Consider the following 227,076-nt stretch of genomic DNA (forward strand, 5'->3'; position numbering starts at 1 on the left):
TGGCTTCGTTCCTGGAGCAGGCTGCTCAGACGCTGCAGGACGTGGACCAGCAGCTGGCCAGCGGCATCGGCGGCTGACACCAGCGCACCACGCACCACGGGGCGGTCCCGGGCCAAGGCCTGGGGCCGCCCCGCCGTTGCGGATCCTGACGGCTCGGCCGACCCACCCGCGACACAAGGAGTGAACCCATGACCGACCAGCTCGTGGTCGACGTCGACCTGCTGCTCGAGACCGGCAACGACCTGACTGCCATCGTGAACGAGTTCGACGGTGCGGACTCCTACGCGGACCGCGTGGCCGACGCCGTCGGGGACGACACCCTGGCCGATGCCGTCCGCGACTTCTCCAGCGAGTGGAAGAACCGCCGGGAGAAGATGAAGGAGTCGATCGCCAACCTCGCCGAGCTCACGACGGCCGTCGGCACGCAGTTCCAGGACGTCGACAAGCAGCTCGGGGCGTCTCTCGACCAGGGGGCACAGGCATGAGCTGGGAGCCGCTGGCGAGCAGCAACCCGATCCCGGGCGACCCGACGGTGTCGCAGAGTGCCGGCACGTACTACGGCACGATCGCCGAGTCGATGGCCGACGCGTACACCGCACTGGGTGTCATCGAGAACATGGAGGGCTTCCAGTCCGACGCCGTCGAGCAGCTGCGCGGCAAGGCGGAAGACGTGAAGGCTGAGGTCGTCAAGGCGAAGGACCGCTATGCGGCAGCCTCCGCGGCGCTCACCCAGTACGCGATCGACCACCAGGACGCGCAGGACGCAGCCCACGCCCTCCTGCTCAGGGCGCAGGACGCGCAGGCGACCGTCGAGGCGGACCAGCGCGCCGCCGACGCCGCCAGGACCGAGTTCGACAGCGCCGTGAACACCTCCCGGACGTCGGGCGAGGAGCTCGACTCCGACACGCGGACCGCGCTGAGCAACGCGAGCTCCGCGGTCGAGTCGTCCAGCGCCGTGCTGTCCGGGATCATCGGTCAGCTGCCCGGCATCGTCAGCGAGTGGCGCACCAAGGCGGGCAACGCGGCCACCACCATCAAGGAGGCCGCCGCGAAGGACGACCTCAAGGACGGCTGGTGGGAGAAGTGGGGCTCGAAGGTCGCGGGCTTCGTCTCCAAGTGGGCCGGCAAGATCGCGATGTGGGCGGGTATCGCCGCGCTGGTCCTGGGCTGGGTGCCCATCCTCGGGCAGATCCTCACGGCGATCGCGATCATCGCGACGGTCGCCGCGCTGGTCGCCGACATCGCCCTGGTGATGAACGGCGAGGGCGACTGGGTGAACGTGCTGCTCGGCGTGATCGCTGTCGCGTCGTTCGGTGTCGGGCGCTTCGTCGGTGCGTTCGCCAAGGCCGGGGCAGCCAAGGGGATGGCGCAAGGCGCGGCGCGGGGGACCCGCATGATTGCTCGCAGCCCGAAGTTCGGCAGTCCGCTCACCCGGTCAGTGGTGCGGAACGCGTGGCCCAACGCGACGAAGGCCTTCAAGTCGGTTCCGTACACCAAGCTGAATCCGGTGAGCTGGTTCAGGTCCGGGGCCGCGTCCTTCGCTGGGCTCACCGGCAAGGCGCGGTTCATGAACTTCATGGGGCATGGCGAGGCGGCACGTGCCTATCAGACCTTGAGGAACGCTGACGGAGTGGCTCAGTTCGCGAAGAACGCGACCGGATACGTCGGCACCATGGGCCGGCTTGGCTCGCTCAACCCGGCCAAGGTCGGCAGCTTCGGGTCGGCGCTCGTGCCGTACACGACGGACATCGCGGCGAACTCGACGCTGCTCTACCGGGACGTCCGCACATGGTGAGCGACATGGGGGAGCCGACGATGGAACAGCAGGGTACGTCCTGGCGTCCGTGGGACGAGGACCAGGTCTTCACCTTTCCGGAACGGGAAGACTGGATCTTCTGGGTGACCGGTATGGGCGACGGAGGAGCCGAGGAGATCGCCGCGACCCGTGAGTGGGGAGCGGGCAATCCGGCAGTGATCGGCGCTATTCAGGCCATGGACCAGGACGCTGTCGAGGATGGGGACGGCAACGCGTGGGGCGCGGGTGTCTGGCTCCCGGCGGAGCACGGTCACCAGGTCCGTGCCGGCGTGCTGATCAAGACTTTCCCTGACCGGGGCCACCCGAAGAAGGCATACCGAAAGTTCCGGAAGCAGGCGGCTCGTGTGCCACAGGTTCCGGGGGTGACGATCACCGGCTACGACGTCGACGAGGGGGAGGTGGATTTCGGCCCGCTCGTCGTGCAGGGAATCGACACCGTCAACGACGCGGGCGAAGTACAGATCTACTGGTTCGTCACGCTCTTCAGCGACGGCAAGGACGAGGTGGTCCGGCTCGAGTTCCAGACCTTGTACGCACACCTGTCGGAAGAGATCGGGGCCCAGGTCAGCGACCTGATCTCACACGCCTACTACGGGGTCAAGCCCGGGTCCGCCCTGTCGAAGGAGCTGGGGCTCGAGTGAGCCTGGAGATGCGGGACACCGAGGCGGGCGTGGAGACCGAGCCCGGCGACGAACCGACCGACCTCCAGGTCGCCGCGGCGGCTGCCTTCCGCGAGGCGGCCACGTCCTGGGCGTTCGTGTACCCCCGCGGCTGGTGGACCGTCCCGCTGACGGACCCCGCGCAGATCGACGGCGCGGTGCGCAAGATCGTCGTCGACCGGCTGGGCCGCCGGGACGACCGCGCCCAGGCACGGCGCGAGGCGCGGCAACACCTCGCTCAGGCCGCGCACGGTGCCGCCGACGACGGGGGGACCAGCCTGGCCGTCTTCAGCATGGAGGTCGGTGACGTCGCGATCACGGGCACCATGGCCGTGTTCCCCTACACGGTGGCGGAGGGCGCCCGGGACGAGCTGATGGCGAGCATCACCAGTTCGCTGTCGGGAGCCGACGTCGACCGGCAGACGCTCGACGACGGGTGGGTGCTGCGGGCCGTCCGGCAGAGCGAGATCACGCGGACCGACGCGGAGGGCAACCCGGTGCTGCCCGAGCTCAGGGCCGACTACTGGACAGAGCGTCGTGGTCTCGACAAGATTCTCCAGGTGTCATTCACCACGCCGTTCGTGCCTCTCCGCGCCGCGATGCTCGAACTCTTCGACGCGATAGTCCTGTCCCTGCACCCGGTGGTTCGCGGATGATCGTCGCGGCACCACAGCTGCCGTCGGACGACCCCGGTGCGCTGGCGATCGTCACCGGCATCCTTGCGGCGCTCGTTGCCTGCTTCTTCGTGTTCTGGGTGCTTGGCGGCTATCGCTTCTTTATCGGGGACCTGTCGAACTACACGAGGCTGTGGGATCCGTTGCGGCCCACTCTGCTCATCATGCTCGGCATGTTCGTCGCCGTCGGACTTTTCCTCGGTGCCGTCTGGCTGGAGAATCGTGACCGCGACGCGGCCCAGGACCGCTACGACGAGTGGTCCCAGCAGCAATGGCTCGAGGAACAGCAGAGCCTCGAGCCCACCCCCACCGCTACGCCATCGGAGCAACCATGAACGCGAACGCCCGCAAGAAGCTCTGGATCGGCGTTCTGGTCCTGTTCGCCCTCGCCTCGGTGGTGCGCCTCGTCCTCACCGTGCAGCGCGACGGCCTGGGTGACAGCACCCTGTGGATCGCGCTGGTCATCGTCCTGCTGATCTGCGGGGTCACGGTCGCCGTGGTGCTCGCCCGGGCCGGCGGGGTGGCCGCGAACGCCCGGCAGAACCGGCCTGACGTCGGCGTCGTCCCGGTGTACTCGACGGCGGAGGCCGCCGACGAGGCCGCCGCGTACGCGGGCTCGGGCCGCGGTCTGATGGGTATGGGCGGCAGCCCGATGGCCCTCGTGGTCACGGGCGCCCAGATCGAGGTCTGGGTGGGTCGCCGAGCCGACGCTCCCACCTGGACCCTGCGCCGGCCCGTGGACGCCGCGGTGGTGCAGGCGGTCTATGGGAGCCGGTCGGTGGACGCGCTGCGGCTGTCCGACGGCACCGCGTCCGTCACCGTCGTGCCCGCCTACAGCCCGCTGCGCGCCATGGGCGGCAGCAGCCAGGAGGACCTGCGGCGCGCGGTCGCCGAGGTCGGCGCGACCGGCCCGCGCGGGTGACGATCCCACGCGGACAGCGTGAAACATGAGACACCCGGTGAGGTGATCCTTACCCTGTCGGTAGAATCAGGACCGGCCTTCGCTTCCCCTCCTGACCTCGACCCGGAAGGCGCCCCTCCGTGAGCACCACCCGACCCCTGCGCGTCGCCGTCGTCGGCGCCGGCCCTGCCGGCATCTACGCGAGCGACATCCTGTCCAAGACCGACCTCGACGTGAGCATCGACCTGTTCGAGCGCCTTCCCGCGCCGTTCGGTCTGGTGCGGTACGGCGTGGCCCCGGACCACCCGCGCATCAAGCAGATCATCGTCGCGCTCCACAAGGTGCTGAGCCGCGGAGACATCCGCCTGCTCGCCAACGTGGACTACGGCGTGGACGTGAAGCTCGAAGACCTGCGCCAGTTCTACGACGCCGTCATCTTCTCCACCGGCTCCATCAAGGACGCCGAGCTGGACATCCCCGGGATCGACCTCGACGGCTCCTACGGCGCCGCCGAGTTCGTCTCCTGGTACGACGGCCACCCGGACGTGCCGCGCACCTGGCCGCTGGAGGCGGAGCAGGTCGCCGTGATCGGCGCCGGCAACGTCGCCCTCGACGTGGCCCGGATCCTCGCCAAGCACGCGGACGACCTGCTCCCCACCGAGGTCCCGGCCAACGTGTACGAGCTCCTGAAGACCTCCCCGGTCACGGACGTGCACGTGTTCGCGCGCCGTGGCCCGGCCCAGGTCAAGTTCTCGCCGCTGGAGCTGCGCGAGCTGGGCCACGTGCCCGACGTCGACATCGTCGTGTACCCGGAGGACTTCGACTTCGACGAGGGCTCCGAGTCCGCCATCAACTCGTCGAACCAGACCAAGCAGGTCGTGAAGACCCTCGTGGACTGGACGCTGAAGGACCCGGCGCAGAACACGGCGTCCCGCCGTCTGCACCTGCACTTCCTGCACGCCCCCGCCGAGGTGCTCGGTGAGAACGGCAAGGTCGTCGGGTTCCGTACCGAGCGCACCGCGCTGCAGGGTGACGGCACCGTCAAGGGCACCGGCGAGTTCGTCGACTGGCCCGTCCAGGCCGTCTACCGCGCCGTCGGCTACTTCGGCTCGTCGCTGCCGGAGATCCCGTACGACGACGTCAAGGGCGTCATCACCAACCGCGAGGGCCGGGTCGTCGACATCGACGGCAACCAGGTTCCCGGCGTCTACGCGACGGGCTGGATCAAGCGTGGCCCGGTGGGCCTCATCGGTCACACCAAGTCCGACGCCTCGGAGACGGTGCGTCACCTCGTCGAGGACGTCACCGGCGTGGCCGACGGCGAGGCGCCCGGCGACCTGGACGGCGGCCGGACCGCTCCGCAGGGCGAGCCGGAGGCCGTCACCGAGTTCCTCGCCGGCAAGGGCGTGGAGTACGTCGAGTGGGCCGGCTGGGAGCTCCTGGACGCGCACGAGCGCGCGCTCGGCGAGGCCCAGGGCCGCGAGCGGGTGAAGGTCGTGCCGCGCGACGAGATGATCTCGATCAGCAGGACCCTGTCGAAGTAGAACTGGGGCGAGACAGAACTGGGGCGGAGCAACCACGTGGTTCGCTCCGCCCCAGTTCTGTCTCGCCCCAGTTCTACTTCGACGGCATTGTGGGAACCGCCGCCCGGCGCGGCACGTTCGGCTGGGAGGAAAGGAGTGCGATGCACAGGCACTACAACGGGCTGAAGACCGCCGCGCTGTTCGGTGGGATGTGGGCCGTGATCCTCGGGCTCTGGGCGCTCTTCGCGCGCGGCTCCAGCGGCATGCTGTGGATCTTCGTGCTCATCGGGCTGGGCACGACGGCCTACGGATACTGGAACTCCGACAAGCTGGCGATCCGCGCGATGCGCGCGTATCCCGTCACCGAGCTGCAGGCGCCGGAGATGCACCGCATCGTGCGGGAGCTGTCCACGGCGGCGCGTCAGCCGATGCCACGGCTGTACATATCGCCGACCAAGGCGCCCAACGCGTTCGCCACGGGACGTAACCCGAAGAACGCCGCGGTGTGCTGCACGGAGGGAATCCTGCAGCTGCTGAACGAGCGCGAGCTGCGCGGCGTGCTGGGACACGAGCTCATGCACGTCTACAACCGCGACATCCTCACGGCGTCGGTCGCGTCCGCACTGGCCGGCCTCATCACGGCACTGGCGCAGTTCCTGCTGTTCTTCGGCGGCGGTGACCGCCGGGAGGGTGGCAACCCGCTCGCTGCGCTCGCCATGGCGCTGCTCGCCCCGATCGCGGCGATGCTCATCCAGATGGCGATCTCCCGCACGCGTGAGTACGACGCCGACGAGGACGGCGCTCGGCTCACCGGCGACCCGCTGGCGCTGGCCTCCGCGCTGGCCAAGCTGGAGCAGGGCACGCAGCGCGCGCCGCTGCCGCAGGACCGGGAGCTCACCAACGTGTCCCACGTGATGATCGCGAACCCGTTCCGCGGCGCCGGGATCGGTCGTCTGTTCGCGACGCACCCGCCGATGCCGGACCGCATCCGCCGTCTCGAGGCCATGGCCGGCGGGCCGTCGGGCGGCTACGGCCTGGGCGGGATCGGCGGGCCGACGTCGGGTCCGGACGCACCGCCCTGGGGCACACCGCCGGGCTACTGACCGCTGGGGTACCGGGGCGGGCGGCTACCGCGCGCCGCCGGCCTCGGCCGGCTCGGTGTCGCGGGCCCGGGCCAGCTCGGCCCGCAGGGCCCGCACCTCGGCCGCCAGGTCGTTGACCTGGGCGCGGGTGGCTGTGGCCTCGTCCTCCGCGGCCTCCTCGACCGTCTGCACCATCCAGGACGCGAGGGTCGCCGTGACCACACCGAGCAGGGCGATGCCGCCGACCATGAGCCCGGCGGCGATGAACCGGCCGGCCGTGGTCACGGGGAACTGGTCGCCGTAACCCACGGTGGTCATCGTGGTGATGGCCCACCAGAAGCCGTCGCTCAGGCTCTCGATGGTGGCACCCGGCGCGCCGCGCTCGGTGTCGGTGATGGCCAGGGCGCTGGTGAGGATCAGCAGGGCTGTGCCGCCCGTGGCGTAGGTGACCACGCGGCCGCGCAGGCGCTGCACACCCGTCCTGCTGAACCGCTGCAGCACCTTGACCAGGAGCAGCAGGCGCAGCGGCCGCAGCAAAGGGAGGACGACGACGACCAGGTCGAGCCAGTACCGCCGGACGAACTGCCACGTGTCGTCCGCCAGCAGGAGCCGCACGAGATAGTCGGCGGCGAACACGAACCAGACCGCCGTCATCAGTGTTCCGCAGAGCACGTCCGCCCAGCGCGGCAGACCGGGCACCGCGATGGGTAGCCCGTAGGCGACGAGGAAGATGACGGCCACCCCGATCAGCGGCCACTCGGTGCGTTGTCTCCAGAGATCGAGTCGCGACATGGTCCAGCAGCCTATCCGTTCGTCCTTGGCCTCCCGTGACGGATACGGTGGTGCCGAATCCCACTGGACGTGCAGGGGCGTCCGGATGTTACGAAGAAGGAGCACGACATGGCCGACTCGTCGTTCGACATCGTCAGCAAGGTCGACCGCCAGGAGGTCGACAACGCGCTGAACCAGGCGGCGAAGGAGATCTCGCAGCGGTACGACTTCAAGAACGTCGGCGCCTCGATCGAGTGGAGCGGCGAGAGCATCGCGATCGCCGCCAACTCGTCGGAGCGGGTGCTCGCTGCCCTCGACGTCTTCGAGACCAAGCTGGTCAAGCGCGGCATCTCCCTCAAGTCGATCGACGTCGGTGAGCGCGAGCCCAAGCCGTCCGGCAAGGAGTACCGGCTCGCGGCCACCCTCAAGGAGGGTCTGGCGGGGGAGTCCGCGAAGAAGGTCACCAAGATCATCCGCGAAGAAGGCCCCAAGGGCGTCAAGACGCAGATCACCGGGGACGAGGTCCGCGTGACCAGCAAGTCCCGCGACCAGCTGCAGGAGGTCATGGCGCTGCTGAAGGGCTCGGACCTGGACTTCGCGCTGCAGTTCACGAACTACCGGTGAACATGCAGGTCAGCAGTCTGTTTTGGGCTGCCAGTCCGCACACAGTCCGCAAGAGCGGGCGATGAGCACGGACTAACGGGTGGTTGCCGGGATACCGGTGGCCGCCCGTTCGGTCTGTCAGGAGGACTTCGCGGCCTCGGTCGTGGGCTGTGCGGACAGTACGGAGGGGATCGGGCAGTGGGCAACGATCTACTCCGTGAGCGGCGCGAGGCACTGGCCTCACGTGTGCGCCCCGGCGAACCCATGTCCCGCGCCGAGCTCGCGGAAGCCGTGAACGCCATGTCTGGGCGATGACCGGGGAGCGCACCACCCTTGATGCCCATGCGATAGCTCGCTACGAGCGAGGCCAGTCGCGCTGGCCTGGGCAGCAGTATCGCGACGGTCTGCGTGCCGTCCTCGGTGTCGCGACGGATGCCGAGATCGGCTTCTACCCGACCAAGCGCGGAAGCGCGGCGCGAGAAATTGGTCATCTGTCGCCATGGGAGATGGATACGCTAACCGGGCTGGCCGACCTGGGGAGCAAGTACGTGGGGCGCCCGCGCAACAACCCATGCTCGACATCAAGCCTTGGTTCACGGAGATGGGCCCGCGTGGTGATACGCACCAGCCCTCATGGGTCAGCGAGATGCTTGGTCACTACTTCGCCTCCGCATCGAAGGAACTACCCCAGTCCTGGCTTTGCGCAGTCCGCAGATAGCCCGCACGTGCCCCCCACTATGCGCCGTGCGGTTCAAACGCCTCCGCACCCGCTACGAGGTCCGCGGCGATCTCCACCTCGGACTCATGTACCTGGCTCGCGCCATCATGTGCTGGCGCAAACTCCCAGGCCGGTCATTCTGAAACGAGGTCTTAAGGGAGTCGATCTATCCAAAGCGCTTCGCGTCCTGGCTTGGGGCGAGTCCGAAGGCGCGCTTGTAGTCGCGACTGAATTGAGCCGGGCTTGCGTATCCGACCGCCTCTGAGACAGCAAACATGTTGCAAGACTGCAGGGCCACAAGTCGTCGCGCTTCGTGAAGTCGTAGCATTTTGTGGTATTGCGCTGGGGTCGTCCCTGTTGCATCTTTGAAGAGGCGATAGAAAGTCGCCACGCTCATCCCTGCGCGTAAAGCGAGATTCTCCACGGAGATCGGTGTATTGAGGTGGCTGTGCATCCAGTCGGTCACCTGGCCGATTCTGGTCAGCGTCTCTTCGGCACGCACCATTTGCAGTAGCGCGTCTCCGCCCTCGCTGTTGAGTACGCGGTACAGGATCTCTCTTTTCACGCCTTCCGCGAGGATGTGGGCGTCCGCTGGGAGTGCCATGAGCTGCACCAGTCGGAGGGTTGCCGAAAGGGCAGAAGGAGGCAGGGGGTGGACGCTTACTGGCTCTGCCCGCGCCGGTGGTCGCGCCGGCATCCGTGCGATCAGTTCGCCGAGAACTTGCCGGTCTATCGTCAATTCGACGGCGAGGTATGGTGTCTCTTCCGTGGCTTGAGTAATTTCAACCAGCGCGGGAAGATCGACGGCCATAAGTACAATCTGCCCGCCGTGATAATCGATCTGCCGACTACCGAGGATTAGCCGTTTTGCACCCTGTAAGACGACATACAGCGTTGGGTGGAAGAGCGTGGGCACGGGGGCGACAGGTTCGCGAGTCACGTGTAGCGCCACGCCGCCTATCAGCGCGTGCTCCTCGGGACGGTTGAATGCAAGGACGACGCGCTCGCGCAATTCCGCTTCGATGGCGGCGCTATCACATGGTTCCATGTTGACCTGCTCGGTCGCGAGGAAGGACGTGCCCGCCGTCGATGTCAGCCTGCGGGCACGTCCTACCTACTCACTTCATGTGGGTGTCGAACCACTCCAGGATTCGCTTCGGGTGACGCTGGAAATACTTGTAAGCATCCCACCGGGCCGTCGCGTCCTCGATCCAGAACATCTCCTTCTCCGTCGCACCGAGGGACACGTAAGCCTCCTCGAGGTCGTAGGGGCGGGTGATGGCGTCGTCATAGACGCCGTACGTCATGGTTGGCATCGTGACTGACGGCGCCCAATCGCTGACGTTCCCATCGGCGAGCGGCTTGCTTGTCAGCAGCTGGAATCGCCGATCCACCTCGTCGACGTACTCACTCAGGCCAGCACTCTCCAACGTCGCCTCCACGAACACGCGCGGAGACAGCAGAAGCGGCGCCACCAGGCACGCGACGTCGTCGAAAACGCGAGGGTCGGAGTGGATCGCCCGGAACGTCACACTGGCACCCATGCAGCGGGCAAAGATGCCTAGCGTCATGGAAGACAGATCCGATCGGGAGCGGATGTAGTTCAGAGTGCCGATCACATCACGTGTCTCGAAACGGTTGTTCGACATCCGGTTGCCGTTCGCGTCGCCGCTGAGACCGCAGTTGCGGAAGTCGAAGGCAAGCACGTTGTAGCCGGCGTCGTGAAGGACCTTGTAGTCCAGATTGAAGTCGATCTCGGTGTCGTTCCCCGGGCCGAATGCCGACTTCCACGGCTCGATGTGGCTCGGGAAGCCATACCTGTTGAATCCGAACGCGTGCATGCAGACGATCAACTTGGTGGAGCCCTCAGAGGGGATGAACCATCCCTCGAGTGGCACGCCGTCGGATGACGGGTACGAGACGTCCTCGTAGCCAAGGCCCTGATTCATCGGGGTCCGCAGGATGGGCGATCGGGAGGCGTACCCGAGGCCCGAGGCCAGCGACTCGATGGTGGATTCCGCTGTGGTGTCGAGGAGCCGAGTGGTGACGCTGTCAGCCATGCCAATTCCCTTCCTGGAAATCTCAGTCGTGAACTACTACTCCTCGACGCTACCCAGCAACCAGTGGGTGGTGAATGTCCACCGCAGTCAATTGCTTGCCAAATTCTCTCACGCGCGTCTTCTCGCCCATCAGACGTCGCGGCCTACGAACTGGCGGCTACCGATGAACCCTGCGTGTGGCTCACCGGTTGCGTCGTCCGACCGCTCGCCTCCCACGGCTCCGCCGAGTCTGGGTCGCCAAACCGGATCGTGGTCGCTCATCGGCGGACTGGAGACGGTCACGACGCGGCGATGTGGTCGCCGCTGTCGAGGTCCTCGAGCAGCGTCGGATGGCCCGGCGCCCATCCGAGCAGCGCTCGGGTGTGCTCGCCAGAGGCTGGCGCCTCGGCACCGTCGATGGTGACCATGAACGGGTTGTCGAAGTGTGCTGCGGCGTCCGCGGGATCAACCGACCGGGCAGGGACGCCGAGTTTGTCGCCGATCTTCTCCGCAATGCACCTGAACGGGATCGCGGTTTCGCCGACGCCGTGCAGTGCGCTGCCTGCCGGCACCCTTCCAGGGCAAGGCCATGCAGGCGGGCGGCATCGAGGCGGTGGACGGCGGGCAGCGGTTGGAGCCCTCTCCGACCGTAGGCCGAGATGCCGGTCCTGCGTGCGGTCGCGATCAGCATGTCGATGAAGCGCTCGGCCATATGCGGACGGAGCACAGCGAAAGCCTGGGTTGGCCGAACTCCCCGCAGAACGGTACCCAGGATGGAGTTTCCCCGTGAGTTCGTGCAGCTTCAGGCATCACAATTCCTGAACGTCCCGCTGTCGGTGCTGCGGTACACGGCTACCCTCTGACCCGAGCTTGTACTTCCCGGGTTTGAGGGGGAATCGAAGACCCGGAAGGAGTTGCCCGCTCTTTCGCAGATTGCGGCGATGTCGGTCCGCAGATAGTCCGCAAGAAGTCCGCACCAGACCGTCCGCCTCAACACGACCAACGGCCGGGAGCGTTGGAATTCCAACGCTCCCGGCCGTTGTCGCCCCCGCCCACCCATGCCATATGTCCGGACTGCGATCCATGAACTACCGGTGAGCAGCCGCTGAGTACGGGCTGACGGGTGGTCGCCGGGGTACCGGTGGCCGCCCGTTCGGTCTGTCAGGAGGACTTCGGCGGCCTTGGCCACGGGCTGTGCGCCCCTGGACGAGCTTTCCGTCCAGTCGTCCAGAAGTGGGCAGACCCGCACCGTGAAGGCTCGGGTTAGCGGGCGGCGAGCCGGTCCAGCAGAGCGGCACTGCGTGCGAGCAGTGCCTGTTCCTCGTCGGTGAGCTCGGCCTCGATGGCTTGCGCGAGCCAGCCGGCCCTGCGTCCTCGTTCCGCTTCGAGCGCGGCGCGGCCCGCGTCCGTCAGCTCGACGAGCGCCTTGCGGCCGTCGGTGGGGTGCGCCCGGCGGATGATCAGGTCCTGCTCCATGAGCAGCCCCACCACCCGGGCCATCGACTGGGGGCGTACCCGCTGGTCGGCGGCGAGGTCGCTGGTGGTCATGGCGCCGTCTCGGTCGAGCGCACCGAGTACGGCGACCTGGCCCAGCGGGATGCGGTCCTCGTGCTTGACGCGTCGGGTGAGCTTGCCCATCGCGGTGCGCAGCTCAGCGGCGATCGCGGCAGATTGCGGGGTGGGCACAGGTCAGTTTACCTCCCCGATCACCAGGACAACTGTGCACCTAACCTGCACACCTTAACTGTGCAGTCTTGCTGTATGGTCTGGCGATGTCGGGCTCAGCGCCAGCGTCGTCGCAGCCGGGCCACGGCACACGACAACGGGAAGGACTCCCATGTCCACACGTACAGCCGGAACCGTCAACGCCAGCATCGAGAAGGTCACCGGCCGCCGGATCATCGACAGCCGGGGCAACCCCACGGTCGAGGTCGACATCGTCCTGGCGGACGGGTCCCTGGGGCGTGCGGCGGTCCCCTCCGGCGCCTCCACCGGCGCCCGGGAGGCCGTCGAGCTGCGCGACGGAGACGCCGCGCGTTGGCACGGCAAAGGAATCGACCGCGCGGTGGCCCACGTCAACGGCGAGATCGCGGCGTCGGTGCGCGGCCTGGACGCCGTCGACCAGGCCGGTCTCGACGCCGCGCTCGTCGCCCTCGACGGCACCGCCACGAAGTCACGGCTCGGCGCCAACGCCGTCCTCGGCGTCTCCCTCGCCGCCGCCAAGGCCGCCGCGGCGGCCCACCACCAGCCCCTGTACCGCTACCTGGGCGGCGAGGGCGCCCACCTCCTGCCGCTGCCGATGATGAACATCGTCAACGGCGGCGCCCACGCCGACAACCCGCTGGACTTCCAGGAGTTCATGATCGCGCCCGTCGGCGCGGACACCTTCGCCGAGGCCGTCCGCATGGGCAGCGAGGTCTTCCACACCCTGCGCAGCGACCTGCTGGCCGCCGGGCACTCGACGGGTGTCGGCGACGAGGGTGGCTTCGCGCCCACGCTGCGTACCGCCGAGGAGGCGCTCGACTTCGTGATGGCCGCCATCGAGCGCACCGGATACCGCCCCGGCGCGGACATCGGCCTGATCATGGACCCGGCGTCCTCGGAGTTCTTCCGCGACGGGGTGTACGACTACGTGGGCGAGGGTGTGCGCCGCACCCCCTCCGAGCAGGCCGACTACCTGGCCGGGCTCATCGACGCCTACCCGGTCCTCTCCATCGAGGACCCGATGGCGGAGGACGACCTGGACGGCTGGCGCGAGCTGACCGCCCGCGTGGGCGACCGCTGTCAGCTCACCGGCGACGACGTGTTCTGTACCAACGAGGCGTTGCTGCGCGAAGGCATCCGCACCGGCGTCGGCAACTCGGTCCTGGTCAAGGTCAACCAGATCGGGACCTTGACCGAGGCGCTGGCCACGGTGGCCACGGCGCACCAAGCGGGCTGGACGGTCGTCATCTCGCACCGGTCGGGCGAGACGGAGGACACCACCATCGCGGACCTGGCGGTGGCGACCGGCTGCGGTCAGATCAAGACCGGCTCCCTCTCCCGCTCCGACCGCACGGCGAAGTACAACCAGCTGATCCGGATCGAGGAGGAGCTGGGCGACGCGGCACGCTACGCCGGCCGCTCCGCGCTGCTCCAGGCCTGAACAGGAAGCACTCGTAGCGACGACGACGCGGGCTGGCGGGCGGTTGCCGGGACACCGGTGGCCGCCCGTCCGGCCTGTCAGGAGGCCTTTGTGCGCCTCAGCCGCGGGCCGTCGGGTCAGGCTCAGGCCACGGGCGCGGGTGGGAGTACGTCGAAGACGCTGGCCGGTTCACCGCCGGCGTCGAGCGGGAACCACGTCGCCGCCTGGATCACCTGCCGCGCGGTGGGTAGGACGGGGGTGAGCCGGCGTCGTCGGACGTAGTCCTCGAAGGCAAGCACGTGCAGATAACCCGCGGCGGCCTCCTCGACCGGTGTCGGATCCTCGGTGGCGGCGGCCGCGAACGTGACCTCGACGCGTGCCGGGAGCGTCCCTGTCACCGGGACGACGCTCCGTCCGGTGCTGGAACGCACTCGCTCCGCGATGTGCTCGCGATCAGCCTCACCGAGGTGGACCGGACCGGGGCGGGCCAGGAGAAGCTGCCCGCCCCCGCTCCTCGTGGTCGTATCGGGAGCCGCCGTCCAGCACACGTCGGTGGCCCCGATACCGAGGTCGGTGAGCGCCTCGCCGAACGCCTTGCCGACGGCGGGCGTCTCGACCGCCAGACCGGTGAACGTCTCGATCCTGCCTTCGATGTCCTCGGGGACGTCGAGGTCGAGGATGACGCCGACCCAGTCGAGCGCCGGGGCCTCGGAGGCGTGGGCGGTGAGGTCCGCCGGGTCGAACGCGGTGACCTGCTCGGCGACGGCAAGATAGAAGTCCTCGAGGTGGCGTCTCATCTGGACCGTCTCGCGCCACTGGTCGAAGGGGAAGCTGGTCGCCGAGGCGAGCTCGGACAAGGGGACCTGGGCGCGTCGCAGGAGGTCGGTGGTCATCCCGTGCCGGAGCTGGGAGCGTGCGTAGCGGCGGTATCCGGTGTCCGGGTCGACCGATGCCGGCGTCAGGATGCCGCGCTCGGCATAGAGGCGGAGCGCCTTGGCGGTCAGGCCGGTCATCTCCTGGAAACTGCCGGCGGTCAGGTCGTTCTTCTCGTTCTCCATGGGTCTCCTGTGCTGTCGGGGTATCGGTGTCCCGAGCATGGGCGTTGCCCTTGGGGCGAGGTCAAGCAACACTGCCCGGATCCACGAGCTACCGCTGACCGGTGGCTGCCGGAACACCGATGGCCGTCCGCCCGGTCCGTCAGGAGGTCTCCGCAGCATCAGACATCGAATGCGCGACCAGCTCCATGGAGCGTAGGCGGGCCGGGGAAAGGTCGAAAGGCATCTGTCTGAGGGTTTCCAGCACGCTCATGGACCCTTGCTCCCTGCCAGGGCTCTTGCAGGCCGCGCCCTCATCAGCGTCAGCGGGGTGCAAGGCGTCCCAGGAGTCGATGATGGCATCGTCGCTCTCCTCCAGGCCGGACTCCTCCATGACGGCTTCCAGCGCCTTTTCGAAGGCGTATCGTTCGGCGGCTACCTGCGCCACGCGGGGGTCGTCGACAGCGACCGTGTCATCGAGGGCCTCCTCGGCGGCCTCGACCCGGTCGGATTCCGCCCGCAGATCCGGGTGGGTGGCCAGGGCGATGAAACGGGCGGCCCGGATGGCCGCGCCGAGCGGGCTGAGAAGCCGCTCGCTGACCAGCAGGTCGTCCAGGTCCGCCTGGCGCAGGGAGCCTTCGGGCAGGCTCTTGAGGCGGCTGGTGACGAAGTCGGAGAGCAGACCCATCCTGCTGCCTTCGGTGCGCATGCGCTGCACGGCAGCCCGCTGCCGCCGCAGCTCTGCTTCCTGGGCGACGAGGGTCTCCTCCAGCCGTTCCAGGATGCCCGCGATGCCGCGGTCGGCGTCGACATCGGCAGAAGGCGTGTCGGCGAAGGCGTCACGGATGTCGTCCAGGGCGATCCCGGCGTCGGCCATCTTGCGGATCCACAGCAGTCGGATCATGTCGTCGTAGCCGTAGCGGCGACGGTCGTCGCTGCCCCGTTCGGGCTCGGGGAGCAGGCCGATCTCGTGGTAGTGACGGATTGTCCGCGGTGTCACGCCGACGAAGGCCGCCGCGTCACCGATCTTGACCTGGCGCGGCGGGATGAAGGACGAATCCATGAGCAGGGCCTTCCGCAGTGGGGGACGTGAGTCCACAGGACCACATGCCGCTACGGAAGGTGCAACTCCAGGTGCCGCCCGGACGACGAGCTTGTGTCGCTAACCTGTCGAGGTGCTGATCGAGCGAGTGAGCGTCAAGCCGGCCCATGTCGAAGAGGGTGCCTGGCCGTGGACGGTTCCGGCCGTCGCTGACCTCACCGCGCACGGTATGCGCTTGACCAGCAGCATCGTGATCCTGGTGGGTGCGAACGGGTCCGGCAAGTCCACCGTGCTGGAAGCCATCGCCGAGACGTACGGGCTCGACGTGCGCGGCGGGCACGGTGGTCGCAAGTATGCCAGCGGCATGGAGACGAGCCCGTTGGGCGAGGCGCTCTTCCTGGACCGGACTCTCGCCGGAACGCGCATGACCCGACAGAACGCGAAGGGCTTCTACCTGCGTGCGGAGACCGCGTTCGGGATGCTGGCGTTCATGACCGAGGCTGGAGTCACCGGCTACGGTGACCGGTTGTCGTCGGAAGTCAGCCATGGCGAGTCGTACCTCCAGGCGATCGCCGGCAGGTTCAGCGGCCCCGGCCTCTACCTCCTGGACGAGGCCGAGGGGCCGCTGTCGTTCGAGTCCACGCTGCAGCTGCTGTACCGGTTGCAGGACCTGGTGAACGAGCACGCCGCGCAGGTCATCTACGCGACGCACTCACCCTTGGTCGCAGCGCTGCCCGGTGCCCAGATCTTGGAGATGACGGAGGACGGGATCGCTGAGCGCACGTGGTCCGAGCTGGAATCGGTCAACCTGTGGAAGAGATTCCTCGGGCGACCGGACACCTTCTTCGACGTGCCGTAGGGAGACAAGTAGGCACCACCGCCCCAGATTTCGCATGCCGCGCCGTCGCCCGCCGTGAGACGCTGCGCCGCATGGAGGACCCGCCGCCGGCCGACGCCGTCCAGTCCCGCCTCACGTCGCGCCTGCGGCTCCAACCCGTCGGTCCCGCGAACGTTCGTGACCTGCTCCTCGTGCATGACGACGACGAGGTGTGGCCCTGGTACGGCGGTGAGCGGCCGAGCCTCGAGCAGGCGGAGCGGCAGGCCCGCCTCATGCGCGAGTCGTGGCGTCTCCACGGCGTGCACAAGTGGATCGCGTACGACCGCGCGAGCGGCGAGGTCGTCGGTCGCGGAGGGCTGTCCCGGACGCCGGTCGATGACGACTGGGGGCAGATCTACGACTTTCTTCCGGGGGAGCCGTGGGTGCGCGTCGCGCACGGGGCGACACGCCCGTTCGTCGCACACGCGAACTGGCTCGAGCTCGGATGGGCGCTGCGGCGCGATTTCTGGGGTCATGGCTACGCCTCTGAGATCGGCCGCGCCGGGTTGGCCTTCGCCTTCGACATCCTCGGTGTCCACGCCGTGGTCTCGTGCACGGTCCGTCACAACCAGCGTTCACGCGCCGTGATGGAGCGGATAGGCATGCGATACGTCGGAGAGATCCGGAGCCGCGGCATGATCGAAGGGGTCGAGGGGGAGAGGGACGACGCGCCGTACGCGGTGTGTGTCCTGCTGCGAAGCGACCGGGATCAAGGGACCGGCAGAGGATCGGCGGCGCGGTCGGCCTGAGCCTGTGCCGGGGGTGTGGTCGCCAGCGACAGACCGTCGCCGCGCCGGCGGAACAGCAGTGCCGCCAGCACCGCACCCAGGGCGAAGAACCCGGCGCCCCACCAGTACGCGGTCGAGTAGCTGGCGATCGCTGCCTGGACGGCGACCGCCTCGGTCACGGGCGTGTGGGCCGCGAGGTAGTCGGCCGCGGCGGTAGCCGCCAGGGTGTTGAGCAGCGCGGTCCCGACTGAGCCGCCGACCTGCTGGCTCGTGTTCACCATCGCCGACGCGACGCCCGCGAACTGCCGGTCGACGCCGAGCGTGGCGGTCTGCATCGACGCGGGCATGATCGTGCCCATCGCGAAGCCGACGATCATCAGCGGCGGGAGCACGTGCGCGGCGTAGGAGCTCGAGGCGTCCAGGAACGTCAGGTAGAACATGCCGGTGGCGCCGAGCGTCATGCCGATCGGCACCATGAGCTTGGGGCCGAACCGGGGCACGAACAGGTTGGTGCCGAGCTGCGCGGCGAGCACGAGCATCCCGATCATGGGCAGGAACGACAGGCCCGTCTGGATCGGTGAGTACCCGAGCGTGAGCTGCAGGTAGTAGGTGACGAAGAGGAAGATGCCGAACATTCCCGCACCCGCGATCAGCACCGAGAGGTAGGCCGCGCCGCGGTTGCGGTCGAGGACGATCGAGAGCGGCAGCAGCGGGTGGGCCGCTCGCGTCTGCCAGGCGACGAATGCGGTGAGCAGCACGACGGCGCTCGCGAGCATGCCCCAGGTCAGGGGCGCCTCCCAGCCGCCGGTCTCGGCGTTCGAGAAGCCGTAGACGAGACCGAAGAACGCGCCCGACACGAGCAGCGTGCCCGGGACGTCCAGCCTGGGTCGCGGACCGGTCCGGGTGATCCGCGGGATGAAGACGAAGGCGCCGACGAGGGCGAACGCGGCGATGAAGACGTTGATGTAGAGGTTCCAGCGCCAGTCGAGAGTCTCCGTCAGGACACCGCCGAGCAGCAGCCCGACGGCGCCGCCCGCGCCGGCGATCGCGCCGAAGACACCGAAGGCGCGGGCGCGCTCCTTCGGGACGGTGAAGGTGGTGGTCAGCACGGCGAGCGCGGTGGGGGCCAGCAGCGCGCCGAACACGCCTTGCAGCGCGCGGGCGGCCACCAGCAGCTCGAACGAGCCGGCGGCGCCGCCCAGGGCCGATGCGATGGCGAAGCCGATGAGGCCGATGACGAAGGTGCGCTTGCGGCCGATGAGGTCGGAGAGGCGCCCGCCGAGCAGGAGCAGGCTGGCGAAGGCGAGGGAGTAGGCGGTGATGACCCACTGGCGCTGACCGTCCGAGAAGCCGAGGTCAGCCTGGGCGGACGGGAGCGCGATGTTCACGACCGTCGCGTCGAGCACGACCATGAGCTGGGCGAGCCCGACCACGACGAGCGTGATCCAGCGCCGGCCGTCGGTCGCGGGTGTTGAGGTATCGGACATGCACGCACCATATACGGTACTGAGCAGTTCCGGATATGGCTGGTTCAATAATTAACCCGACGGTAAGGTCGAGTCGGACAGAAAAGGAGGGCGACGGCGATGGCGCAGATCGAGCAGGCCGCGGTGAAGCCCCGGCTCGGCCGCAAACGGGACCACACTCGCGACCCCGAGATCCTGGAGGTCGCGCTGGACGTCCTGGCGGAGACCGGCTACGACGGGATGACCATCGAGATGGTCGCGACGCGCGCCAAGGCGGGCAAGGCGACCCTCTACCGCCGGTGGCACTCCAAGTCCGACCTGGTGCTCGACGCCGTCGCCTGCATGAAGGGCAGGGAGCTCGACGTCGACAGCCTGCCCGACACGGGAACGCTGCGCGGGGACCTGGTCGCGATGATCAAGCCGCCGAGCATCCGCGACAGCGAGCGGAAGCTCAAGGTGATGGCCGGGATCGTGTCGATGATCGCCCGCAACCCCGAGATGGCCGCTGCCGCGCACGAGGCGCTGGTCGAGCCGCGAGCCGCCGTCAACCGCATCTTCTTCCGGCGCGCGATCGACCGGGGCGAGATCCGCGCGGACATCGACGTCGAGAAGCTCTGCATGATCGGCCCGGCGCTGGTCGCGTACCGGGTGCTCCTGCTGCGCAAGCCGGTCGACCGGGAGTTCCTGCTCTCGAACATCGACGAGGTCATCCTGCCCGCCGTCGGGCTGCGCGCCGCCTGAGCGCCGTGCACCTGGACGGCGGGGCCCTCTTCGGCGCTCTCTTCGCCCTGATCTTCGTCAGTGCGATCCTGCAGTCGCTGTCCGGGTTCGGGTTCGCGCTGCTGAGCGCCCCGCTGCTCGCCGCGACCATCGGCGGCGCCGAGGCGGTCTCGACGATCATCATCACCGGCACCGCCTGCGACGTGGCCATCCTGGCGATGCGGCGCAGCGTGCCACGCCCGGTCGGCCGGGAGGTCTGGGCGCTCGCCGGCTGGTCCGTGCCGGGCATGCTGGTCGGCGCCTGGCTGCTGGCCTGGTTGCCGGCGTCCGGCCTCCAGGTCTTCGTCGCCTGCGTGGTGATCGGTGCGGTGGTCCTGCGGCTGCGCTCGCGGGAGCGTGGCGTCGTCGTCCGGCCCGCGTGGGCCGTGCCGGCCGGGTTCCTCTCGGGTGCGCTGAGCACCTCGACCTCCCTCGGTGGGCCACCCAGCGTCTACTACCTGGTCCACCGCGACCTGGCGCCGCACGCGATGCGGGACACCCTCGTCACCGTCTCGCTCGTGCGCCTGCCGCTGAGCGTCGCGTCGCTGGTCATCGCGGGGACATGGCAGACGTACGAGTACTGGCTGCCGCTCGTCGGCGCGGCGCTGCTGGGACAGCTGGTGGGCGCCCGGGCGTTTCACGCGTTCGGCAGCTCGCGGTACGAGCGTGTGGTCCTCTGCCTGCTCGTCGTGTCGGCGCTCGTGTCGGTGGGGGCGCTGCTGCTGGGTTGACGCGGGGCTATACATCGGCGCATGTCGGGGTTACGTTTGGTCAGTCGTCCAAGACGACTGACCAAGGAGTGTGGATGTCGGGCCAGACCAACGTGGAACGCGGCCGCGAGGTGCGCAGCCGACTGCTGGCGGCCGCGAGGGAGCTCATCGCCGAGGTGGGCTGGAGCGGCGTGAGCACGCGGGTGCTGGCCGAGCGTGCCGGTGTGCGCTACGGGCTGGTGCACTATCACTTCGAGTCGCTCCAGGCGTTGCTGCGCCAGGCGACGCTCGAAGCGATGAGCGGCATGCTCGACGGCACCGCCGTCCTGCTCACCGAGGCGGCGAGCCCGGCCGACGGCGTCGACGCGATGCTGGCGGAGCTCGACCGGTACGACGGCACCGACCCTGCATCGCTGCTCTTCGTCGAGGGCTATCTCGCCGCCACCCGCGACGGCGAGCTGCGCGCCCGGATGGGTGAGCTCATGGTGGGCTTCCGCGACGCCCTCACCACGTCGTTCGGTGCCGCCGGGCATCCCTCCCCGGACGGGGCCGCGAGGACGGTCATGGCCGTCTTCGACGGGTTCATCCTGCACAAGGGGCTCGATCCGGCGCTGACGCGCGACCAGATCGCGCCCCTGCTGCGCACGCTCACGAGCGCGAAGACGCTCACGACGCCCACCGCACCCGCCGAGACCGCACCCGCCGAACCGGACGGAGCACCACGATGAGAGCACTGATCAGCGGAGCCGGGATCGCCGGCCTCGCCCTGGCCAACCGTCTGCACCACCACGGCTGGGAGGTGCACGTCGTCGAGCGGGCACCCGGCCCGCGCACCCAGGGCTACATGATCGACTTCTTCGGTCCGGGGTTCGAGGCGATCACCGCGATGGGCCTGGAACCGAGGCTGCGCGAGCTCGCGAGCCCCGTCGAGGAGTTCAGCTACATCGACGATCGTGGCCGCACGACGGTGAGCGTCGACTACACGCTCTTCGCCAAGGCGGTCGACGGCGGCATGGTCAGCATCATGCGCCCCGCGCTCGAGCAGCTGCTCCGCGAGTCGACGGCGGGGGCGGTCGACCTGCGCTACGGCACCACTGTCGACCGGGTCACCGACGGCGTCGTCGAGCTCTCCGACGCCACGACGCTCGATGTCGACCTCGTCGTGGGAGCCGACGGCGTCCACTCCGGCATCCGCTCCCAGATCTTCGGCCCCGATCGCGGCGACGTTCGGTACCTCGGCATGCAGACGGGCGCGTTCGTGTTCACCGACCCGACGGTCTTCGACCAGGTCCGCGGCCGGTTCGTGCTCACCGAGACGCTCAACCGGCAGATGGGTTTCTACGGGCTCGACGATGGCCGCGTAGCCGTGTTCACCGTCTTCCGCACCGAGGACCCGGCGCTGCCCGAGGACCCGCGCGCTGCGCTCCGCCGTACGTTCGCCGGCATGGGTGACCTGGCTGAACGTGCCCTGGCGCACTGTCCGCCGTCCGACGAGATCTACTACGACCAGGTGGCCCAGATCGACACGCCGCGCTGGACCGATGGGCACGTGGCACTCGTGGGCGACGCCGCCTACGCCGTCTCGCTCGTGGCCGGCCAGGGCGCGTCCCTCGGCATCGCGGGAGCCTACGTGCTGGCCGAACGGCTCCAGGCGGCGCCCTCGGTACCCGAGGGGCTCGCCGACTACGAACGGCGCTGGCGGCCGGTCGCCACCGGCGTGCAGGAGGCTGCGCGGGACCGGGTCACCGAGTGGTTCGTGCCGACCCGGATGGTCACGCTCCTGCTGCGCCGGTGGGGGTTCCGTGCCATGAAGCTGCCCGGCCTCGACCGGATCCTGGTTGGACCGCTGCTGCCCAAGAGGCACCGGTCGGTAGCGGAGCTCAGCGCGTGAGCTGCCCGGAGCGTCTCCGGCTCACCGGGCAGCGGATCTCGCGCGCGGGTACGACAGCCGGCGCAGCAGGATCTCCGCCGGCCCGCGATACCCGGCCCTGCGCATCAGGTCGGCGATGATCACCGAGACCACCCAGGTGGCGATCGCGACGACGGTGGCGCCCGCGAGCCCGGTCCGGTCCTCCAGCCCCAGTCCGAAGGGTGCGAAGACCGCGACCCACACCACCGTCTGGAACAGGTACATGCTCATCGACCGCTGGCCCAGTGCCTGGACGGCGATCGTCAGCCGGCCGGGACGGTCGGCCACGGCGAGCGCGACCAGCGCGATGAACCCCGCCAGGGCGATGCCGCCCGCATAGCCGGTGAGCGGCTGAGCGACTGCAGCGGTCAGCACGATGGCCGGGTTCTCGTGCGACCACGCCCCGAGCTCGATCAGTACGGCAGGGAGCGCGCCGAGGACCGACGCCGCCGTGGCGGCGACCGAGAATCGCCAGAGCAGCGCGCGATGGTTCCCCGGTTCGTCCAGGACTCGGCGTCGGGCCACCCACATCCCGAGCACGACCCCCGGGATGACCAGCAGGACGCCGATGACCAGGCCGTACGGCCAGCTCGTCGTCCGATCGACGAGCGCCTCGGTCCAGGTCCGGTCGCCCGTGGCCACGCTGCCGACGGTATAGCTCGAGATGCCCTGCGACAACGGGAGCCACATGCCGAGGGCGGCCGCGGCCGTCGCCGGGATCATCGTCAGCCCGGTCACCCGGAGCAGGGTGCGGTCCTTGGCGCGGAGCAGCCCGACGAGCAGCAGCCCGGCGATCCCGTACGGAGCCAGGATGTCGAGCGGCGTGAAGAGCAGCACGTGGACAAAGCCGATGGCGACGAGCCACCACCCTCGTCGCCGCACCAGCGTGCGGACGTCGGTCCAGCTCGCGCCGCGGGCCTGCTGCCGGTTCATCAGCTGGACGAGGGCATAACCGAAGAGGAAGGCGAACAGCGGCCGCGCGTGGTTGTGCACGAAGAGCAGGTGGAAGACCTTCGTGATCTCGTTGACCGCCTCGGGCCCGCGGTCGATCGCGGACACGAACAGCGGGGCGTGCGCGAATGCGATGAACAGCAGCATCCCGCCCCGCGCCAGGTCCGGTGCCAGCGCTCTGCGGGCCGTCCTCGCGACGGTGACCGACGGTGACGTGTCCGGGTTGGTCATGTGGCTACTCCGCCTCGTCCGTGTCGTCCTTGGCGTGCTGCTGGATCATCTCGAGCAGCGTGGACGAGCCCTGCAGGGTGCGCATCAGCGTGTCGATGGTCATCAGGGCGAGGCCCTGCTCGGGGTCGGCGAGCACCAACAGCTTGTCGCCCGCTTCGATCCCCAGGTCGCGCCGGGCCTGGGCCGGGATCGCGATCTGTCCCCGCTCGCTCACCGTCACCGAACCGTAGAAGCCGCGGCCTCCAGGCCCGTACTTCGCTGGACTCTTGTCGTCGGCCACCGCATGCCTCCCGTGCTCGCTTGTCCGTCCCTGTCTGCGGCACACGTTACAACATGTAAATCATGTAGAACATGCCAGGGCGGCTCTTTGTCGCGCCGAGCGCCGCGTCTAGGGTGTGCGTACAGACCTGGACCGGAGGGGGCCGAGATGGGCGTCGTCACGTCGCGCGCGCTGAGACACGAGGTGAGCACGGTCAGGTGGGTTGCCCACGTGACGCGGAACGTGGCGCACCTCCAGCCGACGAGCGTCCCGCTCACGAACCCGTGGGCCGAGCGGTGACCCGCCTGCCCCGCGTCGTCGCCACCGACCTGGACGGCACGCTGCTCGACAGCCGCGGCCAGGTCTCGGACCGCACGCGGAACGTCCTTGCCGACCTCGACGCGGCAGGTGTCGAGGTCGTCTTCGTGACCGCCCGACCGCCGCGCTGGCTGACCCGGTTCACGGACGCCGTCGGTGGCCACGGCCGCGTCATCTGCATCGGCGGGGCCTGCGTGCTCGACCTCGCCTCCGGCGAGACGCTCGACACCTGCGGGTTCGACGACGACGCGGCGCACGCCGTCGTGTCCGGGATCCGTGCCGCGCTGCCGCACGCTGCGCTCGCCTTCGAGCGGCCCGACGGCGTCGTGTTCGACCCGACCTACCCGAACCGGGAACCGGCGCTGGACCCCGCGCTCTGGTCGGTGCCGGTCGAGGACACCCTCGGCGCGGACGGCGCTCGCGGGCCGGTGTCGAAGATCCTTGCGCTCGATCCCGCGTACATCCCGCCGCCGGGCATCCTCGTCGACCCGCCGGAGGAGATCCGGCTCGCGCAGGAACAGTTCTTCGCCGCGGTGCGCGGCGCCATCGGGCCGCACGCCCAGCTGGCGTACTCGGGCGCCGTCGGCCTGGCCGAGCTCATGCCGCCCGGCGTCGACAAGGCCGCCGCGCTGGCCCGCTGGTGCACGCGGCTCGGGGTGGACGCCTCCGACGTATGGGCCTTCGGTGACATGCCCAACGACCTGCCGATGCTCACCTGGGCCGGCCGGGGCATCGCGGTGGCCAACGCCCACCGGGACGTGCTGGCCAGCGCGGACGCCGTCGTCGGGCACCATGACGCCGACGGTGTGGCCGAGGAGCTGGCGGCGGCGCTGCTGGGCAGCGACGCCAGGGCGGCCGCGGACTCCTGACCCGCGGGGAGCCGCCCGGCGGTGTCGGGAGCGATCGTCGCGTCGACGTGTCCGTTCTCGCCGCGACGATCACCCTCACGCTCACGACAAAAGGTGTTCGTCGAGGAGCGGGGACAGGTGCACGGTGGTCAGGGCCCGGGTCGCCTGGCGTGCGCCCGCCCGGAGACAGTCCGCGGTGCCCGCACCCGCGAGGTGTGCTGTGAAGAACCCGGCGAAGAACGCGTCACCTGCGCCGTTGGTGTCGACCACGTCCACGGGCTCCGCCGGGCACTCGAACCAGCCCTCCGCGGTGCGTGCGACGGCCCCGTCGGCGCCGAGCGTGCACACCACGGTCTCGGCGCCACGGCCCAGCAGGTCGGACATGAGGGCACGGTGGTCGTCGGTACCGTCGTCGGTACCGTCGTCGTTGAGGAAGACGTGCGAGCACGCCTCGGCGAACGGACGGTGAAACTCCGCCACACCGTCGTAGTCGTGCAGGTCGGTCCACAGCCTCGCCCCGCTCGCGACGGCGGCCGGGAGCAGGCTCAGCCCGGCGGCGCCGAGGTCCAGCACCACGTGCTCGGCGTCGGCCACCCGGGCGACGGCGACGGCGTCGGGCCCGGGGGAGGCCGTGGTTGTCGCGAGGTAGATCGACAGGCGCTCACCGGCGTCGGTCATCAGGTTCAGGTGCTGCTCCGATGAGCCGGGGGCCCGCCGGGCCAGCACCTCGACGCCCTCTGCGCGGTCCAGCGCCGCGAGGATCAGGTCGCCCTCCCGGTCAGTCCCGACATCGGTGACGAGCGTGCTGGCCGCCCCGAGATCCGCGAGGTGCAGGACCTTCCCGGCGCTCGTACCGCCCAGCGTGCGCACCGCGCCGCGCGCGAACACGGCGTGCGGGCGGGGCTCGGGAAGGTGGTCGAGCCGGACCATCGTGTTCCACGTGGCCGGACCGGCCACCACGGTGCGAGGAGCGTTCATGCGCCCACCCTGCCACCCGACACCCACACCACCCCGGGCGGTCAGCCGAGCAGCTCCACGCCCAGCACGGCGATGGCGCCCGGGTCGCCGACCAGGTCGACGCTGGCGATCCGCCCGTCGTGCACGACCACCGCGAACACGGCGCGCGGCGTGCCGCCCGGCGCCCACGTGAACCCGACGGCGCCGCCGACCAGCGCGGGCACGGCACCTCCCGCCCGGCCCCGGAACGCCTCCGCGACGGCCGCGGCGCCACGCACCTCGCGCGCCAGCAGGGGAGCGCCCTTGTCGGCGGACGCCGCCGCCGTCTCGACCGCCGACTGGTCGGCGCGCAGCACCACCTCCGGCGCGAGCACGGCCAGCAGGCCCGCGAGGTCGCCCGTGCGGGACGCCGTGAGGAACGCCTCCACCACCTGTCGGTCGGTCCGGATCTCGGCGGCGGTCCGGGAGCCGACGCCGGACACCCCGCCGTCCTGCGCGGCCGCCCCCGACTGCACCCGGCGTCGGCCGCGGCTCGCGAGCTGACGCGACGCGGCGACCGAGCGGCCCAGCACCGGTGCGATCTGCTCGTAGGGGACCGCGAACAGGTCGTGCAGCACGAAGGCCAACCGTTCGGCGGGGTCGAGGCTCTGCAGCACGAACTGCATCGCCAGCCCGACGACGTCGGCCAGCTCCGCCTCCTGCGCGGGGTCCGGGACGTCGTCGTGGGGAAGCTCTGGCCCGATGTCGTCCGGCAGGCCGGTCGGCAGCGGCGCCTCGCGACGTGTCGACCGGGAGCGGAGCATGTCGAGGCAGATCCGGCCGGTGACCGTCGTCAGCCAGGCGGCGAGGCTGTCGATCTCGGCGTCACCGGTGCGGTTCAGGCGCAGCCAGGTCTCCTGCAGCGCGTCGTCGGCGTCGTCGGGGTTGCCGAGCATCCGGTAGGCGACCGCACGCAGGCGGGGGCGGTGCTGCTCGAAGGCGGTGGCGAGCTCATCGGGATCCATCGGTCACATCCTCGGTCTCGGGGGAGTCAGGTGTGTGACGGCGCGCAGGGCGCCGATGTGACCGGCCGGGACTTCCGGCCATGACGAGAGGGCCACGATGACCACCGAGACCACGACCCACGAGTTCGCCCCCGAGGCGTCCACCACCCCGCACCTGCGGACGCTGGAGCCCCGCATGCAGAGCCCGGCACTGCTCGTGCCGGGCGCGGTGAAGCACCTGGGCGCGCTGGGACAGATCGTCCACGGGCAGGGCGTACCGGCCACCACGCTAGAGCTGGTGCACCTCCGCACGAGCCAGATCAACGGTTGCGCCTGGTGCATCGACTACGGGATGCGCCAGGCCCGCAAGGCAGGCGAGTCGGAGGACCGCCTCGCCTCGGTCTCCGCCTGGCGTGAGTCGCCGTACCTCTCCGAGGCGGAGTGCGCGGCGATCGAGCTCGCCGAGTCGGTCACGCGGCTCGCGGACAGCTCGGATCCCGTGCCCGACGCGATCTGGAACCGTGCCACCGAGCACTACGACGAGCAGGCGCTCGCGGCGCTGGTGCTCTACATCGGGGTCACCAACGTCTACAACCGCCTCAACGTGACGACCCGCCAGGTCGCCGGCGTGGTCGGCTGAACCACCGCTGGTCGAGTCACCGTTGGTCGAGCTTGTCGAGACCTCCGTCCCGGCAAGCTCGACCGGCCTCACCCCAGACGCGGCCGGGGAGCTCGCCGGCTCTGGCGGATCCCGTCGATCGTGATCAGCACGAGCGCGACCCACACCAGGACGAACCCGGCCCAGCGCGCGGCCGGCATGTGCTCCCCGAAGACGAGCAGCCCCACGAGGAACTGCAGCAGGGGAGCGAGGTACTGCAGCATGCCGATCACGGACAGGGGCAGGCGCCGCGCGGCAGCGCCGAAGAGGAGCAGGGGCAGCGCTGTCACGATGCCTGCTGACATGAGCAGCAGCACGTGTCCGGCCCCGTGTCCCGTGAAGGTCCCGGCGCTGCCGAGCCAGACGAGGTAGGCGAGGGCGAACGGGACGGCGACCACCGTCTCGACAGCGAGGCCGGGCAGAGCCGGGACGGTACGGCCCACACGGTTCTTCACGAGCCCGTAGAGGCCGAAGGAAACAGCGAGGCACAGCGAGATCCACGGCAGGCCACCCAGCCCGGTGGACAGCACGACCACCGATGCGGCGCCGAAGGAGATCGCGATCCACTGCACGGGTCGCAGCCGTTCCCGCAGGACCAGCACGCCGAGCAGCACGGTGACGATCGGGTTGATGAAGTAGCCCAGGGCGGCGTCGAGCACGCGGTCGCTGAGGACGGCGTACACGTACACGACCCAGTTGACGACGATCAGCGCCGCGGCGACGACGAACGTGCCCAGGATGCGCGGCGAACGCAGGGCGGTCAGGAAGACCCCCAGCTGGCGCAGAGCGGCGAGCGCGATGAGGCAGAAGAGCAGGCTCCACACGATGCGGTGGGCCACGATCTCCAGGGCACCCGCCGGCTGGAGCAGCGGGAAGAAGAGCGGCATCCCGCCCCAGAGCAGGTAGGCCCCGATGCCGAGCGGCAGACCCCAGCGATCTTGGTGTTGTGTCACGCCGTCACGATAGGTCTCGCGCGTCGGTCCGGATCACGGCGGGTGCTGTGGGGCTCGTCACCAGGCCGGGCCTTTTTTCGATTTCTCGCGAGGGCCAGGAGGGCGCTATGGTTGGGCTCGTTCACGGCTGGTTGCCCGAGCGGCCAAAGGGATCTGACTGTAAATCAGACGGCTCAGCCTTCGGGGGTTCGAATCCCTCACCAGCCACGTGACTCACGAGTAGGGCCTGACCAGCGGAAACGCGGGTCAGGCCCTACTTCGTTGTCGGCTGTGCCCCTCCGCTGACTTCGGTCCCTTGCTGCGGCTCGTCCATGACTTCGGTCGGTTGCGATGAGCTCGGTCGTTCGATGGACCGATCTCATCGCAACCGACCGATCTCACCAGGTCCGCCCAGCAAGGGACCGAAGTCACTGGGTCCGCAAAGCAACCGACCGATCTCGGCGCCCCCGTCCGAAGGACTCCACGGGACGGTCGACCAGGGCTCCTGAGCGACGCGGCCTACTTCACACCCGATTCGATTTCACGCGAGGCCGGAGGGCATGTAGAGTCTTCCTCGCCGCCCCGATAGCTCAGTCGGCAGAGCGTCTCCATGGTAAGGAGAAGGTCAAGGGTTCGATTCCCTTTCGGGGCTCTGTGATCGACGCGGGGTCGTCCGTCCTTCTTTCCGGTTCGCCGGTGGGGGATTAACGGCGGATGGCCTCGCGTTCCGTCACGCGCGGCGGGGTAGCTCAGCTGGTCAGAGCGCACGACTCATAATCGTGAGGTCGCGGGTTCGAGCCCCGCCCTCGCTACCAAGCAAGTACATCCGTTCGGCGTCCCTTGCCGGACGACGCGAAGACACATGGCGCCTCCCTCTCGAGGCGCGGAGGTGAGAGCCATGGCAAGCAAGAGTGCGGACGTCCGCCCGAAGATCACGCTCGCATGCGTGGACTGCAAGGAGCGGAACTACATCACCAAGAAGAACCGCCGTAACGACCCCGACCGCCTGGAGCTGGCGAAGTTCTGCCCGCGCTGCGGTAAGCACACGTCGCACCGCGAGACTCGCTGAGTCTCGGTAGCTGGTTCACACCGACGTGGCGAACGCTGACTTCGAGGGCCGGGTCTACCCGGCCGACGCCCCCTACTCCGTAGGCCGCGAGAAGATCCGCGAGTTCGCCACAGCTGTCGGTGCCACCCACCCCGCGCACCACGATCTCGTGGCAGCGCGGGGTCTGGGCTATCTGGACCTGGTCGCTCCGCCGACCTTCGCCGTGATCGTGGCGCAGCGCGCCGAGGCGCAGTACATCAGCGACCCGGCGGCCGACATCGACTTCTCGCGCGTGGTCCACGCGGACGAGCGCTTCACGCACCACCGCCCCATCGTCGCCGGTGACGAGCTCACGACGGTGCTGCACGTGGACCGGATCGTCTCCCGCGGAGCCATCAGCATGGTCACCACGCGCTGCGAGATCTACGCGATGCCGGAGAGCATCGAGGTGCCGTCGCCCGAGGCCGAGAGCCCTGGCGAGCCTGTTGCCACCGTCATCTCCACGCTTGCCATCCGAGGTGAGGACGCATGAGCCGCCCCGACATGGCGGCTCTCGCCGTCGGCGACGTGATCGGCACGCGCACCGTCACCTTCGACCGCGCGGACCTCGTCCGCTACGCGGGCGCCAGCGGTGACTTCAACCCGATCCACTGGAACGACAAGGTCGCCGAGGGCGCGGGTCTGCCCGGCGTCATCGCGCACGGCATGCTGACCATGGGTGCCGTCGTCGGCCTGGTCTCGGAGTGGGCGGGCGACCCGGGCGCCGTCGTCGACTACCAGACGCGGTTCACCAAGCCCGTCGAGGTGCCCAACCCGGGCACGGCGTCGGTTGACGTCACCGCCACGATCGGCGTGATCGACGGCGACGCCGGCACCGTGCGCGTCGACCTCGCCGTCACCGTCGACGGAGCGAAGGTCCTGGGTCGCGCCCAGGCGATCGTCCGCCTCTGACTCTCGCGCGTCCGTCCGGGTGACGGGCTCTTCACCCGTAGGTCTTCTCATGCGCTCCCGGATCGGGTGTGATTCTCTCGTCCCGCATGTGAACGGCTGACGAGAGGATCTCCGCGTGACGTCACGACGGCGCAGCACAGCCTTGGCCACGGCGGCCGGGCTGCTTCTTCCACTCCTACCCCTCTCGGCGGCCAGTGCGGTCCCGACGGCGACGGAATCCGACGGCGGACCGGTGACCTGCACCGCCGTCCTCGCCGCCGGTTCGCTCGACGAGTCGTTCGCCGCCGCCGCCGAGGTGACCGGTGTGCCCGAGGACCTGCTCAAGGCGGTGTCGTACATGGAGTCGCGCTGGAACCAGCACGCCGGCCAGGTCAGCGCCGACGGCGGCTACGGGGTGTTCAACCTCGTGGGCGGCGCGGCTCCCGGTCACGCGCACGGTGACGGCCTGCCCCTCTCCGCGGTGAACGACAAGGCGGGCCCTGCCCACGAGGGCACCCCCGAGCTCACCCGCGCGGCGCGGCTCACCGGCCTCGACGAGGAGACCCTGAAGGCCGAGTCGCAGGCCAACGTGTGCGGCGGAGCGGCCCTGCTCGCTTCCTACCAGGCCCAGGCGGTGCGCGACGGCGCGGCCGACGCCGAGCCGGCCGGGACGACGTCGGACAGCCTGGGGGAGTGGGAGAACGCGGTGTCCCGGATGAGCGACGTCGAGGGTTTCGCTACACAGGTGTACACAATCCTTCGTGAGGGCGCCGGAACGACCACCCCGGCCGACGGCGCAGTGATCTTCACGGGCAACCGGGACGTCGTCGTGCCGCGGGCCGCGAGCTCGAGCGACCCGGAGACGGACTGCCCCGAGGACCTGGGCTGCGAGTGGCTGCCCGCCCCGTACGAGAAGGCCTCGGCGGACCTCCCGGACAACACCGGGGACTACGGCAACCACGACCAGGCCGACCGCACCGGCGCGGGCGGACCGTCGCTGGACTACATCCTGATCCACGACACCGAGACGGCCTACCAGCCCACGGTCAACCTGGTGCAGGACCCCAGCTACCTGGCGTGGAACTACACGCTGCGGTCCTCGGACGGGCACGTGGCGAACCACCTCGACCCGGCCGACGTCGGCTGGCACGCGGGCAACTGGTTCATGAACATGCACTCCATCGGTCTGGAGCACGAGGGTTGGGCCGGTACGGGCGCCTGGTACACCGAGGCGATGTACCGGTCGTCGGCGGCACTGGTGCGGCACCTGGCGGCGGAGCACGACATCCCGCTCGACCGGGCGCACGTCATCGGGCACGACCAGGTACCAGGCATCCTGCCCGGGTACACCAAGAACGTGCACTGGGACCCGGGCCCGTACTGGGACTGGGACCACTACTTCGAGCTGCTCGGCGCCCCCATCGGCGGTGATCTGGAGACGACGACGGACGTCGAGACGGGCGACGTCGTCGAGGTGCGCACGGGCTACGCCGACAACCCGAACACCGTGACGGGCTGCGAGCAGGCGTCGCCGGGGTCGGGCGCGTGCGTCGAGGGTGCCGGGACGAACTTCCGATACCTGCGGCAGGCGCCCTCGGCCGATGCCCCCCTGGCGAAGGACCCGGGCTGGAAGCCGGACGGTACCGACGGCACGACCTACGCGAGCGACGTGAGCGCGCGCGTGCAGTCCGGGCACAAGCTCGTCGTAGACCAGGTGGAGGGCGACTGGCTGGGTGTGTGGTGGGCCGGTTCGCTGGCCTGGCTGCACAACCCGGCCGACCGTCCGGTGGTGGTGCCCGCGACGGCCAGGACGATCACCGTCGCGGGCGACGCGCCGGCGCCGGTCTTCGGCAGGGCGTACCCGGAGGCGGCGGCGTACGAGGACCACCCGGACGTCCCGGTGCAGCCGGTCACGCCCATCGAGTACCAGGTGGGTGTGGACCAGACGTACGCGGTGGCCGACGACCACGTGGCCTCCGACTACTACCGGGCCACCACGTTCGACGGCTCCGGCCCGGGCGACCGCACGGTGGTCCGTGGCGACGACGTGTACTACCAGGTGTGGTTGGCGCACCGGCACGTGTTCGTCAACGCGGCCGACGTCGAGCTGCACGACCCGGTGGTCGCGGACGTGACCGGGCCGAGCATCGAGGGCCGGGCCAAGCCGGGCAAGGTCCTGACGGCCGACGCCGGGACGTACCTCCCGGACGACGTCCACGTCAGCTACCAGTGGCTGCGTGACGGCGAGCCGGTGCGCGGGGCGATCGGTTCCCGGTACCTGGTGACGGGGCGTGACCTGGGCGCAGAGCTCGCGGTCGAGGTGACGGTCTCCGCAGCGGGCCACAGGCCGGCGCGGTACACCTCAACCCCCGAACTCGTGTCGCCGAGGTAGTCACCTGGCGAGGTAGTCAGGTAGCGAGGTAGTCACCCAGCCTGCTGGGTGACTACCCCGCTGGGTGACTACCTCGGCGGTGCCGTCGTCACCAGTTGGGCGTGACCCCCGGGAGGTTGCGCGGCAGCGCGACGTCCTTCGGGTGGTAGACGTACGTGATGCCGTCGGTAGAGGTCTGCCACACACGCTCGAAGTTCTCCCGCGTGTACACCGAGCGCACCGCCTCGTTGCTCGCCTTGTTCGGGTCGTTGATGATCGGGTCGCCGTCGGCGGTGAAGCCGACCAGCGTGACGAGGTGCCCGTTGGTGCCGTAGCCGGCCTCGGGCATCTCCTCCTCCTCGAAGCTGATCGAGACGATGAGCGGGATCCCGGCCTCGATGAACTTCTCCGCCTCCGCCAGGGAGCGTAGGCGGGTCACGAACGACTTCAGGCCGAACGTGCTCGCGTAGGCCGCGTTGAACGGCCAGTTGCCCGCACCCTCGTAGGTGTAGTCCCACGTGCGCATGGCGGCGTAGTCGACCTGCGGGTCGCCGTTCGGGGCCTCGATGCCCTCCAGCTCCTCGGCCGGCACCTCGCGCCCGTAGTAGTAGAGCACCATGGTCGACGACGTCGGCGAGCACCACACCTGGCCGCCGCCCCCGAACTCGGGGTACTCGCCGCGGTGGATGTTCTGGCTGAACTGCGGCACGTCGAGCGCTACCTCGCGCCCGAGCGTGAAGTCGGTGGTGCCCGTGTAGTGCGAGTCGGGCAGGTACTCGTTGGTCATGGTGCTCACCGAGTCCAGCCGCGGGGAGACCCGGGTGCCCTCCGGCCGGTACAGCGTCGCCCGGGTCTGGAACGCGTTCGGCTCACGGCCCGACTTCGCGACGTAGGTGTCCGTGAAGAGATAGGCGTCCGCGTCGGTCTGACCGTTCACGGACGTGCGGTGGATGTCGCCGACGCTTCCGTCGGCGGGCGCGAACTCGGCACCCGACGCCCAGCGGCTCATCACGAACCACTTGGTCCACGTCCCGTCGGCCTTGCGCCCACGGAACTCGATCTCCACCCAGGTGCCGGTGGGCGTGTCCGCGTTCCACGAGCTCACGGACTCGTCGATCGGGTACCCGGTCTCGACGACCGGCGAGGTCCACCTGCCCGTCTCGTAGGTGACGGGAGTACCGTCCCCGAACGGGTCCGTGTACTCGACGGTGTCGCCCTGACCACGCAGCACGAGCCCGCCCTTGGCGCCCGGCCGCAGGTTCGAGGTCTTGCCCGCTCGCAGCTCGCGGTACCCGTCCCAGGCGGTCAGCGTGATCTGGTTGTCCGACGCCGCCGTGGTGTCCTCGGGCGATCCGCTCGCCGGCACCGCACTCGCCACGATCCCTGCCTGCACCACGAGCGCTCCCGTCGCCGCCAGCGCGAACGCCCTGGTCCGCAGCTTCCTTCGTATCGACATGCCTACCTCCATGTCCGTGCCCACTACTGGGTGGAGCGAGCCATGAGGCTTCTTTATCAGAGCCGGGGCCCCGACAGAAGGGTTTGTGGTTCTGGGGTCGAGCCCTGCCGCCCAGGGTGCTAGCCTCGGCGGCGATCCCACGGGTGCCTCGCGCAGGGGCTGAGATCGGGCTGGACGGCCCGGGACCGTTGAACCTGTCCGGTTAACACCGGCGTAGGAAGCAGGAGTCTGATGATGGAGAACACCCAGTCCCGCACGCTCGCGTTCGACTACGAAGCCGGGCAGGACGGCGGGGACAGCACACCGCACGACGACGCCGGCCTCCGGGTGCCGGTCACCGAGATCACGCTGGCGCCGTCCCCCGACGGCACCCCGAACGAGCCCGTGCGGGTCTACCGCACACAGGGCCCGGGCTCCGACCCGGTCCGCGGGCTCGCGCCGGCCCGAGAACCCTGGGTGGTGGCCCGGGGAGACACTGAGGAGTACGACGGCCGCGACCGTGCCCTGGCCGATGACGGCCGCGGGGCACTGCGCCGTGGCGCCGCGACCCAGGAGTGGCAGGGTGAACGACGTCGGCCCCGCCGGGCCGTCCCGGGCCGGACCGTCACCCAGATGCACTACGCACGCCAGGGCGTGATCACGCCCGAGATGCGGTTCGTCGCGGTGCGGGAGGGCTGCGACGTCGAGCTGGTGCGCAGCGAGGTCGCGGCAGGCCGGGCGATCATCCCGAACAACGTGAACCACCCCGAGTCCGAGCCGATGATCATCGGCAAGGCGTTCCTGGTGAAGATCAACGCGAACATCGGGAACTCCGCCGTCCACAGCTCTATCGCGGAGGAGGTGGAAAAGCTCGAGTGGGCCACCAAGTGGGGCGCTGACACGGTCATGGACCTGTCCACCGGCGACGACATCCACACCACCCGCGAGTGGCTCCTGCGGAACTCTCCGGTGCCGATCGGCACCGTGCCGATCTACCAGGCGCTGGAGAAGGTGAACGGCGACGCGAGCGCGCTGACCTGGGAGGTCTACCGGGACACCGTGATCGAGCAGTGCGAGCAGGGTGTCGACTACATGACCGTGCACGCCGGCGTGCTGCTCCGGTACGTGCCGCTCACCGCCGACCGCGTCACCGGCATCGTCTCGCGCGGCGGGTCGATCCTCGCCGGCTGGTGCCTGGCGCACCACCAGGAGAACTTCCTCTACACCCACTTCGACGAGCTCTGCGAGATCTTCGCGCGGTACGACGTGGCGTTCTCCCTCGGTGACGGCCTGCGTCCGGGCTCGCTCGCCGACGCGAACGACGCCGCCCAGTTCGCCGAGCTCGACACGCTCGCCGAGCTGACGAAGCGAGCCTGGGCCCACGACGTCCAGGTCATGGTGGAGGGACCCGGCCACATCCCGTTCCACCTGGTCCGAGAGAACGTGGAACGGCAGCAGGAGCTCTGCGACGGCGCGCCGTTCTACACGCTCGGCCCGCTCGTGACCGACATCGCACCCGGATACGACCACATCACCTCCGCGATCGGCGCCACGGAGATCGCCCGGTACGGCACCGCGATGCTCTGCTACGTGACGCCCAAGGAGCACCTCGGCCTGCCGAACCGCGACGACGTGCGCACCGGCGTGGTGACCTACAAGATCGCCGCGCACGCCGCCGACGTCGCCAAGGGTCACACCGGCGCGCGCGACCGGGACGACGCCCTGTCCAAGGCCCGCTTCGAGTTCCGTTGGCGGGACCAGTTCAACCTGTCGCTCGACCCGGAGCTCGCCGAGTCCTACCACGACGAGACACTCCCGGCCGAGGCCGCGAAGACCGCGCACTTCTGCTCGATGTGCGGCCCCAAGTTCTGCTCGATGCGGATCTCGCAGGACATCCGCGACGAGTTCGGCGGGGCCCGGAACCAGGCGGCGCTCGCGGACGCGGCAGCGGAGGGCATGGCGCAGAAGTCGGAGGAGTTCCGCGCCGCTGGCGGCGACGTCTACCTCCCGGCCCCGACCCTCCGCCCCTGACCCGCCGTTGAGTGCTGGATATTTGCGGGCCGGCGCCTGCTGAACTCACAAATATCCAGCACTCAACGAGGGTCGGTCAGGTGAGGTCGGGGACCGGACCTGTCGTCGTGCCCTCGACCAGGGCCACGGGCAGCACCACCGACTCGGGCTCCTCGCCGGCGAGCAGCGCGATGACGGCCAGACCGAGCGCCCGGCCCTTCTCGACGAGCGGCTGGTGCACGCTGGTGAGCACGTCGGGGGAGAGCCACGGCAGGTCGAGCCCGTCGAACCCGGCCACCGACACGTCCTCGGGCACCCGCAGCCCGAGCTCGCGGGCGGCGATCACGGCGCCGGCGGCGAGCAGGTCGGAGTGGGCGATGATCGCCGTCGGGCGGTCCTTGGCGGGCGCCCACTCGGACAGGATCTCGGTGGCGGCGTCGCGCCCGTGCTCCACGAGCGAGGCCGGTGTCTCCCACGAGATGACGGGCTCGACGACGTCCCGCACCCCGGCCAGCCGGTTGCGGGTGGGCGTGCGCTCGGCGGCGGCGAGCCGGTCGGCGTCGACGGGCCCGGACCGCTCGTCCCGCCCGAACGGCAGCGTGATCTCCGCGATCCGCGTGTGCCCGAGCTCGACCAGGTGCCGTACCGCCTCGGCGGCACCCCGGCGGTCGTCGACGCTCACGACAGGGACGCCCGTCACCTCGTGCCCCTCGCCGATGACGACGGGTACGCCCCGGCGCTGCAGCGCGGCGAGGTTGGGGTCGTCCTTCAGGGTGCCCCACACGAGCACGGCGACGTCCATCGCCGCGGCCTCGACCAGCGGGTCGACGGCGGGCGGCAGCCCGGCCTCGGCCGCGAGCCCGACCGCGTGCGCGGTGGCGCCCTGCGGCATACCGGGCACGAGCAGCACGCCCAGCCCTTGCTCACCGATCGCGGAGACCAGGCCGTGCAGCACCTGGGTGGAGACCGGGTCCCGGAACGACCGGCCCAGCTGGTCGCCGATCACCACCCCCACGATCCCGGAGCGTCCCGACCGGAGCTGACGCCCCAGGGGGTTGGGCCCGGAGTACTCCAGCTCGCGCGCGGCGGCCAGCACCTTCTCCCGGGTCTCGGGGGTGATCGGTCCCGCACCCGAGAAAGCGAGCGACGCGGTGGAGACGGAGACACCTGCCAGCTCGGCGACCTTCGCGAGGGTCGGTCGTACGTTCTGGCGGCTCATCGCGGGTTCCTTCTCTCGATCGGGCACCGGTGGTGCAGGACCCAGGAATCTGCTGGGCTGATCCCAGATTGTGGCTTACGGTCGGGAGATTCAATCGCACCAAGGAGTTCCGTGCCTACTGCACACGCCGCCGCCCGCGCGGTCTTCGTCGTCTTCGCTGCCAGCGGGTTTGCCTTCGCGAGCTGGGCATCGCGCCTTCCGGCGGTCCGGGACGGCCTCTCCTTCTCCGAGCAGGACATGGGTCTGCTGCTGCTCACGGGCTCGATCGGGTCCGTCGCGGCCATCCCGCTCTCGGGCCTGGTCGCCGAGCGTTTCGGCACCGCTCGGACGGTGGTCGCCTTCGCGGGCGTCCTGGTGGCGGGGCTCGCGGTGGCCGGGTACGGCGTCGTCGTGGACGAGCACCTCGCGGTGCGGCTCGGCCTGATCCTGTTCGGTGTGGGCGCCGGCGTCTGGGACGCCGCGATGAACCTTGAGGGCGCGGCGGTGGAGCAGCGGCTCGGCCGTGCGGTCATGCCGGTCTTCCACGCCGGGTTCTCGTTCGGCACCGTGCTCGGCGCCGGCGTTGGCGCCCTGGTGGCGACCATCGGCGTCCCGGTGGTCTGGCACATCGTGTCGGCCGGGGTCGTCGCCCTGCTGTCGGTGCTGATCGCCGTCCGGTACTTCTCGCCGAGCGTCGTCGCGGCCGCCGTGCCGCACGGCGTGCCCACCGCCGGGGCGGGCAGCGCTGACGGTGCCGACCCGGGAGAGGTGACGCCGCCGACGTCGGGCGTGGCAGGGCTGGTCGCCGCCTGGCGGGAGCCGCGCACGCTGGCGATCGGGCTGGTGGTGCTCAGTGCGGCCCTCACCGAGGGGGTGGCCAACGACTGGGTGAGCCTCGCGGTCGTGGACGGCTTCGAGACGTCCGACGGGATGGGCGCCGTGGGGCTCGCCGTCTTCCTCACCGCCATGACCACCGCCCGGCTCGCCGGGACGCGGGCCATCGACCGCTTCGGGCGGGTGCCCGTGCTCGTGATCTCCGCGGGACTGGCCTTCGTGGGTGTGCTGACGTTCGCCCTGGTCCCGGTCCTGTGGCTGGCCCTGATCGGGGTCGGCCTGTGGGGTCTCGGCGCGGCGATGGGCTTTCCGATGGGCATGAGCGCGGCGTCCGACGAGCCGAAGCGGGCAGCGATGCGGGTGGCGGCGGTCTCGACCATCGCCTACACGGCGTTCTTCGTGGGGCCGCCGCTGATCGGGTTCGTCGCCCACGAGACGGGCTACCGCCTGGCCGTGCTGGTGCTGCTGGTCCCGATGGCGTTGGGGCTGGCCGTGGCCCGGTCCCTGCGTCCCCTGCCGACGGCGGCCGGTGTGAAGAGGTAGTGCAGGGCGCGAGGCACACGGGTTCCGGCGGCGGGGCCGTCGGGACGAGCACAGAACACGTCTGCCGACACCAGAAGGTTCCAGAATTGGCAGACATCACCCACGGCATGTCGAAGATGTCCACAAATCTATCGCGACAGGTAGATAGGCTTGCATGGTGAGCCCATACCCGGCAGACACCGTCCAGGCGCAAGCGGTGGCCCCCAGCCTTGCCGACCTCACCACACTCCGCGTGGGTGGCCCGGCAGCCTCGTTCGTGGAGGCCGAGGAAGAGGCCGCTCTGATCGAGGCGGTGAGCACCGCCGACGATGACGGAGTGCCGCTGCTGGTCGTGGGTGGCGGCTCCAACCTGCTGGTGGCCGACGAGGGTTTTGACGGCGTCGTCGTGCGCGACACGCGCAGCGGTATCACTGTCGAGTCGGACGATTCCTGCGGTGGCGCCGTGGTGAGCGCCCCCGCCGGCCAGAACTGGGACGAGCTCGTGGAGCGCGCGGTCTTCGAGGGCTGGGTCGGTGTCGAGTCGCTCTCGGGCATTCCCGGGACGGTGGGCGCCGCCCCGGTGCAGAACATCGGCGCGTACGGCCAGGAGCTCTCCGGTGTCGTGTCGCTGGTCCGCACGTGGGACCGGGGCGAGCGACGGGTACGCACGTTCTCGGTGGGGCAGCTGGACTTCGGGTACCGCACGTCGCTGCTGAAGCGTTCGATGCACAGCGAGGGCCGGGACGAGGACCCCCGCGCTCCCTGGTACCCGTCGCCGCGCTACGTGGTGCTGGACGTCCAGTTCCAGTTCCGGCTCGGGACGTTCTCGGCGCCGGTCGGCTACGGGGAGCTGGCACGTCGCCTGGGCGTCGAGGTGGGGCAGCGCGCCCCGATGAAGGACGTCCGCGAGACGGTGCTGGGACTGCGGGGCGGCAAGGGCATGCTGCTCGACCGCCCGTCGTTCGGCGCGCAGCCGGACCACGACCGCTGGAACTCGGGGTCCTTCTTCACCAACCCCGTGATCCCCGTGGAGCACCTCGCGCACCTGCCCGAGGACGCCCCTCGCTACCCCGTCCGCTCGTCGGCGCCGGAGACCAGCACGGGCCCGAGCCTCGGCGCGATCGACCCGGCGCTCGTGAAGACCAGCGCCGCCTGGCTCATCGAACGGGCGGGCTTCGGCAAGGGCTTCGGTCTGGCGGGGGAGCACAGCCCGGCGCGGCTGTCGACCAAGCACACCCTCGCGATGACCAACCGGGGCGGCGCCCGCGCCGAGGACGTCGTGGCCCTCGCCCGCGCGGTGCGCGACGGGGTCCGCGACCGGTTCGGCGTGACGCTGGTGCCGGAGACCGTCCTGGTGGGCGTCTCCCTCTGACCGCTCCTGCCGAGGTAGTCCTCTGGCGAGGTAGTCACCCAGCGCGCACTGGGTGACTACCTCGCCGGAGGACTACCTCGGCACGGGGGTCAGTAGACGACGACCGGGGTGCCCGACGGGGCGCCCCACGTGTCCCAGATCCAGTCCATCGCGCTGTTCGAGACGCGTACGCACCCGTGCGAGGCGGGGAACGCGGGCACCGACGCCGAGCCGTGCACCGCGATGCCGCCGGTGAAGAACTTGGGCCGCCACATGTCGCCCAGCTCGAGCGTGGACGAGTGCATCGCGTTCACCTCGCGGTACACCGCGAACGACCCGCGGGGCGTGTAGGCCGTGTACGTGGTGCCCTGCGCCTCATAGGTCTCCCCGTTGCCGGACGACGCGTTGATGGTCTTGACCACCTGGCCGTTCTCGACCGCCAGCACGAGCTGCCGGTCGATGTCGATCTCCAGAACCTTGCCGGACGACGTCCGGGCCCGGGGCACGACGCCGTCGTCCGCGGCCTTCTGCGTGGCGTCGCCGACCACGCCGTCGCGGTACAGGCCACCGGCCTTCTGCAGCGCGAAGATCGCCTGCTGCGTCTCGCTGCCGTACGCGTCGTCGACAGAGGTCACGAAGTAGCCGAGGTCCTTGAGCCGCTGCTGCAGCGTGCCCACCCGGTCGCTGACCTCGCCGTACTCGATGTAGTCGGGCTTCTCGGGTTCCTCGTCCTGGGACTCCTTGTCGCCGTCCTTGCCCTTGCCGTCCGACGTCCCGTCATCCTCTTCGGACGGGCTGTCGTCGCGCTTGCCGTCGCTCCCGCCCTCGGCATCAGCCTCGGCGTCGTCCGGTGCGCCACTGCCGTTGTCGGCGCCCTCACCCGCGCCGTCGTCGGTGCCCTCGTCAGCGCCGTCACCGCTCGCCTCGGGCGACGGCTCGCTCGGCGAGGCCTCCGGTTCCTGCTCCTCGGCGCCGGGGTCCTGGCCCGGGGTGCTCTCCTCCGGGCTGGGCGAGCTCGTCGCCGCCGTGTCCGCGGGGGGCTCCTGGCCGTCGCCGCAGCCCGAGAGCAGGCCCGCCGCCAGCGCTACCGCGCCCAGCGTGCCCATGACCTTCTTGCCGACATTCCTGCCCACATCGTGGGTCGGCCTACCGTGCATTACCCGCATCGTGACTCCTCCTCGGCCGCGCCTTCTGGGGTGGCGCGGCACCACACACACGAGACGACGTCGTCCCCTCGCGAGTGTCCTTTATCCCTGACTGACGCGCGGGCGCTCAGTACGGTTGGGTCGGTTGATCGTCACCCAATCGTGACTGTACCGCCCGGGTGGAGAGCATCCAGGCTATCGGCAGGGTCCGGCGAGAGCAGCCACGCGTCGACCTCGGCGAGGAGACGGGCCTTCGTGCCGGACGACGCCCGGCTCGCCCGGATCGACGACGACGCCAGCGCGGCGAGCTCCCGGTCCGCGAAACCGTGTGCGCTCCGTGCGATCTCGTACTGGTCGACGAGCCGCGTCCCGAACAGCAGCGGGTCGTCGGCACCGAGCGCCACCAGGGCGCCGGCCTCCACCAGGGTGCGCAGCGGTACCTCGCTCGCCTCGCTGTACACGCCGAGGCCGATGTTCGAGCCGGGGTTCACCTCGAGGGCGACACCACGCTCCACGATGTCCGCGAGGACCCGCTCGTCCTCGGCGGCGCGCACGCCGTGCCCGATCCGGTCGGGGACGAGCTCCCGCATGACCTCGCTGATGTGGTCGGGGCCGAGCAGCTCGCCCCCGTGCGGCACCGCCGCGAGACCGGCACGTCGGGCGATGTCGAACGCGTGCCCGAACTGGGACGTGTCCCCGCGGCGCTCGTCGTTCGACAGCCCGAACCCCACCACCTCGCCCACGCCGTCGCCCGCGTACCGGGCGGCGAGCCGGGCGAGCGTGCGCGCGTCGAGTGGGTGCCGCATGCGCGACGCCGCGATGATCACTCCCACCTCGATCCCGTGCGCTGCGCTCGCGGCCTTGGCGGCGTCGATGACGATCTCCACGGCCGGGGTGATGCCGCCGACGAACGTGGCGTAGGAGGTCGGGTCGACCTGGATCTCGAGCCGGCCGGAGCCCTCGGCGGCGTCGTCGGCCGCGGCCTCGTCGACCAGGCGGCGCATGTCGGCCTCCGAGCGCACGCACGCGCGGGCGGCGTCGTACAGGCGCTGGAAGCGGAACCAGCCACGCTCGGTGGCGGGCAGGCGCAGCGGGTCGTTGTCGATGAGCGCCTCGGGCAGCCGCACGTGGTACGCGGCCGCCATGTCGACGAGGGTGGGCACCCGCATGGATCCCGTGAAGTGGAGGTGGAGGTGCGCCTTGGGGAGGAGTGCGAGGTCTCGCATCTGCGTAGTCTGGCAAAGCGGTGGTCCGACGGCAGCCGCGGTAGTGATACTCCGCACTACTCACACATCTTGACGTCCAGCTTTGGTGCGCGTGCGCTCCGCTACGTATCCTGAGAAGAACATGCCCCAGATAGCCGAAATGACTGAATTGCTCGACGCGCAACCACGGACACCGGTGAACCAGTGAACGAAGAGACCACGAGCGAGGACAACGCGACGGACCTCCCGGTGCACGTTGTTCTCGGCGGCAAGTACGAGCTGGTCGACGTCCTGGGCACTGGGGCAACATTCACCGTCTACGAGGCGCAGCGGATCGCAGCGGCCCCGGCTACGGAGCCCGCGGCAAGCGACGACGATGACGCGGAGACCGCCGGCACGAGCACCGACGAGGCCGGGTCCGCCAAGACGTCCGACGGCGAGACGTCCGACGACGATGCGTCCGACGACGATGCGTCCGACGACGACACGACCGCCGCGGACGACGACACGGCGTCCGACTCGGCGACCGGGCCCGAGGCCGACGCCGGGTCCGCCGTCGACGTCGACCCCGACGCGACGGCCGAGATCGCCGCGCCCGAGGAACCGGACGAGCCCGACGCCCTCGATCAGCCGCTCGTCGTCAAGGTGCTGCACCCCCACCTGGTCGACGACCAGAACGCCCGCGACTCGCTCCGGCGTGAGGTCGAGGCGTCGGCGCTGGTGGACCACCCGGGCGTCGTGAAGGTGCTGGACTCCGGCGAGGAGGACGTCGCGGGCGCGAACGTCCCCTGGACGGTGATGAACCGCATGCCCGGCGTCTCCCTGTCCGACCTCGCGGGCGACCACGGCCTGCCCTGGCGCGACACGCTGGTGATCATCGACCGTCTGCTGGAGGCGCTCGCTGCCGTGCACGCGGCGGGCTTGGTGCACCGGGACGTCGCACCGCGCAACGTGATGGTCGACAAGCAGGCCGACGGCACGTTCGTCGTCGGGCTGCTGGACCTCGGGCTCACCCGGCCCGCCGGCGGTGACGGTGACGGCGCGACGGTCGCCGGTTCGGTCATCGGGATGTCGCCCGAGCAGGCCCGTGGCAAGCCCCTCGACGCGCGCAGCGACATCTACGCGGTCGGTGCGCTCGCGTACTACACGCTGACCGGCCACGCGCCGTACGAGCGGGCGCAGGCGGAGGACGTGCTGCGGGCGCACGTGAACGCGCCCGTGCCGGCGGCCTCGGCGCGGCGCGCCGCGGTCCCGGCGTCCGTGGACCGCCTCGTCTCGCGCGCGATGGCGAAGGACCCGGGCCGGCGATTCCCCACGGCCGAGGCGATGCGCGCCACCGTGACGATCCTGCTCGGTGGCCCCGCAGGCCGGCTGGGCACCAGCGGCGAGACGATGCAGCTCGGCGTGGGCGCCGGTGGCACCGAGGTGATCGACCCGGTCGCCGGTGCGGGGGCCGGCTCGGGCACGATGAAGATGGGCCAGGTCACCGAGGGCAACGACCGCACCATGATGGTCGGTGCGGTGGGTGCCGCGGCCGTCGGGGCCGGCGTCGCAGGAGCCGCCGCGGCCGCCGGCGAGGAGCCGGCCGGCGCGGAGACGGCCACCGCTCCCGTGCCGCCCCCGGTCGGTCCGCCGCCGGTCGTGCCCTCCCCGGTGGCGCCCGAGGAGGAGCGCAAGTGGTGGCACGCCCTGACGACCGGCCGCGGCCGCGTGGTCACGATCATCGTGTTCGCGCTGCTCGTGTTCGGCGGTGCGGGCCTGGTCATCGCCAACCTCGTCAACGACCAGGGCACGCCGGTGGTCACGCCGAGGGTCACCCCGTCGACGCAGGAGCCCTCTCGGACGCCTTCGCCCTCGCCCACCCCGAGCGAGACCCAGGAGGACGAGTACGTGCCGCCTCCGGTGCCTGAGCCGGAGCCGACCGTGACGGTGACCGAGGAGCCGTCGGTGGAGCCCAGCGTGGAGCCGTCGGTGGAGCCGAGCGTGGAGCCGTCGGTGGAGCCGACGCCGAGCGTGGAGCCCAGCGTCGAACCGACGCCCACACAGGAACCGTCCGTCGAGCCGACGGACGAGCCGGTCGATCCGTCGCCCGCCCCGACGGGTGGCGAGGCCGGCGGCGACCCGTCCGCCGGCCCGGCCAGCGGCCGCTAGGTCGCTCCCGGGGTCGCGGCCCCGGGAGCGGGGCGATGCGTCCAGGAAAGCTCAGGTGATCCAGCCGCGCTCCCTGGCCACGGTCACCGCCGCGGTCCGGTCGGCGACGCCGAGCTTGGCGAACGCCCGGATGAGGTGGGTCTTGACCGTCGCCTCCGTGATGGACAGCTCGCGCCCGACCTCCGCGTTCGACCGGCCGAGCGCCACGAGCGTGAGCACCTCGGCCTCCCGGGCGGAGGGGCGCTCCGCAGCCGTGCGTACCGAGCTGACCAGGCGGGTCGCCACGCTCGGGGCCAGCACCGTCTCACCACGGGCCGCTGCCCGGACACCCGCGACCAGCGCGGCGCGGGGCGTGTCCTTGAGCAGGTACCCCGTGGCACCGGCCTCGACGGCGCGCAGGATGTCGGCGTCGGTGTCGTAGGTCGTCAGTACCACCACCCGGGGCCCGGTACCCACGATGCCGGCGGTCGCCGCCACACCGTCGAGCACGGGCATCCGCAGGTCCATCAGCACGACGTCGGGCCGCAGCGACGCGGCCAGCGTCACCGCTTCCTGCCCGTCGCCGGCCTCGCCCACCACCTCGAGGTCGTCCTCCACGGTGAGCATGCCTGCCAGCCCTGACCGCACGACCGGATGGTCGTCCACCACCAGCACCCGGATCATCCGGCCACCCCCTCAGCTTCGTCGTCCGTCCCGCCAGCAGGCGCACCAGCGTGCCCCGTGACCTGGCCGTCGACCGGCACCCTGGCGCACAGGGTGGTGCCGCCGTCGGCCCCCGGTCCGACGGCCAGCGTGCCACCTGCCGACCGCAGGCGGTCCCGCATCCCCGCCAGCCCGAAGCCGTCCGAGGCGTCCGCGCCGAGCCCACGGCCGTCGTCGGACACCGTGAGCGTCACCTCTCCCTCCGCCTGGCCCAGCCGCACGACGACGGACCGCGCCTGCGCGTGCCGCCGCACGTTCGCGAACGCCTCCTGTGCGGCTCGCAGCAGCACCACCTCCACCGTCGGCGACAACGACCCCACCCGGTCCGTCTCGACAGTCACCGCCAGGCCGGTCTCCTCCGCGAACCGGCTCCCGAGCCGGCCCAGTGCCTGGGGGAGCGAGGCGTCCTGCAGCGCGACGGGCGCGAACGCCGCCACCAGGGCGCGGGCCTCGGCGAGGTTGTCGCGCGCGGTCTCCTCGACGACGCGCAGGCGCTCGCGCACGGCGGCGTCGTCCCCGACGTCGAGACCCGCCGTCGCGGCCTGCGCCTGCATGACGACGCTCGTGAACCCCTGGGCGAGCGTGTCGTGGATCTCCCGGGCGAGGCGCTCCCGCTCGGCCAGGACCCCGGCCTCGTGGCTCGTCAGCGCCAGCTGGGTCCGTGCGACATGCAGCTTGCCGAGCAGCCGGACGTGATCCTCCGCACGTCGCATCGCCACGTGGAACCAGAGTCCCAGCCCGATCGCGAAGACCAGCGTCACCAGCATCTGCGGCACCAGCGCGCCCACGACCTCCGGGTCGAGGCCGTACCGGATCGTCATACCGACCGACACCGCCACCGCGAGCACCACGCAACCGATCACGCCGTGCCGGATCGACTCCAGCAGCATCCAGGTCTGCCCGAAGGCGATGAACAGCAGGAGCGACGCGATCCCGCCCTGCGACACCGTGACACCGGTCCCGACCACCAGCACGGCCAGGTACAGCACGGCCAGCCGCTGGTCCCGGGTGCGCGCCGCCCGCGCGCCCCACAGCGCGTAGGCCACGACGATCACGCCCATCGCGGTGTACGCGACCGCGAGCTGCGACCCCCGCGTACCCTCCAGCGCCAGGGCGACGGCGGTCAGCGCGACGATCACGCCGAACGCGGCGTCCCACCAGCGCACCTGGTTCTCCCACCCGGCGTACAGGCGCTCCAGGTCGTAGTCGCGGCCCGCCCCGGGTTCGTCAGCCGTCATCGTGACGCCGCCACCGGAACGTCCGGGCGCCGACCACGAGCGCGACAACCAGCCATGCCGCCAGTACAGCAGCCGTCGCCCCGTGCTGCCAGGACCCGGCCGGCTCGGCGGCCGCGAAGGCGTCCGGGAGGAACACCGACCGCATCCCCTGCGCGATCCACTTGAGCGGGAACACCGAGGACAGGTCGAGCATCCAGCCCGGGAGCTGGCTCACCGGGAAGAACACCCCGGACGTGAACTGCAGGACCAGGACCGGCGTGACCACCACGGCGCTCGCGGACCGGCCGGAGCGCGGCACGGACGAGTACGCGACACCGCACACCGCCCCGGCCGCCGTGCCGAGCACGAACACCCAGGCGAAGGTGGCCCAGTGGCCGGCATCGTCGGGCAGCGGGACGTCGAAGACGAGCGCGGCGACCGCGAGCAGCAGCGCGGTCTGCACCAGCACGGTGACCAGCGACAGGAACACCTTGCCCAGGAAGTACGACGTCGCCGGCAGCGGCGTGGCACGGAGGCGCTTCAGCGTCCCGTCGTCGCGCTCGACGGCGATCGACATGGCGAGCGTCTGGTAGGTGGAGAGCATGACGCCGGTCGCCACCATGCCGGGCAGGAAGTACTGCGCGAAGCTGACCGTCACACCGTCCGCGACGATCGGGTCGTCGTCGCCGAACACCGCCGCGAAGATCGCGAGCATGAGAATCGGGTAGGCGAACCCGAAGACCACCGAGTCGCGCTCGCGGACGAACTGCAGCAGCTCGACGCCACCACGGACCAGCCCCAGCCGGAGCGTGCCGGGCAGCCGCCGGGCGCTGGACGACCGCCCGCCGCGACCTGTCCGCTGGTCAAGATCCGTCCGTTGGTCGAGTCGCGTCCGCTGGTCCGGCCGGTCGAGACCCTCCGTGCCCTTCGTCGTGCTCATCACGCCGCCTTCCTGCTGCTGTCGACGTCGCCGCCGTCGGTGGTGGTGTCGGTGGTGGTGGAGGTCTCGCCGATCAGAGAGAGGTACACGTCCTCGAGCGTCGGGCGGGTCACGGACAGCCCGGGCACCTCGCCGTCCGGCCCGGCGCCCGCGATCAGCCGCGCGACGGCGGCGGTGGGCCGGTCCGTCCGCTCGGTGCGCCGTACGCCGCCGTCGTCCCACCCGACCACCGGGGTGCGGGCCTCAGGGCCGCCCAGGGTCTCGGGCGTGCCCGACGCGACCACCACGCCGTCGTGCACGACGACCACCCGGTCGGCCAGCTGGGCCGCCTCGTCGAGGTAGTGGGTGGTCAGCAGGATCGTGGTGCCGTCGTCGCGCAGCGCGGTGACGAGGTCCCAGAAGGACCGGCGGGCCTGCGGGTCGAACCCGGTGGTGGGTTCGTCCAGGAACAGCAGCTCGGGCCTGCCGACGATCCCGAGCGCCACGTCGAGCCGTCGCCGCTGCCCGCCGGAGAGCCCACGGGTCCGCGCCTTCGCCTTCTCGGCGAGGCCGACGGCGGCGATGACCTCCGCGGGGTCGCGCGCGTCGGGGTAGGACGCGGCGGCGGCCCGTACCTTCTCCAGGACCGTCAGCTCGCTCATGTCCCGGGAGTCCTGCATGACGACGCCGATGCGTGCCCGCCAGCCGCGGCCGGCGTGCCGGGGGTCCTCGCCGAGCACCACCACCTCGCCGTCGTCCCGGTCGCGGAAGCCCTCGAGGATCTCGACGGTGGTGGTCTTGCCCGCTCCGTTGGGGCCGAGGACCGCCACGATCTCGCCGTGGGCGACGTCGAGGTCGAGACCTGCGACGGCGTTCTTGAAGCCGGCGCGCGCGCTGCCGTACCGCTTGCGGAGGCCGCGTACGCGCACGGCCAGGGGATCGGGTGTCTGCATGCCGTCGAGCATGCTCCTGTCGAGGTGCGTGGCGGGACGCCCGTTCGGCTGCACCTGCTGTCCACCGTTCGATGGACAGTGCTCGATGGATAGCGCCCGACGGTCGCGCCCGTCGAGACCGCGTGGCCGCCCGGAACGAGTTCGACCTACAGCGCTGGGTACCGTACAGTTGTGCCTCGGTGATCGATCCTCGCCCCATGTTGCGCGCCTCTCCAAGGGCTCGTGTCAACACGTGACGAGGCATCGAAACACAAAGGGTAGTGGCGCAATTGGTAGCGCAGCGGTCTCCAAAACCGCAGGTTGCAGGTTCGAGTCCTGTCTACCCTGCCAGCGTGAACCCCAGCGGGGCCGCGCGCAGCGGGCCCACGTGAGTGGACCTGGAATGCCAGTCCGCGCCGACCGGCGCGCCGGGCCACAGGAGTGGGGTAGCAGTGAGCGACACCGAGGTGATCCAGAGCGCCGCGGAGCGTCCGAGCAAGGGCGGCGGCAACATCTTCGCCCGAATCGCGCTCTTCGTGCGCCAAGTGGTGGCCGAGCTCAAGAAGGTCGTCTCGCCGACGCGTTCCGAGCTCATGACGTACACGACCGTGGTGCTGGTCTTCCTGGTCGTCGTCATGTTCTTCGTGGTGGTGCTGGACTACGCGTTCGGCATGCTCGCCGGCTGGGTCTTCGCCTGATCCGGCTCTTCCGCGACAGCACGTCGACGCAGCCGTAGACGGCCCTGACCACGGTCGGCGTCGGTCCGGGTGCGCCGGACAAGCAGATGGGGCACGCTGCGCAGTACTTCGCTGTGATCGTTCTCGCCTGTTGCTGATTGTCCCTCCGCGGCACTTTCGCGCGACAATGGGCGAACACAGCTCGTAGAGGTACGCACACCCGTGCCGGGCGTAGCCCCGGCGCACGAAGAGAAAGCAGGTTCGTTTCGTGTCCCAGGACTCTCTGGACCAGACGGAGAACGTCTCGCCGTCCGACGGTGACGAGGCGGTCGTCGACGCGCCCCTGGACGCCGAGAACGCTGACGTGCCTGCGGACGCCGAGACTCCGGTCGACACCGACGCCGAGACCACGGACGAGAGCGAGGTCGAGGGCGAAGCCACCGACGAGCGCACCGTCGACGCCGACGGCGACGTCATCGTGGACGAGGTCGAGGAGTTCAAGCGAACCCTCCGCAGCCAGCCGGGTGACTGGTACGTCATCCACTCGTACGCCGGCTACGAGAAGCGCGTGAAGACCAACCTCGAGAACCGCATCCAGAGCCTCAACATGGAGGACTACATCTTCCAGGTCGAGGTTCCGATGGAAGAGGTTGCCGAGATCAAGAACGCGCAGAAGAAGATCGTGAGCCGGGTGCGCATCCCCGGCTACGTCCTCGTGCGCATGGACCTGACCGACGAGTCGTGGGGCGCCGTGCGGCACACGCCGGGCGTCACGGGCTTCGTCGGGCACACGCACCAGCCGGTGCCGCTGAGCCTCGACGAGATCTTCTCGATGCTCGCGCCGTCGATGCTGCCGCAGCCGTCGCAGGGTGGCCAGCCGGCCGCTGCCGGTGGCGGCGCGACGACCGGTGGCAAGGCCCCGGTCCACGTGGACTTCGAGGTCGGCGAGTCGGTGACCGTGACCGACGGGCCGTTCGACACGCTGCCCGCCTCGATCTCCGAGATCAACGTCGAGGCCCAGAAGCTCAAGGTCCTCGTTTCCATCTTCGGCCGGGAGACCCCGGTCGAGCTGGGGTTCAACCAGGTCGCCAAGATCTGAGTCGTCAGTTCCTCAGCATTGCAACCGGGTCATCGCCCACGGCGTCGGCCCAACCGAACAGAAGGTAGACAAGCATGCCCCCGAAGAAGAAGGTCTCCGGCCTCATCAAGCTGCAGATCCAGGCCGGCGCAGCGACGCCGGCTCCGCCGATCGGCCCCGCACTGGGTCAGCACGGCGTGAACATCATGGAGTTCTGCAAGGCGTACAACGCGGCGACCGAGTCGCAGCGCGGCAACGTCATCCCGGTCGAGATCACGGTGTACGAGGACCGCTCGTTCACCTTCATCACGAAGACCCCGCCGGCCGCCGAGCTGATCAAGAAGGCTGCCGGCGTGCCCAAGGGCTCGGCGACGCCGCACACGGTCAAGGTCGCGTCGATCACGAAGGACCAGGTCCGCGAGATCGCCACGACCAAGATGCCGGACCTCAACGCGAACGACCTCGAGGCCGCTTCGCTGATCATCGCGGGCACCGCCCGCTCCATGGGCATCACCGTCTCGGAGTGACCCCGTTGTTGTGAGCGCGATCGTTGCGCCTCTAGCGGGCGTGAAGTCTCAACGATCGCGCTCACAACGCAGCCCGACAGGGCACGGTGACCGGCGGACGTCGTCGGGCACCAGCAGTGGCAGGGCCAACGGGCCCGCTACGACCACAAGGAGAGAGAAACATGGCAAAGCGCAGCAAGGCGTACCTCGCCGCCGCAGAGAAGATCGACAGCGACACGCTCTACGCGCCGCTGGACGCGATCCGTCTCGCGAAGGAGACCGCCACCGTCAAGTACGACGCGACCATCGAGGTCGCGTTCCGGCTGAGCGTCGACCCGCGCAAGGCGGACCAGATGGTCCGTGGCACGGTCAACCTGCCGAACGGCACGGGTAAGACCGCCAAGGTCATCGTGTTCGCCAACGCCGCCAAGGCGGAGGAGGCCCGCGCGGCCGGTGCCGACGAGGTCGGTGGCGACGAGCTGATCGAGAAGGTGGCCGCCGGCTACACCGACTTCGACGCGGCCGTCGCCACGCCGGACCTCATGGGCAAGGTCGGTCGCCTCGGTAAGGTGCTGGGCCCCCGCGGTCTCATGCCGAACCCGAAGACCGGCACCGTGACGATGGACGTGACCAAGGCTGTCACCGACATCAAGGGCGGAAAGATCGAGTTCCGCGTCGACAAGCACGCGAACCTCCACTTCATCATCGGCAAGGCCTCCTTCTCGGAGGTCCAGCTGCTGGAGAACTACGCGGCCGCGCTCGACGAGGTCCTGCGCCTCAAGCCGTCGTCCTCGAAGGGTCGCTACATCAGCAAGGCGACCATGACCACGACGATGGGCCCCGGCATCCCGCTGGACCAGAGCAAGACCACCAAGCTCCTGGAAGACGTCTCGGCCTGAACCGAGCGCTCCTGAGCGCGAGAAGGCCCGCATCCCGACCAGGGATGCGGGCCTTTTTGATTTGAGTTCAGCACTATGTATCGAACCTGGTGTTCGCCCCTCTTGTCTGATGAGCGGCATCGTGCCGACGCGCGTCGAGGAGAGGGGAGTGCCTGATGGGCACAGTCTTCTACCTCCCCGGATCCGCGGTGTCGGCCGTAGACTCGGCTGGTCCAAGTGGTTCACGTCCGGTTCCGGACGTGGAAACATCCGCCAGCAGAGAATCCCGTGGTGCAATGACAGGATCAAGGGAGGCCCTGCCCGACGTCGACGGGCCCGGGCTGACGCTCGGCGATCGCGCTGCGATCGCCTTGACCGAGTACCGCGAGGGCAACCACCAGGCACTAGGTGAACTGGTGCGCGAGGCGACGCCGCTGCTCTGGCACACGGTCCGCGCGCAGGGCGTCGATCACGACGCCGCCGAGGACGTGGTGCAGAGCACCTGGGTGGCCCTCGTACGTCACGCCGACTCGATCGCAGAGCCCAAGGCTGTGCTGAAGTGGCTCCTGGTGACGGCGAAGCGCGCCGCGTGGGAAGCCGTGCGCAAGCACCGTGACGACGAGAAGCGCCGCACGGAGCTCCCGGACGACAGCCCGGAGCACCCGATGGCCCTTCCTGCGAAGGATCCGCTGCCGGACGACGAGGTGCTGCGCGAGGAACGCGACCGCATCCTGTGGATGTCGCTCCAGAAACTTCCCGGACGCTGCCAAGAGCTGCTGCGTCTGGTTTCGCTCGCCGACCGGCCGGACTACCGGTACATCTCGGCGGCGATCGGAATGCCGATGGGCTCCATCGGCTCAACTCGTGGACGCTGCTTGGCGAAGCTGCGCACCATCCTCGACGAGCAGGGGGACTTCTCGTGGGCCTGACGCCGGAACCGAACAAGGACGAAGAGGTCGTGGGGGACCTCTCGTTCGACCCGAAGGGCATGCTCGACGCCGACGACGGGGCCGTGCTGACCCGTCTTGCCCAGCTGGTCGATGCGGTGGACCCGGTGCCGAGCGATCTCGTCGAGCGGTCGCTGTTCGCGATCACACTGGCCGGCCTGGAGGCCGACCTGATGGAGGCGGCCTACCTCGACGCGCCGCTCGCCGGCGTCCGGGGGGCTGCCGCAGCAGCGCGCGCTGACGACACCGCGCCCGCCGAGGCAAAGACCATCACCTTCACGCACGACTCGCTGACCGTCATGATCAGCCTGTCCCCGTCCACCGGTGGCCGGGTACGGATCGACGGCTGGGCCGCTCCGGCGGCCGGGCTGGACGTGGAGCTGCACCGACCGGGTGCCGACGTCGTCACGGTCGCCTCCGACGAGGACGGCCGGTTCTCGTTCGACTCCGTCGAGCGAGGCCGCGCGAGCCTGGTGGTGCGCCGCACCGATGGCGGTGGTGGTGCCGTGAGCACGCCGGTCATCGAACTTTGAATTTCTGACCTGTTGGATACCTGACCCGGCTGTGGGGGCGCGGCGGGGTGAGCCGAGTGCGCCTATCGATGGAGAGGTACTGCTGTGAGTGAGCCCATGCCCGAGTCCGAGCTGCAGGTCAGAGACCACGGCGGCACCTGGTGCCGTGTGCGGGACCTCGATCCTGCACGGGTCTCTTCCCGTCGCCAGGGTCGGCTGATGCCTACGCGTTACGTCGCGGACCGATTGATCGTACGGGCGGTGGCTGACGTCGAGAGTGACACCGTGGTGGGTATGGTTCGCGAACGCGCGGCAGCACGTGGGTTGGAACTGGAAGAGACCGCTTTCGAGGAAGCGGCGTCACGTGCAGCGGCGTCCGGTGCCCCCGGGGCACGGCCAGGGCTTGCGTTCCGGATCTTGGCGGGGGAGCAGAGCACGACCCATGGGGATGTATGGGATCTCCTGGACGAGGTGGCGGACGCAGTCGAAGGTGAGGACCGGCGTCGAGTGTCGCTGGACCACGTGCTGACCGGACACGGAAAGTGGCAGGGACATGGGCGCCCCGTCGGTCGTGAACCAGCCGTCTTCCTGGGGCCGGCCCCACGGCGCGCGCTCGCGGGCGGAGCCTCGCCTTTGACGGCTGCGGACGGGACGGTTCGACCCGTCGTCGCAGTTCTCGACTCCGGAATCGGCACTCACCCTTGGTTCGACGAGGCTACGTCCGTTGTCCTGCGCGGAGCGACGCTCGACGGGGAGCCGATCGGTACGGGCGCTGAGGACGAGCCGTTGTATGACGCTGAGGTACGCGGCCGACGTCGTGATGACGTCGCGTACCTCGACACCTATGCGGGGCACGGAACGTTCATCGCCGGTGTCGTGCACCAGGTCTGTCCCGACGCGGCGATCATGCCGGTACGAATCTTCGGGGGCGACGGGCGTGTGCGGGAATGGGACCTCGCACGCACGCTGGAGAAGCTTCTGGAGTTCCACCTGCGCGGGGTTGCAGGGGCAGCGGGGTACTGGCCGGTCGACGTCGTGGTGCTTAGCGGCGGTTTCTATGCGGAACGGCCGGAGGACGATGAGGACTACGAGGGTGTGCTGCGCGGACGTCTGCGCGACCTGCGCCGGGTCGGAGTACTTGTCGTGGTATCCGCGGGGAACGACGGTTCGACCAGGCCGATCTTCCCTGCAGCGTGGGCGCCCCGAGTCCGGCGCACGCCGGATGGCGCTATCCCGCTCAGTGATGCGGACCTGTGCTCGGACTACACACCGTTGCTCCCCGTTACGGGAGACAATCCGGACGGCACACTGGCTGACTTCAGTAACGACGGTCCTTGGGTGATCGCGGCACGTCCTGGTGCACACGTGCTGAGCTCCATGCCCACCACCTTCGACGGTGCTGAGCTTCCTTGGCAGAGCGGGGACGGGCTGCGGCGCACGGTCGATCCGGACAACTTCAGCAGTGGATTTGGCCTGTGGAGCGGCACCTCGTTCGCCGCGCCGGTCCTGGCCGGTGAACTCGCTGCTGCCCTCTTGCAGGGGCGGGTTCCGGGCTCGTCCGCGGTGCCCGAGCCCGGTACCGACTCACGTGTTGCGGCGGCCTGGCATGCTGTCACGAGAGTGGGCGACCTTTACACCGAGGCGCCTACACCTGCCTGACTATTTGCTGAGTATGGTGGTGCCGCATGAGCCGAGTGGACTGGGGCGAGCTCGAGCAGCGCTATACCGACGCTCGGACCCTGAACGACCAGTACCAGCCGGTTGATGCTCTGGCCGCTTTCCGTGCTCTTGTCACAGATCTCGGTAAGGCAGAGCCACGTTCGGAACGTGCGACCGAGCAACGTTCTCGGCTCATGGTCCGATCCCACCTCGGTCTCGCCCTGGCGACATACGAGTCCTCGATGGACGGTGCAGCCACGGCCTCGGCGCTGGATCGGGCAGCCGCCGAGGCCGAGGCGGCGCCTGAATCGATTCGTCGGGGACTCGTCGGACTTGTCTCCGGGCAGCGCGGCGTCGTTCTCCTGCGCAGCGGCCAGTTCGCCGAGAGCCTTGCTCACATCTCCGCATCGCTGGCCGCGCATGACCCGGACGATCTGCGCAGTCGTGCGATCGACCATCTCAACCGCGGCTTCGCGCTGATGCAGGTCGGGCGGATCGCTGAGGCGCTCAAGGACCATGAAGCGGCGCACCAGCACGCCGAGGCCGACGGCAACACCCGTACCCAGTCGTTTGCACTCCACAACATCGGCTACGTTCGCCACCTGATGGGCGACCTCCCCGGTGCGCTGATGGCGATGGAGAAGGCGCTCGAAGTACTTCCGGACGAGAGCACAGCGATCGACATGCTCGGCCGTGCCGAGGCCCTCTTTGAGGGAGGGCTGGTGGCCGCAGCGGACGAGCTGCTCACCGAGGCGATCCCTCAGCTCAAAGCCTCGCGGCTTCGTCCCGAACTTGCGGAGGCTGAGTACTATCGTGCCCGCTGCCTCCTCATCCTGCTCCGTTTTGACGACGCTCAGACACTCGCTGCTCACTCTCGCCGGCACTTTGAGGCTGTCGGCCATGTTCCGCGAGCAGTGTTGTCTCGAGTGCTCGAGTTGGATGCTGCGTTGGCCGCAGGCCGACGTAGTGACCGACTCACTCGTGCTAGTGCGCGCCGTCGGGCGGCACAAGCCCTGGCCACCGTGGTCGAAGGAGATGCCGCCGGCCCGGTCCTCGGGCAGCACCCGGGTCATGCCGCTCGCCTGGTGGCCGCGCAGTGGCTTGTTATTGCTGGGGACCTCGACGCAGCTCGGGGCACGCTGCAGGAACTGCCTCGCGGTATGAAGAGCGCCCCGCTGACCATGCGTGTCCAGCATTACACCGTTCAGGCCGAACTCGCGTTCGCGGAGGGAAACCGGGCGCGCGGCCTCCGTGCAGTCCGGCGGGGCGCGAGGTTGCTCGCGGACCATCGGAGCCGTCTCGGCTCGGTCGAATCAGTCACTGCGGCAGCTGCTCACGGGGAGGACCTGACCCGAGTTGACGTCGAGACGGCAGTCGCGACGGGCCGTCCGGCTGCCATATTCGATGCACTGGAGCGCGGCCGTGCCACATTCGCCGGCGCTGGGCGTGTCACTCCGCCAGAGGACCCGGAGGCGGCCGCACTACTGACCGAGGCTCGTGGCCTACTCGCGAAGGCGCGTGAGCTCGAGACGACCGAGGCGAAGGAGCGGGAACGGCTGACGCACCGTGCGCGCCGCATTCAGGACCGGGTCAGGGAGCGGTCATGGCGGCACGCGGGAAACGGAGGCGTGGTCCAGAGCCCGGTCACGGCGCGGGAGATGCATCGCGTTCTGGAAGAGCGCGATGGCGATCCGGTGGTGGCGAACTTCGTCAGCATCGGTGGCCGTCTTCGTTGTGTGCGCGTTGATTCCCAGGGCGTGAAGACCATCGAAATAGGCCCCGTGAAGGACGTGACCGAGCGGATTCGCCGCCTCGGCGCGGACTTCGCCATGGCCGCCAACGACCTCATCCCGGCACCCCTGCGAGGAGCGGCCAATGCTTCTCTGGTTCGCAACCTCAAGATCCTCGATGACCTCCTCCTCGGCAGCCTCCGCGCCGACGGCGACCTCTACGTCGTTGCCCGCGCCCCCCTGCTCAGCGTCCCCTGGACAGCACTCCCCTCCCGCAGCGGCCTCCGCACCGCCGTCAACTCGTACGTCGCCCGGGGCCGTACCCACGCCCGCCCCAGCGGCAAGCGCCGACTCCTGGCCGCGGCCGGCCCTGGCGTGAAGCACGGCACCGAGGAGGCGCACGCCGTCGGCCGCCAGTGGCCGGGCGCAACCGTGCTGACCGGGGAGCACGCCGTCACCGAGCACGTCCGCACCGCCCTCGCCACGCACGACGTCGTGCACCTCGCTACCCACGGCCAGCACGACGCCGACAACCCCCTCTTCGCGAGCATCGACCTCGCTGACGGCCCGCTGTTCGCCCACGAACTCGACGGGACACCGCTGCCGGGGTCGGTGGTGATCCTGTCGTCGTGCGAGGTCGGCGGTTCCACCCAGGTGCTCGGTGGGGAGGTCCTGGGCCTCACCTCTGTGCTCTTGCGCCTCGGCGCGCGCGCGGTCATCGCGTCGGTCGCCAAGCTCTCCGACGAGCTGGCCGCCCGTGTCATGCCGCGCCTCCACGCCCACCTGCGGGAGTCCGACGACCCGGAGGCTGCGCTCGCGGCAGCCCTTAAGGACGTCGCGGAGCCGGTGCCGCTCGTCTGCTTCAGCTCGGTCGAAGGTCTCGCCACCGCGTGACTTGAACGGGCGAATCACGATCATCGCCGCCGCCTTCGCCCGGCCCGAGCCCGTGACCTGCGACATCGGAAGGGGCGGTGACATAAGGCCGCGCACCCCGCTAGCGTGTCCCGCCTGACGCCCGCGACGGCGTGGAAATGGCAATGGGGGCGACATGTGGCCGGAACTTGAGGCGGAGCTGCTGGCCGCGCGGGAGCTCAACTCCCGTTCGCGGCCGGGCGATGCTCTGCCATTGTTCCGGCAGGTGCTCGACCGGCTCCGGGCCATGGACCTCACCGACCTCGAGCCCACTGACCACGAGCGCTGGACCGAGGGCATGGTCCGTTCCCTGGCGGGCGAGGCAGTCTCCGTCCAGGCCGTCGAGGACACGCTCGACAAGCCGCTGGCACTCCTCGAGGACGCCGATGCCCGCACCGAGACCGCGACGCCGGCGGTCCAGGCCCGTCTCGTCGCCGTCGTCGACGGGACGCGTGGACTGCTGCTCCAGCGCGCGGGCCGGCAGCTCGACGCCATGGCCGCCTTCGACAGGGTGCTCGCGGACTCGGCGCTGCTCCCCGCGCGAGACCTCGCGGCGGCGCTGCTCAACCGGGGCGCGACCGCCATCGAGCTGGGCCGGCTCGACGCGGCGCTCCGGGACTTCGACGTCTGCCACGACAAGGCGATGCGCGCCGGCCTGTCCGCCGTCGCCTCCCTCGCCCTGCACAACACCGGGTTCGTGCGTTACGCGCTCGGCGACCTGCCGGGGGCACTGCGGGCCATGGCTGCGGCCCGCGCCGTCGACCCGGAGCGGGACGACGGCCTCCTGGAGATCGGGCGCGGCGCCGTCCTCTACGAGGCGGGGCTGCTGGAGGACGCCGAGCGCGTGCTCACCCAGGCCATCTCGCGCATGACCGGTCCGGGTCGGGCGCCGCACCGTGCCGAGGCCGAGTACTTCCGTGCGCGCTGTCTCATGGCTCTGCACCGGTGGGACGAGGCCCGTGTCAGTGCGGCCGTCGCTCGGCGGCACTACGCCGGGGTGGGCCACCCGCAGCGGGCGGCGGTCGCACACGTCGCGGAGCTGGAGGCGATCCTCCTGCCGATCCGGCGTGGCGAGGCGCCCGTACCGGACGACGCACGTCACCGCGCCGAGCAGGCACTCGAGGCCGCGGAGGCCGGCGACGAGGTCGACCCGCTCCTCGGGCAGCACCCCGGCCTGGCCGCGCGCTTCGTCGCCGCGCAGTGGTACGTCCTGGCCGACGACGTCGCAGCCGCCCGTGCCGTCCTCGACAACCTCCCGGACCGCGTGGCCGACGCCCCACTGAGCACCCGGATCCAGCAGCAGACCGTGCTCGCCCAGATCGCGTTCGCGTCGGGGGACCGGGACAAGGGCATCGCCGCCGTGCGTGCCGGACTGAGCCTGCTCGCCGACCACCGCGTGGGCCTCGGCTCGGTGGAGTCCGTGACGGCCGCCGCGGCGCACGGGGTCGACCTCCAGCGCACCGACGTCGAGGCCGCCGTCCGGACGGGCCGACCCGATGCCTTGTTCGAGGCGCTCGAACGCGGCCGCGCCACGTTCGCGGGAGTGGGCGGCGCGGCCGCGCCGGACGACCCCGCCGTGCGGGCGCTCGTCACGGAGGCCCGCGGTCTCGTCGTCCGGGCCCGCACCCTCACGGACCAGGAGAGCGCCCCCGAGCGTGCGTACCTGTTCGAGCGCTCCGGCAGGCTCCTGGCTACGGCCCGCGAGCGTGCCTGGCACCGCACGGGCGCCGACGAGGCCGCGGCCGAGGAACGCCCCGCTACCGTCGCGGAGGTGCGTGCTCTTCTCTCCGCCCGCGACGACGGAGCCGTGGTCGCCAACTTCCTGGTGATCGACGGCGTCCTGCGGTGCGTCCGCCTCGACGCGAACGGCGAGCGAATCGTGGACCTGGGCACCCGGGCCGACGTCGCCGAGCGGGCCCTGCGTGCCCGCGCCGACCTCGGGGTGTGCGCCAACGACCTCGTGCCCGCGGCGCTGCGCTCTGTCGCCCGGCGCTCCCTGACCCGCAACCTCCGCGCACTCGACGAGCTCCTCGCCGTACCTCTGGCGGCCGACGGCCCGCTGTACGTCATCGGCCGGGACCCGCTGGTCGGGGTGCCGTGGACCGCGCTCCCGTCCCGGCGGGGCAAGCGCACCACCATGCGCTCCTACGCGGCGCGCGGCCGGGCACACCCGTGGCCGGGGGAGGGACACCGGCTCCTTGCCGCCCATGGACCCGGCGTGACACTCGGTGCGGGCGAGGTGCAGGCCGTGGGCACGGTGTGGCCCGGCGCGACGGTCCTGACCGGCTCCGCCGCCACGACGACGGCCGTGCGCGAGGCGCTCGCCACGCACGACATCGTGCACCTGGCGACCCACGGCAGGCACGACGCCGACAACCCGCTCTTCGCCTCCATCGACCTGGCCGACGGCCCCCTGTTCGCGCACGAGCTGGACGGCACCCGGCTGCCCGGCTCGGTCGTGATCCTGTCGGCGTGCGAGGTCGGCGGCTCGTCCCAGGTGGTCGGCGGGGAGGTCCTGGGCCTGACATCGGTCCTCCTGCGCCTCGGCGCCCGCGCCGTCGTCGCGGCGGTCGCCCCGCTGTCCGACGCCGTCGCCGCCCGCGTGATGCCACGCTTCCACGCCCACCTCCGCGCGACCGACGACCCGGAGGCGGCGCTCGCCGCAGCGCTCGCGGACGAGCCGGAGCCGGCGCCGCTGGTGTGCTTCGGTTCCCTGGAGGGCCTGCACCGCTGACAGCGGGTGTGGCGCGGGCCACGCCCGCCCGTGCAGCAGCACCCGCATGGCCATGTATGATTCTCAGGTAACCCAAGACCGCCGGTTGTTGGACGCTGCCCTCTTGCAGGGCAGAAGAAGACCGAAGTCCCGCTGAGAGCGGGGGCCTGCGCAGGTGACGAACTCGAGTGCGGCCCTGCCGCGCAAACCGAGCCCCGTGCGCCTGCGCCGGGGCTCTTTCTCATTTTCCGGGGCACGCCCGGGGCGTATGCCCCAGGGGACGGTGGTACCACCACCGGAAGGATTGCCATGGCGAGGCCGGACAAGGCAGCCGCAGTCGCAGAGATCGCGGGCAAGCTCCGCGACTCCAACGCGGCCGTGCTGACCGAGTACCGCGGGCTCACCGTCGCGCAGCTCAAGGAGCTGCGGCGGTCGCTCAGCGGCAACGCAACCTACGCCGTGGTGAAGAACACGCTGACGGGGATCGCGGCCAAGGAGGCCGGTGTCGAGGGTCTCGACGCCGACCTGAAGGGCCCGTCCGCCATCGCATTCGTGACCGGGGACCCGGTCACGGCTGCGAAGGGTCTGCGTGACTTCGCCAAGGCGAACCCTGCTCTGGTCATCAAGGGTGGCGTGCTCGACGGCCGCCCGATGTCCGCTGCAGAGATCACGAAGCTCGCGGACCTCGAGTCCCGCGAGGTTCTGCTGGCCAAGGTGGCCGGCGGTCTGAAGGCCACGCTGACGCGTGCTGCTTACGCCTTCAGCGCCAAGCCCGCCCAGGTCGCCCGCGTTATCGATGCCCTGCGTCAGAAGCAGGAGTCGGAGGGCGCTGCCGCCTGATCAGGCGGCAGCGCTAGAACAAAACCCCCCTGCTTCTCGCGGGCCGCACCGGCCCGCGAAGCGCCTACTGAAAGGAACGCCATCATGGCGAAGCTCTCCACCGACGAGCTCCTGTCCGCCTTCGAGGAGCTCACGCTCATCGAGCTGTCCGACTTCGTGAAGGCCTTCGAGGACAAGTTCGACGTCACCGCTGCCGCTCCGGTCGCAGCCGTCGCCGCGGGCCCCGCGGGTGGCGCCCCGGCCGAGGCCGCTGAGGAGAAGACGGAGTTCGACGTCATCCTCGAGGCCGCCGGCGACAAGAAGATCCAGGTCATCAAGGAGGTGCGCGCGCTCACGTCCCTCGGTCTCAAGGAGGCCAAGGACCTGGTCGACGGCGCACCGAAGCCGGTTCTCGAGGCCGCCGACAAGGACGCCGCCGAGAAGGCGAAGGCCGCCCTGGAGGGCGCCGGCGCCACCGTCACCCTCAAGTGACCCCAGGCTCCACCGCCTTCGGGCTGGTGTGACGGCGGCCCGGGCTCGTCCCGGGCGCCGTCCGCCGACTGCAGAGGCCCGCACCCTGAAGGGTGCGGGCCTCTCGCGTCTGTCCAGGTCAGCCGAGGTGCGACGACGGTGCGGATACGCAACGATTCGAAGGGTATTGCGTTCTCGGCGTGCACGTACTAGGGCGACTGGACATACTTAAGGGAGATAGGTATGCTAGCGCTTTGCGCCCGCGTGTGCCCTCGACGCCTCCCCCTGCTTCCCGAAAGTCCTGGCTGCATCCCCGCTTGTGGGATGCCCTCCGGCGACCGGTGAAGTCCGGCAGAGCTTCCTGCAGCACCGCAGAGCGTACAGCGTTCACTCGAACTGCAGGGAAGGACCCCTCTTGGCTGCCTCGCGCACCCCTTCAGCTCCGTCCGCCGAAGCCATTGCGAACCGTACCGCTTCCCGTCGCGTTTCTTTCGCAAAGATCTATGAGCCACTCGAGGTCCCCGACCTGCTTGGCCTTCAGACCGAGAGCTTCGACTGGCTACTTGGTAACCCAGCCTGGCAGGGCCGGGTAGAAATTGCCAAGGCGGCTGGCCGTAATGATGTCCCGGAAACTTCGGGCCTCGAAGAGATCTTCGAGGAGATCTCCCCGATCGAGGACTTCGGCTCCTCGATGTCGCTCTCCTTCTCGAACCACCGCTTCGAGCCGCCGAAGTACACGGCGGACGAGTGCAAGGAGAAGGACTTCACCTACGCGGCCCCGCTGTTCGTCACCGCGGAGTTCGTCAACTACACCACCGGTGAGATCAAGAGCCAGACCGTCTTCATGGGCGACTTCCCGCTCATGACGGCCCGCGGCACCTTCATCATCAACGGCACCGAGCGCGTCGTCGTCTCCCAGCTGGTGCGTTCCCCGGGTGTCTACTTCGAGCGCACCCCGGACAAGACCAGCGACAAGGACGTCTTCTCCGCGAAGATCATCCCGTCGCGCGGTGCTTGGCTGGAGTTCGAGATCGACAAGCGCGACGCCGTCGGCGTCCGCGTCGACCGCAAGCGCAAGCAGTCCGTCACGGTGCTGCTCAAGGCTCTCGGCATGAGCGAGGCGGAGATCCGCGAGGAGTTCGCCGAGTTCCCGTCGGTGCTGGACACCCTCGAGAAGGACCACGTCCACACCGAGGACGAGGCTCTTGTGGACCTGTACCGCAAGATCCGCCCGGGTGAGCCGCCGACGGTCGAGGCCGGTCGCGCGCTGCTCGAGAACTTCTACTTCAACCCGAAGCGCTACGACCTCGCGAAGGTCGGCCGCTACAAGGCGAACAAGAAGCTCGGTGTCGACGCACAGCTGGCCGAGTCCACGCTGTCGCTGACCGACGTCGTGGCCACGATCAAGTACCTCGCCGCTCTGCACGCCGACAAGCAGGTTCTCTCGGGGATGCGCAACGGCGAGCCGGTCGAGGTGCGCGTCGAGGTCGACGACATCGACCACTTCGGCAACCGCCGTATCCGCGCCGTGGGTGAGCTCATCCAGAACCAGGTGCGCACGGGTCTGTCCCGCATGGAGCGCGTCGTTCGCGAGCGCATGACCACGCAGGACGTCGAGGCCATCACGCCGCAGACGCTGATCAACATCCGTCCGGTCGTCGCGTCGATCCGTGAGTTCTTCGGCACGTCGCAGCTGTCGCAGTTCATGGACCAGAACAACCCCCTGGCGGGGCTGACGCACAAGCGTCGCCTGAACGCGCTGGGCCCGGGTGGTCTGTCCCGTGACCGCGCCGGCATGGAGGTCCGTGACGTCCACCCGTCGCACTACGGCCGCATGTGCCCGATCGAGACCCCTGAGGGTCCGAACATCGGTCTGATCGGTTCGCTCGCGTCGTTCGGTCGCATCAACCCGTTCGGCTTCATCGAGACGCCGTACCGGAAGGTCGAGGACGGCAAGGTCACCGACAACATCGAGTACCTGACGGCCGATGACGAGGACCGCTACATCATCGCGCAGGCGAACACGCCGCTGCTCGAGGACGGCACGTTCGTCCTCGACCGCGTGCTCGTCCGCACCAAGGGTGGCGAGACCAACGACATCCCGGGTGCCGAGGTCGACTACATGGACATCTCGCCGCGCCAGATGGTGTCGGTCGCGACGGCCCTGATCCCGTTCCTCGAGCACGACGACGCCAACCGCGCCCTCATGGGTGCCAACATGCAGCGCCAGGCGGTGCCGCTGGTCCGGTCCGAGGCCCCCGTGGTCGGTACCGGCATGGAGCGCCGTGCGGCAGTCGACGCCGGCGACGTCATCGTGGCGACCAAGCCCGGTGTGGTCACCGAGGTCTCGGCCGACCTGGTGCTCGTGGCGAACGACGACGGCACGACGGGCTCGTACCGTGTGCACAAGTTCGTGCGCTCGAACCAGGGCACGAGCTACAACCAGCGCGTGCTGGTCGACGAGGGTGCACGGGTCGAGATCGGCTCCGTCCTCGCGGACGGCCCGGCCACGGACGAGGGCGAGCTCGCGCTCGGCCGCAACCTGCTGGTCGCGTTCATGTCGTGGGAGGGCCACAACTACGAGGACGCGATCATCCTGTCGCAGCGTCTCGTGGAGGACGACGTCCTCTCCTCGATCCACATCGAGGAGCACGAGGTCGACGCTCGCGACACCAAGCTCGGCCCGGAGGAGATCACGCGGGACATCCCGAACGTCTCCGAGGAGGTCCTCGCGGACCTCGACGAGCGCGGCGTGATCCGCATCGGCGCCGAGGTCGGCGCGGGCGACATCCTGGTCGGCAAGGTCACCCCGAAGGGTGAGACCGAGCTGACCCCGGAGGAGCGCCTGCTGCGTGCGATCTTCGGCGAGAAGGCGCGCGAGGTGCGCGACACCTCGCTCAAGGTCCCCCACGGCGAGCAGGGCACGGTCATCGCGGTGCGCGAGTTCAACCGGGAGGACGGCGACGAGCTGCCCGCCGGCGTGAACCAGCTGGTGCGCGTCTACATCGCGCAGCGCCGCAAGATCACGGTCGGCGACAAGCTGGCCGGCCGCCACGGCAACAAGGGCGTCATCTCGAAGATCCTCCCGCAGGAGGACATGCCGTTCCTCGAGGACGGCACGCCGGTCGACGTCATCCTGAACCCCCTGGGTGTGCCGGGCCGAATGAACGTCGGCCAGGTGCTGGAGACCCACCTCGGGTGGATCGCCAAGCAGGGCTGGGACGTCTCGCTGGCGGAGGACAAGGGCGGGGAGTGGCTGGAGAGCCTCCCCGACGTCGCTCACACGAGCGAGCCGGGCCGCCCTGTCGCCACGCCGGTGTTCGACGGTCTGGAGGAGGTCGCGCTGCGCGGTCTCTTCGGGGCGACCCTGCCGAACCGGGACGGCCAGCGCATGGTCAACCCGGACGGCAAGGCGATGCTGTTCGACGGCCGCTCCGGCGAGCCGTTCCCCGAGGCCGTCTCCACCGGCTACATGTACATCCTGAAGCTGCACCACCTGGTCGACGACAAGATCCACGCGCGTTCGACCGGCCCGTACTCGATGATCACGCAGCAGCCGCTGGGTGGTAAGGCGCAGTTCGGTGGTCAGCGGTTCGGTGAGATGGAGGTCTGGGCACTCGAGGCGTACGGCGCCGCGTACACGCTCCAGGAGCTGCTCACCATCAAGTCCGACGACGTCCCGGGCCGTGTCAAGGTCTACGAGGCGATCGTCAAGGGCGAGAACATCCCCGACTCGGGCATCCCGGAGTCCTTCAAGGTCCTCCTCAAGGAGATGCAGTCGCTGTGTCTGAACGTCGAGGTGCTCTCGAGCGACGGCAGCCACATCGAGATGAAGGAGTCGGACGACGAGGTGTACCGCGCCGCTGAGGAGCTCGGGATCGACCTTTCGAGGCGGCCCAACGCCGCCTCCAGCGTCGACGAGATCTGACACCGGTCCGCGCCCGTTCACACCGGGCGCGGACCTGGACACCAAGGGTTTTCGAGAACTTCAGGAAGTAGGACATCTTGCTCGACGTCAACGTCTTCGACGAGCTGCGTATCGGCCTCGCCACGGCCGAGGACATCCGTGCCTGGTCGCACGGTGAGGTCAAGAAGCCAGAGACCATCAACTACCGCACCCTCAAGCCGGAGAAGGACGGGCTCTTCTGCGAGAAGATCTTCGGTCCGACCCGCGACTGGGAGTGCTACTGCGGCAAGTACAAGCGCGTGCGCTTCAAGGGCATCATCTGTGAGCGGTGTGGCGTAGAGGTCACGCGCTCCAAGGTGCGCCGTGAGCGCATGGGCCACATCGAGCTCGCCGCGCCCGTCACGCACATCTGGTTCTTCAAGGGTGTGCCGTCCCGCCTGGGCTACCTGCTGGACCTGGCTCCGAAGGACCTCGAGAAGGTCATCTACTTCGCGGCCTACATGATCACGTCGGTCGACGACGAGGCCCGCCAGGAAGACCTGCCGAACCTGCAGAACGAGATCGATCTCGAGAAGAAGGAGATCTCCGACCGCCGGGACAACGACATCAACACCCGCGCCCAGAAGCTCGAGGCCGACCTGGCCGAGCTCGAGGCCGAGGGTGCCAAGGCCGACGCGCGCCGCAAGGTGCGCGACTCCGCCGAGCGCGAGATGGCTCAGATCCGCAAGCGTGCGGACCAGGAGCTGGACCGCCTCGAGCAGGTCTGGGACCGGTTCAAGAACCTCAAGGTCGCTGACCTCGAGGGCGACGAGATGCTGTACCGCCAGCTGCAGGACCGCTACGGCACCTACTTCGAGGGCGCCATGGGCGCGAACGCGATCCAGCAGCGCCTCCAGAACTTCGACCTGGAGGCCGAGGCCGACTCGCTGCGCGAGACCATCCGCTCGGGCAAGGGCCAGCGCAAGACCCGTGCTCTCAAGCGCCTCAAGGTCGTGAACGCGTTCCTCACGACCACGAACTCGCCGACCGCGATGGTGCTCGACGCCGTCCCGGTCATCCCGCCGGACCTGCGCCCGATGGTGCAGCTCGACGGTGGCCGGTTCGCGACGTCGGACCTGAACGACCTGTACCGCCGCGTCATCAACCGGAACAACCGCCTCAAGCGGCTCCTGGACCTGGGCGCGCCGGAGATCATCGTCAACAACGAGAAGCGGATGCTCCAGGAGGCCGTGGACTCGCTGTTCGACAACGGCCGCCGTGGTCGTCCGGTCACGGGCCCGGGCAACCGTCCGCTGAAGTCGATCTCCGACATGCTCAAGGGCAAGCAGGGTCGATTCCGGCAGAACCTGCTCGGCAAGCGTGTCGACTACTCGGGCCGTTCGGTCATCGTGGTCGGCCCGCAGCTCAAGCTGCACCAGTGCGGTCTGCCCAAGCAGATGGCGCTCGAGCTGTTCAAGCCGTTCGTCATGAAGCGGCTCGTGGAGCTCAACCACGCGCAGAACATCAAGAGCGCGAAGCGCATGGTCGAGCGCACCCGTCCCGTCGTCTGGGACGTGCTCGAAGAGGTCATCACGGAGCACCCGGTTCTGCTGAACCGTGCACCGACGCTGCACCGCCTGGGTATCCAGGCCTTCGAGCCGCAGCTCGTCGAGGGCAAGGCCATCCACCTGCACCCGCTCGTGTGCGGCGCGTTCAACGCCGACTTCGACGGTGACCAGATGGCGGTGCACCTGCCGCTGAGCGCCGAGGCGCAGGCCGAGGCCCGCATCCTCATGCTCTCGAGCAACAACATCCTGAAGCCGTCGGACGGCCGTCCGGTGACCATGCCCTCGCAGGACATGATCATCGGTCTGCACCACCTCACGAGCGACCGTCCGGGCGCCGTGGGCGAGGGCCGTGCGTTCGGCTCCGTGGCCGAGGCCATCATGGCCTTCGACCGCAACGAGCTGGACATCAACGCCAAGATCAAGCTTCGGATGTCGGACCTGGTGCCGCCGCTGAAGGACTTCGAGGCGCCCGAGGGCTGGGAGCCGGGGCAGCAGCTCCTGTTCGACACCACCCTCGGCCGGTACCTGTTCAACGAGACGCTGCCCGTCGACTACCCGTACGAGAACGGTGTCGCCGACAAGAAGCGCCTGTCGACGATCGTCAACGACCTCGCCGAGCGCTACCCGAAGGTGGAGGTGGCCGCGGCGCTGGACGCGCTGAAGGACGCCGGCTACCGCTGGGCCACGCGTTCCGGTGTCACGATCGCCATCTCCGACGTCGCTGCGCCGACCGAGAAGGCCGCGATCCTCGACGAGCACGAGGCTCGGGCCCTGAAGGTCCAGCAGCAGTTCGAGAAGGGTCTGATCACCGACGACGAGCGCCGTCAGGAGCTCATCGAGATCTGGACGCAGGCGACCGACAGGGTCGCGTCGGTCATGCGGGAGAAGCTCGAGAGCGACGCGCGGAACACCGTCATGCGCATGGTGGGTTCGGGTGCCCGTGGTAACTGGATGCAGGTCCGTCAGATCGCCGGTATGCGCGGTCTCGTGGCGAACCCGAAGGGTGAGATCATCCCTCGCCCGATCAAGTCCAACTACCGTGAGGGCCTGTCCGTCCTCGAGTACTTCATCGCGACGCACGGTGCCCGTAAGGGTCTGGCCGACACGGCTCTCCGTACGGCTGACTCGGGTTACCTGACCCGTCGTCTGGTGGACGTCTCGCAGGACGTCATCATCCGCGAGGAGGACTGCGGCACCGAGCGTGGACTCACGCTGCCGGTCGCCGAGCAGCTCCCGGACGGCTCGCTCGTCCCGGACGACCGCGTCGAGACCAGCATCTACTCGCGTACCTTCGCGACCGACGTGGTGGACGCCGACGGCAACGTCATCGCGACCGCCGGTTCGGACGCGGGCGACGTCATCATCGACCAGGTGATCGCCGCGGGCATCGAGAGCGTCAAGGTCCGTTCGGTCCTGACGTGCGAGTCCCGCGTGGGTACCTGCGCGAAGTGCTACGGCCGCTCCCTGGCCACGGGCCTGCTCGTGGACATCGGCGAGGCCGTCGGCATCATCGCGGCGCAGTCGATCGGTGAGCCGGGCACGCAGCTGACGATGCGTACCTTCCACACCGGTGGTGTGGCGGCCGCCGAGGACATCACGCAGGGTCTGCCGCGTGTCACCGAGCTCTTCGAGGCCCGTACCCCCAAGGGTGAGGCGCCGATCGCGGAGTACACGGGTCGCGTGACGATCGAGGACACCGAGCGGACGCGTCACCTCGTGCTGACGCCGGACGACGGTGGCGAGGAGATCAAGTACCCGGTCACGAAGCGTGCGCGCCTGAAGATCGCGGACGGCGACCACGTCACCGTGGGTACGCAGCTCGTGCAGGGTGCTGTCGACCCGAAGAAGGTGCTGCGGATCCTCGGCCCGCGTGCCACGCAGACGCACCTGGTGGACCAGGTCCAGGAGACCTACCGCAGCCAGGGTGTGGACATCCACGACAAGCACATCGAGGTCATCGTGCGGCAGATGCTGCGTCGCGTGACCGTGCTCGACTCGGGTGACTCGCAGCTGCTGCCGGGTGAGCTCGCGGAGCGCATGCGCTTCGAGGACGCGAACCGCAAGGCCGTGTCGGAGGGTGGCCAGCCGGCCGCCGGCCGTCCGGAGCTGATGGGTATCACGAAGGCCTCGCTCGCCACCGACTCGTGGCTCTCGGCGGCCTCCTTCCAGGAGACCACCCGAGTGCTCACCGAGGCGTCGATGAGCGGTCGCCGTGACCCGCTGCTGGGCCTCAAGGAGAACGTCATCATCGGTAAGCTCATCCCGGCCGGTACGGGTCTGCCCCGCTACCGCAACGTCGAGGTCGAGCCCACCGAGCAGGCGAAGGCCGAGCTCTACCCGAGCTTCGGCTACGACGAGATCGACTTCCCGACGCTCGGCATGGGCTCGGGCGAGGCGATCCCGCTGGAGGACCTGGACCTCGGCGACTTCCGCTGATCCACCTCCGCCGAGGTAGTCACCTGGCGAAGTAGACACGCAGCGAGGTAGTCACCCAGCATCCACTGGGTGACTACCTCGCTGTACGTCTACCTCGCCAAGGGGCTATCTCGGCAGGTTCGGGTGCATCTCACACCCGATTCGTTTTGACCCCCCGTAAACACGTGGGTATTCTTAGAATTCGTGCCCGCGCCGTCGGGCTGCACTTCCTGAAAACCACCGCAAGGTGGCTTCGGATGCGGCCGATGTGAGCGCGTGGGCATCCCGGCGAGATCCTCCGGGGCACGTCGTGCCCTGATGGTGGAGCCGGGCCATCGAGCCGGTGGTAAGTGGCGCAGCAGTCCCCGTGAGGGCTGTGGGTGCCGCATGCAATCGGCACGCACAAGCCAAGATCATCGACGGGGACGCCGGCAGGGCGTCGCCGAAGCTCAAGAAGACGACGGAGACGTAGTGCCTACGATCCAGCAGCTCGTCCGCAAGGGGCGTACCTCGAAGGTCACGGCGTCCAAGACGCCGGCCCTTCATGCCTCCCCTCAGCGGCGCGGTGTGTGCACACGCGTGTACACCACCACCCCCAAGAAGCCGAACTCGGCGCTCCGCAAGGTTGCGCGTGTGAAGCTCTCCTCCGGTACCGAGGTCACCGCGTACATCCCCGGCGTCGGCCACAACCTGCAGGAGCACTCCATCGTGCTCGTGCGTGGCGGCCGTGTGAAGGACCTCCCGGGCGTGCGGTACAAGATCGTCCGCGGCGCGCTCGACACCCAGGGTGTCAAGGGCCGCAAGCAGGGCCGGAGCAAGTACGGCGCCAAGAAGGAGAAGAGCTAATGCCCCGCAAGGGTCCGGCCCCCAAGCGGCCGCTCATCGTCGACCCGGTCTACGGGTCCCCGGTTGTCACGCAGCTGATCAACAAGGTGCTGCTCGACGGCAAGAAGTCGACCGCCGAGGCGATTGTCTACGGCGCCCTCGAGGGTGTTCGTGCCAAGACCGACGGCGACCCGGTCGTGGTGCTCAAGCGTGCGCTGGACAATGTCCGTCCCGCGCTCGAGGTGCGCTCCCGCCGCGTCGGTGGTGCCACGTACCAGGTGCCGGTCGACGTCCGCCCCACGCGTGCCACCACGCTCGCGCTGCGCTGGCTCACCGACTTCTCCCGCGCTCGTCGCGAGAAGACGATGACCGAGCGTCTGATGAACGAGATCCTCGACGCGTCGAACGGTCTCGGTGCTGCTGTCAAGCGCCGCGAGGACATGCACAAGATGGCCGACTCCAACAAGGCCTTCGCGCACTACCGCTGGTAGTAGCTTCCGAGCGGCCCCGGGTCACCCCGGGGCCGTCGGTGGATGCTTGACCGCCGGCCCCCAGCCCACCTTCAGACCAAGGGGTAAGACACCGTGGCACTCGACGTGCTGACCGACCTGAACAAGGTCCGCAACATCGGCATCATGGCCCACATCGATGCCGGCAAGACCACGACGACCGAGCGCATCCTGTTCTACACGGGTGTGAACTACAAGATCGGTGAGACGCACGACGGTGCGTCGACGATGGACTGGATGGAGCAGGAGCAGGAGCGCGGCATCACGATCACGTCCGCCGCGACGACCTGCTACTGGAAGAACAACCAGATCAACATCATCGATACGCCGGGTCACGTCGACTTCACGGTCGAGGTGGAGCGTTCGCTCCGCGTGCTCGACGGTGCCGTTGCCGTGTTCGACGGCAAGGAGGGTGTCGAGCCCCAGTCGGAGACGGTCTGGCGCCAGGCGGACAAGTACGACGTCCCGCGCATCTGCTTCGTCAACAAGATGGACAAGCTCGGTGCGGACTTCTACTTCACCGTCGACACCATCATCAACCGCCTCAAGGCGAAGCCGCTGGTCATCCAGCTCCCGATCGGGTCGGAGAACGACTTCGAGGGCGTTGTCGACCTCATCGAGATGAAGGCGCTCACGTGGCGCGGCGACACCAAGATGGGTGAGGAGTACGAGGTCGAGGAGATCCCGGCCGACATGCTCGAGAAGGCGCAGCAGTACCGCGCCGACCTGGTCGAGGCTGTCGCCGAGGCCGACGACGAGCTGCTCGAGAAGTTCCTCGGTGGCGAGGAGCTGACGGTTCCGGAGATCAAGTCCGGCATCCGGAAGCTCGTCATCAAGTCCGCGGCCTTCCCGGTCCTGTGCGGCTCGGCGTTCAAGAACAAGGGTGTCCAGCCCATGCTCGACGCCGTGATCGACTACCTGCCGACCCCGCTCGACGTCCCGGCTGTCCAGGGTGTCGACGTCAAGGACGCAGAGAAGGTCATCGAGCGTCGCCCGGACGAGAAGGAGCCGTTCTCGGCCCTCGCGTTCAAGGTCGCCACGCACCCGTTCTTCGGCAAGCTGACCTACGTCCGTGTCTACTCGGGCAAGGTCGCGCAGGGCGCCGCCGTGCAGAACTCGACCAAGGGCAAGAAGGAGCGCATCGGGAAGCTCTTCCAGATGCACTCCAACAAGGAGAACCCGGTCGAGGAAGCGCACGCCGGGCACATCTACGCGTTCATCGGGCTCAAGGACGTCACCACCGGTGACACCCTGTCCGACCCGGCGAACCCGGTCATCCTCGAGTCGATGAGCTTCCCGGAGCCCGTCATCGACGTGGCCATCGAGCCGAAGACGAAGGCCGACCAGGAGAAGCTGTCGACCGCCATCCAGAAGCTCGCACAGGAGGACCCGACCTTCCGCGTGCGTCTGGACGACGAGACCGGCCAGACCGTCATCGGCGGTATGGGCGAGCTCCACCTCGACATCCTCGTCGACCGTATGCGTCGCGAGTTCAAGGTCGAGGCCAACGTCGGTAAGCCGCAGGTCGCCTACCGCGAGACCATTCGCCGCGTTGCGGAGAAGGTCGACTACACGCACAAGAAGCAGACCGGTGGCTCCGGCCAGTTCGCCAAGGTCCAGGTGACCTTCGCACCGCTGGCGACGGCTGAGGGCGAGCTCTACGAGTTCGAGAACGCCGTCACCGGTGGCCGCATCCCGCGCGAGTACATCCCGTCCGTGGACGCTGGTATCCAGTCGGCCATGCAGCAGGGTGTGCTGGCGGGCTTCCCGGTCGTCGGCGTCAAGGCGTCGCTGATCGACGGTGCGTACCACGACGTCGACTCCTCGGAGATGGCGTTCAAGATTGCCGGTTCGATGGTCTTCAAGGAAGGCGTCAAGCGCGCCGACCCGGTCCTGCTCGAGCCGGTCATGGCCGTCGAGGTGCGTACGCCCGAGGAGTACATGGGCGACGTGATCGGCGACATCAACTCCCGACGTGGCATGATCCAGTCCATGGAGGACGCGACCGGCGTCAAGGTCGTTCGCGCCCAGGTGCCGCTCAGTGAGATGTTCGGCTACATCGGTGACCTCCGGTCGAAGACCCAGGGTCGCGCGGTGTACTCGATGCAGTTCGACAGCTACGCCGAGGTTCCCAAGGCAGTTGCCGAAGAGATCATCAAGAAGACCCGGGGCGAGTGAGTCCCCACAGGTCGACCCGCACAACCAACCTGTAGGAAGAACCGCACGCCCCGCAGTTGTAGGCTTCTTGGCCGAGCATCTGCAACGTTCGGAACATCTACCCAAGTCCCAGGAGGACCCCAGTGGCTAAGGCCAAGTTCGAGCGGACCAAGCCGCACGTCAACATCGGCACGATCGGTCACGTCGACCACGGTAAGACGACGCTGACCGCCGCGATCTCGAAGACGCTTGCGGACAAGTACCCGGACCTTCCGGCGAACACGCAGCGCAACTTCGACGAGATCGACGCCGCGCCGGAGGAGAAGCAGCGCGGTATCACGATCAACATCGCGCACATCGAGTACGAGACGCCGAAGCGCCACTACGCGCACGTCGACGCTCCGGGTCACGCCGACTACATCAAGAACATGATCACCGGTGCCGCGCAGATGGACGGCGCGATCCTGGTGGTTGCCGCGACCGACGGTCCGATGGCCCAGACGCGTGAGCACGTGCTGCTCGCCCGTCAGGTCGGCGTGCCGTACCTGCTCGTGGCGCTCAACAAGTCCGACATGGTCGACGACGAGGAGATCCTCGAGCTCGTCGAGATGGAGGTTCGTGAGCTGCTGTCCTCGCAGGAGTTCGACGGTGACAACGCGCCTGTCGTGCGCGTCTCCGGCCTGAAGGCTCTCGAGGGCGACCCCGAGTGGGTCGAGAAGGTCGTCGAGCTCATGGAAGCCGTCGACGAGAACGTGCCGGAGCCGCTGCGCGACCTCGACAAGCCGTTCCTCATGCCGATCGAGGACGTCTTCACGATCACCGGTCGTGGCACCGTCGTCACCGGCAAGGTCGAGCGTGGCACGCTGGACATCAACTCGGACGTCGAGATCGTCGGCATCCGCCAGCCGCAGAAGACCACGGTCACCGGTATCGAGACGTTCCACAAGCAGATGGACCAGGCTCAGGCCGGCGACAACACCGGTCTGCTCCTGCGTGGCATCAAGCGCGAGGACGTCGAGCGCGGTCAGGTCATCGTGAAGCCGGGTTCGATCACCCCGCACACGAACTTCGAGGCTCAGGTCTACATCCTGGGCAAGGACGAGGGTGGCCGTCACAACCCGTTCTACTCGAACTACCGCCCGCAGTTCTACTTCCGCACCACGGACGTCACCGGCGTCATCACGCTGCCCGAGGGCACCGAGATGGTCATGCCCGGCGACAACACCGAGATGTCGGTCGAGCTCATCCAGCCGATCGCCATGGAGGAGGGTCTGGGCTTCGCCATCCGCGAGGGTGGCCGCACGGTCGGTTCAGGCCGTGTCACCAAGATCATCAAGTGATCCTGGAGCACAGACTCGTCTGACGGAAGTCAGCTGAACGATGGGGCCCGGGCGCTTCGGCGCCCGGGCCCCATCGCGTAAGTAGCGGGAGTCACACCATCCTCCGTTTGGTACATGCGGAGTCGTATGGCAAGATTGCATAGTTGCCTGTCACAGGCGCGCTCTTTCAAGTGTCGAACAGTGTGCAGAACCGCAGTCCTTGGTCCCGGATCGTTCGGGTTCAGCAGAGGCTGGAGCGGTCACCCTCCCGGGGAGAAACCGGGTGTGGGGTCGCGGGGTTTATCGCCTGCTATTCGATGCTACGAGGCGCCCCGCGGAGCACACGTCCTTCGGTCTTCCGGAGGAACTGTTCCGAGCAGGCTCGGCAAACGTCGTGGTCGGTCCGGCTGTACAGCTGGTCCAGATCACTTCCCAACGGCCCCGGCACCAGTCATGGTGTTATGCGCCCGGCTGTGTCGTATTACGCGACACGCCCGAGTGCGTGGGTCGGACAGTAGCGGTTCGAGAGAGAGAGTCAGACGACGCCATGGCGGGACAGAAGATCCGCATCCGGCTCAAGTCCTACGACCACGAGGTGATCGACAGTTCGGCGCGCAAGATCGTCGACACGGTCACTCGCGCTGGTGCGACGGTCGTGGGTCCGGTGCCGCTGCCGACGGAGAAGAACGTCTTCGTTGTGATCCGGTCGCCTCACAAGTACAAGGACAGCCGCGAGCACTTCGAGATGCGTACGCACAAGCGGCTCATCGACATCATCGATCCCACGCCCAAGGCCGTCGACTCGCTCATGCGACTCGACCTGCCGGCGGACGTGAACATCGAGATCAAGCTCTGAGGCTGGAGGACATCATGACCAACCAGCAGAAGAACGTGACCGCGTTGCTCGGGACCAAGCTCGGCATGACGCAGCTCTGGGACGAGGCAGGCCGCCTCGTGCCGGTGACCGTCGTGTCCGTGGGCACCAATGTGGTGACCCAGGTCCGCACGGTTGACGCCGACGGTTATGCGGCTGTTCAGCTCGCGACCGGCCAGGTCGACCCGCGCAAGGTCACCAAGCCCCTCAAGGGCCACTTCGAGAAGGCCGGCGTCACGCCGCGCCGTCACGTGGCCGAGATCCGCACCGAGAACGCCTCCGAGTTCACGCTCGGCCAGGAGATCACTGCTGACGCCTTCGAGGCCGGCGCCGTGGTCGACGTGGTTGGCACCACCAAGGGCAAGGGCACCGCCGGTGTGATGAAGCGTCACGGCTTCCACGGCGTGGGTGCTTCGCACGGTGCGCACCGTAACCACCGCAAGCCCGGCTCGATCGGTGGCGCTTCGACGCCGTCGCGAGTCTTCAAGGGCATGAAGATGGCCGGTCGGATGGGTAACGCCCGTCAGACCACCCAGAACCTGACCGTTCACGCGGTCGACGCTGAGAAGGGTCTGCTGCTCGTCAAGGGCGCGGTTCCCGGCCCCAAGGGTGGCGTCGTCCTCGTGCGTAACGCCGCGAAGGGAGCGTGAACCCGATGAGCGCTCTGACTGTCGACGTCCTGGACGCCCAGGGCAAGAAGTCCGGTACCGCCGAGCTCCCTTCTGAGGTGTTCGACGTCGCCGTGAACATCCCGCTGATCCACCAGGTGGTCGTTGCGCAGCGCGCAGCCGCCCGCCAGGGCACCGCGTCCACGAAGACTCGTGGCGAGGTCCGCGGTGGTGGCCGCAAGCCGTACAAGCAGAAGGGCACCGGCCGCGCCCGTCAGGGCTCGATCCGCGCTCCGCAGTTTGCCGGCGGTGGCGTCGTCCACGGCCCGCAGCCGCGCAAGTACGACCAGCGCACCCCGAAGAAGATGAAGGCCGCCGCCCTGCGTGGTGCGCTCTCTGACCGTGCTCGTGCCGGTCGCGTGCACGTCGTTGCCGGTTTCGGCATCGAGGGTGTCCCGTCGACCAAGACGGCGCTTGCCACCATCACGAAGCTGACGACGCGTGCTCACGTGCTCGTCGTGACGCAGCGCGATGACGAGGCCACGGTCAAGTCCCTGCGCAACGTTCCCGAGGTGCACCTCCTGGTCGCTGACCAGCTGAACACCTACGACGTGCTCGTCTCCGACGACGTCATCTTCACCGAGGGTGCGCTTGCCGCTTTCCTCGAGGGCCCGACCAAGGGCGCGAAGGCTGTCGCCACGGAGTCCGAGGCCGAGACCGCTGAGGAGACTGCCAAGTGACCGTCACCGTGAAGGACCCGCGCGACATCCTGCTCGCGCCGGTCGTCTCCGAGAAGAGCTACAACCTTCTCGACGAGGGCAAGTACACCTTCATCGTGGACCCGAGCGCCAACAAGACCGAGATCAAGATCGCTATCGAGAAGGTCTTCAGCGTCAAGGTCGCGTCGGTGAACACGATGAACCGCAAGGGCAAGACGCGTCGCACGCGTTTTGGCCTCGGCAAGCGCAAGGACACGAAGCGTGCGATCGTCACCCTCCGCGAGGGCACGATCGACATCTTCGGCGGTCCGGTCGGCTGAGCTGACGAGAGACGATTGAGGACAGGTTTCCATGGGAATCCGTAAGTACAAGCCGACGACGCCCGGCCGCCGCGGCTCCAGCGTTGCCGACTTTGTCGAGGTCACACGCTCGCAGCCGGAGAAGTCGCTGATCCGCCCGCTGAGCAAGACCGGTGGCCGTAACAACACCGGTCGTATCACGACGCGTCACAAGGGCGGCGGCCACAAGCGTGCCTACCGCGTCATCGACTTCCGTCGTCACGACAAGGACGGCGTGCCCGCGAAGGTCGCTCACATCGAGTACGACCCCAACCGCACGGCGCGCATCGCGCTGCTGCACTACGCGGACGGCGAGAAGCGCTACATCATCGCGCCGAACAAGCTGTCGCAGGGCGACCGCATCGAAGCTGGTGCGGGTGCCGACATCAAGCCCGGCAACAACCTGCCGCTGCGCAACATCCCGACCGGTACGGTCATCCACGCCATCGAGCTTCGGCCCGGTGGCGGTGCGAAGATCGCTCGTTCGGCTGGTGCGTCGGTGCAGCTCGTTGCCAAGGACGGCCCCTATGCGCAGCTGCGCATGCCGTCCGGCGAGATCCGGAACGTCGACCTGCGCTGCCGCGCGACGGTCGGCGAGGTCGGCAACGCCGAGCAGTCGAACATCAGCTGGGGCAAGGCCGGCCGCATGCGCTGGAAGGGCAAGCGCCCGACCGTGCGTGGCGTCGCCATGAACCCGGTGGACCACCCCCACGGTGGTGGTGAAGGCAAGACGTCCGGTGGACGTCACCCGGTCAGCCCTTGGGGCCAGGCCGAGGGTCGTACCCGCCGTCCGAACAAGTCGAGCGACCGGATGATCGTCCGTCGCCGTCGTACCGGCAAGAAGCGCTGATAGGAGCCTGAAACATGCCTCGTAGCCTGAAGAAGGGCCCCTTCGTAGACGGTCACCTCCAGAAGAAGGTGGACGTCCAGAACGAGAAGGGGACCAAGACAGTTATCAAGACCTGGTCCCGTCGGTCGGTTGTCACGCCCGACTTTCTCGGTCACACCTTTGCCGTGCACGACGGTCGCAAGCACGTCCCGGTCTTCGTGACCGAGTCGATGGTCGGCCACAAGCTCGGCGAGTTCGCTCCCACGCGGACCTTCCGCGGCCACGTGAAGGACGACAGGAAGGGTCGTCGCCGCTGAGGCGTGGGGTTCTCCCCACCACAGCAGCGATGATCTGGACTGTCTGAGAAAAGGAAGCAGGACAGCAATGGAAGCCAAGGCGCAGGCGCGGTTCGTCCGTGTCACGCCCCAGAAGGCCCGGCGCGTCGTGGACCTCATCCGTGGCAAGCAGGCCTCTGAGGCCGTCGCGGTGCTGAAGTTCGCACCGCAGGCCGCCAGTGAGCCGATCCGCAAGGTCGTGGAGAGCGCGATCGCGAACGCTCGGGTGAAGGCCGACCGCGCGAGCGAGCGCTTCGACGAGGGCGACCTGGTCGTCTCCGCCGCGTTCGTGGACGAGGGGCCGACGCTCAAGCGTTTCCGGCCGCGGGCTCAGGGACGTGCTACGCGCATTCTCAAGCGCACCAGCCACATCACCGTGGTGCTCGCCGACAAGGAAGGGGCCCGATAGTGGGACAGAAGGTTCACCCGCACGGGTACCGCCTGGGTATTACGACTGACCACCGGTCGCGTTGGTTCGCCGACAGCACCAAGCCCGGTCAGCGGTACCGCGACTACGTCCGTGAGGACGTTCAGATCCGCAAGCTCATGAGCACTGGTCTCGAGCGTGCCGGTATCTCCAAGGTCGAGATCGAGCGCACCCGCGACCGTGTCCGCGTGGACATCCACACGGCACGTCCGGGCATCGTGATCGGCCGTCGAGGTGCTGAGGCCGACCGCATCCGCGGCGAGCTCGAGAAGCTCACGGGCAAGCAGGTTCAGCTCAACATCCTCGAGGTCAAGAACGCGGAGATCGACGCGCAGCTCGTTGCTCAGGGCATTGCCGAGCAGCTGGCCAGCCGTGTCTCCTTCCGTCGCGCGATGCGCAAGGGCATGCAGTCCGCCCAGCGTGCCGGCGCGAAGGGTATCCGCGTGCAGGTCGCCGGCCGCCTCGGCGGCGCCGAGATGAGCCGTTCGGAGTTCTACCGCGAGGGCCGCGTGCCCCTGCACACCCTCCGGGCGTACATCGACTACGGCTTCTACGAGGCCCGCACCACCTTCGGCCGTATCGGCGTCAAGGTGTGGATCTACAAGGGCGAGGTCACCGAGAAGGAGTTCGCCGCTCAGCAGGCAACTGCGGCACCCCGTGCGGGTCGCGGTCGGGGCGACCGCCCCGAGCGTGGCGAGCGCGGTGGCGACCGTCGCGGTGGCCCGCGTCGCAACGAGCGTCCGGCCGAGCGCAGCACTGAGGCAGCCCCCGCGGCTGAGGCAGCTGCTGCTCCGGCCGCAGAGACCGGAACGGAGGCCTGACCATGCTGATCCCCCGCAGGGTCAAGCACCGCAAGCAGCACCACCCGTCGCGCTCCGGTGCGGCAAAGGGTGGCACCCAGATCGCGTTCGGCGACTTCGGCATCCAGGCTCTGGAGCCGGCGTACGTCACCAACCGCCAGATCGAGGCGGCGCGTATCGCAATGACTCGCCACATCAAGCGTGGCGGCAAGGTGTGGATCAACATCTACCCGGACCGCCCGCTGACGAAGAAGCCTGCCGAGACCCGCATGGGTTCCGGTAAGGGTTCTCCGGAGTGGTGGGTCGCCAACGTCAAGCCCGGTCGAATCCTTTTCGAGCTGGCCGGTGTTGACGAGTCCCTTGCTCGCGAGGCCATGCGCCGCGCGATGCACAAGCTCCCGATGAAGTGCCGTTTCGTGGTGCGCGAGGGTGGTGTCTGATGGCTATCGGTACGCAGGGGCTTGCCCCCATCGATCTGGATGGCATGGATGACGAGACTCTCGTCGCCAAGCTGAAGGAAGCCAAGGAGGAGCTTTTCAACCTCCGCTTCCAGTCGGCGACCGGCCAGCTCGAGAGCCACGGTCGTCTCAAGGCCGTCCGTCGCGACATCGCTCGGATCTACACGATCCTGCGTGAGCGCGAGCTCGGCATCCGTACGGCTCCGAGCGTGAGTGAGTGAGGCAATGAGCGAGAACACGACGTCTGCGGCCCCCGAGGCCCAGCGCGCGACGCGTAAGGTGCGCCGTGGCTACGTGGTCAGCGACAAGATGGACAAGACCATCGTGATCGAGGTCGAGGACCGGGTGAAGCACCCGCTCTACGCCAAGGTCATCCGTCGCACGACCAAGGTCAAGGCGCACGACGAGCAGAACAGCGCCGGTGTCGGCGACCTGGTCGTCATCATGGAGACCCGCCCGCTGTCCGCTACCAAGCGGTTCCGGCTCGTGGAGATCCTCGAGAAGGCCAAGTAAGGACTTCTCTTTCGGCTGGGGCGGTGCGTGACACACGTACGCGTGCCGTCCCGGCTCAGCACAGCAACTATCCGTTCGACCAGGCTCGCCGGAAACAGTCCGCGCGAGAACCAGTTCGACGACAGGAGTTCATTCAATGATCCAGCAGGAGTCGCGACTTCGGGTCGCCGACAACACGGGTGCCAAGGAGATTCTCTGCATCCGCGTTCTCGGTGGCTCCGGCCGTCGCTACGCCGGAATCGGCGACACCATCGTCGCCACCGTCAAGGACGCGATCCCGGGCGGCAACGTGAAGAAGGGCGACGTCATCAAGGCTGTCGTCGTCCGGACCGCCAAGGAGCGCCGCCGTCCCGACGGTTCCTACATCAAGTTCGACGAGAACGCCGCCGTCATCCTCAAGGGCGACGGTGAGCCTCGCGGCACCCGCATCTTCGGCCCGGTGGGTCGTGAGCTGCGTGACAAGCGGTTCATGAAGATCATCTCGCTGGCTCCGGAGGTGCTCTGACCATGGCGAAGATCAAGAAGGGCGACCAGGTCATCGTGATCTCGGGTCGCGACAAGGGCAAGACCGGTCGGGTGCTCGAGGTCCTCAAGGACTCCGACCGCCTCGTGGTCGAGGGCGTTCAGCGTGTCACGAAGCACACCAAGGTGGGCCAGTCGCAGCGCGGCGCCCGCACCGGTGGCATCGAGACGGTCGAGGCGCCGATCCACGTGAGCAACGTGATGATCGTCGACCCGGAGACCAAGAAGGGCACCCGCGTCGGGTACCGCGAGGAGCAGGTGGAGCGCGACGGTCGTACCAAGACCGTCCGGATCCGCGTTGCGAAGCGCTCCGGGAAGGACATCTGATGACCGAGACGACCATCGAGGCCCCGGCCCAGCCGCGCCTCAAGCAGAAGTACCGCGAGGAGATCCTCCCGGCGCTGATCGAAGAGTTCGGCCACAAGAACCTGCACCAGGCCGGCGGTCTCACGAAGATCGTCGTGAACATGGGTGTGGGCGACGCGGCCAAGGACTCGAAGCTCATCGAGGGCGCTATCCGCGACCTCTCGGCGATCACCGGTCAGAAGCCCCAGGTCACCAAGGCTCGTAAGTCCATCGCGCAGTTCAAGCTGCGCGAGGGCATGCCGATCGGTGCGCACGTGACGCTTCGCGGTGACCGCATGTGGGAGTTCCTCGACCGCCTGCTGGCGACCGCCCTGCCGCGTATCCGCGACTTCCGTGGTCTGTCGCCCAAGCAGTTCGACGGGCACGGCAACTACACCTTCGGTCTCACGGAGCAGTCGATGTTCCACGAGATCGACCAGGACAAGATCGACCGGGTCCGCGGTATGGACATCACGGTCGTGACGACGGCGACGACCGACGACGAGGGCCGCTCTCTGCTGCGCCGTCTCGGCTTCCCCTTCAAGGAGAACTGACATGGCGAAGAAGGCCCTGATCAACAAGGCGGCCGCCAAGCCGAAGTTCGCGGTTCGCGCCTACACCCGGTGCCAGAAGTGCGGTCGCCCGCACTCCGTTTACCGCAAGTTCGGCCTGTGCCGCATCTGCGTTCGGGAGATGGCCCACCGCGGCGAGCTCCCGGGCGTCACCAAGAGCAGCTGGTAACACAACTACGCCGTAGGTCTGTCCGGCCCCTCGAGGCCGCTCGGATACCCCGGCGAGGAAGGGCAAGAGCCCGATGACTATGACCGACCCGATCGCAGACATGCTGACCCGTCTGCGTAACGCGAACTCGGCGCACCACGACACGGTTTCCATGCCGTCGTCGAAGCTGAAGACGCACATTGCTGAGATCCTGCAGGCCGAGGGCTACATCGTCGGCTGGTCCGTGGAGGATGCCCAGGTGGGCAAGACCCTCACGCTCGAGCTGAAGTACGGCCAGAACCGGGAGCGCGCCCTGGCGGGCGTGCGCCGCGTCTCGAAGCCCGGTCTGCGTGTCTACCGCAAGTCCACCGATCTGCCCAAGGTGCTCGGCGGCCTGGGCGTGGCGATTCTGTCCACGTCCTCCGGCCTCCTCACCGACCGGCAGGCACAGGCCAAGGGCGTCGGCGGCGAAGTCCTCGCCTACGTCTGGTAATCCGGAAAGGAGAAAACGCCAATGTCTCGAATCGGCAAGCTTCCCGTTCCGGTCCCAGCCGGCGTGGACATCACTGTCAGCGGCGCGCTCGTGACCGTGAAGGGCCCCAAGGGTTCTCTCGAGCACAATGTGCCCGCACCCATCAATATCGCCCAGGAGGACGCCCAGCTTGTGGTGTCCCGTCCGGACGACGAGCGGAACTCCCGTGCGCTGCACGGCCTGACCCGCACCCTGATCGCCAACATGATCACCGGTGTGACGCAGGGCTACGAGAAGAAGCTCGAGATCGTCGGTACTGGTTACCGTGTCGTGGCGAAGGGCTCGAACCTCGAGTTCGCGCTCGGCTTCAGCCACCCCGTTGTCGTCGAACCGCCTGCGGGCGTCACGTTCGCAGTCGAGAGCCCCACCAAGTTCTCGGTCTCGGGCATCGACAAGCAGCAGGTCGGCGAGGTCGCAGCGAACATTCGCAAGATCCGCAAGCCCGAGCCTTACAAGGGCAAGGGCGTGCGTTACGCCGGCGAGAACGTCCGCCGCAAGGTCGGAAAGGCTGGTAAGTGACGATGGCTATCAAGATCCTGGGCAAGGGCAAGTCCGTCGCTCGTCAGCGTCGTCACCTGCGCCTGCGCAAGAAGATCGCAGGCACCGCCGTTCGTCCGCGTCTGGTCGTCACCCGTTCCTCGCGCCACATGGTGGCGCAGGTCGTGGACGACAGCGTGGGCAAGACCGTCGCGTCGGCGTCGACCCTCGAGGCCGACCTGCGTGCGTTCGACGGCGACAAGACGGCCAAGGCCCGCAAGATCGGCGAGCTCGTCGCCGAGCGTGCCAAGGCTGTCGGCGTCGACACCGTCGTGTTCGACCGCGGCGGCAACAAGTACCACGGTCGCGTCGCTGCAGTGGCTGACGGCGCCCGCGAGGGCGGTCTGGCCCTGTGATGACCAACGCACGGAAGAAGAGGACTCTCTGATGGCTGCAGGGCAGCGCAGCGGCGCCCCCCAGGGTGCCGCCACCGAGAACAAGGACCGTAACGACCGCCGTGGTGGCGGCCGTGGCGGCGACCGTCGCGGAGGGCGCGAGGAGAAGAGCGCCTTCATCGAGAAGGTCGTCTCCATCAACCGCGTCTCCAAGGTCGTCAAGGGTGGCCGCCGCTTCAGCTTCACCGCGCTCGTCGTGGTGGGCGATGGTGACGGCACCGTGGGCGTCGGCTACGGCAAGGCCAAGGAGGTGCCCGCGGCGATCGCCAAGGGTGTCGAGGAGGCGAAGAAGAACTTCTTCCGCGTCCCTCGTATCCAGGGCACCATCCCGCACCCCATCCAGGGTGAGAAGGCCGCCGGTGTCGTGTTCCTGCGTCCGGCGTCGCCGGGTACCGGTGTGATCGCCGGTGGTCCGGTGCGCGCCGTGCTGGAGTGCGCGGGCATCCACGACGTGCTGAGCAAGTCGCTCGGTTCGTCGAACGCGATCAACATCGTGCACGCCACGGTCGCGGCCCTGCAGGGCCTCGAAGAGCCGGCTGCTGTTGCCGCTCGTCGTGGCCTCCCGCTCGAGGACGTGGCTCCGGCCGCGCTCCTCCGCGCGCAGGCCGCTGGTCGTGCCGAGTCGACTGCAAAGGCGGGTGCGTGATGGCTCGACTCAAGGTGACTCAGACCAAGTCCGCCATCGGCGGCAAGCAGAACCAGCGTGACACGCTGCGAACCCTCGGCCTCAAGCGGATCGGCGACACCGCCGTGAAGGAGGACCGTGCGGAGATTCGTGGCATGGTCAAGACGGTGGCGCACCTCGTCACCGTCGAGGAGGTCGAGTGATCATGGCGGAGAACAAGCCGCTGAAGATGCACCACCTCCGTCCGGCCCCCGGCGCCAAGACCGCGAAGACCCGTGTGGGTCGCGGTGAGGCGTCGAAGGGTAAGACGGCAGGTCGTGGTACGAAGGGTACGAAGGCTCGTTACCAGGTCCCCGCTGGCTTCGAGGGTGGGCAGATGCCTCTGCACATGCGCCTCCCGAAGCTGCGTGGGTTCAAGAACCCGTTCCGCGTGGAGTTCCAGGTCGTGAACCTGGACAAGCTCTCCGCGCTGTTCCCCGAGGGTGGCTCCGTCACCGTCGAGGACCTCGTCGCCAAGGGTGCGGTCCGCAAGGGCCAACCCGTGAAGGTGCTGGGCAACGGCGAGATCACCGTCAAGCTCGAGATCGCGGTCGACCGCGTCTCGGCGTCCGCCAAGGAGAAGATCCTGGCGGCCGGCGGTACGGTCTCGGAGGCCTGAGACTGCTGCAGGGCCGGCGGCGCGTGATGCGCGGCCGGCCCTGTGTGCTCTCTTGAGAAAACCAGGGGGCTCTCGTGGTCCGAGAGACCCCGTGAGCAACGTAGAATCCGACACGGTCTGGCTGCACCGTTGTGGTCTGGCCCACGTTCGACACACCTCGCCGGTGCCAGCCGGCGACACTAGATCCCGCAACGGCGGGCCAGGAGGATAGGGTGCTCAGCGCTTTCGGCCGGGCTTTCCGGACGCCAGACCTGCGGCGCAAGCTGCTGTTCACGATCGCGATGATGGCGATCTTCCGGCTCGGGTCGTTCATCCCGACCCCCGGCGTGGACTACGCGAACGTGCAGCAGTGCATCGCCTCGGAGGGCGACGACAGCCTGCTCGGTCTGATCAACGTCTTCAGCGGCGGTGCTCTGCTGCAGCTGTCGATCTTCGCCCTCGGGATCATGCCGTACATCACGGCGAGCATCATCGTGCAGCTGCTTCGCGTGGTGATCCCACGCTTCGAGGCGCTGCAGAAGGAGGGCCAGTCGGGTCAGACCAAGCTGACCCAGTACACCCGCTACCTGACGATCGCCCTCGCGATCCTGCAGTCCACGACCGTCATCACGACGGCCCGCCAGGGTGTGCTCTTCCAGAACTGTGACCTCAACGTCATCGCGGACGACGGCATCCTGACCTCGATCCTCATGGTCATCACCATGACGGCCGGTACCGGCCTCGTCATGTGGATCGGCGAGCTGATCACCGAGCGCGGCGTCGGCAACGGCATGTCCCTGCTGATCTTCACCTCGATCGCGGCCAGCTTCCCGACCTCGCTCTGGTCGATCGCCGGTGGCGCCAACGGCGCCGTCAACTTCACCGTGATGCTGCTGGTCATCATCGTGGTGATCGGGCTCGTGGTCTTCGTCGAGCAGTCGCAGCGCCGCATCCCGGTGCAGTACGCGAAGCGCATGGTGGGCCGCCGGATGTACGGCGGCACCAGCACCTACATCCCGATCAAGATCAACATGTCCGGCGTGATCCCCGTGATCTTCGCGGCGTCGATCCTCGCGATTCCGGGCCTGCTCGCCCAGTTCGGGGACCAGAGCGCCGGCTGGGTCATCTGGATCTCCAACAACCTGGTCCAGCAGTCGTCGCCGCTGTACATCGCGGTCTACACGCTGATGATCATCTTCTTCTGCTTCTTCTACACCTCGATCACGTTCAACCCGGACGAGGTCGCGGACAACATGAAGAAGTACGGCGGCTTCATCCCCGGCATCCGCGCCGGCCGCCCCACGGCGGAGTACCTCGACTTCGTGATCACCCGGATCACCTCCGCCGGTTCCGTGTACCTCGCGCTGATCGCGCTGATCCCGACGCTGGTGCTCGTCTTCCTCGGCGTCAGCACCAACCTGCCCTTCGGTGGCGCCTCGATCCTCATCGTGGTCGGCGTCGGGCTGGATACGGTCAAGCAGATCGATTCACAGCTGCAGCAGCGCCATTACGAAGGATTCCTCCGTTGAGTCAGACTCCCACCACCACCTCCCGCCGCGAGCTGCACGCTCGGCCGGACCAGGAGGGCCAGGTCACGCGCCTGGTCATCATGGGGCCGCAGGGTGCGGGCAAGGGCACGCAGGCAGCCCGTCTCGCCGAGGTCTTCGGGATCGTCCCGATCTCGACGGGCGACATCTTCCGCGCGAACATCGCGGGGGAGACCGAGCTGGGCAGGCTTGCGCAGGAGTACACGAACAAGGGTGACCTCGTCCCCGACGAGGTCACCAACGCGATGGTCCGGGACCGGCTCGCGGAGCCGGACGTCAAGGAGGGCTTCATCCTCGACGGGTACCCGCGCAACGCGGCCCAGGTCACGGAGCTCGACCAGATCCTCGCCGACCTCGGCTGGGAGCTGGACGGCGTCATCGAGCTGACGGCGGACCGCGCCGAGCTCCTGACGCGCATCGCGAGGCGCGCTCAGGACGAGGGGCGCGACGACGACACCAAGGACGCGATCACGCGCCGCCTCGACATCTACGCGGAGCAGACAGCGCCGCTGACGGCGGCCTACGGGGAGCGCAACCTGCTCGTCCAGGTCGACGGGCTCGGCGAGATCGCCGATGTCACCGACCGCATCGTCGCCGCCCTCGCGGCCCAGCTGGGCTGAGGCGTGGTCTTCGGACGGGAGCGGGTCGAGTACAAGACGCCGGACCAGGTACGCCTCATGCGGCGTGCCGGTCTGGTGGTCGCGGACACGCTGGCCGCGGTCCGGGCTGCGGCCCGGCCCGGCCTGACCACCGCTGACCTGGACGCCGTGGCAGCAGCCGCCATCGAGGGCGCCGGCGCGGCGCCCTCGTTCCTGGGCTACCACGGGTTCTCGGGGGTCATCTGCACGTCGGTCAACGACGAGGTCATCCACGGGATCCCGGGCAGCCGGGTTCTCGCGGCAGGCGATCTCGTCTCGATCGACTGCGGCGCGATCGTCGAGGGCTGGCACGGCGACTCGGCCATCTCGTTCGTGCTGGGCCCCGACGGGGCGCTGGACCACAAGCTGCCCGACGGCGACCTGGTCGCCGCGGGCGCGGACCTCGCCGACATCGCGCTCGTCCGGACGACGGAGGCCGCCATGTGGGCGGGTATCGCCGCCCTGGCGTCTGCGAAGCGGCTGAACGCGGTGGGCGAGGCCGTCGAGGCCGCGGTCGAGATGGCCGGGGAGTTCAACGGCGTCGACTACGGCATCGTCGAGGAGTACGTCGGGCACGGCATCGGCAGCGCCATGCACCAGCCGCCGGACGTGCACAACTACAAGACGTCGGCCTCCGGACCCCGGCTGCGGTCCGGGATGTGCCTGGCGATCGAGCCGATGATCACGCGCGGCGGGTCCGAGACCAGCGTCCTGGAGGACGACTGGACGGTGGTCACCGTCGACGGTTCCCGTGCGGCGCACTGGGAGCACTCCACCGCGATCATGGAGGACGGCATCATCGTCCTCACCGCGGTCGACGGGGGAGCGGAGCGCCTCGGCGTCTTCGGCGTCGAGCCGGTCTCGCTCGACTGAGCTCTCCCGGCACGACTTTCACCCGGGGTCTATTTAACTCGGAGTCAGTTGGCTACGATCGCCCCGTGACCGACGAAGCGCACACCCTGCCCAGCAGCGCCCGCTCTTCGGAGCCGGGCGCGGACGCCGGGCCGCGCGCTGACACCGCCTACGCGACGCCGGTGCATGCCGGTGCGGCGCAGGGGCCCTGGTACGTACGAGTCCTTCCGGCGGCGGGCGGCGCCTTCCGGCGGTTCGGACGCTGGCTCGCCACGTGGGGACGTCGGCTCGCGTCCAGCCCTTTCCTGTGGGCCGGCATCGTGCTCGGTTTCGGCACCTCGCTGCTCGTGTGGGAGTCGGTGCTGCTGCTGGGTGTCGTGGTGTGGCTGCTCGGCGTGTGGCTCTGGAAGACCCGGGGGAGGTCCGTGCTCGTCGCGCTCGGCCTGGGCATCGTGCTCGGCTGGCTCCCGATGCTGTTCTTCTTCGTGGGCAGCCTGCCGCACACGATGATCGGTCTCCCGGGGGTCGAGTACGACCTCTGAGAGGGCCCGCGTGGCGAGGCTCACGGCGGGAGGTGCCCGTCACCGTCGTCCTGCGCTTTGAATGCTTTACGAAGTGACGTAGGCTAGACCGCTGGGTGTAGTCCGTTCAACGCCTCCAGTTCTTGAAAGGGTGCCAAGGCGCCTGCCGGTCCCCGCGCGAGCGGGGCGCAGGCCGAGGCACACGAGGTTGGCGGTACACGGACGCACGCGACATCCACACCCGACTGTCGGTTCCGCAGGCTCCTGCGGCGCCGTGGGCGTGGAAGCAGTCACGACGAGAGTTAGCGGAGGATATGGCAAAGAAGGACGGTGTCATCGAGATCGAGGGCAGCGTGATCGAGGCTCTGCCGAACGCGATGTTCCGCGTGGAGCTGTCGAACGGTCACAAGGTTCTCGCGCACATCTCGGGCAAGATGCGTCAGCACTACATCCGGATCCTTCCTGAGGACCGCGTGGTGGTGGAGCTCAGCCCGTACGACCTGTCCCGCGGCCGGATCGTCTACCGCTACAAGTAGTCAGTCCCCGATCCGGGGCTACGTCGACCACGGCCTGGCCGGAGGTGACGTCGCCGCATGATCGACCACCCACGACACTGCTGCGCGCGCACCGGGAAACCGGACGTTCGTTGCGGAGGAAAAATCCGATGAAGGTCAAGCCGAGCGTCAAGAAGATCTGCGACAAGTGCAAGGTGATTCGCCGGCACGGTCGCGTCATGGTGATCTGCGACAACCTGCGCCACAAGCAGCGCCAGGGCTGATCACACCCCGGGCAACCGCCCGGGTCGGTGGCTGAGGCCACCACCAGCGCACCACCTCGAACCTCGCCACGCGGGCAACCGCGCAGGGAGGGGAACCCTCGGTCCGGAGGCCGGGGCCCGCGAGATCTCGCGGGATGGCGGTGCGGCAGACCTCCGACGAGCAGTACAGGAGCCGGAAGGCACATGGCACGTCTTATCGGCGTCGACCTCCCCCGCGACAAGCGGCTTGAGGTTGCGCTCACTTACATCTTCGGTGTGGGTCGTACCCGCGCGAAGCAGACCCTGGCCGCCACGGGCATCAGCCCGGACGTCCGCGTGAAGGACCTCGGCGACGCCGAGCTCGTCGCGCTCCGTGACCACCTCGAGGGCAACTTCAAGCTCGAGGGTGACCTCCGCCGTGAGGTCGCGGCCGACATCCGCCGCAAGGTCGAGATCGGCACCTACCAGGGCCTGCGCCACCGTCGCGGCCTGCCGGTGCGTGGTCAGCGCACCAAGACCAACGCGCGTACCCGCAAGGGTCCCAAGCGCACCGTCGCGGGCAAGAAGAAGGCCCGCTGATAGCAGTCCGTGGAGCGGTCGGCTCACCGAGCTGAGACCGCCCCGGTCCGATCAGACCAGGAGATTCGAAAACACATATGCCTCCCAAGACTCGCGCCGCCGCAGGCCGCAAGCCCCGCCGCAAGGACAAGAAGAACGTCCCGCTCGGCCAGGCGCACATCAAGTCCACGTTCAACAACACGATCATCTCGATCACCGACCCGTCCGGTGCCGTGGTGTCGTGGGCGTCCGCAGGCCACGTCGGCTTCAAGGGCTCCCGCAAGTCCACCCCGTACGCCGCGCAGATGGCTGCCGAGTCGGCCGCTCGCCGCGCGCAGGAGCACGGCGTCAAGAAGGTCGACGTCTTCGTGAAGGGCCCGGGTTCCGGTCGCGAGACCGCCATCCGCTCGCTCCAGGCGACCGGCCTCGAGGTCGGCTCGATCCAGGACGTGACGCCCCAGGCTCACAACGGCTGCCGCCCCCCGAAGCGTCGCCGCGTCTGATATCCGTCGCGCCGCGGTGCGGCCGCGCAGCCCCAGGGCTACGCAGCCGCACCGCGACCACGACGTTCGCTCACCGCTCGCGGTGAGCACCTTCGCCCGGACGGTGACAGAGATCCGCCCGGGCCGCGAGAGATCGCATGCCGTGATGCGTCATATAGCGGACGCACACTGAAAGGACACCCACAGTGCTCATCGCACAGCGCCCCACGCTGACCGAAGAGGTCATCTCGGAGAGCCGTTCCCGCTTCTCCATCGAGCCGCTCGAGCCTGGCTTCGGCTACACGCTCGGCAACTCGATGCGTCGCACCCTGCTGTCGTCCATCCCGGGCGCGGCTGTCACGTCCATCCGTATCGACGGTGTGCTGCACGAGTTCAGCACCGTGTCGGGCGTGAAGGAAGACGTCACCGAGATCATCCTCAACATCAAGAACCTCGTCGTCTCCTCGGAGAACGACGAGCCCGTCGTGATGTACCTGCGCAAGCAGGGCGCCGGCATCGTGACCGCCGCGGACATCGTTCCGCCGGCGGGGGTCGAGGTCCACAACCCCGACCTGCACATCGCCACCCTCAACGACAAGGGCAAGCTCGAGATCGAGCTGACCGTCGAGCGGGGTCGTGGGTACGTGTCCGCCGCGCAGAACAAGCAGTTCGACGCGGAGATCGGGCGCATCCCGGTTGACTCGATCTACTCGCCGGTCCTCAAGGTCACGTACAAGGTCGAGGCCACCCGAGTCGAGCAGCGCACCGACTTCGACAAGCTCATTGTCGACGTCGAGACGAAGCAGGCGATCACGCCTCGCGACGCGCTCGCATCGGCTGGCAAGACCCTGGTCGAGCTGTTCGGCCTGGCACGTGAGCTGAACGTCGAGGCCGAGGGCATCGAGATCGGCCCGTCGCCGACGGACACCGCGCTGGCCGCGGACCTGGCGCTGCCGATCGAGGAGCTCAACCTCACCATCCGTTCGTACAACTGCCTCAAGCGCGAGGGCATCCACCAGGTGGGCGAGCTTGTTGCCCGCAGCGAGGCGGACCTGCTCGACATCCGCAACTTCGGTGCGAAGTCGATCACCGAGGTCAAGGAGAAGCTGGCCGAGCTCGGCCTCAGCCTCAAGGACTCGCCTCTGGACTTCGATCCGGCCGGCGCTTCGTACTTCGAGGGTGGCGACTCCGCGGCCTACAGCGGCGACGAGCAGTCGTACTGACGTCCCGCGTCCGGCCTAGGCCGGACGCGCGGAACCACTTCCAAGGAGACAAGTAATGCCTACCCCCACCAAGGGTCCGCGGCTCGGCGGTAGCCCGGCTCACGAGCGCCTGATTCTCGCGAACCTGTCGACCTCCCTCTTCGAGCACGGCCGCATCACGACCACGGAGACCAAGGCCAAGCGCCTGCGTCCCCTGGCTGAGCGTCTGATCACGTTCGCGAAGAAGGGCGACCTGTCCGCTCGTCGCCGCGTGCTCACCGTCGTGCGTGACAAGGGCGTGGTGCACACGCTCTTCACCGAGATCGCCCCGGCCATGGCCGAGCGCAACGGTGGCTACACGCGCATCACCAAGATCGGCACCCGCAAGGGCGACAACGCCCCGATGGCGGTCATCGAGCTCATCACCGAGCCCGTGAGCCCCAAGCAGGCCGTCGTCAAGGAGGCCACCAAGGCCGCCGAGAAGTCTGCCCCTGCGGCCGAGGCGCCCGTCGAGGACGCCGTCGTCGAGGACGCTCCGGCCGAGGACGTCACCGACGCCCCTGTCGAGGACGCTGCCGACGCTCCGGCCGAGGACGCAGCCGAGAAGAAGTCCACCAAGAAGGGGAAGAAGGAGGCCTGAGCCTCTTTCCCCCTGCACGACGCCGGGCCGCACCCTTCCTTACGGAGGGTGCGGCCCGGCGTCGTCGGTCACCGTGACAGGTCGCTGGGACGGGTCACTGCGCCGGCGGCAGGTCCCAGGCCCGCGCGCCGCCCACCAGCGCGGCAGAGTTCGGCACGATGACGACGTCGTCCCCGAGCCGGGTGAGGGCCGACGACGTGATGCACCGCGAGTTGCCGCCGCCGATGTAGAGCCGGTCCCAGAGGAAGACGGGCCGCAGCCCGTCGACCACGGTGACCACACGGCGCGACCACAGGCCGTCGCCGAGCCGGCGGCGTTCAGGCTCGCCGATGTACTGGTCGTACGTGAGGCTGCGCCGTACCGGGGCGTGCGACCACTCGAGGTGCGGCGCGATGCGCCCGCCGTGGAACATGGCGGTCCCGAGGCCGGTGCCGAGCGTGATGACCAGCTCGAGGCCCGACGCGGCGACGACCCCCGCGCCGTGCACCTCGGCGTCGTTCAGGACCAGCGCGGGCAGGCCGAGCCGATCGGCGACCGCCGCGCGCATGTCGAAGCTGCGCCACGCGTCGAGCAGGGCGGGCACCACCCGGGAGCGTGGTCCCGACCGGGTGATGTAGTGCGGGGTGTGCACGACGACGCCGCTGCGGATCATGCCGGGCATGCCCACGGTGACCCGTGCGGCGGCGGGCAGGTCGGTGGCGATCTTCGCGATCGTGTCGACGAGCAGCTCGGGCGGCAGCGGGTAGGGCGTCGGTACACGGACCGGCTCCGCGTGGGCGGTGCCGGAGGAGTCGAGGACTGCCGCCTTGATCCCGCCGCCACCGCAGTCGACCGCCAGGGTGAGGGTGTCTGCCATGAAGTCACTGTACGAACCCCGGAGCGAGGATCGGGGAAGATGGCTGGTGTGAACGAGTTCATCAGGGTCCAGCTCGACCTCGCCTACGACGGGACCGACTTCGCCGGCTGGGCGCGCCAGCCCGGCCTGCGCACGGTGGAGGGCGCCCTCGAGCAGGGTCTGGCCCGCGTCCTGCGCAGCGAGCAGCTCGGCCGGCCGACCCCCCGGTTCACGGTCGCCGGGCGCACCGACTCGGGAGTTCACGCGCGAGGTCAGGTGGCGCACGTCGATCTCGCGTCGGATGCCTGGGCGGCGCTACCGGGCCGTTCGGGGCGGTCGACCCGCACCCCGGCGGAGGCCCTGGTGTCCCGTCTGACGGGCGTGCTCCCCACCGACGTCGTCGTGCGGGCCGCCAGGCCGGCACCGCCGGGCTTCGACGCGCGCTTCTCCGCCCTGCGTCGCCGCTACACCTACCGGATCGCGGACGAGCCCGGTCTGCGTGACCCGCTGCGGCGCCGGCACGTGCTGTGGTCCCGCAAGCCGCTCGACGTCGCCGCGATGGACGACGCGGTCCGCCCGCTCGTCGGCGTGCGCGACTTCGCCTCGTACTGCAAGCCCCGGCCGGGTGCGACGACCATCCGGGAGCTGCAGCGCATCGCGTGGGAGCGGCCCACCGACGGCCCGGACGCCGGGCTGGCGATCGCGCACGTGGTCGCCGATGCGTTCTGCCACAACATGGTGCGGGCGCTGGTCGGCGCTTCGATCGCCGTGGGGGAGGGACGCCGGCCCGTGAGCTGGCCCGCGGACCTCCTCGCGAGCCGCCGTCGGGACGCGGGCGTCTTCGTCGTGCCGCCCGAGGGCCTGTGCCTCGAGGAGATCACCTTCCCGCCGGACGACGAGCTCGCCGCACGTGCCGACGCCGTCCGTGCCAAGCGCATGGAGGAGGACGTCTGGGACGAGACGGTCCCCGCGAGGTAGTCACCTCGCCAGGTGACTATCTCGGGGTCAGGGTTCCTCGACCCAGTGGACCGCCGCCTCCTCAGCGCTGGCGCCGGCACCGTCGATGCCCGCGTCGGTCCCGTACACGTCGTTCTCGCGGTTGCCGTCCTCGCCGGCGTAGCTGCCCGGGTCGGCGTCGGGGTCGGAGACGAGCCGTCCCGCGCGTGACGTGTCGGCGCGGTCCAGCGGGTCCGCCTGCCAGACGTCGGGCTCTTCCTCGTCGAGGCGCTGCTCCATCGGCTCGCCATGGCGCTCCTCCCACGAGGTCTCGCCCCAGTGGTTGCTCCGTGGGCGTTCGGGCGGGGAGTAGCCCTCGTCCAGGACATCCTTGGTGCCCCGGTTGAGCAGCGTGTCCTCGGTGGGGAGCTGGTCGGTGTCGCCCTCAGCGAGCCCGTCCGGTCCTGGCGTCGTGGCTGGGGTTTCCTCGGTCATGTTCCTACCGTGGCACCAGATCGGCCCAGACGCCACAGGCGGACGTGTCGAACCTCATGCCACGAGCGATGCGCCGAGGCCCGCCTCGCTTTGACCCTTGGGGAAGCAGCCAGGTACTCTAATGAGTCGTTGTGCTTTGTCACGACGTTCCTGCGTCAGCATCGAGCCCACTCGTGTGCCGGCGAACGGCCCGGACGTCATTCTGACCCCCGCGCACAACGACCTGACTCATCGGGCGCTGCTTCTCGCCCGACGACACCGAAAACGAAAAGGTTACGAACCGTGCGTACGTACACCCCCAAGCCCGGCGACGTCCAGCGCGACTGGTACGTCATCGACGCGACCGACGTCGTCCTGGGCCGCCTGGCAAGCCAGGTCGCCATTCTGCTGCGCGGGAAGCACAAGCCGACTTTCGCCCCGCACGTCGACGGCGGTGACTTTGTCATCATCATCAACGCGGACAAGGTCGCGCTGAGCGGCAACAAGCGCGAGACCAAGATGGCTTACCGCCACTCGGGTTACCCGGGCGGCCTCACTGCCACCCCGTACGGCGAGTTCCTGGACACCAAGCCGGAACGCGCCGTCGAGAAGGCCGTGCGCGGCATGATCCCCAAGACCTCGCTCGGTCGGGAGCAGATGTCCCACCTCAAGGTCTATGCAGGCTCTGAGCACCCGCACACGGCGCAGCAGGCCAAGCCGTTCGAGATCACCCAGGTTTCGCAGCAGGCCTGAGGCCGCTGCCGGATCGCAACGCGAAGGACGCGAGGACACCACAGTGGCCGAGACCACCGTCGACATCGAGCAGGGCGCAGAGACGCCCAGCACCTACACCACCGAGACGACTACGCCCGCAACGCGCGGCTCGTCCATCACCGCCCCGGCTCAGGCCCTCGGGCGCCGCAAGGAGGCCGTGGCGCGCGTGCGCCTCGTCCCCGGCACCGGCACCTGGAAGGTCAACGGCCGCACCCTCGAGGAGTACTTCCCGAACAAGGTGCACCAGCAGCTGGTGAACTCCCCGCTGCAGCTGGTCGAGGTCGAGGGCCGTTTCGACGTCATCGCCCGTATCACGGGTGGCGGCACGTCGGGCCAGGCCGGCGCTCTGCGCCTGGGCATCGCCCGTGCGCTGAACGAGATCGACGAGGACGCGAACCGCGCCGAGCTCAAGAAGGCCGGCTTCCTCCGGCGCGACGACCGTAAGGTCGAGCGCAAGAAGGCCGGGCTCAAGAAGGCCCGCAAGGCTCCGCAGTACAGCAAGCGCTGATCCCAGCGCGTGGCTGGATGGCCCCGCCGAACAGTGTCGACACTGTTCAGCGGGGCCATCTGTGCTTCTGCCAGACTGACGACAAAGCCGAACGCGGGGTCGGGGAACGAGTCCCGACCCCGCGTTCCGGTCGATGTAGCGCGTGTCGGTCGTACGGTCGGCACGCGCCGGTGGCCCACTACGGTGGGACCTGAACGATCTAGGGAGACCCGCATGGGCAGGCTGTTCGGCACCGACGGAGTTCGGGGCCTCGCCAACAAGGACATCACGGCGGAGCTGGCGCTGGAGCTGGGCGCCGCCGCCGCTCGCGTGCTGACGGCACAGGGCGAGCTGCTGGGCCCGCGCCCGCGCGCCGTCGTCGGACGCGACACACGCGCCTCCGGTGAGTTTCTCGCGGGCGCCGTCGCGGCGGGCCTCGCGTCCGCGGGTGTGGACGTGGTGATGCTCAACGTGCTGCCCACACCGGCCCTGGCCTACCTCGTGACGGAGCTGGAGGCCGACCTGGGTGTCATGGTCTCCGCGTCGCACAACCCGATGCCCGACAACGGCATCAAGTTCTTCGCCCGCGGCGGGCTCAAGCTCGACGACGCCGTCGAGGACGCCATCCAGGCCACGCTCGGCGACGAGTGGGAGCGACCGACGGGCGCCGACGTCGGCCGCATCCGCACCGACGGCCAGGCCGCGGCCGAGCGCTACGTGCGGCACCTGACCGACAGCGTCGGCACCACGCCCGACCACCGGCCGCTCGAGGGCCTGCGCATCGCGCTCGACTGCGCCAACGGCGCGGCGAGCGAGGTCGGGCCGGAGGCCCTGCGCGCCGCGGGTGCCGACGTCGTGGTGATGAATGCCAGCCCGGACGGCCGGAACATCAACGAGAAGTGCGGCTCCACGCACCCCGAGCAGCTCCAGGCGGTCGTCATGGCGTCCGAGGCGGACTTCGGGGTCGCGTTCGACGGCGACGCCGACCGCTGCCTCGCCGTCGACCACACGGGCGCCATCGTGGACGGCGACCAGATCCTCGGGATCCTCGCGTCCGCGCTCAAGGAGGAGGGACGCCTGCCGGGCGACACCCTCGTGGTGACCGTGATGAGCAACCTCGGCCTGATCCTGGCGATGCGGGAGCGTGGCATCACCACCGTGCAGACCGCCGTCGGCGACCGGTACGTGCTGGAGGAGATGCGCGCGAACGGCTACGGCCTGGGTGGCGAGCAGTCCGGCCACATCATCCTGGCCGACCACGCGACGACGGGTGACGGGGTCCTCTCGGCACTGCACCTCGCCGCGCGGGTCAAGGCGTCGGGCAAGACGCTGGCCGCCCTCGCGGGCCAGATCGAGCGCCTGCCGCAGACCCTCGTCAACGTGCGGGGTGTGGACAAGTCTCGTGCGGGTACCGACGAGGGCGTCCAGGCTGCCGTGGCGGACGCGACGACGCGCCTGGGGGACACCGGCCGGGTTCTGCTGCGCCAGTCGGGCACGGAGCCGCTCGTGCGCGTCATGGTCGAGGCCCCGGCCCAGGACGAGGCGGACAAGGTGGCCGACGACCTGGCCGCCGTCGTGCGGGAGCGGCTCGCGCTGTAGCGGCCGGTGCCGCGACTGGCGAGGTCGGCGTGAACGCCCCGTGAATCCTTGGGAAGCGGGGTTCTACCAGGGGGACCCCTGATGCCTTTCAGGGGCGCCCTTTGCGTAGGCTGGCTGCAGGCACTAGCAAGTACCGTCCTCCGCCCCCCGGGCGCCGCCCTGAGCCTGTCGAAGGGTAGTTCCCGACCGAGACTCTCGAGGTCCCGTGCTCGAACTCATTTCCACAGTCCTGAGCGCCACCGAGGCTTGGATCCTCGCGATGGCCGCCTCGCCGTGGATCTATCCCGCGATGTTCGCGTTCGCGACCATCGACGGCTTCTTCCCGCCGCTGCCGAGCGAGTCCGTCGTGATCACGCTGACGGTGTCGGCACACAGCACGGGCACACCCTGGATGTGGCTCGTGCTCCTGACCGCGGCGGCCGGAGCCTGGGTGGGCGACCAGATCGCGTACCAGATCGGTCGGATGATCGGCACCGAACGCGTACCGTTCCTGCGCGGGCCGCGCGGACGCCGGGCGGTGGCCTGGGCCGAGCGGGCGCTGACCCGCCGTGGGGCCTCCTTCATCCTGGCGGCGCGCTATGTGCCGATCGGGCGGGTGGCCGTGAACATGACGGCGGGCGCCGTCGGCTACCCCCGGCGTCGGTTCGCGGGCATCGCGGCGATCGCCGCCGTCATGTGGGCGCTCTACTCGGCGGGTATCGGCCTGGTCGCCGCACAGTGGCTCGGCCACGAGCCGCTCCTGGCGATCACCATCGGCGTGGTGTTCGGCGTCGCCATGGGCTTCGTCGTCGACAAGGTGGTCGGCTGGTTCTCCGACCGGCACCTCGAGAAGAAGGAGGCCGAGGCGGCACAACCGGCCCCGGAGAGGGCGACGGTCCCGCCGTCGGACGGCTGAGCGCTGTGAGCGTGACCGTTGCGCCAACCTGCCCGACGTGGGCGCAACGGTCATGCTCACAACAACGGGGTCAGAGCTTGCGGAGGCGGACCCGCTGCACCGCGTGGTCCGAACCCTTGGTGAGCACGAGCGTCGCGCGGCCCCGGGTGGGAATGATGTTCCGCTCGAGGTTCGGCGCGTTGATGGACTCCCAGATCGACAGGGCCCGCTCCGTCGCCTCCTGGTCGGAGAGCGAGGCGTACCGCCGGAAGTAGGAGTCCGGCTTGGTGAACGCCGTCCGGCGCAGCTCCAGGAACCGCTCCACGTACCACTGGCGGATGTTCCTCGTGCGGGCGTCCACGTAGATCGAGAAGTCGAAGAAGTCGCTCACGGCCACCGTCGACTCGTCGACGGCGGACGGACGGGCCGGCTGCAGCACGTTGAGGCCCTCGACGACGAGCACGTCAGGCTTGCGCACCACTACCTCCTCGCCGGCCACGATGTCGTACGTGACGTGCGAGTACACGGGCGCGCGCACCTCGGGCTGCCCGGCCTTGATGCGGGAGAGGAACCGGATGAGGGCGCGCCGGTCGTACGACTCGGGGAACCCCTTCCGCTCCATCAGGCCACGTCGTTCCAGCTCGGCGTTGGGGTAGAGGAACCCGTCGGTGGTGATGAGCTCGACGCGCGGTGTCTCCGGCCAGCGGGCGAGCATCTCGCGCAGCACGCGGGCGGTCGTCGACTTGCCGACGGCCACCGAGCCCGCCACCCCGATGACGTACGGGGTGCGGGGCGGATCCTCGTGCAGAAAGGTCGACGTCGCGTCGTGCAGACGGCCCGTAGCCATCACGTACAGGTTGAGCAGGCGCGACAGGGGGCGGTAGATCGCGTCGACCTCGGCCAGGTCGATCGGGTCGCCGAGACCGCGCAGGCGCTCGACGTCCTCGTCGGTCAGCGGCAGCGGAGTGGAGGCCGACAGCCGGCTCCAGGCCGCACGGTCGAGATCCACATAGGGCGAGGACGGGGCGAGCGCCAGCAGGTGCTCGCTGAGATCCGTCGTCGGATACTGGGAAACCACCTGCAGCATTGTGCCCCACCTGGCGGGCGGTATCGCCGTCGCGCGTCGTCCGGCCCCTCCTCCCGCCGCGCTGCGGGTGAGACTTCGGGCCCTGTGAGCCCGGTCATGGGGGCACTGCCGGACGCTCGCTAGACTCGCCCGCATGTGTGGGATTGTGGGTTACACGGGAACTGCTCCGACTACCGCGAACGGCGACGCCGCAGGTGCCGCCGCGCCGTCGGGCACGCCCCTCGACGTAGCCATCGAAGGGCTGCGCAGGCTGGAGTACCGCGGTTACGACTCGGCCGGCGTCGCCCTCGTCGGGCCCGGCCTGGACGGCGTCGCCTGGGCGAAGAAGTCGGGCAAGCTCGTCAACCTGATCGAGGATCTCGAGCAGAACCCGCTGCCGGACGCCACGGCGGCGATCGGCCACACGCGCTGGGCCACGCACGGCGGTCCCACGGACGCGAACGCCCACCCGCACCTGGCCGACGGCGACCGGCTCGCCGTGATCCACAACGGCATCGTCGAGAACTTCGCCCAGCTCAAGGCAGAGCTGCTGGCCGACGGTGTGACGTTCCGCTCGGAGACCGACACCGAGGTGGCCGCCCACCTCGTGGCCAAGGCGTACCGCGAGACGGGTGACCTGACGGAGGCCATGACCGCCGTCGCCGGCCGCCTGCACGGCACGTTCACGCTGCTCGCGGTGCACGCCGACGCGCCGGAGACGGTCGTCGGTGCGCGGCACGACTCCCCGCTCGTGGTCGGGCTCGGCGAGGGCGAGAACTTTCTCGGGTCCGACGTCGCCGCGTTCATCGCCCACACGAAGGAGGCCCTCGAGCTGGGCCAGGACCAGGTCGTGACGATCACGCCGACGTCGGTGGTCGTCACCGACTTCGACGGCAAGCCGGCCGACGCCACGCGCTACACGGTGGACTGGGACTCGGCCGCCGCCGAGAAGGGCGGCTTCGACTCCTTCATGGACAAGGAGATCCACGACCAGCCGCAGGCCGTCGCCGACACGCTGCTCGGCCGGACGGACGCCACCGGAGCCCTCGTGCTGGACGACCTGCGCATCGACGAGTCGGTGCTGCGCGCGGTGAACAAGATCATCGTCGTGGCCTGTGGCACCGCCGCCTACTCCGGGCACGTGGCCAAGTACGCGATCGAGCACTGGTGCCGCATCCCCGTCGAGGTCGAGCTGGCGCACGAGTTCCGCTACCGCGACCCGATCGTCGACGAGCGCACGCTGGTCGTGGCGGTGACGCAGTCCGGCGAGACCATGGACACCCTGATGGCCGTGCGGCACGCGCGCGAGCAGGGCGCCAAGGTGATCTCGATCGTCAACACGCACGGCTCGACGATCCCGCGCGAGTCCGACGCCGTGCTGTACACCCACGCCGGTCCCGAGATCGCCGTCGCCTCCACCAAGGCGTTCCTCGCGCAGATCACCGCCGCCTACGTGCTCGGCCTGTACCTGGCGCAGCTGCGCGGCAACAAGTTCCCCGACGAGATCGCCAGGCTGCTCGACGACCTGCGCGCCATGCCGCGCAAGATCCAGACGGTCATCGAGCGTGGCGAGTACGTGCGCGCGACCGCCCGTTCCATGGAGAAGTCCGACAAGGTGCTGTTCCTGGGCCGGCACGTCGGGTTCCCGGTGGCCCTGGAGGGTGCGCTGAAGCTCAAGGAGCTCGCGTACATCCACGCGGAGGGCTTCGCCGCCGGTGAGCTCAAGCACGGCCCGATCGCCCTGATCGACGAGGGACAGCCCGTCTTCGTGGTGGTGCCCTCGCCGCGCGGCCGCGACTCCCTGCACTCCAAGATCGTCTCGAACATCCAGGAGATCCGCGCCCGCGGCGCGCGCACCCTCGTGATCGCCGAGGACGGCGACGACGCGGTGCGCCCGTACGCCGACGAGATCTTCTGGATCCCGCAGGCTCCTACGCTCCTGCAGCCGTTGCTGGCCGTGGTGCCGCTGCAGATCTTCGCGATGGCGCTGGCGACCGCGAAGGGCCTCGACGTGGACCAGCCGCGGAACCTCGCGAAGTCCGTCACGGTGGAGTAGCGGCCGGCCGGTTGTGGGACGCTCGGCGGCGTGGAACTCACGAGACTCTCCGACGACGTCGAGATCATCAGCCGCGTCTACGCGCGGGTGCACGGCGTGGAGCGCACCGACGACTGGCTGATGCTGAAGCTCCACGAAGAGGTCGGTGAGCTCACCCAGGCGTTCCTGAACCTGTCCGGCCGCTCGCGGGACCGCGGTCTGTCCGACGACGAGACGCGTGCCGCCTTCCGCGGCGAGGTGGCGGACGCGCTGGCGCAGCTGCTGCTGGTGGCCCGGCGGTTCGACGTGGACCTGTCCGAGGAGCTGGAGCGCAAGTGGTTCCGCTGGCGGCACCTGGTGCGGCCGGAGGACACCGCGGGCATCCGGGATGTCGGTGACCCCGTCCAGGCGCGGGGCTGAAGAGAGGGGTGGCATGGCGTACGTGGAGGTCGACGGGGTCCAGGTGCACTACGTGGAGCACGGGCCGGTGGGGCCGGGCGTGCCCACGGTGGTGCTGGTCCACGGGTTCCCGGTGGACCACCGGCTCATGATCGGCGCGTTCGAACCGGTCTTCACGGACCGACGGGACTGGCGCCGCCTCTATGTGGACCTGCCCGGCATGGGGCGGACGGCGGCGCCCGACGTCGCCAGCACCGACGACGTCTTCCACATCCTGCGGGGCGCTGTACAGGCGCTGGTGCCCGAGGGCGCCTACGCGGTGGTCGGGCAGTCGTACGGCGGCTACCTGGCACGGGGCCTCGCTGCCGCCGACCCGGAGCGGGTGGCCGGCCTGGCCCTGGTGGTGACCGTCGTGGACCCGCGGCACGAGCTGCGCGAGCTGCCGCGGTACCAGGTGCTGAGCAGGGATCCTGTGCTCGCGGAGCGAGTCGGGTCCGAGGCGCTCGCGGCGGAGGACATCCTCGTGGTGCAGACCGAGGAGACCTGGGCGCGCTCGCGGCAGGAGGTGGATCCCGGGCTGGCGGCCGCCGACCCGGCCGTGGTCGCACGGGTCGAGGCGCACTACGCCGGCAGCTTTCCCGTCGAGCCGGCACCGTTCGAGAAGCCGGCCCTGATCGTCGTCGGGCGGCAGGACTCGGTCACCGGCTACCGCGACGCGTGGGGTCTCGTCGAGCACTACCCGCGGGCGTCCTTCGCGGTGCTGGACCGCGCAGGGCACGCGCTGCACCTGGAGCAGCCCGGTCTGCTGGAGTCGCTCGTCGGCGAGTGGCTGGACCGCGTCGAGGAGGGGCGCCAGGCCTGAGCCCAGCGGCCTGGCGGGGTGGACGGACATCAGCCCGACACGGCGACGACCACCAGCAGCGTGACGATGGCAGCGATCAGGACGCCGAACACCACGACCATGACCAGGGGGAAGGGGAGCTTGTCGTCGTCCTCCGGCATGGCAGCCTCCTCCACACGAAAGGTGGCGCTCTGCCGATACGATGCAGGCGCCACCTTTACTTCAACGTTACTGCGACATGGTGCACCAAACCGGGCATCTTGTGCAAGACCGGAGTTGTGCGGACGGCGTGGCGTCGGGACCCGGCGACGACGACCTTAGGCTGAGCCAATGATCATCGGGACGGGCATCGACGTGGTCGACGTGAACCGGTTCATGGAGACCCTCGATCGCACGCCCCGGCTGCGCGAGAAGTTGTTCACGGACGCCGAGCGGGAGCTGCCGCCGGCGTCCCTGGCCGCTCGGTTCGCGGCGAAGGAGGCCATCGCGAAGTCGCTCGGCGCTCCCGGGAACCTCCGCTGGCACGACGTCACGGTGCACCGCACGGTGGGCGGCCCGCCCCGGATCGACGCGAGCGGCACCGTCGCCGCCCGCGCCGCCGAGCTCGGTGTGCGCACCTGGCACATCACGATCTCGCACGACGCGGGCATCGCGTCGGCCATGGTGATCGCGGAAGGGTGATCTTCCGCCCGGGCTGCTGAAGCTCCGGACTACTGGAGCTCCGGGATCACCTGCTTCTCGAAGAGCTCCAGACCGCTCTGGTCGTAGGCGGCCTCCTGGAAGTACGTGATCGCGTACTCGAGCCCGAGGCCCCGCATGTCCCGCAGCCGCTCGACGATCTGCTCGGGTGTCCCGACCAGGAGCCCGGTGCGCCAGGTGTTGATCTCCTGGTCGGCCTTCTCCGGTGCCCACTTGCGCAGGTGCGCCTCGATCCAGGCCAGCCGTTCGGCGACGTCGGCCTCGGTCTCACCGATGACCACGTTGTAGTCGGCCGACCGGGTGATCTCGCCGAAGTCGCGACCCACGTCCTTGCAGTGCGCCTCGAGAACGCTCGACTTGTGGGCGAAGCCCTCGGGGGTGCCGACGAAGTTGGTGTACTGGGCGTGCTGCGCGGCGATGCGCAGCGTCTTCTTCTCGCCGCCGCCGGCGACCCACAGGGGGATGGACGGCACCTCGGCGCCGCCGTCGCCGACCGGGAGCTGCTGCAGCGGCTGCGGGTAGCACAGGGCGCCGTCGACCTGGTAGTGCTTGCCCTCGAACGTGCCCGACGACCCCGTGCGCCACATGTTCGCCATGATCTGTACGCCCTCGTCGAGCGCGCGCAGGCGCTCTCCCGCGGACGGGAAGCCATAGCCGTAGGCACGCCACTCGTGCTCGTACCACCCGGCGCCGATACCCATCTCGACGCGCCCGCCCGAGATCGTGTCGATGGTCGAGGCGACCTTGGCCAGGTAGGCCGGGTTCCGGTACGCCATGCACGTGCACATCTGGCCCAGGCGGATGCGCTGGGTCGCCGCCGCGAACGCGGCCACGAGGGACCAGGCCTCGTGCGTGGCCTCGGTGGACGGCTGAGGAACGGTGTGGAAGTGGTCGAAGACCCATGCCGACTCCCAGGCGAACTCACCGCCGGGAACGGCCTCGCCGGCCGCCTGGTTCTCCGCACGGTGGACAAGGGACAGCATGGAGGCCCACTGGTCGGCGGGCGCGATGTCGACGAGGTCGAGGCGCCAGCCCTGCGGGATGAAGAGTCCGAATCGCATGGTCCGACCCTATGCCGACCGGGTTGCCCGCGGGAGGTCGGTCCACATTGCCGGGTTTTGGTACCTCGGAGGAGGGCGGAAGCGGCACTATAGGACCGTGAAAGACGCGTGGAGTTCCGACGAGGTACGAAAGGCCGAGGAGCCACTGATCGCTGCCGGCGAGCCGCTCATGGCCAGGGCGGCGTATGCGCTGGCCCAGGCAGTGCTCCGAGAGGTGGCGGCAGGACCGGCGGCCGGGCGTGCACCGGACCGCAGAGCCGGCCGTCCGGCGGCCGTGCGCCTGGGTGGCAGCCTCGGGTCCGACGGGCTACCGGGCACCGCCCGCATCCGCCGCGCCCGAACGGCGGGAACCAGGGGTGAGGTCCGCGGCGCGCGTGCACTGCTGCTCGTCGGCCCCGGCAACAACGGCGGCGACACCCTGTTCGCCGGTGCGCACCTCGTCCGCCGAGGGATGTCGGTCACCGCAGTCCTGGCGTCCACTCGCGCGCACGAGGAAGGGCTCGCGGCATTTCGGTCAGCGGGCGGGAAGGTGGTCACGCTCGCCGACATCCGGGTCCCCTCGGTGGTCCAGAGCGCACTCGCCTCCGACGTCGTGCTGGACGGCCTGGTCGGCGTCGGGGCGCGAGGAGCGCTGCGGCCACCCGCGGGCGGTCTGGTCCGCACGCTCGCGGAGGCTCGCGAGAAGGCGGGGGAGCGCTGGCCCCGCACCATCGCCGTCGACATCCCGAGCGGCATCGGCGTGGACGACGGCGCGGTGCCCGGCCCCGTCCTGCCCGCCGACCGCACCGTCACGTTCGGCGCGCTCAAGCCCGGCCTGATCCTCCCGCCGGCGGCCCACCTCGCCGGTGAGGTCGAGCTGGTCGACGTCGGCTTCCCCACCGTCGCCGGAACCACGGGATGGTCCGGCGCGGTGTGGGGTGTCGCACCGGGCCGGCACGCGATGAGCGGGACGGACCCGGCGTCGGGGCGGGTACGGCGGATGGAGCCGGCCGACGTGGCCGAGCTGTGGCCCGTCCCCAGCCCGCACGACCACAAGTACACGCGGGGCGTGGTCGGGGTCATCGCCGGCACGAGCACGTACCCCGGCGCGGCGGTCCTCGCGACGTCGGGCGCGGTGCTGGCAGGGCCCGGCATGGTGCGCTACCTGGGCCCCGAGGCGGTCGGTACGCGTGTGCTGCTCGCCCGCCCCGAGGTGGTCGTGGCGGGCGGCCGGGTGCAGGCCTGGGTCCTCGGCCCGGGCGTCCCCGGGGTCGGCCCGGAGGACGGACCGGACGACGACGGGCAGGCCCGGCGGATCTTCGGGGCGCTCGCAGCCGTGACCGGCGTGCTGTCCGAGGACGTGACCGGCGGGAAGATGCCTGCCGTCATCGACGCGGGTGCGCTCACCATGCTGGAGCACCGGCTCCCGGCCTGGGCGGTCCTGACCCCCCACGCCGGTGAGCTGGCGGAGCTGCTGCAGGGCCTGGGGCACGACGTCGACCGGGCCGCGGTCGAGGCGCAGCCGCTGCACTGGGTGCGCACGGCGCACCAGGCGACCGGTGCGACGGTGCTGCTGAAGGGTGCGATCACGGTCGTGGCGGGCCCGGGCGACGTGTACGCACAGGCCGATGCGCCGACGTGGACCGGCACCGCCGGCTCCGGCGACGTGCTCGCGGGGATCCTCGGGACGCTGCTCGCGGGCCGCTCCGCCGACGTCGTTCAGGACGAGACGCTCGCGGCTCGCCTCGCGGCCGCGGCAGTGCTCGTGCACGGCAGGGCGGCGGCGCGGGCGTCCGCGGGCGGCCCGCTGGCAGCGCTGGAGATCGCCCGGGCGGTGCCCGCCGTCGTCGCCGACCTGCTGGGCGCCTGACGTCCGCCGCCCACCCGGGCTAGGGTGGGCGGCGATGAGTCAACGTGTCGTCGCCTGGGGCCAGGAGCTCCGGGAGGTCCACCGGCGGCTGCGCGAGGCCCTCGCAGTGGCCCGCTCCGCCGTCGAGGACGACGCGTCCGGGCCGACGGCGGCCCGGGAGCTGCAGCTCTACTGCGTCGGCTTCTGCGCGGCGCTGACCGGCCACCACCGCAGCGAGGACGCGACGCTGTTCGATGTCGTGCTGGCGGACCGGCCCGAGCTGGCGCCGGTGGTCGCCGACCTGAAGCGGGACCATTCCATGCTCGACCACCTGCTGGGTGAGCTCGAGCGCGCCACGCTGTCCGGAGCCGGGCGGGACGACCTCCTCCGGCACCTCGACGGCATCGAGGCCGTCATGGAGACGCATTTCCGGTACGAGGAGAAGAAGCTGGTCGACGCGCTCGACAGCTCTTCGCGACCTGACGTGGACAGACGGGAAATGCTCGGTCCGCTGGCGTGAACCCGGTGTGCGCCGAATTGGACATTCGGCACGTATTTCCCGAGTGTCGATGTTTATCGCACTTGCCGGAGATCCGCCATGTAGAGCCGTAATATCCCGTACCACACTCTCGCCCTGCACGATTCATCTCTTGTCATAGACTCCTGAGGCGCTACTGATCAATATTCATGTAAGTGGCGAATTGGGGTGTGCGTGCCATCAAGCAACGGGCCTTCCGTGGCAGTGCCTCCGGCGGTGCCGCCGGCATGGGCGAGCCAGGCAGGCAGCAGGGGGAGGGACCTCGTGGTCCACGGGCGTGATCGAGAGCTGCGGGTCATCGGGCACTTCGCGACCGACCTGGACCCGACGGTCCTGGTCGTGCGCGGACTGAGCGGGATCGGCAAGACCTCGACGGTGCTCCACGCGCTGAAGCAGGTCGGCGCGGGATCGTCGGCGGTCCGCGTGGTGCGGCCGTGCTCGTCGCGGCCGTCGGCGCACGACCTCGACAACAACCGGCGCATCGACCTCTCCGCCTGGTCCGTACCGGAACACCTGGAGCACGACGCGGACTTCGACGCGGCAGGGTTCCTGCGCGCGATCTCGGTCTGGGCCGGCGACGGTGGTTCCGGGCCGCGCGTCCTGTTCGTCGACGACGTCGGGGTACTGACCCCGGAGCGCGCACGCTGGCTCCAGTACTTGGCGGACGAGGCGTACGGGCAGGACTGGCGCGTGATCGCCGCGGTACGGAGCATCACCGTCGACCCGCTCTCCGACGACGTCGAGGTGCTCGACCTCGGCCCGATCGACCGGATGCCCCTGCGGCGCGTGCTCGCCGCGGAGCTGAGCTTCCCGGTGGCGGCCGACGTCGTCGAGCACCTGCGCTGGTGGAGCGCGGGCAACCCGCGGCTCGCCCTCGAGCTCGCCGGCTCGCTGAGTGCCGCAGAGCTGCGCGGGGACGTCTCCTGGGCCGGACCTGAGACCGTCGGCTCGGCGGCGCGCCGCGCGTACCGGGCGATGCTGGCCGGGCTCGACCCCGCGACCATGACGGCGCTCGCGGCCGCGCCCCTCGGCGATGTCTCCGTGGTCCGCCGGGAGGGCCGGTCGACCGTACGGCACCCGCTGCTGGCGCTGCTGTGCCGCGAGGTGTGCGGCGCTGCGGACGGTGGGACCCCTGTGCCGGACCGGGGCGGGGCCGGCCCGGGTGCCGTGGCGGCCATGCTCGACGGCCTGCACCTGGACGAGCTGCCGGCGCGCGCGTGGGCGGCGGTGGCGGCAGCGCCCGACCCGTACCTGGCCGCGCGCGCCGTCGGTGTGTCGCTGCTGACCGGCCGCGCCTGGCGGGACCACCTGGACGGACCGCTGGTGCCGGACGGGGTGGGGCCGGGATGGACCGACCACCTGTGGTGGCGTGAGCCGGCAGCCGTCGGCGAGGCCGCCCGCGCCGCCGGCGTGCGTGTCGCCGAGGCCCTGCTGGGCCTGGAGGACACCGGCGACCTGCCGGACCCGGTCGCGCTGCGCGCAGACCTGCGCCAGATCGGGCCGACGCCTGGCCAGGACTGGGTGGGCGTCGGCATCCAGGTGCGCGCCCTCCTGGCGCTCGGCGACGTCGTCGGCGCACGCGGCCTGCTCGCCGACCACTCCGGCGCGACGCCGGGCCGGACGGTGGCGGAGATCGTCGCACGCGACGTCGCGGCGGCCCGGGTGGCCGCGTTCGACGGCCGCGCAGCCGACGTCCGCACGCATCTCGCGCACGCCACGGAGCTACGACCGTCGGTCGAGGAGTGGCTGCCGGCCCGGGGCATGCGTGTCTCGGCGGACGCCGTCGTCGACGGGACGGCCCCCGCGAGCACGATGCCCGCGCAGGCGGGCAGCTGGTCCGCCCGCGTGCTCGGTGAGTACGCCGCGGACCTGGGTGCCGCGCACCTCGTCGTCGGACAGGCGGAGGGGGCGGTCGCACTGCTGACCATCGCGCTCGAGCACTGCGCCTGGCCGTACCGGGGGCGGGTGCAGGTGCGGTGCGACCTCGTCGAGGCGGTCATGGCCTCCACACCGCCTGGCAACGTCGGGCCGCGGGCACAGCGGCTGCTCGATCCCCCGGTAGCCCCCGAGGAGCGGTCGGCACCGGACGTCGCGGCCGCCTACTGCCGGCTCAACGCGCTCCTGGCCGACGACGGAACGCCGTCGGCGGCCTTCGAGGCCGCGCTGCACACGCCGGCGGCCCCGATGTCGCCCTGGCAGCGCGTGCGCATGCTCGTGGCGTACGGCCGGTACGCCGTGACGCGCGGCGGCCGCTCGACGGGCGACGCGATGCTCGACGAGGCACGGACGCTGGTACGGCTGGCGGGGATGGCGGGCTGGCTGCGAGGCATCGACGCGTTCCTCGCGGACGCCGACGCGAGCGGTGGCACCGGCCCCGAGTGGGAGGTGCTCGGCAGGCACGAGCGCGAGATGGTCAAGCTCGCGGTGCACGGCGCGACCAACTCGCAGATCGCCCAGGCGACGTTCGTGTCCGAGCGGACGGTGGTGAACCGGCTGCGCCGGGCCTACGCCACGCTCGGCATCCGAGACCGCAGGGACCTGGTGCGCCTCGCCGAGACGCGCCCCCCGGCCTGGCTCGCCGGCGGCTGACGCGCAACTCGAGCGCAGGTTTTTCACCCGCTATTGGTTGCGCTTTTCACCCGGCATTTCGGACTACCTTCGCTTCTCACCGCAGATGTGCGCGCGGATGCCTTTGTCGCGCTTCCGATCGCGCCGAACGCACAGCGAGTTGCGTTCCGTTGCGTCAGCGCACGATTGCAGTTCCACCTGGCAGGTCCCTGGGAACCACTGTTCGCTGAACCCCGGGCACCGGTGTGTCATACGCCCCGCCCCCAACCGATCCGGACGTGATCACGTACCGATCCGGACGCTTTTCTTGAAGCGTGTCTATGGAGGAGTGAGTTCTCTTGAACCGAACGCAAGTACCGTCAGGCCGACGTCGGAAGGGCGGCGTCCCGTGGCGCCGGACCCTGGCGACGGCCGCGGCAACCGCAGTCGTGGTTACGGCCACCGGACTGCCTGCGGTCGCAGTGGACAACTACCCGGACGAGCCGTCCGAGGCCGCTGCGAGCGTCCTCGACTCGACGCTCTTCCAGGAGGCGCTGCTGGCTGCTGCCTACTCGGACGCCGGCTCGGAGTCCAACCCCGGGCCGAACGAGGGCAACCTCAACGTCGAGCTGCTCGGCTCCGAGCTCGTCCGCATTGGTGACGTCGAGGTTCCCCTCGACGAGATCATGGACTTCGGCCAGCTCGGTGCGCTGGCCTCCAAGAGCGAGGCGTCGTCCCCGGTCGACGCCCACGCGGTGTCCGGCCTGCTCGGCGCGGACGGCGGCATCACCCTGGACGGCGAGTCCGAGGACTTCGGCAAGGCGTCCGTCGACGTCCTGTCCGTCGCACGCCTGCTCGGCGTCGACGGCCTCACCGACGAGATCGTCGACCAGCTCCTGCTCGAGGTGGGCGCGGGTGCGGCCGAGGTCAAGGCCGAGAACGGCGTCATCCTGGACCAGGACGGCGTGGGTGGCCTCGGCCAGTACCGCGTCGCCGACCTGGACCTGTTCCTGCACTCCCCGGTCATCGAGGATGCCGCTTCGTCGATCTACGACATCGGCGGCACCATCGACACGACCGTCGAGGACCTCGTCAACGAGAACCTCGACGACAGTGCGCTGACCGGCCTGTTCGACGCGGTCCCGGGTGTTCCGACGCCCTCGATCACCGTCGACAGCAACATGCAGGAGAACCTGTTCCAGTCCGTCGTGGGCGAGCCGATCACCTCGGCGAACCAGCTGATCACGATCGACCTGTCGACCGGTGAGCTGCAGATCCACCTCGACCAGCTCATCGACAACCCGGACGGTAGCGAGGAAGGCCTCAACGGCCTGCCCCCGAACACCGAGCTCATCGACGACACGACCTACCCGCTGATCGCGGAGACCGTGCACGAGCTGATGCAGGAAGTCACCCGCATCCTCATCGGTGCGATCGAGGACTCGCTGAACTCGGTCACGATCAACATCGCCTTCTACGAGGAGGGCCCGCTGGGCACCCTCGACGTGTCGTGGTCGCTGCCCCTGGCGGACGCCGTCAACGGCGACTTCCCCGAGGCCGTGGACAACAGCACGGGCACCATGGCGCCGGTCGCCGCGGTCCTGGTCAACACCATCAACACGGTCGGCCCGGCGCTCGCGCCGATCCTGGCCCCGGTGTACGACCTGCTGATCAGCGACGAGGGTGACAACATCTTCGAGCTGCTGATCAACGACCTCAAGACGGACGCCATCACGGTTCCGATCCGCGAGCTGCTCTCGCCGGTCTTCGACGTCCTCTCCGAGGTCCTCTCGATCACGATCAACCGTCAGGTGTCGGAGACCTCCGAGGTCGTGACCCAGACCTCCACGGCGGCCGAGGCCGCTGAGGTCGTCACGTCGTTCGACCTGAACGCCCTGAGCATCGCGCTCCTGCCGGCGAACGAGGTCGCCCGGATCAACCTGGGCAACGCCGCCGTGCGGATCACGCCCGGCGACGTCGGCGGACCTGGCGAGATCGACCCGTCGATCTCGGTCGACCCCGCCACGGTCGCTCCCGGCCAGTCGACCATCGCGACGGGCACGGGCTACACCCCCGACTCGACGGCGACCGTCCAGCTGACCGACCCCGACGGCAACCCCGTGGGCGAGGCCATCCCGGTCGAGACCGACTCGACCGGCGGGTTCACCGTCGCGGTGCCCGTCCCGGGCGATGCCGAGCTCGGCATCTACCCGGTCGTGGGCACGGACGACACCACCGGCGAGGCCGCTGAGGCCCCGCTGGCAGTGGTTGCCGGCTCCGACATCTGCGCCATGGACCCGACCCTCACCGTCCAGCCGGGAGCCGCCTTCCCGGGCGACACCGTCTCGGTCGTGGGCCAGGGCTTCCCGGCGGGCGTCCCGGTCGCCGTGCAGCTGCGCGACGCCGAGGGCAACCCGGTCGGCGACGCGGTCATGGTCACCCCGGACGAGGCTTGTGGCTTCATCACGGACCTGACCGTTCCTGAGGACGCAGAGCCCGGCGACCACATCGTCGAGGCCCTGCCCGAGGACGGCAGCGAGGGTGCCGAGGCGCCGCTCGAGATCCTGGCCCCCGGCACCAACCCGCCGGGCGACGAGTGCACCGACCCGATGATCGTTGCCGACCCGGCCGTGGTCGAGGCCGGCGACGAGGTCATGGTGACCGGTACCGGCTTCCCGGCCGGCGCCACCGTCACCGTCCAGCTGAAGGACACGCAGGGCAACAACATCGGTGACCCCGTCACCGTGACGGTTGGCGACGACTGCGGCTTCACGACCCCGATCACGGTTCCCGAGGGGACCCCGCCGGGCGTCATCATCGTCGACGCTCAGCCGGACGACGGCAGCGAGGGCGCACAGACGCCGATCACTGTCGTGGCCGGTTCGACCGGTGGCGGCTCCGGTGACGGCGACGACTCGGGTGCGGGTGCCGGCGACGGCTCCGGCTCGGACGACGGCCTCGCCGCGACGGGTGCGAACGTGACGGCTCTGATCGCCGCCATGGTGCTGCTGCTCGGCGCCGGTGCGGTCATGATCAAGCGCCGTCGCGAGATCAGCCAGGCCTTCGCTACCGCGATGGGCCGGATGTCGGGCGACAAGCCTGCCGTCTGATGAGCTGAGTCTCTGACGCAGTAGCAAGTGTCTGACGCAGTAGGACCGGCCCGGTGCGACATCGTCGCACCGGGCCGGTTTCTTACGGCACCGGCCCGTGGACGGGCGGTGCTCAAGATCAAAGGGGGAGCCGTGCCCGAGCTGTTGCCGAGACGGGGAGTGATTCCGGCGATCGTCGCAGCGGCGGCCATCATCGCGCTCGTCGTGGCCGCGATCCTGGTGGTGGAGCAAGCGATACCCGCCGCACCGGCTCCGCGCGGAGAGGAGTCGACGGCGTCGGGCGGTGCGGAACTGAGGTGTCCGGAGAACGACCCGGTCACGGAGGAGCTGCTCAGCGGTTCCACGTGGACCATGTGCTGGCGGGTCGACTCCAGCCGCGGGCTGGTGCTCCAGGACGTGCACTTCACGCCCGCGGGGCAGGAGCCGGTGCAGGTGCTGGCCGAGCTGTCCATCGGGCAGCTGGAGGTGCCGTACGACACCGGCCTGCGCAACACCGAGGACATCACCACGCAGGGTTTCGGCGGCCGGCAGATGATGACGCTCACCGAGACGGAGTGCCTGGGCGACCGTCTCGAGACCTACGTGCCGAAGATCGGTGACGGCTCGGTGGGTGGCGGCGGCGAGCGACGTGCCGTCCTGTGCCAGGAGGTCGTGGACGGCGGGATCGCCTACCGCAGCGGTGACAGCACCGGGACCGAGGTGGCGCGGCGCACGGACCTGCGGCTGGCGACGATCTCGAAGGTCGGCTGGTACGAGTACGTCAGCCAGTACACGTTCGGCAGCGACGGCACCGTCCGGTCCGACCTGGGCGCCACCGGTGACCTGTCGCCGGAGGACTACGGCGACGACCCCGCCCACGGCTGGCCGGTCGGCCCCGGGAACACGGACTACGCCACCAGCCACTCGCACAACGCGGTGTGGCGCGTGCACTGGGCGCTCGGCGGGCGGGGCGGTCAGGCGGTGGAGCAGTACGACGCCGAACCGACGGGTGAGCAGGGTCCACGGTCACCGCTCGTCGAGGGTGAGCTGACCCGGATCACGCACGAGGGCACGGCAGAGGCGGCGGACCGCCGCTGGTGGCGTGTGGTGAACCCCGAGGTGCTCAACGAGGACGAGCACGCGATCTCGTACCAGATCGACCTCGGCGCGACGACACCGTTCGAGCTCACCCAGGACCACCACCACGACGACGCCGACGAGGCGGGCTACACCATCGCGTTCACCGAGGCGGACGACTGCCAGCTGTTCGCCACGGCGAACACGGAGGGCACCTGCGGGTCCGGCGTGCTCGACTTCGCGCAGGACGAGGCGGAGCTGTCCGACGTCGTCACCTGGGTGGCCGTCGGGTTCCACCACGTCGCCCGCGACGAGGACCAGAGCCCCATGGAGATGCACTGGCAGGGTTTCACGCTGACACCGCGCGACCTGACGGCGCAGCGCGTGGACCCGCCGTCGGCCCGCGAGGACGTGAACGGGAAGCCCCGGCTGCCGTGAGACGGCCGCACCCGAGCGTCCCCGTGATGCTCAGGGCGTGCGAGCCTCCACGAGCGTGCGCCGGCTGTGGCAGACGAACGAGCCCCGCTCCGCGATGTGGTCGCGCAGCGCGCGCAGCCGGTCGTCGTACTTCTCCACGCTGAAGTCCGGCACGGTCCACAGGACCTTGCGCAGGAAGTGCACCACCGCGGCCAGGTCGAAGAACTCGACACGGGTCAGCGTGTCGTGGAGCCGCACCATGTCGAGGCCGACAGCGGCCACCTGCGCCCGCAGGTCGTCGAGGTACTCGGCGTCCCGGTTCTCCTGCGGGCCCATCAGGAACTCGTACAGGGCCCGGTTGGACCCCGCACCCACCTCCTGGACCAGCAGCGTGCCGCCCGGCGCCAGCACGCGTGCGGCCTCCGCGTACGGGAACGAGACCGGATGGCGGCTGGTGACCAGCTCGAACGTCCGGTCGTCGAAGGGGAGCGGCGCCGCCGTGCCGTCGACCAGGGTCACGACACCGCCGAACGGCTCCAGCGCGGCCGAGGCGAGCTCGTAGTTGGGCGCCCAGCTCTCCGTGGCCCGCACGGTGCCGGGCACACGCTCCGCCAGTCCCAGCGCCTCCGCGAGGACCTCGCCGCCACCGGTGTCGACGTCGAGCACCGAGTCGACCCGGCCCAGCCGCTCGCCGCAGAGCCGCACGTAGCCCCAGCCGGGGCGCTCCTCGGTGGCCCGGCCCGCGAACCAGGAGAAGTCCCAGCCATCGGTCGGGACGGCCAGTCCCTCGGCAATCTCCTCGTCGAACGTCATGGACAGGAAGCTATCCCCGCGGATCCCCCGGTCACCAGCCGATATCCCCCGGCCGGGGGAGTGGGCGAGCACCCGCCGGACGGGAGTGTGAAGGCATACCGAACGACCGACCGAAAGGAACCGTCATGGAACGCCTCGCTCGCGCCACTCTCCTCGGCGCCACCATCGCGAGCGGCGCAGTCGCGCTGCTCGGCCTGGCCTGGATGCTCGGCCTCTGGCCCAACCCGTACGCCGAGCCCGTCACGGCGCTCCTGGCCGGGCTCGCCGGGACGGAGGTCGCCACCACCGTTCACGTCGTCACCGCCCTGGCCGGCGTCGCGGCCGGGATCGCCGGCCTCGCCGGCGCCCTGGGAGCACGGGGCCGGGTCTGTGCCGGTGTGCTGCAGCTCCTGGTGTTCGGCGTGCTGCTGCAGGGCATCGGCCCGCTCTCCACGATCGGCTACCTCGTCGCGCTGCTCATGCCCGTCGCCGTGGTGGTCATGCTCGTCCAGGTGGTGCGGCGGTACCGCGTGGCCCGCTGGACGGTCGGGGTTCCCGGCCTGGTGGCTCTCGTGGTCGGCATCATCCTGGGTCGTGACGCCATCGCCGGCATCACCACCGGGCTCGTCGCTGGCTTCGCGGGCCAGGGCGCGACCATCCTCGTCACGCTGCTCGTCCTCACGCTCGGCCTGCTGTGGGCCATGGTCGGCGCCCAGGCACTGTCCGGCATGTCGGCGATGGACCGCGCCACCGCCTGGGTGGTCCGGCACCGCCGCGCCATCACGATCGTGGCTGCCACCGGACCGCTCCCCTACGCGCTGTTCCGGCTCACGTGGCTCACGCCGTGGCCCCAGCTCGGGTTCGCCGAGATGGACATGTCCACGCGGATCTGGGGGCTCGCGCTGTCCAGCGGTGCCTGGCTCGGCTTCTTCCTCACCCTCGGCCTGATCCGCCCCTGGGGCGAGGTGTTCCCCCGGTGGATGCCCGGCCTGGCCGGACGTCGCGTGCCGATCACGGCTGCCGCCGTGCCCGGCGGACTGATCGCCGTGACCCTGATCTTCTCGGCCATCCCCATGCTCCTGCTGGGCCGCGGACACAGCATCGGCGACCAGATCCTCGGCGCCATCGCCTTCCCCTGTTGGTACTGGGGTCCGGCACTGGCGCTCGCGGTCTGGGGCTACGTCGCCCACCGGCTCCAGTCGGAGCGAGCGGCCGCGCTCGATGCCGCCGACACGTCCCTGGACCGGCTCCCTGCCGTGTGACCGGCCGTGTGTCTGGCAGACGACCCTGACGACCGGAGAGGATGACCGCATGCAGGCGACGAAGCGGTATCTCACGCGGTACCTCGCCCGGCGGTTCGCCTGGCACATGCTGGGCGGGGCGATCGGGCTCGCCCTGGTGCTGCTCGTCTTCAGCCTGCTGAACATCGCGTCCGGAGGGCCGCCCGTGTGGGTGGTGGCGGTGGCCTCGGTCGCCGCCGCCATCGGCCTCGGGCTGGTGCCGGGCGCACGGGAGCTGGAGGTCACCGCGGCACGGGCGCTGCTCGACGTGGGCGACGAGCTCGTGGTCCCCGCCCGGCCCCGGCCCGCACACCGGATCCGGACCGCCCTGTGGGTCGCCGGTCACCTCGCTTCGGGCCTGCTCGTCGCAGCCGGGCTGTTCGCGGGCATCCCGATGGCGGTGCTGATCGGCGTCGAGGCGATCGCCGGAGAGTCGTTCCGTTCCGGCGACTCGTTCTACACCGGGCTGCCGCTGCCGACCGGGCCGGTGTCGCTCGCCCTGCGGCTGATCGCGTGCACCGTTCTCGCCCTGCTGGCCCTCGTGGCGACCTGGCCGCTCGGGGCAGCCGCGTCGGCGCTCGCCGGGCGGGTGCTCGGCCCCACTCCGCACGACCGGATGGAGACGGCCCTCGCCCGTGCCCGCCGCGAGGCGGAGCACACGCGCCTGGCGCGGGAGCTGCACGACGGGATCGGCCACGCGCTCACCGTCGTCAGCGTCCAGGCGGCGGCCGGACGGCGGGTCGTCGTCGCCAACCCGGACGCGGCGGCCGAGGCCCTGGCCGCGATCGAGGACACCGCCCGGTCGGCGCTCACCGAGCTCGACCAGCTCCTCGCCGTTCTCCGGGACGACGCCGACGACGGGGCGCCCGTCGCCCTGGCGCCGGCCCTCGGCGACGTCGTCTCCGCGCATCGCCGGGCCGGGCTGGACCTGAGCGCTCAGATCGACCTCCCGGCCGGGCTGCCGGCGCTGCTCGGCCGGACCGTGCAGCGGATCGTCACCGAGGCGCTCACCAATGCGCACCGGCACGGTGCGTCCGGGCCGGTCGAGCTCACCGTCGGGTACGACGGCGACGGGGTGCGGATCGAGGTGGTGAACCCGGTCCGCGACGGGGCGCGTCCCGGCCGGCGCCGGTCCGGAGGACGCGGGCTGTCCGGCATCCGGGAGCGTGTCGCGCTGTTCGGTGGCACCGCCGAGGCGGGTCGTGAGGGCGAGCGCTGGGTACTTCGTGCAACCCTTCCCTGCGCACCGCTGCCGGAGACAGGACGAACCGGTGCGCGTGCCCCTGGCAGGACCGATCGGAAGGACCCAGATGCCTGACACCCCGGTACGGGTGCTCGTCGCCGACGACGAGCCCCTCGTCCGCAGCGGCCTGCGCCTCATCCTCGACGCCGAGCCCGACCTCGAGGTGGTCGGGGAGGCAGGCGACGGCGCCCAGGCGGTCGAGCTCGCGCGCACGCTGCGGCCCGACGTCGTCTGCATGGACGTGCGGATGCCCGGCGTGGACGGCCTCCGTGCGACGGAGCTCGTGCTGCGGCTGCCCGAGCCGCCGCGGGTCCTCGTGGTGACGACGTTCGAGCACGACGGCTACGTGCTCGACGCGTTGACGGTCGGGGCGTCCGGCTTCCTGCTCAAGCGCGCCGGGGCCGACGAGATGGTGCAGGCGGTCCGGACTGTCGCCGTCGGGCAGAGCCTGCTGTACCCGCAGGCCTTGCGTGACCTGGTCCGGACGCGGCCGCGTGCGACGGCCGGGGCGCCGGTGCTGACGCCGCGCGAGCGGGAGGTGCTGGGGCTGGTGGCGCAGGGCATGACCAACGCGGAGATCGCGACGGCGCTCGTCGTCGGGGTCGAGACGGTGCGCACGCACGTGGCGTCCGTCCTCGCGAAGCTGCAGGCCAGGGACCGGACGCAGGCGGTGGTGCTGGGCTACCGCGCGGGGCTGGTCGAGCTGTAGCCCGGTTGCCGGTCGGTCAGCGGTCAGTCCCCGGTCAGTCCCGGGGGAAGGCCATCTCGACCTGGTCCGGGAACGGCGGGTAGTCCGACGGCTGCGTGCGGCCCGTGCGGCGCCAGCCGAGGTGCTCGTAGAAGCCGATCGCCTGGTCGTTGTCGGCGAGGCACCAGAGGCGTGGGTCGCGCATCTCGGCGAGGGCCGCGTCCATCGCCGCCCGCGCGAGGCCGGCGCCCCAGCGCGACGGGTGTACGGCGAGGTGTCGCAGCAGGCGCTCGTCATGAGCGACGAAGCAGGCGAGGCGGGAGCTGTCGACGTCGTCGTCCAGCACGAGCACGCGGACACCGGGCTCGGCGAGCGCGGCATCCCACTTGGCCCGGACCTCGTCGGCCGGGAACGGGTACATGCCCGGCGGGAAGACGTGGCCGAGCGCCGCGATCCCGGCGGCGCGCTCGACATCGAGGAGCGCCTGCGCGTCCTCGGGTGTGGCCTGCCGGAATCGGGTCGGTTCCATGCCTCACAGCGTAGGCCCAGCCCGTGCTCCGGGCACCACCGTCGAGATGTGCGGAGAGCCGCTGCCGACCGGGCGAAAACTCGTGTGCAACATTTCCCCGAAGTGCTGTGACCTCCGGGCAGCTCGAGCGTCAAGGCTGCATGACAGATACAGCATTCAGCGCAGTGATGTCCCGCCTGACGGCGCTCGACACGCTCTCGCTGCGAGTGAGTCAGGACTGGCTCGCGTTCGGCCTCGATCGGGTGGACGTGCTGGTCATCGACATTCTGACGGTCAGCGAGCTCACGGCCCTGTCGTTGGTGAGCAAGCACCGGCTGATCGCGGAGGAACCCGACCCCAGGAGGGAGCTGGGCCTGACGAGGGTGTGGGCCGGGTGGCTCGGTGACGCCTCGGACGTGGTGCCGGTCGCCATGCGGCTCACGCTGGCGCCGGGCAACGACTGAGGAGGCGGCCGCCGCCGGAGGGCGGTCCGAACCTCAGCGCGGCAGGTGCGCCTCGATCTCGCCGACGATCGCCGGGTCGTCCGGCAGGGTCTTCGGCGAGTACCGACGCACGTCACCACCGGGCAGGACCAGGAACTTCTCGAAGTTCCAGCGGATCTTGCCCGAGTGCCCTTCGGCGTCCGCGGTCTTCTTCAGCTCGACGTAGAGCGGGTGAGCGTTCCGCCCGTTCAGCCTGATCTTGTCGAGCACGGGGAACGTGACGCCGTAGGTCATGGAGCAGAACTCGGCGATCTTCTCGTTCGAGCTCAGCTCCTGCAGGAACTGGTTGCTGGGAAAGCCCAGCACCGTGAAGCCCCGGTCCTGGTACTTCTTCTGCAGCTTCTCCAGGGTCGCGTACTGAGGCGCCAGGCCGCACCGCGACGCGACGTTCACGACGAGCACGACGTCGTCCTTGTGCTCGGCCAGCGAGATCTCGGTGCCGTCCATCGTGTGGAAGGGGATGTCGTAGAGGGTCACCCGTCCATCCTCCACCCGTCGTCCGGGTCGACGGAACCCTCCGGGATCGGCGGCGCGCTCGGGGGATAGGTTGATGGTGTGCGCACGCCCGGTCCCGCCAAGCACCGTCCGCCGCTGCCCGTGCGGGACGGGCTCAACCCGACCCGGCTCGTGCTGCCCCACGACCCCGAGGTGGTCACGCGGTTCCCCTTCGCGCTCGACTACCTCCTGGACCGCTTCCGTGACGACGAGGCGCGCCTGCTCGAGAAGCTGGGCCTCGGCGAGATCGTCACGGGCCGCGGCGAGCCGCTCACCCCGACCACGCCGTACGAGCCGCGCGGCTTCCTCTACCTGTACCGGGACCCGCCCGCGCACGAGGAGCGGATCCCGTTCGAGCCGGAGGTGCTGCACCACGACGAGAACCTGCTCGTCGTGGACAAGCCGCACTTCCTCGCGACGATGCCGCGCGGGCGCTGGGTCCGGGAGACCGCCCTGGTCCGCCTCCGGATCGCCCTGGACCTGCCCGAGCTCTCGCCGGCGCACCGGCTCGACCGCGGCACGGCGGGCGTGCTCGTGCTCACCGTGCGGCCGGAGGTGCGCGGCGCGTACCAGGAGGCGTTCGCCCGGCGCGAGGTGCGCAAGGTCTACGAGGCGGTGGCGCCGCTGACGCCGTCGGACGGCGCGCCGCCCGACGCCGCCCGGGTCGCCGACGGGGAGCCCGTCACGCTCCGCAGCCGTATCGTGAAGCGGCGCGGCGTCACCCGGGCCGAAGAGGTCCCCGGCGAGCCGAACGCCGAGTCGCTGGTCACGCGCACGGCGGCCGACGAGGCCCGTGGCCTGGGCCTCTACCGCCTGGAGCCGCACACCGGCAAGACCCACCAGCTCCGGCTGCACATGGCGTCGCTCGGGCTGCCGATCCTGCACGACCCGTTCTGGCCGGACCTCCGTGACGCCGATCCGGACGACTTCGACCGACCGCTGCAGCTCCTGTCCCGGTCCCTCGAGCTCACCGACCCGCTGTCCGGGCGGCTCCGCCGCTTCGAGTCGCGCCGGATCCTGAGCGAGTGGGGACCCCCCGAGAGTCGCCAGGTGCAAGAATCGGTGCGATGAGCACCGCCCCCGACCACCCAGCCCGCGCCGTCGTCGATCTCGACGCGATCCGCGACAACGTGCGCGCCCTGCGGGCGACCGCCCCGACGGCGCAGGTCATGGCAGTCGTCAAGGCGGACGCGTACGGGCACGGGCTGTTTCCGGTCGCCCGGGCGGCGCTCGCTGGCGGCGCCACCTGGCTCGGCGTCGCGCACGGTGCGGAGGCGCTGGCGGTCCGTGCCGCCGTCGGACCCGGGCACCGGATCCTGACCTGGCTCTACGCGCCCGGCGCCTCGTTCGCCGACCTGGTCCGGAACGACGTCGACGTGGCGGTCGCCGCCGCCTGGGCCCTCGACGAGGTGGCCGACGGCGCCCGCGCCGCCGGCCGGACCGCGCGCGTGCACCTCAAGGTCGACACGGGGCTCGGCCGCAACGGGATCATGCCGGAGGACCTGCCGGCCGTCCTCGACCGGGCCGCCGCGCTGCAGGCCGAGGGCGCGCTCGCGGTCGTCGGGCTCATGTCGCACTTCGCCCTCGCGGACGAGCCCGACGACCCGTCCGTGAAGATGCAGACCCACGTCTTCGAGGACGCGGTCCGCACCGCCGAGGCGGCCGGCATGCCCATCGAGGTGCGGCACATCGCCAACTCCGCGGCGACCCTCACCAACCCGTCCGCCCACTACGACCTCGTGCGCCCGGGCATCGCCGTCTACGGCCTGTCGCCCGTCCCGCACCTGGGCGCGCCGGGCGACTACGGGCTGCGCCCCGCCATGACGCTGGAGGCGAGGCTCGCCACCGTCAAGCGCGTACCGGCGGGGCACGGCGTCTCGTACGGCCACTTCTACACCACCACCCAGGACACGGTGCTCGGCGTGATCCCGCTCGGGTACGGCGACGGGATCCCACGGCACGCGTCCGGCGGCTCGCTCGGTCCCGGCGGCCCGGTGCTGGTCGGCGGCGCCGTGGACGACGTCGCCGCGCCCGGGACCGGCCTCGGCACCGCCCGCGTGCTGCGGATCGCCGGCCGGGTGTGCATGGACCAGGTGATCCTCGACCTCGGCCCGTACGCTCCGGAGCAGGCCGGTGACGTCGTCACGCTGTTCGGGGCGTCGGACGGGCTCGCCCGCGCCGGCGCACCGAACGCAGAGGACTGGGCGCAGGCCGCCGGCACCATCAGCTACGAGATCGTGACGCGCCTCGGGGCGCGAGTGCCCCGCGTGTACGCGGGCACGGCAGGAAGGGAGACCGCGTGAGCGGGGCAACAGGAGGACAGAGCGACATCACGACGTCCGAGGTGGTGACGCTGGAGCTGCCCGACGCCGAGTCGACGCGCGCGCTCGGCGCAACCCTCGCCGGCGAGCTCCGCGCCGGGGACCTCGTGATCCTCACGGGCGACCTCGGCGCCGGCAAGACGACCCTGACCCAGGGCATCGGCGCCACGCTGCACGTGCGCGGGCAGGTCGCCTCGCCCACCTTCATCGTGGCGCGCGAGCACCCCCCGCTGCCGCGCGCCGACGGGACCAGCGGCCCCGGCCTGGTGCACGTCGACGCCTACCGCCTCGGCGGGCTGAGCGAGCTCGACGCGCTCGACCTCGACTCGTCCCTCGCGGACACCGTGACGGTGGTGGAGTGGGGGCGTGGGCTGGCGGAGGCGCTCGCGGACGACCGGCTGGAGATCGACCTGGAGCGGCCGCGGGGTGCGCCGTTGTTCGATCCTGGCGTGGCAGCGGAGGAGGACCCGGAGGCGGGGACCCGGAAGGCGACGATCCGCGCCGTCGGGCAGCGCTGGGCCGGCGTCGACCTGGGCGCCCTGCTGAGCTGAGGCGCGCCGCGCGGCCGGCGTAATACCCTGGTCACGTGGCCGTTCTTGCTCTCGATACCTCAGCAGCCGTCGCCGTCTCCCTCGTCGACGAGGACGGAGCGCGCCTGGCGTCCCGCACCTCGGACGAGCGCCGCAGGCACGCCGAGTCGCTCGCGCCCCTGATCGAGGAGGTTCTCGCCGAGGCAGGGATAGAGCCCAGCGGCCTGACCGCCGTCGTCGCCGGCACGGGACCCGCCCCGTTCACAGGGCTGCGCGTCGGGCTCGTCACGGCGCGGACGCTCGCGCTCACGATCGGCGTCCCGGTGCTGGGCGTGCCCAGCCTCGACGCGCTGGCCGTGCAGGCCGTCAGCGACCTCGGGCTGCGGCCGGGCACGGAGATCCTCGCGACCTCCGACGCACGCCGCAAGGAGGTCTACTGGGCCCGGTACCGCGTGATCTCGCACGAGGGCCCGCACGGTGTCCCCGTGGTGGAGCGCCTGGCAGGGCCGGACGTCGACCGGGCGGGCTTCGTCGCGCAGGCGCAGCTCACCGCCGCCGGGACGGAGGACGGGCAGCTGCCCGTCGTGGTCGGTGAGGGGGCGATGCTCTACCCGGAGTTCCTCCCCGTGGCCGACGACGCCCCTCTCGTCCCCGACGCGACGGTCCTGGCCCGGCTGGCGCTCGTCCGCCGCGCGGCTGACGAGGAACAGCCTGCCGAGCCCCTGTACCTGCGCCGTCCGGACGTGCACGAGCCCGGGCGGGCCCCGGCGGCCTCGACCACCGGATCGGGCGCGACGACCGGTTCGGCCGGGGGTGTCGCATGATCACCGAGGTGCGGCTCCGACCGCTGCGGAACGCCGACTTCGACCGTGTGCTGGAGCTGGAGCGTCAGCTGTTCGGCCGGGGCGCCTGGACGTACGGGATGCTCGCCGACGAGCTCGCAGGGCTCGGCCGCTGGTACATCGTGGCGGAGCCGGAACGGCTCGACCGGGCGGGGGACCAGCCCGTCGTGGGCTACGCGGGCCTGTGGTTCGACGGCGACGTCACGCAGATCATGACCATCGGCGTCGACCCGGCCGTGCAGCGGCACGGGGTGGGCCGGCAGCTCATGGCCGCGCTGATCGAACGGTCCCGCAAGGTCAAGGCCGAGGCGGTGCTGCTGGAGGTGCGGGTCGACAACGCGCCGGCCATCGAGCTGTACCGGGAGCTCGGGTTCGAGATCCTCGGCGTGCGCAAGCGCTACTACCAGCCGGAGAACGTGGACGCGTACACCATGCGCCTCGACCTGTCCGTCGCCGCCGACGACACGGCGGACGCGCCGGTGGACGCCCCGGTGGACGCGCCCGTGGACGCGCCCGACGACGCGCCGGGCGACGCGGCATGAGGGAACGGGTCCTGGTGGGCGCCGCCGCACTGGCCGACGACCTGCAGATCGGCGCGGGGACGGACCCGGTCGAGGGTCGCCCCGTCGTTCTCGACGTCCGGTGGGCGCTCGGCATGACGGACGGCCACGACCGGTACCGTGCGGGCCATCTCCCGGGTGCCGTGTACGTGGACCTGGAGACCGAGCTCGCCGCGCACGCGTCGCCCGCCGCAGGGCGGCACCCGCTGCCCTCGGCGTCGGCGTTCCAGCAGGCGGCGCGCCGCTGGGGCGTGTCGGCGGGGTCGCGCGTCGTCGTCTACGACTCCGTCGGTGGCACCTCCGCCGCGCGCGCGTGGTGGCTCCTGCGCTACTTCGGCGTACCGGACGTCCGCATCCTCGACGGCGGTCTCGCCGCCTGGACCGCAGAAGGATTCGCCGTCGAACCGGGTGACGTCACGCCGGAGCCGGGCGACGTCGTCGTGCGGCCGGGTGGGATGCCCGTCCTGGACGCGGACGAGGCAGCGGCCCTGGCCGACGGCGAGGGTGTGCTCCTGGACGCCCGTGCCGCCGAGCGCTACCGGGGCGAGGTCGAGCCCGTGGACCCGAAGGCCGGGCACATCCCGGGCGCGGCCAGCGCGCCGACCACCGAGAACCTGCGTGAGGGCGGTCGCTTCCTGTCGACGGCGGAGCTGAAGCGGCGGTTCGGCGGGCTGGGGGTCTCGGCAGGCTCGGCCGGCGGTGGGTCGGGCTCGGCCGGCGACGACGCGCGCTCCTCGACCGGCCGACCTGTCGGCGTGTACTGCGGCTCCGGTGTCACGGCGGCGCACCAGGTGGCCGCGCTCGCCGTCGCCGGTGTGGACGCTGCCCTGTACCCGGGCTCGTGGTCGCAGTGGTCGAACGACCCGGCGCGCGAGGTCGCGACCGGCGCGTAGCGGTCCGGTCCGGTGCTCAGCGCGCGGTGCGCTCCTCGCTGAGCACCGTGATCTTCTGCCACACCTTGCGCGACATGCCCATGGTCAGCGTCTCGATGGTCGACACCGTGTTCAGCACTATGTCGTCCCGCGACTCCTCGGCGCACAGCGCCGCTGCCTTGCTCACGAGGGACAGGAGCTCGGTGCAGTACTCCAGGTAGTACTCGATCTGCTCGGGCGTGAGGCCGACGTCGGCGCCGTCGGTCCCGCCCAGGAAGGCGTCCCGGAGGCTCTCCGGCTCCTTGGTGAGCTGGTGCATGTCGACGATGTGCGCCAGGGAGCGCAGCCGGTGCAGCTTGGCCAGCAGCTCCGAGCGCTGGACACGCTCCGGGAACGAGTGCAGCAGCACCACGGCGATGGCCACGAACACGATGTCGTTCACCGCGCTCTCGATGAGCGGTAGCCAGTCGAGGCCGTTGTCCGGGGCATCGGTGAACGCGGACTCGATCGCGAAGCCGAACGCGACCAGCGCGACCAGCACCACGATCCCGATCACCGTGCGGGACCCGGCGCGGACGAGCCGGCTGCGCCGACGAGAGTCCTCCGAGGTGTCCGCCACCTGCTCGGTCAGGGCGACGAGCTCCTGCGCGACACGGTGGATGCCCCGCTCAGGGAACCGCGCGCCGATGCGGTCGCACAGGCGGCGAGCTGTCTCGATGACAGGGACGGGCTCGAGCTTCTCCAGCGTTCTGGCGGACACGGACGCAGCGTAGAGCCATCGGCGGGCCGCGCGGGGGCATTTCAGCCGATGGCTCGCGGCGGGCCGGTCAGCCGCCCGTCGCCGGGTCAGACGGTGATGGTCGTGAGTGGCATCGACGAGTCCACGGGGATGTCCAGGCTGCTCGGGGCGACCCCGGCGCGCACGACGGCGGAACCCAGCGCCGCGATCATCGCGCCGTTGTCGGTGCAGTAGCGGATCGGCGGGATGCGCAGGTCGATCCCGGCCTCGGCGCAGCGCTTGGCCGCCATCTCCCGCAGCTGGCTGTTGGCCGAGAACCCGCCACCGATCACCAGCGTGTCCACACCGTGCTTGTGGCAGGCGGCGATGGTCTTGGCGGTCAGCACGTCGGCGACCGCCTCGGCGAACGAGGCGGCGACGTCGTTCACGGGGATGGCCTGCCCGGCGTCGGTGCGCGCCTCGACCCAGCGGGCGACCGCCGTCTTGAGGCCGGAGAACGAGAAGTCGTAGGCGTGCTTCGCCTGGTCCTTCGCGGCGGTGAGGCCACGGGGGAAGCGGATGGCCGTGGGGTCGCCCTCGCGTGCGAGCCGGTCGATGTGCGGGCCGCCGGGGTAGGGCAGCCCGAGCAGGCGGCCGACCTTGTCGAAGGCCTCGCCGGCGGCGTCGTCCAGGGTGGAGCCGAGCTCCGTGACGTTCGTGGCGATGTCGTCCACCATGAGCAGCGAGCTGTGGCCACCGCTGACGACGAGCGCCATCGCACGCTCCGGCAGCGGCCCGTCCACGAGCTGGTCCACGCACGCGTGCCCGATGACGTGGTTCACGCCGTACAGCGGCTTGTTGAGGCCGATCGAGAGGGCCTTCGCGGCGGACGCACCGATGGTGAGCGGTCCCACGAGGCCGGGGCCCGCGGTGACGGCGACCGCGTCGATCTCGGACAGGTCGACGTCGGCGTCACCGAGCGCCTTCTGGATGGTGGGGATCATCGCCTCGAGGTGGGCCCGGCTGGCGACCTCGGGAATGATCCCGCCGTAGCGGGCGTGCTCTTCCATCGAGCTGGCGACGGCGTCGACCAGCAGCTCGTTTCCGCGCACCAGAGCGACACCGGTCTCGTCGCAGGAGGTCTCGATGCCGAGGACCAGGGGTTCTGCCATGTGCTCCAGCCTAATTGGTCGCGGTGGTTCAGTGGTGTGCCACCGCGTCGTGTGTCCGGGTTCATAGTTGAATTCGGAACTATCGCTGGGGGCAACCTTGTTGGCACCGGCATGACCGAGACTCTTGAAGCTCCGGGCCTCGCCATCGACGACGCGACCGCCGACCGCCTGTTCCGCACGGCGCGCACCGTGACGACGTTCGCCGGGTCCGACGTGACCGACGAGCAGCTCGCCGCCGTCTACGACCTCATCAAGTGGGGCCCCACCTCGATGAACGTCAGCCCGCTCCGGGTGCTGGTCGTCCGCACGCCGGAGGCGCGGGAGCGCCTCGTCGCGAACATGCCCGAGGGCAACCGGGAACGCGTGGCGAACGCGCCCGTCAGCCTCGTGCTCGCGTACGACCCCGAGTTCCACGAGCGCCTCGACGTGCTGGTCCCGCACCTGCCGGGCGCCCGCGAGATGTTCGCGGCCGACGACGAGGCCCGGGCCTCCGCCGCGCGGACCAACGCGCTGCTGCAGGCCGGCTACCTGATCGTGGGCCTGCGCGCCGCGGGCCTGTCCGCCGGGCCGATGCACGGCATCTACGACGGGATCGACGCGGAGTTCTTCACCGAGAGCGGCTGGAAGGGCTTCCTCGTCGTCAACGTCGGCTCCGCCGAGGGTGCCGAGACGAGCCGGCCCCGCGCTCCACGCCTCGAGTTCGACGAGGTCTCGCAGGTCGTCTGAACTCTTCGCTCCCGATAGTCGAGCTGGTCGAGACCTGGTGGGGTCTCGACCAGCTCGACCACCGGTTTCTTCCCACCAACGGTGAGCCGGTCAGACGGGTAGCGGGTGGCCCGCCCGCATCTCCGCCACCATCGCGCGCACGACCGGCACCAGGTCGCCGTCGTGCGCCGCGGCCACTGCCTGCTGCCGCTGGTACGAGGCGCCCGTGCGGATGATCTCCCGGACACCGGCAAGCTCCGCCGTGCAGCCGAGCCGGTGCGCGACCGGCTCCAGCTCGACGAGCAGCTTGCCGATGGCGTCGACGACCGGCCCCTGGTTGCCGTCGGCGTCGAGGATCACCGTGGCGTCGAGGCCGTAGCGGGCCGAGCGGAACTTGTTCTCCTGCACGAACCACGACGGCAGGACCGGCAGGGTCCGGCCCTGGTCCAGCTGGGTCGACAGGTGCTCCACGAGGCAGTGCACCAGCGCGGCCAGCACGAGGGCCTCGGACAGGTTGGTCGGGCCGTCGCAGACCCGCACCTCGAGCGTGCCGAACTTCGGTGAGGGCCGCACGTCCCAGTGGACCTCGTTGAACGCCTCGACCGCGCCGACGTGCAGCATGTCGCCCGCGTACGACTCGAGCTCCTGCCAGGTCTCGAACGGGACGGGCAGCCCCGAGCTGGGGATCTGCTGGAACAGCAGCGACCGGTTGGACGCGTATCCCGTGTGCTGGCCGGCCCAGTACGGCGACCCGGCCGACAGCGCCTGCAGGTGCGGGAAATAGGTGAGCATCGCGCGCATCAGCGGGAGCGCCTTGTCGCGGTGCTCGATCCCGACGTGGACGTGCAGTCCCCAGATGATCAGCTGAGCGCCCCACACACCCGTGCGCTCCATGATGCGGGCGTAGCGATCCTTCTCGCCGACCTGCTGATCGGCGGCCCGCGCGAACGGGTGCGTGCCGCCACCCATCAGGTCGAGCCCCAGCGGGTCGGTCACCGCCCGCACGCGGTCGAGGGTGCGCGTGAGGTCCGTCCCGGCGTCCGCCACGGTGCGGCAGACGCCGGTCACCAGCTCGACCGTGTTCTTCATGAACTCGCCGGCCACGTGCGGCGCGTAGATCGCGGCGCCCTCCGGTGGTCCGACGGCGTCGCGCGCGAGGGCTTCGAGGACCTCCGGCGCGGACTGGGAGAGGTCTGCGGTGTCGGACCGGACCAACCCGATCTCCCACTCCAGGCCCACGGTCGAGCGTGGGGATTCGCCGAAGCCGAGCCGGGCCGGCGAGCTCATACGGGTCCCAGTGGTTCGACGAGAAGCACCTGTTGGTTGCCTGCCACACGTGTGAGCACGATCGTCGCCTCCTCGGTCCCGGTGAGCACGAGCTGCTTACGAAGTTGTTCAGGCACCACGGCGGTGCCGCGCTTCTTGATCGTGATGCGTCCGACGTTCCGGTCACGCAGGTATGCCTTGAGCCGCTTCAGGCCGAACGGCATGGTGTCGAGAACCCGATAGCCGGTGGCGATCGGCGCCCGGGCGCCGACCGAGTCGGCGGGCCTGGCCGGCGGCAGGTCGGCCGGGCTGTCCGTGGTGACGTAGGCGATGGTCGGGTCGACGAGGCGTCCACCCAGCTCGGCGGCAGCCTGGCCGACGAGCCCGGCGCGGATGACCGCCCCGTCGGGCTCGTAGAGGTACTGGCCGACGTCGCCGACGTCCGGCACGACGTCATCGCCCCGCACGGTGCGGCTCAGGGTGTGCTCCTTGCCGTCGCCGTCGGTGAACGTGCGCAGCACGAGCGCCGACCGCCCCGGACCGTCCGGGGCGAGCGGGCCGAACCAGAGCCCTGCCTCGACCACGTCGCCGTTGACCGAGACCCACTGCGTCTCGGCGTCGTCGGGCAGTCCGTCGTGCGGAATGCCCGGGCCGACCTTGATGCCCACCGCGGGCACGGTCTCGCGTAGTGCCCAGACGGAGTCGAGCGAGGGCTCGTAGGCGCGCGGGTCGAAGATTCGGCGGCTCCGTGCGCCCGATCCGCCACTGACCCGGCGGGCCGGGTCAGCGTAGACGCCCTCGATGCCCTCGGCGCGCAGGTCGAGGGAGAGGCCGTCGGCGTGCCGCACGTCCGCCTCGGGGAAGTGGCGCAGGTTCCACTGCGCGATGGCGGCGGTGCACTCGTCCAGGTCGGTGGCGACCACACGGAGGCCGGTCCCCGCGAACGCGAGCGAGTCGGCACCGATGCCGCAGGTGAGGTCGGCGAGCGCGGTGATACCCGCGTCGAGGTAGCGCCGGGCGTGCAGCGCCGCGACGAGGAGCCGGGTGGCCTGCTCCAGGCCGTCCGCGGTGAAGAGCATCCCGTCGGCGAAGTCGCCGAACTTGGCCCGAGCCTTGGCGCGCAGCCTGGACTGGGTCACCACCGCGGCCGCGAGGTCCGGTGCCACGCCCTTGGCCCGCAGGGTCGTCACGGTCTTCATCGCGTGTCGCTCGTCATAGGGCGGGAGGGCACCAAGCAGGGCCCAGCCGTCTGGGCTGAGCAGTTTGCTCAGAATCGCCGCATCCATGGGAAGATCTTTCCACGTTTGTCCTGGTCGTGACGAGCGGCGCGACGCAACCTTTTCGTCGAGATGGCGAGATTCCGGTGTGGCGACCGCGCGTCGGGCGCACGTGGTGTGAGCCACTCCACCCGATTGGCACTCGCCTTGACCGAGTGCTAGCGCCGACCTAGATTTGGGGTTGTTCACCGCCGCGGGATCCCGGTTCACGGGCCCGTGGGGGAGAACCCAGACGTTCGTGCCCGCCGGCACCCGCGACGACGGCGGACCGTCGAACGTTCGAGCCACTCAGTCCATCACGCAGCTGATCTCTCGATCCGCTCACGAAAGAGGAGGTCCGACGTGTCGGTCCCCATCAAGCCGCTCGAGGACCGGATCGTCGTCAAGGCTCTCGAAGCCGAGACCACGACCGCTTCCGGCCTGGTCATCCCGGACACCGCCAAGGAGAAGCCCCAGGAGGGCGAGGTCCTGGCCGTTGGCCAGGGCCGTATCGACGACAACGGCAACCGTGTGCCGCTCGACGTCGCCGTCGGTGACAAGGTGATCTACTCCAAGTACGGCGGCACCGAGGTCAAGTACGCGGGTGAGGAGTACCTGGTGCTCTCGGCCCGCGACGTCCTCGCCGTGGTCGTGAGCTGACTCCAGCCCACGCCAGCTAGAAGACGAAGGCCCCGCACCTCTCGGTGCGGGGCCTTCGCCTTGCCCGACGCTCTTGCCGAGCGCAGCCTTGCCCGCCGAAGTAGTCGTCTCGCGAAGTAGTCCTGCAGCGGCAGCGCTGCGTGACTACTTCGCCAGACGACTACTTCGCCACGACGAGTGGTTCAGGTGCTGCGTGGTTCAGGCGGAGACGGACTTGCCGGCGAGGATGGCCGACCGCTCGTCCTCGCTGAGTCCGCCCCACACTCCGTACGGCTCGCGCACGCGGAGCGACTGCTCGCGGCACTGCATCATCACGGGGCAGGAGCGGCAGATCGCCTTGGCGGCCTCAGCACGCCTGCGGCGCGTCGACCCTCGCTCGCCCTCGGGGTGGAAGAACAGGGTGTCGTCCGCGTCGCGGCACGACCCCTGGTACTGCCATTCCCACAGTTCCATCACCGGACCGGGAAGCCTCGAGATCTCCGTCATGGCGAACAACCTACAAGTTGTGCAGAAGTTGTTCAAGGGGCAGTTTTTCAGCAACTGGCCTGAATCGGGTCAGGGGAACCGCGCCAGGGCTGACCGGGTTTGTTCCGATCTCAACCGGATTACACCGAGATCGGCGGCACGCCGGGTTTCGCAGTGGCGCGGAGAGGCCTAGGTCGGCAGAATCGAGACCATGACATCTTCGCGGCCTGCCCAGAGCTCGGGCGGGTCACGTGCGTCCAGCCCCGGACTGGCCGTCGCCGCCGTAGCGAGACGCCTCGGGGTTGCGCCGGCGACCCTCCGTACGTGGGACCGCCGGTACGGGCTCGGCCCGTCGGGTCGTACCGCCGGATCGCACCGCCGCTACACGCCGGACGACGTGGCCCGACTCCTCGTGATGCGCCGCCTCACGCTCGAGGGCGTCGCGCCGGTGGACGCCGCGCGGGCCGCGGTCGAGGCGGGGGAGGCAGAGCTCGAGGCGGCCACCCGGACCGCGCCCGCGCTGCCTGCCGTCGAGGTGGAGGCTGACTCGGAGGGCGCGGGGCCGGAGTTCGCCGAGACGTTCCTCGGCACGGTCGAGGCACCCACCGAGCCCGGTGCCGAGGACCCGCCGGGTGGCAAGGACGGGGAGGAGCCGAAGGAGGAGCCTCGTGGACGGGCGCGCCTGCGGGCGCTCCCCGGCGGGGCGACGGGTGGTGACGCACCTGCCGCAGCCGGGCCGCGGGCCGCCTCGGGCGCGGCCCCCGCGCCGACGTCGGGCCGGGTGTCCGCCCTGGTGGACGCCGCTCTGGCCTACAGCAGGACCGCGTGCGACAACCTGCTCGCGCTGGGCCCCGAGGGAGATCCCGCGACGTGGTGGACCGATCTGGTCGAACCCGCCTGGCTGCGTCTCTCCGAGCGCACCGTCCTCGCGGGACCGGGCGAGATGCCCGAGGTGGTGCTCGCGACCGCCGCGCTGCGCGCGCTGCGTCACTACACCGAGGAGTTCGAGCGGGTGATGGTCGAGGCGGGCGGCCCGCCGGCCAACCACCCGAGCCGGATGCGCAAGATCGTCCTCGTGTTCGCCGCGCCCGACGAGGTGGTGCCGCTGTCGGCGCACGCCCTCGCCGCGGCGCTGGCCGCGCAGGGTTCGATGGCGCGGATCGTCACGGGTCCCGCGAGCACGCACCGCTCGGTCGAGCTGGTGACCATGGTCCGGCCGACGGCCGTGGTCCTGGCCACCACCCAGAACAAGCCGGACCTCGACGTCGTGCACGCGGTGAACGAGGCCTATCCGGAACTGCCGATCTTCGTGGGCCTGCGGGCCGACGCCGCGGCGACCGACCTGCCGTTCGGCCCGACCGTGCAGCGCGTGCGCTCGTTCACAGGGCTGTTGCACGAGGTGCTCGCGGTCATCAAGGCGAGGTGACGCACGCCTCGGGCCGGCCGGCCCGCCCGCCCAGGATCTGTTGCGGTGCGGGCCGTAGACTTGCTGCATGACGGACCAGACCTCGCCGGCCGACCCGTTCGGTTTCCTCGGGCTCACCTATGACGACGTCCTGCTGCTGCCGGGTTACTCCGACCTGGCGCCGTCGGACATCGACACGACCTCTCGCCTGACGCGCGAGATCTCGCTCAAGATTCCGCTGCTGTCAGCGGCGATGGACACGGTCACCGAGTCGGCGATGGCCATCGCCATGGCTCGCCAGGGTGGCCTCGGTGTCCTGCACCGCAACCTCTCCATCGAGGACCAGGCCCAGCAGGTCGACCTGGTGAAGCGGACCCAGACCGGCATCATCACGAACCCCGTCACCATCGGCCCGGACGCCACGCTCGAGGAGCTCGACACCCTCGCGGGCCAGTTCCGGATCTCCGGCTTCCCGGTGGTCGACCTCGAGAACAAGCTCATCGGCATGGTCACCAACCGCGACCTGCGTTTCACGCCCGTCGCCGAGTGGGCGACCACCAAGGTGGACGAGGTGATGACGCCGCAGCCGCTGATCACCGGCCCGTCGACCATCTCGCGTGACGACGCCACGCTGTTGCTGCGCAAGCACAAGCTCGAGCGCCTGCCGCTGATCGACCCGGACGGCCGCATCACCGGTCTCATCACCGTCAAGGACTTCGTGAAGTCCGAGCAGTTCCCCGACTCGTCCAAGGACGGCCAGGGCAGGCTCATGGTCGGCGCGGCGATCGGCTACTTCGGCGACTCGTGGCAGCGCGCGACGGCCCTGATCGAGGCCGGCGTGGACGTGCTCGTCGCCGACACCGCGCACGGCAACGTCCGCATGCTCATCGACATGGTCAGGCGCCTCAAGACCGACCCGGCCACCAAGGACGTGCAGGTGATCGGCGGCAACGTCGCCACCCGCCAGGGCGCCCAGGCGTTCGTCGACGCGGGAGCCGACGCCGTGAAGGTCGGCGTCGGGCCGGGGTCGATCTGCACCACGCGCGTCGTGACCGGCGTCGGTGTCCCGCAGATCACCGCCGTCTACGAGGCGTCGCTCGCCTGCAAGCCCGCGGGCGTGCCCGTCATCGCCGACGGCGGCCTCAAGCACTCCGGCGAGATCGGCAAGGCCCTCGTGGCCGGTGCCGACAGCGTCATGCTCGGCTCGCTCTTCGCGGGCTGCGAGGAGACCCCGGGTGACCTGGTTCTCGTCAACGGAAAGCAGTTCAAGACCTACCGCGGCATGGGCTCGATGGGTGCGATGTCCTCGCGCGGCAAGAAGTCGTACTCCAAGGACCGGTACTTCCAGGCCGAGGTCACGAGCGACGACAAGATCGTGCCCGAGGGTATCGAGGGGCAGGTCGCCTACAAGGGCCCGCTGTCCACGGTGGCCCACCAGCTCATCGGCGGCCTGCACCAGACGATGTTCTACACCGGCGCCCGGACCGTCCCGGAGCTGCAGGCCAACGGCAGGTTCATCCGCATCACGTCGGCGTCGCTCAAGGAGAGCCACCCGCACGACGTGCAGATGACCGTCGAGTCGCCGAACTACAGCGGCTTCTGAGTCCCGCGTCGGCCGAGGCCGTCCCCGTGGGCCGAGCCCGTCGAGACCAGGTCTCGACGGGCTCGACCCACGGTGGGGCTCGACCAACGGTTGAACAAGTTCGGCTGGTCCGGTCCGGGCGTCAGCTGGACATGACGCGTTCGTGCAGGGCCTGGACGGTGTAGCGCGCCGACCAGAACGCGCCGTGCTGCCACGCGGAGATCTCCGACATCCAGTCGCCCGCGAAGTACACGTTGCCGGCGCCCTGCTGCAACCGCTTGAAGCCGGTCGAAGCGGTGTTCGGAAAGGCCCAGGCGCCTTCGACGTAGGGCACCTTGTGCCAGGCGATGGAGAACGAGCCGTCCAGCTCGGTGCGGTACTTCTCCCCGTGGATCTTCACTCCCTGCTCGACCGCGCGCAGCTCTCGCTGCCTCGGGGCCATGGCGCCGTAGGCGCGGGCGTTGGCCCCGGTGTTGTAGTACCCGATGACGAGTCCCTTCTTCTCGCCGTACCCGTACGACGGGTACCACAGGTGGGCGAGGTCCATGTCGGTCTCGGTGATCCCGCCGAAGATCCGGTGGTCGTCCTCCCAGAACCGTGACCGGTACTGCAGGCCGATCTTGCCCGCGGGCGAGCCCACGGCGAACTCGCCCAGCGCCGCATCGACCTCGGGCCCCCAGTTGGTGTCCCACCGCCGCATGAGACCCGCGGGCGCCGAGACCACCGCGAAGTCCGCCTCGATCTGCCGCTCCCTGCCGTGCGGGGCGGTGTAGGTGACCTTCACCCCGCCGCCGGTGTTCTCGACACCCGTGACCGGCGAACTGAGGTGGACGTTCTGGCTGCCGATGGCCCGCACCAGGTACCGGTAGATCGTGTCCATGCCGCCCTTCGGCTGGAACATGAGCATCGACTGCTCCCAGTTGATCTCGAACGGGAAGTACTGGCCCACCTTCGAGGCCAGGACGTCGGAGACCGTGCCAGGACCGGGCAGGGGCGTGCCGTGCTCGTTCCATGCTGACGGATAGACCTCGTAGCCGCGGTTGCTGCCGCCGGCGTAGGTGCCGTCGGGCCTGAGCGACCCCCAGCTGCGCAGGAAGGAGCGCAGGTTCTCCTTGTCCTCGGCGGTCAGCTTCTGGTCCAGGGCGCCCTGGTCGGTGGCGTGGTGCAGCAGCTCCGAGGTGTAGCCGAAGACATCCGCCTTGGCGGTGCGGTAGCGGAGTGGGCTGCCCGGTGTCGCGCCAGACTTCTCGTTGTACAGGTAGGCGTCGGCGTTGGCGTTCGTGAAGACCTCGTACGGCACCCCCAGCTCACGGAGATAGTCCATGGTGACCATCCACTGGGCGATCCTGCCCGCGCCCGCGTTCATGTAGATGCCGTCGGCGAACCTCGCGGTCTGCTTGACGCCGTCGATGTCGGTCTCGGAGTCCCCGCCGCGGATCGTGAGAGTGCGCCCGCCCGGCCGGTGGCGGGCCTCGAGCACGGTCACCCGGTAGCCGGCCTTCTGCAGCTCGTAGGCGGTGGCGAGGCCTGCCGGACCCGCTCCGACCACGACCACCTTCTTCGCGGAACGGCCGGTCAGCGTGAAGTCGCTGCCACGCGGCGGAACCCAGGAATCTGGCCTCGGCTGGGCTGCGGCGCTGGGGGCAAGGCCCATCGCGCCCATCGTCGCGAACATGACGCCGGCGCTGGAACCCGCGCCGACGGCCTGCAGGAAGTTGCGGCGGGAGACGCCGGAGGTGCTCTTCTCGGTGACCACGGTCCCTACCTCTCGTGTCGACAGGCCTGACGTGCCGCGGAACCCGGCCTGGAGCCAGGAACCGCCGTCAGTACCGCGACGGACGCTAGGGAGGGCAAATCACCAGGACGGGTCTGTACCGTTTCTACGGAATTGCCCGCAGTAACCATGGTGTTTCGGGTCTTCTCGCAGGTCATCGGCTATCCAGGGGCGATACGGACGACAGCGTCCGGCGCGTTCCCAGCACGACCCGCGGCGTTCATCCCGCGGAAACGCTCCGTGGCTAGCGTCACGCGCCACCCGGTGCCGACCGCCGGGCCACACCGCATCCGGGCACCGTCGGGCGCCCGGCCGGCCAGATGGAGGAGCACCATGAAGAACCGCACCAAGCTCGTCGCCGCCGTCGTCCTGACCGCCGCGGTAGCGGTCCCCGGGACTGCCTTCGCCGCCACGCACGTCTTCCGGCCCGACCCTGGCCGAGCCCACTCGTTCGTCACCGGGAACACCCCGCTCATCGCCGACGGCGTGGCGATCGGCAAGAACGTCTCCTGGTACAAGTCCTCCGGGCTCGGCCCGGCGGCCCGCAACACCGCACCCGGCGTGTCCACGGAGGAGCGCTACATCCCGACGGACGTCTTTCCGGGCGGCGAGCTGCCCGACGGCGTGACCCTCACCGAGGCCCAGGGCATCAACGCCCTCACCCGGATCGGCGAGAACCTGGACAAGGCCGGCCTGTCCTACGACGACGTCGTCTCCATGCGCGTGTTCCTGCAGAACCCCGAGGGCGAGGAGAAGATGGACTTCGCCGGGTGGAACCGGGCCTACCGCCAGTTCTTCGCCAACACGAACCTGTCCACCGGCGAGGCGCTCGACGTCCAGCTCGGATCGGCGACGACCGCGCCGATGGTCGTCAACGAGGCTCGTCCGTCGCGCTTCGCCCTGGAGGTCGAGAACCTGCCGGTGGACGGGTGGCTCGTCGAGGTCGAGGTCGACGCGGTGTACTCCCGCTGACCGACACCACGCCGCCGTCGAGCCAGGCCACGCCCCGGGCGCCCGGGGCGTGGCCGCTGGGCTCGGTGCCGGTTCAGAACCCGGCCGAGTACTGCACCGGCCACACCCCCGACGCGCCCGGGCCGTCGAGGCCCTGCTCGCGACGCCATTCGTTGAAGCTCACCGCCCACTGCCGGTGCGCACCGATCTGCTGCTGGTGCAGGTCCGTCAGCGACATGCGCGCCAGCTGCGGGAACCGGCGGGCCAGCGCCTCCAGCACGTCGAGCGTGGCGAGCACGTCGACCTCGGCGGTGTGCAGGTCGCCGTCGGCGATGACGCCGTACCACTGCGACAGGTCGCCGAGGCGCCGCTTGCCCGTGCGGTACCGGTCCAGCCAGCGGTCGATCACCAGGGGGTCGACGACCGGCGCGACCGGGTGGCCCAGCCGCTGCGGGAGGGTCTTGAGCCCGTGGCGCAAGAGCTCGGCGTCGAGCAGGGAGAGGTCGAACGCCGCGTTGTAGGCGACCACGGGGACGTCGTCCGCCAGGTGCTTCGCGAGCTCCGTGGCGATCTCCTCGAGCGCCTCCCGCGGCTGGACGCCGTGGGCGCGGGCGTGCTCGGTGGAGATGCCGTGGATGGCCGCGGCCTCCTCCGGGATCTCCACGCCCGGATCCATCAGCCAGGTGCGGACCTCGGTGCCCACGCCCGGCGTGCGCAGCACGAGGGCCGCCGTGACGATGCGGTCGCCCGCGACATCGACCCCCGTGGTCTCCGTGTCGAAGCCCAGCAGCGGCCTGTCGATCCAGGTCTCGTTCATGGTGTCCTCCCTGCTCGTCCCGGTTTCCGGGCCGTGTCGTCCAGCACTGCCCGGTCGCCCGGTGCGTCCATGGAGAACCTTGCCACCGCTCACCGACACTGTGGTTCGTCCCACCCGGCACATCACGGGATGCGGCGCGCTCCCTCAGGTCGGATGGGTAGGCTTGGCGGGTGAGCAACGAGATCGAGATCGGACGCGGCAAGCGCGGGCGGCGCGCCTATTCCTTCGACGACATCGCGGTGGTGCCGTCCCGTCGTACGCGTGACCCGAAGGACGTCTCGGTCGGCTGGCAGATCGACGCCTACCACTTCGACCTGCCGATCCTCGCGGCCCCGATGGACTCCGTGATGACCCCGGACAGCGCCGTCGCGCTCGGCCGGTTCGGCGGCCTCGGTGTGCTCGACCTCGAGGGCCTGTGGACCCGCTACGAATCGCCCGAGCCGCTGCTCGCCGAGATCGCGGCCCTGCCGGCTGACGAGGCGACGCGCCGGATGCAGGCGATCTACTCGGAGCCCATCAAGCCGGAGCTCATCACGCAGCGCCTCAAGGAGATCCGGGCGGCCGGTGTCACGGTCGCGGGCGCGCTGACCCCGCAGCGCACGCAGGAGTTCTACAAGACGGTGGTCGACGCCGGCGTCGACCTGTTCATCATCCGTGGCACCACCGTGTCGGCCGAGCACGTGTCGGGCAACGCCGAGCCGCTGAACCTCAAGCGGTTCATCTACGAGCTCGACGTGCCGGTCGTCGTCGGCGGGGCCTCGACGTACACCGCGGCGCTGCACCTGATGCGCACGGGTGCGGCGGGCGTGCTCGTCGGGTTCGGCGGCGGTGCCGCCCACACCACCCGTGTCAGCCTCGGCATCCACGCACCCATGGCCACCTCGATGGCCGACGTCGCCGCGGCCCGCCGCGACTACCTCGACGAGTCCGGCGGCCGCTACGTGCACGTCATCGCCGACGGCGGCGTGGGGCACTCCGGCGACATCGTCAAGGCGGTGGCCTGCGGTGCGGACGCCGTGATGCTCGGTGCCGCGCTCGCGCGTGCGGCGGAGGCGCCGGGCCGGGGCTTCCACTGGGGCCCCGAGGCACACCACCCCCAGCTGCCGCGCGGCGAGCGTGTCGAGGTGGGCACGGTCGGCACGCTCGAGGAGATCCTCTTCGGGCCGGGCAAGCAGGCCGACGGCACGCTGAACCTGGTCGGCGCGCTCCGGCGCGCCATGGCGACCACCGGCTACTCCGACCTCAAGGAGTTCCAGCGGGTCGAGGTCGTCGTGTCGCCGTACCAGCCGCGATGAGCGCGGTGTCCGAGGACGAGCAGCTCGCTCCCGTCCTGGCCGCGGCTCCTGCTGCCGACGGCGAGTTCGTCGAGATCACCGACGCCGACGTCGAGCAGGTCGTCGAGCTGTGGAAGACCTGCGGGCTGACCCGGCCGTGGAACGACCCGTACGTCGATATCGCCGACGCACGCGCCGGTGAGGGCTCGACCGTCCTGGCCGCTCGAGCCGGCGGCCGGGTGGCCGCGACAGCGATGGCCGGGCACGACGGGCACCGCGGCTGGCTCTACTACGTGGCCGTCGCGCCCGAGCTGCGGAGCACCGGCCTGGGCCGAGCGGCAGTCGTCGCGGCCGAGGCGTGGCTGGTCGCACGGGGTGCGCGCAAGATCCAGCTGATGGTGCGGACCGCCAACACGGATGTGCTCGATTTCTACGGTCGGCTGGGTTACACCGACCAGGAGTGCACTGTTCTGGGGCGCTGGGTCGAGTCCGACTGAGGTGCGTCGAGCGAGGTGAGCGCACTGCGCCGCCCGCGCTGTGAAAATCAGTTTCACACACCTATCAATACGTGGTGCAGGGTTTTGCGCGTAGGGTGGCGGCCATGATCGACGACGCAGCAGCCGACGCAGCGGCTAGTGGTGCGGTCGGCGGTGTGCTCGACCCGGAGCACCCGCAGGGGACGTTCGTCCTCGAGCCAGGGGTGATGGCCCCGCTGGTGGCTCGGATCGCAACCTCCGAGGGATCGGGCACCCATAGGTCCATGTGCCCCTTCACGGGCGCTCCGCTCGTGACGTTCCCGATCTCCTCCGCCGAGGACGTCGCCGCGTGCGCCGTCCGGGCGCGGGTGGCGCAGCGAAGTTGGGCACGACTGTCGGTGCGCGACCGGGCCGGAGTCCTCCAGCGGCTCGGCCGGATCGTCCTGGAGCGGCAGTCCGAGGCGCTGGACCTGATCCAGCTCGAGACCGGCAAGTCACGCCGTGCTGCCTTCGAGGAGATCGCGGACATCGCGCAGGTCGCCCGGCACTACGCCGTGCGGGGCGCGCGCTACCTCGCTTCGCGCCGGGTCCCGGGCATGGTCCCGCTGCTCGTCGGAGCGCAGGTGCACCGCCGTCCCGTCGGCGTGGTCGGTGCGATCGCGCCATGGAACTACCCGCTGGTGCTCGCGCTCTCCGAGGCGCTGCCCGCGCTCCTCGCAGGCAACGCGGTGGTGCTCAAGCCGGACCCGCAGACCACCCTCACCGCGCTCTGGGCCGCCGAGGCCCTGGACGACGCGGGCCTGCCTGCGGGCCTCTTCCAGGTCGTCGCGGGCGGCCCCGAGGTCGGTGAGGCGCTGATCGAGCACGTGGACCACATCTCGTTCACCGGCTCCACCGCCACCGGCCGCAAGGTCGCCGCGCGAGCGGGTGAACGCCTCATCGGAACCACGCTCGAGCTCGGCGGCAAGAACGCGCTCTACGTGACCGACGACGTCGACGTCGACGCGGCCGTCCCGGGCATCGTGCGGGCCTGCTTCTCGAACGCCGGTCAGCTGTGCGTGTCCGTCGAGCGTCTGGTCGTGCACGAGTCGGTCGCGGAGGAGTTCGTCGCGAAGTTCGTGCGTGCGGTGCGGAACCTCCGGCTCAGCCCGGCCCTGGACTACTCGGCGGAGGTCGGTTCGCTCACCTCCGCCGCACAGCTCGACAAGGTGACGGCGCACGTGGACGACGCGCTCGCCCGGGGCGCCCGAGTACTCGCCGGCGGAGTGCACCGCGCCGACGTCGGCCCGTACTTCTATGCCCCGACGGTGCTCGACGACGTGCCCGCGCAGGCAGTGGTCGCGCGCGAGGAGACCTTCGGACCGGTCGTGACGATCTCGCGCGTCGACTGCGACGAGGAAGCCGTCGCCGTCGTGAACGACACCGAGTACGGCCTGCACTCGGCGGTCTGGTCCCGCGACGTCGGCCGGGCTCGCCGGATCGCCGCGCGCATCGAGGCGGGATCGGTGGCGATCAACGACGGGTACACGATGACCTGGGGTTCGGTCTCCGCGCCGCTCGGCGGCTGGAAGGCCTCCGGTGTCGGCGCCCGGCACGGGACCGCCTCCATCGACGGCCTCACCCGCCAGCAGACCGTCGTGACGTCCCGTGGGGCCCGGTTCGGTGCCACGCTCGACAGCCTCTACGGCCTGGGAGGCGACACCCCGAGCCGCGTGCTGACCACTGCCCTGGAGGCGATGCGCAAGCTGCGCATGCCGTGAGGTGAATGGTCGTCACCGCGCCCGGGTACGCTCGCGCGCATGACGACGCAGCTCCATGCCTTCTGGAAGTCCGCCAACTCCCTGCCGGTCATCGGCGGGCTGCTCGGCAAGCGGATCTTCTCCCTGGTCTACTCCTTCAAGGCGCCGTACTTCGGCACCTTCGCCCCACGCGTGGTCGACATGCGGCCGAACCACGGCGAGGTGGTGGTGCCCAACCGGTGGCGCAACCGCAACCACATCGGCACCGTGCACGCGATCGCCGTCTGCAACGGGCTCGAGATGGCCATGGGCTCGCTCGCCGAGGCCACCGTGCCCGACGACAAGCGCTGGCTGCCGAAGGGCATGGAGGTGTCCTACCTCGCGAAGTCGACGGGCGACGTCACCTGCATCGCCGAGACCGACCAGGCGCAGTGGGACGGCGACGACCGGGACCTGCCGGTCCGGGTGCGCGGCGTCCTGGCCGACGGGACGGTCGTGGTCGAGGGCACCATCCACCTGTGGGTCACGCCGAAGAAGAAGTGACCCGGTCCTGACGGGGCCGCGGGGTCAGCGGGCCCGGCGGCGGGGGAGGGAGCGGACCGCCGCCTTCCAGCTGGCCGGCAGCTCCCGCACGTGCCACCAGGCCGCCCGCACGGGCACCGCGCTCGCGGCGCTCACACCCACGCCCACGGCGTCCAGGCCGGCCTCGACACAGGAGTAGAGGGTGCGGCGCACGTGGTAGTCCTGCGTGACGACGACGGCGGTGCGCACGCCGTACAGGTCGTAGGCACGGCGGCAGGTGGCGGTGGTGTTGAAGCCCTCGCGGTCCAGCACGATCGCGTCGTCGGGAACACCGAGGTCGTTGTCCAGGAGCCAGCTGCGCATCGAGCCGGGCTCGTCGTACCGCGTGCCGTCGGTGTTGTCGTGCGCGTCGCCGCTCAGGATGACCGTGGGTGCGATACCGGCGCGGTACAGCTCGGCGCCGCCCTCGACGCGGCGGCGCAGGTACGTCGACGGCGTGCCGTCGCTGCGGAGCCCGGCTCCGAGCACGATGACGGCGTCGGCCTTCTCGATCTCGTTCGCGTCGTGCCGCACCCGGGCATGGCCGGTGCCCTGCACGACGGCGACCGGGACGACGAAGGCGACGGCGAGCACACCCGCGACGACAGCCGCGGCCTTGAGTGGAGTCACGCGGGGAACGCTACCGCGTCCGTCCAGCGGCGTGTGGTCGGCAGCTCGTCACAAGGTCGGCAACTCGGACTGCCGACCACCTGACGTCTTGCCGACCACACGGGGACTTCCGGAAATCCTCACGCCGCCAGGGCCGACAGCTCCGCGGCTAGGTTTGCTTCTGCGCTCGGCTGCCAGCGGGCGGCGCCGGGCGCGGTGCGGAACAGCGGGCCACCGTCCAGGAGGGCGCGGAGCACCTGGGAACGGCCGGAGCGGAACAGGGGATCGGGCACGTCGCAGTACTCGGCGCGGACCTGGCGCGTGTACCGGGTGTAGACGGCCGGGCTCCCGCCGAGCACGGCCAGGTCGGCGTCGCTGACCAGGCCGCCGACGACGTCGTCGGACGCCGGGGCATGGTCCGCCGTCACCATGACCAGCCGCGCGATCTCGCTGACGTCCTCGCCCGAGACGCCGGTCCCGGCCAGCGGGCCGAGGAGCTCCGCCACCAGCCCGGCCGAGCGCTCCTCGTCCTGCCGCGCGACGCCGTCGTGCACCGCGTCGTGGAACCACAGGGCGAGACGAGCGTGCCAGAGCGCGCGCTCGGAGACGTGCGCCTCGGCCGCGACGGAGTCGAGCGCGTCCAGTGCGACGGCCAGGTGCAGGGTCGTGTGGTAGACCCGGTGCGGCTCGCGCCAGCGGTCCACCAGGTCCTCGCCGGCCGTGCGGGCCAGGCCCGGATCGGCCCACAGGCCGTCCCACCGGGTCAGCAGGGCCGCTCGCTTGGCACGGTTCCGCTCGGCTCCGGAGACCCGCAGGCCCGAGGCCGCCAGCCGCCGGGCCAGGTCCCCGCCCTCGACGGGTATCGCGCCCGCCGCGACCAGCGCGTCGTACCGCTCGGCGGGGACGTCGTAGTGGTCGAGGTCGAACGCGCGGTCGTGCACGCCTGCGGCTCGGGCGAAGAGGCGGAGCTCCCGCAGGGACCCGTCCGAGACCAGGTGGGAGAACAGGGTCCCGTGTGCGGGCCAGGTCGGCGGGTCGATGAAGAGGGCCACGGGGGAGAGCCTACGGCGCAGGGCGAGAGCGGATGCTCGGACGGCCGCGGAACCCCGGGGCCGGCGTGCGGCCAAGCATTGGAGGGCGCCGCTAGCATGACGTTCGCGGTGGTGGCCACGGTTCGACGGCCCGAACCGCATGCTGCTTGCCGGGCCGCCGAAGAAGGAGTCCTCTTGCCTACCCGTATCGGGTCGAGGAGCACGTTCGTCCGTCAGGGATGGATCGTGTTTCCCGTTGTCGTCGTCCTGGGAATGATCGCGATGGCGGTCGAGATCGCAGGAAACGACGACTCATTGGCGGCGGGACTTGAAACTGCGCCATACACCGTGCCAGCAGTTTTGGCCCTTGTCGTGGTGCTCGCCGTTGCGATCGAAGTTCTTAGGGATCTCAGGACCGGTGCGCGTCTCCGGTACGTTGCTCGGCTGCGACCGGATGCCACGGTGCGGCCCGTACAGTCGTTCCACCCGATGGTCGAGATGGCTCTTCGACTGGACGTCAGCCCGAGGGGCGTGGGGTACAGGGAACTGTCGTGCCAGGTGCTCGCGATCCTTCCCGACCGGGTGGAGTACTGGGCGACCAGTGGCGACGAGCCACGTTGGTCCGTGCCTAGCATTTCGGAGGAGGTCAGACTTGTCGCGGTCAGGGTCGACCTGAGGAAGATCGACGTGCTCCAGATCGCCGATACGGGATCGCCCGCGAAGATCGAGGTGCGCCCGGTTCTCCGGCCGGTATGGACCTCCTACCGGGCAAAGTACCGCCAGGAAGCGATGGAGCAGCTGGTCCGGGACCTTGGTCACGAGCCCTCGGATGTTCTCGTTGAGCCGTAGGGGCCTCCACGAACCACTGCCGGTCAGGTCAGGACCCGACAACCTGCCACGGGCCGTGCCGGTCCCCGGGTTCCTGGTTGCGGGTCCACCACTTCGCCCGGTAGCGATCGCCGTCATGCACCACGACGTCGCCCCGCACGAAGATCCGCGACGCCGTCCAGACGGCTGTGCCGTCCCCGGACCGGACGGCCTCCTGCCACGGTCCGTGCGGTGAGCCATCCGGCTCCTGACGGGTGGTCCAGGTCGCCCGGTAGTACGCCTTCTCGTGGAAGACCTCGTCGCCGGCGCGGTACCTCACCGACGTGTCCCAGACCGGCGCCGGCTCCCCGGGCACCTTCGCCATGACCTCGATCTCGCTCACGATCATGTGCGTGTTGTCCCGCGCGGTCATGACCACCCGGACGGCGTCGGCGCGCACCCCGGCGGGCAGGTCGACCACCGGCGCGGCACCGTCGGACGTCACCGGGACCGGCTCGCCGACGGACCGCCACTCGCCGCCGACCCGGGCTTCGAGCGCCACGGCGCTCGCCCAGCTCAGGTGCGAGCCGTCGCGGAAGAAGCGGGTGACGACACGGGTGACGTCACGTTCCGCGGGCAGGGTCACGGTCAGTGTGTCCTGCGTGTTCTTGGCGTCGGAGCGCCAGTTGGACCAGCCCTTGTCGCTCAGGTCGCCGTTGATCACTCGCTCGGCCGGGTAGCCAGGCTCGGTGTAGGTGGCGGACGCCGTGGTGCCGTCCGCGAGAGCCACGTTCGCCTCGCCCGGCTCGGTCACCAGCACACGGACGGTCGCGGGCAGGGTGGTGCCGTCCCCAGCATCGGCGGCGCCGGTCAGCTCGACCACGCCGATCTCGTCGAAGGCGCCGTCGGGAGCCTCGTCCCACGTGACCGGACGCTCCACCTTCGCACCGCCGGCCGCGACGGCGGTGACCACAGCGGGCAGCACCGCCGAGCCGCCCACGTACGCCGCACCCTGGGCGGGCAGGGTCCGGTCCAGGGTATCGACGACGACGGTCGCCGTGGCCTCGACCGTGCCACCGGCCGGGATCGCCACGGTGCCGGTGACCTCGACGACCCCGGCCCGCGCCCACGCGTCGTCACCGGGCAGGTCCCAGGTCACGGGCAGCGCGCCGCGTGGCCCGGCCGGGTAGACCGGCGTGACGGTCTGTGGCAACTCGGGCGTGGTGCCCGGGACGGTGAACACATCGACCGGTTCGGTGCCCAGCACGGTCTCGTCGACGATCGCCCAGCGCTGGTTCGCGTTGGAGTTGGCCAGATACGTGCCGACGGGGGAGCCGTCGGCCCTCGCCTCGCCACCGACCTCGAGCAGGGTGCGCGATACCGCGTTGACCAGCGTGTACGTGCCGTCCCCCGTGGTGGACAGCACCCAGCGGGCGGCGTCGGGAGTTTTGGTGGGGTCGGCCGGGGCGTCGACGAGCACCGCGGAGGTGTCCCCGCTGACCGCGAGCTGCTCCCCGGTGCCGACGTTGGTCACCGCGTAGCGCGTGCGGTGCGTGCCGGAGCCCTCGGGCGCGCCGAGGTCGGTGAGCGTCCACAGCTGCTCGGCCGCGGCGGAGTCGTCGGTGGAGATCTGCACCCCGCCGTCGCCGTCGGGCGCCAGCGAGAGGCCGGACTGGACGCCGTCGATCCGGAACACGTGACCGTCCTGCGCCAGCGGGGCGTCGTCCGCGACGCCGGAGACGCCGGCGACCAGGAACGTCGTGACGGACTCCGCCGGCACGGTGAGCGTCGCGGCGGCGTCCTGCACCGCTACCGGCTCGCCCTCGACGAGGTAGCCGTCGACGCTGGTGACGACGGGGGTGACCGTCGCGCCCGCGGCGACGTCCGCGAAACCGGAGAGGTCGAGGGTGACGTCTCGCTCCTCGGCCTGGTCGTTGATGTGCACGACGGTCGCGGCGTCACCGGAGGCTGAGACGGCGGCGGTGCTGTCCGTGTCGTCCACTCCGATCAGGCGGTCGCCCGGCGTGATGTGGTGCGTGAAGTTCTGGGTGACCCAGTACTTGGTGTTCGTGTAGATGGGGCAGGTCTCCAGCGTGTCCTGCTCGGTGCAGGAGAACGGGATCTGGATCTCGCCCCAGTTGCCGCCCTCGGGGCTCTCACCGCCGGGCGCCATGTTGTCGTAGTCCTCGACGGGCTGCCAGAACACCCACGCGGACGGTTCGAGCTCGCGCAGGTCGTCCACGATCTGGTGCGCGCTGCCCAGGCCGGACTCCATCGACTCGAAGTCCTGGCCGGTGGTGGACCAGGAGCCGCCGACCTCGCTCATCCACAGGGGCTTGTCCTCGCCCTTGGCGATGTCACGCACGGTGGTGCGCTGGCCGGTGCCGTAGGTGTGCACGTTGAGCTGCGACACCTGGTCGCGCACCGCGTCCGGGTAGGTGTTCCAGTTGGTGGCGAACCGGCCCGGGTTGGTCTCGTCCATCGCGGAGATCGCGGCGTCCGTCGTCGAGCCGTTGATCGCGTCGGCGAGAGCCGGGATCACCTGCTGCTGCAGGTCCGGGCCCATGTGGGCGCCTTCCTGGCGGCCGCCCGTCGGGTTGCCGTCGGCGCCGAGCTGGGTGCCCCAGTAGTTCGTGTTCGGCTCGTTGAACGGGTCGATGGTGTCGACGTCGATGCCGTGCGCGTCCTCGAGGCGCTCGGTCGCGCCGACGACGTAGGCGGCGAAGTCCTCGACGCTCTCGGGCTTGAGCTGGTCGGTGTTCGCGTCGAACCCGCCGGAGACGTATCCGCTGACGGTCTGGAACCAGGGAGGGGAGTTGCTGAACGTCTCCCAGTGGGTGATGTCGTCCTTGATGCGATCCACCCACCAGCGCTGCGTGGCGTCGGCGTCCGGGTTCCAGTGCCCGGGGTTCGCCGGGTCCCACCAGTCGACGTCCTCGCGGGTGGTGCCCTCCGGTGCCTTCCACCAGCCCTCGACGTCGGCGCCCGCGCGCAGGTAGTCGGGCACGTCGGGGGCGTTGCCGCCGCCGATGTTGTACCGGGCGATGTTGAGGTTCATCCCGTTCTCGCCGAACAGCATGTCGGCGAGTTCGTTCCGGACCTCGTCCGAGTAGCCGCCCGTGGCGTTCGCGAACCACACGAGGCTCGTACCCCAGCCCTCGAACGGCTCGCCCGCGTAGGACGGGTCCGGGCGCACGGTCACGCCCGGTGCCTCAGCGGCCGACGCGACGGTGATCGGGCCGGTGTCAGGCTGGGCGGCAGTGGCGGTCGCCGGGGGCAGGCCGGCCGCCAGCAGCGCGCTCGCCGTCAGGACGACGCCTGCGCGCCGCCGTCCTGCGTTCCTTCTGATCGAGCTCATCGTTGAGCCCTCCTCTCGCGTCAGTGCGACGGGTCGGCACGTACCGTGCTGATGTTGACGTGAACAACGACGCGTACGCGAACGGATGTTGACGTCACCATGGATGAAGGCGATCCTCCTCGGCGAGGCCGAGGACGTCAAGCCTTCGCCGTCGTCTCCTGCCGACCCGGAGGGCTCAGCCTTCGACGAGCGCCATCGCCTGGCGCGCGATCGCCAGCTCCTCGTCGGTCGGGACGACCATGACGAGAGGCGCCTCGGCGCCGTGCCCGGCCGAGATCACGCGCGCCTCGTCCGACCGGGCCTCGTTGGCCGCCGGGTCGATCGTCAGACCGAGGAACTTCAGCCCGCGCACCACCCCTGAACGCACGCGGTGGTCGTTCTCACCGACGCCCGCCGTGAACGTGAGCACGTCGATGCCGCCCAGCACCGCGGCGTACGCGCCCACGTACTTGCGCAGCCGGTGCAGGTAGACGTCCAGCGCCAGCCGCGCGTCGGCGTCGCCGGCCGCCACGAGCTTCTGCAGCTCACGCATGTCGCCCACCCCGGACAGGCCGAGGATCCCGGAACGCTTGTTGAGCAGCGTGTCGACCTCCTCGGCCGCCATCCCCTCGCGGATCAGGTGGAACACGATGCCGGCGTCGATGTCGCCGGAGCGGGTACCCATGACCAGGCCCTCGAGCGGTGTCAGGCCCATCGAGGTGTCGACCGGCTCGCCGCCCAGCACCGCCGACGCCGACGCACCGTTGCCCAGGTGCAGCACCACCTGGCGCAACGTCTCGGGGCTGCGACCCTCGGCCGCCAGCTTCTCGGCGACAACGGGGTGCGCGGCCACCGCCGACGACACGAACTGGTGCGACGTGCCGTGGAACCCGTAGCGGCGCACGCCGTGCTCGGCGGCGACCTCGCGGTCCAGCGCGTACGTCGAGGCCGCCTTCGGGAGCGTCGTGAAGAAGGCCGTGTCGAACACGGCGACGTGCGGCACGTCCAGCAGCTCGCGCGCGACCTCGATGCCGGTCACGTTGGCCGGGTTGTGCAGCGGCGCCAGCGGGACGAGGTCGCGCACGCCGGCCACGACGTCGTCGTCGACCAGGGTGGGGGCGCTGAACACCTCGCCGCCGTGCACCACCCGGTGCCCGACGGCGGCGATGCCCGCCTCGGCGAGCGACGGGCCCACCTCGTCGAACAGGCCGATCACGATCCGGAGCGCCTCGCCGTGGTCCGGCACAGGCAGGTCGCGCACCGTCTTCTCGCCCTTGGCCTCGTGCTTGACCGTCCCGGAGGTCTCACCGATGCGCTCGACGACGCCCGCGGCGAGCGCCTCGCCCGAGGCGGGGTCGACGAGCTGGTACTTCAGCGAGGAAGACCCAGAATTCAGAACGAGAACTGTCGACATGCCACGGGCCTTTCAGGTTGTGAGCGTGATCGTTGCGGGTTTGCGACCGTTCTGGGCGCAACGGTCACGCTCGCACGGAGGTGGTCTGGGCCTGGATCGCCGTGATGGCCACCGTGTTCACGATGTCCTGGACCAGGGCGCCGCGGGACAGGTCGTTCACCGGCTTGTTCAGGCCCTGCAGCACCGGCCCGACGGCGACCGCACCCGCCGACCGCTGCACCGCCTTGTACGTGTTGTTGCCCGTGTTCAGGTCCGGGAACACGAACACGGTGGCGCGGCCGGCGACGTCGGACTCGGGCAGCTTGGACGCGGCGACCGAGGCGTCGACGGCGGCGTCGTACTGGATCGGGCCCTCGACGTCGAGCTCGGGGGTGCGCTCGCGGACGAGCTCCGTCGCCGTGCGGACCTTGTCCACGTCGGCCCCCGTGCCGGACGTGCCGGTGGAGTAGGAGAGCATCGCGATGCGCGGCTCGACGCCGAACTGCCGGGCCGTGGCGGCCGAGGAGACGGCGATGTCGGAGAGCTCGTCCGACGTCGGATCGACGATGACGGCGCAGTCGCCGTAGACGAGCACCCGGTCCTCGAGGCACATGAAGAACACCGAGGACACGGAAGACGTCCCCGGCTTGGTCTTGATGATCTCGAACGACGGCCGGATGGTGTGCGCCGTCGAGTGTGCGGCGCCGGAGACCATGCCGTCGGCCAGGCCCAGGTGCACCATCATCGTGCCGAAGTAGGAGACGTCGGTGACGATCTCCCGTGCCCGTTCGACGGTCATGCCCTTGTGGGCACGCAGCCGGGTGTACTCCGCCGCGAACTGCTCCACGTGCTCCGGGTCGTGGGGCGACAGCACGCGGGCGGCCTCGATGTCGAGGCCCAGCTCGGCGGCGCGGGCACGGACCGGCTCCTCGTCCCCCAGGATGGTCAGGTCCGCGATGTGGCGGGCGAGCACCGTCGACGCGGCACGCAGGATCCGGTCGTCGGAGCCCTCGGGCAGCACGATGTGGCGACGGTCGGCGCGCGCCCGCTCGATCAGCTGGTACCCGAACATGAGCGGCGTGACCACCTGCGGCCGGGGCAGGTCGAGCCGGGCGGCGAGCGCCGCCGAGTCGACGTTGCGCTCGAACAGGGCGCGGGCCGTCTCGACCTTGCGCACCGAGCTCTTGTCCACCCGGCCGCGCGTGGTGGCCGCCTGACGGGCGGCGCGGTACGTGCCGAGCTCGGTGGTGATGATCGGCAGCTTGGGGCGCATCGCCTCCAGCAGCTCGGCGGGCCGGCCCTGCGGGTAGAACCCACCGTTGAGGATGATCCCGGCGAGCGACGGGAACGACGGCGTCATGTGCGTGGCGAGCAGCCCGATCAGGAGGTCGATGCGGTCACCCGGGGTGATGACGACAGCGCCGTCGGTCAGCCGTTCGAGCAGGTGCTCGAAGCTCATGGCGCCGACCTGCAGCTCGAGCGCCTCACGGCCGAGCAGCTCGGGGTCACCCAGGACGAGGGTGCCGTCCACGGCCTCCAGGAGCTGGCCCACGGTCGGGGCCTGCAGGAACGGCTCTTCGGGGATGGTCCACACGGGCAGGTCGGGCTGCGCCTCGGCCAGCACGGTACGGACGTCCAGGGCGCTGTGCGTGTCGGCGCGGTTGACGACCAGCCCGATCGCCTGCGCGTGGTGTGCCGCCAGCTCGGCGAGGCTGACGTCGGCCAGGGCACGGATGCCCTCGGGGGTGCGCTCGCGGCCCGAGACCACGAGCAGCACCGGCGCGCCGAGGTTCGCCGCGATGCGCGCGTTGAACGAGAGCTCGGTGGGCCCGGCGACGTCGGTGTAGTCGGTGCCGAGCACCACCACCGAGTCGCAGCGTGCGGCGAGGTCGTGGAACCGGGACACGATGCGGCTCAGCGCGGCGTCGGGATCGGCGTGCAGGTCCGCGTAGGTGACGCCGACGGCGTCGTCGTACCCGACGTCGACGCCGTCGTGCTCCAGGAGGAGCTCCAGGACGTGGTCGCGCCGGCCGCTCGTGTCCTCGGCCTCGGTGGCGCGCGACACGGGCCGGAAGACCCCGACCCGCTGGCCCTGGCGGACCAGCAGGTCGAGGACGCCGAGGGCGACCGTCGACTTCCCGCTCTCGCCCTCGGGGGAAGCAATGACGATGCTGCGGGTTGCGCCGGTCACAGGTCGCTCCGTGTTCACTCTGCGGGATTTGCTGCTACTCGTTGTCTCCACCAGTGCCGAGCGTAGCGTCAACCTGGCCGCCGTCCGCCAGGTCCTGGGCGTCCGGCCAGACCCAGTCGCGCACCTCGGGGATGTCGTCGCCGTGCTCGCGGGTCCAGGCACGCGCGCGGTGCCGGGCATCCTGCATGCGCTGGCGCAGTCCCGCCTGCGCGCTGCCGAGCGACGGGACCCGGTCGATGACATCGATCACAAGGTGGTACCGGTCGAGGTCGTTGAGCATGACCATGTCGAACGGCGTGGTCGTGGTGCCCTCCTCCTTGTACCCGCGCACGTGGATGTGCGGGTGGCCCGCACGACGGTAGGTGAGGCGGTGGATGAGCCACGGGTAGCCGTGGTAGGCGAAGATGATCGGTCGGTCGTTGGTGAACAGGCCGTCGAACTGCGAGTCCGTGAGGCCGTGCGGGTGCTCGGTGGCGTCCTGCAGCCGCATGAGGTCGACGACGTTCACCACACGCACCTTCAGGTCGGGCAGCTCCCGGCGCAGGAGGTCCGCCGCGGCGAGCACCTCCAGGGTCGGCACGTCACCGGCGCAGCCCAGGACGACGTCCGGCTTCTCGCCGGGCTTCTCGGTGCCTGCCCACTCCCAGATGCCGAGCCCGCGCGTGCAGTGCTCGATGGCGGACTCCATGTCCAGGAAGTTGGGCGCCGGCTGCTTGCCCGCCACCACGACGTTCACGTACTGGCGGCTGCGCAGGCAGTGGTCGTAGGTGCTGAGCAGGGTGTTGGCGTCCGGCGGCAGGTAGACCCGCACGATCTCCGCCTTCTTGTTCACGACGTGGTCGATGAACCCCGGGTCCTGGTGGCTGAACCCGTTGTGGTCCTGCCGCCACACGTGGCTGGAGAGCAGGTAGTTCAGGGACGCGATCGGTCGCCGCCACGGGATGTGGTTGGTGACCTTGAGCCACTTGGCGTGCTGGTTGAACATCGAGTCGACGATGTGGATGAACGCCTCGTAGCTCGTCAGCAGCCCATGCCGGCCCGTGAGCAGGTAGCCCTCGAGCCAGCCCTGCACCTGGTGCTCGCTGAGCATCTCCATGACCCGGCCCGCGCGGGCCATGTGGTCGTCCACCTCCGGCCCGATGTACTCGGCGTTCCACTGCTTGTCCGTCGCTTCGTACACGGCCTGCAGGCGGTTCGACGCCGTCTCGTCCGGGCCGAAGATGCGGAAGCTGTTCGGGTTCAGCCGGATCACGTCGGTGAGCCACTGGCCCAGCACGCGCGGCGCCTCCGACGTGGACCCGCCGGGCGTCGGGACGTCCACCGCGTACTCGCGGAAGTCCGGCAGGCGCAGGTCCTTGAGCAGCAGCCCGCCGTTCGCGTGCGGGGTGGCGCTCATCCGCAGGGGGCCCTCCGGCGCGAGCTCGGCGATCTCGGGCAGCACCCGGCCGTCGTCGTCGAACAGCTCCTCCGGGCGGTACGACTTCAGCCAGGCCTCGAGGACCCGCAGGTGCTCGTCGGTGTCGCGGGCGCTCGCGAGCGGCACCTGGTGCGCGCGCCACGACCCCGTCGTCTTCTTGCCGTCGATCTCGGCCGGGCCGCTCCACCCCTTGGGGGTGCGGAACACGATCATCGGCCAGGTGGGTCGGCTCAGGTCGCCCTTCGCCGCGCGTGCCTTGATCGCGGCGATCTCGTCGAGCACCTCGTCGAGCAGGGCGGCGAACCGGCGGTGCGTCTCGAGCGGTGACTCGCTCTCGTCGTACCCGCCCTCGAAGAAGTACGGCTTGTGCCCGTAGCCGACCATGAGGTCGTGCAGCTCCTGCTCGGGGATGCGCGCCAGGACGGTCGGGTTGGCGATCTTGTAGCCGTTGAGGTGCAGGATCGGCAGCACGACGCCGTCCTGGGCCGGGTTGAGGAACTTGTTCGAGTGCCAGGAGGTCGCGAGCGGACCGGTCTCGGCCTCGCCGTCGCCCACCACCGCCGCGACGAGCAGGTCGGGGTTGTCGAACGCCGCGCCGTACGCATGGCTCAGGGAGTAGCCGAGCTCACCGCCCTCGTGGATCGACCCGGGCGTCTCCGGCGCGACGTGGCTGGGGATGCCGCCCGGGAAGGAGAACTGCCGGAAGAGGCGCTTGACGCCCTCTGTGTCCTGGGTGATGTCGCTGTAGACCTCGGAGTAGGTGCCGTCCAGGTACGCCGAGGCGACCAGGCCGGGACCGCCGTGGCCGGGGCCGGTGACGTAGACCGTCTCCTGCTCTCGTTCCTTGATCGCCCGGTTCAGGTGCGCGTAGAGGAAGTTCAGGCCCGGCGTGGTGCCCCAGTGGCCCAGCAGGCGCGGCTTCACGTGCTCGGGCACGAGCGGCTCGCGCAGGAGCGGGTTGTCCAGGAGGTAGATCTGGCCGACCGAGAGGTAGTTCGCGGCCCGCCACCAGGCGTGGATGCGCTCCAGGTCGGTGGGCTCCAGCTCGGCGACGCCGGTGGCGCGCCAGGCGGGGGCCGGGGAGTCGGTGGCCGGGGTGTCGGTGGCTACGGTCGTGGTCATCGCTCACGCTCCTACGGGGAGTGACGTGCGGGATCTGTGCCGGCTTGGCTGCCTGATTCATTCGAACGCAGAACGGCCGGGCACGCGAGACGTGTGCTCTGTGACGAGCCAGACCCGGGGTCATCCGGGTGACGGGTGCCTCTGACCCGTCCGCTGGCGGTTACCGTTGAGACTATGCCTGTCAGTGCCCCCAGCACACCCGCGTCGAGGGCGATCGACGCCGATCCGCCCCCCGAGCGACGCACCTTCCTCCAGGTCGCCCGGCAGCCCCGCATGATCGGCCTGCTGCTCGTGTTCGTGCTCGCAGCGTTCGTGTGCGGCCGGCTGGGCGCGTGGCAGCTGGACCGCGCGTACGAGCGTGCGGAGCTGGCCGCGCAGCAGGAGGCGGTCGAGGCCGCTGCCGCAGGCCCGTCGTGGCTGGGGGACGTGCTGGCGCCGCAGGAGACCTTCCCCGGCGAGCTCGTGGGGCGCGAGGTCCAGGTGTCCGGCGAGTTCGAGCCCGGCGGTTCCGTCCTGGTGCCCGGCCGCGCCCTGGAAGGGCAGACCGGCTACCTCGTCCTGACCCCCTTCCGGGTGTCCGACGACGGGACGGGCGGCGAGTCCTGGGCGGACCTGTCCGGTGCGCCGGTGCTCGCCGTCGTCCAGGGCTGGGTGGCCGCACCCGCCGCCGCCGAGGCGCTGACCCATCCGCAGGGCGAGGTCACGCTGACGGGCTGGCTGCAGGTGGGCGAGTCGACGTCGGGCAGCGCGGCCGTGGTGGACGGGCAGACCGAGCAGATCGCCCTCAGCGCGCTGGTCAACGAGTGGGGCGGCCCGATCTACACGGGCTACCTCGTGGCCAACGAAGGGCCGGGCTCGCCGGAGAGCGGGGGAGTCGCGGCCCTGCCACGACCCACCATCGACGGCGGTTCGGGCGCCAACCTGCAGAACGTGTTCTACGCGCTCCAGTGGTGGGTGTTCGGCGGGTTCGCCGTGCTCCTGTGGATCCGCCTGGTGCGCGACGAGATGGCCGGCGGGCGACGGGGCGGCGAGCCCACCGACGCCGACACGGGGATCGCCGGACTGCCGTCGGTGTGAGGCCCGCACGTCGGTCGAGCGTGTCGAGATCCCGTCCCGGCACGCTCGACCGACGCCTGGTCAGCGGTCCAGGCTCGCCAGCATCTGGCCGACGGCCTGCTCCAGGATCGGACGCGGCATCGCGGCGTTGAGCCGGACGAAGCCGTGGCCCGCCTCGCCGCACCGGCCGCCGTCGACGAGGACGACACCCGCGCGCTCGCTGAAGTAGCCGGCCAGGCTGTCCCTGCCGACCGGCAGGTCCAGGCCTCGACAGTCCAGCCAGGCCAGGTACGTGCCCTCGGGGGCGCGGTAGCCGATCCCCGTCCCGTCGAGCAGCTCGCCCAGCCGGGTGACGTTGCCGTGCAGGTAGCCGATCGTGTCGTCCAGCCAGTCCCGGCCCTCGGTGTAGGCGACCCGGTTCGCCAGGACGCCCAGCGTCGACGCGCCCTCCTCGACCCGGTGGCCCACCGCGCGCCAGAGCGTCGCGTCCGCGTCGTTGGACAGGACCAGCTGCGCACACTTGAGACCGGGCAGGTTCCACGCCTTCGAGGCGGAGGTCGCCGTGACGGTGTGCCCCGCCGTCGTCTCGTTCAGGGACGCGTACGGGACGTGCCGGTGCCCCGGCTGGAGGAGCGGGGCGTGGATCTCGTCGGAGAAGACCCGCCCGCCGTGGCGGTCCACCACCTCGGCCACGGCCAGCATCTCGGCGGGCTCCAGCACGCGGCCGATCGGGTTGTGCGGGTTGCACAGCACCAGCAGGTGGCCCCCCGCGCGGAACGCGGCGTCGAGCGCGTCGAGGTCGTAGCCGTACCGGCCGTCGGCGTCGCGCAGCATCGGGACCTGGATCACCTCGCGGCGCAGCGCACCCGGCAGCGTGAGGAAGGGCATGTACGCGGGGGTGGGCAGGATGACCGGTGACCCGGGGCGGGAGAAGTGCGTGATGGTGTGCTCGAGCGCGGTCAGCACGTCGGGCACCGAGCGCACCTGCTCCGGGTCCACCGTCCAGGAGTACCGGTCCGCGGCGAACGACGTGTACGCGTCGACCATGCCGGACACCAGGGACGCCGGGAGGTAGCCGAGCATGCTGCGGTCCACCGCGTCGTGCAGCGCGGCGGCGATCGGGGGCGCGACGGGGAAGTCCATCTCCGCGACCCAGGCGCCGATCTTGCCGGGGAAGGCCGTCCACTTGTGGCTGCCGTTCTCGCGGAGCCGGTCGGCGGTGAGGGAGTCGAAGGCGTGGGCGTTCACCATCGCATTGAATCAGGTACGCCACGGCTCCCGTTCGCGGGTCCAGGGATGCGCAAGGATGGGCGGACGATCGCCGTCGGTGCTGGTCCCTGCCTCGTGCGGGGGCGTTCTGGCCGGTGGCCCCGCGGCAGGACCTGAACCGAGAGGACGACGATGACTGATGCCGGACCCTGGACCGGATCCGCCTGGTGGGAGCATCTGGTGCGGGCGGTGCCGCTCGCCGGAGAGGTCGCGCGGAGCGAGGTGCAGGCCGGGCTCGACGCCGGCCTCGACGCGGCGCTGATGACCGACGGGTTCGTGATGGAGCTGGTCTCGGCACAGCTCGTGGAGCGGGTACGGGCCCAGGACGCCGCTGCTCGCGACGCGATGATCGCGCTGGGCGCGGAGCTGGAGGCCGGGCCGCCCGTCGTCAGCGAGGACGTCGTCAGCGCCTACCTCATCCATGTCCCGTCTCCCGACCAGCAGGGCGGGGAGATCGCCGACGGGCTGGGTCCGCGGGTGCGGGCCGCGCTCGACCAGGACCGCGACCACCGGAACGAGCCGGCGGTCACCGCGTTCCTCGAGCGCCTGCTCCGGGCGGTACCCGCCCTCCGGCCGCTCGCCGACGCCGAACGCTACGGCTACCACGACGAGGTGCTGGCGCACCCGTTCCTCGGCGACGTCGCCGAGCGCGAGCTCGCGCTGCTCACGGGCGGGGCGTCCCTCGAGATCGACGACGACTGGACCGAGGAGGACCGGGCGGAGGCGCTCCGGCTGTTCACGTCCGACGACCCGGATCCCGCGGCGGAGGTCCGGGCGGTGCTCGACCTCCTCGAGGCGGAGCTCGGGGCGGATCCCGACGTCGACCGGCTCATCACCACGGCGTTCGTCGAGATGCTGCCCTACGAGGACGAGCCGGGCACCGAGATCGTCGGGCTGCTCGGCCCCGGTCTGCGGGCGGAGCTGGCCGCGCGGCGGGACGCATGACGTGACGCGGCCGGGCTCGGGCCCGGCCGCGGCGTCAGGCCCGTTCGGCGGCGTCAGGCCAGGTAGCGCTTCTCCAGCGCGACGAGCTTCGCGTCGGCCTCGCCGTGGATCTTCTTCTCCAGCACGAACGACATCACCGGAACGACACCGGCGAGGACCATCGTGACGAGACGGCCGAAGCCCCAGCGCATCTTCGACCACAGGTCGGCGACCGTGACGAGGTACGCCACGTAGATCCAGCCGTGGGCGAACGGCACCCACGCGATGTACTGCATCACGCCGTCGACGTCGGTCAGCGCGCCCAGGCCGTACTTGATGCCCATCTCGACGCACAGGATCAGCAGCATGACGCCGGTCAGGACCGCCATGAAGCGGTAGCGCGCCATGGCGCCGCGCGCCTTGCGGATCGCGACGGCGGCGGCCTCGGCGGAGATCTCGGGAGCGGTCTGAGGGGTACTCACAACCATCGAGGATATGCCTTTCCCGAGGGTGGTCCCAGCCGCCGGTGGATAAAGCGTGGATCGATGTCAGTGGTCCTCCGTACGGTGTTGGTCGTGCGCTCCCTCCCCTTCGCCGATCCCGGCACCCCGCCGCTGCGCGGACCACTCACCCTGCTCCTGTGGCTTGCCCGGAAGCAGGTGCGGGTGCTGCTCGTGGCGATGGTGTTCGGCGTGGTGGGGTTCACCTGCAGCGCCTTCCAGCCGTTCTTCCTGGGCCGGATCATCGACAGCGCCACCGCGTCCGGGCTGGACCGGACCACGTGGACCTGGGCCGGCGTGATGCTCGCTGTCGGCCTGGTGTGGATCGCGTCCAACGCGATAGGGCACCGGTGGGACATCGCGGCGTGGATGCACGCGGCGTTCCGCACGTCCCAGCTGGTGACACGCACCGTGTCGCGGTCCGGGCACAACATCACCAAGGAGCTGCCCACGGGCGAGGTGGTGTCGTCGGTCGCCAACGACACGATGCGCATCGGCGAGGTCTTCGCCATCGCGGGGCAGACGATCGGCAGCATCACCACCTACGGCATCGTCGTGGTGCTGATGCTCGACCAGTCGCTCACCCTGGGACTGGTCATCGCGCTCGGCCTGCCGGTGGTGGCCGCCATCCTCGCCCTGCTGGTCAAGCCGCTGCAGAAGCGGCAGAAGGACCAGCGCGACGCCCAGGGGCGGCTCACCACGCTCGGCGCGGACACGGTCTCCGGCCTGCGCATCCTGCGCGGCATCGGCGGCGAGAAGGTCTTCACGGGCCGGTACCGGACGCAGTCGCAGAAGGTGCGCCAGGCCGGCGTCGACGTAGCGGGCACCCAGTCGGTGCTCGACGCCCTGCAGATCCTGCTGCCGGGACTCTTCATCGCGCTCGTCGTGTACCTCGGCGCGGTCGAGGCCATCGCCGGGCGCATCACCACGGGCCAGCTCGTCGCGTTCTACGGGTACGCGTCGTTCCTGTCGTGGCCGGTGCACCTCCTCGTGCAGTCGGTCAACGTCGTGACCAAGGCGCACGTCGCGGCCGGCAAGGTGGTCAAGGTGCTGCAGGTCGTGCCGGCGACCGGCGCGGACGAGTCGACGGCACCGATGCCGCCCGCCGGTGTCCCGCTGGTCGACGAGACGACGGGCGTCACGCTCCGTGCGGGTCGGGTCGTGGCCCTCGTGAGCGCGGACCCGGACGAGTCGGCGGACGTGGCGATCCGGATGGGCCGCTTCGACGACCAGGGCGAGGCCGGTACCCCGGTCACGCTCGGCGGTGTCCGGCTGGCCGACCTCGACAAGGACGAGCTGCGGGAGCGCATCGTCGTTGCCGACGCGACGCCGTCGCTGTTCTCGGGCCGGCTCGCGGGCGAGCTCGACGTCCGGGACTCCGCGGACCGTGAGGCGCTGCTGCGGGCCATGCACCTCGCCGACGCGCACGACGTGCTGGACTCGCTGCCCGACGGCATCGAGGGCGAGATCCCGGAGAAGGGGCGCTCGCTGTCCGGCGGCCAGCGGCAGCGGGTGGCCCTGGCCCGAGCGCTGCTGACCGATCCCGAGATCCTGGTGCTGATCGAGCCCACCTCAGCGGTCGACGCCCACACCGAGGCGCGCATCGCGCAGCGGCTCACCGAGTGGCGTCGCGGCAGGACCACCCTGATCGTCACGGCGAGCCCCCTGGTGCTCGACCATGTCGACGACGTCATCTTCCTGGAGGACGGGAGGGTCGTCACGCACGGGACGCACCGAGAGCTGCTGGACCTGCCCACCACGGCGGAGGGTGGGCAGGAAGCGGCCCGCTACCGCCGGGTCGTGGGCCGGTCGCTGGACGACGACCTCGACGCAGAGCTCGACGCGCTGCTGGACACTGCCGACGCACAGGAAGGAGGCACGGCATGAGCACGGGAAAGATCCTGCCGATCGCCGATGCCGCCGAGACCTGGCGGTACACCCGCACGCTGCTCGCACGGCACAAGGCACCCTTGATCGTCATCACCGTGGCGAACACGGTGGCTGCCATGGCCGGGCTGGTCGGCCCGCTGGTGCTGGGCAAGCTCGTCGACGCGGTCATCGGCGGAACCACGGTCGAGGTGGCGCGCAACCTGGTGCTCGTCGCGGTCGCCGCCGTGGTGCTGCAGGCGCTGATCACCCGGTTCGCACAGCGGCGCGCCATGGTGTTCGGCGAGACGGTGTTCGCCGACATGCGTGAGGAGTTCGTCGAGACGGTCACCGCGCTGCCGCTGTCCACGGTCGAGACCGCGGGCACCGGCGACCTCATCGCCCGCACCACGCGTGACGTCAGCCGGATCCAGAACGCCGTGCGCTTCGGGGTGCCGCGCCTGGTGATCGCCGTGGTCACGCTCGTGCTGACGGTCGTGATGAGCATGGTCGTGTCGCCGCTGGTGGCGCTGGGCATGTTCGTCGGTGTCCCGGTGCTCGTCGCGGTGGCGCGCTGGTACCTCAAGCGAGCGACGCCTGCCTATCAGCGGGAGTCCGCGGCGTACGCCCGGCTCGACGGCACCGTCACCGAGTCCGTCGAGGGCGCACGCACCATCGACGCGCTGCGGATCGGCCGCCGACGGACCACGCGTGGCGACGACGACCTGCACGAGGCGTTCGAGGCGGAGATCGGCACGCTCAACCTGCGGACCGTGCTGTTCCCGGGCGTGGACTTCGCGTTCATGCTCGCGCCCATCACGGTGCTCGTCTGGGGCGGTTTCCTCGCCTCGGAGGGCACCGTGACCATCGGCATGGTCGCCACGATCGTCATGTACGCCTACCAGCTGCAGGGGCCGATCTGGGAGCTCATCTTCTGGCTCGACGAGATCCAGGTGGCCGCGACGTCCCTGTCGCGGATCATCGGTGTCCGTCTGGTGCCGGCCGACCGCACGCCCGGTGACGCGCAGCCCACCGACGAGCACGTCCAGGGCAGCGGTGTGCGCTACGCCTACCGCGAGGGCACCGACGTGCTGCACGGCATCGACCTCGACCTCCGGGTGGGGGAGCGGCTGGCGATCGTCGGGCCGTCGGGCTCGGGCAAGTCGACCCTCGGCCGCATGCTGGCCGGCATCCACCCGCCCACCGGTGGGCAGGTGCTGGTCGGCGGCGTGCCGCTGGTGGACCTGCCGCTGGAGGACCTGCGCAAGCACGTGGCACTCGTGACCCAGGAGCACCACGTGTTCGTCGGGTCGCTGGCGGAGAACCTGCGGCTCGCGAAGATCGACGCGGACGACGACGAGCTGATGGGCGCGCTGCGGGCGGTCGACGCGCACGGCTGGGTCGAGTCGCTCGACGACGGCCTCGCGACGGAGATCGGATCGGGCGGCTACAAGCTCACTCCGGCGCAGGCACAGCAGATCGCGCTCGCGCGACTGGTGCTGCTCGACCCGCACACGCTGGTGCTCGACGAGGCCACCTCGTTGCTGGACCCGCGCGCCGCCCGGCACCTGGAGCGCTCGCTCAACGCGGTGCTCGAGGGTCGCACGGTGGTCGCCATCGCGCACCGCCTGCACACGGCGCACGACGCCGACCGCGTGGCGGTGCTCGACGGGGGCCGCATCACCGAGATCGGTCCGCACGACGAGCTGGTCGCGGCAGGCGGCGAGTACGCGAAGCTCTGGCACAGCTGGCAGCACGAGTAGCGCGGTGATGTCCAGGGGAGAGGTCCCCACGCGTTTTCCGTGCGCCGGGACACGGGATGTGGAACCTTCTCCCGGTCGGCCGCCACAGGGCCGGAAGCTCACGAGAGGGAGACGCATGAGGCGCACGTCGGGTCGGGTTGTCGCACTGCTGGTGACGGGGGTGCTCGCACTGGGCGGGTGCACCGCCGGATCGGGGGACGACGCGGTGGACGACGGCTCAGCGGTCGGCGAGGCGGCTGCCGCCGGCGAGCCGGCGGCCCCTGTCGAGGCGACCGGTTCCGCGCGGACCGTGACCGGATCCATGGCCGAGACGACGGCGGACGTGCCCGGCGACGCGGGGATGCCCGGCACGCTGACCCTCATCCTGCGTGCGGTCGAGGTGTCCGAGCAGACCATGACGGTGCGCTGGGCGATGCGCTGGGACGGTGACGACGCCGAGCCGGACGCGGCCCTGTCCTACTACGACATGGGCCTCGGTACGGCGGTGAGCGTGATCGACCCGACCAACCTCAAGGCCTACCGCCCGTTCTGCACCGACGGCACCTGGAAGGGCGAGGCCGTCGAGGCCGTCCGGTGCAAGGCCTCGATGCTCGCCTCTGCGCGTGACGAGGTGGGCAGCAGGTTCCCGAACCACGGCACGGTGGAGGGGTGGGCGTCGCTGCCCGCCCCGGAGGGTCGGCCGGCGACCGTCGACGTGATGCCGATCGAGGGTCTGCCCGGGTTCACCCAGGCCGAGGTGACCTACCTGGACGGCGACTCGTGACCCTGGTGGCCGGTGCGCTGGCGGCGGCGCTCGCCCTCGGTGCGGCGGGGACGGACGGGACGGCCGCGCCGACGCCGTCCGCCGACCCGGCGCTCATGGCGGAGATCACCGAGCGGCAGCAGGCGGACCTCGAGGAGCTCTCGGCGGTGACGGTCACGGACGCGATGCGGGCCGCCGCGACCCTCGACCTGGCGGCGGAGGACGCTCGTTGGGACCTTTCGGCGGAGGACGCCACCTGGGACCTGCACCCGGACGACTCCACCACCCCGCTCGAGACCGTGGTCGAGGAGGACGAGACGACGACGGTGCGGCTGACGTCCGACCTCCTGTTCCAGTTCGGCAAGCACCAGATCACGCGAACCGCCGGCGCGGCGGTCGCTGACCTGCTCGACGAGGTCCCCCAGGGCGCGAAGGTCGCCGTCGACGGTCACACCGACTCGATCGGTGACGACGGGTTCAACCGCGGGCTGTCCGAACGCCGTGCCGACGCCGTCGCCGACGTTCTTCGCAGCGCCCGCCCCGACCTGCGCCTGACGGTGAAGGGCCATGGCGAGACGCAACCCATCGCGGAGAACATGGTGGACGGCAAGGACAACCCGGTGGGGCGGGCCAAGAACCGACGGGTCGAGATCAGCTACGACGCGCCCGCGGACTGACCCAGACCCGCGGAGATGCGGGCGGCGGTGTCCCGCACCACGGGCACGAGGCCCTCGAGCCGCTCGGGCGGCATGTACGGGCGGGTCGCCGTGACGCTCACGGCCGCCACGATCGAACCCGACGCATCCCGCACCGGGGCGGCGACACAGAGGATCCCCGGCTCGTTCTCCTCCAGGTCGAAGGTGACGTCTCGTCCGGCCGAGGTCTCCATGACCCGGACGAACGTGTCGGCGGTGAGCACGTCCCGCGCCAGGCCGCCGTCGGCCGTCGCCCCGGCCGGACGTTCGGCGACGAACTGCGCCCGCCAGCGGTCCGGGCTGTCCAGGAGCAGGGCCTTGCCGATGCCGGTGCGGGTCAGCGGCATGCGGTGCCCGACCTGGGAGCGCATCACCGCCCCGCGTGTCCCGGGGATCTTGTCGAGGTAGAGCACCTGTCCGCGGTCCTCGATCGCGAGGTGGACGGTGTCGTGCACGCGCTCGGCGAGTGCACGCAGGACCGGTGCGGCCACCCCCGTCACCGGGTTCTCCTGCAGGGCCTGGTAGCCGAGCTCGATCAGGGCGGGGCCGAGCGCGTACGCGCCGTCGTCGAGCTGGCGGAGGTAGCGCGTCGCGAGGAGCAGCTGGAGCAGGCGGTGGGTGGTGCTGCGGCCCACCCCTGTCTCCTCCGCGATCTCCCGCAGCCGGGTCCGCCCGCGTGCGACGGCGTTGACGACGGCGATGCCCCGGGCGAGCGTCTGCGTGCCCGGAGGAGGGGCGGACGGTACGGCCATCGGGCGAGGCTATCCCGATAATAGGGACGCGGTACGGATATTCGGGACGCCGGTTCTACCGTCCGGAACATGGCTCACGACGCACCGCCGCGCGACGCCGCGCTGGTCGCCCTCGACTGGGGCACCACCACGTTCCGCGCCTGGCTCATGGACGGCACCGGCTCGGTGCTCGACGATGTCCGGACGGACGACGGAGCCCTGGCGGTCTCGGGCCGGGCGGACTCCGCCCAGGAGCGGTCGACCGCCTTCGAGGAGACCTTCACGCGCCTGTGCGGCCCCTGGCTCACCCAGCACCCCGGTGTGCCGGTGCTGTGCGCCGGGATGGCGGGCTCGAACCACGGCTGGGCCGAGGCCGGGTACCTCGACGTGCCGGCGGAGCTCAGCGACCTCGCCGGGCGGCTGACCGTCGTGCCGGCCGGGGACTCGGTGGTCCACATCGTGCCCGGGCTACGGGCCACGGGCGCGGACCCGGACGTCCTGCGCGGCGAGGAGGTCCAGCTCGCCGGGGCGCTCGCCGTGCCGGCCGACCAGCCGGAGACGGTGGTGCTGCCGGGCACGCACTCCAAGTGGGTGCGCCTGGACGCCACCCGCGTCACCGGCTTCACCACTGCCATGACCGGCGAGCTCTACGCCCTGCTGATGCGGGACAGCATCCTCGCGCGGCTCGCGACGGGAGAGCCCGGCACCGAGGTCACCGAAGCCTTCACCCGCGGCCTCGACACCGAGGCCGCACAGGGGGACGAACGCGCGCTGACCGCCCTGCTCTTCACGGCGCGGCCGCTCGTGCTCGCCGGCCGGCTCGATCCCACCGAGGTGGCCGACTACGTCTCCGGCCTGCTGATCGGCGCCGAGGTCCGGCACTCGCTGCGCGGCGCCTCCTCCGGCGTCGTCGCGCTGTGCGGGCCCCCGGCGACCGAGCATCGCTATCGCTTCGCGCTGGAGCGCGGCGGTGCGTCCGTCCGCACGGTCGGGGAGGACGCCGCCGCCCACGGGCTGTGGCGCGTCGCACTGGACGCCGGTCTGGTGCCGGCGAGCCCGAACCCGTCCGCCCCGAGCACCGAGGAGCAGCCCGCATGACCAACCGGCCCACCGGCCTCGTGGCCATCCTCCGCGGCGTGACGCCCGACGAGGCGGTCGCCGTGGCGGAGGCGGTCCTCGACGCCGGGTTCGACGCCGTCGAGGTGCCCTACAACTCCCCGGACCCGCTGGAGTCCATCCGCCGGATCCGGGCGGCCGGCCCACCGGACCGCCGCGTCGGGGCGGGCACCGTCCTCACCCCGGACGACGTGCGCCGCGCCGCCGACGCGGGGGCGTCCCTCATCGTCTCCCCCCACACACGGGCGGACGTCGTCGCGGAGACCGTGCGGCTCGGCCTGGCGAGCTACCCGGGGGCGGCCACACCGACCGAGGCGTTCGCGGCGCTCGACGCCGGTGCGCGCGCCGTGAAGCTGTTCCCGAGCACCACCATCGGCATCGACGGCATGCGGGCCTGGGCGAGCGTGCTCCCGCCCGGGACGGAGCTCGTGCCAGTTGGCGGCGTCGACGCCACCAACCTCGCCGCCTGGGCGGCCGCGGGTGCGTCCGGCGCCGGTGTCGGGACCTCCCTCTACCGGCCGGGCGACGCGCCGGAGACGGTCGGCGTGCGAGCCGCGGAGCTCGTCCGGATCTGGCACGACAGCTGAACCCGCACCACCCGAACCGACCGAGAGGCACGCCGTGAAGATCACGTCGATGACGACATTCGCCCTGCCGCCGCGCTGGCTCTTCCTCAGGATCGAGACCGACGAAGGGATCGTCGGCTGGGGCGAGCCGGTCCTCGAGGGCCGGGCCGCCAGCGTCGCCGCCGCCGTCGAGGAGCTGTCGGACTACCTGATCGGCAAGGACCCCCGCCGGATCGAGGAGCACTGGACGGTCCTGTACCGCGCCGGGTTCTACCGCGGTGGCGGCATCCACATGAGCGCGCTCGCCGGCATCGACCAGGCGCTCTGGGACATCACGGGCAAGGCGCTCGGCGTGCCCGTGCACGAGCTGCTCGGCGGCCGGGTGCGCGACCGCATCAAGGTCTACTCGTGGATCGGCGGCGACCGGCCCGCCGAGACCGCCGCCCAGGCGAAGGACGCCGTCGAGCGGGGCTTCTCCGCGGTCAAGATGAACGGCCCGGAGGAGCTGCAGTACCTCGACTCGCGCGACAAGGTGGAGAAGGTCGTCGCCAACGTCGCGGCGGTGCGTGAGGCGGTCGGACCGGACATCGGCATCGGCGTCGACTTCCACGGGCGCGTGCACCGCCCCATGGCGCGCGTGCTGCTCGACGCGCTGCAGCCGTTCCACCTCATGTTCGTCGAGGAGCCCGTGCTGTCCGAGCACGTCGACGGCATCGCCGACGTGCTGCGGAACTCAGCCACGCCGATCGCGCTGGGGGAGCGGCTGTACTCCCGGTGGGACTTCAAGGACGTCATCACCTCGGGTGTGGTCGACATCATCCAGCCCGACCTCTCCCACGCCGGCGGGATCACCGAGGTCCGCAAGATCGCGGCGATGGCCGAGGCCTACGACATCGCCGTCGCCCCGCACTGCCCGCTCGGCCCCGTGGCCCTGGCCGCGTGCCTCCAGCTCGACGCCGTCGCCTACAACGCGGTGATCCAGGAGCAGAGCCTCGGCATCCACTACAACACCTCGAACGACCTGCTCGACTACATCGCGGACCCGACGGTCTTCGCCTACGACGCCGGCTCCGTGGCCATCCCGCAGGGGCCAGGTCTCGGGATCGAGGTCAACGAGGACTACGTCCGCGAACGTGCGGCCGAGGGGCACCGCTGGCGCAACCCGGTCTGGCGGCACACCGACGGCTCGTTCGCCGAGTGGTGACGGGGCGGCGCCGGGGGTGCGGGACATAACACAGGCGCGGGGCGCCCGGCCGCCGTCCGGCACATAGACTTGGTGCGTGACGTCACCCGCCACCGCTGGTTCAGCCCAGCCAGAGAGCCAGTTCCAGACCCCCCGCCCGGTCATCGTCGTCGACTTCGGCGCGCAGTACGCCCAGCTCATCGCGCGCCGGGTGCGCGAGGCGAAGGTGTACTCGGAGATCGTGCCGCACACGTGGTCCGTCGAGCAGATGCTCGCCAAGGACCCGGCGGCCATCATCCTGTCGGGCGGACCCTCCTCCGTGTACGCGGCGGGCGCCCCGTTCGTGGACCCCAAGCTGTTCGAGGCCGGCGTGCCGGTCATGGGCATCTGCTACGGGTTCCAGGCCATGGCGCAGGCGCTGGGTGGCGAGGTGGCCCAGACCGGCCTGAGCGAGTACGGCGGCACCGAGGTCGAGGTCTGTGCCTCCGGCGTGCTGCTCGCCGGCACGCCCGAGCACCAGACCGCCTGGATGAGCCACGGCGACGCCGTGCACAAGGCGCCCGTCGGGTTCGAGATCCTCGCGACGTCGAGCGGCTCGCCCGTCGCAGCCTTCGAGGACACCCGCCGCCGTCTGTACGGCGTGCAGTGGCACCCCGAGGTGAAGCACTCGGCGCACGGCCAGGCCGTGCTCGAGCACTTCCTCTACGAGGGCGCCGGGCTCGCCCCCGACTGGACCCCCGACAACGTCATCGCCGACCAGGTCGCCGCGATCAAGGCGCAGATCGGCGACGCCCGGGTCATCTGCGCGCTGTCCGGCGGCGTCGACTCCGCTGTGGCCGCGGCGCTCGTGCAGCGGGCCGTCGGCGACCAGCTCACCTGCGTGCACGTCGACCACGGCCTCATGCGGGCCGGCGAGGTCGAGCAGATCGAGAACGACTTCGTCGCCTCGACCGGCGTGCGTCTCATCGTCCGCGACGAGAAGGAGCGCTTCCTGACGGCGCTCGCGGGCGTCAGCGACCCGGAGACCAAGCGCAAGATCATCGGCCGCGAGTTCATCCGCGTCTTCGAGGACGCGCAGCGGGACATCGTCGCCGAGGCCGGCGAGCACGGCGAGGACGTGAAGTTCCTGGTGCAGGGCACCCTGTACCCGGACGTCGTGGAGTCCGGCGGCGGCGAGGGCGCCGCCAACATCAAGAGCCACCACAACGTGGGCGGCCTGCCCGACGACCTGGACTTCGACCTCGTCGAGCCCCTGCGGACCCTGTTCAAGGACGAGGTCCGTGCGGTGGGCCGCGAGCTCGGCGTGCCCGAGGAGATCGTCTCGCGCCAGCCGTTCCCCGGCCCGGGCCTGGGCATCCGGATCGTCGGCGAGATCACCGCCGAGCGCCTGGAGATCCTGCGCCGTGCCGACGCGATCGCGCGTGAGGAGCTGACCAGGGCGGGGCTGGACAACGAGATCTGGCAGTGCCCCGTGGTGCTGCTCGCCGACGTGCGCAGCGTCGGCGTCCAGGGCGACGGCCGCACGTACGGCCACCCGATCGTGCTGCGCCCGGTGTCGTCCGAGGACGCGATGACCGCGGACTGGACCCGCCTGCCCTACGACGTGCTGTCGACGATCTCGACGCGCATCACCAACGAGGTGCGTGAGGTCAACCGCGTGGTGCTCGACGTGACGAGCAAGCCGCCGGGCACCATCGAGTGGGAGTGACCTCCTGCGGCCCTGTCCCTCTCCGGGGACGGGGCCGCGGTGCTGTGCGGAGGGTCATCCGCCGCTGAGCCGTGCCCAGGTCAGCCCGACGACGGTGCCCAGCAGCATGTACGGCCCGAAGGCGATGCCGGTCTTCCAGCCCGCCTGCCGCCCGAGCAGCAGGACTGCCGCGGCGACACCGGCCAGGAGATGTGCGGCGAAGACGCCGACCAGGAGCATGGTCCACGAGTGCCAGGTCAGCACCGCGCCGAGGGCGAGCGCGAGCTTGACGTCCCCGTACCCGAGGCCGCCGCGCGGCGTGACGTGGTAGAGCAGCTGGTAGACGGCGAAGAACGCCAGGCCGCCCAGCGCCGCCCGCCCGAGCGCAGCCCAGTCGCCGGTGCCGAGCGCTGCCAGGGCGAGCAGTACCGCTGTCGCCCAGGTGAGGGGGTACACCAGCGCGTTCGGCAGCCGGTGGGTGCGCGCGTCGATGACGCCGAGCGCCGCGCCCAGGGCGGCGAGCACGAGGTACGCGGGCGTGAGCCAGCCCGGTCCGCTCGCCCAGACCGCCCACGCGGCAGCCAGGGCGGCGGTCACCGCGATCGTCGGCGCGTACGGCGCCACCTCGCCCCGGGCCCGCCGGTACAGCCGGACGGCGAAGGGCGCGGCCGGGCTCGTCGCGGCGGGTTCGGTGGGGCTCACCGGCCGAGGCTATCGGCGCCCGTCCGGCACCGCACGACACCGCGCGAAGGGATGGACCGAACGTAGGGATGATCGTCGGATGAGCGCTGATCATGCGACCAGACCTACGTTCGGCGGAAGGGCGCGACCAGGCCTACGTTCGGCCGGGGGCTGTTGCCAGGGCCGCCGCCTCCCGGTAGGCCCGCTCCGTGGTGGCCAGCACCTCCGGCCAGTCCACGCCGGACGGCGGCGTCGCGGCGCGCTCCAGCAGCCCGTCGAGCAGGTCCGGTTCGGTCACGAGTCGCACGAGTGCCGAGGCGAGCGCGGCGTCGTCGGGGACGAGGAGGCCGGCGGCACCGTCGCCCACCCGCTCGGCCACGCCAGACTCGGCGTGGGCGACCACGGCGAGCCCGGCGGCCTGCGCCTCGAGTGCGGCGATGCCGAAGGCCTCGTCCGGGGAGGGCGCGACGAAGACGTCGGCCCGCGCGTAGAGCCGCTTGAGCTCCGTGCTGGTGAGGCGTCCGGGCAGGGAGACGACGTCGCGCAGCCCGCGCTCGGCGACGAAGCGGCGTGCGGCCGCCCGTTCCGGGCCGTCACCGGCGAGGGTCACGAACAGCGCTCCGGCGGGGAGCCGAGGCACCACGTCGGCGATCGCTGCGAGCAGCGGCAGCATCCGCTTGCGCGGTGCGAACCGGGCAGCAGCCACGAAGTGCACCCCTGAACCCTCGGGCCGTGCGTCGCGCTCGGTACGAGGTACCCGCCAGGTGTCCAGGTCGAGGCCGTTGGGCAGGATCGCGACGTCGGCCCCGCCGGCTCCCGTCCCGTCGGTGCCCGGCCCGGCGCCCCGACGCACGAGCCGCCGCAGCGGCGCCGCCGTCAGCTCGCTCACCGCCGACCACCGCACGGGCAGGCGCGACCAGCGGACCACGGCGTCGGCCCCGGCGAACAGACGCCAGGCACCGCCCCACACGCTGTGCACGGTCAGCACGGCGGGCAGGCCCAGCCGGGTCACGGGTCTGAGCGCGGCCTGCGCGGTCGGGGCGAGCACCCCCATGTGCAGGTGCACGACGTCGGGCCGCTCGCCCCGGGCGATCGCCGCCCGGAGGCGGGCGGTCACGTGGGCGGTGGAGCGGGGGTGGATCGGCCAGCCGCCCGGGACGCGCGCGGCGACGCGGTGCACGGTGACGCCGTCCTCGTCGGTGGTGCTCACCCCGTGCGCGCCGGGGGCGGCCGGGGTGGTGGTGATGACCTCGACGTCGTGGCCGGCCGCCGCCTGCTGGCCGGCGAGACGGCTCACCTGGGCCTCGATCCCGCCGAGCAACGGGAGATAGGTGTCCGACACGTGAGTGATGCGCACGCTGGTCATCCTCGCACCAGGGAGGCCGTGGGTGCGGCGTAGCGGGAGCGCGCACAGGAAGATCCCGTCCGCCACACCCGCCGAGCGGGCCCTCGGTGAGGGCCCGCTCGGCCGGTGGTCGCGTACGGGGCGGGCCGCCCTAGCGCCGGCGGAGGCTGGAGACCACCGAGCCGACGACGAGGATCACGCCCGCCGCGCCCAGCAGGACGATGAGGGCGACGCCCAGGTCGAACATCACGCCCGCGGAGACCGCGAGGATGCCCAGCCCGACCGCGATCACGATCAGCCCCCACACCGCCGTCCCGACACGCGGGCCGCGCCGTGCGGCGGCCTGTGCGGTCTGAGCGGGCTGGACCTGCTGGACGGTCTGTCCCGGGGCCGGCTGGGACTCCGCGGCCCCGGACCCGGTGCCCGACGCCGGAGCGGTCGCCTCGGGCGTGTCCCGTACCTCGGGCGCAGGGTCGCGCAGCGGGGCGAGCGGGTCGGAGTCGTCGTGCGCCGGGGCGTCCTGGACGGCGGCCGCTGCCGCCTCCTGCTCCTGTGCCCGTGCCGCGGCGACGCCGTAGGCCGGGTGCACCTCGCCCTCGGGCGCGGGTCCCTGGGGGAGCTGTTGGGTGGCCTGGGCGATCTCCTGGGTCGGCGGGGTCTCCGCCGCGGGGAGCACCTCGGTGGTGTCCGGGTCCTGCGGGTTCTTGTTGTCCATGGTTTCGCTCGTGTCCTGGCCCTCGGGCCGGCTCGGTGTCTTGCTCGGGTTCTTGTGGTCGCTCGTGTGCTCGGTCATGGCGCGCTCCCTCACTTGGTCTCGCTCACGATGACTTCGCCGGCGCCGGCCTCGATCTCGAGGCTCAGCACCGCGCCGTCCTCTCCTACCTCGTCGCTCGCGAAGTAGGTGTCGGAGCCGACGCCGCTCGTTGCCCGGTCCTGGTCGTCGACCTGCCACTGGACGACGCCCGCGGCGACGTAGGCGTTGGCCTCCACCGCCACGTCCTGCGGCACCACCACGACGGTCTGGCCCGCACCCAGCTGGATCGGGACGACCACGGGCTCACCCGGCTCGACCTCGGACAGGTCGAGCTCGGTGAGGTCGATGACGGGGTCGCCCCACTGGACGTAGAAGCCGTTCTCCGCCTCCCGCAGGGTCTGCACGGTGGCGGTGCCCTCGGTGAGGGTCGCCGCGTCCGGGTAGTGGGAGCCCGACACATAGCTCTCGATCTCGCGACCGCTCGACACGGCGTCGTCCATCCAGTACGGGCCCACGGCCCCGGCGACCATCACGTACGTGAAGCCGAACAGCATGGCGACGATCGAGAAGAACCCGAGGATGCCGCTGGTCCGGCCGCGCATGGCGGAGACGAGGATCGCGATACCGAGCGTCACCGTCCCGACACCCAGCCAGATCGCCGCGATCTGGGCGGTGTCGTCGGGCAGGCCGAGGGCGTTCAGCCGGTGCAGGCCCAGGAGCAGTGCGCCGGTCAGCAGGATGACACCCACCGTGATCCCGACGGTGGTGCCGCCCGGGCCACGGTGGGGGCGGGCCGGGGGCGGGGTGTAGTTCGGCGGAGGCGTCGGGGTCGGGCCGGACCGGTACGGCGCCTGCGTCGGGCGGTACGGGGCAGGGCCGGCGCCGGTCGCGTAGACCAGGCCGTCGGACCGGCGGTAGTCCACCGGCGGCGCGGGCGTGAAGTGGGCGGTGGTGCCGGGCTCACCGGGCCGCGGGGGCGCAGCGGGACCGGTCGGTGCACCAGGGACCGGTGCCCCGGGGACCGCGGCGCGGCGGGCGGCGGAGCTCTCGCGGCTCCGCTGCACACCCTGCACGATCAGGTACAACACCACGCCCAGCACGGCCAGCCAGAAGAGGAAGCCGAGCCACTCCCAGTCGCCGCCGTCCCACCAGCCACCCGGGCCGCCCCAGGCGAAGCCGGTCAGGAACACGGCCACCGAGCCGAGCATGGCCACGTCGAAGTCACCGCGTGCCGCCTCCTGGAGGTGGATGCGGCCGTCGCGCTCGGGGAGCAGCGCCCAGCCGATGCCGTAGAGGATGAGGCCGAGCCCGCCGAGGAAGAAGCTCACGATCAGCAGGCCGCGGACCAGCAGCGGGTCCCAGCCGATCCGCTCGGCGACGCCGCCGGCGACGCCGCCCACCCAGCGCTGGTCGGAGCGGGGGAACAGGGCGCGGCGGATCGACGCGAAGAAGCCGGACTCCGGGTAGGGCTTCTGCCCGGGGGCGGCAGGTGCAGGATCGACCGTCGGGTCGGTCGCTGGATCGGCAGCCGGCTCGAAGGCCGGGCCGGCGTCGTTGTCGTCCGGGCCGACCGGCCTGGCGTCGGCCGAACCGCCCGGCTGGTTCGTGGCGCCCTCAGGACGCGTCTCGTCGGTGCTCATGCCTCCATGCTGGTCGACGGGCGCCCGCTCCGGCATCGGGACCTGCCCTGAACCAACCCTGGTTACCCCTGCGCGGCACCCTGAGATCGGGGCTCATCCGTGTTCAGGGGGGCCCGGACGTGTGACGATCAGGGTGTGAACCAGAGACTTACCCTCCGTCGGCCGGGCAAGGCCGGACCGGGATACAGCGGCCGCTGGGTGGCCGGCGTCGCCGCGGGCCTGGCGGCGCACACGGGCGTGCCCGTGTGGCTGGTCCGGCTCGGGTTCCTGATCCTCGTGTGGTTCGCGGGCGCGGGCCTGGTGGCCTACGTCTTCTGGTGGGCCACCGTGCCCGCCGGGGTCCCCACGGTGCCCGACGACACGGTGCCCGTCGAGCGGCGCCGCCTCGCGCCGCGCCTGACCACCGACGCGAACGCCGACGCCGGGGCCGCCGACCGGGCGGCGTCCCTCGTCGACCGGGTGCGGCTCTCCGGGCCGGTGTCCCGGCTCGCGGTGCGTGACATCTGGATCGGTGTGGTCCTGCTGTCGAGCGCCGCGCTGATGATCGCGCTCCGCGCGGACTGGGACCCGGTCGCATCCTGGGTGCTGCCGGCGCTCATCGGCCTGGGCGGCGTCGCCCTGGCCTGGAGCCAGGTCGACGCGACCGAGCGGGACCGCTGGGTAGGCGGCTCGAGCGGCGGCCTGCGGTCGCGGACGGCGCTGCTGCGCCTCGCGGGCGGCGTCGTGCTGACCATGCTCGGCGTCCTGATGCTCGTCGGGCAGGACACCCCCGCGAGCGTGCTGATGCAGGCCACCATCGCGTCGGTGGCGATGGTCGCCGGCATCGCGCTCGTCTCGCTGCCCTGGTGGTTCCGGCTCGTGCGCCAGCTCGGCGACGAGCGCGCCGCCCACGCCCGCGAGGCCGAGCGCGCCGACATCGCCGCCCACCTGCACGACTCGGTGCTCCAGACCCTCGCCCTGATCCGCGCCCAGGCGTCCGACCCGGAGGCCGTGTCCCGCATGGCCCGCGCCCAGGAGCGCGAGCTGCGCGGATGGCTCTACGACGACCGCCAGGAGCCCGGCACGTCGGTGGCCGCCGAGCTGAAGGAGCTCGTCGCCGAGATCGAGGACGCCGTCGCGCCGCTCACCGTGGAGACCGTCGTGGTGGGCGACTGCCCGCCGACCGAGGCCACCTCGGCGCTGCTGCAGGCGGCTCGGGAGGCGCTGCTCAACGCGTTCAAGCACGGTGCGCCGCCCGTGTCCGTATACCTTGAGGTCACCGACGCCGTGGCCGAGGTGTTCGTCCGCGACCGCGGCGACGGCTTCGACCTCGAGGAGATCGCGCAGGACCGGTTCGGTGTCCGGGAGTCGATCCTCGGCCGGGTCCGCCGTCGCGGCGGTACCGCCGAGGTGGTCAGCCGGCCCGGCTGGGGTACCGAGGTGCGGCTCCGGATGCCGGTGGACAAGCCGGCGAACGGCGACAAGAAGACCGAGAAGAACGGCAGGGCGCGGGCCACGGCGGCCCCCGGCGCTGTGCCCACCCCAGCGGAAGGTGCGACGAGATGACAACCCAGGCGACGGCGGCGGGCGGCGGGCTGGTGCCGCTCCCGGTGCCCGTGGTGCTCGTGGACGACCACCACCTGTTCCGGACGGGCGTGCGTGCCTCGCTGGACGACCGGGTGACCGTCGTGGGCGAGGCGTCCGACGTCGACACCGCGGTGGCCCAGGTGCACGAGCACCGTCCGCCCGTCGTGCTGCTCGACGTGCACCTGCCCGGCGGCAACGGCGGTGGCGGCGCCGAGGTGGTGCAGCGCTGCACCGACCTGCTGGCCGAGGGGGTGCGGTTCCTCGCGCTGTCGGTGTCCGACGCCGCGGAGGACGTCGTCTCCGTCATCCGGGCCGGTGCGCGGGGCTACGTCACGAAGAACATCGCCCCGTCGGAGCTGTCGTCGGCGGTGGTGCAGGTGGCCGGCGGCGACGCCGTCTTCTCGCCGCGGCTGGCCGGGTTCGTGCTGGACGCGTTCGGCGCGTCCGCGAACGACATCGCCGTCGCGGACGACGAGCTCGACCGGCTCTCGAAGCGGGAGCAGGAGGTCATGCGACTCATCGCGCGCGGCTACTCCTACCGCGAGGTCGCGAGCGAGCTGTTCATCTCGATCAAGACCGTGGAGACCCACGTGAGCGCGGTGCTCCGCAAGCTGCAGCTCTCGTCGCGCTACGAGCTGACCCGCTGGGCGGTCGCGCGCCGGCTGCTCTGAGGTCCGACCCGGACGGCCGCAGGGACGGGTGCCGACATCTCATCCGTGGTTTGGCGGATTCCGAGGGGATGAAGATGATCGGAACGCGTCCTACCTGCTAGTTCGCGTTGATACGCTGCTGTGCCCCAGCGGGGGAGCGTTTTGTCGGAGGGGGCTTCGGCGCGGTTGTTGCTGCTCGTGCCGAGCTGATGACGGCTGACCCGACCGATTCGAGACGAAGAAACCAACCTCCATGCGGACGAGTCGACTCATCAGCCTCATGATCGCGCTGATCGCCGCCATCATCTGGATGGTGAGCACCTACGCGAACGCGTCGAACTCCTGGGACCCCTTGAACTTCGTCCTGCGGATCGCAGCGGGTGCCGTGACCATCGCTGCCACGGCGGAGTGGCTCGTGCTGAGCGTCCGCGAGAGCCGCAGGGAGGGGATCCACTCCGGCGGTCCCCGGCGGAAGCGGGCAGCCCGGCGCCGTGCCCCGGCAGTGCCGGGCACCGCGCTCGAGGTGGCGCACCCCGAACCGGTGGTGTCGAGCCCCGAGCCCGCGGTGCCTGACGAGCCCGCGGTGCGGCGCAGCGCGGGATCCGGGACCGTGGCCGACAAGGTCGTGTCGGTGTTCGGCCGCCGACGTTCGCCGGCCCAGGACCTGGCGGTGGTCGCGGGCGGAGGGGCCGTGCTGGTCGTCGCGTACCTGATGGAGCGCAAGGTCCGGCGCGTCGTCGTGCGGGTCGGGCTGGACGCGGCGTCGGCGGCGTCCCTGGAGTCGGCGCTGGGCGCGGCGCCGCACCGGGTGTTCGGGGCGAAGCCGCCCACACGCGGGGTGTTCGACCGCTCCGCGTACACGCAGCTCGAAGGGGCCTCGGGGTCCGGGGCCTGGAGCATCGCGGTCCCGACGGTCGACGTCGACCTGCTGCGCTACGTCCTCGCGCGGGCCGAAGAGGTTCGCTGACCGCAGGCAGAGGGCGGGACCACCTGGCTGGTGGTCCCGCCCCTGTGTGCTGCTACTGCCGTCCGGACAGCGGTGCTGCCTGCCCGGCGGTGTGGATCACCGCCCCGAGAGCGGCGGGGTGATCTGGATCAGGGCCGAGGTGTTGCCCTTGAACGCCTTCTTGAGATGGATCACGGTGCCGTAGCCGACGCCGTCGTCCGCCGGGTCCCCGGTACCGGTGATGGCACCGATGCCGTAGTCGTGCCCGAACTCGTCCGGCAGGAGCTGACCGCGCTCGTCGACCATCCGCACCGTGTAGGGCGAGTTGTCGACGGACGGCACCACTGTCGACGCGTCGTTGTCGCGGTAGTACAGACCGCCGTTGTCGTTCAGCTCCAGCCCCGGGTACCAGCCCGAGTCGTCCGTGAACGTGCGCACCGGTGCCTGCGCCCCGAAGTCCGTGCAGAACTCCTCCGTGGTGTCCTCACCCGTGATGCACTCGGTGAACGGGTACGTCGGCCGGAGGCCGAACGCCACGTTCGAGGACTGCGCACGGGACGGGACGTTCTTCAGCACCGACGTGTCCGGCGTGGCCGAGTCGTCGCGGCGCAGCGGGTCGAAGTGGCTGTCCACCAGCAGCAGACCACCCTTCGGCCCGGTGCTCGGGAGCGCCGCCAGGTTGCTCAGCACGTGGTTGGCGTTGCCGTACGTGGTGTCGCGGTACCAGACCAGCATGCCGGGAGCGTTGTAGGCGATCTTCTCGACCTTCCACGCGTCGGACTGCGGTGCGGCGTACGTGGAGTCGTAGCCGTACTTGAGCCCCTTGTCGAAGCCGTCCAGGTTGCGCCACTCGACCAGGTAGTACTGCGCCTGGACCGACGAGCCGGACGTGCGGTGCCAGCCGGCACCGCTGGTGTCGACGAACGTCGTCGTCTCGGTGCTCCAGCCCGGGTCCTCCGACTCCGCGTCATCGCTCCAGACGACCGTGTCACCGCTGGTGAGCTCGAAGTCGTCCGAGAACCAGCCGCGCTCGAGGAAGGCGGCGTCGGTGGCGTAGCGCAGCCGGACGTCCACGGTGGTCCCGGCGAACGCGGACAGGTCCACGTTGAGGTGGGCCCAGCCCTCGGTGCTGCCGGTGAGGCCGTACTTCTTGTTGCCGAAGTCGGTGATGCGGCCGTTCGGGTCCGCGTAGTCGTCCGGTGTGGTGACCTCCGCGCCCGAGTCGTCGAAGACCTTCTGCTCCTGCCACGTGGCGCCACCGTCGGTGGAGACCTCGACGAAGCCGTAGTCCCAGTCCTCCTCGATGACGTAGTCGGCCCAGAAGGAGAACGTGGCGTCGACCGGCACGTCCTCGATGGTGCGCGCCAGACGCGCGTCCGCCCAGTCCTGGTCGGCCCCGGAGTACCACATGTTCTCGCCGCTGTGCGGCGTGCCCAGCGTGATCTCCTTGTCCGGCAGGTTGACCTTGACGCCGTCCTCGGTGCCCTTCAGGGGGCGGGAGGCCTGGCCCACCTTGACAGCGGTCCTGTCGTCTCCCGGGTTCACCTCGACCGGGTCGACCCAGCCCAGCACCCACTTGTCCCAGATGCCCATGTGCGTGGGCATCGACTGGAAGATGGGGCCCGAGTGCGAGCCGGAGCTCATCAGGTCCCAGAAGTCGACGTCGGAGTCGCCGCCGCTCCCGGTGTCGTACAGGTCGGGCAGACCGAGGTCGTGGCCGTACTCGTGGGCGAACACGCCCACGCCGGAGTCCTCCGGCTGCACGATGTAGTTGGACAGCTTCAGGTCGGTGCCCGGGATGGGGGCGCCTCCCGCGACGGCCGACGAGTGGGCCCAGATGGCGTACGTGCCCTGTTCGCCGCCGCCACCCGACTTGTCCTCGCCCGCGTGGACGAGCACCACGTGGTCGATCACGCCGTCCGGCTCGAAGAGGTTGCCGTCGTCGTCGCGGTCGGCCTGGTCCTCGATGTCGTAGTCGGCCCACGGGAAGTCGGGGCGCATCTCGGCGAGTGCCGCCACGGCGTCGATGGGCAGCTGGCCCGGCCCGAGGGGGTTGTCGGGGTGGCCGTTCATGGTCTGGTAGGCGCCGGCCTCCCACTCGCCCTCGTCGTTCTTGAAGCAGCGCTGAGCGCCGTAGTACCCCTCGGAGTGCGGCACCCTGATCCAGGGCGTGGCCTCGCCCGAGACGGTGTACGCGCCGCGGGACATCTCCTCGTACATGTTCTTCATGGTGTAGCCGGAGATGTCGATGCCCGGCTTGCCGTCCGGCCCCGTGAGGTCGGGACGGACGCGCTCGGTGATGCCTTCTTCGGTGAAGAGCATCTTGTCGAAGTGCTCGGACGAGAAGTCCTCGACCCACATCGTGTTGTTGTCCGCCTGCGATGCGTCGGCCGGGTTCGGGATGTTGTTGTGCAGCGGGCCGTTCTGGACGTTGCCCGGCATGCACTCCGACGATCCCCAGTGGGTGGGCACCATCTGGTCGGTGAAGTCGTCGTTCGCGTTCTCGTTGAACTCGACCAGGATCGTCAGGAGCTTGGCCTCCTGGGTCTGCGGAGCGCGCTTGTAACGGGACTCCTTGATCTTCTTGGGGCTGGAGCCCGTGACGACTGCCCGGTTCTCGAGCTCGGCCAGCTGCTGTGCCGCCGCGGGGTTGCCGCCGGCGAACTTCTTGTCGACCTCGTCGGAGGCGGCCTGGACGGAGGTGTCGACGCTGACGCCGGTCTCGCCCTCCGCCTTGTGGACGATGGTGCGGCCGCGGGGCGTGATCTCGACGTCGTCGTCGATCTCTGGCTGTGCGGCGACATCGGCGTAGTTGATGTAGTGCTCGGAGCTCCGGACGGCCGGTGCACCGCTGTCGGTGGCCGACGCCGTCGTCGCTCCTCCGGTCGCGGCGAGCCCGGCGACGGCGAGTGCGATGGCAGGCATCGCGGCCACCGTGCACCGCAGCGCACGTCGTTTCTGTGTTCTCATGCATTCTCCCAGATCAGGCCGTCGACATTGGTCGCGTGACGGCACGGCAGAAGGCCGCGGAAGATGGCGGCGTCTGCATGCCTACAGGAACCTGGCCCACTACGAAAGGGGATCTGGAATCTTTTCGGACATTGGTAGGAGAATTCACCCGTAGAAAACTTTCGGGCGAAATCGCCGGAGATACGTTGAGTGCTGGGTATCTGCTGGGTTGATGGCCTTCGCGCCAGCAGATACCCAGCACTCAACGAGCTTGTTGCGCCCAGGCGGGCGAGAGGCGGACTACCGCGCCCACCACGATGACCGCGGGGGGCTGCACGCCGGCCTCGGCCGCGCGGGCGGCGATCGTGGCCAGCGTGCCGACCGTGACGCGCTGCCCCGGGCCGTAGCCGTCCTCGACCACGGCGGCCGGGGTGTCGGCGGGGCGGTCAGCGGTCACCAGGGCGTCGGCGGTCTCGGCCAGCCGGGTGACGCCCATGAGCAGCACGAGCGTGTGATCGGCGCCGCCCGGCACCTCGGCCGCGCCGTCGTGCCCGGTCAGGACGCTGAAGCCGCGCGCGACACCGCGGTGCGTGACCGGGATGCCCGCCGCGGCGGGGACCGACACGGCGCTGGTCACACCCGGCACCACCTCGACCTCGATGCCCGCTGTGCGGCACGCCGCGAGCTCCTCGCCGCCGCGGCCGAACACGTACGGGTCACCGCCCTTGAGGCGCACGACGTCGCGCCCTGCCTGGGCGTGCTGGATCAGCAGCGCGTTGATCTCGTGCTGCGGCACCGGGTGGTTGCCGCTCGTCTTGCCGACGTCGATGACCTCGACGTCGGGCGAGAGCTCGTGGAGCAGCGCGCGCGGGCCGAGCCGGTCGATGATCACGACGTCGGCCTGCGCGAGCGCCGTGCGGCCGCGCGCCGTGATGAGGCCGGTGTCGCCGGGGCCGCCGCCGACGAGCCAGACCCGGCCGGGGGACTGCGGCGTCGGACGGCGCCGGCGCAGCGGCAGGCTGCCGGACTGGAGGGCTGCCGACACCGCGTCCCGGATCGCCGTCGCCCGTCGCGGGTCGCGTCCTGCGGTCACCGAGACGGTCACCTCGGCGTCGTCGGTCAGGGTGGTGCGGGCCACGGCCGGGACCCATGCGCTGCCCACCGAGGCGTCGCCCGCGGTGACGCAGAAGACCCGGGCGCGCTCGGCGTCGTCGGACACCCGGCGGTCCACCTCGGCCGAACCCGTCGCCGTGTGCACGAGCCACGCCTCGTCGAGGTCGCCCGTCCGGTAGGCGCGGGCGGCGAGATCCACCGCGCCGGGAGCCGACACGCGGGCCAGGACCGCCAGCTCCTCGCACACGTCCGGTGCGACCACACGCACCCGCGCGCCCGCCTCGACGAGCGCCCGGGCACGGCGCGCGGCGACCGGCCCGCCGCCGACCACCACGACGAGCCGCCCGGCGATCTTCAGCCCCAGGGGGTAGATCTCGTGCGCCACCCCTCCATCGTGCGCCTCGGCGGTGGGCAACGGCGCGGCGTCAGACATGGAGACCGCACTCGTCCTTGTCGAGGCCGGCCCACCGGCCGGAGCGCGCGTCCTCGCCGGGCAGCGGCCGAGCGGTGCACGGTTCGCAGCCGACCGACGGGTAGCCGTCGGCGAGCAGCGGGTTGACGACGAGGCCGTGCCGCGCGGCATAGTCGGCGACCTCGTCGTCGGTCCACGCGGCGATCGGGTTGATCTTGACCACGCCGTTGCGCTCGTCCCAGCTGACGAGCGGCGCGTTGGCGCGTGCGGCGGTCTCGCTGCGGCGCACGCCGGTGGCCCAGGCCTCGTAGTTCTCCAGCGCCTTCTTCATCGGCGCCACCTTGCGCATGGCGCAGCAGGCCTCGGGGTCGCGGTCGTGCAGCTTCGGTCCGTACTTCGCGTCCTGCTCGGCCACGCTCAGCTCGGGGCGCACGTCCACGACGTTCACGTCCAGCTCGATCTCGACGGCGCCGCGGGTGCCCAGCGTCTCGGCGAAGTGGTAGCCCGTGTCACCGAACAGCACGTCCACGAACGGGAACTGCTCGGCCACGAGGTGCGACAGCACGGTGTCCTGCATCGAGGACGCCACCGCCATGTACGGACCGAACTCCCGCACGGCCCACGCGATGACCGCCTGGGCGTTCGCCTCCGGCGTGTCCCCGCACGCGTTCAGCTGCGCCTGGCCGCGCTCCACCACGGCCCGCAGCTCCCCGGGGGTCCGACGGCGGCGCTTGGCCCGCGCGGCCGGCCGCATGGCACGGATGCTCTCGCGGGCGGCGGCCCGGGCGCGCACCCGCGCCAGCCGCGGGTTCACCCCCGAGCCCGGCCCGGAGAGCGACAGAGAGGAAATCGCCGCGGCTTCCGTCGTGGTCATCGAAGAGCCTCCTCGTCGGCGCGGTGTGCCCACTGTGCGAACGTCTCTTCGCCGTCGTGGTCGGCGTCGTACCGGCGGACCACGCGCTCCACGTAGTCGCCGATCCCGTCGGCGGTCACCTTGAGCCCGCGCACCGTGCGGCCGAGCCCGGCGTCGTCCCGGTCCAGCGACGTCAGGCCGCCACCGAGGTGGACCTGGAAGCCGGGCACCTGGTTGCCGTCGTCGTCCATCACGAGCTGACCCTTGAGGCCGATGTCGGCCGTCTGGATGCGGGCGCACGAGTTGGGGCAGCCGTTGACGTGCAGGCTCAGCGGCTTGAGGTTGTCCAGGTCTCCCAGCCGCTCCTCGAGCTGCGTGATCGCCTCGGCCGACGTCGCCTTGGTCTCGACGATCGCGAGCTTGCAGTACTCGATGCCGGTGCAGGCGATCGTGTTCCGGCGGAAGATGCTCGGTCGCGCCTGCAGCCCGAGCTCGGCGAGGCCGGCGACGAGCGGCTCGACCTCCGCCTCGGCGACGTCGAGAACCAGGAGCTTCTGCTGCGGGGTGAGGCGGATCCTGCTGCTGCCGTGCGCCTCGGCGAGGTCCGCGAGCTGCGCGAGGATCTCGCCCGAGACGCGGCCCACGGTCGGCGCCGCACCGATGTAGAAGCGGCCGTCGTGCTGCTCGTGGATGCCCACGTGGTCGCCGCGCTCGTCGAGGCCCAGCGACGCGGGCGACGGCGGATCGATGCTGTCGCGGAGCTTGTAGCCCAGGTACTCGTCCTCCAGGACCTGGCGGAACTTCTCCACGCCCCAGTCCGCGAGCAGGAACTTCAGGCGGGCCTTGTTGCGCAGCCGGCGGTAGCCGTAGTCACGGAAGATGCGGACCACGCCGTGCCAGACCTCGGGCGCCTCCTCGGCGGAGACGAAGGCGTTCAAGCGCTCCGCGAGACGCGGCGCCGTCGACAGCGCGCCGCCCACCCACACGTCGTACCCGATGCCCAGCTCCGGGTGATCGACGGCGACGAACGAGATGTCGTTGATCTGGTGCACCACGTCCAGGCTCGGGTGGCCCGTGATCGCCGACTTGAACTTGCGCGGCAGGTTCGCCAGCGCAGGGTCGCCGATGAACCGCCTCTGGATCTCCTCGATCACCGGTGTCGGGTCGATGAGCTCGTCCTTCGCGACCCCCGCGACCGGGCTGCCGAGGATGACGCGCGGCACGTCGCCGCAGGCCTCCGTGGTGCTCAGCCCCACGGCCTCCAGGCGACGCCAGATCTCGGGCATCGACTCGACCTCGATCCAGTGCAGCTGGAGGTTCTGGCGGTCGGTGATGTCCGCGGAGTCGCGGCCGAAGTCGGTGCTGATGTCCGCGATGACGCGCAGCTGCTCGGTGGTCAGCGCCCCGCCGTCGATCCGGACGCGCAGCATGAAGTACTTGTCCTCGAGCTCGTGCGGCTCCAGCGTCGCGGTCTTGCCGCCGTCGATCCCCGGCTTGCGCTGCGTGTACAGGCCCCACCAGCGGAACCGGCCGTGCAGGTCGTCGCCGGGGATGGAGTCGAAGCCCTCCTTGGCGTAAACCTGCTCGATGCGCTCGCGGACCTTGAGCGGGTCGGACTCCGCCTTGAACTCCTCGTTGTGGTTCAGCGGAGCGGTGCCGTCGATCTTCCACTGGCCGTTCGGGCGAGCGGGTCGCTTGGTCGTGCGGGGCTGGGCAGGGGCCGTGTTGACCATGTGTGGGGTCCTGTTCGTGCGGGGCGCGCGGGCGTGGAGCTGATGCTGGGGGAGTTGTGCGCGTCGTACGGGCACAGGCGACCGGTTCCCGGGTGTGACCAGGGACTCAGTGCTGCGGGCCGGCGGCGCGCGCTGACCTTGCAGGGGCGAAGGGGCGCGTCAGAGCTGACAGCTGCGACAGCAGTCGCAGGCACAGGTCGGCATGGCACACATGGGCATCTCGTGACGGGTGGTCACGAGGAAGATGCGCGCTGCCTTGGTCATGGCGATGACGTTAACCGCCGGTGGTGAAGGGCGGAAGGGGACGTCCACATAGTGGATGTCTATCGGGTACATCGATGTTGCCTATGTGTTACCCTACTGGAACGGTAGGGAATGGGAGGGGTCGCCTGGCCCACAGCTAGGCTGACGGCCATGGAATTCCTTTACAACGTCTTCGTCTTCGTGCACTTCGCGAGCTGGGCCCTCGTGTTCGGAGGCGCCATCGCGTCGATGCGGACCAAGGCCCTCTACAAGGGTGTCTCGCACGGTGCCATGGGTGCCGTCGTCGCGGGCGTCATCATGGTCGGCATTGCGGAGATGGGCGGCCTGTGGGACGACGGCGGTCCCTCGATGGCGAAGATCGGCGTCAAGCTGGTCATCGCGCTTGCCGTCGCCGTGCTGGCCGTGCTCGCCGTCCGCAAGGGCGAGGACGTCTCCCAGGGCCTCAAGGGCTCGGTGCTCGGGCTCACCCTGGTGAACATCCTGGTCGCCGTCTTCTGGAACTGATCGAGCGACCGCTACGGGGTCGACATCCACTTCCGGTGGGTGGCCAGGCTCCGGTCGAACAGGCCGCGCAGCGCGTCGTCGTCGATGCCCTGCAGCGCGATGCCCAGCGTCACCAGGCCGTCCCGCCAGTCGTCGTACGTCGTCAGCTCGGCGAAGTCGGTCCGGGACCCGGTGCGGGAGAACAGGCAGCCGCGCAGGGTCTCCGCGGCGTCGGGCAGGCGGCGCTGGACCACCAGCAGGCGGGCGTACGTCCCGTCGTCCGGCGCGGTGAGGCGGCGGTGTGCCGCCGCCTCCTGCGCCGGGGTCAGCCTGCCGTCGAAGAGGTCCACGGCGCTGAAGCTGCCCGCGGGATCGTGGTGGAACGTCCAGCCGCCGTCGCGCAGCTCGAGCCGGTAGGTGAACGGGCCCTGCCGGTGCAGGCCCGCGATCATCGGGAGCGGCTCGTGGAGGCCGTCACCGAAGCCCACGTCGGGCCACCAGGCGCCGCCGGGGTTGCTCTCGGTGGGCAGCCCTCGGACGTACAGCGCCAGGTGCCCGACCTGCGGGTTCTGCTGCTCCGCCGCGGTCTCCCAGTTGTGGCCCCAGGCCGGCACGACGTCGTAGCCGAGGGCACGGAGCGCCACCGTCATGACGCCGTTGTGGTGAAAGCAGTAGCCGGCGTTGCCGCCCGCGGCCACCCGCTGCAGGGTCGCCTCCGCGTCGACGGGCGGCGGGGTGCCGAGCATGGTGTGCAGGTTCTCGTACGGGATCCGCTCGGCATGCCGCCGGTGGATCTCGAACAGGGTCTCGACGCTCACCGGAGGCCGCTCGTCGAGGCCGAGCCGAGCCAGGTAGCCGGCCACTGCGTGTGTCATGGAGAGCAGGGTAGACATGTACCGCTCTGTCCGGGTTGCTCGATCAGCCGGCTGTGACCGAGCAGGGGTCGTGGGACCGCTAAGGTTCGGCCGTGAGCGTTCTGGGAGAAGTACTCGTCGGCGTGGCCATCCTGGTGGGACTGATCGGCATCGTCGTCCAGGTGTTGCCTGGCTCGGTGCTGGTGCTGGGCGGCATCCTCGTCTGGGCGATCATGACGGGCGGGGTCGAGGCGTGGGTGGTCTTCGGCATCGCCGCGGCCGCCATCGCCACCGCCGAGATCGCCCAGTGGGTGATCGCCGGCAAGCACCTGCGCAAGGCCAAGGTGCCGTGGCCCACCCTCGCCGTCGGTGGGATCGCCGGCATCATCGGCTTCTTCGTGCTGCCGGTGATCGGCCTGTTCCTCTTCTTCGTCGGCGCGATCTTCCTGCTGGAGTGGGCGCGGCACAAGAACGTGTCGACGGCGTGGGGGTCCACCAAGACGGCCGTCCAGGCGACGCTGATCACCATCGGCGTGCAGCTCATCGGTGCACTGTTCGCCTCGGGCGCCTGGGTGGTCGGCCTCCTCGTCACCTAGTGATTGAGGATGCGGCGGGTGGTCGGTAGTACGTCAGGTAGTCGGCATTCCGAGTTGCCGACTACCTGACGTACTACCGACCACCCTTGTCCGCCCGTTACGGGTGCGAGGGCGGGATGTCGAAGATCAGCAGTGTGCTCGTCGCCGTCGCCACCACCGCGCCGCTCCCGTCCCGGGCGACGGCCTCGGTGAAGCCGACCCGGGAGCCGGCCTTGACCACCGTGCCTTCCGCGGTGAGCGGGCCGCTGTTGGCGCGCACGGCCTTGACGTAGCTGACCTTGATCTCCACCGACGTGTAGCCCTTGCCCTGGGGCAGCACCGACTGCATGGCGCAGCCGCACACGGTGTCCAGGATCGTGCAGAGCACGCCCCCGTGGACCGTGCCGATCGGGTTGTAGCCGGACTCGTCGGGCGAGCACCGGAACGTGACCCGCCCCTCCTCCACGACGTCGATGTCGAGGCCGAAGTGCGCGGCGATCGGCGGGGGCGGGATGATGCCGTCCCGCATCCGGCGCAGGAACTCGACCCCGGTCGTGAGCGGGGCCTGCGCGGCGATCTGCATCGGGTCGTACCAGGTGAGCTCGCGGGTACGCGGCTCGCCCCAGGCCTCGTGAGCGCTCGTGGGGGCGTCTGTCTGCTGTGTTTCGGACATGCTGGCAAGGGTAATGTCCGAGTCATGCAGGCAGCCGACCTTCCCCTGATCCGCACCGTCTCCAGGCCCACCGTCCACCCCGACGGCACCTGGGCCGTCGTCTCGGTGACCCGTCCCGACCTCGACGCGGACGCCACCGTAGGGCAGCTCTGGCGGGTGCCGCTGGTCTCGACGGGCTCGGCCGGCGGTGGCGGCTCGACCGGCGGCGCGGCAGGCGCGGAGCCGCGCCGCCTCACCCGTGGCTTCCGCGACACCGCTCCGCGCCTCTCGCCCGACGGCGCGTTGGTCGCCTTCCTGCGCGCGCAGCCGCAGTCGGCGCCGCAGCTGTGGGTGCTGCCGGCCGACGGCGGCGAGGCCGTGCAGGTCACGGACCGCAAGCTGGGGGTGAGCGACTTCCGCTGGTCGCCCGACGGTCGCCGGCTGGCGTTCCTGAGCCGTGAGCCCCAGCCGGGCCGGTACGGCTCGGTCGAGGGCATAGCGCCGGGCGCCGAGCGACCGCGCCGCATCACCGAGTGGAGCTGGACGCGCAACGGGCTGGGCTATCACCGGGACCGCCCGCAGCACGTGTTCCTCGTCGACGTGCCGGACGTCGTTGGCGAGCCCGTGCTGCAGCCGGCCCCGACCGCGGAGGGTGAGCCCGAGCCGCGCCCCACGGTGCCGGAGCCGCGTCGGCTGACCACCGACGACGTCGACCACAGCGGCATCGCCTTCACCCCGGACGGCGGCTCGGTCGGCGTCATCGCCGAGCGCGAGCAGCGCGCCGGGCAGGTGGCCACCGGCGTCGTGCGTGTGCTGCCGCTGAGCGTCCCGGCGACCGGTGGCGGCTCCGACGTCGACCTCGGCACGCTCGGCCCGCAGGCGATCGCGTTCGGCCCCGGCGGTGAGCTGTACGTCGTCGCGCAGGACCTGGGCGCGGAGGGCAAGGACTTCGTGGCCCGGAACGCCGCGCTGTACGTGCTCTCCGCGTGGGCCGACCCCGTGCCACGCCGGCTCACCGACCCCGAGACGCAGGAGGTCGGCGGTGTACCCCTGCCCCTGGGGGACGGCGGCGTGCTGCTCACCCTCGCGAGCCGCGGCACCCAGCAGGTGGTCCGAGTCTCCGACGACGGTGCTATGACCCAGCTGACCAGCGGCGACGTCGTGGTGTCGGAGTTCGCCGTCGGGGGTGGGACCCTCGCCGTCTCGTATGCCGACCCCGGGACCTACGGCGACCTGGGGGTCGCGGCCCTGGACGGTGCCGAAGGGGGCGTGCCCCGGCCTCGGACGGACTTCTCCGCGCCGCTGCGCGCGACCGGCCTCGTCACCCCGAAGGAGCTGACCGTCACCGGGCGCGACGGGTACCCGGTGCACGGCTGGGTGGCCGTCCCGGAGGGGACGGGCAGGCACCCGACGCTGCTGATGATCCACGGCGGCCCCTACGCCTCCTACGGTGTCGACCTGTTCGACGAGACGCAGGTGCTCGTCGACGCCGGGTACGCCGTCGTCTACTGCAACCCGCGCGGCTCCGCGGGCTACGGGCAGGCGCACGGCCGGGCGATCCGGCAGGCGATGGGCACCGTGGACCTGCACGACGTGCTGGACTTCCTGGACGGCGCCGTGGCCACGGACGGGCGCCTGGACGGGTCCCGTGTGGGGGTGCTCGGTGGTTCGTACGGCGGATACCTCACGGCGTGGACCATCGCGCACGACCACCGGTTCGCGGGCGCGATCGTGGAGCGGGGTTTCCTCGACCCGGAGGTGTTCTTCGGGACCAGCGACATCGGCTCGTTCTTCGGCCTCGAGTACGTGGGCGAGACCCCGGAGCAGGTGGCCGCGCAGTCCCCGCAGGCCGTCGCCGGACAGGTCCGCACGCCCACGCTCGTCGTCCACTCGGAGCTCGACCTGCGCTGCCCGCTGTCCCAGGCGGAGCGCTACTACTCGACGCTCAAGCGGCACGGCGTGGAGACGGAGCTGGTGGTCTTCCCGGGCGAGAACCACGAGCTGTCCCGTTCCGGGCGCCCGCGGCACCGGCAGGAGCGCTTCGAGCTGATCCTCGACTGGTGGAAGCGGCACCTGCCGGTGGGATGAGAGCATCGACCCCGTGCAGATCATTACCGCCCCGCTCACCCAGCTCGACGTCACCATCGCCTATGGGGTCTGGAAGCTGCGCCAGGACGTGTTCGTCGTCGAGCAGGACTGCCCGTACGAGGACCTCGACGGGCGCGACCTCGAGCCCACCACCGTGCACGTGGTGATGCTCGGCGAGGCGGCCCCCGACTCGGTGTCCGACGGCGGGACCCGCGTGCTCGGCACGGCCCGCGTCCTGGACGACGGCGGGGAGTGGCGCATCGGCCGGGTGGCCCTGGTCAAGGGCGCGCGGGGCAAAGGGCTGTCCGACGAGCTCATGCGTGCGGCGCTGCGCCACATCGAGGCGGCCGACGACGACCGCGACATCGTGCTGGACGCCCAGTCGCCCTTGACCCGTTGGTACGGCAAGCACGGGTTCGGTGAGGACGGGGCGGAGTTCCTGGAGGACGGCATCCCGCACACGCCGATGCGCTTGGTGCGAGGCTGACCCCCTTGGTTGTGGGCGCGACCGTTGCGACGACGTGTCGGGCTGAGGCGCAACGGTCACGCTCACAACAAGAACGGCGTCAGTAGGCGCCTCGGCCGGAGACGACTGCGCGGGCGGTCTGGGCCAGGATCAGCAGGTCGAGGAACGGCGTCCAGTTCTCGGCGTAGTAGACGTCGAGCCGGACCGCCTCCTCCCAGGACAGGTCCGACCGCCCGGTGACCTGCCACAGGCCGGTCATGCCGGGCTTGACCAGCAGCCGGCGCTTCATGCGCTCCTCGTAGGCCGCGACCTCGTGGGGCAGCGGCGGGCGCGGGCCGACGAGACTCATGTGCCCGCACAGCACGTTGAAGAGCTGGGGCAGCTCGTCGAGCGAGTACCGGCGCAGCACCCGGCCCACGCGGCTGATACGCGGGTCGGCGCGCATCTTGAACAGCGGGCCGTCGGCTTCGTTGACGGCGGCCAGGGCCGGAACGTCCCGGTCCGCGCCGACGTACATGGTGCGGAACTTGACCATCGGGAAGAGGCGCCCGCCGCGGCCGACGCGCTGCGACAGGTAGAAGACCGGCCCTCGGCTGGTCGTCGCCACGGCCAGCGTGATGGCCAGCAGGATCGGCAGGACCAGGATCGTCAGGACCGCGGTCAGGACCCAGTCCATCACCTGCTTCACGGAGAACTTGGGTCCCACGAACCGGGGTGTGTCCACGTGCAGCAGTGACATCCCCGGCGCAGGGGAGACGGTGATCCGCGGGACCGCGACGTCGGCCAGCTCCGCGGTGAGCATCAGGTCGACGCCGTACCGTTCGAGCTCCCAGCCCAGCTGCCGCACGACATCGGCGGTGATCTCGTGCGAGCTGCACACCGCCACGGCACCGGCTCCTACCTCGTGCGCCGTCTGGCCGACTGCGCTCAGGTCGCCGAGGACAGGGACGCCGCCCACGCGCTCGCCCTGCCGGAGCCCGCCGGTCGGCATGCACACACCCACCACCACGAACTCCTGCTCCGGCGCACCGTTCAGCAGCCGGATCAGGCGTCCGGTCTGCTCCCTGCTGCCCACCGCCAGGAGGATGGTCAGCCCGCCGTCACCGCGGCGGCGCTGCCGCAGCAGGTGCTGCCGCCACGCGTAGCGCGACGCGACGAGGCCGACCATGCCGAGCGGGAAGGCGACCAGGAGCAGGGTGCGCGCCTCCGAGTAGGCGGTCACCCACGCGATCAGGACGATCAGGCTGAACGACTTCCAGGTGGCGTCGAGGACCTTCTGGTACTCCGACATACCCCGGCCGAAGAACCGCACGTCGTAGGCGCGGTTCGTGGCCAGTGCCGCCAACCATGCCGTGGCCAGGAGCAGGCCGGCGGCGGCCTGCATCGGCTCGATCGAGGACGACGGCGACGCGCCCCCGAGCGCGAGCTGCAGACCGTAGGCCGCGATCAGGGTGGCACCGACCACGACGGCGTCGGTGAGCCGGAGCCGTGCCTGGTACCCGGACTGCCAGCCGGTCCGGGCGCGGGGGAGTGCGGCGGCGCGGAGCTGCCGGATGTCGGCGCTCTCGGTCCGCGCTCCGGCCGGCGCGCCGTGCGACATCGGCTCATGGCTCGAGGAACGCTCTGGCTGCACGGGAAAGAGAAGCGGCGGTTCGCCGTCAACCGAGTGTGCGGTCACGCTCGATCCCTTCGGTTCCTGCTGACGTGGCGGGTTGCTCGGGCGCATGCACTCGCGAGGACGTACCGGGCGTCTTCCGGGTGTTTGTACGCGTGCCGACGGCGGCGCTCCGCCCCGTGGCTGGTGAACAAAGTACGGGGAACTGGCGGACAACGCGGCGTGAACCTGCAGAAGTCACCCGTTAACTCTCATTTTTCACCTCTCGCCCGGGTGATTTCATGAGAAACGGCCATATTTCGCCCACCGGTAGGGCCCGATGGAGTTCACCCGGCCTGACATCTCCTGCGAGGTGACCGGCTGGCACAGTTGGCGATCATGACGACGGTCCTTCTCGCGCACGCCTCAGTGGAGCTCTACGGCTCCGACCTCCAGCTGGTCGAGACCGCGGCCGGATGTGTCGACGCCGGCGCGGACGTCGTCGTGCTGCTGCCCGGCGAGGGGCCGCTGGCCGAGCGGATGCGCGAGGTCGGCGCCCGGGTGGAGACCCTCGACGTGCCGGTGCTCCGCAAGGCGCACCTCACGCCACGGGGTATCGCTGCCCTGGGGGCCGGCACGCTGCGGGCGCTCGGACCGATGGTGCGGCTGATCCGCCGCGTGGGGCCTGACGCCGTCCTCGTCAACACCCTCACCATCCCCGCGTGGCTGGTCGCCGCCCGGCTGGCCGGGGTCGCCCCCGTGTGTCACGTGCACGAGGCGGAGGCGGACGCGCGCTGGGTGGTCCGGGTCGGGCTCGCGGCGCCGCTCCTGCTCGCGCGCGACGTCGTCGTGAACTCCGCGGCGGCACGCGACGTCGTCGTGTCGGCGGTCCCGGCGCTGCGGCGGCGGACGCGCGTCGTCTACAACGGCGTGCCCGGGCCCGGGGAGGCTCCGGCCGCGGGCGGCGGTGCGAGGGCTGGTGCTGGTGCGGAACCTGCACCCGCGCACGTCGTGCTCGTCGGGCGTCTGTCACCGCGCAAGGGCTCCGACGTGGCGCTCGAGGCGGTGGCGCGCCTGCGACGGGCCGGCCGGGACGCGCGGCTGACACTGTGCGGGTCGGCGTTCACCGGCTACGAGTGGTTCGAGGACCAGCTCCGTGCGCGGGCCGCCGAGGACGACCTGGCCGGGGCCGTGGAGCTCGTGGGGTACGCCGACCCGTGGGAGTGGTTCGCGCGGGGCGACGTCGTCGTCGTGCCGTCGCGGGTGGAGCCGTTCGGGAACGTGGCGGTCCAGGCGATGCTCGCCGCGCGGCCGGTGGTGGTGAGCCGCACGCAGGGGCTCGCGGAGATCGTCCGGGACGGGGAGACGGGCCTGCTCGTACCGCCCGACGACCCCGTAGCCCTTGCCAAGGCGGTCGCTGCGCTGCTCGACGACCCGGCGCGCGCGTCGGTGCTGGCGGACGCCGGCCGGCGGGACGCTGTCGAGCGGTTCGGGGTGGAGCGGTATCGGGCACAGATGGGGCGGCTGCTGGTGGGGCGGCGCCCCGTCGTCCGCGTCATTCCGGAGCGGCCAGTGGGTTAAAAGAACTTATACCTCGCCAATTGACCCACTACGGGTGAAAGAGGGCGAGCGGGGTGAAATGGTATATTCACCCGCTCTCGAGGCTGTTCCATGTATCTGGCGCGACCTACGCTCCCCGCATGCCCTCAGAGCCCTTGCATGTCGCGATGGTCGGGACTCGTGGTGTCCCGGCTCGTTACGGGGGGTTCGAGACGGCCGTCGAGGAGATCGGGTCCCGGCTCGCCGCACGCGGCCACCGCGTGCGGACGTACTGCCGCCGCGTCCCGGGCACCGCGATCGAAGCCACCCCGCCGCTGACCGAGTACCTGGGCATGGAGCTCGTCACGCTCCCCGCGACGCGCCGCCGCTCGCTGGAGACCCTGAGCCACACCGCCCTCTCCGTGGCGCACCTGGCCAGGCACCGCACCGACGTGGCGTTCGTGTTCAACGCCGCCAACGCGCCGCTCTTGCCCGTGCTGCGGGCCGCCCGCATCCCGGTCGCCACCCACGTCGACGGCCTGGAGTGGCGCCGCGCCAAGTGGGGCCCTGCCGGTCAGCGGTACTACCGCGCCGCCGAGACGACGGCGGTACGGCTCTCGGACGCCCTGATCGCGGATGCGCAGGGCATCGCCGACTACTACCGCGACGAGTACGGCGCGGACAGCCGGCTCATCACCTACGGTGCGCCGGACCTGACCGACGTCGGGCACGAGCGTCTCGCCGAGCTCGACCTGGCCCCGAACGGCTACCACCTCGTGGTCGCGCGCTTCGAGCCGGAGAACCACGTCGACGTGATCGTCGAGGGCTACGTCGCCGGCGACGCCGCCCGGCCGCTCGTCGTCGTCGGCTCCGCGCCCTACTCGCACGGGTACACGCGCCGGATCTCGGACATCGCCGCGAGCGACCCGCGGGTGCGGATGCTGGGCGGCGTCTGGGACCAGGAGCTGCTGGACCAGCTCTACGCCGGAGCGCTCACCTACCTGCACGGTCACTCCGTCGGTGGCACCAACCCGTCGCTCCTCCGCGCGATCGGCGGCGGCACGGCGACCTCCGCGTACGACGTCGCCTTCAACCGCGACGTCCTCGGGGACGCCGGGCGGTACTTCCGCACCCCTGCCGACGTCACCGCGCGGATCTCCGAGGCCGAGGACGACGTCGCCGGGTGTGCCGACCGGGGCAAGGCCTTGGCCGAACGGGCGGTCGCTTATGACTGGGACCTCGTTGCTGACGGGTACGAGCAGCTCGCGCGTGATCTCGCGGCCCGCAAGGTGCCCGGGCCGAGGCCGCTGGCGCGGCGGCGGAACGCGCCGGAGTGGGCACCCGCCGTCGATCCGAGGAACGGCTGAGCGGACGTGGAACCGCACGACGGGTCGACGAGCCCGGGACGCGTCTACCAGCTGATCCGCCCGCGGATGGGCACCCGCAACGTCCTCGTCCCCGCCGGATCGCGCAGGGGAGCGCTCGCGGGCATCTCGCTGATCACGCGGTCCAAGGCCGCTGCGCTCGCGGCGCAATGGGGGTTGTACTACGCGACAGCGGTGCTCGGGACACGGTTCGTCCCTGGCGAGCGTGTGAACTGGGAGCCGCCCGGTGGTGGGGCCCGGTGGGATGCGCTGACGACGTGTCTCGGTCCGTTCGACGACCTCGCTCTCTACGAGCGTCCCCAGGCGTCCCGGACCGGCCTGGCAGCCCTGCTGCTGCGCGAGGGGAGACCGGTGGGCTTCCTCAAGCTGCGCGAGGAACCGGCGGAGCTCGACCGCGAGCACCGCGCGATGGTCGCGCTCACGGACGCGCGGCCCGAGACGTTCCGGGTGCCACGCGTTCTCGACCGCGGGAGCACCGACGGCTGGCACTGGATGCTCATCGAGGCGATGCCTCCCCGGCCTGCCGCTCCGGCCCGGCGGATCGTGCTGCCCCGGGTGCTCGCAGACATCCAGCGCTGCCTGGAGCCGCTGCTGCCGCGGGCGCGGGACGTGCCTGTGCACTGGCGGCCGATGCACGGCGACCTGACACCGTGGAACCTTCGGCGCTGCGGTCGGGGCCTGCCCTGGCTGATCGACTGGGAGGACGCGGCGTGGGCGCCGCCAGGCGCCGACCAGGTCTACTACGCCGTGACGAGCGCCGCGGTGCTGGGCCGCAGCTCCGTCGCGCCGTCCGAACCGGAGCACGTGGAGGCCGCGAGGTTCTGGTTGGACCGCATGACTGCGAGGTCCGGCGACGACCACGACGCGCCGCTCACCGCCCGACTCATCACCGAGCTGCGGTCGAGGATCAATCCTCCCGCGTCGCGCTGACGTGCTCGGCGAGACCTGGCCGGGTCCAGGGAAGCTGGCGGCCCAGCAGCCCTTCGAGCTCCGCGTTGAACGGTGCGTAGTGCGTCGCGAGGCTCTGGCGGGTGGCTTCTGCCAGCTTGCTGCTCGGGGCGGCGTTCCAGGGTTTCGCCACCGACGGGGGCAGGGTCGCAGGACGCAGTCCGAGGAACTCGGCCACCCCATCGCAGGTGTGTTGGGGGTCGGCGTAGAAGTCCTCTGCCGCGAGCACGTGGAACTGCTCCGGCGCGAAGTGGTTCATCCAGCGCCGGAGGTGCGGGGCGTACTCGCCCTGCGCGCGGTAGGACTGTTGCTCGTGCGCGTAGCTCGTGTAGCCGGGCTCGGTGACGATGCGCTCGTGTTCGCCCCCGAGCCGCTCGTCCTCCGCGGCCAGCGCCCCCTCGAACGTGTCGAGCTCCTCGGCGTTCTGCCGTCGCCGCTCCCGGTAGTGCGAGAACGCGCGCTCGATCGGGTCGCGCAGGACGAGCAGGATCTTCGCCTCCGGCGCGTCCCTCCCCGCACGCTCGGCCGCGAGCGGGTGGAAGAGGTAGTACGGCGATCCCTCGCCGACGACCTTTCCGCCGCGGCGGGCGGTGGCCGGGAAATGAGACCGGTACCAGACATCGCCCTTCGAGTAATGGGAGTCGAAGTAGTGGACGCCCTTGGTGTGGTTGTCCTTGGGGAGCAGCCGCGCGCTCGGAAACAGCGGCATCACCTGAGGGTGTTCCAGCAGCGCGAAGTACAGGGATGTCGAGCCGCCGCGCTTGGCGCCGATGAGCAGAAAGTCCGGCCCGCGCCGCAGAGGAGCTGTGAGCATGCCGTATCCCCGGATCACCGCGCGCCCGGTGGCGATGACGGGCTGGGGCAGTCGCGACGTGGTCACCTCACGACCGTACCCGTGCCCGGGCGTCCCGTCGTGGACGAATCTGCTGGTCAAGCGGGTGAAATGGGGCGAGGGGCCGCCGTCGGCCACGTTCGGACGCCTATCGTCCTGCCCATGGGACGCAGCGAGGGGAGCGGGGGGCGATGACGGGCACGGGTCTGGGGAACTGTGCTCTGGTCGTCGTGAGCTACGGCTCCAGCGAGCTGCTTGCCGCCAACGTGCCACGGACCGCCGGCGACTCGGGCGTGCGGGTGGTCGTCGTGGACTCCTGGAGCAGCGACGTCGAACGTGCGGCCGTCTCCCGGCTGGCCGCGGAGCACGGCTGGGATCTGCTGACGCCGGACCGCAACACCGGGTTCGGTGGCGGGTGCAACCTCGGGGTGCAGCACGCGCTCGGGGCCGGAGCTGACGTGGTGGTGCTGCTCAACCCCGACGCGTGGTCGGATCCGGACGGCCTGGCCACGTTGGCGGGAGCCGCCCGCGCGGAACGCGCCCTGGTGGCCCCGCCCGTCCTCCGGCCGGACGGCGGCACGTACTCCCGCGGGCTGACCTTCCTCTCGCTCGCCGACGGGACGATGTCGGGGCAGAGGCGCCTCCCCGACGACGTCCCGTGGCTGAGCGGAGCGTGCCTGGCCGTGGGCGCCGAGCTGTGGGCCGACCTGGGCGGGTTCGACGAGGACTACTTCCTCTACTGGGAGGACGTCGATCTCTCCTACCGGGTACAGCAGCTCGGGGCCCGGCTCGTGGTGGCCGAGGGAGTCCACGTGGTCCATGCCGAAGGCGGCACGCAGGAGTCCCGCGGCCGTGCGAAGAGCGAGACCTACTACCGGTACGACATCGGCAACCGGATGCTCTTCGCCCGCAAGCACCTGGACGGGCCAGGCGTGCGTCGCTGGCGCCGGACCCTGCCTGCGGCGGCCCGCGCGGTCGCCCTGCGCGGCGGGCGGCGGCAGTTCCTGGAAGGCCCGGGTCCGTGGCGCGGCGTGTCGCAGGGCGTGCTGGAGGCCCTGCGACGCTGAGCGCTCAGCCGCGCCTGTAGGCAGCGAAGGCGCCGCCGAGGGCGCCCACGACGCGCCCTGCGCCCCGCATGACGGTCCGCAGCCCGCGTGCGTGGTGGCGCGCAGACCCGGTGCCGAGGCCGAGGGCCGCTCGTGTCGCCCCGCCCACCACCTGGCAGCCTCCCGCGAGGAGCTCGCGGGTCCGCGCCACCTGCCGTGCGGCGAACCCGCCGGCGAGCTCGACCGCCAGCTCGCCGGACACGACCCCGTGGCCGAACCGCCGTTGCAGCAACCAGCGCCGCGTGTACCGCTCGGCGGGCATGGTCTCGCTCACGACGGCGTCTGCGCACCACACGATCTCGCCCCCGGACCGGACGAGCCGCCGCGTGAGCTGGGTGTCCTCGCCCCCGCGATCGCCGCGGTCCGGGTCGAACGAGATGCCGGCCGCGCGCAGCCACCCGAGGTCGAGGAGCAGGTTCCCGGCCCCCGCGGCACCGAGCCGTGTACCCGACGGCGGGTTGGGCCGAGGGTAGAAGGCGCCCGCGGTGATCCAGGGGTCGGGCGGACCGGGGAGCACTGCCAGCACCGGTCCGGCGACGGCGGCCGCGCCGCTCTCCCGCCAGGTCGTGACGAGGGCCGAGAGCCAGTCGTCCTGCGGCAGCTCGTCGTCGTCGATGAAGGCCACGGCGTCGGTCCCCGCCTCGCGTACCGCCCGGTCGCGGGCCGCCCCGATACCGGGCCGGGGCTCGGCCACGTACCGCACGTCGTGCCCGGAGCACACGACGGCCGCGCTGCCGTCCGGGTCGTTGTCGACCACCAGCACCGATGCCCCGGGAAGGTCGGCCGCCTGTGTGGTGACCAGGGGCAACAGCTCGCTCAGCATCGCCGTCCGGCGGTAGGTGACCACCGCGACCGTGACAGACGGCGTCCTCATGCCTCGGCCCTCTCGACCCCGCCGACGCGGGCTGCGTCGCGCGGGTGCGCGCGGGTGGCGCGTGCCGCCACGGCGGCGCGGTACGCCGCGACGTGTCCGGCGACCCCGAGCTCCCAGGTCCGGCGGGAAAGATCCGGGCGCCGCCCGGCAGGCACGGCCGCCGCCCGGCGCAGTGCCTCCAGGATGTCGGCCGCCGTGAGCTGCTCCGGGAAGAGCGTGAACCACTCCTCGCCGACCTCGCGGGCCAGGTCCCGGTTCGTGTCGTTGTCCGGTACGAGCACGTGGCGGTCGAGCGACAGCGCGGCGAGCACGCTCCCAGAGTTGTGCATGTGCCGGTACGGGAGGCATACCACCTGGGCGGCCGTGACCAGGCTGACGAACTCCTCGTCCGGGACGAAGCGCAGTTCCAGGACGATCCGCGGGTCGTCCCCGGCATGTGCGTGCGCCACGTCGGCCAGACCGTCACGTGACGGCTGGCCTGCCACGGTGAGCCGCAGGCCGGCGTCGTCCGTGTCACGGAACGCGTCGAGCAGCCGGTCCACCGACTTGTACCGCCGCACCGTGCCCACGTACGCGACATGACCTGGCTGGGCGTCCTGCACGCCGAACCGGGCGTACCAGTCCCGGTAGTCACCGTGGGGCACCACGGACGAGGGTCCGTCCACAGGGGTCCGCCCGGTGAGCGTGATGCGGTAGTCGGTCCACCGGTCCAGCCACCGCAACCACGCCCGCTCGAACCACGAGATCCCCTCGGGCAGGTGCAGGTTGTGGACGGTGCGCACGATCGCCGTGCCGTGCAGCCGCAGGCGCAGCAGGAACACGACCGCCAGCAGCCGTCTTCCGAGCGTGCTCAGGCGCCCGCGCTGTTCCACGAGCGCCTCGGGCCAGTGGGCGTGGAACACCTCGTGGTGACCGGTCAGCGCGGCGCGCCAGCTGAAGCGCTCGACGGTGACGCCTGGCGTGGCAGCCAGCCCGTCGTGCAGCATCACGACGTACGGGTTGGACCGGGCGCGCGGCGCCTGGAAGGACTGCAGCACCCGTAGAGGGGTGGCTTCTGAGGTCATCGGATTCCCTGACTGGTGGAGAAGTGAACTGAGGTGCCGTCGATGTGGGCCGTGGGGTCAGGTGGTCCCGTGCCGCCGCAGGGCGCGGCGTGTCCACAGGGCGTTGGGCACGACCTGGCAGACGAGGACCGACACGCAGCTCGCCCACACGGGGCCGGCGGCTCCAAGAGGGGCGATGAACCACCAGGACAGTCCCAGGTTCAGGGGCACCATGAGGACGATCGGCAGCACCTGAGCGCGCAGCCCGGCGGCATCGGTCATGAACATCCCGACGGGGTACTTCGCGGCCTGGAGCAACGTGAACACCACGAACGCCGCCACGAGCGGCACACCGAGGCGGAGGGCGCCGCCTGTGACGAGCGGCACGACCAGGGGAAGCAGCCCGGAGAGCGCAGCCGCGAGCACCGCGCCGACCGCGACGAAGACGAGCGAGGCGCGGAAGGGCGACGCCCTGACCGACCGGGCACGGGCGCGGGCGAAGTGCGGCCAGAGCGCGAGTCCCGCGGTGGAGACGGCGGCGAGGACCACACCGAAGAGCTGGGCCGCAAGGTTGTACCGGGCAAGATCGACGGACGTGGCCTGGTGACTCAGCAGGATCCGTCCCGTCTGCATCGCGATCGGCAGGGAGACCATCTGCACGAGCATCGGCCAGGCGACGTCGATGACCCGGACGCCGGGCACGGAGCGGAGCCGGGGCACGTCCCGGAATGCCTTGCCGACCTGCGGCCGCAGCAGCCGGGACGCGGTGACCAGCAGGACGGTCGCGACCGTCGCCGATGCTCCGTAGGACGCGACGGCGAGCAGGTTACCGCCGGCGTCGCCCAGCGCCATCAGCAGGAGGACCCCCACCATGACCAGAGGTGCCGTCAGCCCTGTCAACGCGACCTGGAGGGGGTTACGGCCCAGGCCCACGAGGATCCGGGCGCCCATGCCGCAGGGCAGGGCCAGCCCGAGCACGGCGACACAGACGGTCGCGGCGAGCCCGCCGCCGTCCAGCAGCCCGGGGCCGAGCAGCGTGGGCCACAGGCCGAGGAGCCCGAAGGCGACCCCCACGGCAGCGATGATGATGCCTGAGACGAGCAGGACGCGGAAGGCGCTGGTCAGCGTCCGCCGGACCTCGGGGTCGTCGGCCGGTCGCTCCGAGGACGCGACCACGTTCACGACGACGGCCGCCATCCCCAGGTCCGCGAACGGCACGAGGGCGGGCAACGAGGCCAGGAGCCCGTACTGGGCGTAGGCACCGAGTCCGTAGTGCTCGATGACGAGACGCGCCGTCACCATGCCGAGCAGGCCCGAGAGCCCGGTCACGGCGACCTGGGCGAGCGCGCTGCCGCCGACAGAGCGCCACGGTGCCCGGGCTGTTGTCGCCGTGCTCATGCCATGCCCTCCGTCGCCCTGAGGAACCGCGCTGCGGCCAGGCGCCCGTCATGCTGCGGGAGCGACGAGAGGACGGCCTCGGTGCGCGGTGCCCGTGCCAGGGCTCTGTCCAGCGCCTCGCGCACCTCGGGCGGGGCGCTCGAGGCCAGCACGTCGTGCCCGTGGGCGGCCAGCCAGTCCGCCAGGCCGGTCTCCGCCGTCGTGACGACGTGGCACCCGTGGGCGAGCCCTTCGACGATCGGAAGGCCGACCTGCTCGCGCCAGGTCTCCGTACGCCGGGAGAGCAGGACCACCACCGAGGCGTCCCGCAGATGCTGGTGGACGCGTGCCCGGGGCGGATCCACGTCGACCTCGACATCGGGACGGCCGGCCGCCCAGGCCTCGACCCGGTCCGAGTGGCGCCCTGCACCGACGACGACGAGGCGCGGAGAGGTCCCGGGCCCCTCCCGGTCCGACGGCGCGAGGTCCCACGCTCGCATGACGTCCAGCACGCCCTTGCGGTCGTCGAAGGCGCCGAGGAAGAGTGCGGTCGGCCGGTCCGCGCGAACGGCGGCCGGGCACGGGCACGGTGCCGGAAGTGCGGTGACCATGCGGACCTCGGTCCGGCGCCGGGTGAGACCGAGCGCCGCGCGATAGGTCCTGCGGGCTCCCTCGGTGCCCAGAACGAAGCGGTCGAGACTGCGCAGCACGAACCGCGAGAGGGCACGGTCCAGCGACGGCCACCGGTCGCCCCGGTAGGGATCGAGGTTCTCGATGGCGTAGCTGACCACGCGCGTGCGGCGCTGGCGGAGCAGACCGTGCAGACGGACCGCTGCCACCGTCACGGCGGCACGCCGGACACCATTCCGCATCAGCGGCTCGTTGATCTCGACCGTGTCGGGCGCGAGCCGCCAGAGCAGCGCGGGCAGGTGCCGGGTCCGGCACCGCTGCAACGCCAGGCCGGCGGCGAGATCCTCGTCGAAGTCGTCCCGCCGGTCCTGGTACACGAGCACCGTGGGGTCGTCGGCGCGGGCGCGCTCGAGATGGGCGCTGCGGAGCGTCGTCCACACGGTGACGTGACTGCCGGACGGTCCCGGTGAGCCGGACGGTTGCGGCGCACGCAACAGCGGGGCCGAGGTCACGGGACTCCTCACGTCAGGATGCGGTGAGGGCGATCGTACGAGCCGCCCGTCGCGTTGTGCACGAGCCGTCGACCGGATTGCGGCCGATTCACCCGCCGTTTCATCCGGTGGGCCAGACGCTCGTGATGCAGGGTGCGGCTAGATTCAGCTGCTGTGAACATTCTCAGCCGCGGTGCGGCACCGGTCGCCGTGATGGTCGGTGTCCTCGTCGGCACCGTGGCGCTCGCCGGCTGCACGGCCGAGGGCTCGTCCGCCGGGCCGGACTCGGCTGCCGTGTCGGCCGCGGCGACCTCCCCGGCACCGGCTGCGTCCGCGGAGGAACCGCGTGCGGCCCACGAAGGGCCCGCCCGTGCCACGGCCTCGCCCTCGAGCCGGCCAGCTCCCCGGGGCGCGGTCGCAGGGATCCCGGACCCGGCCGACCTGCCGCCGATGGCGACCGGGATCGTGCAGCCGGACGGGGACTCCGCCGTCACGGAGCCGGACCGGGGGACGACGGTCCGCCTTGTCGGCGTGACCTCTCACGTCGCCGAGGGATCCGGGCGTGGGGACCTCGGGGGGCCGGCGGTCCTCGTCGAGATCCGGGTGGACGCTCCGGAGGGCACGGAGCTGGCTCCGTTCGTGGACCTGCGGACCGGCCGGGACGGTGTTCCCGCCTCGCCCGTCACCGGAGACTCCGAGGACCGGCCGCTGCCGGGAGTCGTCGGCCGGCAGGGCACCGCGACCGGTGTGTACGTGTTCTCCTTGCCGTCCAGCGACGTGACCGGTGTCCTGGTCACCGTCGGCATCGCATCCGACACCCCGGTCAGCGCCTTCGCTGTCGAGGTGGACGGGTGAAGCCACGGGTGAAGGCACGGGTGAAGCGCGCATCAACCCGCCGAGATTCACCCGGGACCTCCACCTCGTGACCCGTATCGTTTCCCAGCAGCATCCGCTCATGACCGATGAGCGCTCCTCTGTCCAAAGGACGGACCCGTCGATGTCCAGCTCAGCCTTGCTCCCCATGCCGCGGTCGGCCGTCGCCGCATTGCTCGTCGTGGCCCTGGCCGTCGTCGCGCAGGCCACAGCGCCCCCCGCGCGGGCGCTCCCGCCCGCGCACACGACCGTGCAGCTCGCGGACACCACCACCTCCACGGACGGCACCGAGCGACCCACGGTGACCGCCGACGCGCTGCCGACCGTGCAGATCGACGGCGTCGCCTGGGACCAGGAGATCGTGGGGAACACCGTCTACGTCGGCGGCAGCTTCACCGAGGCGCGGCAGCCCGGTGCCGCGGTCGGCTCTGGCGTCGCGCGCCACAACCTGCTCGCCTATGACATCCGCACGGGCCAGCTCGTCACGAGCTTCGCCCCGGTCCTCGACGGTCAGGTGCTCTCGCTCGCCCTGTCGCCGGACGGGAGCCGGTTGTACGCGGGCGGAGACTTCCAGAAGGTCGACGGGCAGTGGCGCGTGCGCATCGCCGCCTGGGACACCGGGACCGGTGCCCTGGTCTCCTCCTTCCGGCCCACGCTGTCCTCGCGTGTGGCGGCAGTTGCCGTGACCGACACCACCGTCTACGCGGGCGGCAACTTTCTCCAGGCCGCCGGCGTCACCGGCGGCGCGTTGACACCGCGCTCCTACGTCGCGGCCTTCGCGGCATCGGACGGAGCCTTGAAGCCGTTCGTCACCGATGCGGACGCGCCCGCCACCGCCCTCACCGTCGACCCGGCGGCACAGAAGCTCGTCGTCGGTGGCCGGTTCACGCACCTGAACGGTGCTGACGCCTACGGGCTCGGGTGGTCCGACCTGACGACGGGCGAGGTCACCCCCATGCCCGCCAACCGGGAGCTGCGAAACGCGGGCACGAAATCCGCTCTCACCTCTCTCATGACGGCCTCCGACGGCATCTACGGCACGGGCTACCACTTCGGTAGCGGCGGCAACGTGGAGGGATCGTTCCGGATCGCTCTCGGCACCGGCGAGCTGGTGTGGGTGGCGGACTGCCACGGCGACTCCTACGCCGCCTTCCCGCACGGTGACGCCGTCTACGTCGCGAGCCACAGTCACTACTGCGGCAACCTGGGCGGTTTCCCCGAGACCAGCCCGCGCACCCATCATCACGCGACGGCGTTCACGCGGGAGCCTGCAGGCATCAGCAAGCCGGACCCCTACGGGTACCCGGACCAAGACGGCGAGCCCGCGCCCGCGCAGCTCACCTGGTTCCCGAAGCTGGCGTGGGGCAGCTACACCGAGCAGGGGCAGGCCGCCTGGACCATCACCGGGAACGCGGACTACGTGGCATTCGGTGGAGAGTTTCCCGCGGTGAACGAAACCCTTCAGCAGGGCCTCGTCCGGTTCGCCCGGCCCCCAGCCGCCCCGGCGAAGCGGGGGCCCTCGGCGACGGGCCTCGCGCTCTCCGCCACGTCCCCGGCCTCCGGAGTCGTCCGGGTCGGCTACACCACCACGTCCGACCAGGACGACCTGGCACTGACGTACACCGTCCACCGCGGCACCGCGGACAGCGAGCCCGTTCACGAGTCGACCCACGCGACCCCGTACTGGCTGCCCAAGAACGACGGCTTCGTGGAGACCAGCCTCGAACCCGGTACCACCCAGCGATACCGGCTCACGGTCACCGACCCGGACGGCAACGTCGCGCGGACTCCGTGGGTCGAGGTCCAGGTCTCCGACACAGGGGTGCTCGGTGCCTACGGGCGCGCCGTCTACGAGTCGGCGCCCGCCGCGTACTGGCGCCTCGACGAGACCCAGGGCACTCTGGCGCGCGACTGGGCGGGTACGACCGACCTCACGCTTCGTGCCGGCGCCACACCAGGTGCCCCGAGTGCGCTCCCGACCGGCTCGTCGGCCGACTTCAACGGCACCACGAGCGGGTACGCGTCGGCCTCCGAAGCCGCCGCGGTCGCCGCGCCACAGGTGTTCTCGGCAGAGGCTTGGTTCCGGTCGACCTCCCGCAGGGGCGGCAAGATCCTGGGCTTCGGCAGTGGCCGCACCGGCACCTCCGGCAGCTACGACCGGCACCTGTACCTCGACGACGGGGGACGCCTCCGGTTCGGCGTGCACTCTGGCGCGGCGCGGGTGGTCCAGAGCGGCACCGGCCTGAACGACGGCGCCTGGCACCACGTGGTCGGCACGCTCGGCGCTGCGGGCATGGCCCTCTACGTCGACGGCGCCCTCGTGGCGTCCGACCCCACGACCACTTCCGCGCAGGACTACTCCGGCTTCTGGCGCGTGGGCGGCGACAACCTGAACGGGTGGACGGGCAGCACGCCGAGCGACTACCTGGACGGCCAGATCGACGAGGTCGCCGTCTACCAGCGGGCCCTCGCGGCCGACGAGGTGGCACGCCACCACGCCGTCGGCACGGGTGCGAACGTGCCGCCGACCGCCCGCTTCGGGGCCTCGGCGACCAAGAGCACCGCATCCTTCGACGCGACGGCTTCCTCCGACGACGACGGCAGTGTCGCCGGCTGGGCCTGGGACTTCGGCGACGGCACCACGGGGTCGGGGGTCGAGGCCACGCACACCTACGCCGAGCCGGGGACCTACGACGTGACCCTCACGGTCACGGACGACTCCGGCGCGACAGGGTCGGTGACACGATCCGTCGTCGTCCCGGGGAACGCGGCGCCCGAGGCGGCCTTCGCCACGACCCTCTCCGGGCTGACGGCCGCGTTCGACGGAACGGCCTCTACCGACCCGGACGACGACGGCCTGACATACGCCTGGGACTTCGGTGACGGGTCCACCGGCACCGGGGCGCAGGCATCGCACACCTACACCGAGCCGGGGACGTACCAGGTCACCCTCACCGTGACCGATTCCGACGGCGCGTCGGGGAGCATCGGCGACGACGTGACCGTCACGACCGTTCTCGTCCACGACGACTTCGACCGGACGGCCACCGGCGGCTGGGGCACCGCGCCGTCAGGTGGGAGCTGGGTCCTCGCGGGGGCGCCGTCCAAGTTCAGCGTGGCCGACGGGTCGGGGCGGATCACCTTCACCGTCGGCGGCGACGGCCCGCGGGCCCGGCTGGACGGAGAGCACGGTGACGTCGACCTGACGACCGGCATGTCCTTCTCGGCACTGCCGAACACCGGTGGCGTGTACGGCTACCTGCTGGCCCGCACGTCGGGCAGCACGCGCGACTACCGCACCAAGGTGCGGGTGCTGGCCAACGGCGGCATGCGGCTCGAGATCGGCCGGTTCGTCGGGGGGGCGGACACCTCGCTGGGCAGCGTGGTCACGCTGCCGGGGACCTACGCCCCCGGCACGGAGCTGCGGGTCCGGATGCAGGCGACGGGTTCCGGCACGACGGCCCTGCGGGCGAAGGTCTGGCCGGCTGGCACGTCGGAACCGGCCGCGTGGCAGATCGAGCGGACCGACACGACTGCTGAGCTGCAGGAACCGGGCGGGGTGGGCCTGGGCGGCTACCTCGGCGCAGCCGTGACGAACGTGCCGCTCACGCTCTCCTACCCGGCCATCTCCGTGGAGGCCGTCGTCCCGTGAGTGGCGGCCTGGTGGACCGCGTCGCTCTCCTGGGGCTGGGGGCGGTGACAGCAGCACTCCTGGTGCTGCTGCTCCGTTCCCGCCCTCAGGCGGCCGTCGTCCTCTGGGCCGTGGTCCTCTGCTTCGTGCCGTACTGGATTGGTGTCACCGCCGGGGCCTACTTCCCGGCAGTCTCCGCCGTCGCCGTGCTGGTGGTGGTCGCGCTGGCCGGTCGCGCCCGCGTCAGCCTCGCCGCGGCGGACGTCGTCATGGTCCTCGTCGTCGTGCTGGTCGGGATCTCGCTCGTGGCCGGGCTCGGCCAGCTACCCTCCACGTTCGCCCTGCTCGCCGAGTGGGTCCTCGGATACCTCCTGGGCCGGGTGGTGGGCGGCGCACTGCCGCTCGAGCGCGTGTACGCCATCGTGTCCGTGGTGCTCGCCCTCGCGGCTGCCCTGGCCTGCGTCGAGGCAGCGACGGGGCAGAACCTCTTCGTGCAGGTCCCGGGCTCCGGTGGTGGCGGCCACTCGGTATGGAGCCCCCTGCAGGAACGCGGAGGCCTGCTGCGCGCCGAGGGGGCCTTCGGGCACTCCATCGCGCTCGGCGGGAGCTGTGCTCTCGGGATCCCGCTCGCGTTCGCGAGCAACCTGGGCTCGCGTGCCAAGGCCATCGTGGTGGTACTCCTGCACGCCGGTGCCGTGGTCTCGTTCAGCAGGCTCGGCATCGGGACCGCGGTGATCGGCCTCGTGCTGTGCCTCCTGCTCCTGGGTCGGACGACCCGACCGCGGCTCCGGGGGGCGCTCGCCGGCGCGCTGGTGGTGGGTGGCGCGCTGGCCCTGCCGACCGTCGCACGAGTCTTCGAGGCGGCAGGTTCCGAGGCGACGGACAGCGCCGAGTACCGCGGGTCGCTCCTTGAGCTCGTGCCCGCGATCCGGCTGCTGGGGACCTCCGGTGTGTACACCCGGGACGCGTCCGGGGTGGTGCGCTGGGACGGCTTCCGTTCCATCGACAGCGCCGTGGTCCTCGCTGGGCTGCAGCACGGTGTGCTGCCGCTGGTGCTGCTCATCAGCCTGTGGGTGGCGGCCGCCTGGCTGGTGGTCTCCGGCCGGGCCACCGGTCCCGGCGTGGCACTGGTGGCCCAGGCGCCGTCGTTCGTGGCGGTCGCACTCATCACGCAGTACGCGATCCTCGTATGGTTTGTCGCCGGACTCGCGGTCGCTGCGACCGCGCGCCCGGCGCGGCCACGTCCCACGGAGCCACCGACGGTCCGGCCCCGAGCGCTCTCTACCCTGACGGAGTCCCCATGAGCTTCAACGACTTGGTCCGGTCGATCCGCAAGGGCTGGATCCTGATCGCCGCACTGACGTGCGTCAGCACGGTGGCGTTCGGGTTCTTCTCCATGCGAGCCACGCCCGTCTACACGGCAGAGGCGTCCCTGTACGTCTCGATCAGCTCGGGTCAGACCGCTACCGAGCTGAACCAGGGAGCCACCTACACGCGCGACCAGATGCTGTCGTTCGCGCAGCTCGCGGAGATGCCCGTGGTGCTCGACCCGGTGATCCGGGGACTGAACTTGGACGAGTCGCCCGAGCGGCTCGACGACCGGATCGAGATCGAGGTCCCCCAGGACACCTCGATCCTCGCCATCTCGGTCACGGACCCTTCGGCATCGCAGGCGGCGGCGATTGCGAACGACGTGACGACCGGGCTCTCCGAGCTCGTGACGGAGCTGGCGCCGCGCAACGCACAGGGCGACAGCACCGTGAACGCCCGGGTGGTCAAGGTGGCCAAGGTGCCGACGGTCCAGTCTGCTCCGAACACGAAGCGCAACGTGCTGGCCGGGTTCGGCATCGGGCTGGTCGGCGGCGTTGCGATCGCCTTCGCTCGCGACCTGCTCGACACGCGTGTCCGCTCATCCTCCGCAGCCGAGCGCTACTCCGGAGCGCCGGTGCTGGCGAAGCTCAGCCGGCAGAGCCGCAAGGAGCGCCTGGGGACGCTGTGGGACGACACAGCCCGCACCGAGGAGCTGCGGAAGTTCCGCACCACGCTGGAGTACCTGACCACGGAGGACGAGACGCTGTGCATCGTGTTCTCCTCGTCGGTCGCCGCGGAGGGGAAGTCGACGGCCTGCACCGGCCTGGCTCAGGTGCTCGCCCAGGCAGGACACAGCACGCTGATCATCGATGCGGACCTGCGCCGGCCGAGCGTGGCGCAGGGCTTCGGCATGATCGCCGAGGCGGGCCTGACGTCGGTGCTGCTCAACAAGGCCCGGTTCGACGACGTGGTGCAGAAGCTCTCGCCGCGTCTGGACATCCTCGCCTCGGGCGTGACTCCGCCGAACCCGGCCGAGCTGCTGTCCTCGCCGAGCATGCAGGAGCTCGTCGACATGGTGCGCGAGCGGTACGACATCGTGCTGCTCGACACCCCACCCCTGCTCCCGGTGGCGGACGCCGCGATCCTGTCCCGGATCACCTCCGGGGTCGTGCTGGTGGTGGATGTGCGCCGCACGTCGCAGAGCCAGGTGGAGGAGTCGGCCGGCCTGGTCCGCTCGGCGGGTGGACGGGTTCGCGGGGTGGTGCTGAACCACGTCCGCAAGGGCGGCCGCAACAGCTACGAGTACGCGCGGGTGAGTCTCGACACCGACATGATCCCTGTGGCCTCGCGCGGGTGAGAGGGCCGACGGCGCCCGGCTGCCGTGGCGGCGCTCACGGCCACCGGAACTGGCGGGAACGGCTGACGGCGTTCGTGACGCCGTCGAGCGCGGTCTCGATGCCGGTCAGGACGCGCCGGAAGACGACCGAGCGGCGCCCGTAGGGGTCCTCGACGTCGAGCGAGCCCGGGTCGAGCCGGCGTCCGCTGCGGCGTCCGTTCGCGATCTCCGGGACCTGGGCCCAGCGCTCGGCGTCGCTCAGCTCCGCAGGGAGGGGCGTCGCGCCACGGAGCAGGACCGCGAGCTCGAGGAGGGTGAACGTGCGCCGCACCGCCTCGGGAACGCGCCGCACGACGGAGGCGCGGTGCGCCCTGGTGGCGGTGATGACGAGGTCGGCCTGCGTGATGAGGTCCGGCACGAGCCGTCGTGCCCGAAAGGACGCCGGGTCGAGACCCTGCGCGGTGAGCAGCTCGGCCATCTGCGGGTCGACACGTCCTCCGTCGATCGCGCGGGTCCCGGCGCTCACCACGCTCACCGTCGAGTCGGTGCGTGCGTCGAGCAGGAGCTGGATCGCGGGCGACCGGCAGATGTTGCCGGTGCAGACGGCGAGCACGGTTGTCGGCATCGGGCGTGCTTCCTCGAGATCGTGCGGGCGGGCCACGCGAAGGTAACACTCGAGGCTCGGGATACATGGCCTCACCGCCCATGTTTCATCCACTGCGAGCGGCTCCGGCCGGGACCCGTCAGGCACCCGCAGAGGCCTGGCTCCGAGGACCTCGCGCTGCCGCACGAGTCGGAGGCGCCGCGCCCCCGTGCCGTGGCAATGGGGCGCGAGACATCGGTGGTCCGAGATGCGGCCGACGAAGTCACCGCTCGATCGCTGAGCACGGAGTCATAGCCACGGCTCAGGCCTTGCTGACCGTCCCCTCGAGCGCGAGACCGGTGCCCAGACCCACCATGGCGACGCCGCCGGTGACGCTCAGCTGGTCGAGCCGCTTCGGACTGCGGGAGAACCAGGTGCGGGCCTGGCTCGCGACCAGCGCGAGGATCGAGTCCTGACAGAGGGCAAGGATGCCGAACAGCAGTCCGAGGAGGAGCAGCTGCGGCGTCGCGGGGGCGGCGTCGTTCATGAACTGCGGGAGGAACGCCGCGAAGAAGACGATGGTCTTCGGGTTGGTCGCACCGACGACGAACCCTGCCCATATCGCCCGCCAGGGGTTCGCCGCGCCGGCCGTGTCGGGTGCGGCCAGGGCCAGCCGGGCGTCGGCGCGATGCCGGATCGCCTGGATCCCCAGGTAGATGACGTACCCGGCACCCACGAGCTTGAGCACGGTGTAGGCCGTCGCGGACGTCTCGACCAGCGCACCCAGCCCGACCGCCACGCACGCCACCTGGACCAGCAGGCCCAGCGCGTTGCCGGTCACCGACAGGAGCGCGTCCCTGCGGCCGACCGTCAGGGCCCGGCCGATCGCGAAGAGGACGCTCGGCCCGGGCAGCGCGATGAAGACCACGGACGCTGCGAGGAACGCGACGAGCTGCGCACTGGTGGGCATGCCGTCAGCGTAGCGACGGGCTCGTCCAGGGGTCACGGAGATATCCCGGTGCCGCCGGTCCGCTCCCGGCGTCCGGCACGGGGCGAAAAAGGCGTGTGCCGACGCCGCCGTCGTGCCTAACGTCGAGGGCGTGACCGATACGACGCGCGACGACGCGACCGACGACCCCACCGACGGCTGGTTCCCCGAGAGCGTGGCCGCCGAGTACGACGACCCGGAGGGCGCGAGCTTGCCCGAGGTGGTGAACCCGGCGGTCGACCTGCTCGCCGACCTGGCCGACGGCGGCCCGGTGCTGGAGCTCGCGATCGGCACGGGCCGGATCGCCGTGCCGCTGGCCGCGCGCGGCATCCGCGTGAGCGGGATCGAGCTGAGCAAGGCAATGGCGTCCCGGATCGGCGGCAAGCCGGGCGGCGAGCACATCGACGTCACCATCGGCGACATGACCTCCACCCGGGTGCCCGGCGAGTTCTCCCTCGTCTACCTGGTGTTCAACACGATCGCCAACGTCACCACGCAGGACGGACAGGTCGACGTCTTCCGCAACGCGGCGGCGCACCTGCGGCCCGGTGGCCTGTTCCTCGTCGAGGTGGGCGTCCCCGACCTGCGGCGCATGCCGCCGGGGCAGGACACGGTCCCGTTCACGGTGGCGCCCGACGAGGGCGGGGGGTACGTCGGCTTCGACCGGTACGACGTCGCGACGCAGCTGTTCACGTCGAACCACGTGACGGTGACCCCGGAGGGCGGCCGGTTCCGCGTCGTCCCGTTCCGGTACGCGTGGCCCGCCGAGATGGACCTCATGGCCCGCATCGCCGGGATGCGGCTCAAGCACCGGTGGGCCGACTGGGACCGGTCGCGGTTCGAGCACGAGAGCACGAAGCAGGTGTCGGTCTGGGAGAAGGTCTGACGGCGGGGCCCGTCGGCAGTGTCGGTGAGCCAGCCTAGGCTTAGGGACGATGACTTCCCTCTTCGACAGCCTCTCCCTGCCCGGCCTCGACCCCGCGTCGCCCGGCACCTTGTCGCGCCTGCCGAGCACGGCGCCGCAGTGGGACGACGACGGTGCGGACGCCGGCGACCCGGGCGAGGCGGCGCTGCCCGCCGAGCCGGACTGGCTGGCGGGCCTGCCGCACGAGTCCGAGGCTCCGCGCGCCCGGGGCGCCTACTCGCACCTCGACCCGGACGCGCTGCTGGACGGCCTCAACACGCAGCAGCGGGCCGCCGTGGTGCACGAGGGCGGGCAGCTGCTCATCGTGGCGGGCGCCGGTTCGGGCAAGACGCGGGTGCTCACGCACCGCATCGCCTACCTCCTGGCCACCGGCCGGGCGCGCGCCGGCGAGATCCTCGCCATCACGTTCACCAACAAGGCCGCGGCCGAGATGCGCGAGCGCGTGGAGAGCCTGGTCGGCCCTGCCGCGCACCGCATGTGGGTGTCGACGTTCCACTCGGCCTGCGTGCGGATCCTGCGTCGTGAGGCGACGACGCTGGGCCTGAGGTCCAGCTTCAGCATCTACGACGCCGCGGACAGCCAGCGCCTCATCACGCTGGTCACGCGCGAGCTCAACCTCGACCCCAAGAAGTACCCGGCGCGCGGGCTGTCCAACAAGATCAGCGACCTGAAGAACGAGCTGATCGACCCCGAGACGTACGCGCGGCAGACTGGCGCCAACGCCACGGAGGAGGCGCTCGCGGCGGCCGCGGAGGCGGAGGCGGGAGCCATCCGCAGGCCGTGGGGCGGGCAGTCGGCCGAGGAGCGCAACACGACGGCGCCCAAGTTCGACCAGGTGCTGGCCGACGTCTACACCCGGTACCAGGCGCGGCTCGCGCAGGCGAACGCGCTGGACTTCGACGACATCATCATGACGACGGTGAACCTGCTCCAGGCGTTCCCGAACGTCGCGGAGCACTACCGCCGCCGGTTCCGGCACATCATGGTCGACGAGTACCAGGACACGAACCACGCGCAGTACACGCTGGTCCGCGAGCTGGCGGGGGTCGGTACCGAGGACGACGGGGGCCTGGACCCGGCCGAGCTCACCGTCGTGGGCGACTCCGACCAGTCCATCTATGCGTTCCGCGGCGCCACGATCCGCAACATCCTCGAGTTCGAAAAGGACTACCCGGACGCCACGACGATCCTGCTGGAGCAGAACTACCGCTCCACGCAGAACATCCTGAGCGCGGCCAACGCGGTGATCTCCCGCAACGCAGGTCGCACCCCCAAGCGCCTGTGGACGGACTCGGGCGCCGGGTCCAAGGTCGTGGGCTACGTGGCCGACGACGAACACCAGGAAGCGCGCTTCGTCGCCGACGAGATCGACAAGCTCGGCGACTCCGAGGGCGTGCGGCCCGGCGACGTCGCCATCTTCTACCGCACCAACGCGCAGTCGCGTGCGCTCGAGGAGGTGCTGGTCCGCGTCGGTCTGCCGTACAAGGTGGTGGGCGGCACGCGGTTCTACGAGCGCCGCGAGGTCAAGGACGCGGTCGCCTACCTGCGCGCGCTGGCCAACGAGGACGACGACGTGAACCTGCGCCGCATCCTCAACGTGCCCAAGCGTGGTCTCGGCGACCGCGCGGAATCGCTCGTGGCATCGTTCGCGGACCGGGAGCGCATCTCGTTCGGCGCCGCCCTGGAGCGCGCCGACGAGATTCCCGGCATGACCAACCGCTCGCTCAAGCCGCTGCTCGCGTTCCGCGACATGATGCGTGAGCTGCGTGCCCTGGTCGACCAGGGCGCCCCGCCGGCGGAGGTCCTGGGCGCGGTGCTCGACCGCACCGGCTACCTCGCGGAGCTGCGTGCGAGCGACGACCCGCAGGACGAGGGACGCGTCGAGAACCTGGCGGAGCTGCACGCCGTGGCCGTCGACTTCGGCGAGACCGACCCCGAGGGGTCGCTGGCGGACTTCCTGGAGCGCGTCTCGCTGGTCGCCGACAGCGACCAGATCCCCGACGAGGACGTGGCCGACGGCGCGGCCGAGGAGGCACCCAAGAAGGACCAGGGCGTCGTCACCCTCATGACCCTGCACACGGCGAAGGGCCTGGAGTTCCCCGTCGTGTTCCTCACGGGCATGGAGGACGGCACGTTCCCACACATGCGCTCGCTGCACGACGACTCCGAGCTCGCCGAGGAGCGCCGGCTCGCCTACGTCGGCATCACCCGGGCACGCGAGCGGCTGTACATCACGCGGTCGTCGGTGCGGGCCGCTTTCGGCATGGCGAACGAGTTCCCCGAGAGCCGGTTCCTGCAGGAGATCCCGGAGGAGCTCTGGGACTGGCGACGCCGGGAGTCGTCGACGGCAGCGATCCGCGCGGGCCGGGGCGGCTGGAGCGGTGGGTACGGGTCGGGCGGCTACGGCTCCGGCGGGCGCGGCTCGGGCACGGGCTCCACCTGGTCCGCCGGCCGGTCCGGGACCTCGCGCACCAGCACCGGTGCGTCGTCGGGCAGCGGGCAGAGCAAGCCGTTCGCCCCGGAGAAGAAGACGGGCGCGAAGGGCGGGTTCGGCGGGATCAACGTCCAGAAGAACATCCCGGACCTGGCGATCGGCGACCGCGTCACGCACGACTCCTACGGGCTCGGCACCGTCGTGGACGTCGAGGCGAACGCCGTGGTCAAGATCGACTTCGGCAGCAACGGGACCAAGCGCATCGCACTGAAGTACACGGCGGTCACGAAGCTCTGAGACCGCCGTGCCCCCGGCGGCCAGGCCGGGGGCACGTGGGGTCCTCGGGGGTCAGACGAGCATCCGGCGTGCCCAGGTGCGGAAGTCGGTGGTGGGCAGGCCGAGCGCCCGGACGTCCTCGGGGCGGGCCGGTGCGCCGTTCTCGTTGATCTGCTCGACGGCGTTGACCATGGCGGGCAGCATGCCTCGCTCGACGGCCTGCTGCGGCGTGAGCACCGGCGCGGAGACGGTCCGGCCGGTGACCTCGCTGAGGATCTCGGCGGTCTGGGTCATCGTCAGCCTCTCGCTCGCCAGCTCCACGTCCATGCCGTCCAGCCGGCCCGGTTCCGTGAGCGCTGTCGCCGCAGCCTCGCCGATGTCGTCGACGGCGGTCCACGGGATGAGCGTGTCCGCCGCGAAGCCGCTGATGATCGTGCCGCTCGACCAGTCGCCGAAGAGGTACGACCAGCCCAGCAGGTTCTCCATGAAGGTCGCCGGCTTGAGCACGGTCCAGTGCTCGAAGCCCCCGGTCCGCACCGCCTCGTCGACGGCGGCCTTGCTCTCCCAGTAGTGCTTGTCCCATCGGCCTTCGGCCCAGCCGGGCTGCGTCCGGTGAAAATCTCCCGCGCCGGAGACGCTGCTGTGCACCAGGTGGGAGACGCCCGCCGTGCGTGCGGCCTCGACGACATTGCGTCCCCGGACCACCTCGGCGTCGCCTGCCAGGTCGTTCACGTCGGGGTACGGGATGGAGAACACGGCGTCCATCCCCTCGACCGCGGCGACCAGCGACGGCAGGTCGTCCAGGTCTCCGGTCACCAGCTCTGCGCCGCGCTCCAGCAACGTCCGAGCCTTGTCCGAGCCCGGGTCGCGGACCAGGGCACGCACAGCGACACCCCGGTCCAGCAACGACCGGGCGGTGGCTCCGCCCTGATTGCCTGTCGCTCCGATGACAAGTACGGACATGCTTCCTCCGACCCTAAGTGGGGTGGTACCCCATTTTGATGGCTCGGCTAACATATGGGGGACCACCCCACTTTGGCAATCGGCGGACCATGAGAGCTGACGCACAACGCAACTACGACCGCATCGTGAGCGCTGCCTCGGAGGCGATCGCCCGGGATGGCGCCGAGGCGTCGCTCGAGGCGATCGCCCGCTCCGCCGGCGTCGGCTCGGCCACCCTGCACCGACACTTCCCGTCCCGCTGGTCGCTCATGGAGGCCGTCTTCGCGGAGCGCGTCGACTGCCTGTTCGACCGCGCGGAGGAGCTGCGGGACGCGCCGGAACCGCTCGACGCCCTGGTGCGCTGGCTGAGAGAGGTGGCCGCCTACGCGACCACGACGCGGGGCCTCGCCGCGGCGCTCCTGAACGGGCCCCCCGAGGAGAGCAGCACCTGCCAGGCGCACCTCATCGCCGCGGGCGATTCGCTCGTCCGGCGGGCGGTGGAGGCGGGGGCGGTGCGCGGCGACGTCGCGACGGCGGATCTGCTCACGCTGGTCAACGCGATCTCGCTCGCCGCGCAGCAGGCCGGACCGGAGGAGGCCGAGCGGCTGGTCACCCTGATGCTCGAGGGGGTCCTCGTGCGGCAGGGCTGATCTCCCGTTCGAAATGCGGACGGTCGAGCGGGTTTGGCGCATACATCGGGCTTTAGGCCACTATGTGTCGCCATGAGGATCCTGGTCTCCGCCGGCCGGCTGTTCGCCGCGCACTGGCCCGCGCTGCTGACGCTCGGGCTGCTCGGCGTCGCCGTGCGGAACGGGGCGATGTGGGGCGCCGTCGAGCTGAGCCAGTGGAACTCGTTCGTGGCGCAGCTCCTGCTGATCGTGAGCCCGCTCGGCTACCTGATGCCGGTCATCGGGATGTTGTGGGTCTGCCGTCAGTCGCTGCCGCACCTGAGCCCGGACCCGGGACCGTACCGGGACGCGAACGGTCAGATCCCCGGCATGCTCTCCGGTGCGCCTCGCGCGCCGATGATGCCGTCCGAGGGGCGCGAGCGGCGCCTGATCGACGTCGCCCTGTCCGTGCTGGTGCCGTTCCTCGTGATCTACGAGGTCGAGGGTCTGATGGACGCCGACCGGGACCGGTTCGTCAACGAGGCAGCCGCGGACGAGGCGTTCAACGACATGTTCTCCGCGCAAGGTGTCGACTTCGTCTCTCGGCTCGGCCTCTGGAACGGCTGGACGCTCGTCGCCATCGTGGCCGGCGCCTTCGTGCTGCGCTGGCTGCTCGGCCGGCTGGAGGGCAGGTTCCAGTTCCTCGGCATCGCCGTGCTCGGTGGCTGCCTCGAGGTCTACTGGACCAGCCAGGTCGCCGGCCAGCTCGAGGCCATCGAGCTGAGCCTGTGGGACGAGGCGACGAACCTGCAGCTCGTGGCGGCTGCTGTCGGGACCGTAGACGTCGCGCAGGAGGCGGTGGGGGAGACAGGCAACACCGCCGTCTGGTTCGTGGCCGACGGGATCGGAGGAGTCTTCGAGTCGCTCGACATCGTCCTTGTCGCGCCGCTGGCGTGGCTCGCCCTCGGCGCCGTCGTCCTCGGGCACAAGCTGATGGAACCGCCGTCCACCGAGCACCGCTGGCTCGACCGCATGACCTGGCTGCCCGGCGGGCTGCGCTCGCTCCTGGAGTCGCTCACGGAGGACCTGCGCGCCCGCTTCTCGGCCCTGTGGAACGGTCTGAAGCTGATCGTGCACGGCGGCCTCGGCCCCATGCTCGTCTTCTGCCTGGGCTACCTCGTCATCATGCGGGTGCCGCAAGGCGTCGGGTGGCTCGTGCGTGCCGCGACCGGTCCCGTCGAGAGCAACACGTGGCTCGCCTTCAGCCCCATGGAATCAGCCGCCGGGCTCGCGCTGGCGCTGGCGCTCGCCGCGGCCCTGATCGCCGCCACCGTCGGGGTCCTGGTCGAGCGCGGCATGGTGGTCCGAGAAGACGACGACGCCGGTTCCGGCCTGGCTACGGCAGCTCGAACGTCACGTGCTCGGGACCCCCGAACCCCAGCCGCACCTGCGTGATCTCCGCGCCGGGATCGGCCAGCACGAACGACGTGACCTCCCACTCCGGCTGCTCGCTGACGAAACCCTCCGCCTCCGGTGTCGAGCAGCGGTTGGAGCTGCCCAGCACGTCCGTGGTCGAGTCCCCGTACCGTGTTCCGTCCTCCGCCACGAGGGTGATCTGGCACAGCGAGAGGTCGGTCCGGAGCTCGGCCGCGAAGTGCACCTGCACCGCGTACGCGACCGACCCGTCGGGTATCACCACCGGGTCGCCGTACTCGGGCGCGGGCAGCTGGTCCACCTGCTCGACGCTCGTCACCGTCGCGTCGATCTCCCGGAGCACCGTGGTCTGCGCCCGCTCCGGCACGTCGAGCCCGAAGGCGTCGTAGTACTCGCCCGCCAGGTGCGCGGGCTCGCCCAGGGCCACCCGGTCCACCTCGTGGTGCAGGCCCACCGGCCACCAGAACGCCCACACCCGGAACGACGACGCCCCTGCGGCCACCACGATCGCGATCGGCAGCAGCACCAGCCAGACGGCGTTGCGCCGCCCCCAGCTCCTGCGCGGGCGCGGCGCCTGCGCGTCCGGCGGGATCATGCCGGGCAGCATGCCGGGGCGCAGGCTCGGTGCCGCGCCCGGGGGTTCTCCCTGACCCGGACCCGGCACCGCCGGGGTCACCAGAGTCGTCATCCCTCGCTACCTCCTGCGCTCGCCGGGGCATAACCCGGCGCCTCGGGCGACACGGTCTCTTCCGCCTCCCACAGCGTGTCGACCTCGCTCGGTGTGATGCCGAGGTCGATGACGGCGACGGCGTCGCGTCGCTGGCCCGCGTGGTCCTCGCTCTGGCCGCCCCGGGCGAGCCGGACCGTCGCCCCTGCCAGCGCGTCGCGCGGCACGTCGAAGCAGTAGGTGGTGCGCCACGCATAACCTGGCTGAGCGCTGGCCGAGGTGGAGCACCCGGCCTGGTTGGTCGGCCAGAACCGGCGGCCCTGCCGGTCGGTGACCTCGGCACCGCCGAAGCTCGTCTGGCCCTGCGTGGCGCGCCAGGTCGCGTCGACCACGACGAAGGTCCCGCCCGCGGCGGCAGCCTCGGAGAGTCCCGTCAGGGTATCGGCGACCCGCACCTCGGTGACCGTGAGCTTCGCGTACGTGAGGTCGAGCGTCTCGCCGACCTCCCCCTCGACGATGAACGGTGTGTCCACGCCTGCGTCCTGCGGCAGGTAGGTCACGAGCGCGCAGCCCGCCGTCACGGCGCCGACGACGAGCGCGGTGCCTTTCCAGGTGATCCGCCGCCGGCCGTGCCTCACTGCGCACCCGCGTCGGCGTCGGGTGCCGGCTTCGCCGGCTCGACCGGGATCTGCCCTGCGAAGGCGACCTCGTCCAGAAGAAGCCAGTACTCGTTGTCCAGGCTCCCCGCGCTCTCCTCGATCCACTCGAGCGCCATGATCCGGAGCGGAATCACGTCGCCGGAGAACGTGTCGCTCTGTTCCCAGATCAGCGCGACCCGATAGGTCAGGCCCGGGTTGAGGATCCTGATGCTGGTCCCGTCCTCGATGTTGACGACGGACGCGGAGGGCAGCCCGGGCTCGTCGGGGGACGGGCTCGCGGCGGGGTCGGCGCCGTCCGGTGCGTCACCGGTCCCGGGGGCGGCCTCGGTGACCGTGCCGGGCTCCCCGAGTGGCGCCTCAGGGATGATGCCGACGTTCTCCGGGGCCGGGATCGCCTCGCCGATCGTGCTGCTGTACTCGGGCACCTCGCCGGTGTTGGTGACGTGCGCGACGACGGCCAGCATGTGGTTGCCCGGAGCCGGCACCAGATGGCCGAGCTCGTCGGCGGTGGCGGCCTTCTCGACGGTCACCTCGAAGGGTCCGACCTCGACCGGCGTGCCGACGGTGAGCGGGTCGGCCTGCGGCTCCACCTCGTTCCATGCCCCGAACGGGGAGATCGCGACGAGCGCCGCGACCACGCCGGCCACGACGCGCTGCGTCGTGGACATGTCGTCGGCGACGGCGGTGACCACGCGACGGCCGAGCCGGAACGCGAGGTCGGGGCCGTCATTGCGGGCATGCTTCATGGCGCATGATCGTAGCGGCGCATGACGGACCATCCGGGCAAAGGCACACCGCCCGGGGCCGGCTGCGGGAGTCAGGGTGGGGCGGCGTCACACCGCCGCGTTCTCGCCCTCCGCCAGGCGGCGGACCTGCTCGACGTCGGCGCCGGCCTCGGACAGGATGCTCCGGGCCGGTGACTCGGCGCGCGTCAGGCCGAGCAGGATGTGCCCGCCGTCGATCTCCCTGGAACCCAGGCGGATCGCCTCGCGCAGCGCGAGCTCCAGCGACTTCTTCGCGTCGCGGGTGAACGGGACGTGCTTGCGGCGCCCGCGCACGATGCGTCCGGCGCGGGCCAGTGCTCCCTCGCCGAACGTCGCCTCGGTCCGGCGGGTGACCTCGTCGAGGTCGATGCCGACGGCGGCCAGCGCGTCCGGGTCGAGCGCGTCGCCCGCGGTGATGTTCGCGCGCGCCTGCCGGACGAGCTCGGTGACGTCGAGGCCGCTGCCGGTCAGGGCGGACCGGGCGGGGCCGTCCTCCTCGGCCAGGGCGACGAGCAGGTGCCGGCTGTCGATCTGGGCGCTGTGCGCGTCGATGGCGACCTTCTGTGCGCTGGTAACGGCGGAGCGTGCGTCCTTCGTGAACCTCTCGAACATCAGATCCTCCTGTTGTGCTTCTTGTGGACGGCCTGCCGGGAGACGCCGAGCGCCTGGGCGATGTCCTGCCACGACCAGCCGAGCCGCCGCGCACGCTCCACCTGGAGCGCCTCGAGGCGGTCGGCCAGCTCCCGCAGGGCCCGGACGGCGCGCAGCCCGTCGGTGGGGTCGTCCCCGGCGGCGGATGCGACGAGTGCTTGCTGGCTCATGTGTCAACTATGGTTGACGCCCTGACGAGTGTCAACCGTGGTTGACGGATCTCGCGGGGCGGTTCGGGTCGGCAAGGCTGCTGACATCGCTGTCATTCGGGAGTAGCCTCGACGCGGCCGATGCCAGGGGGCGTCGGGCGTCCGAGGGCGGACGCACCACGACAAGGGAGTCGTCATGCACAGCACTCGCATCCTGGGCCGCGGGATCGCCGCGCTCGCCGCACTCGGCGCGATCGCGGCCGGCCCGGTCCACGGGGCCGCCGCGGGCAGCACCGACCTGACGGGGAGCAGCAGGGTCGGCGCCACGTCGTCGGACCTCGGGGCCGACGGCGACACGGCCGCCGCGGGCCGCCCGGGCAGGGACTGCACGGTGCCCACGGGGACGAGCCAGGTCGACGTCGAGCTGGGCGGCGTCGCCTATCCCGTCCGCGTGCACGTGCCCGACGTCGACGGCCGGGCCGCGGCCCTCCCGATGGTGCTCAACCTGCACCCCAGCAACGGCAACGCGGAATCGATCTCCGCGTACAACGACCTCGACCTCACGGCTGACGCGGAGGGCTTCATCACGGTCGCGCCCAACGGCGTCCTGCCCGCCGCGGACCCGAACCCGGACCAGGTCTGGTTCTGGAACGTGCCGGGCGTGCCCACGACGGCCGGCGAGTACCCGCCGCCGGACACGCGCGATGACGTCGAGTTCCTCACCGCCGTGATCGACACGATGGTGGGCCTCGGGTGCGCCGACCCCCACCGGGTCTACGCCACCGGGCACTCCGGCGGCGCCCGCATGGCGTCGGCGTACGCGTGCGCGCGGCCGGACAAGGTGGCGGCCATCGCGCCGGTCGCCGGCCTGCGTGCGGGCCGGCCCTCGCCCGACGACCCGTCGGCCGTCGAGCTGCAGTCGTGCGCGCCGCGGCGCAGCGTGCCCGTCATCACGTTCCACGGCGACGCCGACACCGTGAACCCCTACCAGGGCAACAGCGACAAGCGCTGGGGATACACGACCCAGCTCGCCGTGCAGTCGTGGGCGCGGATGAACGGCTGCACGACCGGACCGCGCGTCGAGCCGGTCACCGAGCACGTCACCAAGGAGACGTACACCACATGCCGTGGGCGGGCCGACGTCGTGCTCTACAAGGTCGCGGGCGGCACCCACAGCTGGCCCGGGGGCAACGACAGCAGCGCCACGCAGGAAGTCTCCGCCACCGAGCTGATCTGGGAGTTCTTCACCCACTACCGCAGGTGATCGCACCGCGCTCGTCGCCCGTGCTGCCGAGCCGCGACTCCACCTCCTGCCGGCCCCGGAATAACGCCGCTTCGTTCGGAAGCACGGGCGATCCAGGGCTACCCTGTACCGGGATGTCTTGACGTCGAGACATCGCTTCAGCCGGGCTCCGGGCGCCTACGACGTCCGAGGGCCGCATCCCGATGGAAGGACGCAGCAGGGTGGACCTGTTCGAATACCAGGCGCGCGACATCTTCGAGAAGCACGGCGTGCCCGTGCTGGGTGGGGTTGTCGCGACGACCCCCGAAGAGGCTCGCGAAGGCGCCGAGAAGCTGGGCGGCGGAACTGTCGTCGTGAAGGCCCAGGTCAAGACCGGTGGTCGTGGCAAGGCGGGCGGCGTCAAGCTGGCCCACTCGCCGGAAGAGACCGCTGCGAAGGCCGGCGAGATCCTCGGCATGGACATCAAGGGCCACACCGTGCACCGCGTGATGGTGGCGCAGGGTGCCAAGATCGCCGAGGAGTTCTACTTCTCCGTGCTCCTGGACCGGTCGAACCGCAACTACCTCGCGATGTGCTCTGTCGAGGGCGGCGTGGAGATCGAGCAGCTGGCGGTCGAGCGCCCCGAGGCGCTGGCCCGCATCGCCGTCGACCCGGCTGTCGGCATCGACGAGGCCAAGGCCGCGGAGATCGTGGACGCCGCCGGCTTCGCCGACGACATCAAGGGCAAGGTCGCCGATGTCATCCGTGGCCTCTGGGCCGTGTTCAAGGCCGAGGACGCCACGCTGGTCGAGGTGAACCCGCTGGTCAAGACCGAGGACGGCGAGATCGTCGCCCTCGACGGCAAGGTGACGCTCGACGAGAACGCCGGCTTCCGCCACGCGGACCACGCGGAGCTCGAGGACTCGGCCGCGGCCGACCCGCTCGAGGCGAAGGCCAAGGAGAACGACCTCAACTACGTCAAGCTCGACGGCGAGGTCGGCATCATCGGCAACGGCGCGGGCCTGGTCATGTCCACCCTGGACGTCGTCGCGTACGCCGGTGAGAAGCACGGTGGCGTCAAGCCCGCCAACTTCCTCGACATCGGCGGCGGCGCGAACGCCAAGGTCATGGCGAACGGTCTCGACGTCATCCTCGGGGACGAGCAGGTCAAGGCGGTGTTCGTGAACGTCTTCGGCGGCATCACCGCGTGCGACGAGGTCGCGAACGGCATCGTGGGCGCGCTCGACCTGCTGGGCGACACCGCGACCAAGCCGCTGGTCGTCCGCCTCGACGGCAACAACGTCGAGCTGGGTCGCCAGATCCTGACCGAGCGCAACCACCCGCTCGTCACCCTTGCCGACACCATGGACGGCGGCGCCGACCTTGCCGCCGCCAAGGCCGCGGCCGCCGCCTGATCGCCCGCTGAAGACTTCGAAAGCAGAGATTAGAAGACAATGTCGATCTACCTGAACAAGGACTCGAAGATCATCGTCCAGGGCATCACGGGCGGCATGGGTGCCAAGCACACCGCCCTCATGCTCGACTCCGGTGCGACGATCGTCGGCGGCGTGAACGCCCGCAAGGCCGGCACCACGGTCCAGCACAAGGACCACGACGGCAACGACGTGACGCTGCCCGTGTTCGGCACCGTCAAGGAGGCCATGGCCGAGACCGGCGCGGACGTCTCCGTGGTCTTCGTGCCGCCGGCCTTCACCAAGGACGCGGCCATCGAGGCCATCGACGCGGGCATCGGCCTGCTCGTGGTCATCACCGAGGGCGTGCCGGTGCAGGACACCGCCGAGGTGTGGTCGTACCTGCAGGGCAAGGAGACCCGGATGATCGGGCCGAACTGCCCCGGCATCATCACCCCGGGCGAGTCGCTGGCCGGCATCACCCCGCACACCATCACGGGCAAGGGCCCGATCGGTCTCGTGTCGAAGTCCGGCACGCTGACCTACCAGATGATGTACGAGCTGAAGGACTTCGGCTTCTCGACCGCCATCGGCATCGGCGGCGACCCGATCGTCGGCACCACGCACATCGACGCGCTCGAGGCCTTCGAGAACGACCCGGAGACCAAGGCGATCGTGATGATCGGCGAGATCGGCGGCGACGCCGAGGAGCGTGCGGCGGCCTACATCAAGGAGCACGTCACGAAGCCGGTCGTCGGCTACGTCGCGGGCTTCACCGCCCCCGAGGGCAAGACGATGGGTCACGCCGGTGCGATCGTGTCCGGCTCGTCCGGCACCGCCGCGGCGAAGAAGGAGGCCCTCGAGGCCGTCGGCGTCAAGGTCGGCAAGACGCCTTCGGAGACGGCAGACCTCATGCGCGAGATCCTGCAGTCCCTCTGACCCCTCTGACCCACCCGCTCCGGCGAGGTAGTCATCTGGCGAAGTAGTCATCTGGCGAGGTAGTCACCCAGCACGATCCGGGTGACTACCTCGCTGCATGACTACCTCGCGGGGTTCGCAAAAGGGGTTTTGCTACACCAGAAGTCCCCTTGAACTCCATGCTTGGCTGTGATTTTTCGCGAAGTTCACCCGGGCCACGCCGGGGCACGTCCCCCGTGTGACAGCACCGAGCGAGTGAAGATTGGGTCGTGAGCGCACCACCCCGCCCGAGCGCGGCCTCCCGTACCCCCGGCGCCCGGACGAGCCGACCGGCCAGCCGGCCGACCGCCCGCCGCAGCCGGCTCGTCGAGGAGCCGGTCCCCGCCGAGCGGGGGCCGCTCGCGCTGTCCCACATCGTCTCCGGCGTCCTCTCCGCCGGCCAGGCTCTCGTGCTGTCGCTCGCCGTCGTGGTCCTCCCGGCGGTGGTCGCCTATCTCGTGGGTACGGCCACCATGGCCTCGACCGTCGACGCCCCGGACGACGCCGCCCAGGTCCGCTCGGCCGTCGACGTCGCCATGGGCATCTGGCTGCTGGGCCACGGCGTCCCGCTCACCGCCGACGCCGTCACCGTCTCCCTCGCCCCGCTGGGTGTCGCGGCCCTCGCGCTGTTCGTCATGTACGTCTCGGCCAAGCGCTTCGCCACCGCCTCCGTGCATGCCTGGGCCGCGGGTGCCGTCACCTACGCCCTCTGCACGACGGCGGTGGCCGCCATCGCGGGCAGCGCACCCGGCTGGACGCTCCCCGTGGCGACGCTGGCCGGCCTGGTCATGGGCGGGCTCGGCATGGCGCTCGGCATCCTGGCACGCCCGGACGCACCGACGGCCGCCGAGATCGGCGAGCGGGCCGAGGCGCTGGCCCACCGGCTCACCGGCGTGCATCTCGTGCCCGCCACGCTGCGGCTCGGGCTGCGCGCCGGAGCGGTGGTCGTCGCGCTGCTGGTCGGTGGAGCGGCGCTCCTGGTGGCGGCGTGGGCGCTGGCCGGGCGCGCCACCTCGTCGGACATCATCACCTCCCTCGAACCTGGCTGGACCGGTGGGGTCGTGTTCGCCGTGGCGCAGCTCGCGCTGCTGCCCAACGTCGTGCTGTGGGCGGTCGCCTGGCTCGCGGGGCCGGGCTTCGCCGTCGGCGAGGGGACCAGCTTCACGCCGTTCGGCACGATCTCCGGGCCGCTGCCCGCGATCCCGCTCCTCGGTGCGCTGCCCGGGGACGACTGGGCCAACCCGGTCAGCGCCTGGGCACCGGTGCTCGTGGTCGCGTGCGGCGTGGTGGCGGGCCTGTTCGCGTGGCGCCGGCTCGAGCCGACGCTGGTCCGCTGGTCCGACGTCGGCTGGGTGCTCACCGGGATCGTCCTCACCCCGGGCGTCGTCATGCTGGTGGCGCAGTGGGCGGCGGCGGGTGCGGGCGGTCCGGGCCGGCTGTCCGACGTCGGCGCGAACCCGCTGGTGACCGCGGGCCTGGTCGCCGCGGAGGTCGGCGGGGGAGCGGCGGCCGTGCTGCTCGGCGCCAAGCTGGACGTGGTGTCCCGGCGCGGCGAGATCGGCGGCGGCCTGACCGCGTGGCTGCGGCCCACCGCACCGGCCGGGGAGCCGCCGGAGGACGGGCCCGACGACCGGGCGCCGGAGGTGGTCGACCTGGCGGCCGAGCTCGGGCTGGCCGAGGAGCAGGCCCGGACCGACGACGTGGAGCCCGCCGGACCGTCGGACGGGCCGACCGGTGAGGCGAGCGCGACCGACCCGGGAAAGTAGGCTGGGGCACGTGCAGACGCCCTCCGGTCACCCCGTCGAGTCCAGTTCCGCCCAGCGCCTCGTGGTGCTCGCCTCGGGTGGTGGGTCCAACCTCGCCGCCCTGCTCGCCGCCCATGAGGGAGCGTCGTACGGCGCGCGCGTGGTCGGTGTGGTGTCCGACCGGCCGACGGCGGGTGCGCTCGACCTGGCTCGTGACGCCGGTGTGGCCTCCGCCGTCGTCGCGATGAAGGACTTCGACGACCGCTCGGCCTGGAACGACGGTGTGCTCGAGGCGGTCTCGGTCTTCCAGCCGGACTACCTGATCCTGGCGGGCTTCATGCGCATCCTCGCCCCGAGCGTCGTGCGGAAGTTCGAGGGCCGCATGATGAACACGCACCCGGCGCTCCTGCCCAGCTTTCCCGGCGCGCACCCGGTGCGCGACACGCTGGCGCACGGCGTCAAGATCACCGGCTGCACGGTGCACCTGGTCGACGAGGGTGTGGACACCGGACCGATCATCGCCCAGGCGGCGGTACCGGTCCTCGACGGCGACGACGAGCCGGCCCTGACCGAGCGGATCAAGGTCGCCGAGCGTGCGCTGCTCGTCGAGACCGTCGGCCGGATCGCCCGTGAGGGCCTGTACGTAGCGGGTCGGAAGGCCTCGATCGGGCGCTGAGCGCCCTCTGCCAGACATTTCACCCGCTCGACACACGTGACCACTACGTTGTGGCGCGTGACCGCATGGCGGGTGCCCTGGTGTGCGTCCTCAGCGCGCTCTACTTCGTGCGCCCGCTGATGCGGATCGGGAAGCACGACATCTGACCGGACCACGCCCTGGGGCTGCCGGCCGGCGGCCGAAGCTCAGGAAGCACGGCGCCGGGGGCCTCGATACGGTGGCTGGGTCAATCTGCGGGAACCTCGCACATCAGTAATGACTCCGATCGGGCGAGAAACGTCCACAGCGAAAGGCAGGACATGTCTGACGACCACAGCACGAGCACGAAGGACGCTCCCCCCGGGGCGGCCGGCAGGCGCAAGCTGATCCCCGCGCCGGGGGTCTTCTATCCGGCGGCTGGCCTGCTGCTCGCGTTCGTGGTGATCACCGCGATCATCCCGGAGCAGATGGGCGACCTGATCGCCACGGCGAACCAGACCGTCGTGCAGGACCTGGGCTGGTACTACATCGGCCTGGTCGCGGCCTGCGTCTTCTTCGCCATCTGGCTGGCGGTCTCGCCGATGGGCACCATCGTGCTCGGCAAGGACCCCAATGACGAACCGGAGTTCAAGCTCGGCTCGTGGTTCGCCATGCTGTTCGCCGCCGGCATGGGCATCGGCCTCGTCTTCTGGGGCGTCGCCGAGCCGCTCAACCACTACAGCGTGACGCCCCCGGGAGCCAGCGCCGCCACACCGGCAGCGGCGGCACGCTCGGCCATGGACGTCACGTTCCTGCACTGGGGGCTGCACGCCTGGGCCATCTACGTGGTGGTCGGCCTCGCCATCGCCTACTCGGTGCACCGCCTGGGCAACCCCGTCTCGATCCGCTGGGCGCTCAAGCCCTTGCTCGGTGACCGCGTCCAGGGCTTCTGGGGCGACGTCATCGACGTGATCGCCGTGCTGGGCACCCTGTTCGGCGTCGCGACGTCGCTCGGCCTGGGCGTGACCCAGATCGGTGCGGGGCTCGGTTATCTCGAGGTCATCGACGAGCCCACCACGTGGATGCTCGTCGCCCTGATCATCGTCATCACGGCGCTCGCCGTGACCTCGGTGATCACGGGTGTGGACAAGGGCATCAAGTGGCTGTCCAACATCAACATGGGCCTCGCCACGGCGATCATGGTGTTCGTCCTGATCGCCGGCCCCACCGTGTTCATCCTGAGCGACTTCATCACGCAGATCGGTTCGTACCTGCAGAACTTCTTCTACCTCACGTTCAACGCCCGGCCCTTCCAGGAGGAGGGGGCGGCGTGGCTCGGCGGCTGGACCACGTTCTACTGGGGCTGGTGGATGAGCTGGGCGCCGTTCGTGGGCGTGTTCATCGCCCGGATCTCGAAGGGCCGCACGATCCGCCAGTTCGTGACGGGTGTGCTCCTCGTGCCCACCCTGGTGACGTTCCTGTGGTTCTCGGTGCTGGGCGGCACCGCGCTGTACGAGGAGATCTTCGGGGACGGTGGCCTGATCGCCGAGGACGGTTCCGTCAGCACGAACACGGCGCTGTTCCAGCTCTTCGACACGCTGCCCGGAGCCGCGATCCTGAGCGTCCTCGGGATCGTCCTGATCGTGATCTTCTTCGTCACCAGCTCGGACTCGGCGTCGTTCGTCGTCGACATGCTCTCCTCGGGCGGCGACCCGAACCCGCCCCGGTGGAGCCGCGCGTTCTGGGCCTCCGTCGAGGGTGCCGTCGCGGCGGTCCTGCTCGTCGTGGGCGCGCAGGCTGCGGCCGCCAATCCCGACGCGGGCATCGATCCACTGAGCGCGTTGCAGACCATGGCGATCCTGCTGGCGCTGCCGTTCAGCGTCGTGCTGGTGCTGCTGGCCGTGTCGACCGCCAAGGCGCTCCTCAAGGAGCAGAAGGTGCGGCAGCAGAAGCAGCGCGAATGGTTCGCGGAGCGGGTCGCGGAACACATCGAGAACCGCTCGTAGCGGTTCCGGCCGGCGCTCAGTCCTCCTGCGCCGGCTCCGTCGCGAGGTCACGCGGGCCGACGGCGAAGACGACCTGGTAGTACGTCCGCTCCGGGTCGTCGGGGTCGGCCCGCTTGGCCGCACCGGTCCTGTCCCACCACTTCTCCAGCACGGCGGTGACCTCGGCCGTCATCCGTTCGGCCTCGTCACGCGTGAGGAAGGCGCCGCTGGCGGTCCCCTCGTGGAAGTTCTCCTGTTCTCCGGGGGCGTCCCGGTCCCGCAGGAACATGTCACGCAACCATCGGGTGTACGGGGCGATCGCGCGCTCGGCCCCTGCGATGTCGCGGTCGATCACGAACTGTTCCACCACCGGCCGCCACACCCGGTCTCGCTTGTCGCGAGCGAGCTCCGGTGCCTCCTCGATGAAGTGGTGCCGGGCGAGCACGCGCAGGTGGAAGCTGATCGAGTTCGCCGGCTCGCCGAGCGCCCTGGCGAGATCGGCGGCACGGGCGTGCTCGCGGACGTTGAGCTCCACCAGGATCCGCTGCCGCAGCGGGTGCGCCATGGCGCGCAGGGTCTCCGGGTCGGTGATGCGGAGCGGTTCCTTCGAGGCCATCGCGTCAGGCTAACAAGGTTCCGCACCAACAAATGCGCAACTTCGATTGCGCAAGTACAGTTGCGGAATCTAGCCTGGCGCCATGACGACCGAACGGGCGGCGGGCGAGGCGCGCGCAGGGGAGCCGGCAGCGGAGCCCGCTGCCGAGGGCGCGGCCGGTGTCCCGGAGCCGGCGACGAGCCTCTGGGGGAACCGCTCGTACCGTCTGCTCCTGACCGGCACGACGGCCGAGGACGTCGGCGACGCGATCGGTACGCTCGCCGTTCCGCTGCTTGCCTACGCCGTCACCGGGTCGGTGGTGCAGGCGGGCCTGATCGTCTTCGTCGGGCGGCTCGGGTCGATGGTCATGGCGCTGCCGGCCGGCGTGGTCGTGGACCGGGTGAACCGGCGTCGGCTCATCATCGCCGGCGCCGCCGTGGCGGCGGCGGCCTGGCTCAGCGTGGTGCTCGTGGGGCTGGTGGGCGGTCTCTCGGTCACGGGACCGCACCTGGCCGGGGTGCTCTTCGTGTCCTCGGTGGTGGGCTCGCTGATGGACCCGGCCGGGACTGCCGCCCTGCACGCCGTGGTGCCGAAGGAGCAGCTCGGTCAGGCGCTGTCCGTGGCGCAGGGGCGGGACGCGGCCGCGACCCTGCTGTCCGGGCCGCTCGGTGGGCTGCTCTACGGCGTCAGCAGTGTGCTGCCGTTCCTGGTCTCGGCCGCGGGGCGTCTGGTGGCGGTCGTGACCACGTCCATGGTGCGAGAGCCGCTCAACGGCGACCTGGCATCGGCCAGGGCGGAGCGTCCGCTCGCGTCCCTCGGGCAGGGGCTGCGGCTCGTGTTCGGCGTCCGGCTGTTCCGCAGCGTCCTCGGTCTGTTCATCCTGGTCAACGTGGTGGTCAACGGCCTGATGATCGCGATCAACCTGCATCTCGTGCGGAGCGGTACCGATCCGACGCTCGTCGGGCTGGTCTACACGGCGGTCGGCGTGGGGGTCCTGGCCGGCTCGGTCGTCGCCGGACCGCTCATCCGGAGGGTTCGGGTGGGCGCCCTGACCGCGATGGCTCTCGGGGCGTCGGCGGTCGCCGTCATCGTGATGGCGCTGTTCCCGACGTACTGGGGCTTCGTCGCCGCGCTGACCGGGATGATGCTGTTCGCCCCGGCGCTCAACGCCGGCGTGCTCTCCTATGTCACGGCGATCACGCCGGGCCACATGCAGGGCCGCATGTCCGCCACGCTCGGGCTGACCGGGCTGGTGGCGGGACCCGTCGCGCCGCTCGCGGGCAGCCTGCTGCTCGCCGGGCTCGGCATCGCCGCCGCGATGTGGGTGTTCGCCGCGTCCCTGGTCGTCCTGTTCCTCGCGCTGTTCCTCGTGCGGTCCCTGTGGCGCGTCGGCCTCCCGGACACCTGGGCGGCCGACGTGATCGAGTGGCCGACGGCGCGCCCGCCGTCGGCCACGTGAGGCGCGTCAGACCGCGGACCAGCCGCCGTCCGAGGCGATGATCGCCCCGTTGAGGTTCACCGAGTCCTTCGACAGGAGGAACGTGATGGAGGCGGCGAGCTCCTCCGCCGTCGCGAGGCTCAGGATGTTGATCTGGTGGGGGCGCAGGACCGGCGCGCCGAACTCCGCCTGGCCCGGCACGGGGATGCCGGTGGCGACGCCGCCGGGCGCCACGGCGTTGGTCCGGATGCCGTGCTTCGCGTACATGACGGCGTTCGACTTGGTCAGGCCGACCACGGCGTGCTTGGAGGCCGTGTAGGCGACGCCCGCGGCCGAGCCGCGCAGGCCTGCTTCGGAGGCGACGTTGACGATGCGGCCCTCCTTCGCCGTCAGCATGGACGGGACGACGGCGCGGGTGAGCCGCATCGTGCCCTCGAGGTTCAC

214 protein-coding genes, 4 tRNA genes, 1 pseudogene and 1 riboswitch (1 of these 220 only partly in view) are annotated in these 227,076 nt (G+C 70.7%); of the genes and pseudogenes, 149 read left to right on the top strand and 70 right to left on the bottom strand.

The annotated features are described in order from the left end of the window. Positions 1–188 precede the first annotated feature (188 nt). From LUM46_RS07095 to htpX, 8 genes are all read left to right on the top strand, one after another. Entirely contained in the window at positions 189–485 is a 297-nt protein-coding gene (locus LUM46_RS07095) for a hypothetical protein (RefSeq protein WP_274993090.1), read from the top strand. Next, positions 482–1,795 carry a hypothetical protein gene (locus LUM46_RS07100; protein WP_274993091.1) on the top strand — a complete coding sequence of 438 codons (1,314 nt, stop codon included), beginning with the start codon at positions 482–484 and terminating at the stop codon, positions 1,793–1,795. The genes LUM46_RS07095 and LUM46_RS07100 overlap by 4 nt, the downstream gene beginning before the upstream one ends. 20 nt (positions 1,796–1,815) lie before the next feature. After that, positions 1,816–2,457, top strand: a complete 642-nt coding sequence (locus LUM46_RS07105; protein ID WP_274993092.1) for a hypothetical protein — start codon at positions 1,816–1,818, stop codon at positions 2,455–2,457. Then, a complete protein-coding gene (locus tag LUM46_RS07110; protein WP_274993093.1) occupies positions 2,454–3,131 on the top strand; it encodes a hypothetical protein in 678 nt (225 codons plus the stop codon). The genes LUM46_RS07105 and LUM46_RS07110 overlap by 4 nt, the downstream gene beginning before the upstream one ends. After that, positions 3,128–3,484: a hypothetical protein gene (locus tag LUM46_RS07115; RefSeq protein WP_274993094.1), complete on the top strand. Its 357-nt coding sequence runs from the start codon at positions 3,128–3,130 to the stop codon at positions 3,482–3,484. Before LUM46_RS07110 ends, LUM46_RS07115 begins: the two co-directional genes overlap by 4 nt. Then, a complete protein-coding gene (locus tag LUM46_RS07120) occupies positions 3,481–4,071 on the top strand; it encodes a hypothetical protein (RefSeq protein ID WP_274993095.1) in 591 nt (196 codons plus the stop codon). Before LUM46_RS07115 ends, LUM46_RS07120 begins: the two co-directional genes overlap by 4 nt. Positions 4,072–4,190: 119 nt before the next feature. Continuing rightward, positions 4,191–5,594: an FAD-dependent oxidoreductase gene (locus LUM46_RS07125; protein ID WP_274993096.1), complete on the top strand. Its 1,404-nt coding sequence runs from the start codon at positions 4,191–4,193 to the stop codon at positions 5,592–5,594. Between the two features lie 140 nt (positions 5,595–5,734). After that, a complete protein-coding gene (gene htpX / locus LUM46_RS07130; protein ID WP_274993097.1) occupies positions 5,735–6,676 on the top strand; it encodes a zinc metalloprotease HtpX in 942 nt (313 codons plus the stop codon). 24 nt (positions 6,677–6,700) lie between these two features. On the opposite strand, the gene LUM46_RS07135 is transcribed toward htpX, so the two are convergent. After that, the gene (locus LUM46_RS07135; protein WP_274993098.1) at positions 6,701–7,447 is read right to left on the bottom strand and encodes a potassium channel family protein; all 747 of its coding nucleotides are present in this window, start codon (positions 7,445–7,447) and stop codon (positions 6,701–6,703) included. A 108-nt stretch (positions 7,448–7,555) separates the two neighbouring features. Between LUM46_RS07135 and LUM46_RS07140 the strand changes: the two genes are divergently transcribed. Further along, positions 7,556–8,050, top strand: a complete 495-nt coding sequence (locus tag LUM46_RS07140; RefSeq protein ID WP_274993099.1) for a YajQ family cyclic di-GMP-binding protein — start codon at positions 7,556–7,558, stop codon at positions 8,048–8,050. A 729-nt stretch (positions 8,051–8,779) separates the two neighbouring features. Beyond that, positions 8,780–8,890, top strand: a pseudogene (locus LUM46_RS26690) (IS5/IS1182 family transposase); the annotation flags it as partial. Between the two features lie 23 nt (positions 8,891–8,913). Here LUM46_RS26690 and LUM46_RS07145 read toward each other — a convergent pair. The 4 genes from LUM46_RS07145 to LUM46_RS07160 form a co-directional block, all read right to left on the bottom strand. Next, positions 8,914–9,795, bottom strand: coding sequence for an AraC family transcriptional regulator (locus LUM46_RS07145; protein WP_274993100.1), 882 nt, complete (start codon positions 9,793–9,795; stop codon positions 8,914–8,916). Between the two features lie 70 nt (positions 9,796–9,865). Further along, complete coding sequence (locus LUM46_RS07150) at positions 9,866–10,807, bottom strand: alpha/beta hydrolase (RefSeq protein ID WP_274993101.1); 942 nt, start codon at positions 10,805–10,807, stop codon at positions 9,866–9,868. Between the two features lie 278 nt (positions 10,808–11,085). Then, a complete protein-coding gene (locus LUM46_RS07155) occupies positions 11,086–11,358 on the bottom strand; it encodes a Rossmann-fold NAD(P)-binding domain-containing protein (RefSeq protein WP_274993102.1) in 273 nt (90 codons plus the stop codon). A gap of 691 nt (positions 11,359–12,049) precedes the next feature. Then, entirely contained in the window at positions 12,050–12,472 is a 423-nt protein-coding gene (locus tag LUM46_RS07160; RefSeq protein WP_274993103.1) for a MarR family winged helix-turn-helix transcriptional regulator, read from the bottom strand. 151 nt (positions 12,473–12,623) lie between these two features. Here LUM46_RS07160 and eno point away from each other — a divergent pair, with 151 nt between their 5' ends. After that, on the top strand, positions 12,624–13,931 hold the full coding sequence (gene eno, locus LUM46_RS07165) for a phosphopyruvate hydratase (RefSeq protein ID WP_274993104.1): 1,308 nt from the start codon (positions 12,624–12,626) through the stop codon (positions 13,929–13,931). A 122-nt stretch (positions 13,932–14,053) separates the two neighbouring features. Here eno and LUM46_RS07170 read toward each other — a convergent pair whose 3' ends face one another. Together LUM46_RS07170 and LUM46_RS07175 are read right to left on the bottom strand one after the other, a co-directional pair. Continuing rightward, positions 14,054–14,968 (bottom strand): MerR family DNA-binding transcriptional regulator, encoded by a 915-nt coding sequence (locus LUM46_RS07170; RefSeq protein WP_274993105.1) that lies wholly within the window; start codon positions 14,966–14,968, stop codon positions 14,054–14,056. 139 nt (positions 14,969–15,107) lie between these two features. Next, positions 15,108–16,007 carry a MerR family transcriptional regulator gene (locus LUM46_RS07175; protein ID WP_274993106.1) on the bottom strand — a complete coding sequence of 300 codons (900 nt, stop codon included), beginning with the start codon at positions 16,005–16,007 and terminating at the stop codon, positions 15,108–15,110. A 112-nt stretch (positions 16,008–16,119) separates the two neighbouring features. Here LUM46_RS07175 and LUM46_RS07180 point away from each other — a divergent pair, with 112 nt between their 5' ends. Both LUM46_RS07180 and LUM46_RS07185 read left to right on the top strand, forming a co-directional pair. Beyond that, a complete protein-coding gene (locus LUM46_RS07180; protein ID WP_274993107.1) occupies positions 16,120–16,845 on the top strand; it encodes an AAA family ATPase in 726 nt (241 codons plus the stop codon). Between the two features lie 71 nt (positions 16,846–16,916). Next, complete coding sequence (locus LUM46_RS07185; RefSeq protein ID WP_274993108.1) at positions 16,917–17,612, top strand: GNAT family N-acetyltransferase; 696 nt, start codon at positions 16,917–16,919, stop codon at positions 17,610–17,612. On the opposite strand, the gene LUM46_RS07190 is transcribed toward LUM46_RS07185, so the two are convergent. Continuing rightward, entirely contained in the window at positions 17,573–19,078 is a 1,506-nt protein-coding gene (locus tag LUM46_RS07190; protein WP_274993109.1) for a DHA2 family efflux MFS transporter permease subunit, read from the bottom strand. The genes LUM46_RS07185 and LUM46_RS07190 overlap by 40 nt on opposite strands. A 99-nt stretch (positions 19,079–19,177) precedes the next feature. On the opposite strand from LUM46_RS07190, the gene LUM46_RS07195 reads away from it, so the two are divergent. From LUM46_RS07195 to LUM46_RS07210, 4 genes are all read left to right on the top strand, one after another. Beyond that, positions 19,178–19,798: a TetR/AcrR family transcriptional regulator gene (locus LUM46_RS07195; protein ID WP_274993110.1), complete on the top strand. Its 621-nt coding sequence runs from the start codon at positions 19,178–19,180 to the stop codon at positions 19,796–19,798. Positions 19,799–19,803: 5 nt separating this feature from the next. Continuing rightward, positions 19,804–20,547 (top strand): sulfite exporter TauE/SafE family protein, encoded by a 744-nt coding sequence (locus LUM46_RS07200; protein WP_274993111.1) that lies wholly within the window; start codon positions 19,804–19,806, stop codon positions 20,545–20,547. A 74-nt stretch (positions 20,548–20,621) separates the two neighbouring features. Beyond that, entirely contained in the window at positions 20,622–21,254 is a 633-nt protein-coding gene (locus LUM46_RS07205) for a TetR/AcrR family transcriptional regulator (protein ID WP_274993112.1), read from the top strand. After that, positions 21,251–22,417 (top strand): FAD-dependent monooxygenase, encoded by a 1,167-nt coding sequence (locus LUM46_RS07210; protein ID WP_274993113.1) that lies wholly within the window; start codon positions 21,251–21,253, stop codon positions 22,415–22,417. Before LUM46_RS07205 ends, LUM46_RS07210 begins: the two co-directional genes overlap by 4 nt. A 21-nt stretch (positions 22,418–22,438) precedes the next feature. On the opposite strand, the gene LUM46_RS07215 is transcribed toward LUM46_RS07210, so the two are convergent. After that, positions 22,439–23,617 (bottom strand): DUF418 domain-containing protein, encoded by a 1,179-nt coding sequence (locus LUM46_RS07215; protein WP_274993114.1) that lies wholly within the window; start codon positions 23,615–23,617, stop codon positions 22,439–22,441. 4 nt (positions 23,618–23,621) lie between these two features. Further along, a complete protein-coding gene (locus LUM46_RS07220) occupies positions 23,622–23,897 on the bottom strand; it encodes an AbrB/MazE/SpoVT family DNA-binding domain-containing protein (RefSeq protein WP_274993115.1) in 276 nt (91 codons plus the stop codon). A 275-nt stretch (positions 23,898–24,172) separates the two neighbouring features. On the opposite strand from LUM46_RS07220, the gene LUM46_RS07225 reads away from it, so the two are divergent. Beyond that, positions 24,173–25,063, top strand: coding sequence for an HAD family hydrolase (locus tag LUM46_RS07225; protein ID WP_274993116.1), 891 nt, complete (start codon positions 24,173–24,175; stop codon positions 25,061–25,063). Between the two features lie 81 nt (positions 25,064–25,144). Here LUM46_RS07225 and LUM46_RS07230 read toward each other — a convergent pair whose 3' ends face one another. Both LUM46_RS07230 and LUM46_RS07235 read right to left on the bottom strand, forming a co-directional pair. Continuing rightward, positions 25,145–26,020, bottom strand: coding sequence for a carbohydrate kinase family protein (locus LUM46_RS07230; RefSeq protein ID WP_274993117.1), 876 nt, complete (start codon positions 26,018–26,020; stop codon positions 25,145–25,147). A gap of 41 nt (positions 26,021–26,061) precedes the next feature. Beyond that, positions 26,062–27,003: a sigma-70 family RNA polymerase sigma factor gene (locus LUM46_RS07235; protein WP_274993118.1), complete on the bottom strand. Its 942-nt coding sequence runs from the start codon at positions 27,001–27,003 to the stop codon at positions 26,062–26,064. A 97-nt stretch (positions 27,004–27,100) separates the two neighbouring features. On the opposite strand from LUM46_RS07235, the gene LUM46_RS07240 reads away from it, so the two are divergent. Further along, positions 27,101–27,622: a carboxymuconolactone decarboxylase family protein gene (locus tag LUM46_RS07240; RefSeq protein WP_274993119.1), complete on the top strand. Its 522-nt coding sequence runs from the start codon at positions 27,101–27,103 to the stop codon at positions 27,620–27,622. 68 nt (positions 27,623–27,690) lie between these two features. On the opposite strand, the gene rarD is transcribed toward LUM46_RS07240, so the two are convergent. Then, complete coding sequence (gene rarD / locus LUM46_RS07245) at positions 27,691–28,593, bottom strand: EamA family transporter RarD (protein ID WP_274993120.1); 903 nt, start codon at positions 28,591–28,593, stop codon at positions 27,691–27,693. Positions 28,594–28,718: 125 nt separating this feature from the next. On the opposite strand from rarD, the gene LUM46_RS07250 reads away from it, so the two are divergent. The 7 genes from LUM46_RS07250 to LUM46_RS07280 all read left to right on the top strand — a co-directional run bounded on the left by LUM46_RS07250 (position 28,719) and on the right by LUM46_RS07280 (position 32,942). Beyond that, positions 28,719–28,800: transfer RNA gene (locus LUM46_RS07250), tRNA-Tyr, on the top strand. Positions 28,801–29,151: 351 nt separating this feature from the next. Then, positions 29,152–29,224, top strand: a tRNA-Thr gene (locus LUM46_RS07255). Positions 29,225–29,310: 86 nt separating this feature from the next. Then, a tRNA-Met gene (locus LUM46_RS07260) sits at positions 29,311–29,387 on the top strand. Between the two features lie 83 nt (positions 29,388–29,470). Then, positions 29,471–29,641, top strand: a complete 171-nt coding sequence (gene rpmG, locus LUM46_RS07265; RefSeq protein WP_013837798.1) for a 50S ribosomal protein L33 — start codon at positions 29,471–29,473, stop codon at positions 29,639–29,641. Positions 29,642–29,666: 25 nt separating this feature from the next. Then, entirely contained in the window at positions 29,667–30,152 is a 486-nt protein-coding gene (locus LUM46_RS07270; RefSeq protein ID WP_274993121.1) for an FAS1-like dehydratase domain-containing protein, read from the top strand. Further along, positions 30,149–30,571: a MaoC family dehydratase gene (locus tag LUM46_RS07275; RefSeq protein WP_274993122.1), complete on the top strand. Its 423-nt coding sequence runs from the start codon at positions 30,149–30,151 to the stop codon at positions 30,569–30,571. Before LUM46_RS07270 ends, LUM46_RS07275 begins: the two co-directional genes overlap by 4 nt. A gap of 232 nt (positions 30,572–30,803) precedes the next feature. Next, a complete protein-coding gene (locus tag LUM46_RS07280; protein WP_274993123.1) occupies positions 30,804–32,942 on the top strand; it encodes an N-acetylmuramoyl-L-alanine amidase in 2,139 nt (712 codons plus the stop codon). An 88-nt stretch (positions 32,943–33,030) separates the two neighbouring features. Here LUM46_RS07280 and LUM46_RS07285 read toward each other — a convergent pair whose 3' ends face one another. Then, complete coding sequence (locus tag LUM46_RS07285) at positions 33,031–34,377, bottom strand: C39 family peptidase (RefSeq protein ID WP_274993124.1); 1,347 nt, start codon at positions 34,375–34,377, stop codon at positions 33,031–33,033. 131 nt (positions 34,378–34,508) lie between these two features. Beyond that, positions 34,509–34,614: riboswitch (TPP riboswitch) on the top strand. On the opposite strand from LUM46_RS07285, the gene thiC reads away from it, so the two are divergent. Further along, positions 34,609–36,387, top strand: coding sequence for a phosphomethylpyrimidine synthase ThiC (gene thiC / locus LUM46_RS07290; RefSeq protein ID WP_274993125.1), 1,779 nt, complete (start codon positions 34,609–34,611; stop codon positions 36,385–36,387). (Overlaps the previous riboswitch by 6 nt.) Positions 36,388–36,463: 76 nt before the next feature. Here thiC and LUM46_RS07295 read toward each other — a convergent pair whose 3' ends face one another. Beyond that, positions 36,464–37,585 (bottom strand): LacI family DNA-binding transcriptional regulator, encoded by a 1,122-nt coding sequence (locus LUM46_RS07295; protein WP_274993126.1) that lies wholly within the window; start codon positions 37,583–37,585, stop codon positions 36,464–36,466. 111 nt (positions 37,586–37,696) lie between these two features. On the opposite strand from LUM46_RS07295, the gene LUM46_RS07300 reads away from it, so the two are divergent. Both LUM46_RS07300 and LUM46_RS07305 read left to right on the top strand, forming a co-directional pair. Beyond that, the gene (locus LUM46_RS07300) at positions 37,697–38,941 is read left to right on the top strand and encodes an MFS transporter (protein WP_274993127.1); all 1,245 of its coding nucleotides are present in this window, start codon (positions 37,697–37,699) and stop codon (positions 38,939–38,941) included. Between the two features lie 157 nt (positions 38,942–39,098). Next, positions 39,099–40,292 (top strand): UDP-N-acetylmuramate dehydrogenase, encoded by a 1,194-nt coding sequence (locus tag LUM46_RS07305; RefSeq protein ID WP_274993128.1) that lies wholly within the window; start codon positions 39,099–39,101, stop codon positions 40,290–40,292. 89 nt (positions 40,293–40,381) lie between these two features. Here the strand turns inward: LUM46_RS07305 and LUM46_RS07310 are convergent, their stop codons facing one another. Then, positions 40,382–41,437 (bottom strand): L,D-transpeptidase family protein, encoded by a 1,056-nt coding sequence (locus LUM46_RS07310; protein ID WP_274993129.1) that lies wholly within the window; start codon positions 41,435–41,437, stop codon positions 40,382–40,384. Positions 41,438–41,568: 131 nt separating this feature from the next. Continuing rightward, positions 41,569–42,642: an adenosine deaminase gene (locus LUM46_RS07315; RefSeq protein WP_274993130.1), complete on the bottom strand. Its 1,074-nt coding sequence runs from the start codon at positions 42,640–42,642 to the stop codon at positions 41,569–41,571. A 183-nt stretch (positions 42,643–42,825) separates the two neighbouring features. Between LUM46_RS07315 and LUM46_RS07320 the strand changes: the two genes are divergently transcribed. Continuing rightward, positions 42,826–44,772 (top strand): serine/threonine protein kinase, encoded by a 1,947-nt coding sequence (locus LUM46_RS07320; RefSeq protein ID WP_274993131.1) that lies wholly within the window; start codon positions 42,826–42,828, stop codon positions 44,770–44,772. 51 nt (positions 44,773–44,823) lie between these two features. Here the strand turns inward: LUM46_RS07320 and LUM46_RS07325 are convergent, their stop codons facing one another. The 4 genes from LUM46_RS07325 to LUM46_RS07340 are packed head-to-tail and all read right to left on the bottom strand — an operon-like array spanning position 44,824 to position 48,563. Then, positions 44,824–45,435, bottom strand: coding sequence for a response regulator (locus LUM46_RS07325; protein WP_274993132.1), 612 nt, complete (start codon positions 45,433–45,435; stop codon positions 44,824–44,826). Beyond that, positions 45,432–46,712, bottom strand: a complete 1,281-nt coding sequence (locus LUM46_RS07330; RefSeq protein ID WP_274993133.1) for a sensor histidine kinase — start codon at positions 46,710–46,712, stop codon at positions 45,432–45,434. Before LUM46_RS07330 ends, LUM46_RS07325 begins: the two co-directional genes overlap by 4 nt. Further along, complete coding sequence (locus LUM46_RS07335; protein ID WP_274993134.1) at positions 46,702–47,631, bottom strand: ABC transporter permease; 930 nt, start codon at positions 47,629–47,631, stop codon at positions 46,702–46,704. Before LUM46_RS07335 ends, LUM46_RS07330 begins: the two co-directional genes overlap by 11 nt. Then, positions 47,631–48,563 (bottom strand): ABC transporter ATP-binding protein, encoded by a 933-nt coding sequence (locus tag LUM46_RS07340; RefSeq protein ID WP_274993135.1) that lies wholly within the window; start codon positions 48,561–48,563, stop codon positions 47,631–47,633. The genes LUM46_RS07335 and LUM46_RS07340 overlap by 1 nt, the downstream gene beginning before the upstream one ends. A 254-nt stretch (positions 48,564–48,817) precedes the next feature. On the opposite strand from LUM46_RS07340, the gene LUM46_RS07345 reads away from it, so the two are divergent. The 49 genes from LUM46_RS07345 to rplQ all read left to right on the top strand — a co-directional run bounded on the left by LUM46_RS07345 (position 48,818) and on the right by rplQ (position 91,534). After that, positions 48,818–48,893: transfer RNA gene (locus LUM46_RS07345), tRNA-Trp, on the top strand. Between the two features lie 101 nt (positions 48,894–48,994). Then, entirely contained in the window at positions 48,995–49,240 is a 246-nt protein-coding gene (secE, locus tag LUM46_RS07350) for a preprotein translocase subunit SecE (RefSeq protein ID WP_274993136.1), read from the top strand. 247 nt (positions 49,241–49,487) lie between these two features. Then, positions 49,488–50,318 (top strand): transcription termination/antitermination protein NusG, encoded by an 831-nt coding sequence (gene nusG / locus LUM46_RS07355; protein WP_274993137.1) that lies wholly within the window; start codon positions 49,488–49,490, stop codon positions 50,316–50,318. Between the two features lie 74 nt (positions 50,319–50,392). Then, positions 50,393–50,824 carry a 50S ribosomal protein L11 gene (rplK, locus tag LUM46_RS07360; protein WP_274993138.1) on the top strand — a complete coding sequence of 144 codons (432 nt, stop codon included), beginning with the start codon at positions 50,393–50,395 and terminating at the stop codon, positions 50,822–50,824. Between the two features lie 161 nt (positions 50,825–50,985). After that, a complete protein-coding gene (gene rplA, locus LUM46_RS07365; RefSeq protein ID WP_274993139.1) occupies positions 50,986–51,702 on the top strand; it encodes a 50S ribosomal protein L1 in 717 nt (238 codons plus the stop codon). 275 nt (positions 51,703–51,977) lie between these two features. Continuing rightward, a complete protein-coding gene (locus LUM46_RS07370; RefSeq protein ID WP_274993140.1) occupies positions 51,978–52,610 on the top strand; it encodes an RNA polymerase sigma factor in 633 nt (210 codons plus the stop codon). Further along, positions 52,601–53,161: a peptidase associated/transthyretin-like domain-containing protein gene (locus LUM46_RS07375; protein WP_274993141.1), complete on the top strand. Its 561-nt coding sequence runs from the start codon at positions 52,601–52,603 to the stop codon at positions 53,159–53,161. Before LUM46_RS07370 ends, LUM46_RS07375 begins: the two co-directional genes overlap by 10 nt. 198 nt (positions 53,162–53,359) lie before the next feature. Beyond that, entirely contained in the window at positions 53,360–54,799 is a 1,440-nt protein-coding gene (locus tag LUM46_RS07380) for a S8 family serine peptidase (RefSeq protein WP_274993142.1), read from the top strand. Between the two features lie 26 nt (positions 54,800–54,825). After that, on the top strand, positions 54,826–57,423 hold the full coding sequence (locus LUM46_RS07385; RefSeq protein ID WP_274993143.1) for a CHAT domain-containing protein: 2,598 nt from the start codon (positions 54,826–54,828) through the stop codon (positions 57,421–57,423). 154 nt (positions 57,424–57,577) lie between these two features. Beyond that, the gene (locus LUM46_RS07390) at positions 57,578–60,175 is read left to right on the top strand and encodes a CHAT domain-containing protein (protein ID WP_274993144.1); all 2,598 of its coding nucleotides are present in this window, start codon (positions 57,578–57,580) and stop codon (positions 60,173–60,175) included. Positions 60,176–60,463: 288 nt separating this feature from the next. Next, a complete protein-coding gene (gene rplJ / locus LUM46_RS07395) occupies positions 60,464–60,994 on the top strand; it encodes a 50S ribosomal protein L10 (protein ID WP_274993145.1) in 531 nt (176 codons plus the stop codon). A gap of 84 nt (positions 60,995–61,078) precedes the next feature. Continuing rightward, positions 61,079–61,465 (top strand): 50S ribosomal protein L7/L12, encoded by a 387-nt coding sequence (rplL, locus tag LUM46_RS07400; protein WP_274993146.1) that lies wholly within the window; start codon positions 61,079–61,081, stop codon positions 61,463–61,465. Positions 61,466–61,859: 394 nt separating this feature from the next. Next, positions 61,860–65,372, top strand: a complete 3,513-nt coding sequence (rpoB, locus tag LUM46_RS07405) for a DNA-directed RNA polymerase subunit beta (RefSeq protein ID WP_274993147.1) — start codon at positions 61,860–61,862, stop codon at positions 65,370–65,372. Between the two features lie 77 nt (positions 65,373–65,449). Further along, entirely contained in the window at positions 65,450–69,334 is a 3,885-nt protein-coding gene (locus LUM46_RS07410; RefSeq protein WP_274993148.1) for a DNA-directed RNA polymerase subunit beta', read from the top strand. Between the two features lie 450 nt (positions 69,335–69,784). Further along, positions 69,785–70,159: a 30S ribosomal protein S12 gene (rpsL, locus tag LUM46_RS07415; RefSeq protein WP_108492305.1), complete on the top strand. Its 375-nt coding sequence runs from the start codon at positions 69,785–69,787 to the stop codon at positions 70,157–70,159. Beyond that, on the top strand, positions 70,159–70,629 hold the full coding sequence (gene rpsG / locus LUM46_RS07420; RefSeq protein WP_020016110.1) for a 30S ribosomal protein S7: 471 nt from the start codon (positions 70,159–70,161) through the stop codon (positions 70,627–70,629). Before rpsL ends, rpsG begins: the two co-directional genes overlap by 1 nt. Positions 70,630–70,722: 93 nt before the next feature. Beyond that, positions 70,723–72,825 (top strand): elongation factor G, encoded by a 2,103-nt coding sequence (gene fusA / locus LUM46_RS07425; RefSeq protein ID WP_274993149.1) that lies wholly within the window; start codon positions 70,723–70,725, stop codon positions 72,823–72,825. A 122-nt stretch (positions 72,826–72,947) separates the two neighbouring features. Next, complete coding sequence (tuf, locus tag LUM46_RS07430) at positions 72,948–74,144, top strand: elongation factor Tu (protein WP_274993150.1); 1,197 nt, start codon at positions 72,948–72,950, stop codon at positions 74,142–74,144. Positions 74,145–74,670: 526 nt separating this feature from the next. Continuing rightward, positions 74,671–74,979 (top strand): 30S ribosomal protein S10, encoded by a 309-nt coding sequence (gene rpsJ, locus LUM46_RS07435; protein WP_019146773.1) that lies wholly within the window; start codon positions 74,671–74,673, stop codon positions 74,977–74,979. 14 nt (positions 74,980–74,993) lie between these two features. Continuing rightward, the gene (rplC, locus tag LUM46_RS07440; protein WP_274993151.1) at positions 74,994–75,647 is read left to right on the top strand and encodes a 50S ribosomal protein L3; all 654 of its coding nucleotides are present in this window, start codon (positions 74,994–74,996) and stop codon (positions 75,645–75,647) included. Between the two features lie 5 nt (positions 75,648–75,652). After that, on the top strand, positions 75,653–76,345 hold the full coding sequence (rplD, locus tag LUM46_RS07445; RefSeq protein WP_274993152.1) for a 50S ribosomal protein L4: 693 nt from the start codon (positions 75,653–75,655) through the stop codon (positions 76,343–76,345). After that, positions 76,342–76,644, top strand: a complete 303-nt coding sequence (gene rplW / locus LUM46_RS07450; RefSeq protein ID WP_129788480.1) for a 50S ribosomal protein L23 — start codon at positions 76,342–76,344, stop codon at positions 76,642–76,644. Before rplD ends, rplW begins: the two co-directional genes overlap by 4 nt. Before the next feature lie 31 nt (positions 76,645–76,675). Next, complete coding sequence (rplB, locus tag LUM46_RS07455) at positions 76,676–77,512, top strand: 50S ribosomal protein L2 (RefSeq protein WP_129788481.1); 837 nt, start codon at positions 76,676–76,678, stop codon at positions 77,510–77,512. Between the two features lie 14 nt (positions 77,513–77,526). Next, entirely contained in the window at positions 77,527–77,808 is a 282-nt protein-coding gene (gene rpsS, locus LUM46_RS07460; RefSeq protein WP_253869175.1) for a 30S ribosomal protein S19, read from the top strand. Between the two features lie 67 nt (positions 77,809–77,875). Next, complete coding sequence (gene rplV / locus LUM46_RS07465) at positions 77,876–78,235, top strand: 50S ribosomal protein L22 (RefSeq protein ID WP_116673591.1); 360 nt, start codon at positions 77,876–77,878, stop codon at positions 78,233–78,235. Further along, positions 78,235–79,074, top strand: coding sequence for a 30S ribosomal protein S3 (gene rpsC / locus LUM46_RS07470; protein ID WP_274993153.1), 840 nt, complete (start codon positions 78,235–78,237; stop codon positions 79,072–79,074). The genes rplV and rpsC overlap by 1 nt, the downstream gene beginning before the upstream one ends. A 2-nt stretch (positions 79,075–79,076) precedes the next feature. Further along, positions 79,077–79,493 (top strand): 50S ribosomal protein L16, encoded by a 417-nt coding sequence (gene rplP / locus LUM46_RS07475; RefSeq protein WP_108492297.1) that lies wholly within the window; start codon positions 79,077–79,079, stop codon positions 79,491–79,493. Further along, on the top strand, positions 79,493–79,732 hold the full coding sequence (gene rpmC / locus LUM46_RS07480) for a 50S ribosomal protein L29 (protein WP_116673593.1): 240 nt from the start codon (positions 79,493–79,495) through the stop codon (positions 79,730–79,732). Before rplP ends, rpmC begins: the two co-directional genes overlap by 1 nt. Before the next feature lie 4 nt (positions 79,733–79,736). Then, positions 79,737–80,024, top strand: a complete 288-nt coding sequence (gene rpsQ, locus LUM46_RS07485; RefSeq protein WP_274993154.1) for a 30S ribosomal protein S17 — start codon at positions 79,737–79,739, stop codon at positions 80,022–80,024. Positions 80,025–80,160: 136 nt separating this feature from the next. Next, positions 80,161–80,529 (top strand): 50S ribosomal protein L14, encoded by a 369-nt coding sequence (gene rplN, locus LUM46_RS07490; RefSeq protein ID WP_274993155.1) that lies wholly within the window; start codon positions 80,161–80,163, stop codon positions 80,527–80,529. 2 nt (positions 80,530–80,531) lie between these two features. Then, entirely contained in the window at positions 80,532–80,873 is a 342-nt protein-coding gene (gene rplX / locus LUM46_RS07495; RefSeq protein WP_116673595.1) for a 50S ribosomal protein L24, read from the top strand. Next, entirely contained in the window at positions 80,873–81,445 is a 573-nt protein-coding gene (rplE, locus tag LUM46_RS07500; protein ID WP_116673596.1) for a 50S ribosomal protein L5, read from the top strand. The genes rplX and rplE overlap by 1 nt, the downstream gene beginning before the upstream one ends. 1 nt (position 81,446) lies before the next feature. Then, complete coding sequence (locus tag LUM46_RS07505; protein WP_021480434.1) at positions 81,447–81,632, top strand: type Z 30S ribosomal protein S14; 186 nt, start codon at positions 81,447–81,449, stop codon at positions 81,630–81,632. 73 nt (positions 81,633–81,705) lie between these two features. Further along, positions 81,706–82,104, top strand: a complete 399-nt coding sequence (rpsH, locus tag LUM46_RS07510; protein WP_274993156.1) for a 30S ribosomal protein S8 — start codon at positions 81,706–81,708, stop codon at positions 82,102–82,104. Positions 82,105–82,125: 21 nt separating this feature from the next. Next, entirely contained in the window at positions 82,126–82,662 is a 537-nt protein-coding gene (rplF, locus tag LUM46_RS07515) for a 50S ribosomal protein L6 (protein ID WP_274993157.1), read from the top strand. A gap of 2 nt (positions 82,663–82,664) precedes the next feature. Beyond that, positions 82,665–83,036, top strand: coding sequence for a 50S ribosomal protein L18 (gene rplR / locus LUM46_RS07520; protein ID WP_274993158.1), 372 nt, complete (start codon positions 82,665–82,667; stop codon positions 83,034–83,036). Between the two features lie 31 nt (positions 83,037–83,067). Next, a complete protein-coding gene (gene rpsE / locus LUM46_RS07525) occupies positions 83,068–83,721 on the top strand; it encodes a 30S ribosomal protein S5 (protein WP_274993159.1) in 654 nt (217 codons plus the stop codon). Continuing rightward, the gene (rpmD, locus tag LUM46_RS07530) at positions 83,721–83,903 is read left to right on the top strand and encodes a 50S ribosomal protein L30 (protein WP_171103670.1); all 183 of its coding nucleotides are present in this window, start codon (positions 83,721–83,723) and stop codon (positions 83,901–83,903) included. The genes rpsE and rpmD overlap by 1 nt, the downstream gene beginning before the upstream one ends. Before the next feature lie 2 nt (positions 83,904–83,905). Further along, the gene (gene rplO / locus LUM46_RS07535; RefSeq protein WP_274993160.1) at positions 83,906–84,358 is read left to right on the top strand and encodes a 50S ribosomal protein L15; all 453 of its coding nucleotides are present in this window, start codon (positions 83,906–83,908) and stop codon (positions 84,356–84,358) included. A 212-nt stretch (positions 84,359–84,570) separates the two neighbouring features. Beyond that, positions 84,571–85,866 (top strand): preprotein translocase subunit SecY, encoded by a 1,296-nt coding sequence (secY, locus tag LUM46_RS07540; RefSeq protein WP_274993161.1) that lies wholly within the window; start codon positions 84,571–84,573, stop codon positions 85,864–85,866. Positions 85,867–85,946: 80 nt separating this feature from the next. Next, positions 85,947–86,504, top strand: a complete 558-nt coding sequence (locus LUM46_RS07545; protein ID WP_274993509.1) for an adenylate kinase — start codon at positions 85,947–85,949, stop codon at positions 86,502–86,504. Positions 86,505–86,507: 3 nt separating this feature from the next. Then, entirely contained in the window at positions 86,508–87,395 is an 888-nt protein-coding gene (map, locus tag LUM46_RS07550; protein ID WP_274993162.1) for a type I methionyl aminopeptidase, read from the top strand. Between the two features lie 65 nt (positions 87,396–87,460). Further along, positions 87,461–87,916 (top strand): hypothetical protein, encoded by a 456-nt coding sequence (locus LUM46_RS07555; RefSeq protein WP_274993163.1) that lies wholly within the window; start codon positions 87,461–87,463, stop codon positions 87,914–87,916. A 293-nt stretch (positions 87,917–88,209) separates the two neighbouring features. Further along, positions 88,210–88,431, top strand: a complete 222-nt coding sequence (infA, locus tag LUM46_RS07560; RefSeq protein ID WP_020016137.1) for a translation initiation factor IF-1 — start codon at positions 88,210–88,212, stop codon at positions 88,429–88,431. 128 nt (positions 88,432–88,559) lie between these two features. After that, positions 88,560–88,673: a 50S ribosomal protein L36 gene (gene rpmJ / locus LUM46_RS07565; RefSeq protein WP_003956441.1), complete on the top strand. Its 114-nt coding sequence runs from the start codon at positions 88,560–88,562 to the stop codon at positions 88,671–88,673. A gap of 183 nt (positions 88,674–88,856) precedes the next feature. After that, positions 88,857–89,231 carry a 30S ribosomal protein S13 gene (rpsM, locus tag LUM46_RS07570; RefSeq protein ID WP_129788495.1) on the top strand — a complete coding sequence of 125 codons (375 nt, stop codon included), beginning with the start codon at positions 88,857–88,859 and terminating at the stop codon, positions 89,229–89,231. Between the two features lie 77 nt (positions 89,232–89,308). Continuing rightward, entirely contained in the window at positions 89,309–89,713 is a 405-nt protein-coding gene (rpsK, locus tag LUM46_RS07575) for a 30S ribosomal protein S11 (protein WP_020016139.1), read from the top strand. A 185-nt stretch (positions 89,714–89,898) separates the two neighbouring features. Then, the gene (locus LUM46_RS07580) at positions 89,899–90,915 is read left to right on the top strand and encodes a DNA-directed RNA polymerase subunit alpha (RefSeq protein WP_129788496.1); all 1,017 of its coding nucleotides are present in this window, start codon (positions 89,899–89,901) and stop codon (positions 90,913–90,915) included. A 55-nt stretch (positions 90,916–90,970) separates the two neighbouring features. Then, entirely contained in the window at positions 90,971–91,534 is a 564-nt protein-coding gene (gene rplQ, locus LUM46_RS07585) for a 50S ribosomal protein L17 (protein ID WP_274993164.1), read from the top strand. Positions 91,535–91,628: 94 nt separating this feature from the next. Here the strand turns inward: rplQ and LUM46_RS07590 are convergent, their stop codons facing one another. Further along, positions 91,629–92,390: an ROK family protein gene (locus LUM46_RS07590; protein ID WP_274993165.1), complete on the bottom strand. Its 762-nt coding sequence runs from the start codon at positions 92,388–92,390 to the stop codon at positions 91,629–91,631. Positions 92,391–92,429: 39 nt separating this feature from the next. On the opposite strand from LUM46_RS07590, the gene truA reads away from it, so the two are divergent. Then, positions 92,430–93,347: a tRNA pseudouridine(38-40) synthase TruA gene (gene truA, locus LUM46_RS07595; RefSeq protein ID WP_274993166.1), complete on the top strand. Its 918-nt coding sequence runs from the start codon at positions 92,430–92,432 to the stop codon at positions 93,345–93,347. 27 nt (positions 93,348–93,374) lie between these two features. Here the strand turns inward: truA and LUM46_RS07600 are convergent, their stop codons facing one another. After that, on the bottom strand, positions 93,375–93,800 hold the full coding sequence (locus LUM46_RS07600) for a DUF5709 domain-containing protein (protein ID WP_274993167.1): 426 nt from the start codon (positions 93,798–93,800) through the stop codon (positions 93,375–93,377). Between the two features lie 282 nt (positions 93,801–94,082). On the opposite strand from LUM46_RS07600, the gene rplM reads away from it, so the two are divergent. The 4 genes from rplM to LUM46_RS07620 all read left to right on the top strand — a co-directional run bounded on the left by rplM (position 94,083) and on the right by LUM46_RS07620 (position 97,534). Further along, positions 94,083–94,532, top strand: coding sequence for a 50S ribosomal protein L13 (rplM, locus tag LUM46_RS07605; RefSeq protein ID WP_274993168.1), 450 nt, complete (start codon positions 94,083–94,085; stop codon positions 94,530–94,532). A 43-nt stretch (positions 94,533–94,575) separates the two neighbouring features. Then, complete coding sequence (gene rpsI / locus LUM46_RS07610; protein WP_274993169.1) at positions 94,576–95,061, top strand: 30S ribosomal protein S9; 486 nt, start codon at positions 94,576–94,578, stop codon at positions 95,059–95,061. 213 nt (positions 95,062–95,274) lie between these two features. After that, positions 95,275–96,639 (top strand): phosphoglucosamine mutase, encoded by a 1,365-nt coding sequence (glmM, locus tag LUM46_RS07615; RefSeq protein ID WP_274993170.1) that lies wholly within the window; start codon positions 95,275–95,277, stop codon positions 96,637–96,639. Positions 96,640–96,844: 205 nt separating this feature from the next. Continuing rightward, positions 96,845–97,534, top strand: coding sequence for a DedA family protein (locus LUM46_RS07620; RefSeq protein ID WP_274993171.1), 690 nt, complete (start codon positions 96,845–96,847; stop codon positions 97,532–97,534). A gap of 70 nt (positions 97,535–97,604) precedes the next feature. On the opposite strand, the gene coaA is transcribed toward LUM46_RS07620, so the two are convergent. Beyond that, on the bottom strand, positions 97,605–98,600 hold the full coding sequence (coaA, locus tag LUM46_RS07625; RefSeq protein ID WP_274993172.1) for a type I pantothenate kinase: 996 nt from the start codon (positions 98,598–98,600) through the stop codon (positions 97,605–97,607). Between the two features lie 133 nt (positions 98,601–98,733). Here coaA and glmS point away from each other — a divergent pair, with 133 nt between their 5' ends. The 4 genes from glmS (at position 98,734) to LUM46_RS07645 (ending at position 102,535) form a co-directional block, all read left to right on the top strand. Continuing rightward, positions 98,734–100,635: a glutamine--fructose-6-phosphate transaminase (isomerizing) gene (gene glmS, locus LUM46_RS07630; RefSeq protein WP_274993173.1), complete on the top strand. Its 1,902-nt coding sequence runs from the start codon at positions 98,734–98,736 to the stop codon at positions 100,633–100,635. A 30-nt stretch (positions 100,636–100,665) separates the two neighbouring features. Beyond that, complete coding sequence (locus tag LUM46_RS07635) at positions 100,666–101,034, top strand: nucleoside triphosphate pyrophosphohydrolase family protein (RefSeq protein WP_274993174.1); 369 nt, start codon at positions 100,666–100,668, stop codon at positions 101,032–101,034. Between the two features lie 13 nt (positions 101,035–101,047). After that, positions 101,048–101,875, top strand: coding sequence for an alpha/beta fold hydrolase (locus LUM46_RS07640; RefSeq protein ID WP_274993175.1), 828 nt, complete (start codon positions 101,048–101,050; stop codon positions 101,873–101,875). A gap of 309 nt (positions 101,876–102,184) precedes the next feature. Beyond that, on the top strand, positions 102,185–102,535 hold the full coding sequence (locus LUM46_RS07645) for a holo-ACP synthase (RefSeq protein WP_274993176.1): 351 nt from the start codon (positions 102,185–102,187) through the stop codon (positions 102,533–102,535). 29 nt (positions 102,536–102,564) lie between these two features. Here the strand turns inward: LUM46_RS07645 and LUM46_RS07650 are convergent, their stop codons facing one another. Beyond that, positions 102,565–103,614 carry an LLM class F420-dependent oxidoreductase gene (locus LUM46_RS07650; RefSeq protein ID WP_274993177.1) on the bottom strand — a complete coding sequence of 350 codons (1,050 nt, stop codon included), beginning with the start codon at positions 103,612–103,614 and terminating at the stop codon, positions 102,565–102,567. A gap of 97 nt (positions 103,615–103,711) precedes the next feature. Here LUM46_RS07650 and LUM46_RS07655 point away from each other — a divergent pair, with 97 nt between their 5' ends. The 5 genes from LUM46_RS07655 to LUM46_RS07675 all read left to right on the top strand — a co-directional run bounded on the left by LUM46_RS07655 (position 103,712) and on the right by LUM46_RS07675 (position 113,131). After that, positions 103,712–105,463, top strand: a complete 1,752-nt coding sequence (locus LUM46_RS07655) for a bifunctional ADP-dependent NAD(P)H-hydrate dehydratase/NAD(P)H-hydrate epimerase (protein ID WP_274993178.1) — start codon at positions 103,712–103,714, stop codon at positions 105,461–105,463. A 34-nt stretch (positions 105,464–105,497) separates the two neighbouring features. After that, positions 105,498–105,962 carry a hemerythrin domain-containing protein gene (locus LUM46_RS07660; RefSeq protein ID WP_274993179.1) on the top strand — a complete coding sequence of 155 codons (465 nt, stop codon included), beginning with the start codon at positions 105,498–105,500 and terminating at the stop codon, positions 105,960–105,962. Between the two features lie 282 nt (positions 105,963–106,244). Continuing rightward, complete coding sequence (locus LUM46_RS07665; protein WP_274993180.1) at positions 106,245–108,569, top strand: helix-turn-helix transcriptional regulator; 2,325 nt, start codon at positions 106,245–106,247, stop codon at positions 108,567–108,569. Between the two features lie 407 nt (positions 108,570–108,976). After that, on the top strand, positions 108,977–111,637 hold the full coding sequence (locus LUM46_RS07670; protein ID WP_274993181.1) for a choice-of-anchor G family protein: 2,661 nt from the start codon (positions 108,977–108,979) through the stop codon (positions 111,635–111,637). A 132-nt stretch (positions 111,638–111,769) separates the two neighbouring features. Then, positions 111,770–113,131: a copper amine oxidase gene (locus LUM46_RS07675; RefSeq protein WP_274993182.1), complete on the top strand. Its 1,362-nt coding sequence runs from the start codon at positions 111,770–111,772 to the stop codon at positions 113,129–113,131. A gap of 30 nt (positions 113,132–113,161) precedes the next feature. Here the strand turns inward: LUM46_RS07675 and LUM46_RS07680 are convergent, their stop codons facing one another. Further along, positions 113,162–113,923 carry a class I SAM-dependent methyltransferase gene (locus LUM46_RS07680; RefSeq protein WP_274993183.1) on the bottom strand — a complete coding sequence of 254 codons (762 nt, stop codon included), beginning with the start codon at positions 113,921–113,923 and terminating at the stop codon, positions 113,162–113,164. 125 nt (positions 113,924–114,048) lie between these two features. On the opposite strand from LUM46_RS07680, the gene LUM46_RS07685 reads away from it, so the two are divergent. Genes LUM46_RS07685 through LUM46_RS07695 form a run of 3 tightly spaced genes read left to right on the top strand, consistent with a single transcriptional unit; the run spans position 114,049 to position 117,134 of the window. Continuing rightward, positions 114,049–115,164 carry a hypothetical protein gene (locus LUM46_RS07685; protein WP_274993184.1) on the top strand — a complete coding sequence of 372 codons (1,116 nt, stop codon included), beginning with the start codon at positions 114,049–114,051 and terminating at the stop codon, positions 115,162–115,164. A 49-nt stretch (positions 115,165–115,213) separates the two neighbouring features. Then, the gene (locus LUM46_RS07690; RefSeq protein ID WP_274993185.1) at positions 115,214–116,500 is read left to right on the top strand and encodes a sensor histidine kinase; all 1,287 of its coding nucleotides are present in this window, start codon (positions 115,214–115,216) and stop codon (positions 116,498–116,500) included. Next, positions 116,493–117,134, top strand: coding sequence for a response regulator (locus LUM46_RS07695; protein WP_274993186.1), 642 nt, complete (start codon positions 116,493–116,495; stop codon positions 117,132–117,134). Before LUM46_RS07690 ends, LUM46_RS07695 begins: the two co-directional genes overlap by 8 nt. Before the next feature lie 34 nt (positions 117,135–117,168). On the opposite strand, the gene LUM46_RS07700 is transcribed toward LUM46_RS07695, so the two are convergent. Continuing rightward, complete coding sequence (locus LUM46_RS07700; RefSeq protein ID WP_274993187.1) at positions 117,169–117,642, bottom strand: GNAT family N-acetyltransferase; 474 nt, start codon at positions 117,640–117,642, stop codon at positions 117,169–117,171. A gap of 140 nt (positions 117,643–117,782) precedes the next feature. On the opposite strand from LUM46_RS07700, the gene LUM46_RS07705 reads away from it, so the two are divergent. After that, positions 117,783–118,085, top strand: coding sequence for a hypothetical protein (locus tag LUM46_RS07705; RefSeq protein WP_274993188.1), 303 nt, complete (start codon positions 117,783–117,785; stop codon positions 118,083–118,085). A gap of 33 nt (positions 118,086–118,118) precedes the next feature. Here LUM46_RS07705 and LUM46_RS07710 read toward each other — a convergent pair whose 3' ends face one another. Continuing rightward, on the bottom strand, positions 118,119–118,601 hold the full coding sequence (locus tag LUM46_RS07710) for a glutathione peroxidase (RefSeq protein ID WP_274993189.1): 483 nt from the start codon (positions 118,599–118,601) through the stop codon (positions 118,119–118,121). Positions 118,602–118,679: 78 nt separating this feature from the next. Here LUM46_RS07710 and LUM46_RS07715 point away from each other — a divergent pair, with 78 nt between their 5' ends. The 6 genes from LUM46_RS07715 to LUM46_RS07740 are packed head-to-tail and all read left to right on the top strand — an operon-like array spanning position 118,680 to position 123,765. Further along, a complete protein-coding gene (locus LUM46_RS07715; RefSeq protein WP_274993190.1) occupies positions 118,680–119,690 on the top strand; it encodes a pseudouridine synthase in 1,011 nt (336 codons plus the stop codon). Beyond that, positions 119,687–120,922, top strand: a complete 1,236-nt coding sequence (gene alr, locus LUM46_RS07720) for an alanine racemase (RefSeq protein ID WP_274993191.1) — start codon at positions 119,687–119,689, stop codon at positions 120,920–120,922. The genes LUM46_RS07715 and alr overlap by 4 nt, the downstream gene beginning before the upstream one ends. Further along, on the top strand, positions 120,919–121,491 hold the full coding sequence (tsaE, locus tag LUM46_RS07725; RefSeq protein ID WP_274993192.1) for a tRNA (adenosine(37)-N6)-threonylcarbamoyltransferase complex ATPase subunit type 1 TsaE: 573 nt from the start codon (positions 120,919–120,921) through the stop codon (positions 121,489–121,491). Before alr ends, tsaE begins: the two co-directional genes overlap by 4 nt. A 35-nt stretch (positions 121,492–121,526) precedes the next feature. Continuing rightward, complete coding sequence (gene tsaB / locus LUM46_RS07730) at positions 121,527–122,294, top strand: tRNA (adenosine(37)-N6)-threonylcarbamoyltransferase complex dimerization subunit type 1 TsaB (protein ID WP_274993193.1); 768 nt, start codon at positions 121,527–121,529, stop codon at positions 122,292–122,294. Beyond that, positions 122,291–122,854: a ribosomal protein S18-alanine N-acetyltransferase gene (gene rimI, locus LUM46_RS07735; protein WP_274993194.1), complete on the top strand. Its 564-nt coding sequence runs from the start codon at positions 122,291–122,293 to the stop codon at positions 122,852–122,854. The genes tsaB and rimI overlap by 4 nt, the downstream gene beginning before the upstream one ends. Continuing rightward, positions 122,851–123,765: a sulfurtransferase gene (locus LUM46_RS07740; RefSeq protein WP_274993195.1), complete on the top strand. Its 915-nt coding sequence runs from the start codon at positions 122,851–122,853 to the stop codon at positions 123,763–123,765. The genes rimI and LUM46_RS07740 overlap by 4 nt, the downstream gene beginning before the upstream one ends. Before the next feature lie 16 nt (positions 123,766–123,781). Here LUM46_RS07740 and LUM46_RS07745 read toward each other — a convergent pair whose 3' ends face one another. Further along, entirely contained in the window at positions 123,782–124,504 is a 723-nt protein-coding gene (locus LUM46_RS07745) for a hypothetical protein (protein ID WP_274993196.1), read from the bottom strand. 86 nt (positions 124,505–124,590) lie between these two features. Continuing rightward, positions 124,591–125,634 carry a tRNA (adenosine(37)-N6)-threonylcarbamoyltransferase complex transferase subunit TsaD gene (gene tsaD / locus LUM46_RS07750; protein ID WP_274993197.1) on the bottom strand — a complete coding sequence of 348 codons (1,044 nt, stop codon included), beginning with the start codon at positions 125,632–125,634 and terminating at the stop codon, positions 124,591–124,593. Between the two features lie 111 nt (positions 125,635–125,745). Here tsaD and LUM46_RS07755 point away from each other — a divergent pair, with 111 nt between their 5' ends. Next, positions 125,746–126,360: a malonic semialdehyde reductase gene (locus LUM46_RS07755; protein ID WP_274993198.1), complete on the top strand. Its 615-nt coding sequence runs from the start codon at positions 125,746–125,748 to the stop codon at positions 126,358–126,360. Positions 126,361–126,450: 90 nt separating this feature from the next. Here LUM46_RS07755 and LUM46_RS07760 read toward each other — a convergent pair whose 3' ends face one another. Beyond that, the gene (locus LUM46_RS07760) at positions 126,451–127,626 is read right to left on the bottom strand and encodes a glutamate--cysteine ligase (protein ID WP_274993199.1); all 1,176 of its coding nucleotides are present in this window, start codon (positions 127,624–127,626) and stop codon (positions 126,451–126,453) included. Further along, positions 127,623–128,891: a class I SAM-dependent methyltransferase gene (locus tag LUM46_RS07765; protein ID WP_274993200.1), complete on the bottom strand. Its 1,269-nt coding sequence runs from the start codon at positions 128,889–128,891 to the stop codon at positions 127,623–127,625. The genes LUM46_RS07760 and LUM46_RS07765 overlap by 4 nt, the downstream gene beginning before the upstream one ends. Before the next feature lie 333 nt (positions 128,892–129,224). On the opposite strand from LUM46_RS07765, the gene groES reads away from it, so the two are divergent. Further along, positions 129,225–129,521 (top strand): co-chaperone GroES, encoded by a 297-nt coding sequence (groES, locus tag LUM46_RS07770; RefSeq protein WP_253869104.1) that lies wholly within the window; start codon positions 129,225–129,227, stop codon positions 129,519–129,521. Positions 129,522–129,719: 198 nt separating this feature from the next. Here groES and LUM46_RS07775 read toward each other — a convergent pair whose 3' ends face one another. Further along, positions 129,720–130,007, bottom strand: a complete 288-nt coding sequence (locus LUM46_RS07775) for a WhiB family transcriptional regulator (RefSeq protein ID WP_274993201.1) — start codon at positions 130,005–130,007, stop codon at positions 129,720–129,722. Between the two features lie 190 nt (positions 130,008–130,197). On the opposite strand from LUM46_RS07775, the gene LUM46_RS07780 reads away from it, so the two are divergent. Next, positions 130,198–131,412 carry a MerR family transcriptional regulator gene (locus LUM46_RS07780; RefSeq protein ID WP_274993202.1) on the top strand — a complete coding sequence of 405 codons (1,215 nt, stop codon included), beginning with the start codon at positions 130,198–130,200 and terminating at the stop codon, positions 131,410–131,412. A 67-nt stretch (positions 131,413–131,479) separates the two neighbouring features. After that, positions 131,480–132,994: an IMP dehydrogenase gene (guaB, locus tag LUM46_RS07785; protein ID WP_274993203.1), complete on the top strand. Its 1,515-nt coding sequence runs from the start codon at positions 131,480–131,482 to the stop codon at positions 132,992–132,994. Between the two features lie 121 nt (positions 132,995–133,115). Here guaB and LUM46_RS07790 read toward each other — a convergent pair whose 3' ends face one another. Then, a complete protein-coding gene (locus LUM46_RS07790) occupies positions 133,116–134,729 on the bottom strand; it encodes a flavin monoamine oxidase family protein (RefSeq protein ID WP_274993204.1) in 1,614 nt (537 codons plus the stop codon). Positions 134,730–135,080: 351 nt separating this feature from the next. Between LUM46_RS07790 and LUM46_RS07795 the strand changes: the two genes are divergently transcribed. Further along, on the top strand, positions 135,081–135,719 hold the full coding sequence (locus LUM46_RS07795) for a Rid family hydrolase (RefSeq protein WP_274993205.1): 639 nt from the start codon (positions 135,081–135,083) through the stop codon (positions 135,717–135,719). A 73-nt stretch (positions 135,720–135,792) separates the two neighbouring features. On the opposite strand, the gene LUM46_RS07800 is transcribed toward LUM46_RS07795, so the two are convergent. Further along, positions 135,793–136,515, bottom strand: a complete 723-nt coding sequence (locus LUM46_RS07800) for an exonuclease domain-containing protein (protein WP_274993206.1) — start codon at positions 136,513–136,515, stop codon at positions 135,793–135,795. 170 nt (positions 136,516–136,685) lie between these two features. On the opposite strand from LUM46_RS07800, the gene LUM46_RS07805 reads away from it, so the two are divergent. The 4 genes from LUM46_RS07805 (at position 136,686) to LUM46_RS07820 (ending at position 140,547) form a co-directional block, all read left to right on the top strand. Then, a complete protein-coding gene (locus LUM46_RS07805) occupies positions 136,686–137,810 on the top strand; it encodes a GuaB3 family IMP dehydrogenase-related protein (protein WP_274993207.1) in 1,125 nt (374 codons plus the stop codon). Next, entirely contained in the window at positions 137,807–138,286 is a 480-nt protein-coding gene (locus tag LUM46_RS07810) for a GNAT family acetyltransferase (protein WP_274993208.1), read from the top strand. The genes LUM46_RS07805 and LUM46_RS07810 overlap by 4 nt, the downstream gene beginning before the upstream one ends. Before the next feature lie 104 nt (positions 138,287–138,390). Continuing rightward, complete coding sequence (locus LUM46_RS07815) at positions 138,391–140,025, top strand: succinic semialdehyde dehydrogenase (protein WP_274993209.1); 1,635 nt, start codon at positions 138,391–138,393, stop codon at positions 140,023–140,025. A 39-nt stretch (positions 140,026–140,064) separates the two neighbouring features. Further along, positions 140,065–140,547, top strand: a complete 483-nt coding sequence (locus LUM46_RS07820; RefSeq protein ID WP_274993210.1) for a hotdog fold domain-containing protein — start codon at positions 140,065–140,067, stop codon at positions 140,545–140,547. Between the two features lie 24 nt (positions 140,548–140,571). Here the strand turns inward: LUM46_RS07820 and LUM46_RS07825 are convergent, their stop codons facing one another. After that, positions 140,572–141,195, bottom strand: a complete 624-nt coding sequence (locus tag LUM46_RS07825; RefSeq protein WP_274993211.1) for a SanA/YdcF family protein — start codon at positions 141,193–141,195, stop codon at positions 140,572–140,574. A gap of 119 nt (positions 141,196–141,314) precedes the next feature. Then, the gene (locus tag LUM46_RS07830; protein ID WP_274993212.1) at positions 141,315–142,226 is read right to left on the bottom strand and encodes a DUF4031 domain-containing protein; all 912 of its coding nucleotides are present in this window, start codon (positions 142,224–142,226) and stop codon (positions 141,315–141,317) included. Between the two features lie 174 nt (positions 142,227–142,400). Between LUM46_RS07830 and LUM46_RS07835 the strand changes: the two genes are divergently transcribed. Next, a complete protein-coding gene (locus tag LUM46_RS07835) occupies positions 142,401–143,054 on the top strand; it encodes a hypothetical protein (RefSeq protein WP_274993213.1) in 654 nt (217 codons plus the stop codon). A 28-nt stretch (positions 143,055–143,082) separates the two neighbouring features. Here LUM46_RS07835 and LUM46_RS07840 read toward each other — a convergent pair whose 3' ends face one another. The 4 genes from LUM46_RS07840 to LUM46_RS07855 all read right to left on the bottom strand — a co-directional run bounded on the left by LUM46_RS07840 (position 143,083) and on the right by LUM46_RS07855 (position 152,472). Next, positions 143,083–146,370 carry an Ig-like domain-containing protein gene (locus LUM46_RS07840; protein ID WP_274993214.1) on the bottom strand — a complete coding sequence of 1,096 codons (3,288 nt, stop codon included), beginning with the start codon at positions 146,368–146,370 and terminating at the stop codon, positions 143,083–143,085. Positions 146,371–146,545: 175 nt separating this feature from the next. Further along, positions 146,546–147,763, bottom strand: coding sequence for an acetate/propionate family kinase (locus tag LUM46_RS07845; protein WP_274993215.1), 1,218 nt, complete (start codon positions 147,761–147,763; stop codon positions 146,546–146,548). 64 nt (positions 147,764–147,827) lie between these two features. Further along, entirely contained in the window at positions 147,828–149,933 is a 2,106-nt protein-coding gene (gene pta / locus LUM46_RS07850) for a phosphate acetyltransferase (RefSeq protein WP_274993216.1), read from the bottom strand. Positions 149,934–149,967: 34 nt separating this feature from the next. After that, the gene (locus LUM46_RS07855; RefSeq protein ID WP_274993217.1) at positions 149,968–152,472 is read right to left on the bottom strand and encodes a phosphoketolase family protein; all 2,505 of its coding nucleotides are present in this window, start codon (positions 152,470–152,472) and stop codon (positions 149,968–149,970) included. Positions 152,473–152,646: 174 nt separating this feature from the next. On the opposite strand from LUM46_RS07855, the gene LUM46_RS07860 reads away from it, so the two are divergent. Further along, positions 152,647–153,549, top strand: a complete 903-nt coding sequence (locus tag LUM46_RS07860; RefSeq protein WP_274993218.1) for an SURF1 family protein — start codon at positions 152,647–152,649, stop codon at positions 153,547–153,549. Positions 153,550–153,609: 60 nt separating this feature from the next. Here the strand turns inward: LUM46_RS07860 and LUM46_RS07865 are convergent, their stop codons facing one another. Then, positions 153,610–154,779: a MalY/PatB family protein gene (locus LUM46_RS07865; protein WP_274993219.1), complete on the bottom strand. Its 1,170-nt coding sequence runs from the start codon at positions 154,777–154,779 to the stop codon at positions 153,610–153,612. Between the two features lie 150 nt (positions 154,780–154,929). Here LUM46_RS07865 and LUM46_RS07870 point away from each other — a divergent pair, with 150 nt between their 5' ends. Further along, positions 154,930–155,742: a hypothetical protein gene (locus tag LUM46_RS07870; protein ID WP_274993220.1), complete on the top strand. Its 813-nt coding sequence runs from the start codon at positions 154,930–154,932 to the stop codon at positions 155,740–155,742. A 53-nt stretch (positions 155,743–155,795) separates the two neighbouring features. Here the strand turns inward: LUM46_RS07870 and LUM46_RS07875 are convergent, their stop codons facing one another. Then, positions 155,796–156,209, bottom strand: coding sequence for a DUF3817 domain-containing protein (locus LUM46_RS07875; protein ID WP_310243000.1), 414 nt, complete (start codon positions 156,207–156,209; stop codon positions 155,796–155,798). Positions 156,210–156,266: 57 nt separating this feature from the next. Here LUM46_RS07875 and LUM46_RS07880 point away from each other — a divergent pair, with 57 nt between their 5' ends. The 4 genes from LUM46_RS07880 to LUM46_RS07895 all read left to right on the top strand — a co-directional run bounded on the left by LUM46_RS07880 (position 156,267) and on the right by LUM46_RS07895 (position 161,269). Beyond that, the gene (locus tag LUM46_RS07880) at positions 156,267–158,108 is read left to right on the top strand and encodes an ABC transporter ATP-binding protein (protein WP_274993222.1); all 1,842 of its coding nucleotides are present in this window, start codon (positions 156,267–156,269) and stop codon (positions 158,106–158,108) included. Continuing rightward, complete coding sequence (locus tag LUM46_RS07885; protein ID WP_274993223.1) at positions 158,105–159,850, top strand: ABC transporter ATP-binding protein; 1,746 nt, start codon at positions 158,105–158,107, stop codon at positions 159,848–159,850. Before LUM46_RS07880 ends, LUM46_RS07885 begins: the two co-directional genes overlap by 4 nt. Before the next feature lie 115 nt (positions 159,851–159,965). Beyond that, positions 159,966–160,613, top strand: coding sequence for a hypothetical protein (locus LUM46_RS07890; RefSeq protein WP_274993224.1), 648 nt, complete (start codon positions 159,966–159,968; stop codon positions 160,611–160,613). Continuing rightward, positions 160,610–161,269 (top strand): OmpA family protein, encoded by a 660-nt coding sequence (locus tag LUM46_RS07895; protein WP_274993225.1) that lies wholly within the window; start codon positions 160,610–160,612, stop codon positions 161,267–161,269. Before LUM46_RS07890 ends, LUM46_RS07895 begins: the two co-directional genes overlap by 4 nt. Here LUM46_RS07895 and LUM46_RS07900 read toward each other — a convergent pair. Beyond that, the gene (locus LUM46_RS07900) at positions 161,248–162,039 is read right to left on the bottom strand and encodes an IclR family transcriptional regulator (protein ID WP_274993226.1); all 792 of its coding nucleotides are present in this window, start codon (positions 162,037–162,039) and stop codon (positions 161,248–161,250) included. The genes LUM46_RS07895 and LUM46_RS07900 overlap by 22 nt on opposite strands. A 69-nt stretch (positions 162,040–162,108) precedes the next feature. Between LUM46_RS07900 and LUM46_RS07905 the strand changes: the two genes are divergently transcribed. The 4 genes from LUM46_RS07905 (at position 162,109) to guaA (ending at position 166,591) form a co-directional block, all read left to right on the top strand. After that, on the top strand, positions 162,109–163,116 hold the full coding sequence (locus LUM46_RS07905) for a 2-dehydro-3-deoxygalactonokinase (RefSeq protein WP_274993227.1): 1,008 nt from the start codon (positions 162,109–162,111) through the stop codon (positions 163,114–163,116). After that, positions 163,113–163,721 carry a 2-dehydro-3-deoxy-6-phosphogalactonate aldolase gene (locus tag LUM46_RS07910; protein WP_274993228.1) on the top strand — a complete coding sequence of 203 codons (609 nt, stop codon included), beginning with the start codon at positions 163,113–163,115 and terminating at the stop codon, positions 163,719–163,721. Before LUM46_RS07905 ends, LUM46_RS07910 begins: the two co-directional genes overlap by 4 nt. Before the next feature lie 49 nt (positions 163,722–163,770). After that, positions 163,771–164,904, top strand: a complete 1,134-nt coding sequence (dgoD, locus tag LUM46_RS07915) for a galactonate dehydratase (RefSeq protein WP_445376102.1) — start codon at positions 163,771–163,773, stop codon at positions 164,902–164,904. 76 nt (positions 164,905–164,980) lie between these two features. After that, the gene (gene guaA / locus LUM46_RS07920; RefSeq protein WP_274993230.1) at positions 164,981–166,591 is read left to right on the top strand and encodes a glutamine-hydrolyzing GMP synthase; all 1,611 of its coding nucleotides are present in this window, start codon (positions 164,981–164,983) and stop codon (positions 166,589–166,591) included. Between the two features lie 54 nt (positions 166,592–166,645). Here the strand turns inward: guaA and LUM46_RS07925 are convergent, their stop codons facing one another. From LUM46_RS07925 to LUM46_RS07940, 4 genes are all read right to left on the bottom strand, one after another. Then, positions 166,646–167,272, bottom strand: a complete 627-nt coding sequence (locus LUM46_RS07925) for a prepilin peptidase (RefSeq protein ID WP_274993231.1) — start codon at positions 167,270–167,272, stop codon at positions 166,646–166,648. Positions 167,273–167,405: 133 nt separating this feature from the next. Then, the gene (locus tag LUM46_RS07930) at positions 167,406–168,608 is read right to left on the bottom strand and encodes a glycosyltransferase family 4 protein (RefSeq protein WP_274993232.1); all 1,203 of its coding nucleotides are present in this window, start codon (positions 168,606–168,608) and stop codon (positions 167,406–167,408) included. A 139-nt stretch (positions 168,609–168,747) separates the two neighbouring features. Next, on the bottom strand, positions 168,748–169,389 hold the full coding sequence (locus LUM46_RS07935; RefSeq protein WP_274993233.1) for a hypothetical protein: 642 nt from the start codon (positions 169,387–169,389) through the stop codon (positions 168,748–168,750). Between the two features lie 11 nt (positions 169,390–169,400). Next, the gene (locus LUM46_RS07940) at positions 169,401–170,990 is read right to left on the bottom strand and encodes a PspC domain-containing protein (protein WP_274993234.1); all 1,590 of its coding nucleotides are present in this window, start codon (positions 170,988–170,990) and stop codon (positions 169,401–169,403) included. 135 nt (positions 170,991–171,125) lie between these two features. On the opposite strand from LUM46_RS07940, the gene LUM46_RS07945 reads away from it, so the two are divergent. The 3 genes from LUM46_RS07945 (at position 171,126) to LUM46_RS07955 (ending at position 174,173) form a co-directional block, all read left to right on the top strand. Beyond that, positions 171,126–172,535: a sensor histidine kinase gene (locus LUM46_RS07945; protein ID WP_274993235.1), complete on the top strand. Its 1,410-nt coding sequence runs from the start codon at positions 171,126–171,128 to the stop codon at positions 172,533–172,535. Then, positions 172,532–173,227 carry a LuxR C-terminal-related transcriptional regulator gene (locus LUM46_RS07950; protein WP_274993236.1) on the top strand — a complete coding sequence of 232 codons (696 nt, stop codon included), beginning with the start codon at positions 172,532–172,534 and terminating at the stop codon, positions 173,225–173,227. The genes LUM46_RS07945 and LUM46_RS07950 overlap by 4 nt, the downstream gene beginning before the upstream one ends. Before the next feature lie 232 nt (positions 173,228–173,459). Beyond that, entirely contained in the window at positions 173,460–174,173 is a 714-nt protein-coding gene (locus tag LUM46_RS07955; RefSeq protein ID WP_274993237.1) for a hypothetical protein, read from the top strand. Between the two features lie 96 nt (positions 174,174–174,269). On the opposite strand, the gene LUM46_RS07960 is transcribed toward LUM46_RS07955, so the two are convergent. The 4 genes from LUM46_RS07960 to LUM46_RS07975 all read right to left on the bottom strand — a co-directional run bounded on the left by LUM46_RS07960 (position 174,270) and on the right by LUM46_RS07975 (position 181,212). Further along, complete coding sequence (locus LUM46_RS07960) at positions 174,270–177,077, bottom strand: immune inhibitor A domain-containing protein (RefSeq protein WP_274993238.1); 2,808 nt, start codon at positions 177,075–177,077, stop codon at positions 174,270–174,272. 286 nt (positions 177,078–177,363) lie between these two features. After that, positions 177,364–178,647, bottom strand: a complete 1,284-nt coding sequence (gene cobA / locus LUM46_RS07965) for a uroporphyrinogen-III C-methyltransferase (RefSeq protein WP_274993239.1) — start codon at positions 178,645–178,647, stop codon at positions 177,364–177,366. Beyond that, positions 178,640–179,500, bottom strand: a complete 861-nt coding sequence (locus LUM46_RS07970) for a phosphoadenylyl-sulfate reductase (protein ID WP_274993240.1) — start codon at positions 179,498–179,500, stop codon at positions 178,640–178,642. The genes cobA and LUM46_RS07970 overlap by 8 nt, the downstream gene beginning before the upstream one ends. After that, positions 179,497–181,212, bottom strand: coding sequence for a nitrite/sulfite reductase (locus tag LUM46_RS07975; RefSeq protein ID WP_274993241.1), 1,716 nt, complete (start codon positions 181,210–181,212; stop codon positions 179,497–179,499). Before LUM46_RS07975 ends, LUM46_RS07970 begins: the two co-directional genes overlap by 4 nt. Positions 181,213–181,626: 414 nt before the next feature. Here LUM46_RS07975 and LUM46_RS07980 point away from each other — a divergent pair, with 414 nt between their 5' ends. Beyond that, positions 181,627–181,980, top strand: a complete 354-nt coding sequence (locus LUM46_RS07980; protein WP_274993242.1) for a hypothetical protein — start codon at positions 181,627–181,629, stop codon at positions 181,978–181,980. A gap of 11 nt (positions 181,981–181,991) precedes the next feature. On the opposite strand, the gene LUM46_RS07985 is transcribed toward LUM46_RS07980, so the two are convergent. Next, positions 181,992–182,834: an arylamine N-acetyltransferase family protein gene (locus LUM46_RS07985; RefSeq protein WP_274993243.1), complete on the bottom strand. Its 843-nt coding sequence runs from the start codon at positions 182,832–182,834 to the stop codon at positions 181,992–181,994. Between the two features lie 92 nt (positions 182,835–182,926). On the opposite strand from LUM46_RS07985, the gene LUM46_RS07990 reads away from it, so the two are divergent. Next, the gene (locus tag LUM46_RS07990) at positions 182,927–183,409 is read left to right on the top strand and encodes a DUF456 domain-containing protein (RefSeq protein WP_274993244.1); all 483 of its coding nucleotides are present in this window, start codon (positions 182,927–182,929) and stop codon (positions 183,407–183,409) included. A 97-nt stretch (positions 183,410–183,506) separates the two neighbouring features. On the opposite strand, the gene LUM46_RS07995 is transcribed toward LUM46_RS07990, so the two are convergent. After that, a complete protein-coding gene (locus LUM46_RS07995; RefSeq protein ID WP_274993245.1) occupies positions 183,507–184,061 on the bottom strand; it encodes a PaaI family thioesterase in 555 nt (184 codons plus the stop codon). 24 nt (positions 184,062–184,085) lie between these two features. Between LUM46_RS07995 and LUM46_RS08000 the strand changes: the two genes are divergently transcribed. Continuing rightward, the gene (locus LUM46_RS08000) at positions 184,086–186,128 is read left to right on the top strand and encodes a S9 family peptidase (protein ID WP_274993246.1); all 2,043 of its coding nucleotides are present in this window, start codon (positions 184,086–184,088) and stop codon (positions 186,126–186,128) included. 13 nt (positions 186,129–186,141) lie between these two features. Continuing rightward, complete coding sequence (locus LUM46_RS08005) at positions 186,142–186,615, top strand: GNAT family N-acetyltransferase (RefSeq protein ID WP_274993247.1); 474 nt, start codon at positions 186,142–186,144, stop codon at positions 186,613–186,615. Between the two features lie 79 nt (positions 186,616–186,694). On the opposite strand, the gene LUM46_RS08010 is transcribed toward LUM46_RS08005, so the two are convergent. Then, positions 186,695–188,194: a sugar transferase gene (locus LUM46_RS08010; protein WP_274993248.1), complete on the bottom strand. Its 1,500-nt coding sequence runs from the start codon at positions 188,192–188,194 to the stop codon at positions 186,695–186,697. Between the two features lie 393 nt (positions 188,195–188,587). On the opposite strand from LUM46_RS08010, the gene LUM46_RS08015 reads away from it, so the two are divergent. The 3 genes from LUM46_RS08015 (at position 188,588) to LUM46_RS08025 (ending at position 192,042) form a co-directional block, all read left to right on the top strand. Continuing rightward, positions 188,588–189,769 carry a glycosyltransferase family 4 protein gene (locus LUM46_RS08015; RefSeq protein WP_274993249.1) on the top strand — a complete coding sequence of 394 codons (1,182 nt, stop codon included), beginning with the start codon at positions 188,588–188,590 and terminating at the stop codon, positions 189,767–189,769. A gap of 119 nt (positions 189,770–189,888) precedes the next feature. Next, positions 189,889–191,094 (top strand): DUF1972 domain-containing protein, encoded by a 1,206-nt coding sequence (locus LUM46_RS08020; protein WP_274993250.1) that lies wholly within the window; start codon positions 189,889–189,891, stop codon positions 191,092–191,094. A gap of 6 nt (positions 191,095–191,100) precedes the next feature. Continuing rightward, positions 191,101–192,042: a phosphotransferase gene (locus tag LUM46_RS08025; RefSeq protein ID WP_274993251.1), complete on the top strand. Its 942-nt coding sequence runs from the start codon at positions 191,101–191,103 to the stop codon at positions 192,040–192,042. Here LUM46_RS08025 and LUM46_RS08030 read toward each other — a convergent pair. Beyond that, positions 192,020–192,940, bottom strand: a complete 921-nt coding sequence (locus LUM46_RS08030) for a sulfotransferase domain-containing protein (RefSeq protein WP_274993252.1) — start codon at positions 192,938–192,940, stop codon at positions 192,020–192,022. The genes LUM46_RS08025 and LUM46_RS08030 overlap by 23 nt on opposite strands. Positions 192,941–193,083: 143 nt before the next feature. On the opposite strand from LUM46_RS08030, the gene LUM46_RS08035 reads away from it, so the two are divergent. Further along, the gene (locus LUM46_RS08035; RefSeq protein ID WP_274993253.1) at positions 193,084–193,959 is read left to right on the top strand and encodes a glycosyltransferase family 2 protein; all 876 of its coding nucleotides are present in this window, start codon (positions 193,084–193,086) and stop codon (positions 193,957–193,959) included. A 4-nt stretch (positions 193,960–193,963) separates the two neighbouring features. Here the strand turns inward: LUM46_RS08035 and LUM46_RS08040 are convergent, their stop codons facing one another. Genes LUM46_RS08040 through LUM46_RS08055 form a run of 4 tightly spaced genes read right to left on the bottom strand, consistent with a single transcriptional unit; the run spans position 193,964 to position 198,434 of the window. After that, positions 193,964–194,872, bottom strand: a complete 909-nt coding sequence (locus LUM46_RS08040) for a glycosyltransferase family 2 protein (RefSeq protein ID WP_274993254.1) — start codon at positions 194,870–194,872, stop codon at positions 193,964–193,966. Continuing rightward, the gene (locus tag LUM46_RS08045) at positions 194,869–195,936 is read right to left on the bottom strand and encodes a glycosyltransferase (protein ID WP_274993255.1); all 1,068 of its coding nucleotides are present in this window, start codon (positions 195,934–195,936) and stop codon (positions 194,869–194,871) included. The genes LUM46_RS08040 and LUM46_RS08045 overlap by 4 nt, the downstream gene beginning before the upstream one ends. 57 nt (positions 195,937–195,993) lie before the next feature. Continuing rightward, entirely contained in the window at positions 195,994–197,313 is a 1,320-nt protein-coding gene (locus LUM46_RS08050) for a lipopolysaccharide biosynthesis protein (protein ID WP_274993256.1), read from the bottom strand. Next, positions 197,310–198,434, bottom strand: a complete 1,125-nt coding sequence (locus tag LUM46_RS08055) for a glycosyltransferase (protein WP_274993257.1) — start codon at positions 198,432–198,434, stop codon at positions 197,310–197,312. The genes LUM46_RS08050 and LUM46_RS08055 overlap by 4 nt, the downstream gene beginning before the upstream one ends. 153 nt (positions 198,435–198,587) lie before the next feature. Between LUM46_RS08055 and LUM46_RS08060 the strand changes: the two genes are divergently transcribed. The 4 genes from LUM46_RS08060 (at position 198,588) to LUM46_RS08075 (ending at position 205,585) form a co-directional block, all read left to right on the top strand. Next, complete coding sequence (locus tag LUM46_RS08060) at positions 198,588–199,268, top strand: hypothetical protein (RefSeq protein ID WP_274993258.1); 681 nt, start codon at positions 198,588–198,590, stop codon at positions 199,266–199,268. Between the two features lie 142 nt (positions 199,269–199,410). Further along, complete coding sequence (locus tag LUM46_RS08065; protein ID WP_274993259.1) at positions 199,411–202,938, top strand: PKD domain-containing protein; 3,528 nt, start codon at positions 199,411–199,413, stop codon at positions 202,936–202,938. Next, entirely contained in the window at positions 202,935–204,221 is a 1,287-nt protein-coding gene (locus LUM46_RS08070) for a hypothetical protein (protein WP_274993260.1), read from the top strand. The genes LUM46_RS08065 and LUM46_RS08070 overlap by 4 nt, the downstream gene beginning before the upstream one ends. Further along, positions 204,218–205,585: a tyrosine-protein kinase domain-containing protein gene (locus tag LUM46_RS08075; RefSeq protein ID WP_274993261.1), complete on the top strand. Its 1,368-nt coding sequence runs from the start codon at positions 204,218–204,220 to the stop codon at positions 205,583–205,585. Before LUM46_RS08070 ends, LUM46_RS08075 begins: the two co-directional genes overlap by 4 nt. A 34-nt stretch (positions 205,586–205,619) precedes the next feature. Here the strand turns inward: LUM46_RS08075 and LUM46_RS08080 are convergent, their stop codons facing one another. Both LUM46_RS08080 and LUM46_RS08085 read right to left on the bottom strand, forming a co-directional pair. After that, complete coding sequence (locus LUM46_RS08080) at positions 205,620–206,189, bottom strand: arsenate reductase/protein-tyrosine-phosphatase family protein (RefSeq protein ID WP_274993262.1); 570 nt, start codon at positions 206,187–206,189, stop codon at positions 205,620–205,622. 280 nt (positions 206,190–206,469) lie between these two features. Next, on the bottom strand, positions 206,470–207,117 hold the full coding sequence (locus tag LUM46_RS08085) for a LysE family translocator (protein WP_274993263.1): 648 nt from the start codon (positions 207,115–207,117) through the stop codon (positions 206,470–206,472). 130 nt (positions 207,118–207,247) lie between these two features. On the opposite strand from LUM46_RS08085, the gene LUM46_RS08090 reads away from it, so the two are divergent. Both LUM46_RS08090 and LUM46_RS08095 read left to right on the top strand, forming a co-directional pair. Continuing rightward, positions 207,248–208,021: a class I SAM-dependent DNA methyltransferase gene (locus LUM46_RS08090; protein WP_274993265.1), complete on the top strand. Its 774-nt coding sequence runs from the start codon at positions 207,248–207,250 to the stop codon at positions 208,019–208,021. 49 nt (positions 208,022–208,070) lie between these two features. Next, on the top strand, positions 208,071–210,791 hold the full coding sequence (locus LUM46_RS08095; RefSeq protein WP_274993266.1) for a UvrD-helicase domain-containing protein: 2,721 nt from the start codon (positions 208,071–208,073) through the stop codon (positions 210,789–210,791). Between the two features lie 51 nt (positions 210,792–210,842). Here LUM46_RS08095 and LUM46_RS08100 read toward each other — a convergent pair whose 3' ends face one another. Further along, complete coding sequence (locus LUM46_RS08100) at positions 210,843–211,733, bottom strand: NmrA/HSCARG family protein (protein ID WP_274993267.1); 891 nt, start codon at positions 211,731–211,733, stop codon at positions 210,843–210,845. A 125-nt stretch (positions 211,734–211,858) separates the two neighbouring features. On the opposite strand from LUM46_RS08100, the gene LUM46_RS08105 reads away from it, so the two are divergent. Together LUM46_RS08105 and LUM46_RS08110 are read left to right on the top strand one after the other, a co-directional pair. Next, positions 211,859–212,362, top strand: coding sequence for a TetR/AcrR family transcriptional regulator (locus LUM46_RS08105; protein WP_274993268.1), 504 nt, complete (start codon positions 211,859–211,861; stop codon positions 212,360–212,362). A gap of 72 nt (positions 212,363–212,434) precedes the next feature. Then, a complete protein-coding gene (locus LUM46_RS08110) occupies positions 212,435–213,775 on the top strand; it encodes a hypothetical protein (RefSeq protein WP_274993270.1) in 1,341 nt (446 codons plus the stop codon). On the opposite strand, the gene LUM46_RS08115 is transcribed toward LUM46_RS08110, so the two are convergent. From LUM46_RS08115 to LUM46_RS08135, 5 genes are all read right to left on the bottom strand, one after another. Next, positions 213,717–214,442, bottom strand: coding sequence for a hypothetical protein (locus LUM46_RS08115; protein WP_274993271.1), 726 nt, complete (start codon positions 214,440–214,442; stop codon positions 213,717–213,719). The two genes, LUM46_RS08110 and LUM46_RS08115, sit on opposite strands and share 59 nt — an antisense overlap. Continuing rightward, a complete protein-coding gene (locus LUM46_RS08120; protein ID WP_274993273.1) occupies positions 214,439–215,059 on the bottom strand; it encodes a hypothetical protein in 621 nt (206 codons plus the stop codon). The genes LUM46_RS08115 and LUM46_RS08120 overlap by 4 nt, the downstream gene beginning before the upstream one ends. Continuing rightward, a complete protein-coding gene (locus LUM46_RS08125) occupies positions 215,056–215,826 on the bottom strand; it encodes a hypothetical protein (protein ID WP_274993275.1) in 771 nt (256 codons plus the stop codon). Before LUM46_RS08125 ends, LUM46_RS08120 begins: the two co-directional genes overlap by 4 nt. A gap of 87 nt (positions 215,827–215,913) precedes the next feature. Continuing rightward, positions 215,914–216,456: a Clp protease N-terminal domain-containing protein gene (locus LUM46_RS08130; protein WP_274993276.1), complete on the bottom strand. Its 543-nt coding sequence runs from the start codon at positions 216,454–216,456 to the stop codon at positions 215,914–215,916. Then, entirely contained in the window at positions 216,456–216,665 is a 210-nt protein-coding gene (locus tag LUM46_RS08135; protein ID WP_274993278.1) for a helix-turn-helix domain-containing protein, read from the bottom strand. The genes LUM46_RS08130 and LUM46_RS08135 overlap by 1 nt, the downstream gene beginning before the upstream one ends. A 175-nt stretch (positions 216,666–216,840) precedes the next feature. On the opposite strand from LUM46_RS08135, the gene LUM46_RS08140 reads away from it, so the two are divergent. The 6 genes from LUM46_RS08140 to LUM46_RS08165 all read left to right on the top strand — a co-directional run bounded on the left by LUM46_RS08140 (position 216,841) and on the right by LUM46_RS08165 (position 224,620). After that, positions 216,841–217,908, top strand: coding sequence for an extracellular catalytic domain type 1 short-chain-length polyhydroxyalkanoate depolymerase (locus LUM46_RS08140; protein WP_274993279.1), 1,068 nt, complete (start codon positions 216,841–216,843; stop codon positions 217,906–217,908). Positions 217,909–218,108: 200 nt separating this feature from the next. Continuing rightward, entirely contained in the window at positions 218,109–219,281 is a 1,173-nt protein-coding gene (sucC, locus tag LUM46_RS08145; protein WP_274993282.1) for an ADP-forming succinate--CoA ligase subunit beta, read from the top strand. 39 nt (positions 219,282–219,320) lie between these two features. Beyond that, positions 219,321–220,217, top strand: coding sequence for a succinate--CoA ligase subunit alpha (gene sucD / locus LUM46_RS08150; protein WP_274993283.1), 897 nt, complete (start codon positions 219,321–219,323; stop codon positions 220,215–220,217). A gap of 248 nt (positions 220,218–220,465) precedes the next feature. Then, on the top strand, positions 220,466–222,001 hold the full coding sequence (locus LUM46_RS08155; RefSeq protein WP_274993284.1) for a cell division protein PerM: 1,536 nt from the start codon (positions 220,466–220,468) through the stop codon (positions 221,999–222,001). 10 nt (positions 222,002–222,011) lie between these two features. Beyond that, complete coding sequence (purN, locus tag LUM46_RS08160; RefSeq protein WP_274993285.1) at positions 222,012–222,656, top strand: phosphoribosylglycinamide formyltransferase; 645 nt, start codon at positions 222,012–222,014, stop codon at positions 222,654–222,656. 299 nt (positions 222,657–222,955) lie between these two features. Beyond that, positions 222,956–224,620 carry a BCCT family transporter gene (locus LUM46_RS08165; RefSeq protein WP_274993287.1) on the top strand — a complete coding sequence of 555 codons (1,665 nt, stop codon included), beginning with the start codon at positions 222,956–222,958 and terminating at the stop codon, positions 224,618–224,620. Between the two features lie 16 nt (positions 224,621–224,636). Here the strand turns inward: LUM46_RS08165 and LUM46_RS08170 are convergent, their stop codons facing one another. Then, positions 224,637–225,215, bottom strand: a complete 579-nt coding sequence (locus LUM46_RS08170) for a winged helix-turn-helix domain-containing protein (protein WP_274993288.1) — start codon at positions 225,213–225,215, stop codon at positions 224,637–224,639. A gap of 82 nt (positions 225,216–225,297) precedes the next feature. Here LUM46_RS08170 and LUM46_RS08175 point away from each other — a divergent pair, with 82 nt between their 5' ends. After that, a complete protein-coding gene (locus LUM46_RS08175) occupies positions 225,298–226,653 on the top strand; it encodes an MFS transporter (protein ID WP_274993290.1) in 1,356 nt (451 codons plus the stop codon). A gap of 6 nt (positions 226,654–226,659) precedes the next feature. Here the strand turns inward: LUM46_RS08175 and LUM46_RS08180 are convergent, their stop codons facing one another. Then, on the bottom strand, positions 226,660–227,076 hold the 3' end of the coding sequence (locus LUM46_RS08180) for an SDR family NAD(P)-dependent oxidoreductase (protein WP_274993291.1). 615 nt of this gene lie beyond the right edge of the window; the window shows 417 of its 1,032 coding nt (coding positions 616–1,032); its start codon lies beyond the right edge, outside the window; it ends in the stop codon at positions 226,660–226,662.

The sequence above is a fragment of the Promicromonospora iranensis genome, from assembly GCF_028994805.1.
Lineage (GTDB): Bacteria > Actinomycetota > Actinomycetes > Actinomycetales > Cellulomonadaceae > Promicromonospora > Promicromonospora iranensis.

Excerpts from the sequence above, each read along its gene's own strand:
- LUM46_RS07095 (WP_274993090.1), top strand. The coding sequence starts at position 189 with ATGACCGACCAGCTCGTGGTCGACGTCGACCTGCTGCTCGAGACCGGC.
- LUM46_RS07100 (WP_274993091.1), top strand. The coding sequence starts at position 482 with ATGAGCTGGGAGCCGCTGGCGAGCAGCAACCCGATCCCGGGCGACCCG.
- LUM46_RS07105 (WP_274993092.1), top strand. The coding sequence starts at position 1,816 with ATGGAACAGCAGGGTACGTCCTGGCGTCCGTGGGACGAGGACCAGGTC.
- LUM46_RS07115 (WP_274993094.1), top strand. The coding sequence starts at position 3,128 with ATGATCGTCGCGGCACCACAGCTGCCGTCGGACGACCCCGGTGCGCTG.
- LUM46_RS07120 (WP_274993095.1), top strand. The coding sequence starts at position 3,481 with ATGAACGCGAACGCCCGCAAGAAGCTCTGGATCGGCGTTCTGGTCCTG.
- htpX (WP_274993097.1), top strand. The coding sequence starts at position 5,735 with ATGCACAGGCACTACAACGGGCTGAAGACCGCCGCGCTGTTCGGTGGG.
- LUM46_RS07135 (WP_274993098.1), bottom strand. The coding sequence starts at position 7,447 with ATGTCGCGACTCGATCTCTGGAGACAACGCACCGAGTGGCCGCTGATC.
- LUM46_RS07140 (WP_274993099.1), top strand. The coding sequence starts at position 7,556 with ATGGCCGACTCGTCGTTCGACATCGTCAGCAAGGTCGACCGCCAGGAG.
- LUM46_RS07145 (WP_274993100.1), bottom strand. The coding sequence starts at position 9,795 with ATGGAACCATGTGATAGCGCCGCCATCGAAGCGGAATTGCGCGAGCGC.
- LUM46_RS07150 (WP_274993101.1), bottom strand. The coding sequence starts at position 10,807 with ATGGCTGACAGCGTCACCACTCGGCTCCTCGACACCACAGCGGAATCC.
- eno (WP_274993104.1), top strand. The coding sequence starts at position 12,624 with ATGTCCACACGTACAGCCGGAACCGTCAACGCCAGCATCGAGAAGGTC.
- LUM46_RS07170 (WP_274993105.1), bottom strand. The coding sequence starts at position 14,968 with ATGGAGAACGAGAAGAACGACCTGACCGCCGGCAGTTTCCAGGAGATG.
- LUM46_RS07175 (WP_274993106.1), bottom strand. The coding sequence starts at position 16,007 with ATGGATTCGTCCTTCATCCCGCCGCGCCAGGTCAAGATCGGTGACGCG.
- LUM46_RS07185 (WP_274993108.1), top strand. The coding sequence starts at position 16,917 with ATGGAGGACCCGCCGCCGGCCGACGCCGTCCAGTCCCGCCTCACGTCG.
- LUM46_RS07190 (WP_274993109.1), bottom strand. The coding sequence starts at position 19,078 with ATGTCCGATACCTCAACACCCGCGACCGACGGCCGGCGCTGGATCACG.
- LUM46_RS07195 (WP_274993110.1), top strand. The coding sequence starts at position 19,178 with ATGGCGCAGATCGAGCAGGCCGCGGTGAAGCCCCGGCTCGGCCGCAAA.
- LUM46_RS07205 (WP_274993112.1), top strand. The coding sequence starts at position 20,622 with ATGTCGGGCCAGACCAACGTGGAACGCGGCCGCGAGGTGCGCAGCCGA.
- LUM46_RS07210 (WP_274993113.1), top strand. The coding sequence starts at position 21,251 with ATGAGAGCACTGATCAGCGGAGCCGGGATCGCCGGCCTCGCCCTGGCC.
- LUM46_RS07215 (WP_274993114.1), bottom strand. The coding sequence starts at position 23,617 with ATGACCAACCCGGACACGTCACCGTCGGTCACCGTCGCGAGGACGGCC.
- LUM46_RS07230 (WP_274993117.1), bottom strand. The coding sequence starts at position 26,020 with ATGAACGCTCCTCGCACCGTGGTGGCCGGTCCGGCCACGTGGAACACG.
- LUM46_RS07235 (WP_274993118.1), bottom strand. The coding sequence starts at position 27,003 with ATGGATCCCGATGAGCTCGCCACCGCCTTCGAGCAGCACCGCCCCCGC.
- LUM46_RS07240 (WP_274993119.1), top strand. The coding sequence starts at position 27,101 with ATGACCACCGAGACCACGACCCACGAGTTCGCCCCCGAGGCGTCCACC.
- rpmG (WP_013837798.1), top strand. The coding sequence starts at position 29,471 with ATGGCAAGCAAGAGTGCGGACGTCCGCCCGAAGATCACGCTCGCATGC.
- LUM46_RS07275 (WP_274993122.1), top strand. The coding sequence starts at position 30,149 with ATGAGCCGCCCCGACATGGCGGCTCTCGCCGTCGGCGACGTGATCGGC.
- LUM46_RS07285 (WP_274993124.1), bottom strand. The coding sequence starts at position 34,377 with ATGTCGATACGAAGGAAGCTGCGGACCAGGGCGTTCGCGCTGGCGGCG.
- thiC (WP_274993125.1), top strand. The coding sequence starts at position 34,609 with ATGATGGAGAACACCCAGTCCCGCACGCTCGCGTTCGACTACGAAGCC.
- LUM46_RS07295 (WP_274993126.1), bottom strand. The coding sequence starts at position 37,585 with ATGAGCCGCCAGAACGTACGACCGACCCTCGCGAAGGTCGCCGAGCTG.
- LUM46_RS07310 (WP_274993129.1), bottom strand. The coding sequence starts at position 41,437 with ATGCGGGTAATGCACGGTAGGCCGACCCACGATGTGGGCAGGAATGTC.
- LUM46_RS07315 (WP_274993130.1), bottom strand. The coding sequence starts at position 42,642 with ATGCGAGACCTCGCACTCCTCCCCAAGGCGCACCTCCACCTCCACTTC.
- LUM46_RS07325 (WP_274993132.1), bottom strand. The coding sequence starts at position 45,435 with ATGATCCGGGTGCTGGTGGTGGACGACCATCCGGTCGTGCGGTCAGGG.
- LUM46_RS07330 (WP_274993133.1), bottom strand. The coding sequence starts at position 46,712 with ATGACGGCTGACGAACCCGGGGCGGGCCGCGACTACGACCTGGAGCGC.
- LUM46_RS07335 (WP_274993134.1), bottom strand. The coding sequence starts at position 47,631 with ATGAGCACGACGAAGGGCACGGAGGGTCTCGACCGGCCGGACCAGCGG.
- LUM46_RS07340 (WP_274993135.1), bottom strand. The coding sequence starts at position 48,563 with ATGCAGACACCCGATCCCCTGGCCGTGCGCGTACGCGGCCTCCGCAAG.
- rplK (WP_274993138.1), top strand. The coding sequence starts at position 50,393 with ATGCCCCCGAAGAAGAAGGTCTCCGGCCTCATCAAGCTGCAGATCCAG.
- rplA (WP_274993139.1), top strand. The coding sequence starts at position 50,986 with ATGGCAAAGCGCAGCAAGGCGTACCTCGCCGCCGCAGAGAAGATCGAC.
- LUM46_RS07370 (WP_274993140.1), top strand. The coding sequence starts at position 51,978 with ATGACAGGATCAAGGGAGGCCCTGCCCGACGTCGACGGGCCCGGGCTG.
- LUM46_RS07380 (WP_274993142.1), top strand. The coding sequence starts at position 53,360 with ATGCCTACGCGTTACGTCGCGGACCGATTGATCGTACGGGCGGTGGCT.
- LUM46_RS07385 (WP_274993143.1), top strand. The coding sequence starts at position 54,826 with ATGAGCCGAGTGGACTGGGGCGAGCTCGAGCAGCGCTATACCGACGCT.
- LUM46_RS07390 (WP_274993144.1), top strand. The coding sequence starts at position 57,578 with ATGTGGCCGGAACTTGAGGCGGAGCTGCTGGCCGCGCGGGAGCTCAAC.
- rplJ (WP_274993145.1), top strand. The coding sequence starts at position 60,464 with ATGGCGAGGCCGGACAAGGCAGCCGCAGTCGCAGAGATCGCGGGCAAG.
- rplL (WP_274993146.1), top strand. The coding sequence starts at position 61,079 with ATGGCGAAGCTCTCCACCGACGAGCTCCTGTCCGCCTTCGAGGAGCTC.
- rpsG (WP_020016110.1), top strand. The coding sequence starts at position 70,159 with ATGCCCCGCAAGGGTCCGGCCCCCAAGCGGCCGCTCATCGTCGACCCG.
- rpsJ (WP_019146773.1), top strand. The coding sequence starts at position 74,671 with ATGGCGGGACAGAAGATCCGCATCCGGCTCAAGTCCTACGACCACGAG.
- rplC (WP_274993151.1), top strand. The coding sequence starts at position 74,994 with ATGACCAACCAGCAGAAGAACGTGACCGCGTTGCTCGGGACCAAGCTC.
- rplD (WP_274993152.1), top strand. The coding sequence starts at position 75,653 with ATGAGCGCTCTGACTGTCGACGTCCTGGACGCCCAGGGCAAGAAGTCC.
- rplB (WP_129788481.1), top strand. The coding sequence starts at position 76,676 with ATGGGAATCCGTAAGTACAAGCCGACGACGCCCGGCCGCCGCGGCTCC.
- rpsS (WP_253869175.1), top strand. The coding sequence starts at position 77,527 with ATGCCTCGTAGCCTGAAGAAGGGCCCCTTCGTAGACGGTCACCTCCAG.
- rplV (WP_116673591.1), top strand. The coding sequence starts at position 77,876 with ATGGAAGCCAAGGCGCAGGCGCGGTTCGTCCGTGTCACGCCCCAGAAG.
- rplP (WP_108492297.1), top strand. The coding sequence starts at position 79,077 with ATGCTGATCCCCCGCAGGGTCAAGCACCGCAAGCAGCACCACCCGTCG.
- rpmC (WP_116673593.1), top strand. The coding sequence starts at position 79,493 with ATGGCTATCGGTACGCAGGGGCTTGCCCCCATCGATCTGGATGGCATG.
- rpsQ (WP_274993154.1), top strand. The coding sequence starts at position 79,737 with ATGAGCGAGAACACGACGTCTGCGGCCCCCGAGGCCCAGCGCGCGACG.
- rplN (WP_274993155.1), top strand. The coding sequence starts at position 80,161 with ATGATCCAGCAGGAGTCGCGACTTCGGGTCGCCGACAACACGGGTGCC.
- rplX (WP_116673595.1), top strand. The coding sequence starts at position 80,532 with ATGGCGAAGATCAAGAAGGGCGACCAGGTCATCGTGATCTCGGGTCGC.
- rplE (WP_116673596.1), top strand. The coding sequence starts at position 80,873 with ATGACCGAGACGACCATCGAGGCCCCGGCCCAGCCGCGCCTCAAGCAG.
- LUM46_RS07505 (WP_021480434.1), top strand. The coding sequence starts at position 81,447 with ATGGCGAAGAAGGCCCTGATCAACAAGGCGGCCGCCAAGCCGAAGTTC.
- rpsH (WP_274993156.1), top strand. The coding sequence starts at position 81,706 with ATGACTATGACCGACCCGATCGCAGACATGCTGACCCGTCTGCGTAAC.
- rplF (WP_274993157.1), top strand. The coding sequence starts at position 82,126 with ATGTCTCGAATCGGCAAGCTTCCCGTTCCGGTCCCAGCCGGCGTGGAC.
- rplR (WP_274993158.1), top strand. The coding sequence starts at position 82,665 with ATGGCTATCAAGATCCTGGGCAAGGGCAAGTCCGTCGCTCGTCAGCGT.
- rpsE (WP_274993159.1), top strand. The coding sequence starts at position 83,068 with ATGGCTGCAGGGCAGCGCAGCGGCGCCCCCCAGGGTGCCGCCACCGAG.
- rpmD (WP_171103670.1), top strand. The coding sequence starts at position 83,721 with ATGGCTCGACTCAAGGTGACTCAGACCAAGTCCGCCATCGGCGGCAAG.
- rplO (WP_274993160.1), top strand. The coding sequence starts at position 83,906 with ATGGCGGAGAACAAGCCGCTGAAGATGCACCACCTCCGTCCGGCCCCC.
- LUM46_RS07545 (WP_274993509.1), top strand. The coding sequence starts at position 85,947 with ATGGGGCCGCAGGGTGCGGGCAAGGGCACGCAGGCAGCCCGTCTCGCC.
- infA (WP_020016137.1), top strand. The coding sequence starts at position 88,210 with ATGGCAAAGAAGGACGGTGTCATCGAGATCGAGGGCAGCGTGATCGAG.
- rpmJ (WP_003956441.1), top strand. The coding sequence starts at position 88,560 with ATGAAGGTCAAGCCGAGCGTCAAGAAGATCTGCGACAAGTGCAAGGTG.
- rpsM (WP_129788495.1), top strand. The coding sequence starts at position 88,857 with ATGGCACGTCTTATCGGCGTCGACCTCCCCCGCGACAAGCGGCTTGAG.
- rpsK (WP_020016139.1), top strand. The coding sequence starts at position 89,309 with ATGCCTCCCAAGACTCGCGCCGCCGCAGGCCGCAAGCCCCGCCGCAAG.
- rplQ (WP_274993164.1), top strand. The coding sequence starts at position 90,971 with ATGCCTACCCCCACCAAGGGTCCGCGGCTCGGCGGTAGCCCGGCTCAC.
- LUM46_RS07590 (WP_274993165.1), bottom strand. The coding sequence starts at position 92,390 with ATGGCAGACACCCTCACCCTGGCGGTCGACTGCGGTGGCGGCGGGATC.
- truA (WP_274993166.1), top strand. The coding sequence starts at position 92,430 with ATGGCTGGTGTGAACGAGTTCATCAGGGTCCAGCTCGACCTCGCCTAC.
- LUM46_RS07600 (WP_274993167.1), bottom strand. The coding sequence starts at position 93,800 with ATGACCGAGGAAACCCCAGCCACGACGCCAGGACCGGACGGGCTCGCT.
- glmM (WP_274993170.1), top strand. The coding sequence starts at position 95,275 with ATGGGCAGGCTGTTCGGCACCGACGGAGTTCGGGGCCTCGCCAACAAG.
- coaA (WP_274993172.1), bottom strand. The coding sequence starts at position 98,600 with ATGCTGCAGGTGGTTTCCCAGTATCCGACGACGGATCTCAGCGAGCAC.
- glmS (WP_274993173.1), top strand. The coding sequence starts at position 98,734 with ATGTGTGGGATTGTGGGTTACACGGGAACTGCTCCGACTACCGCGAAC.
- LUM46_RS07640 (WP_274993175.1), top strand. The coding sequence starts at position 101,048 with ATGGCGTACGTGGAGGTCGACGGGGTCCAGGTGCACTACGTGGAGCAC.
- LUM46_RS07645 (WP_274993176.1), top strand. The coding sequence starts at position 102,185 with ATGATCATCGGGACGGGCATCGACGTGGTCGACGTGAACCGGTTCATG.
- LUM46_RS07650 (WP_274993177.1), bottom strand. The coding sequence starts at position 103,614 with ATGCGATTCGGACTCTTCATCCCGCAGGGCTGGCGCCTCGACCTCGTC.
- LUM46_RS07660 (WP_274993179.1), top strand. The coding sequence starts at position 105,498 with ATGAGTCAACGTGTCGTCGCCTGGGGCCAGGAGCTCCGGGAGGTCCAC.
- LUM46_RS07680 (WP_274993183.1), bottom strand. The coding sequence starts at position 113,923 with ATGACGTTCGACGAGGAGATTGCCGAGGGACTGGCCGTCCCGACCGAT.
- LUM46_RS07685 (WP_274993184.1), top strand. The coding sequence starts at position 114,049 with ATGGAACGCCTCGCTCGCGCCACTCTCCTCGGCGCCACCATCGCGAGC.
- LUM46_RS07690 (WP_274993185.1), top strand. The coding sequence starts at position 115,214 with ATGCAGGCGACGAAGCGGTATCTCACGCGGTACCTCGCCCGGCGGTTC.
- LUM46_RS07695 (WP_274993186.1), top strand. The coding sequence starts at position 116,493 with ATGCCTGACACCCCGGTACGGGTGCTCGTCGCCGACGACGAGCCCCTC.
- LUM46_RS07700 (WP_274993187.1), bottom strand. The coding sequence starts at position 117,642 with ATGGAACCGACCCGATTCCGGCAGGCCACACCCGAGGACGCGCAGGCG.
- LUM46_RS07705 (WP_274993188.1), top strand. The coding sequence starts at position 117,783 with ATGACAGATACAGCATTCAGCGCAGTGATGTCCCGCCTGACGGCGCTC.
- alr (WP_274993191.1), top strand. The coding sequence starts at position 119,687 with ATGAGCACCGCCCCCGACCACCCAGCCCGCGCCGTCGTCGATCTCGAC.
- rimI (WP_274993194.1), top strand. The coding sequence starts at position 122,291 with ATGATCACCGAGGTGCGGCTCCGACCGCTGCGGAACGCCGACTTCGAC.
- LUM46_RS07740 (WP_274993195.1), top strand. The coding sequence starts at position 122,851 with ATGAGGGAACGGGTCCTGGTGGGCGCCGCCGCACTGGCCGACGACCTG.
- tsaD (WP_274993197.1), bottom strand. The coding sequence starts at position 125,634 with ATGGCAGAACCCCTGGTCCTCGGCATCGAGACCTCCTGCGACGAGACC.
- LUM46_RS07755 (WP_274993198.1), top strand. The coding sequence starts at position 125,746 with ATGACCGAGACTCTTGAAGCTCCGGGCCTCGCCATCGACGACGCGACC.
- LUM46_RS07760 (WP_274993199.1), bottom strand. The coding sequence starts at position 127,626 with ATGAGCTCGCCGGCCCGGCTCGGCTTCGGCGAATCCCCACGCTCGACC.
- LUM46_RS07765 (WP_274993200.1), bottom strand. The coding sequence starts at position 128,891 with ATGGATGCGGCGATTCTGAGCAAACTGCTCAGCCCAGACGGCTGGGCC.
- LUM46_RS07775 (WP_274993201.1), bottom strand. The coding sequence starts at position 130,007 with ATGACGGAGATCTCGAGGCTTCCCGGTCCGGTGATGGAACTGTGGGAA.
- LUM46_RS07780 (WP_274993202.1), top strand. The coding sequence starts at position 130,198 with ATGACATCTTCGCGGCCTGCCCAGAGCTCGGGCGGGTCACGTGCGTCC.
- guaB (WP_274993203.1), top strand. The coding sequence starts at position 131,480 with ATGACGGACCAGACCTCGCCGGCCGACCCGTTCGGTTTCCTCGGGCTC.
- LUM46_RS07795 (WP_274993205.1), top strand. The coding sequence starts at position 135,081 with ATGAAGAACCGCACCAAGCTCGTCGCCGCCGTCGTCCTGACCGCCGCG.
- LUM46_RS07800 (WP_274993206.1), bottom strand. The coding sequence starts at position 136,515 with ATGAACGAGACCTGGATCGACAGGCCGCTGCTGGGCTTCGACACGGAG.
- LUM46_RS07810 (WP_274993208.1), top strand. The coding sequence starts at position 137,807 with ATGAGCGCGGTGTCCGAGGACGAGCAGCTCGCTCCCGTCCTGGCCGCG.
- LUM46_RS07815 (WP_274993209.1), top strand. The coding sequence starts at position 138,391 with ATGATCGACGACGCAGCAGCCGACGCAGCGGCTAGTGGTGCGGTCGGC.
- LUM46_RS07820 (WP_274993210.1), top strand. The coding sequence starts at position 140,065 with ATGACGACGCAGCTCCATGCCTTCTGGAAGTCCGCCAACTCCCTGCCG.
- LUM46_RS07840 (WP_274993214.1), bottom strand. The coding sequence starts at position 146,370 with ATGAGCTCGATCAGAAGGAACGCAGGACGGCGGCGCGCAGGCGTCGTC.
- LUM46_RS07845 (WP_274993215.1), bottom strand. The coding sequence starts at position 147,763 with ATGTCGACAGTTCTCGTTCTGAATTCTGGGTCTTCCTCGCTGAAGTAC.
- LUM46_RS07855 (WP_274993217.1), bottom strand. The coding sequence starts at position 152,472 with ATGACCACGACCGTAGCCACCGACACCCCGGCCACCGACTCCCCGGCC.
- LUM46_RS07860 (WP_274993218.1), top strand. The coding sequence starts at position 152,647 with ATGCCTGTCAGTGCCCCCAGCACACCCGCGTCGAGGGCGATCGACGCC.
- LUM46_RS07865 (WP_274993219.1), bottom strand. The coding sequence starts at position 154,779 with ATGGTGAACGCCCACGCCTTCGACTCCCTCACCGCCGACCGGCTCCGC.
- LUM46_RS07870 (WP_274993220.1), top strand. The coding sequence starts at position 154,930 with ATGACTGATGCCGGACCCTGGACCGGATCCGCCTGGTGGGAGCATCTG.
- LUM46_RS07875 (WP_310243000.1), bottom strand. The coding sequence starts at position 156,209 with ATGGTTGTGAGTACCCCTCAGACCGCTCCCGAGATCTCCGCCGAGGCC.
- LUM46_RS07880 (WP_274993222.1), top strand. The coding sequence starts at position 156,267 with ATGTCAGTGGTCCTCCGTACGGTGTTGGTCGTGCGCTCCCTCCCCTTC.
- LUM46_RS07885 (WP_274993223.1), top strand. The coding sequence starts at position 158,105 with ATGAGCACGGGAAAGATCCTGCCGATCGCCGATGCCGCCGAGACCTGG.
- LUM46_RS07890 (WP_274993224.1), top strand. The coding sequence starts at position 159,966 with ATGAGGCGCACGTCGGGTCGGGTTGTCGCACTGCTGGTGACGGGGGTG.
- LUM46_RS07900 (WP_274993226.1), bottom strand. The coding sequence starts at position 162,039 with ATGGCCGTACCGTCCGCCCCTCCTCCGGGCACGCAGACGCTCGCCCGG.
- LUM46_RS07905 (WP_274993227.1), top strand. The coding sequence starts at position 162,109 with ATGGCTCACGACGCACCGCCGCGCGACGCCGCGCTGGTCGCCCTCGAC.
- LUM46_RS07910 (WP_274993228.1), top strand. The coding sequence starts at position 163,113 with ATGACCAACCGGCCCACCGGCCTCGTGGCCATCCTCCGCGGCGTGACG.
- dgoD (WP_445376102.1), top strand. The coding sequence starts at position 163,771 with ATGACGACATTCGCCCTGCCGCCGCGCTGGCTCTTCCTCAGGATCGAG.
- LUM46_RS07935 (WP_274993233.1), bottom strand. The coding sequence starts at position 169,389 with ATGACCGAGCACACGAGCGACCACAAGAACCCGAGCAAGACACCGAGC.
- LUM46_RS07940 (WP_274993234.1), bottom strand. The coding sequence starts at position 170,990 with ATGAGCACCGACGAGACGCGTCCTGAGGGCGCCACGAACCAGCCGGGC.
- LUM46_RS07950 (WP_274993236.1), top strand. The coding sequence starts at position 172,532 with ATGACAACCCAGGCGACGGCGGCGGGCGGCGGGCTGGTGCCGCTCCCG.
- LUM46_RS07955 (WP_274993237.1), top strand. The coding sequence starts at position 173,460 with ATGCGGACGAGTCGACTCATCAGCCTCATGATCGCGCTGATCGCCGCC.
- LUM46_RS07960 (WP_274993238.1), bottom strand. The coding sequence starts at position 177,077 with ATGCCTGCCATCGCACTCGCCGTCGCCGGGCTCGCCGCGACCGGAGGA.
- cobA (WP_274993239.1), bottom strand. The coding sequence starts at position 178,647 with ATGTCTGACGCCGCGCCGTTGCCCACCGCCGAGGCGCACGATGGAGGG.
- LUM46_RS07970 (WP_274993240.1), bottom strand. The coding sequence starts at position 179,500 with ATGACCACGACGGAAGCCGCGGCGATTTCCTCTCTGTCGCTCTCCGGG.
- LUM46_RS07975 (WP_274993241.1), bottom strand. The coding sequence starts at position 181,212 with ATGGTCAACACGGCCCCTGCCCAGCCCCGCACGACCAAGCGACCCGCT.
- LUM46_RS07980 (WP_274993242.1), top strand. The coding sequence starts at position 181,627 with ATGGAATTCCTTTACAACGTCTTCGTCTTCGTGCACTTCGCGAGCTGG.
- LUM46_RS07985 (WP_274993243.1), bottom strand. The coding sequence starts at position 182,834 with ATGACACACGCAGTGGCCGGCTACCTGGCTCGGCTCGGCCTCGACGAG.
- LUM46_RS07995 (WP_274993245.1), bottom strand. The coding sequence starts at position 184,061 with ATGTCCGAAACACAGCAGACAGACGCCCCCACGAGCGCTCACGAGGCC.
- LUM46_RS08000 (WP_274993246.1), top strand. The coding sequence starts at position 184,086 with ATGCAGGCAGCCGACCTTCCCCTGATCCGCACCGTCTCCAGGCCCACC.
- LUM46_RS08010 (WP_274993248.1), bottom strand. The coding sequence starts at position 188,194 with ATGTCGCACGGCGCGCCGGCCGGAGCGCGGACCGAGAGCGCCGACATC.
- LUM46_RS08015 (WP_274993249.1), top strand. The coding sequence starts at position 188,588 with ATGACGACGGTCCTTCTCGCGCACGCCTCAGTGGAGCTCTACGGCTCC.
- LUM46_RS08020 (WP_274993250.1), top strand. The coding sequence starts at position 189,889 with ATGCCCTCAGAGCCCTTGCATGTCGCGATGGTCGGGACTCGTGGTGTC.
- LUM46_RS08035 (WP_274993253.1), top strand. The coding sequence starts at position 193,084 with ATGACGGGCACGGGTCTGGGGAACTGTGCTCTGGTCGTCGTGAGCTAC.
- LUM46_RS08040 (WP_274993254.1), bottom strand. The coding sequence starts at position 194,872 with ATGAGGACGCCGTCTGTCACGGTCGCGGTGGTCACCTACCGCCGGACG.
- LUM46_RS08045 (WP_274993255.1), bottom strand. The coding sequence starts at position 195,936 with ATGACCTCAGAAGCCACCCCTCTACGGGTGCTGCAGTCCTTCCAGGCG.
- LUM46_RS08050 (WP_274993256.1), bottom strand. The coding sequence starts at position 197,313 with ATGAGCACGGCGACAACAGCCCGGGCACCGTGGCGCTCTGTCGGCGGC.
- LUM46_RS08065 (WP_274993259.1), top strand. The coding sequence starts at position 199,411 with ATGTCCAGCTCAGCCTTGCTCCCCATGCCGCGGTCGGCCGTCGCCGCA.
- LUM46_RS08075 (WP_274993261.1), top strand. The coding sequence starts at position 204,218 with ATGAGCTTCAACGACTTGGTCCGGTCGATCCGCAAGGGCTGGATCCTG.
- LUM46_RS08080 (WP_274993262.1), bottom strand. The coding sequence starts at position 206,189 with ATGCCGACAACCGTGCTCGCCGTCTGCACCGGCAACATCTGCCGGTCG.
- LUM46_RS08085 (WP_274993263.1), bottom strand. The coding sequence starts at position 207,117 with ATGCCCACCAGTGCGCAGCTCGTCGCGTTCCTCGCAGCGTCCGTGGTC.
- LUM46_RS08095 (WP_274993266.1), top strand. The coding sequence starts at position 208,071 with ATGACTTCCCTCTTCGACAGCCTCTCCCTGCCCGGCCTCGACCCCGCG.
- LUM46_RS08100 (WP_274993267.1), bottom strand. The coding sequence starts at position 211,733 with ATGTCCGTACTTGTCATCGGAGCGACAGGCAATCAGGGCGGAGCCACC.
- LUM46_RS08110 (WP_274993270.1), top strand. The coding sequence starts at position 212,435 with ATGAGGATCCTGGTCTCCGCCGGCCGGCTGTTCGCCGCGCACTGGCCC.
- LUM46_RS08115 (WP_274993271.1), bottom strand. The coding sequence starts at position 214,442 with ATGACGACTCTGGTGACCCCGGCGGTGCCGGGTCCGGGTCAGGGAGAA.
- LUM46_RS08125 (WP_274993275.1), bottom strand. The coding sequence starts at position 215,826 with ATGAAGCATGCCCGCAATGACGGCCCCGACCTCGCGTTCCGGCTCGGC.
- LUM46_RS08130 (WP_274993276.1), bottom strand. The coding sequence starts at position 216,456 with ATGTTCGAGAGGTTCACGAAGGACGCACGCTCCGCCGTTACCAGCGCA.
- LUM46_RS08135 (WP_274993278.1), bottom strand. The coding sequence starts at position 216,665 with ATGAGCCAGCAAGCACTCGTCGCATCCGCCGCCGGGGACGACCCCACC.
- LUM46_RS08140 (WP_274993279.1), top strand. The coding sequence starts at position 216,841 with ATGCACAGCACTCGCATCCTGGGCCGCGGGATCGCCGCGCTCGCCGCA.
- sucD (WP_274993283.1), top strand. The coding sequence starts at position 219,321 with ATGTCGATCTACCTGAACAAGGACTCGAAGATCATCGTCCAGGGCATC.
- LUM46_RS08165 (WP_274993287.1), top strand. The coding sequence starts at position 222,956 with ATGTCTGACGACCACAGCACGAGCACGAAGGACGCTCCCCCCGGGGCG.
- LUM46_RS08170 (WP_274993288.1), bottom strand. The coding sequence starts at position 225,215 with ATGGCCTCGAAGGAACCGCTCCGCATCACCGACCCGGAGACCCTGCGC.
- LUM46_RS08175 (WP_274993290.1), top strand. The coding sequence starts at position 225,298 with ATGACGACCGAACGGGCGGCGGGCGAGGCGCGCGCAGGGGAGCCGGCA.